The sequence below is a fragment of the Mycobacterium sp. SM3041 genome, from assembly GCF_039668335.1.
Classification (GTDB): domain Bacteria; phylum Actinomycetota; class Actinomycetes; order Mycobacteriales; family Mycobacteriaceae; genus Mycobacterium.
The window spans coordinates 112,563-312,015 of the sequence record NZ_JAYXBQ010000082.1 but is presented as its reverse complement, the minus strand read 5'-3'; the positions used below and the strand labels follow the sequence as shown (position 1 = coordinate 312,015).

General features: G+C 68.0%; 190 protein-coding genes, 4 tRNA genes and 5 pseudogenes (1 of these 199 running past the window's edge). 134 read left to right on the top strand and 65 right to left on the bottom strand.

What is annotated here, in order from left to right; translation table 11 throughout:
* Positions 1-122: 122 nt before the first annotated feature.
* Together VXD91_RS30900 and VXD91_RS30895 are read right to left on the bottom strand one after the other, a co-directional pair.
* Complete coding sequence (locus VXD91_RS30900) at positions 123-653, bottom strand: MaoC family dehydratase N-terminal domain-containing protein (protein ID WP_212807058.1); 531 nt, start codon at positions 651-653, stop codon at positions 123-125.
* Positions 654-724: 71 nt separating this feature from the next.
* Positions 725-1,633 (bottom strand): HAD-IB family hydrolase, encoded by a 909-nt coding sequence (locus tag VXD91_RS30895; protein WP_212807057.1) that lies wholly within the window; start codon positions 1,631-1,633, stop codon positions 725-727.
* Positions 1,634-1,666: 33 nt separating this feature from the next.
* Here VXD91_RS30895 and VXD91_RS30890 point away from each other — a divergent pair, with 33 nt between their 5' ends.
* From VXD91_RS30890 to VXD91_RS30835, 12 genes are all read left to right on the top strand, one after another.
* Positions 1,667-1,936: a glutaredoxin family protein gene (locus VXD91_RS30890; RefSeq protein WP_318985679.1), complete on the top strand. Its 270-nt coding sequence runs from the start codon at positions 1,667-1,669 to the stop codon at positions 1,934-1,936.
* Between the two features lie 164 nt (positions 1,937-2,100).
* Entirely contained in the window at positions 2,101-3,471 is a 1,371-nt protein-coding gene (locus VXD91_RS30885; protein WP_346417166.1) for a glutamyl-tRNA reductase, read from the top strand.
* A 5-nt stretch (positions 3,472-3,476) separates the two neighbouring features.
* Positions 3,477-4,436, top strand: coding sequence for a hydroxymethylbilane synthase (gene hemC / locus VXD91_RS30880; RefSeq protein WP_212807054.1), 960 nt, complete (start codon positions 3,477-3,479; stop codon positions 4,434-4,436).
* Between the two features lie 3 nt (positions 4,437-4,439).
* Complete coding sequence (locus tag VXD91_RS30875; protein WP_318985681.1) at positions 4,440-6,116, top strand: bifunctional uroporphyrinogen-III C-methyltransferase/uroporphyrinogen-III synthase; 1,677 nt, start codon at positions 4,440-4,442, stop codon at positions 6,114-6,116.
* 10 nt (positions 6,117-6,126) lie between these two features.
* Positions 6,127-7,107, top strand: a complete 981-nt coding sequence (gene hemB / locus VXD91_RS30870) for a porphobilinogen synthase (RefSeq protein ID WP_346417165.1) — start codon at positions 6,127-6,129, stop codon at positions 7,105-7,107.
* Positions 7,104-7,595: a hypothetical protein gene (locus VXD91_RS30865; protein WP_318985683.1), complete on the top strand. Its 492-nt coding sequence runs from the start codon at positions 7,104-7,106 to the stop codon at positions 7,593-7,595. The genes hemB and VXD91_RS30865 overlap by 4 nt, the downstream gene beginning before the upstream one ends.
* A 132-nt stretch (positions 7,596-7,727) precedes the next feature.
* Positions 7,728-8,132, top strand: coding sequence for a hypothetical protein (locus VXD91_RS30860; protein ID WP_346417164.1), 405 nt, complete (start codon positions 7,728-7,730; stop codon positions 8,130-8,132).
* On the top strand, positions 8,129-8,629 hold the full coding sequence (locus tag VXD91_RS30855; RefSeq protein ID WP_212807052.1) for a DUF3093 domain-containing protein: 501 nt from the start codon (positions 8,129-8,131) through the stop codon (positions 8,627-8,629). The genes VXD91_RS30860 and VXD91_RS30855 overlap by 4 nt, the downstream gene beginning before the upstream one ends.
* Positions 8,626-8,868 carry a hypothetical protein gene (locus tag VXD91_RS30850; protein WP_212807051.1) on the top strand — a complete coding sequence of 81 codons (243 nt, stop codon included), beginning with the start codon at positions 8,626-8,628 and terminating at the stop codon, positions 8,866-8,868. The genes VXD91_RS30855 and VXD91_RS30850 overlap by 4 nt, the downstream gene beginning before the upstream one ends.
* Positions 8,869-8,878: 10 nt before the next feature.
* The gene (locus VXD91_RS30845) at positions 8,879-10,090 is read left to right on the top strand and encodes an acyl-CoA dehydrogenase family protein (RefSeq protein WP_212807050.1); all 1,212 of its coding nucleotides are present in this window, start codon (positions 8,879-8,881) and stop codon (positions 10,088-10,090) included.
* 177 nt (positions 10,091-10,267) lie between these two features.
* Positions 10,268-11,155: an oxygenase MpaB family protein gene (locus VXD91_RS30840; RefSeq protein ID WP_346417163.1), complete on the top strand. Its 888-nt coding sequence runs from the start codon at positions 10,268-10,270 to the stop codon at positions 11,153-11,155.
* Complete coding sequence (locus VXD91_RS30835; protein WP_346417162.1) at positions 11,139-11,741, top strand: helix-turn-helix domain-containing protein; 603 nt, start codon at positions 11,139-11,141, stop codon at positions 11,739-11,741. Before VXD91_RS30840 ends, VXD91_RS30835 begins: the two co-directional genes overlap by 17 nt.
* Here the strand turns inward: VXD91_RS30835 and VXD91_RS30830 are convergent.
* Complete coding sequence (locus tag VXD91_RS30830; protein ID WP_346417161.1) at positions 11,738-13,369, bottom strand: cation acetate symporter; 1,632 nt, start codon at positions 13,367-13,369, stop codon at positions 11,738-11,740. The genes VXD91_RS30835 and VXD91_RS30830 overlap by 4 nt on opposite strands.
* A complete protein-coding gene (locus tag VXD91_RS30825) occupies positions 13,369-13,653 on the bottom strand; it encodes a DUF485 domain-containing protein (protein WP_244872914.1) in 285 nt (94 codons plus the stop codon). Before VXD91_RS30825 ends, VXD91_RS30830 begins: the two co-directional genes overlap by 1 nt.
* Before the next feature lie 213 nt (positions 13,654-13,866).
* Here VXD91_RS30825 and VXD91_RS30820 point away from each other — a divergent pair, with 213 nt between their 5' ends.
* A complete protein-coding gene (locus tag VXD91_RS30820; RefSeq protein ID WP_346417160.1) occupies positions 13,867-14,259 on the top strand; it encodes a carboxymuconolactone decarboxylase family protein in 393 nt (130 codons plus the stop codon).
* Here VXD91_RS30820 and VXD91_RS30815 read toward each other — a convergent pair.
* A complete protein-coding gene (locus tag VXD91_RS30815) occupies positions 14,256-14,636 on the bottom strand; it encodes a nitroreductase family deazaflavin-dependent oxidoreductase (RefSeq protein WP_064979305.1) in 381 nt (126 codons plus the stop codon). The two genes, VXD91_RS30820 and VXD91_RS30815, sit on opposite strands and share 4 nt — an antisense overlap.
* 127 nt (positions 14,637-14,763) lie before the next feature.
* On the opposite strand from VXD91_RS30815, the gene VXD91_RS30810 reads away from it, so the two are divergent.
* The 9 genes from VXD91_RS30810 (at position 14,764) to VXD91_RS30770 (ending at position 23,716) form a co-directional block, all read left to right on the top strand.
* Positions 14,764-16,092: an aspartate aminotransferase family protein gene (locus VXD91_RS30810; RefSeq protein ID WP_212807044.1), complete on the top strand. Its 1,329-nt coding sequence runs from the start codon at positions 14,764-14,766 to the stop codon at positions 16,090-16,092.
* Between the two features lie 16 nt (positions 16,093-16,108).
* The gene (locus VXD91_RS30805; protein ID WP_212807043.1) at positions 16,109-16,495 is read left to right on the top strand and encodes a nitroreductase family deazaflavin-dependent oxidoreductase; all 387 of its coding nucleotides are present in this window, start codon (positions 16,109-16,111) and stop codon (positions 16,493-16,495) included.
* Between the two features lie 282 nt (positions 16,496-16,777).
* Complete coding sequence (hemL, locus tag VXD91_RS30800) at positions 16,778-18,082, top strand: glutamate-1-semialdehyde 2,1-aminomutase (protein ID WP_346417159.1); 1,305 nt, start codon at positions 16,778-16,780, stop codon at positions 18,080-18,082.
* Positions 18,079-18,687, top strand: a complete 609-nt coding sequence (locus VXD91_RS30795) for a histidine phosphatase family protein (protein WP_346417158.1) — start codon at positions 18,079-18,081, stop codon at positions 18,685-18,687. The genes hemL and VXD91_RS30795 overlap by 4 nt, the downstream gene beginning before the upstream one ends.
* Before the next feature lie 29 nt (positions 18,688-18,716).
* Complete coding sequence (locus tag VXD91_RS30790) at positions 18,717-19,295, top strand: TlpA disulfide reductase family protein (protein ID WP_346417173.1); 579 nt, start codon at positions 18,717-18,719, stop codon at positions 19,293-19,295.
* The gene (locus tag VXD91_RS30785) at positions 19,292-20,062 is read left to right on the top strand and encodes a cytochrome c biogenesis CcdA family protein (protein ID WP_212807040.1); all 771 of its coding nucleotides are present in this window, start codon (positions 19,292-19,294) and stop codon (positions 20,060-20,062) included. Before VXD91_RS30790 ends, VXD91_RS30785 begins: the two co-directional genes overlap by 4 nt.
* 107 nt (positions 20,063-20,169) lie before the next feature.
* Complete coding sequence (locus tag VXD91_RS30780) at positions 20,170-21,666, top strand: cytochrome c biogenesis protein ResB (RefSeq protein WP_346417172.1); 1,497 nt, start codon at positions 20,170-20,172, stop codon at positions 21,664-21,666.
* Positions 21,663-22,631, top strand: a complete 969-nt coding sequence (ccsB, locus tag VXD91_RS30775) for a c-type cytochrome biogenesis protein CcsB (RefSeq protein ID WP_346417157.1) — start codon at positions 21,663-21,665, stop codon at positions 22,629-22,631. Before VXD91_RS30780 ends, ccsB begins: the two co-directional genes overlap by 4 nt.
* Positions 22,632-22,654: 23 nt before the next feature.
* Positions 22,655-23,716 (top strand): AAA family ATPase, encoded by a 1,062-nt coding sequence (locus VXD91_RS30770; RefSeq protein WP_212807037.1) that lies wholly within the window; start codon positions 22,655-22,657, stop codon positions 23,714-23,716.
* 7 nt (positions 23,717-23,723) lie between these two features.
* Here the strand turns inward: VXD91_RS30770 and VXD91_RS30765 are convergent, their stop codons facing one another.
* Positions 23,724-23,867: a hypothetical protein gene (locus VXD91_RS30765; RefSeq protein ID WP_020101230.1), complete on the bottom strand. Its 144-nt coding sequence runs from the start codon at positions 23,865-23,867 to the stop codon at positions 23,724-23,726.
* Between the two features lie 76 nt (positions 23,868-23,943).
* Here VXD91_RS30765 and VXD91_RS30760 point away from each other — a divergent pair, with 76 nt between their 5' ends.
* Positions 23,944-24,234 carry a DUF4229 domain-containing protein gene (locus VXD91_RS30760; RefSeq protein WP_020101231.1) on the top strand — a complete coding sequence of 97 codons (291 nt, stop codon included), beginning with the start codon at positions 23,944-23,946 and terminating at the stop codon, positions 24,232-24,234.
* Between the two features lie 11 nt (positions 24,235-24,245).
* Here the strand turns inward: VXD91_RS30760 and VXD91_RS30755 are convergent, their stop codons facing one another.
* The gene (locus VXD91_RS30755; RefSeq protein WP_346417156.1) at positions 24,246-25,121 is read right to left on the bottom strand and encodes a 1,4-dihydroxy-2-naphthoate polyprenyltransferase; all 876 of its coding nucleotides are present in this window, start codon (positions 25,119-25,121) and stop codon (positions 24,246-24,248) included.
* A gap of 35 nt (positions 25,122-25,156) precedes the next feature.
* Here VXD91_RS30755 and VXD91_RS30750 point away from each other — a divergent pair, with 35 nt between their 5' ends.
* Genes VXD91_RS30750 through VXD91_RS30740 form a run of 3 tightly spaced genes read left to right on the top strand, consistent with a single transcriptional unit; the run spans position 25,157 to position 27,422 of the window.
* Positions 25,157-25,477, top strand: coding sequence for a hypothetical protein (locus tag VXD91_RS30750; RefSeq protein ID WP_346417155.1), 321 nt, complete (start codon positions 25,157-25,159; stop codon positions 25,475-25,477).
* 3 nt (positions 25,478-25,480) lie between these two features.
* Positions 25,481-26,257 carry an S-methyl-5'-thioadenosine phosphorylase gene (locus VXD91_RS30745; RefSeq protein WP_346417154.1) on the top strand — a complete coding sequence of 259 codons (777 nt, stop codon included), beginning with the start codon at positions 25,481-25,483 and terminating at the stop codon, positions 26,255-26,257.
* A gap of 49 nt (positions 26,258-26,306) precedes the next feature.
* On the top strand, positions 26,307-27,422 hold the full coding sequence (locus VXD91_RS30740; protein WP_346417153.1) for a nitronate monooxygenase: 1,116 nt from the start codon (positions 26,307-26,309) through the stop codon (positions 27,420-27,422).
* A gap of 56 nt (positions 27,423-27,478) precedes the next feature.
* On the opposite strand, the gene VXD91_RS30735 is transcribed toward VXD91_RS30740, so the two are convergent.
* The 3 genes from VXD91_RS30735 to VXD91_RS30725 all read right to left on the bottom strand — a co-directional run bounded on the left by VXD91_RS30735 (position 27,479) and on the right by VXD91_RS30725 (position 30,760).
* Positions 27,479-29,158, bottom strand: a complete 1,680-nt coding sequence (locus tag VXD91_RS30735) for a DUF4407 domain-containing protein (protein WP_346417152.1) — start codon at positions 29,156-29,158, stop codon at positions 27,479-27,481.
* Between the two features lie 133 nt (positions 29,159-29,291).
* Entirely contained in the window at positions 29,292-30,389 is a 1,098-nt protein-coding gene (menE, locus tag VXD91_RS30730; protein WP_346417171.1) for an o-succinylbenzoate--CoA ligase, read from the bottom strand.
* Between the two features lie 47 nt (positions 30,390-30,436).
* A complete protein-coding gene (locus VXD91_RS30725) occupies positions 30,437-30,760 on the bottom strand; it encodes a DUF3349 domain-containing protein (RefSeq protein ID WP_346417151.1) in 324 nt (107 codons plus the stop codon).
* A 272-nt stretch (positions 30,761-31,032) separates the two neighbouring features.
* Between VXD91_RS30725 and VXD91_RS30720 the strand changes: the two genes are divergently transcribed.
* The 3 genes from VXD91_RS30720 to VXD91_RS30710 are packed head-to-tail and all read left to right on the top strand — an operon-like array spanning position 31,033 to position 32,914.
* A complete protein-coding gene (locus VXD91_RS30720; RefSeq protein WP_212807030.1) occupies positions 31,033-32,280 on the top strand; it encodes an inorganic phosphate transporter in 1,248 nt (415 codons plus the stop codon).
* A gap of 32 nt (positions 32,281-32,312) precedes the next feature.
* On the top strand, positions 32,313-32,594 hold the full coding sequence (locus VXD91_RS30715) for a hypothetical protein (RefSeq protein ID WP_212807029.1): 282 nt from the start codon (positions 32,313-32,315) through the stop codon (positions 32,592-32,594).
* A gap of 11 nt (positions 32,595-32,605) precedes the next feature.
* Entirely contained in the window at positions 32,606-32,914 is a 309-nt protein-coding gene (locus tag VXD91_RS30710; protein ID WP_061004071.1) for a DUF3349 domain-containing protein, read from the top strand.
* Positions 32,915-32,951: 37 nt separating this feature from the next.
* Here VXD91_RS30710 and VXD91_RS30705 read toward each other — a convergent pair whose 3' ends face one another.
* The 5 genes from VXD91_RS30705 to VXD91_RS30685 form a co-directional block, all read right to left on the bottom strand.
* On the bottom strand, positions 32,952-33,341 hold the full coding sequence (locus VXD91_RS30705) for a VOC family protein (RefSeq protein ID WP_212807028.1): 390 nt from the start codon (positions 33,339-33,341) through the stop codon (positions 32,952-32,954).
* Between the two features lie 4 nt (positions 33,342-33,345).
* Positions 33,346-34,218, bottom strand: a complete 873-nt coding sequence (locus VXD91_RS30700; protein ID WP_346417150.1) for an SDR family oxidoreductase — start codon at positions 34,216-34,218, stop codon at positions 33,346-33,348.
* A 23-nt stretch (positions 34,219-34,241) separates the two neighbouring features.
* Positions 34,242-34,901, bottom strand: a complete 660-nt coding sequence (gene bluB, locus VXD91_RS30695; protein ID WP_346417149.1) for a 5,6-dimethylbenzimidazole synthase — start codon at positions 34,899-34,901, stop codon at positions 34,242-34,244.
* A gap of 20 nt (positions 34,902-34,921) precedes the next feature.
* Positions 34,922-35,389: a hypothetical protein gene (locus VXD91_RS30690; protein ID WP_346417148.1), complete on the bottom strand. Its 468-nt coding sequence runs from the start codon at positions 35,387-35,389 to the stop codon at positions 34,922-34,924.
* Between the two features lie 119 nt (positions 35,390-35,508).
* Positions 35,509-36,426, bottom strand: a complete 918-nt coding sequence (locus VXD91_RS30685) for a 1,4-dihydroxy-2-naphthoyl-CoA synthase (protein ID WP_346417147.1) — start codon at positions 36,424-36,426, stop codon at positions 35,509-35,511.
* Positions 36,427-36,527: 101 nt separating this feature from the next.
* Here VXD91_RS30685 and VXD91_RS30680 point away from each other — a divergent pair, with 101 nt between their 5' ends.
* The gene (locus VXD91_RS30680; protein WP_029105169.1) at positions 36,528-36,803 is read left to right on the top strand and encodes a hypothetical protein; all 276 of its coding nucleotides are present in this window, start codon (positions 36,528-36,530) and stop codon (positions 36,801-36,803) included.
* 73 nt (positions 36,804-36,876) lie between these two features.
* On the opposite strand, the gene VXD91_RS30675 is transcribed toward VXD91_RS30680, so the two are convergent.
* Positions 36,877-37,329: a nitroreductase family deazaflavin-dependent oxidoreductase gene (locus VXD91_RS30675; protein ID WP_346417146.1), complete on the bottom strand. Its 453-nt coding sequence runs from the start codon at positions 37,327-37,329 to the stop codon at positions 36,877-36,879.
* Positions 37,330-37,502: 173 nt separating this feature from the next.
* Here VXD91_RS30675 and VXD91_RS30670 point away from each other — a divergent pair, with 173 nt between their 5' ends.
* Positions 37,503-38,129, top strand: a complete 627-nt coding sequence (locus VXD91_RS30670) for a hypothetical protein (protein ID WP_346417145.1) — start codon at positions 37,503-37,505, stop codon at positions 38,127-38,129.
* On the opposite strand, the gene VXD91_RS30665 is transcribed toward VXD91_RS30670, so the two are convergent.
* The gene (locus VXD91_RS30665) at positions 38,126-39,394 is read right to left on the bottom strand and encodes an MFS transporter (protein ID WP_346417144.1); all 1,269 of its coding nucleotides are present in this window, start codon (positions 39,392-39,394) and stop codon (positions 38,126-38,128) included. The two genes, VXD91_RS30670 and VXD91_RS30665, sit on opposite strands and share 4 nt — an antisense overlap.
* 47 nt (positions 39,395-39,441) lie before the next feature.
* On the opposite strand from VXD91_RS30665, the gene VXD91_RS30660 reads away from it, so the two are divergent.
* Positions 39,442-40,128 carry an FCD domain-containing protein gene (locus VXD91_RS30660; protein ID WP_346417143.1) on the top strand — a complete coding sequence of 229 codons (687 nt, stop codon included), beginning with the start codon at positions 39,442-39,444 and terminating at the stop codon, positions 40,126-40,128.
* A gap of 54 nt (positions 40,129-40,182) precedes the next feature.
* Here the strand turns inward: VXD91_RS30660 and fadD8 are convergent, their stop codons facing one another.
* Positions 40,183-41,784, bottom strand: a complete 1,602-nt coding sequence (gene fadD8, locus VXD91_RS30655) for a fatty-acid--CoA ligase FadD8 (RefSeq protein ID WP_346417142.1) — start codon at positions 41,782-41,784, stop codon at positions 40,183-40,185.
* A gap of 60 nt (positions 41,785-41,844) precedes the next feature.
* On the opposite strand from fadD8, the gene VXD91_RS30650 reads away from it, so the two are divergent.
* The 3 genes from VXD91_RS30650 to VXD91_RS30640 are packed head-to-tail and all read left to right on the top strand — an operon-like array spanning position 41,845 to position 46,048.
* Positions 41,845-43,455 (top strand): amidohydrolase, encoded by a 1,611-nt coding sequence (locus VXD91_RS30650; protein ID WP_346417141.1) that lies wholly within the window; start codon positions 41,845-41,847, stop codon positions 43,453-43,455.
* A 29-nt stretch (positions 43,456-43,484) separates the two neighbouring features.
* Entirely contained in the window at positions 43,485-45,050 is a 1,566-nt protein-coding gene (locus tag VXD91_RS30645; RefSeq protein WP_346417140.1) for a long-chain-fatty-acid--CoA ligase, read from the top strand.
* 14 nt (positions 45,051-45,064) lie between these two features.
* The gene (locus VXD91_RS30640) at positions 45,065-46,048 is read left to right on the top strand and encodes an o-succinylbenzoate synthase (protein WP_346417139.1); all 984 of its coding nucleotides are present in this window, start codon (positions 45,065-45,067) and stop codon (positions 46,046-46,048) included.
* Here VXD91_RS30640 and VXD91_RS30635 read toward each other — a convergent pair.
* Positions 46,041-46,850 carry a class I SAM-dependent methyltransferase gene (locus tag VXD91_RS30635; protein ID WP_346417138.1) on the bottom strand — a complete coding sequence of 270 codons (810 nt, stop codon included), beginning with the start codon at positions 46,848-46,850 and terminating at the stop codon, positions 46,041-46,043. The two genes, VXD91_RS30640 and VXD91_RS30635, sit on opposite strands and share 8 nt — an antisense overlap.
* Before the next feature lie 234 nt (positions 46,851-47,084).
* Here VXD91_RS30635 and VXD91_RS30630 point away from each other — a divergent pair, with 234 nt between their 5' ends.
* The 12 genes from VXD91_RS30630 (at position 47,085) to VXD91_RS30575 (ending at position 61,047) form a co-directional block, all read left to right on the top strand.
* Positions 47,085-48,542 carry a PPE domain-containing protein gene (locus tag VXD91_RS30630; protein WP_346417137.1) on the top strand — a complete coding sequence of 486 codons (1,458 nt, stop codon included), beginning with the start codon at positions 47,085-47,087 and terminating at the stop codon, positions 48,540-48,542.
* Between the two features lie 147 nt (positions 48,543-48,689).
* On the top strand, positions 48,690-49,559 hold the full coding sequence (locus VXD91_RS30625; RefSeq protein WP_226519611.1) for a TauD/TfdA family dioxygenase: 870 nt from the start codon (positions 48,690-48,692) through the stop codon (positions 49,557-49,559).
* On the top strand, positions 49,556-50,101 hold the full coding sequence (locus VXD91_RS30620; RefSeq protein ID WP_226519610.1) for an FcoT family thioesterase: 546 nt from the start codon (positions 49,556-49,558) through the stop codon (positions 50,099-50,101). Before VXD91_RS30625 ends, VXD91_RS30620 begins: the two co-directional genes overlap by 4 nt.
* Positions 50,098-51,603 carry a fatty acid--CoA ligase FadD10 gene (gene fadD10 / locus VXD91_RS30615; RefSeq protein ID WP_346417136.1) on the top strand — a complete coding sequence of 502 codons (1,506 nt, stop codon included), beginning with the start codon at positions 50,098-50,100 and terminating at the stop codon, positions 51,601-51,603. Before VXD91_RS30620 ends, fadD10 begins: the two co-directional genes overlap by 4 nt.
* Complete coding sequence (locus tag VXD91_RS30610) at positions 51,596-51,841, top strand: acyl carrier protein (RefSeq protein ID WP_346417135.1); 246 nt, start codon at positions 51,596-51,598, stop codon at positions 51,839-51,841. Before fadD10 ends, VXD91_RS30610 begins: the two co-directional genes overlap by 8 nt.
* Complete coding sequence (locus VXD91_RS30605; RefSeq protein WP_346417134.1) at positions 51,828-55,943, top strand: AMP-binding protein; 4,116 nt, start codon at positions 51,828-51,830, stop codon at positions 55,941-55,943. The genes VXD91_RS30610 and VXD91_RS30605 overlap by 14 nt, the downstream gene beginning before the upstream one ends.
* The gene (locus VXD91_RS30600) at positions 55,940-56,269 is read left to right on the top strand and encodes a heavy metal-associated domain-containing protein (protein WP_346417133.1); all 330 of its coding nucleotides are present in this window, start codon (positions 55,940-55,942) and stop codon (positions 56,267-56,269) included. The genes VXD91_RS30605 and VXD91_RS30600 overlap by 4 nt, the downstream gene beginning before the upstream one ends.
* A gap of 68 nt (positions 56,270-56,337) precedes the next feature.
* Positions 56,338-57,306, top strand: coding sequence for a GlxA family transcriptional regulator (locus VXD91_RS30595; protein ID WP_138250557.1), 969 nt, complete (start codon positions 56,338-56,340; stop codon positions 57,304-57,306).
* A 9-nt stretch (positions 57,307-57,315) separates the two neighbouring features.
* Positions 57,316-58,029 carry a DJ-1/PfpI family protein gene (locus VXD91_RS30590; RefSeq protein ID WP_293019715.1) on the top strand — a complete coding sequence of 238 codons (714 nt, stop codon included), beginning with the start codon at positions 57,316-57,318 and terminating at the stop codon, positions 58,027-58,029.
* 79 nt (positions 58,030-58,108) lie between these two features.
* Entirely contained in the window at positions 58,109-58,897 is a 789-nt protein-coding gene (locus VXD91_RS30585; protein WP_061003332.1) for an alpha/beta hydrolase, read from the top strand.
* Positions 58,898-58,909: 12 nt separating this feature from the next.
* Positions 58,910-60,547: a 2-succinyl-5-enolpyruvyl-6-hydroxy-3-cyclohexene-1-carboxylic-acid synthase gene (gene menD / locus VXD91_RS30580; RefSeq protein WP_346417132.1), complete on the top strand. Its 1,638-nt coding sequence runs from the start codon at positions 58,910-58,912 to the stop codon at positions 60,545-60,547.
* 23 nt (positions 60,548-60,570) lie between these two features.
* The gene (locus tag VXD91_RS30575; RefSeq protein ID WP_234785371.1) at positions 60,571-61,047 is read left to right on the top strand and encodes a DUF3592 domain-containing protein; all 477 of its coding nucleotides are present in this window, start codon (positions 60,571-60,573) and stop codon (positions 61,045-61,047) included.
* Here the strand turns inward: VXD91_RS30575 and VXD91_RS30570 are convergent.
* On the bottom strand, positions 61,044-61,727 hold the full coding sequence (locus VXD91_RS30570; RefSeq protein ID WP_346417131.1) for a thioredoxin domain-containing protein: 684 nt from the start codon (positions 61,725-61,727) through the stop codon (positions 61,044-61,046). The genes VXD91_RS30575 and VXD91_RS30570 overlap by 4 nt on opposite strands.
* A 122-nt stretch (positions 61,728-61,849) precedes the next feature.
* Between VXD91_RS30570 and VXD91_RS30565 the strand changes: the two genes are divergently transcribed.
* Positions 61,850-62,977: a glycosyltransferase family 1 protein gene (locus VXD91_RS30565; protein WP_346417130.1), complete on the top strand. Its 1,128-nt coding sequence runs from the start codon at positions 61,850-61,852 to the stop codon at positions 62,975-62,977.
* A 176-nt stretch (positions 62,978-63,153) separates the two neighbouring features.
* On the opposite strand, the gene VXD91_RS30560 is transcribed toward VXD91_RS30565, so the two are convergent.
* Both VXD91_RS30560 and VXD91_RS30555 read right to left on the bottom strand, forming a co-directional pair.
* Positions 63,154-63,429, bottom strand: a complete 276-nt coding sequence (locus tag VXD91_RS30560) for a hypothetical protein (RefSeq protein WP_064858463.1) — start codon at positions 63,427-63,429, stop codon at positions 63,154-63,156.
* 14 nt (positions 63,430-63,443) lie between these two features.
* Entirely contained in the window at positions 63,444-64,268 is an 825-nt protein-coding gene (locus VXD91_RS30555; RefSeq protein WP_346417129.1) for an SDR family oxidoreductase, read from the bottom strand.
* A gap of 85 nt (positions 64,269-64,353) precedes the next feature.
* Here VXD91_RS30555 and VXD91_RS30550 point away from each other — a divergent pair, with 85 nt between their 5' ends.
* The 4 genes and pseudogenes from VXD91_RS30550 to VXD91_RS30535 form a co-directional block, all read left to right on the top strand.
* Positions 64,354-65,040 carry a demethylmenaquinone methyltransferase gene (locus VXD91_RS30550; RefSeq protein ID WP_346417128.1) on the top strand — a complete coding sequence of 229 codons (687 nt, stop codon included), beginning with the start codon at positions 64,354-64,356 and terminating at the stop codon, positions 65,038-65,040.
* Complete coding sequence (locus VXD91_RS30545) at positions 65,037-65,972, top strand: CobW family GTP-binding protein (protein WP_346417127.1); 936 nt, start codon at positions 65,037-65,039, stop codon at positions 65,970-65,972. The genes VXD91_RS30550 and VXD91_RS30545 overlap by 4 nt, the downstream gene beginning before the upstream one ends.
* 43 nt (positions 65,973-66,015) lie before the next feature.
* The gene (locus tag VXD91_RS30540) at positions 66,016-66,297 is read left to right on the top strand and encodes a pyrimidine/purine nucleoside phosphorylase (RefSeq protein WP_029105179.1); all 282 of its coding nucleotides are present in this window, start codon (positions 66,016-66,018) and stop codon (positions 66,295-66,297) included.
* A gap of 26 nt (positions 66,298-66,323) precedes the next feature.
* Positions 66,324-67,214: pseudogene (locus VXD91_RS30535) on the top strand (alpha/beta hydrolase fold domain-containing protein); the annotation flags it as partial.
* On the opposite strand, the gene menJ reads toward VXD91_RS30535, so the two are convergent.
* On the bottom strand, positions 67,207-68,427 hold the full coding sequence (gene menJ, locus VXD91_RS30530) for a menaquinone reductase (protein WP_346417125.1): 1,221 nt from the start codon (positions 68,425-68,427) through the stop codon (positions 67,207-67,209). The pseudogene VXD91_RS30535 and the gene menJ overlap by 8 nt on opposite strands.
* Positions 68,428-68,448: 21 nt before the next feature.
* Here menJ and grcC1 point away from each other — a divergent pair, with 21 nt between their 5' ends.
* From grcC1 to VXD91_RS30515, 3 genes are all read left to right on the top strand, one after another.
* Positions 68,449-69,456, top strand: a complete 1,008-nt coding sequence (grcC1, locus tag VXD91_RS30525; protein ID WP_061003352.1) for a nonaprenyl/(2E,6E)-farnesyl/geranylgeranyl diphosphat synthase — start codon at positions 68,449-68,451, stop codon at positions 69,454-69,456.
* Positions 69,457-69,540: 84 nt separating this feature from the next.
* Positions 69,541-70,407 (top strand): zinc metalloprotease HtpX, encoded by an 867-nt coding sequence (gene htpX / locus VXD91_RS30520; protein WP_133425383.1) that lies wholly within the window; start codon positions 69,541-69,543, stop codon positions 70,405-70,407.
* A gap of 352 nt (positions 70,408-70,759) precedes the next feature.
* Entirely contained in the window at positions 70,760-71,476 is a 717-nt protein-coding gene (locus VXD91_RS30515) for a DUF1326 domain-containing protein (protein ID WP_346417123.1), read from the top strand.
* A gap of 84 nt (positions 71,477-71,560) precedes the next feature.
* Here VXD91_RS30515 and VXD91_RS30510 read toward each other — a convergent pair whose 3' ends face one another.
* A complete protein-coding gene (locus tag VXD91_RS30510; RefSeq protein ID WP_346417122.1) occupies positions 71,561-73,738 on the bottom strand; it encodes a bifunctional SulP family inorganic anion transporter/carbonic anhydrase in 2,178 nt (725 codons plus the stop codon).
* A 465-nt stretch (positions 73,739-74,203) separates the two neighbouring features.
* On the opposite strand from VXD91_RS30510, the gene VXD91_RS30505 reads away from it, so the two are divergent.
* The 4 genes from VXD91_RS30505 (at position 74,204) to VXD91_RS30490 (ending at position 77,619) form a co-directional block, all read left to right on the top strand.
* The gene (locus tag VXD91_RS30505; protein WP_133425381.1) at positions 74,204-74,986 is read left to right on the top strand and encodes a response regulator transcription factor; all 783 of its coding nucleotides are present in this window, start codon (positions 74,204-74,206) and stop codon (positions 74,984-74,986) included.
* Positions 74,987-75,005: 19 nt separating this feature from the next.
* Positions 75,006-76,577, top strand: coding sequence for a HAMP domain-containing sensor histidine kinase (locus VXD91_RS30500; RefSeq protein WP_226522257.1), 1,572 nt, complete (start codon positions 75,006-75,008; stop codon positions 76,575-76,577).
* A gap of 138 nt (positions 76,578-76,715) precedes the next feature.
* The gene (locus tag VXD91_RS30495; RefSeq protein ID WP_226519595.1) at positions 76,716-77,012 is read left to right on the top strand and encodes a hypothetical protein; all 297 of its coding nucleotides are present in this window, start codon (positions 76,716-76,718) and stop codon (positions 77,010-77,012) included.
* 49 nt (positions 77,013-77,061) lie between these two features.
* Positions 77,062-77,619: a hypothetical protein gene (locus tag VXD91_RS30490; protein WP_226519594.1), complete on the top strand. Its 558-nt coding sequence runs from the start codon at positions 77,062-77,064 to the stop codon at positions 77,617-77,619.
* Positions 77,620-77,629: 10 nt separating this feature from the next.
* On the opposite strand, the gene VXD91_RS30485 is transcribed toward VXD91_RS30490, so the two are convergent.
* The gene (locus VXD91_RS30485) at positions 77,630-78,655 is read right to left on the bottom strand and encodes an NAD(P)H-dependent glycerol-3-phosphate dehydrogenase (protein WP_226519593.1); all 1,026 of its coding nucleotides are present in this window, start codon (positions 78,653-78,655) and stop codon (positions 77,630-77,632) included.
* A 144-nt stretch (positions 78,656-78,799) separates the two neighbouring features.
* Here VXD91_RS30485 and VXD91_RS30480 point away from each other — a divergent pair, with 144 nt between their 5' ends.
* Together VXD91_RS30480 and VXD91_RS30475 are read left to right on the top strand one after the other, a co-directional pair.
* On the top strand, positions 78,800-80,653 hold the full coding sequence (locus VXD91_RS30480) for an alpha/beta hydrolase (protein ID WP_293019736.1): 1,854 nt from the start codon (positions 78,800-78,802) through the stop codon (positions 80,651-80,653).
* Between the two features lie 115 nt (positions 80,654-80,768).
* Positions 80,769-81,173 (top strand): hypothetical protein, encoded by a 405-nt coding sequence (locus VXD91_RS30475; RefSeq protein WP_293019738.1) that lies wholly within the window; start codon positions 80,769-80,771, stop codon positions 81,171-81,173.
* A 3-nt stretch (positions 81,174-81,176) separates the two neighbouring features.
* Here the strand turns inward: VXD91_RS30475 and VXD91_RS30470 are convergent, their stop codons facing one another.
* Complete coding sequence (locus tag VXD91_RS30470; protein ID WP_020101292.1) at positions 81,177-81,668, bottom strand: YajQ family cyclic di-GMP-binding protein; 492 nt, start codon at positions 81,666-81,668, stop codon at positions 81,177-81,179.
* A gap of 115 nt (positions 81,669-81,783) precedes the next feature.
* Between VXD91_RS30470 and VXD91_RS30465 the strand changes: the two genes are divergently transcribed.
* The 3 genes from VXD91_RS30465 to VXD91_RS30455 all read left to right on the top strand — a co-directional run bounded on the left by VXD91_RS30465 (position 81,784) and on the right by VXD91_RS30455 (position 84,163).
* Positions 81,784-81,866, top strand: a tRNA-Tyr gene (locus tag VXD91_RS30465).
* 90 nt (positions 81,867-81,956) lie between these two features.
* On the top strand, positions 81,957-82,874 hold the full coding sequence (locus tag VXD91_RS30460; RefSeq protein WP_133425377.1) for an alpha/beta fold hydrolase: 918 nt from the start codon (positions 81,957-81,959) through the stop codon (positions 82,872-82,874).
* Positions 82,875-82,972: 98 nt separating this feature from the next.
* A complete protein-coding gene (locus VXD91_RS30455; RefSeq protein WP_226519561.1) occupies positions 82,973-84,163 on the top strand; it encodes a permease in 1,191 nt (396 codons plus the stop codon).
* On the opposite strand, the gene VXD91_RS30450 is transcribed toward VXD91_RS30455, so the two are convergent.
* The 6 genes from VXD91_RS30450 to cynR form a co-directional block, all read right to left on the bottom strand.
* Positions 84,160-87,543 carry an SMP-30/gluconolactonase/LRE family protein gene (locus tag VXD91_RS30450; RefSeq protein ID WP_346417121.1) on the bottom strand — a complete coding sequence of 1,128 codons (3,384 nt, stop codon included), beginning with the start codon at positions 87,541-87,543 and terminating at the stop codon, positions 84,160-84,162. The genes VXD91_RS30455 and VXD91_RS30450 overlap by 4 nt on opposite strands.
* A 112-nt stretch (positions 87,544-87,655) precedes the next feature.
* On the bottom strand, positions 87,656-88,282 hold the full coding sequence (locus VXD91_RS30445) for a maleylpyruvate isomerase family mycothiol-dependent enzyme (RefSeq protein WP_226519559.1): 627 nt from the start codon (positions 88,280-88,282) through the stop codon (positions 87,656-87,658).
* 2 nt (positions 88,283-88,284) lie between these two features.
* Entirely contained in the window at positions 88,285-88,764 is a 480-nt protein-coding gene (locus VXD91_RS30440; protein ID WP_346417120.1) for an SRPBCC family protein, read from the bottom strand.
* Entirely contained in the window at positions 88,761-89,081 is a 321-nt protein-coding gene (locus VXD91_RS30435) for a metalloregulator ArsR/SmtB family transcription factor (RefSeq protein WP_346417119.1), read from the bottom strand. Before VXD91_RS30435 ends, VXD91_RS30440 begins: the two co-directional genes overlap by 4 nt.
* 65 nt (positions 89,082-89,146) lie before the next feature.
* A complete protein-coding gene (gene arr, locus VXD91_RS30430) occupies positions 89,147-89,575 on the bottom strand; it encodes an NAD(+)--rifampin ADP-ribosyltransferase (protein ID WP_061002557.1) in 429 nt (142 codons plus the stop codon).
* A gap of 174 nt (positions 89,576-89,749) precedes the next feature.
* A complete protein-coding gene (cynR, locus tag VXD91_RS30425) occupies positions 89,750-90,658 on the bottom strand; it encodes a transcriptional regulator CynR (protein WP_346417118.1) in 909 nt (302 codons plus the stop codon).
* A 104-nt stretch (positions 90,659-90,762) separates the two neighbouring features.
* On the opposite strand from cynR, the gene VXD91_RS30420 reads away from it, so the two are divergent.
* The 5 genes from VXD91_RS30420 (at position 90,763) to usfY (ending at position 94,737) form a co-directional block, all read left to right on the top strand.
* A complete protein-coding gene (locus VXD91_RS30420; protein WP_346417117.1) occupies positions 90,763-90,990 on the top strand; it encodes a hypothetical protein in 228 nt (75 codons plus the stop codon).
* Between the two features lie 42 nt (positions 90,991-91,032).
* The gene (cynS, locus tag VXD91_RS30415) at positions 91,033-91,503 is read left to right on the top strand and encodes a cyanase (protein ID WP_133425369.1); all 471 of its coding nucleotides are present in this window, start codon (positions 91,033-91,035) and stop codon (positions 91,501-91,503) included.
* 120 nt (positions 91,504-91,623) lie between these two features.
* Complete coding sequence (locus VXD91_RS30410; protein ID WP_346417116.1) at positions 91,624-92,676, top strand: hypothetical protein; 1,053 nt, start codon at positions 91,624-91,626, stop codon at positions 92,674-92,676.
* A gap of 353 nt (positions 92,677-93,029) precedes the next feature.
* Positions 93,030-94,346 (top strand): Ig-like domain-containing protein, encoded by a 1,317-nt coding sequence (locus tag VXD91_RS30405; RefSeq protein WP_138250526.1) that lies wholly within the window; start codon positions 93,030-93,032, stop codon positions 94,344-94,346.
* A 109-nt stretch (positions 94,347-94,455) separates the two neighbouring features.
* On the top strand, positions 94,456-94,737 hold the full coding sequence (usfY, locus tag VXD91_RS30400; RefSeq protein ID WP_324609704.1) for a protein UsfY: 282 nt from the start codon (positions 94,456-94,458) through the stop codon (positions 94,735-94,737).
* A 12-nt stretch (positions 94,738-94,749) separates the two neighbouring features.
* Here usfY and VXD91_RS30395 read toward each other — a convergent pair whose 3' ends face one another.
* Both VXD91_RS30395 and VXD91_RS30390 read right to left on the bottom strand, forming a co-directional pair.
* The gene (locus VXD91_RS30395) at positions 94,750-95,079 is read right to left on the bottom strand and encodes a GNAT family N-acetyltransferase (protein WP_346417170.1); all 330 of its coding nucleotides are present in this window, start codon (positions 95,077-95,079) and stop codon (positions 94,750-94,752) included.
* Between the two features lie 30 nt (positions 95,080-95,109).
* Positions 95,110-96,063, bottom strand: a pseudogene (locus VXD91_RS30390) (pirin family protein); the annotation flags it as partial.
* A gap of 83 nt (positions 96,064-96,146) precedes the next feature.
* On the opposite strand from VXD91_RS30390, the gene VXD91_RS30385 reads away from it, so the two are divergent.
* Entirely contained in the window at positions 96,147-96,617 is a 471-nt protein-coding gene (locus VXD91_RS30385) for a carboxymuconolactone decarboxylase family protein (protein ID WP_064857873.1), read from the top strand.
* Between the two features lie 12 nt (positions 96,618-96,629).
* Here the strand turns inward: VXD91_RS30385 and recD are convergent, their stop codons facing one another.
* The 6 genes and pseudogenes from recD to VXD91_RS30355 all read right to left on the bottom strand — a co-directional run bounded on the left by recD (position 96,630) and on the right by VXD91_RS30355 (position 107,456).
* On the bottom strand, positions 96,630-98,381 hold the full coding sequence (recD, locus tag VXD91_RS30380; RefSeq protein WP_346417115.1) for an exodeoxyribonuclease V subunit alpha: 1,752 nt from the start codon (positions 98,379-98,381) through the stop codon (positions 96,630-96,632).
* The gene (locus tag VXD91_RS30375; RefSeq protein ID WP_346417114.1) at positions 98,378-101,692 is read right to left on the bottom strand and encodes a UvrD-helicase domain-containing protein; all 3,315 of its coding nucleotides are present in this window, start codon (positions 101,690-101,692) and stop codon (positions 98,378-98,380) included. The genes recD and VXD91_RS30375 overlap by 4 nt, the downstream gene beginning before the upstream one ends.
* Positions 101,692-104,982 carry an exodeoxyribonuclease V subunit gamma gene (gene recC, locus VXD91_RS30370; protein ID WP_346417113.1) on the bottom strand — a complete coding sequence of 1,097 codons (3,291 nt, stop codon included), beginning with the start codon at positions 104,980-104,982 and terminating at the stop codon, positions 101,692-101,694. Before recC ends, VXD91_RS30375 begins: the two co-directional genes overlap by 1 nt.
* 47 nt (positions 104,983-105,029) lie before the next feature.
* Complete coding sequence (locus tag VXD91_RS30365; protein WP_061001826.1) at positions 105,030-105,728, bottom strand: crotonase/enoyl-CoA hydratase family protein; 699 nt, start codon at positions 105,726-105,728, stop codon at positions 105,030-105,032.
* A 75-nt stretch (positions 105,729-105,803) separates the two neighbouring features.
* Positions 105,804-106,653, bottom strand: a pseudogene (locus VXD91_RS30360) (hypothetical protein).
* A gap of 89 nt (positions 106,654-106,742) precedes the next feature.
* Entirely contained in the window at positions 106,743-107,456 is a 714-nt protein-coding gene (locus tag VXD91_RS30355; protein WP_138250519.1) for an MBL fold metallo-hydrolase, read from the bottom strand.
* A gap of 481 nt (positions 107,457-107,937) precedes the next feature.
* Here VXD91_RS30355 and VXD91_RS30350 point away from each other — a divergent pair, with 481 nt between their 5' ends.
* From VXD91_RS30350 to rplA, 12 genes are all read left to right on the top strand, one after another.
* The gene (locus tag VXD91_RS30350) at positions 107,938-108,777 is read left to right on the top strand and encodes a hypothetical protein (protein ID WP_073694567.1); all 840 of its coding nucleotides are present in this window, start codon (positions 107,938-107,940) and stop codon (positions 108,775-108,777) included.
* 561 nt (positions 108,778-109,338) lie between these two features.
* A tRNA-Thr gene (locus VXD91_RS30345) sits at positions 109,339-109,411 on the top strand.
* Between the two features lie 67 nt (positions 109,412-109,478).
* Positions 109,479-109,555, top strand: a tRNA-Met gene (locus VXD91_RS30340).
* Between the two features lie 35 nt (positions 109,556-109,590).
* Positions 109,591-109,758 (top strand): 50S ribosomal protein L33, encoded by a 168-nt coding sequence (rpmG, locus tag VXD91_RS30335; protein WP_003881823.1) that lies wholly within the window; start codon positions 109,591-109,593, stop codon positions 109,756-109,758.
* A 9-nt stretch (positions 109,759-109,767) separates the two neighbouring features.
* Positions 109,768-110,247: a (3R)-hydroxyacyl-ACP dehydratase subunit HadA gene (gene hadA / locus VXD91_RS30330; RefSeq protein WP_061001830.1), complete on the top strand. Its 480-nt coding sequence runs from the start codon at positions 109,768-109,770 to the stop codon at positions 110,245-110,247.
* Positions 110,234-110,662 (top strand): (3R)-hydroxyacyl-ACP dehydratase subunit HadB, encoded by a 429-nt coding sequence (gene hadB, locus VXD91_RS30325; protein WP_061001834.1) that lies wholly within the window; start codon positions 110,234-110,236, stop codon positions 110,660-110,662. Before hadA ends, hadB begins: the two co-directional genes overlap by 14 nt.
* A 2-nt stretch (positions 110,663-110,664) precedes the next feature.
* Entirely contained in the window at positions 110,665-111,177 is a 513-nt protein-coding gene (hadC, locus tag VXD91_RS30320) for a (3R)-hydroxyacyl-ACP dehydratase subunit HadC (protein WP_061001837.1), read from the top strand.
* 144 nt (positions 111,178-111,321) lie between these two features.
* Positions 111,322-111,394: transfer RNA gene (locus tag VXD91_RS30315), tRNA-Trp, on the top strand.
* 63 nt (positions 111,395-111,457) lie between these two features.
* A complete protein-coding gene (gene secE / locus VXD91_RS30310; RefSeq protein WP_135356841.1) occupies positions 111,458-111,922 on the top strand; it encodes a preprotein translocase subunit SecE in 465 nt (154 codons plus the stop codon).
* Positions 111,923-112,124: 202 nt separating this feature from the next.
* Entirely contained in the window at positions 112,125-112,802 is a 678-nt protein-coding gene (gene nusG / locus VXD91_RS30305) for a transcription termination/antitermination protein NusG (RefSeq protein WP_231506704.1), read from the top strand.
* 71 nt (positions 112,803-112,873) lie between these two features.
* Positions 112,874-113,305: a 50S ribosomal protein L11 gene (gene rplK / locus VXD91_RS30300; protein WP_043401604.1), complete on the top strand. Its 432-nt coding sequence runs from the start codon at positions 112,874-112,876 to the stop codon at positions 113,303-113,305.
* Positions 113,306-113,396: 91 nt separating this feature from the next.
* Positions 113,397-114,107 (top strand): 50S ribosomal protein L1, encoded by a 711-nt coding sequence (gene rplA, locus VXD91_RS30295; RefSeq protein ID WP_061001845.1) that lies wholly within the window; start codon positions 113,397-113,399, stop codon positions 114,105-114,107.
* Positions 114,108-114,167: 60 nt separating this feature from the next.
* Here the strand turns inward: rplA and VXD91_RS30290 are convergent, their stop codons facing one another.
* From VXD91_RS30290 to VXD91_RS30265, 6 genes are read right to left on the bottom strand one after another with little or no spacing between them, the layout of a single operon-like run.
* Positions 114,168-114,449: a hypothetical protein gene (locus tag VXD91_RS30290; protein WP_135356843.1), complete on the bottom strand. Its 282-nt coding sequence runs from the start codon at positions 114,447-114,449 to the stop codon at positions 114,168-114,170.
* A 47-nt stretch (positions 114,450-114,496) separates the two neighbouring features.
* Entirely contained in the window at positions 114,497-115,525 is a 1,029-nt protein-coding gene (locus VXD91_RS30285) for an alpha/beta hydrolase fold domain-containing protein (RefSeq protein ID WP_135356844.1), read from the bottom strand.
* Complete coding sequence (locus tag VXD91_RS30280; protein WP_135356845.1) at positions 115,522-117,051, bottom strand: NAD(P)/FAD-dependent oxidoreductase; 1,530 nt, start codon at positions 117,049-117,051, stop codon at positions 115,522-115,524. The genes VXD91_RS30285 and VXD91_RS30280 overlap by 4 nt, the downstream gene beginning before the upstream one ends.
* Complete coding sequence (locus tag VXD91_RS30275; RefSeq protein ID WP_135356846.1) at positions 117,048-118,574, bottom strand: NAD(P)/FAD-dependent oxidoreductase; 1,527 nt, start codon at positions 118,572-118,574, stop codon at positions 117,048-117,050. The genes VXD91_RS30280 and VXD91_RS30275 overlap by 4 nt, the downstream gene beginning before the upstream one ends.
* An 11-nt stretch (positions 118,575-118,585) precedes the next feature.
* Positions 118,586-119,449: an SDR family NAD(P)-dependent oxidoreductase gene (locus VXD91_RS30270; protein ID WP_061010589.1), complete on the bottom strand. Its 864-nt coding sequence runs from the start codon at positions 119,447-119,449 to the stop codon at positions 118,586-118,588.
* Positions 119,446-120,303, bottom strand: a complete 858-nt coding sequence (locus VXD91_RS30265; RefSeq protein WP_135356847.1) for an SDR family NAD(P)-dependent oxidoreductase — start codon at positions 120,301-120,303, stop codon at positions 119,446-119,448. The genes VXD91_RS30270 and VXD91_RS30265 overlap by 4 nt, the downstream gene beginning before the upstream one ends.
* Positions 120,304-120,665: 362 nt before the next feature.
* Between VXD91_RS30265 and VXD91_RS30260 the strand changes: the two genes are divergently transcribed.
* Together VXD91_RS30260 and VXD91_RS30255 are read left to right on the top strand one after the other, a co-directional pair.
* Entirely contained in the window at positions 120,666-121,322 is a 657-nt protein-coding gene (locus VXD91_RS30260; RefSeq protein ID WP_346417112.1) for a TetR/AcrR family transcriptional regulator, read from the top strand.
* 79 nt (positions 121,323-121,401) lie between these two features.
* The gene (locus VXD91_RS30255; RefSeq protein ID WP_064858294.1) at positions 121,402-122,052 is read left to right on the top strand and encodes a M15 family metallopeptidase; all 651 of its coding nucleotides are present in this window, start codon (positions 121,402-121,404) and stop codon (positions 122,050-122,052) included.
* A 1-nt stretch (position 122,053) separates the two neighbouring features.
* Here the strand turns inward: VXD91_RS30255 and VXD91_RS30250 are convergent, their stop codons facing one another.
* Complete coding sequence (locus VXD91_RS30250) at positions 122,054-122,998, bottom strand: endonuclease/exonuclease/phosphatase family protein (RefSeq protein ID WP_061003119.1); 945 nt, start codon at positions 122,996-122,998, stop codon at positions 122,054-122,056.
* A 364-nt stretch (positions 122,999-123,362) separates the two neighbouring features.
* Here VXD91_RS30250 and VXD91_RS30245 point away from each other — a divergent pair, with 364 nt between their 5' ends.
* Positions 123,363-125,072, top strand: coding sequence for a cellulase family glycosylhydrolase (locus VXD91_RS30245; protein WP_167838023.1), 1,710 nt, complete (start codon positions 123,363-123,365; stop codon positions 125,070-125,072).
* Positions 125,073-125,130: 58 nt separating this feature from the next.
* Here VXD91_RS30245 and VXD91_RS30240 read toward each other — a convergent pair whose 3' ends face one another.
* From VXD91_RS30240 to VXD91_RS30225, 4 genes are all read right to left on the bottom strand, one after another.
* Positions 125,131-126,027 carry a cyclopropane mycolic acid synthase family methyltransferase gene (locus VXD91_RS30240; protein ID WP_061003116.1) on the bottom strand — a complete coding sequence of 299 codons (897 nt, stop codon included), beginning with the start codon at positions 126,025-126,027 and terminating at the stop codon, positions 125,131-125,133.
* 211 nt (positions 126,028-126,238) lie between these two features.
* Entirely contained in the window at positions 126,239-127,165 is a 927-nt protein-coding gene (locus VXD91_RS30235; RefSeq protein ID WP_135356850.1) for an alpha/beta hydrolase, read from the bottom strand.
* Positions 127,166-127,216: 51 nt separating this feature from the next.
* Positions 127,217-128,569, bottom strand: coding sequence for an AarF/ABC1/UbiB kinase family protein (locus tag VXD91_RS30230; RefSeq protein ID WP_135356851.1), 1,353 nt, complete (start codon positions 128,567-128,569; stop codon positions 127,217-127,219).
* 73 nt (positions 128,570-128,642) lie between these two features.
* A complete protein-coding gene (locus VXD91_RS30225; protein ID WP_135356852.1) occupies positions 128,643-129,641 on the bottom strand; it encodes an oxygenase MpaB family protein in 999 nt (332 codons plus the stop codon).
* 74 nt (positions 129,642-129,715) lie between these two features.
* Between VXD91_RS30225 and VXD91_RS30220 the strand changes: the two genes are divergently transcribed.
* Positions 129,716-130,315, top strand: a complete 600-nt coding sequence (locus tag VXD91_RS30220; protein WP_135356853.1) for a TetR/AcrR family transcriptional regulator — start codon at positions 129,716-129,718, stop codon at positions 130,313-130,315.
* Between the two features lie 55 nt (positions 130,316-130,370).
* Here VXD91_RS30220 and VXD91_RS30215 read toward each other — a convergent pair whose 3' ends face one another.
* Positions 130,371-130,970 carry a DinB family protein gene (locus tag VXD91_RS30215; RefSeq protein WP_135356854.1) on the bottom strand — a complete coding sequence of 200 codons (600 nt, stop codon included), beginning with the start codon at positions 130,968-130,970 and terminating at the stop codon, positions 130,371-130,373.
* Positions 130,971-130,972: 2 nt separating this feature from the next.
* Positions 130,973-131,551 (bottom strand): DinB family protein, encoded by a 579-nt coding sequence (locus VXD91_RS30210; protein WP_167838024.1) that lies wholly within the window; start codon positions 131,549-131,551, stop codon positions 130,973-130,975.
* On the opposite strand from VXD91_RS30210, the gene VXD91_RS30205 reads away from it, so the two are divergent.
* From VXD91_RS30205 to VXD91_RS30190, 4 genes are read left to right on the top strand one after another with little or no spacing between them, the layout of a single operon-like run.
* A complete protein-coding gene (locus VXD91_RS30205; protein ID WP_346417111.1) occupies positions 131,550-132,509 on the top strand; it encodes a YafY family protein in 960 nt (319 codons plus the stop codon). The two genes, VXD91_RS30210 and VXD91_RS30205, sit on opposite strands and share 2 nt — an antisense overlap.
* A 43-nt stretch (positions 132,510-132,552) precedes the next feature.
* On the top strand, positions 132,553-136,746 hold the full coding sequence (locus VXD91_RS30200; RefSeq protein WP_346417169.1) for an NEW3 domain-containing protein: 4,194 nt from the start codon (positions 132,553-132,555) through the stop codon (positions 136,744-136,746).
* Complete coding sequence (locus VXD91_RS30195) at positions 136,743-137,354, top strand: malonyl CoA-ACP transacylase (protein WP_346417110.1); 612 nt, start codon at positions 136,743-136,745, stop codon at positions 137,352-137,354. Before VXD91_RS30200 ends, VXD91_RS30195 begins: the two co-directional genes overlap by 4 nt.
* A gap of 9 nt (positions 137,355-137,363) precedes the next feature.
* Positions 137,364-138,272, top strand: a complete 909-nt coding sequence (locus VXD91_RS30190) for an ROK family protein (RefSeq protein WP_346417109.1) — start codon at positions 137,364-137,366, stop codon at positions 138,270-138,272.
* Here the strand turns inward: VXD91_RS30190 and VXD91_RS30185 are convergent.
* On the bottom strand, positions 138,173-138,601 hold the full coding sequence (locus VXD91_RS30185; protein ID WP_346417108.1) for a helix-turn-helix domain-containing protein: 429 nt from the start codon (positions 138,599-138,601) through the stop codon (positions 138,173-138,175). The genes VXD91_RS30190 and VXD91_RS30185 overlap by 100 nt on opposite strands.
* A gap of 80 nt (positions 138,602-138,681) precedes the next feature.
* Here VXD91_RS30185 and VXD91_RS30180 point away from each other — a divergent pair, with 80 nt between their 5' ends.
* The 16 genes from VXD91_RS30180 to VXD91_RS30105 all read left to right on the top strand — a co-directional run bounded on the left by VXD91_RS30180 (position 138,682) and on the right by VXD91_RS30105 (position 159,721).
* Complete coding sequence (locus VXD91_RS30180) at positions 138,682-139,119, top strand: DUF1772 domain-containing protein (protein WP_212813581.1); 438 nt, start codon at positions 138,682-138,684, stop codon at positions 139,117-139,119.
* Between the two features lie 128 nt (positions 139,120-139,247).
* The gene (locus VXD91_RS30175) at positions 139,248-140,186 is read left to right on the top strand and encodes a methionyl-tRNA formyltransferase (protein WP_346417107.1); all 939 of its coding nucleotides are present in this window, start codon (positions 139,248-139,250) and stop codon (positions 140,184-140,186) included.
* 4 nt (positions 140,187-140,190) lie between these two features.
* The gene (locus VXD91_RS30170) at positions 140,191-141,105 is read left to right on the top strand and encodes an ATP-grasp fold amidoligase family protein (RefSeq protein ID WP_318985751.1); all 915 of its coding nucleotides are present in this window, start codon (positions 140,191-140,193) and stop codon (positions 141,103-141,105) included.
* 260 nt (positions 141,106-141,365) lie between these two features.
* On the top strand, positions 141,366-141,881 hold the full coding sequence (gene rplJ, locus VXD91_RS30165) for a 50S ribosomal protein L10 (RefSeq protein WP_212806942.1): 516 nt from the start codon (positions 141,366-141,368) through the stop codon (positions 141,879-141,881).
* 70 nt (positions 141,882-141,951) lie between these two features.
* Positions 141,952-142,341: a 50S ribosomal protein L7/L12 gene (gene rplL / locus VXD91_RS30160; protein WP_212806941.1), complete on the top strand. Its 390-nt coding sequence runs from the start codon at positions 141,952-141,954 to the stop codon at positions 142,339-142,341.
* Between the two features lie 259 nt (positions 142,342-142,600).
* Positions 142,601-143,623 carry an ATP-binding cassette domain-containing protein gene (locus tag VXD91_RS30155; protein ID WP_212806940.1) on the top strand — a complete coding sequence of 341 codons (1,023 nt, stop codon included), beginning with the start codon at positions 142,601-142,603 and terminating at the stop codon, positions 143,621-143,623.
* Positions 143,624-144,199: 576 nt separating this feature from the next.
* Complete coding sequence (locus VXD91_RS30150; RefSeq protein WP_318985752.1) at positions 144,200-147,703, top strand: DNA-directed RNA polymerase subunit beta; 3,504 nt, start codon at positions 144,200-144,202, stop codon at positions 147,701-147,703.
* A 60-nt stretch (positions 147,704-147,763) separates the two neighbouring features.
* A complete protein-coding gene (locus VXD91_RS30145; protein ID WP_135356864.1) occupies positions 147,764-151,720 on the top strand; it encodes a DNA-directed RNA polymerase subunit beta' in 3,957 nt (1,318 codons plus the stop codon).
* A 128-nt stretch (positions 151,721-151,848) separates the two neighbouring features.
* The gene (locus VXD91_RS30140) at positions 151,849-152,589 is read left to right on the top strand and encodes a sensor domain-containing protein (protein ID WP_346417106.1); all 741 of its coding nucleotides are present in this window, start codon (positions 151,849-151,851) and stop codon (positions 152,587-152,589) included.
* Complete coding sequence (locus tag VXD91_RS30135) at positions 152,586-153,308, top strand: sensor domain-containing protein (RefSeq protein ID WP_346417105.1); 723 nt, start codon at positions 152,586-152,588, stop codon at positions 153,306-153,308. Before VXD91_RS30140 ends, VXD91_RS30135 begins: the two co-directional genes overlap by 4 nt.
* Before the next feature lie 54 nt (positions 153,309-153,362).
* Positions 153,363-154,112, top strand: a complete 750-nt coding sequence (locus VXD91_RS30130; RefSeq protein ID WP_346417104.1) for a deoxyribonuclease IV — start codon at positions 153,363-153,365, stop codon at positions 154,110-154,112.
* A gap of 30 nt (positions 154,113-154,142) precedes the next feature.
* Entirely contained in the window at positions 154,143-155,555 is a 1,413-nt protein-coding gene (locus VXD91_RS30125; protein ID WP_346417103.1) for an amino acid permease, read from the top strand.
* A gap of 51 nt (positions 155,556-155,606) precedes the next feature.
* Positions 155,607-157,235, top strand: coding sequence for an acyl-CoA dehydrogenase family protein (locus VXD91_RS30120; RefSeq protein WP_346417102.1), 1,629 nt, complete (start codon positions 155,607-155,609; stop codon positions 157,233-157,235).
* Positions 157,236-157,317: 82 nt separating this feature from the next.
* Complete coding sequence (locus tag VXD91_RS30115) at positions 157,318-158,232, top strand: crotonase/enoyl-CoA hydratase family protein (RefSeq protein ID WP_346417101.1); 915 nt, start codon at positions 157,318-157,320, stop codon at positions 158,230-158,232.
* Between the two features lie 5 nt (positions 158,233-158,237).
* Entirely contained in the window at positions 158,238-158,960 is a 723-nt protein-coding gene (locus VXD91_RS30110) for a PaaX family transcriptional regulator C-terminal domain-containing protein (protein ID WP_346417100.1), read from the top strand.
* Positions 158,957-159,721 carry a crotonase/enoyl-CoA hydratase family protein gene (locus VXD91_RS30105; RefSeq protein ID WP_346417099.1) on the top strand — a complete coding sequence of 255 codons (765 nt, stop codon included), beginning with the start codon at positions 158,957-158,959 and terminating at the stop codon, positions 159,719-159,721. Before VXD91_RS30110 ends, VXD91_RS30105 begins: the two co-directional genes overlap by 4 nt.
* 3 nt (positions 159,722-159,724) lie before the next feature.
* Here VXD91_RS30105 and VXD91_RS30100 read toward each other — a convergent pair whose 3' ends face one another.
* Positions 159,725-160,156, bottom strand: a complete 432-nt coding sequence (locus VXD91_RS30100; RefSeq protein ID WP_346417098.1) for a DUF3060 domain-containing protein — start codon at positions 160,154-160,156, stop codon at positions 159,725-159,727.
* A 48-nt stretch (positions 160,157-160,204) separates the two neighbouring features.
* Positions 160,205-160,573 (bottom strand): DUF3060 domain-containing protein, encoded by a 369-nt coding sequence (locus VXD91_RS30095; protein WP_244872774.1) that lies wholly within the window; start codon positions 160,571-160,573, stop codon positions 160,205-160,207.
* Positions 160,574-160,810: 237 nt separating this feature from the next.
* Here VXD91_RS30095 and VXD91_RS30090 point away from each other — a divergent pair, with 237 nt between their 5' ends.
* The 9 genes from VXD91_RS30090 to VXD91_RS30050 all read left to right on the top strand — a co-directional run bounded on the left by VXD91_RS30090 (position 160,811) and on the right by VXD91_RS30050 (position 169,940).
* On the top strand, positions 160,811-161,452 hold the full coding sequence (locus tag VXD91_RS30090; protein ID WP_244872775.1) for a TetR/AcrR family transcriptional regulator: 642 nt from the start codon (positions 160,811-160,813) through the stop codon (positions 161,450-161,452).
* A gap of 15 nt (positions 161,453-161,467) precedes the next feature.
* Positions 161,468-162,610 (top strand): hypothetical protein, encoded by a 1,143-nt coding sequence (locus VXD91_RS30085; RefSeq protein WP_346417097.1) that lies wholly within the window; start codon positions 161,468-161,470, stop codon positions 162,608-162,610.
* Positions 162,611-162,910: 300 nt separating this feature from the next.
* Positions 162,911-163,285 (top strand): 30S ribosomal protein S12, encoded by a 375-nt coding sequence (gene rpsL, locus VXD91_RS30080; protein ID WP_020101371.1) that lies wholly within the window; start codon positions 162,911-162,913, stop codon positions 163,283-163,285.
* A complete protein-coding gene (rpsG, locus tag VXD91_RS30075; protein WP_020101372.1) occupies positions 163,285-163,755 on the top strand; it encodes a 30S ribosomal protein S7 in 471 nt (156 codons plus the stop codon). The genes rpsL and rpsG overlap by 1 nt, the downstream gene beginning before the upstream one ends.
* A gap of 110 nt (positions 163,756-163,865) precedes the next feature.
* Positions 163,866-165,968 carry an elongation factor G gene (gene fusA, locus VXD91_RS30070; protein ID WP_226519511.1) on the top strand — a complete coding sequence of 701 codons (2,103 nt, stop codon included), beginning with the start codon at positions 163,866-163,868 and terminating at the stop codon, positions 165,966-165,968.
* 90 nt (positions 165,969-166,058) lie between these two features.
* Entirely contained in the window at positions 166,059-167,249 is a 1,191-nt protein-coding gene (gene tuf, locus VXD91_RS30065) for an elongation factor Tu (RefSeq protein WP_061001884.1), read from the top strand.
* A 147-nt stretch (positions 167,250-167,396) separates the two neighbouring features.
* Positions 167,397-168,116, top strand: a complete 720-nt coding sequence (locus VXD91_RS30060; protein ID WP_061001881.1) for a protein phosphatase 2C domain-containing protein — start codon at positions 167,397-167,399, stop codon at positions 168,114-168,116.
* 52 nt (positions 168,117-168,168) lie between these two features.
* The gene (locus VXD91_RS30055) at positions 168,169-168,996 is read left to right on the top strand and encodes an SHOCT domain-containing protein (RefSeq protein ID WP_061001879.1); all 828 of its coding nucleotides are present in this window, start codon (positions 168,169-168,171) and stop codon (positions 168,994-168,996) included.
* A 92-nt stretch (positions 168,997-169,088) separates the two neighbouring features.
* On the top strand, positions 169,089-169,940 hold the full coding sequence (locus VXD91_RS30050) for a mycofactocin-coupled SDR family oxidoreductase (protein ID WP_110783770.1): 852 nt from the start codon (positions 169,089-169,091) through the stop codon (positions 169,938-169,940).
* 1 nt (position 169,941) lies between these two features.
* Here the strand turns inward: VXD91_RS30050 and VXD91_RS30045 are convergent, their stop codons facing one another.
* Genes VXD91_RS30045 through ddaH form a run of 3 tightly spaced genes read right to left on the bottom strand, consistent with a single transcriptional unit; the run spans position 169,942 to position 172,829 of the window.
* Entirely contained in the window at positions 169,942-170,709 is a 768-nt protein-coding gene (locus VXD91_RS30045; protein ID WP_346417096.1) for a hypothetical protein, read from the bottom strand.
* A 9-nt stretch (positions 170,710-170,718) separates the two neighbouring features.
* Entirely contained in the window at positions 170,719-171,957 is a 1,239-nt protein-coding gene (rocD, locus tag VXD91_RS30040; protein ID WP_061001871.1) for an ornithine--oxo-acid transaminase, read from the bottom strand.
* Positions 171,951-172,829 (bottom strand): dimethylargininase, encoded by an 879-nt coding sequence (ddaH, locus tag VXD91_RS30035; RefSeq protein WP_204158326.1) that lies wholly within the window; start codon positions 172,827-172,829, stop codon positions 171,951-171,953. The genes rocD and ddaH overlap by 7 nt, the downstream gene beginning before the upstream one ends.
* Positions 172,830-172,950: 121 nt before the next feature.
* On the opposite strand from ddaH, the gene VXD91_RS30030 reads away from it, so the two are divergent.
* The 7 genes and pseudogenes from VXD91_RS30030 to narI all read left to right on the top strand — a co-directional run.
* On the top strand, positions 172,951-173,412 hold the full coding sequence (locus VXD91_RS30030; RefSeq protein WP_061001868.1) for an Lrp/AsnC family transcriptional regulator: 462 nt from the start codon (positions 172,951-172,953) through the stop codon (positions 173,410-173,412).
* Between the two features lie 77 nt (positions 173,413-173,489).
* Positions 173,490-174,665 carry an FAD-dependent oxidoreductase gene (locus VXD91_RS30025; RefSeq protein WP_346417095.1) on the top strand — a complete coding sequence of 392 codons (1,176 nt, stop codon included), beginning with the start codon at positions 173,490-173,492 and terminating at the stop codon, positions 174,663-174,665.
* 73 nt (positions 174,666-174,738) lie between these two features.
* Entirely contained in the window at positions 174,739-175,794 is a 1,056-nt protein-coding gene (locus VXD91_RS30020) for a tellurite resistance/C4-dicarboxylate transporter family protein (protein WP_064857482.1), read from the top strand.
* 103 nt (positions 175,795-175,897) lie between these two features.
* Positions 175,898-179,584 carry a nitrate reductase subunit alpha gene (locus VXD91_RS30015; RefSeq protein ID WP_064857483.1) on the top strand — a complete coding sequence of 1,229 codons (3,687 nt, stop codon included), beginning with the start codon at positions 175,898-175,900 and terminating at the stop codon, positions 179,582-179,584.
* A complete protein-coding gene (narH, locus tag VXD91_RS30010) occupies positions 179,581-181,239 on the top strand; it encodes a nitrate reductase subunit beta (protein WP_064857484.1) in 1,659 nt (552 codons plus the stop codon). Before VXD91_RS30015 ends, narH begins: the two co-directional genes overlap by 4 nt.
* Positions 181,236-181,889 (top strand): nitrate reductase molybdenum cofactor assembly chaperone, encoded by a 654-nt coding sequence (gene narJ, locus VXD91_RS30005; RefSeq protein ID WP_064857485.1) that lies wholly within the window; start codon positions 181,236-181,238, stop codon positions 181,887-181,889. Before narH ends, narJ begins: the two co-directional genes overlap by 4 nt.
* Position 181,890: 1 nt before the next feature.
* Positions 181,891-182,616, top strand: a pseudogene (gene narI, locus VXD91_RS30000) (respiratory nitrate reductase subunit gamma); the annotation flags it as partial.
* 56 nt (positions 182,617-182,672) lie between these two features.
* On the opposite strand, the gene VXD91_RS29995 reads toward narI, so the two are convergent.
* The 3 genes from VXD91_RS29995 to mftR all read right to left on the bottom strand — a co-directional run bounded on the left by VXD91_RS29995 (position 182,673) and on the right by mftR (position 185,198).
* A complete protein-coding gene (locus tag VXD91_RS29995) occupies positions 182,673-183,944 on the bottom strand; it encodes a VOC family protein (RefSeq protein WP_064857491.1) in 1,272 nt (423 codons plus the stop codon).
* 2 nt (positions 183,945-183,946) lie between these two features.
* Entirely contained in the window at positions 183,947-184,462 is a 516-nt protein-coding gene (locus tag VXD91_RS29990) for a sigma-70 family RNA polymerase sigma factor (protein WP_110766917.1), read from the bottom strand.
* Positions 184,463-184,565: 103 nt separating this feature from the next.
* Positions 184,566-185,198 (bottom strand): mycofactocin system transcriptional regulator, encoded by a 633-nt coding sequence (mftR, locus tag VXD91_RS29985; RefSeq protein WP_293017615.1) that lies wholly within the window; start codon positions 185,196-185,198, stop codon positions 184,566-184,568.
* Positions 185,199-185,299: 101 nt separating this feature from the next.
* On the opposite strand from mftR, the gene mftA reads away from it, so the two are divergent.
* The 7 genes from mftA (at position 185,300) to mftG (ending at position 191,880) form a co-directional block, all read left to right on the top strand.
* Positions 185,300-185,395: a mycofactocin precursor MftA gene (gene mftA / locus VXD91_RS29980; protein WP_020101386.1), complete on the top strand. Its 96-nt coding sequence runs from the start codon at positions 185,300-185,302 to the stop codon at positions 185,393-185,395.
* Complete coding sequence (gene mftB / locus VXD91_RS29975) at positions 185,380-185,769, top strand: mycofactocin biosynthesis chaperone MftB (protein ID WP_207546880.1); 390 nt, start codon at positions 185,380-185,382, stop codon at positions 185,767-185,769. Before mftA ends, mftB begins: the two co-directional genes overlap by 16 nt.
* Entirely contained in the window at positions 185,766-186,956 is a 1,191-nt protein-coding gene (gene mftC, locus VXD91_RS29970) for a mycofactocin radical SAM maturase (RefSeq protein ID WP_346417094.1), read from the top strand. The genes mftB and mftC overlap by 4 nt, the downstream gene beginning before the upstream one ends.
* Positions 186,957-186,959: 3 nt before the next feature.
* A complete protein-coding gene (gene mftD / locus VXD91_RS29965) occupies positions 186,960-188,135 on the top strand; it encodes a pre-mycofactocin synthase MftD (RefSeq protein ID WP_064858261.1) in 1,176 nt (391 codons plus the stop codon).
* A gap of 136 nt (positions 188,136-188,271) precedes the next feature.
* Entirely contained in the window at positions 188,272-189,045 is a 774-nt protein-coding gene (gene mftE / locus VXD91_RS29960) for a mycofactocin biosynthesis peptidyl-dipeptidase MftE (protein WP_064858260.1), read from the top strand.
* A 13-nt stretch (positions 189,046-189,058) separates the two neighbouring features.
* A complete protein-coding gene (gene mftF / locus VXD91_RS29955) occupies positions 189,059-190,477 on the top strand; it encodes a mycofactocin biosynthesis glycosyltransferase MftF (protein WP_064858259.1) in 1,419 nt (472 codons plus the stop codon).
* Positions 190,474-191,880 (top strand): mycofactocin system GMC family oxidoreductase MftG, encoded by a 1,407-nt coding sequence (gene mftG, locus VXD91_RS29950; RefSeq protein ID WP_346417093.1) that lies wholly within the window; start codon positions 190,474-190,476, stop codon positions 191,878-191,880. The genes mftF and mftG overlap by 4 nt, the downstream gene beginning before the upstream one ends.
* A 41-nt stretch (positions 191,881-191,921) precedes the next feature.
* On the opposite strand, the gene VXD91_RS29945 is transcribed toward mftG, so the two are convergent.
* Entirely contained in the window at positions 191,922-193,484 is a 1,563-nt protein-coding gene (locus VXD91_RS29945; protein WP_064858257.1) for an MFS transporter, read from the bottom strand.
* Between the two features lie 77 nt (positions 193,485-193,561).
* Here VXD91_RS29945 and VXD91_RS29940 point away from each other — a divergent pair, with 77 nt between their 5' ends.
* On the top strand, positions 193,562-194,209 hold the full coding sequence (locus VXD91_RS29940) for a TetR/AcrR family transcriptional regulator (protein WP_064858256.1): 648 nt from the start codon (positions 193,562-193,564) through the stop codon (positions 194,207-194,209).
* Here the strand turns inward: VXD91_RS29940 and VXD91_RS29935 are convergent.
* Positions 194,175-195,424, bottom strand: a pseudogene (locus VXD91_RS29935) (cytochrome P450). The gene VXD91_RS29940 and the pseudogene VXD91_RS29935 sit on opposite strands and share 35 nt — an antisense overlap.
* A 125-nt stretch (positions 195,425-195,549) precedes the next feature.
* Between VXD91_RS29935 and VXD91_RS29930 the strand changes: the two are divergent.
* A complete protein-coding gene (locus VXD91_RS29930) occupies positions 195,550-197,187 on the top strand; it encodes a carboxylesterase family protein (RefSeq protein WP_110767091.1) in 1,638 nt (545 codons plus the stop codon).
* A 121-nt stretch (positions 197,188-197,308) separates the two neighbouring features.
* The gene (locus tag VXD91_RS29925) at positions 197,309-197,662 is read left to right on the top strand and encodes a nuclear transport factor 2 family protein (RefSeq protein ID WP_346417092.1); all 354 of its coding nucleotides are present in this window, start codon (positions 197,309-197,311) and stop codon (positions 197,660-197,662) included.
* On the opposite strand, the gene VXD91_RS29920 is transcribed toward VXD91_RS29925, so the two are convergent.
* The gene (locus tag VXD91_RS29920; RefSeq protein WP_346417091.1) at positions 197,659-198,132 is read right to left on the bottom strand and encodes a hotdog fold domain-containing protein; all 474 of its coding nucleotides are present in this window, start codon (positions 198,130-198,132) and stop codon (positions 197,659-197,661) included. The genes VXD91_RS29925 and VXD91_RS29920 overlap by 4 nt on opposite strands.
* Positions 198,133-198,831: 699 nt before the next feature.
* On the opposite strand from VXD91_RS29920, the gene rpsJ reads away from it, so the two are divergent.
* On the top strand, positions 198,832-199,137 hold the full coding sequence (gene rpsJ / locus VXD91_RS29915; RefSeq protein ID WP_003883485.1) for a 30S ribosomal protein S10: 306 nt from the start codon (positions 198,832-198,834) through the stop codon (positions 199,135-199,137).
* Between the two features lie 13 nt (positions 199,138-199,150).
* Positions 199,151-199,453: the beginning of a 50S ribosomal protein L3 gene (gene rplC, locus VXD91_RS29910; RefSeq protein ID WP_064858253.1), read on the top strand. It continues 351 nt past the right edge of the window; the window shows 303 of its 654 coding nt (coding positions 1-303); the start codon lies at positions 199,151-199,153; its stop codon lies off the right edge, out of view.

The following is a 199,453-nucleotide window of genomic DNA, read 5'->3' as shown; positions in this document are numbered from 1 at the left end:
TGTACGCAGACACGCCGCATTGCGCGTGCATTTTGCGGCCGCTCGTCGCGCGCGAGTGGCACGCTACTGCCCGGCGTTCACCGCGTGTCGCCGTACAAACACGGCCGCTCGCGGTAAGGGGCTCAACCCTTTTGCGCGGCAACCATTTTCGCGATGGCGGCGTCGCGGGCCGCGGCGATCTGCGCGCTGACCTCGCCGGCTTCGTCGTCGTTCTGGGCCTCGCCCAGCATCGTGACGATGCTCGTCATGATCGGCTCACCGGAGTCGTCGGTGACCTCGGCGCGAATCTCGGCGATCACCGTGCCGTGCGACTCGATCACCGAGTCCAGGTACGAGTCGAACCACAGCCGGTCGCCGACCTTGATCGGGCGGTGGAAGATCAGCTTCTGGTCGCGGTGCAGCACGCGCTCCAGGTTGATCGGCACGTCGAACTGGTTGAACAGCTCGAGCTGGACCCGCCGGCCCGCGACGGCGATGAACGTCAGCGACGCGATCAGGGTGTCCGAGCCGCACTCGGCGGCCGCTTCCTCGGAGAAATGGGCCGGGTGGTCGTCCTGGACCGCCTGCGCGAATTCCTTGACCTTCTCGCGGCCGACCTCGAAGTAATCCGGGTACCGGAAGTGGGTTCCGATGATGTCGTCCGCAATGCCCATGGCGCGTGAGCCTATCAGCGTTCGAGTGGCTGACCTGCGCGCTGCGCCCGTGGTGCGGTGGCCGCGCGTCCCTAGTTGCCCTTGCGCGACGCCATGGCCGCCAGCGCCCCGCCGACCGCGCCCAGGGCCAGCGCCGAGGGCACGCCGATGCGGGCGGCCTTGCGGGCGGTCCGGAAATCCCGGATTTCCCAGCCCCGTTCGCGTGCGACGTCGCGCAGCGCGGCATCGGGATTGATCGCGACGGCGGTGCCGACCAGCGACAGCATCGGCACGTCGTTGAAGCTGTCCGAGTAGGCGGTGCAGCGGCGCAGGTTCAGGCCTTCCCTGATGGCCAGCTGACGGACCGCGTGCGCCTTGCCGACCCCGTGCAGGATCTCGCCGACCAGCCGGCCGGTGAAGACGCCGTCGACCGACTCGGCGACGGTGCCGAGCGCGCCCGTCAGCCCCAGCTTGCGGGCGATGGTCTGCGCCAGCTCCATGGGCGTCGCGGTGACCAGCCAGACCTGCTGGCCGGCGTCGAGGTGCATCTGTGCCAGCGCCCGGGTGCCCTGCCAGATCTTGTCGGCGATGATCTCGTCGTAGATTTCGTCGCCGAGCGCTTCCAGTTCCGCGGTCTGCCGGCCCTCGATGAAGGACAGCGCCTTGCGCCGGCCGGCGGCGACGTCGTCGCTGTTCTCCTTGCCGGTGACCTGAAACTTGGCCTGTGCGTAGGCGAAACGGGCCAGGTCCGAGTATTTGAAGTAGTCGCGGGCGGCCAGGCCGCGGGCGAAGTGCACCAGCGACGAGCCGTGCACCAGGGTGTTGTCGACGTCGAAGAACGCCGCCGCGGTGAGGTCGGGCGGCGGTGGGAGCACCGGGGCGGCCGGTTCGTCGGCTCCGGAATCACGCTCGGCGGCATCGAGTTCAGCGGCGTCATCAGCTCCGGAGGGCACGGGCGTGCCCGTGGGCTCGTCGGCAGTTACGGGGCTGGATTCGGACACGGTTCAACACTAGGTCACGCCATACTGTTACGCGTGGATCGATCAGGGAACAGCCACCGCGTGACGTTGCTCACCCGGGCCGGTTGCAGCATGTGCGAGCGCGCGGCGGCTCAGCTGGCGGAGCTGTGCGACGAGCTCGGATTCGTCCTGACGAGCACGGACGTCGATGTCCTGGCGGCGGCGGGGGACACGGCCCTGCGTGCGGAATTCGGCGATCGCCTGCCCGTGGTGCTCCTCGATGACGTTGAGCACAGCTACTGGGAGGTCGACGAGGAGCAGTTGCGGGCCGACCTGGCAGGTTGACCGGGCGAAGCGGGCCGGTCAGCGCGGGTGCCCCGGGGCCCGGCGTGCGTATAGCAAATTTGGTCGGCGGGCTGGTGAGCGGCTAGCTTTGAAGGCGTTCCTGCGGCCAGAAGAGGCCCGGGAAACCTTCTTGCCCAACGGAGGTGCTACGAGGTGATGAGGCCGTGAGCGTCCTGCTGTTCGGGGTTTCACACCGCAGCGCGCCGGTTTCCGTGATCGAGCAGCTCAGCACCGACGAGGCCGAACAGGCCAAGATCATCGAGCTGCTGCTGCAGTCCTCTCTGGTCACCGAGGCCATGGTGCTCTCCACCTGTAACCGGGTCGAGGTGTACGCGGTGGTCGACGCCTTCCACGGCGGGCTCTCGGTGATCGGCTCGGTGCTCTCCGAGCGGTCCGGCATGTCCCTGCAGGACCTCACCAAATACGCCTACGTGCGGTACGCCGAGGCGGCCGTCGAGCATCTGTTCGCCGTCGCCAGTGGCCTGGACTCGGCCGTCATCGGCGAGGCGCAGGTGCTGGGGCAGGTGCGCCGCGCCTACACCTCGGCCGAGGCCCACCAGACCGTCGGCCGGACCCTGCACGAGCTGTCGCAGCGGGCGCTGTCGGTCGGTAAGCGCGTGCATTCCGAGACCGGCATCGACGCCGCCGGCGCCTCGGTGGTGTCGGTGGCGCTCGACATGGCCAAGGCCAAGCTGACGTCGCTGACCGGGCTGACGGCCGCCGTGATCGGCGCCGGCTCCATGGGTGCCCTGGCCGCCGCGCATCTGACGCGCGCCGGGATCGCCCGCGTCGAGGTGGTGAACCGCTCGCTGCCGCGGGCCGAGCGCATGGTCGAGAACTTGAAGGCCCAGGGCGTCGAGGCGGCCGCGCACACCCTGGACGACATCGCCGTCGCGCTGGGTAATGCCGACGTCGTCGTCGCGTGTACCGGCGCGGTGCGTCCGGTGGTGTCGTTGGCCGACGCGCACCGCGGGCTGATGAACCGCCCGGAGCACCGCCAGCTGGTGATCTGCGACCTGGGCATGCCCCGCGACGTCGACGGCGCGATTGCCGGCCTGCCCGGCGTGTACATGATCGACATGGACCGGATCCAGCGGGAGCCGTCGGCCCGGGCCGCGGCCTCGGACGCCGAGGCGGCCCGCTCGATCGTCGCCGCGGAGGTCGCCAGCTACCTGGCCGGCCAGCGGATGGCCGAGGTCACCCCGACCGTCACCGCCCTGCGCCAGCGGGCCGCGGACGTCGTCGAGGCGGAGTTGTTGCGGCTCGACAACCGCGTTCCGGGCCTGGAGGCCGCGCATCGCGACGAGGTCGCGAAGACCGTTCGCCGGGTGGTGGACAAGTTGCTGCACGCGCCGACGGTGCGGGTCAAGCAGCTGGCCAGCGCACCCGGCGGTGACAGCTACGCCGAGGCGCTGCGGGAGCTGTTCGAGCTCGACCCGCAGGCCATCGACGCGGTGTCCGCCGGCGAACTGCCTTTGGTGGCACCAGATTTGGCGGCCGGTGAGCCGCATCCCCACCACGACAAGGCTGAGTAACCCGGTTGGTATCCACCCTCGAAAACGTTGTCCGGATCGGCACCAGGGGCAGCCTTCTGGCCACCACGCAGGCCGGCACCGTCCGTGACGCTCTGGTAGCTCTGGGGCAGCCCGCGGAGCTGGTCATCATCAGCACCGAAGGCGACCGGTCGCAGGCGCCCGTCGCGGACATCGGCATCGGTGTGTTCACCGCCGAGCTGCGGCACGCCATGGCCGACGGCCGCATCGACGTCGCCGTGCACTCGTACAAGGATTTGCCGACGGCGCCCGACGAGCGTTTCGTCATCGCCGCCGTGCCGCCGCGCGAAGACCCTCGGGACGCTCTCGTGGCGCGCGACGGATTGGTCCTCGGCGAGTTGCCGGCCGGCTCCGTGATCGGCACGTCGAGCCCGCGACGGGCGGCACAGCTTAGAGCACTGGGTCTCGGTTTGGAAATCCGCCCCCTACGAGGCAACCTAGATACCAGGTTGAACAGGGTAAGTAGTGGTGATCTCGACGCTGTTGTCGTCGCCCGAGCGGGTCTGGCCCGTATCGGACGGCTCGACGCCGTCACCGAGAGCCTCGAGCCGGTGCAGATGTTGCCAGCGCCGGCGCAGGGCGCCCTCGCGGTCGAGTGCCGAGTGGGTGACACCGAGCTGGCGACGCTGCTGGGAAAGCTGGACGATCCCGACACGCGTGCCGCGATCACTGCCGAACGAGTCCTGTTGGCCGAACTGGAGGCGGGTTGTTCCGCGCCGGTGGGTGCGATCGCGGAAGTGGTCGAGTCCATCGACGAGGACGGCCGAGTCTTCGAAGAGCTGTCGTTGCGCGGTTGCGTGGCGGCTCTGGACGGATCCGACGTGATCCGGGCGTCCGGGATCGGGACCCCCGAACGGGCACGGGAGCTGGGGCTCTCGTTGGCCGCGGAGTTGTTCGACCTGGGTGCGCGCGACGTGTTGGATCAGCGGACTGTAGAGCGGGAGTGAGAGATGACGACCCGAGTGCGTAAGCACAAGCCCGGCCGCATCACCTTTGTCGGTTCCGGCCCCGGTGACCCGGGCCTGTTGACGACGCGTGCGCGGAACGTCTTGGCGCATGCGGCATTGGTCTTCACCGACCCTGATGTGCCCGAGGCGGTGCTGGCGCTGATCGGTACCGATCTGCCGCCGACGTCCGGGCCGCACCCGGCCGACGCCGAGCCGGCCGAGACCAAGACCGATGAGGCGCCGGCGGACAAGCCCGCCGCGCCGGCCATGACGTTCCCGCACGGTGTCGACGTGCGCCCCGCGCTGGGCGACCCCACCGAGGTGGCCAAGCTGCTCATCGCCGAGGCGAAGACCGGCGTCGACGTGGTGCGTCTGGTCGCCGGCGACCCGCTGTCGGTCGACTCGGTCATCACCGAGGTGAACGCCCTGGCCAAGACCGCCGCGCACTTCGAGCTGGTGCCGGGTCTGCCGTCGTCGACGGCGGTGCCGACCTACGCGGGCCTGCCCGTCGGTTCGTCGCACACCGTGGCCGATGTCCGCGGTGACGTCGACTGGGCCGCGCTGGCCGCCGCCCCCGGGCCGCTGATCCTGCACGCGACGGTGTCGCACCTGCCGGACGCCGCCCGCACCCTGATCGAATACGGCCTCACCGACAACACCCCGTGTGTCGTGACGGCCAACGGCACCACCTGCCAGCAGCGGTCCATCGAGACCACGCTGGCCGGGCTGCTGGACAAGGCCGTGCTGGAGAAGCCGGTCGGCCCCGAGCCGGTCGGTCCGCTGGCGGGCCCGCTGGTCGTGACCATCGGCAAGACCGTGGCCCACCGGGCCAAGCTGAACTGGTGGGAGAGCCGCTCGTTGTACGGCTGGACCGTGCTGGTGCCGCGCACCAAGGACCAGGCCGGCGAGATGAGCGATCGGCTCGTGGGCCACGGCGCCCTGCCGATCGAGGTGCCGACCATCGCGGTCGAGCCGCCGCGCAGCCCCGCCCAGATGGAGCGTGCGGTCAAGGGTCTGGTCGACGGCCGCTTCCAGTGGGTGGTGTTCACCTCCACCAACGCGGTGCGTGCGGTGTGGGAGAAGTTCAACGAGTTCGGTCTGGACGCCCGCGCGTTCTCCGGTGTGAAGATCGCCTGTGTCGGTCAGGCCACCGCGGACAAGGTGCGCGCGTTCGGTATCAACCCCGAGCTGGTGCCTGCCGGTGAGCAGTCGTCGCTGGGCCTGCTGGACGAATTCCCGGACTACGACGACATTTTCGACCCGGTGAACCGTGTGCTGCTGCCGCGTGCCGACATCGCCACCGAGACGCTGGCCGAGGGCCTGCGCGAGCGCGGCTGGGAGATCGAGGACGTCACGGCCTACCGCACCGTCCGGGCGGCACCGCCGCCGGCGCACACCCGCGAGATGATCAAGACCGGTGGTTTCGACGCCGTCTGCTTCACCTCGAGCTCCACGGTGCGCAACCTGGTCGGTATCGCCGGCAAGCCGCACGCCCGGACCATCGTCGCCTGCATCGGCCCGAAAACCGCTGAAACCGCAGCCGAATTCGGTCTGCGCGTGGACGTGCAGCCGGAGACCGCCGCTGTCGGCCCGCTGGTCGAGGCGCTGGCCGAGCACGCCGCTCGCCTGCGCGCCGAGGGTGCGCTGCCGCCGCCGCGGAAGAAGAGCCGGCGCCGCTAAACTCGGACACATGGCATTTCCCAGGCATCGGCCGCGGCGACTCCGTACCACCCCGGCGCTCCGGCGGCTGGTGTCCGAAACCTCGCTGGAGCCACGGCATCTGGTGCTGCCGATGTTCGTCGCCGACGGGCTCTCCGAGCCGCGCCCGATCAACTCGATGCCCGGCGTCGTGCAGCACACCCGGGAGTCGCTGCGTCGCGCCGCGGCGGAAGCCGTGGAGGCCGGTGTCGGCGGGCTGATGCTGTTCGGTGTCCCGTGCGACGGTGACAAGGACGCCACCGGCTCCGAGGGCGTCAACCCCGACGGCATCCTGAATGTGGCGCTGCGCGACCTGAATTCGGACCTGGGCGACGCCACCGTGCTGATGGCCGACACCTGCCTGGACGAGTTCACCGACCACGGGCATTGCGGTGTCCTCGACGTGCACGGCCGCGTCGACAACGACGCCACCAACGAGCAGTACATCAAACTTGCTGTGGCGCAAGCGCATTCCGGCGCGCATGTGGTCAGTCCCAGCGGCATGATGGACGGCCAGGTCGCCGCCATCCGCGACGGGCTGGACCACGCCGGGCACAGCGACGTCGCGATCCTGGCCTACGCCGCCAAGTTCGCGTCGGCGTTCTACGGCCCGTTCCGCGAGGCCGTTGGCTCGAGCCTGCAGGGCGATCGCCGTACCTACCAACAGGATCCGGGCAACGCCCGCGAGGCGGTGCGCGAGATCGAGCTGGACCTCGCCGAAGGTGCCGACATGGTGATGGTCAAGCCCGCGATGAGCTACCTGGACGTGGTGCGTGCCGCTGCCGAGATTTCGCCGGTACCCGTTGCGGCATACCAGATTTCGGGGGAGTACGCGATGATCAGCGCGGCGGCGGCCAACGGCTGGATCGACCTGCGGTCCTCGGTTCTGGAGTCGCTGGTCAGCATTCGGCGCGCCGGTGCCGACATCGTCCTCACGTACTGGGCGACGGACGTCGCGGGCTGGCTGCGGTGAACCCACTCAACCCGCACGACCCGCAGAACCCCTACCACCCGCAGTACCCGCCGCATCCGGGTCCGGGGCCGGAGGGCCCCGCACCCGAGCCGCAGGAGATGCCGCAGGACGTCGTCACCGGTTTCTGGCTGTGGACGGCCGCGCTGCCACTGTCGGTGATCGGCTACGTCATCAACCTGCTGACGACGCCCGAGCGGGAGGTGTCGGGGTACGCGTACGCGGTGTCCGGGCTGATGCTGTTCATCATCGTCGTCCTGGTGGCCACGTTCCTGGTGCTGCTGCGGCAGGGGTACCGGTGGGCACGCAGCATCCTGACCGGCGGGTCTGCGGCCACGATCCTGTACCTGACCACCAATCTGTTCGCCAACTACCACGGTGCGGCCGCGGCGCTGGGCTACGCGGTATGCGGCATCGGCGGCGCCGTGCTGATCGGCGGTGGCGTCTACCTCCTGCACCGCCCCGACTCGAACGCCTTCTTCGTCCGCTGACTTCCCGCCCCCAACCTCCGCGAGCGGCCGTGTCTGTACGGCGACACGCCGCGCAACGCGTACATTTCCGGGCCGCTCGCGGGCGCCCAGGTCGACGTGAACGCACATGTGGCCCGCTAGGCTGGCCCGGATATGACTGAGCCCACGCCCTCTTCGCCGGTCCGACCACAGGCCGTGACCGTCGCTTTCTGGTGCTGGCTGGTGGCCGCCGTGCTCCTGATGGTCGGCGGCATGTTGACCGCCACCGCGGAGGTGCCCGCCGCATACCGGACTCTGGTGGTGGGCTTCGGCGCCATCACCGCCCTCGCCGGCGCCGCCATGGCCTTTTCCGCCGGCCGTGCCCGCGCGGGGGACAACCGGTTTCGTCGGGCCGCGGTCGCGTTGTCCATGGCGATCGTCATCGTCGTCGGCCTCCTCGCGCTGCTGGGAGTGGCACAGCTGCTGTCGTTGGTGGCGCTGCTGCCGTTGATCGCCGGCGCGGTCACGATCACCCGGCCGCAGGCGCAGACCTGGTTCGACGGAAAGGCCAACGCATGACGGACGCGCCGACTGACACCGACGCCGAGCAGGTTCTCTTCCACGAGGTCGGTGCCAGCTGGTGGTGGTTGGCGCTCGGCCCGTTCTCCGGTGCCTCCATCGCGGCGATGCAGTTGTGGTCGGCGCACCGGGTGGATCCGCTCGTGCCGGTGGTGTTCCTCGTCCTCGTCACCGGGTTCCTGGCGTTACAGGTCAAGGCGGCGCGGCTGCACACGTCGGTGGAGCTGACGCCCGAGTACCTGCGGCAGGGCACCGAGTCCGTCCGCGTCGCGGACATGGTCGGGATGTTCCCGGAGGCGCGAGGTGCCGACGTGCCGCGCTGGCAGTCGTACCGGGCGTTCGGGGAGCTGACGGGCGTTCCGCGCGGCCGCACGGGAATCGGCGTCAAGCTGACCGGTGAGCGCAGCGGGCAGGCGTGGGCACGGCGTCATCGCGGGCTGCGGGCCCAGCTGGAGGCGTTGGGTGTGCGCGAACTCGGTGAGGACGACGACGAATGAGCCGCGACAAGATCGTGGCGGCCGGCGCGCTGGTCGCGGCGGTGCTGGCGGCCGTCGGCTCGGTGGTGAGTTGGCTGGCCGCGTCGTCGATCGCCGACGTCGCGCCGGTGATCCCCGGCGAGCCGGTGAAGACATCGGTGCTCTATGACCCGTCGTTCATCTCGTTGTCGTTGTTGCTGGCGACCCTGGCCGGGGTGCTCGCCGTGGTGGGTACGGCGAGGTGGCGGCGCGCCAAGTAGTGTGTCGCGCATGTCTTTTTCGCTAGAACTGTCTGCCGACGTCTGCCAGGTCCGGGACTGGGTTCACGAGTTCGCTGCTGACGTGATCCGTCCGGCGGCAGAGGAGTGGGACGAGCGCGAAGAGACGCCGTGGCCGATCCTGCAGGAGGCGGCCAAGGTCGGCCTCTACTCCATGGAGTTCTTTGCTGCCCAGACGGCCGAGGAGACCGGGCTCGGTATGCCCGTCGCGGTCGAAGAATTGTTCTGGGGTGACGCCGGAATTTCGATGTCGATCATGGGAACCGGTCTGGCCGCCGCGTCGCTGGCTGCCAACGGCACCATGGAACAGCTGGGTGAGTGGCTGCCCCAGATGTACGGCGATATCAACGAGCCCAAGCTGGCCGCGTTCTGTTCGTCGGAACCCGGTGCGGGATCGGACGTTTCGTCGATCATCACCCGGGCGCGGTACGACGAGGCGACCGATGAATGGGTGCTCAACGGCACCAAGACGTGGGCCTCCAACGGCGGCATCGCCAACGTGCACATCGTCGTTGCCTCGGTGTACCCGGAATTGGGCTCGCGCGGCCAGGCCAGCTTCATCATCCCGCCGGGCACCAAGGGTTTCAGTCAGGGTCAGAAGTTCAAGAAGCACGGCATCCGGGCGTCGCACACCGCCGAGGTCGTGCTCGACGACGTCCGGCTGCCGGGCCGCCTGATCGTCGGTGGCCGGGAGAAGTTCGAGGAGCGGGTGGCCCGCACCCGCGAGGGTAAGAGCTCGGCCGGTCAGGTGGCGATGAAGACGTTCGAGCGGACGCGGCCGACCGTCGGGGCCATGGCGCTCGGGGTGTCCCGCGCGGCGTACGAGTACGCGCTGGGATACGCGCAGGAGCGCGAGCAGTTCGGCCGCAAGATCGGGGACTTCCAGGCCGTCGCGTTCAAGCTGGCCGACATGAAGTCCCGGATCGACGCGGCGCGGCTGCTGGTGTGGCGCGCCGGCTGGATGGCGCGCAACAACATGCCGTTCGAGAACGCCGAGGGCTCGATGGCCAAGCTCGTCGCCAGCGAGACCGCGGTCTACGTGACCGACGAGGCCATCCAGATTCTGGGCGGCAACGGCTACACGCGCGACTACCCGGTGGAGCGGTGGCACCGCGACGCCAAGATCTTCACGATCTTCGAGGGCACCAGCGAGATTCAGCGGCTCGTGATGTCGCGCGCGATCACGGGGTTGCCGCTCAAATAACGTCCGCGACGGTGCCGGCTGTGGCACGGCGCATGTACAACAACGTCCCGCTCGGCACGGCTGAGCGGGACGTTTTTGTACGCAGGTGACGGCGTGTCGTCCGCAGACACGGACGCTCGCGGGAAATGGCGGGAGCAGGGGTTGTTACAGAGTGCAAAATTTGTAACACTGTTCCGCATGACCGAACTTGCGGAGCAGTCTGAGCTCGTCGCCGGGGCGAGCGGAGCGACGGGGAAAGTCGACGCCCTGCCACTGGGGCCGGACTCGCTGGTGTGGAAGTACTTCGGCGACAACCGGATGTACCTGATCGGCCCGCGGCCGGCGGTCCTGCAGAACATGCTCGCCCAGCTCGGCCAGGGCGTGCTGGACCATTCGGTGTTCTTCGCGGACACCTCGGCGCGCATCAAGCGGTCGCTGCCGCCGATCTTCCGCACCGTCTACGGCACCGACGACGACAACACCGGCACGCAGGTCCGCGACTTCCATCGCGAGATCAAGGGCGACATGCCCGACGGCAGCCGCTACCACGCACTCGACCCGGAGACGTACTACTGGGCGCACGCGACATTCGTCGAGCAGGTGCTGTATTTCGCGGACACCTTCGTCAAGCGGCTGACCGACGCCGAGAAGGAACAGATCTACCTCGAGTCCAAGACCTGGTACCGCCGCTACGGCGTCAGCGACCGGCCCATGCCGGCCACCTACGCCGAGTTCGAGGAGTACTGGGACCGGATGATCAACGAGGTCGCGGTGCCGCACAAGACGGCGCGGTACGGCGTCGGCTATGTGACAAAAGGCTTTCCGGCGCCCAAGGCCGTCAACCCGGCGGTGTGGCGCGTCATCGCGGTGGTGTTCAACCCCGTCGCGGCGTTCCTGACCACCGGCGGCCTCCCGCCGCGGGCGCGGGACCTGCTGGAGTTGCCCTGGTCCGACCGGCAGGAACGCGCCTACCAGTTGTTCGCCGCGGCCTGGCGCAGCAAGCCGGTGAACTGGGTGTGGGACCGGTTGCCGATGTCGGTGCGGTACAACAGCTTTGCGCAGAAGGGCTATGCGCGTGCCCGCTGACGCGACGGCCGCGATCCTCGACGCCGCGCTCGTCGAGTTCGAGCAGCACGGCTTCCGCCGCGTCGCCCTCGATGACGTGGCGCGCCGCGCCGGTGTCAGCCGCACCACCATCTACCGGCGGTTCGCCAACCGCGACGAGCTGGTGGCCGCCGTCGTCGAGCGCGAGAACGTAGTGCTGTTCGACGACATCGCCCGCGAGCTGAAAAACGCTGGGCCCCAATCGGATCTGTACGTCGAGGCGTTCACGCTGTCGATCCTGCGGTTCCGGCGGCACCGCGTGCTGAACCGGATGATGATCGACGAGCCCGCGCTCGTCATCGAACTCATGCAGCGGCACTACGGGGCGGCCGTCGGCCGGATGGCGGCGGCGCTGCGCGTCATCTTCCCGGAGGGTTTCGCCGACCGCATCGGCGAACAGACCGTCAACGACCTGGCCGACACCATCCTGCGCTACGCGGCGATGGTGCTGCTGCTGCCCAGTGTCGAGGCGCTCGACAGTGCCGAGGAGATCCGGGCTTTCGCCGCACGGCATTTCGTGCCGAGCCTGCCGGCGGCGTTGCGGACGAACTCGCCCGTGCGGGGTTAGTGCGCGACGGGCTTCTCGGCGCCCACCCCGGTCAGTGACCGCACCTCCATCTCGGCGGCCAGTTCGGGATCCCCGGTGTCCGACGACGTCAGCGTGCCGATGATGCCGAGCACGAATGCCAGTGGGATGGACACGATGCCGGGGTTGGCCAGCGGGAAGTACGCGAAGTCCGCACCCGGGATCATCGCCGTCTTGCTGCCCGATACCGCGGGGGAGAAGACGATCAGCACGATGGTCGAGATCAGGCCGCCGTACATGCTCCACAGCGCGCCGCGGGTGTTGAACCGCTTCCAGTACAGCGAGTACAGGATCGTCGGCAGGTTGGCCGCGGCCGCCACGGCGAACGCCAGGGCCACCAGGAACGCCACGTTCTGACCGTTGGCCAGGATGCCGAGGCCGATCGCGAACACGCCCAGCACCACCGCCGTGATCCGGGACACCCGCACTTGCTCGTCCTCGGTCACCTTGTGGGACTTGAGAACCGAGGCGTAGATGTCATGCGCGAAGGACGCCGACGCGGTGATGGTCAGGCCCGCCACGACCGCCAGGATCGTCGCGAACGCCACCGCCGAGATGACGCCGAGCAGGATCACGCCGCCGAGTTCGAACGCCAGCAGCGGGGCGGCGGAGTTCACGCCACCGGCGGCCTTGAGGATGCGGTCCGGTCCCACCAGGGCGGCGGCGCCATATCCGAGCACCAACGTGAACAGGTAGAAGGCACCGATCAGCGCGATGGCCCAAACCACCGACCGCCGTGCCTCTTTCGCGGTCGGCACGGTGTAGAAGCGCATCAGCACGTGCGGCAGGCCCGCGGTGCCCAGCACCAGCGCCAGTGCCAGCGAGACGAAGTTGATCTTCGAGGTGAGCGAACCGCCGTACTGCGCGCCGGGCGCCAGGACGTCGCGGCTGGAGACGCCCTTGGTGGTGGCGTGCGAGATGGCCGACTGGGCCGAACCGAGGATGTCGGAGAAGTTGAACCCGAACTTGCCGAGCACCATGACCGTCATCAGGGCGGCGCCGGTGATCAGCAGCACGGCCTTGATGATCTGCACCCACGTGGTGCCCTTCATGCCGCCGACCAGCACGTAGACGATCATCAGGACGCCGACGACGGCGATCACGATCGATTGGCCGCCCCGGCTCTTCACGTCGAGCAGCAGCGCGACCAGACCGCCCGCCCCGGCCATCTGGGCCAGGAGGTAGAACAGCGACACCGTCAGCGTCGAGGTGGCCGCGGCCAGCCGGACCGGGCGCTGCTTGAGCCGGAAGCTCAGCACGTCGGCCATGGTGAATCTGCCTGTGTTGCGCAGCAATTCGGCGACCAGCAGCAGCGCCACGAGCCAGGCGACGAGGAAGCCGATGGAGTACAGGAAGCCGTCGTAGCCGTAGACGGCGATGGCGCCGGCGATGCCGAGGAAGCTCGCGGCCGACAGGTAGTCGCCGGCGATGGCGATGCCGTTCTGCGGGCCGGAGAAACCGCGGCCGCCGGTGAAGAACTCGTCGGCTGTGGCATTGCGCTTGCTGGCCTTGATGACCACGACCATCGTGACGACGACGAACACACTGAAGATGCCGATGTTGGCGACGGGGTTGCCGACGGTGGCGGCGGCCAGCACGGTGGTGTTCATCAGGCGCCCTCGAGTTCTTCACGGATGGCGGCAGCCCGCGGGTCGAGCTCGCGGTTGGCGAAGCGCACGTACAGCCCGGTGATCACGAACGTCGTCAGGAACTGACCCAGCCCGATCAGCAGCCCGACATTGATGTTGCCGAACACCCGGATGGCCATGAAGTCATGGGCGAAGGCGCCGAGCGCGACGTAGAGGCCGTACCACAGCAGGAAGAACGCGGTCATCGGAAACACGAAGCGGCGCAGCCTGGTTCGCAACTCCTGGAACTCGGGGCTGGCCTGCATGGCGAGGAACTGCTCCCCGGTGGGGGCAACCCTCTCGGGACGGTCGGTTTCGGGCACCGAGGGCTCCTGACAGTTGGCTGTGAGGGTGGATCGGGCATGAACCTAATTGAGAGCTGGGTCACTCGCGACCGGTATCGCGTTCTGTTCACCGAATTCGGTTCCGGTCGCGCTGCGCTACGGTCTGCCGCAGCCACCCGAGAGAAAGGCCCAGAGATGACCAGCGAGCCAGCTTCGGCGTTCGACGCCGGAATCGCCACCCGCCGTCAGGTGATGGGCGACGAGTTCGTCGACCGCGCACTGGCCCGCACCAGCGGCACCGAATCGGAACCGATCCAGCGCTTCGTCACCGAGCACGTGTGGGACGCGGTGTGGAACCGGCCGGGTCTGAGCCGCCGCGACCGCAGCTTGCTCAACCTCGGCATGCTGACGGCGCTGCGGGCCCATGAAGAGCTCGCCGGCCACGTCCGGGGCGGACTCAACAACGGCCTCACCCGCGACGAGATCGTCGAGGCGATCATCCACGCCACCGGCTACTGCGGTGCGCCCGCGGCACTGAGCGCGATGCGCGTGGTGCAGCAGGTGCTCGACGAGACGCGCTCGGACTAGGCCCGGCGCAACAGCACGGCCTGCTCAAAAGGCAAGCGCGGGAACACCTTACGCAGCGATCCGGTGATGAGCGGGGCGGCGTCCTCCTTGCTCACCACGCGCGGGTCGACGACGTCGTACGTCTGGCCGCGCCGGGTCAGTTTGCCGCCGCCGGCCTTGGTGATGTTCTTGAGCCAGTCACGGTCGGGGCCGTAGGTCAGCAGGATGGCGAAACCGTCGGCAGTGGTGAACACCGTCAGCGGCGTCCGGAACGTCTTGCCGGACTTACGCCCGACGTGTTCGAGGATGCCGAACGTTGGCGCGCGGCCGGCCCACAGCCGCTGGATGGGGTTGGTGACCCGACGGTTGAAGCGTGCGACCGACTGCGGAATCTGCATGTCCCCATCGTGCGCCATCGTGGTTGGGGCGGCCAGGGGAGCGAGTAAAGTTACCGACCGGTAGCGGCGACGACGCGGTGTCGCACACCAGCCCGTAACCCGCTGATTCATCTTCGAGGAGGAATGCATGCCTGCGCCCGCCAACGCTGACGCCCGCCGGATCTATGACCTGGAGCGCAGCCGCGTATTCCACTCGTGGTCGGCCCAGGGGAAGCTCGATCCGATGGTCTTCACCGGTGCCGAGGGCAGCTACCTCATCGACGGTGACGGCAACCGGCTCCTCGATTTCTCGAGCCAGCTCGTCTACACCAACATCGGCCACCAGCACCCGAAGGTCGTCGCCGCCATCGCCGAGCAGGCCGCCAAGCTGTGCACCATCGCGCCGCAGCATGCCAACGAGGCCCGCGCCACGGCCGCCGACCTGATCTGCCAGGTCGCCCCCGAGGGCTTCAACCGGGTGTTCTTCACCAACGGCGGCGCCGACGCCGTCGAGCACGCCATCCGCATGGCGCGCGTGTTCACCGGCCGCTACAAGACGCTGTCGACCTACCGCAGTTACCACGGCGGCACCGCGCTGACGGTCAACCTCACCGGCGACGTCCGCCGCTGGGGCAACGACTACGGCACCGAGGGCACCACGCACTTCTTCGGGCCCTTCCTGTACCGCAGCCAGTTCAATTCGCTGACGCAGGAGGAAGAGTCCGAGCGCGCCCTGGCGCACCTGCGCTCGGTCATCGAGTTCGAGGGCCCGTCGGCGTTCGCCGCGATCATCCTGGAGTCGGTGCCCGGCACCGTCGGCATCATGCCGCCGCCGCCCGGCTACCTGCAGGGCGTGCGCGAGCTGTGCGACCAGTACGGCATCGTGATGATCCTCGACGAGGTCATGGCCGGCTTCGGCCGCACCGGTAAGTGGTTCGCGCTGGACAACTACGGCGTCACCCCCGACCTCATCACGTTCGCCAAGGGCGTCAACTCCGGCTACGTGCCGCTCGGCGGCGTCATCGTCAGCGACAAGATCCTCGAGCGCTTCCTGGAGCAGCCGTACGGCGGCGGGCTCACCTACTCGGGCCACCCGCTGGCGTGTGCGGCGTCGGTCGCGACCATCACCGCGATGCACGACGAGAAGATCGTCGAGAACGCCGAACTGATCGGCACCGACGTCTTCGGACCGGGCCTGGCGGCGCTGGCCGAGAAGCACGACATCATCGGCGACGTCCGTGGTCTCGGTGTGTTCTGGGCGGTCGAGCTGGTCAAGGACCGCGCCACCAAGGAGCCGCTGGCTCCGTACGGCGGGTCGTCGCCCGAGATGGGCGCCATCAACGCGCGGGCCAAGCAGAACGGCCTGCTGCTGTTCATGAACTACAACCGCTTCCACCTGGTGCCGCCGTGCAACATCAGCATCGACGACGCCAAGCGCGGGCTGGACATTCTGGACGATGCGCTGAGCGCGGTGTAGCCATAGGCTTTGGCTCATGGCCTACCTCAAGCCGCCGTGGTTCGTCGTCCATGTCTTCAACCCCATCGCGCGGCTGACCGGCATCGGCGGGAGCCAGACCCTGACGGTCACCCGCAGCTCCAACCACGTGCCGCAGCGCATCCCGGTCGTGGTGCCGGAGGTGGACGGGGTGAAGTACCTGGTGTCGACGCGCGGCGAGTCGGCGTGGGTGAAGAACGTCCGGGAGAACCCGGTGGTGGCGCTCGGCAAGGCGAACTACCTGGCCAGCGAGATTCCGGTCGCGGACCGGGCGCCGATCATCGCGGCGTACCGGCCGCTGGCCGGCAAGGTCGTCGACCAGTACTGGCGCGAGCTGCCCGATGACGCCGACCACCCGGTGTTCAAGCTGACGCCGCAGAACTAGGGGCTGGCCCGCGGGTCACACCCGTCGCGTCAGACCCACGCACCACTCCGGTGTCAGCCGTTGTCGCCGAATGTGCAACCAGCGCGCAAGAATCGTGAAAACGAAGCGCTGACTGCACATTCGGCGGCATCGAGGTCGTCGGTCGCAGACTTGACCGGGCCTGCTGGGTACCTGGGCCTCGCCTCGCGACCGCCGGGATCGGCGCGATCTCCCGCCGCAGCGTGAGCCAGCTCCTACACCCTGTAGTTGGTCCATTCGCGCGCGGCTGGGACACTGGTCGTCATGCGCTCTACCGACGTCTCCGCGAAACTGTTCGCCGACGCGTCGACCGTGATCCCCGGCGGGGTCAACTCGCCTGTGCGGGCCTTCAGCTCGGTCGGCGGCACCCCTCGCTTCATCACCTCGGCCAACGGTTACTGGCTCACCGACGCCGACGGCAACCGCTACGTCGACCTGGTGTGCTCATGGGGACCAATGATCCTGGGCCACGCCCACCCCGCAGTGGTCGAGGCCGTGCAGACCACCGCCGTCAACGGATTGTCGTTCGGCGCCCCGACACCCGCCGAGACGGAGCTGGCGCGCGAGATCATCGATCGCGTCGCTCCCGTCGAGCGCATCCGCTTCGTGAACTCCGGCACCGAAGCCACCATGAGCGCCATCCGGCTGGCCCGCGGCTTCACCGGCCGGCCCAAGATCATCAAGTTCTCCGGCTGCTACCACGGCCACAGCGACGCGCTGCTGGCCGACGCCGGCTCCGGCGTCGCGACGCTGGGCCTGCCGTCGTCGCCGGGCGTCACCGGGGCGGCCGCTGCCGACACCATCGTGCTGCCGTACAACGACCTCGACGCGGTCCGAGAGGCGTTCGCCGCGGCGGGCGACCAGATCGCCTGCGTCATCACCGAGGCCAGCCCCGGCAACATGGGCACCGTCCCGCCGGCCGCGGGCTACAACGCCGCGCTGCGGCAGATCACCGCCGAGCACGGCGCGCTGCTCATCATCGACGAGGTGATGACGGGCTTCCGCGTCAGCTGTGGCGGCTGGTACGGCCTCGACCCGGTCGCGGCCGACCTGTTCACCTTCGGCAAGGTGATGAGCGGCGGCCTGCCCGCCGCCGCGTTCGGTGGTCGCGCCGAGGTGATGGAACGGCTGGCGCCGCTCGGCCCGGTGTACCAGGCCGGGACGCTGTCCGGGAACCCGGTCGCGATGGCCGCGGGCCTGGCCACGCTGCGCGCCGCGGACGACGCCGTCTACCGCGCCCTCGACGTCAACGCCGACCGGTTGTCCGGACTGCTGACCGACGCGCTCACCGAAGCCTCTGTCGCGCACCGGATTTCGCGCGCCGGAAACTTCCTGACGGTGTTCTTCGGTGACGGGGACGTCGTCGACTTCAAAACCGCGAAGGCCACCGAGACCTGGCGCTACCCGGCGTTCTTCCACGCCCTGCTGGACGCCGGGGTCTACCCGCCGTGCAGCGCCTTCGAAACCTGGTTCGTCTCGGCCGCACTCGACGACGCTGCGTTCGACCGGATCGCCGCCGCGCTGCCCGCCGCCGCGCAGGCCGCCGCCCAAGCTCAGGAGCCCGCATGACCGACAAGACGATCGTGCACGTGATGCGGCACGGCGAGGTGCACAACCCGGACAAGATCCTGTACGGCCGCAAGCCCAATTTCCATCTCTCCGAGCGTGGGCAGGCGCAGGCCGAGGCGGTCGCCGGGTGGCTGGCCGAGCGCGACATCGTCTACGTCGTGGCCTCGCCGCTGGAGCGCGCGCAGGAGACCGCGACGCCCATCGCGGCCCGCCACGGCCTGCCGATCGACACCGATCCCGAGCTCATCGAGTCGACGAATGTGTTTGAGGGACAGCGTGTCTCGCCGGGTGACGGCGCCCTGCGCGACCCGCGCAACTGGTGGCACCTGCGTGACCCGAAGACCCCGTCCTGGGGTGAGCCGTACAAGCACATCGCGGCGCGCATGACGGCCGCGGTTGACCGGGCGCGCATCAAGGGCATGGGACACGAGGCGGTGTGCGTCAGCCATCAGCTGCCGGTGGAGACGCTGCGCCGCGCGATGCTCGGCAAGAACCTGCACCACTTCCCGACCAAGCGGATGTGCAATCTGGCGTCGGTGACGTCGTTCTACTTCCACGGCGACCAGATGGTCGGCTGGGGATATGCGGAGCTGGCCGGACAGTGACTTCGCTGGTGGCCCGTGCCGGGGCAGTGATGGCGGCCGTCCTGACGACGGCCGTGCTGCTCGTCGGCTGCTCCACCGGTGACGACGCCGTCGCGCAGGGCGGCACCTTCGAGTTCGTGGCGCCGGGCGGCAAGACCGACATCTTCTACGACCCGCCGGCGAGCCGCGGCAAGCCGGGCGCGGTGCGCGGCCCGTCGCTCACGGATCCGTCGAAAACCCTGTCCCTGGACGACTTTTCCGGCCAGGTCGTGGTGATCAACGTGTGGGGGCAGTGGTGTGGCCCGTGCCGCTCGGAGATCGCCGAGCTCGAGAAGGTGTACGAGCAGACCAAGGCGCAGGGCGTCGCGTTCCTCGGCATCGACGTGCGCGACAACAACCGGCAGGCCGCCGTCGACTTCGTCGTCGACCACAAGGTGACGTTCCCGTCCATCTATGACCCGGCGATGCGCACCATGATCGCGTTCGGCGGCAAGTACCCGACGACGGTCATCCCGTCGACGCTGGTGCTGGACCGTCAGCACCGGGTGGCCGCGGTGTTCCTGCGGGAGCTGCTGGCCGACGACCTCAAGCCCGTCGTCGAGCGGCTCGCCAAAGAGGGCAAGGCATGACCTCCTTCGCCGAAACCGCCGCAGCCGGACCGCTGTTGGTGGCCCTCGGGGTGAGCGTGCTGGCCGGCCTGGTGTCGTTCGCGTCGCCGTGCGTGGTGCCGCTGGTGCCCGGGTACCTGTCGTATCTGGCCGCGGTGGTCGGGGTGGACGACACAGAGGGCACGACAAAAGTGCGTACCGCCCGCTGGCGCGTGGCCGGCGCGGCGGCGTTGTTCGTCGCGGGCTTCACCGCGGTGTTCCTCATGGGCGCGGTCGCGGTACTCGGCCTTACGACGACCCTCATCGCCAATCAGCTTCTGCTGCAACGCATCGGCGGCGTCGTCACGGTGCTGATGGGCCTGGTGTTCATCGGGCTCGTGCCGGCGCTGCAGCGTCAGGTGCGGTTCACGCCGCGCCAGGTGTCGACGGTCGTCGGCGCCCCCTTGCTGGGCGCGGTGTTCGGGTTGGGCTGGACCCCGTGCCTGGGGCCGACGCTCACCGGCGTCATCGCGGTGGCCTCGGCCAGTGACGGCGCCAGCGTCGCCCGCGGCATCGCGCTGGTGATCGCGTACTGCCTGGGTCTCGGCATTCCGTTCGTGCTGTTGGCCTTCGGGTCGGCCCGCGCCGTGCAGGGCCTGGGCTGGCTGCGCCGGCACACCCGCGCCATCCAGATCTTCGGCGGCCTGCTGCTGATCGTCGTCGGCACCGCGCTGGTCACCGGCGTGTGGAACGACTTCACCTCGTGGGTGCGCGACGCCTTCGTCAGCAACGTGAGGCTCCCGATATGACCGACGTTTCCGCGCCCGACGCCGTGTCGGGCGGCGAGACCCGCCGCCCCGGCCCGCTCTCCCGGGTGGTCGCACTGTTCCGCAACACCTGGCGGACGCTGACGTCGATGGGCACTGCCCTGGTGCTGTTGTTCCTGCTGGCGCTCGGCGCCATCCCGGGTGCGCTGCTGCCACAGCGTTCGCTCAACGCCGGCAAGGTCGACGAATACCTGGCGCAGCATCCGACGATCGGGCCGTGGCTCGACAAGGTGCAGGCCTTCTCGGTGTTCTCGAGCTTCTGGTTCACCTCGATCTACGTGCTGCTGTTCGTCTCGCTCGTGGGCTGCCTGACGCCCCGCATGATCGAGCACATCCGCAGCCTGCGCGCCGTCCCGGTGCCGGCGCCGCGGAACCTGGCGCGGCTGCCCAAGCACGCGCAGGCCTCCGTGCCGGGTGAGCCGGACGCCGTCGCCGACCGCATGGCGGGGCGGCTCAAGGGCTGGCGCCAGACCACCCGCACGCTCGACGACGGCACTCGCGAGATTTCGGCGGAGAAGGGCTACCTGCGCGAGTTCGGCAATATCGTCTTCCACTTCTCGCTGCTGGGCCTGCTGGTGGCCATCGCGTTCGGCAAGATGTTCGGCTACGAGGGCAACGTCATCGTCATCGCCGACGGCGGGCCCGGATTCTGCTCGGCCTCCCCGGCCGCGTTCGACTCGTTCCGCGCCGGCAACGTCGTCGACGGCACCTCACTGCACCCCAGCTGCCTGCGGGTCCACGACTTCGACGCCCGGTACCTGCCGAGCGGGCAGGCCACGGCATTCGCGGCGAACATCGACTACCAGGACGGCGCCGACCTGGTCAGCGGCACCTGGCGGCCGTACCGGCTGGAGGTCAACCACCCGCTGCGGATCGGCGGCGAGCGCATCTACCTGCAGGGCCACGGCTACGCGCCGACGTTCACCGTCACGTTCCCGAACGGCCAGACCCGCACGTCGACGGTGCAGTGGAAGCCCGAGAACGCGCTGACGCTGCTGTCCTCGGGTGTCGCGCGCATCGACCCGCCGGGCGGCAGTTATCCCGACGACCGCGAGCGGCGCAAGCACCAGATCGCCATCCAGGGCCTGTTCGCCCCGACCGCCGAACTCGACGGCAAGCTGCTGTCCTCGAGCTTCCCGGCGATGAACGCGCCCGCGGTGGCCATCGACATCTACCGCGGCGACACCGGGCTCGACAGCGGCCGCCCGCAGTCGCTGTTCTCGCTCGACCCCCGGCTGATCGACCAGAAGCGGCTCACCAAGCAGGCGCGCGTCAACCTCAAGGCCGGCGAGCAGACCAAGCTGGACGACGGCACCGTCATCAAGTTCGACGGCGCGGTGCCGTTCATCAACGTGCAGGTGTCGCACGACCCGGCGCAGGTGTGGGTGCTCGTGTTCGCGCTGACCATGATGGCCGGGCTGCTGGTGTCGTTGGTGGTGCGCCGCCGCCGGGTTTGGATTCGGATCGTGTCGGCCGGGCCGGGTACCGTCAACGTCGAGCTCGGCGGCCTGGCCCGCACGGACAACTCGGGGTGGGGCGACGAGTTCGAAAAGCTCACAGAGCGGTTGATTGAGGACAAGCGATGAACACAGAGCACATCGACATCGACCTGGCCCGGTACTCGGACTGGGCATTCTTCAGTTCCTGGACGGTGCTGTGCCTGGCTTTCGTCTTGCTGGCCGTCGAGCTGGCGTCGAGCCGTGGCCGGAAGGTCGAGACCCGGGAGCTGGTCGGCGCGGGCGTGGGTGCGAACAGCGCCACCCCCGGCGTGATCGTCGACGAACCCAATCGGACGGTTGACGAGCGGATCGGTCGGGTCGGTCTCGCGTTGGTGTATGTCGGCATCGCGATGCTGTTCGTGTGCATCGTGCTGCGCGGCCTCGCCACCATGCGGGTGCCGTGGGGCAACATGTACGAGTTCATCAACCTCACCAGTTTCTGCGGGTTGGTCGCCGCCTCGATCGTGCTGCGCAAGCCGCAGTACCGGGCGCTGTGGGTCTTCGTCCTGGTGCCCGAACTGATCCTGCTGGCGGTGTCGGTCAAGTACCTGTACACCAACGCCGCACCGGTGATGCCCGCGCTGCAGTCGTACTGGTTGCCCATCCACGTCTCGGTCGTGAGCCTGGGTTCGGGCGTGTTCCTGGTCGCCGGCGTCGCCAGCATCCTGTTCCTGCTCAAGATGTCGCCGCTGGCACATCAGGACAACGGGTTCGGCCGGATGATCCAGCGCCTGCCGGATGCCCAGACCCTGGACCGCATCGCCTACCGCACCACCATCTTCGCGTTCCCGATCTTCGGGTTCGGCGTCATCTTCGGGGCCATCTGGGCCGAGGAGGCCTGGGGCCGCTACTGGGGCTGGGACCCCAAGGAGACGGTGTCGTTCGTCGCGTGGGTCGTCTACGCCGCCTACCTGCACGCCCGATCCACCGCGGGCTGGCGCGACAAGAAGGCCGCGTGGATCAACGTCGTCGGCTTCGTCGCGATGGTGTTCAACCTGTTCTTCATCAACCTGGTGACCGTCGGCCTGCATTCGTACGCCGGCGTCGGCTGAGCCATCAGATGTCGGGGCTGATCGTGCCTTCATTCCGCGCCCAGGGCCGGTTCAAGGACCCGGCCGATCCCGTCGCTGCCGCCACGCCGACCGCGGCGCCGGAGGCCCGCATCGTCATCGCACATGCGGTGACGCCGGTCCTGGCGCCGACACCCGCGAAGCCGCGGAGCCTGGATCCCGCCACGGTCGCGCTGCTGAGCCGGCCGAGCCGCGCACCGTCGACCGGCTGGCGCAAGGCGCTGTACTACGCGACCGGCACCCTGCTCAATCCCGGTGACAGCCCCAAGACCCTGCACCGCGCCCGGTTGACCGCGCAGATCAACCGCCCGCTGCGGGACTGCTACCGGATCGCGGTGCTGTCTCTGAAGGGCGGCGTCGGGAAGACGACCATCACCGCGACGCTGGGGGCGACGTTCGCGTCGATCCGCGGGGACCGCGTCATCGCGGTGGACGCGAACCCGGACCGCGGCACCCTGAGCCAGAAGGTGCCGCTGGAGACGCCGGCGACGGTCCGTCATCTCCTGCGCGATGCCGAGGGCATCTCCAGCTACAGCGATGTCCGCAACTACACCTCGCGCGGTGAGAGCCAGCTCGAAGTGCTGGCCTCGGAGAGCGACCCGGCGGTGTCGGAGGCGTTCAGCTCTGAGGATTACGCCCGCACGCTGGCGGTGCTGGAGCCGTACTACCGGCTGGTGCTGACGGACTGTGGCACCGGCATGCTGCATTCGGCCATGGGTGCGGTGCTCGCGCACGCCGACGTGCTCGTCGTGATCAGCTCAGGCTCGGTCGACGGTGCCCGCAGCGCCGCGGCGACGCTCGACTGGCTCGACGCCCATGGTCATCAGGAGCTGGTGCGCAACGCCGTCGCGGTGGTCAACGCCGTGCGTCCGCGGTCCGGCAAGGTCGATCTGCGCAAGGTGGTCGATCACTTCGGCCGCCGGTGCCGGGCGGTGCAGGTGGTGCCGTTCGACCCGCACCTGGAGGAGGGTGCCGAGGTCAGTCTCGACCGGCTCCGGCCGGACACCAGGGATGCGTTGCTGGAATTGGCCGTGGCCGTCGCCGACGGATTTCCGCTGTCGCTGTAAAGAGTCGCTACGAACCGAGCCGGCGCAGGAATTCCGGATCGTCATCCGGGCCGATGACGCGCGTGGTCGGCCGCGCGGCCGTGGCGCGAGTGGCGCGCCAGCCCACGTAGGCCAACAGCGCCAGCAGCGTGATCAGGAGCAGGAACTGCACGTAAAACCTCCTTTATTCGAATATACGCGTCCGTCGGTAAACTCGTGCGGTGTCTGATGCGCCCGCCACCCCGTCCATGCCACGTTTGCTGCTCGACGTCTTTCTCTACGCGCTCGCCCGCCTGCTGCTGGTAGCGGTGATTGCCGGCGCGATCTTCGGCGTCGTCGCGTTGCTGGGTATCCGTGATTTCCCGGCCATGGTGGCGCTGCTGTTCGCGCTGGTCCTCGGCATGCCGCTGGGCATCTGGCTGTTCGCTCCGCTGCGCCGCCGGGCCACCGCCGGGATCGCCGCCGTCGACGAGCGTCGCCGCGCCGAGCGCGAGCAGCTGCAGGCCCGGTTGCACGGCGAGGATTCCGCCGGCGACTGACGCCGCCCGGGCTAGGGCTTGACCGCCACCAGCACCGCGGTGATCAGGGCGGCCCACACCAGCATCGTCAACCCGGTGTCCTTGAGCACGGGGATCAGCTCGCGACCGCCGAGACCTGAGCGCACCGGCTTGGCCGCGCGGACCGCCAGCGGTGCCGCCGCGAAGCCGACCAGGCACCACGGGGTCGCGAGCGTCAGGACCGCGGTCAGCACGAACGGCAGCAGCGTCAGCACCTGGAACAGCTGGCGGGTGCGGGCGTCGCCGAGCCGCACCGCGAGCGTGATCTTGCCCGACACCTGATCAGTGGGAATGTCGCGAAGGTTGTTGGCCACCAACACCGCCGACGACAAGGACCCGACCGCGATGGCGAGCACGAGTCCCACCCAGTCGACCCGCAGGGCCTGCGTGTACTGCGTGCCGAGCACGGCGACCAGCCCGAAGAACACGAACACCGCGACCTCGCCGAGCCCGCGATAGCCGTACGGGTTGGTGCCGCCGGTGTACAGCCAGGCGCCGGCGATGCACGCCGCGCCGACGGCGATCAGCCACGGCTGACTAACCAGGGCCAGCGCCAGGCCGGCACCGGCGCCGATGGACAGGCTGATCACGGCCGCCGCCAGCACCGCCTGCGGGGAGGCCAACCTGGCCCCGACCAGGCGCACCGGCCCGGACCGGTCGTCATCGGTGCCGCGGATGCCGTCGGAGTAGTCGTTGGCGTAGTTGACCCCGATGATCAGCGATATCGAAACCACAAGGGCCAGAGCCGCTTTCCACCACACCTCACCGCCGACCCAGGCGGCGGCACCGGTACCTGCCAGCACGGGAGCGACGGCATTCGGGAGGGTCCGCGGTCGGGCGCCCTCTATCCACTGCGAAAGACTGGCCACGCGCGCAATCGTCCCACGCCCCTACACTTATCGGCATGAAGGATCGGCTCAGCAAGAACGAGATTCGCAAAGATGTCGTGCAGGAATCCGTCGAAGCCGTCGCAGGCACCGTCGGCGAGGTCATGAACATCGTCGTCACCGCCGTCAAGGACGTGGCGAGCTCCATCGGCGCCCTGGCCACCGACGCATTCGAGATCCGCGACGGCGCCCGGCGGGCCCGCGCGCAGCTGGAACAGGACGAGGCCGAGGATATCGAGGACGACGACGTGGCGGACGACGCGGATGTGCCCGCGCCGACGCCCGTCACGGCCGTGACGTCGGAACCCGTGGATACGCCCAAGACCGACGCCGAATAACGGATGCTGGGAGTCATCGGCGGTAGCGGTTTCTACACGTTCTTCGGGGACGACGCGCGCACCGTCACCGTCGACACGCCCTACGGCACGCCGAGCGCGCCGGTCACCATCGGGGCCGTCGGCGGACACGAGGTGGCGTTCCTGCCACGGCACGGGCTCAAGCACGAGTACTCGCCGCACACGGTGCCGTACCGCGCCAACATGTGGGCGCTGCGCAAGCTCGGGGTGCGGCGGATTTTCGCCCCGTGCGCCGTCGGCAGCCTGACCGCGGATCTCGGCCCCGGCGCCGTGGTCGTGCCCGACCAGCTGGTGGACCGCACCCGCAGCCGCGAGGACACCTACTTCGACGCCGGCGGTATCCACGTCGGCTTCGCCGATCCGTACTGTCCGACACTGCGCGCCGTGGCCGCCGAGCAGCCGGGCGTCATCGACGGCGGCACCATGGTGGTCATCCAGGGGCCCCGGTTCTCCACCCGCGCCGAGAGCCAGTGGTTCGCGGCCCAGGGGTTCACGTTGGTGAACATGACCGGCTACCCCGAGGCCGTGCTGGCCCGTGAACTCGAGATGTGTTATGCAGCAATCGCTTTGGTGACCGATCTGGACGCGGGCATCGAGGCCGGCGCCGGCGTCACCACCGTCGACGTCTTCGCGGAGTTCGAGCGCAACACCCCCATGTTCAAGGCGCTGGTGCAGCAGGCCCTTGCGACCGTCCCGGCCGAACGAACGTGTACCCACTGCCTGGCCCACGCCGGGGTGAAGCTGCCGTTTGAACTGCCCTGATCGAGGCGGCTCTTGACACCCGTCAAGTCGGGGTGGCAAAACTGACGGGGTGACTTCCCGCATCTGCGAACAGCTCGGCATCGACTTTCCGCTCTTCGCCTTCAGCCATTGCCGCGACGTGGTCGCCGCGGTCACCAACGCCGGCGGCTTCGGCGTGCTGGGCGCGACGGCGTACACGCCCGAGCAGCTCGACCGGGAACTCGCCTGGATCGATGATCACGTCGGCGGCCGGCCCTACGGTGCGGACATCATCGTGCCGGCGAAATTCGAAGGCAAGGGCGAGAACCTGTCGGACGGCCAACTGGCCGACCGAATCCCTTCGGAATACCGGGAATTCGTCACCCAACTGCTCATCGACCACGGCATCGAGCCAGAGGAAAAGGTCCGCACCGGCGGGTCGGTGCTGTCCGGCAACACCGGGCACGACCTGCTCGACGTGGCGTTGAGCCACCCCATCAAGCTGATCGCCAATGCCCTTGGGGTGCCGCCGGATTACATGATCGAGGCGGGCCGCGAGCGGGGGATTCCGGTGGCCGCGCTGGTCGGCGCCAAGGAGCACGCCGTCAAGCAGGTCGCGGCCGGGGTGGACCTCATCGTCGCGCAGGGCACCGAGGCCGGCGGGCACTGTGGTGAGGTGTCCACACTCGTCGTGGTGCCGGAAGTGATTGAGGCGATTGATGATTCGGTCCCCGTGCTGGCGGCGGGCGGCATCGTCACCGGCCGGCAGATGGCCGCGGCGGTCGCGCTGGGCGCCGCCGGGGCCTGGACCGGTTCGGTGTGGCTGACCACCGAGGAGGCCGAGACCGCGCCGGCCACCAAGCAGAAGATGCTGGCCGCCACGTCACGCGACACCGTGCGGTCGGCGGGGCGTACCGGAAAGCCCGCACGCCAACTGGTTTCGGACTGGACGGATGCCTGGGCGCCGAACGACGGTGGCCGCAAGCCACTTCCGCTGCCGCTGCAGAACATGCTGAGCGAGCCGGTGATCCGGCGCGTCGATCGGCTCGCCGCCCAGGGCCATCCGGGCGCCCAGCAGTTGGCGACCTACTTCGTCGGCCAGGGCGTCGGCCTGATGAACAAGGTCAAGCCCGCCCGCGAGGTCGTCCGCGAGTTCATCGAGGACTACCTGGCCGCCACCGAGCGCCTGAACCGCTCGCTGCCCTAGGGTTTTGTGCACGATTTTCCGCGCGAGGCGCGGAAAATCGTGCACAAATCCCTAGGTTACGGCTCGATGGCGCGGCGGCCTTCCTTGAGCTGACGGCGTTCGTCGGCGGCGTCGATGATCGTGGTGTCGGTGCCGTCGAGTGCGGTGTACGGGTCGGCGCCCCGCAGCGGCGTCGTCGGTGCGAACGTCGCGTTCATCTGCGGTGCGGCCCACTGGGGTTCGACGCGCGGGTGGATGCCCTGGCCCGCGCCGAGCGCCTGGCCGTGGTCCGCGGCGCGCGGGCCCGACGACTGCTCGTGCTCATTCTCGGTCACCGTCGTCCGCGACGTCCGGCGCAGCGTGAACGTGATCTCCTCGAACTCCTCGATGACCTTCTGCGCCGAGCGCAGCTGCTGCACCGACGTGTCGATGACGCGGTCCACCACGGGCGCGACGGGCGCCACCAGCGGACGCAGCAGGCGAGCCGCAACTTTGGTGAGGTCGGGCAGTTGCGGCAGTGTCAGGCCGCCTGCGGGCTGGCTGGTCGCCTGCACCGGCAGGTTCTCGTCCCGCTCGTCGCCGATCGGGACGAGTTCGGCCGTGGCGGCCGGTTCGGCCGGTTCGGGCTCCGGCGCCGGTGCGGCGTTCAACGACCGCCGCTGCGGGTCCGGGAACGCCATGAGTTCGTCCCAGTCGGAGTACATGGGCTGCGGCGGCGAATCGGGCCGCAGCACCTCGGCGGTGGGGGCCGCGAGCGCGGGCTGCGCCGGCTCGCCGGTGAGGGCTTCGGCGACGCGCTGGCGGTGATATTCGCGGTTGATCTCGGCGTCGGTCTCGAGCGCGAGCTTCATGGCGGCCAGCTGGTGTTCGGCCTTCAGAATCTCGGCTTCGGCCCGCACCTCGGCCTGCTTGACCGCGATGGCGGTCTCGGCGCGCAGCTCGGCCCGCAGCCGGGACTCGTCGTGGCGCTCGCGCAGGGTGCGGTCCTGCCGGGCGTGCAGCAGCATCGGCAGCAGGTACAGCAGGACGCAGACGCCGACCACGGCGATGCGCGCCACCAGCGCGGCAGGCGTGTCGATGGTGTAGCCGTTCATCGCGACCCAGCGCGCGCCGAAACCGCGGTCCGCGCCGGCGCCGGCCGCATCGCGCGCGGCCGTGACCGCGTGCTCGGCACCGGCGATCCGCGCGTCGAGGGTCGGGGCCTGCTCGCCCCGGGCCGCCAGTGCGGCATCGAGCTCGCGCTGGTCGTGCTCGAGGATGTCCTGCGTGTTCTGGGTGATCTGGCCGTCACCGGGCACACCGGTGACGGGCTGCTGGGCGCACGACGGCGTCGGGTGGTATTCGCAGCGGGCCACGACCTGAGCGTCGTCACGACGCTGCCGGGCGGAGTCGACGGCGGCGTCGAGCGCACCGCGGCTCGCGCGCAGCGCATCCAACTGGCCCTGCGCGGTGGCCACGGCCGGCGTGGTCGCGGCGCGAGCCGCGGCCTCGGCGTCCAGACGCTGGGTGATGGCATTGCTGAACAGCGTCATCGCGGCCAGTTCACCGACCAGCAGGCCGATCGCGACGGCCAGGGCCGCCCGGCCGGCGGTGCCGCGGGCGCTGGCGACGGTGCTGCGGATGGCCACGACCACCAGCGCACCGAAAATCAGGGTCACGGGCAGCACGACGGCCAGTGGCAGACCGGTGGACGGGGCGGCGACGGCGGCGGCCACGGCCCAGGCCAGCACGCCTCCCGACCAGGTCAGGGCGGTCACCGCAGGATGGTTGTCAGGCTGTCTGTGGGCAGGCATGGAAACTCCAACTCTTCCGGTCCGCGTTCCAGGGTCCCAGAGAGCCGGGCCGGTCACCGAATCAAGCGCCGGTGCTGTGACCGGCATCACGGGCCGATCAGGCGTTTTTCTGGTACTGCAGCGTCAGGGCCCGCCGGTCGAGCTTGCCGATCCCGCGGCGGGGGAGTTCGGCGACCACGTGCACCTCACGTGGGGCGGCGGTGGCGGCCAGTGTGACGCTGACGTATTCCCGCAGGTCAGCCACGGTGGGTGTGGCCGCGCCCGGGTGGAGCACGACGGCCACGGCCACCCGTTGGCCCAGCCGTTCGTCGGGCACGCCGAACACGGCGCATTCGGCGATGGCCGGATGGCCCGCCAGGGCCGACTCGACGAGCGCGGGCAGCACCTTGAGACCGCCGGTGGCGATGGCGTCGTCGATGCGGCCCAGTACCCGCAGCACGCCCGAATCATCCACGGCGCCAATGTCATCGGTGACGAACCAGCCCGCCACGAACGGCGACGGGTCGACGGGATTTCGGTAACCCGACGCCAGCGTGGGGCCGCCCAACGAAATTCGGCCGGTGTCGTCGATGCGCAGCCGGACGCCGCTCAGCGGTCGTCCGTCGTAGACGCAGCCGCCGCAGGTCTCGCTCATCCCGTAGGTGCGGACCACGGAAATGCCTGCGGCCGCGGCCTTTTCGCCGATTCCCGGCGGCATGGGGCCGCCGCCGATCAGGACGGCGTCCAGTTCGGCGAGCGCCGCGGTCGCGGCGGGATCGGCCAGGATCTTGGCCAGCTGTACCGAGACCAGTGACGTGTAGCGCCGTCCCGAACCCAAAGCCCTTACCGCAGAAGGCAGTTCACTGACGTCGAAACCCGGGTCCAGTGCGACGGGCGTGGTGCCGGCCCGCAGGCTCCGCACCAGAACCTGCACTCCGGCGACGTGGTAGGCCGGCAGTGCCAGCAGCCACCGGCCGGGCCCGCCGAGCCGGTCATGCGTGGCGTCGGCGCTGGCGTGCAACGCCGCGGCGGAAAGCAAGGCGCCCTTGGGGATTCCGGTGGAACCCGACGTCGAGACCACCAGGGCCACGTCGTCGTCGACGGCTTCGCCGGCGCGCAGCGTCTCCGTCAGCAGCACGGCCTGGCGGTCATCGTCGGCCGGCACCGGCAGTAGCGCGCCGCGGCCGTCCAGGGCCTGCGCCAACGTCGGGATCAGGGCGAGGGCCGCGTCGCCGGATCCGACGGCGACCGGATGCAGAACAGCTATGCCACGCCTCCGTCGCCGGGCTCGCCGTCGATCGGGTCGCGGGGATCGTCGAGCGGCCAGCCCTTGGCGGCCAGCCGCGCCCGCACCCGCTCCACATCCTCGGCGCGGGGGAGTTCGTCGGTGATCCGCGTGATCAGTACGCCGATGTCGATGTCATCGAATTCGCCACGATTCATCAGCCCGCGGGCGACGGACTTGACCTCGTCGTTGGTCAGGCGCCGGGACAGCAGCGCCAACAGCGGCACCCGGTCGGTGGCGGGGATGCCGTCGGGATAACCGGCCTGCAGCCACGCCACGATCTTGCTGAGGAAAACATTCATGGCGTCACCTCCTGCGGGTCCAGGACGTCCAGTGCCGTCCACATCGATAGTCACAATCCTGCGCCCCGACACGGTAGACGCGGTCGCGGCGGGCTCACCGACACGGTAGCCCTCGACGCCGTGAACAGCGCGTTGGTGGCGTAACCGGACCTCACAAGCCGATGAACACTCAGTGAACACATTGAACAGAACTGGAAAGCGCCAGGTCGTGGTCCGATTTCGGGGTAGCTGTAACTCGCAAAAAACGGCGCCGTTACACCAGAATGAGCGCCATGAGCGCAGAGTTGGTCATCCTGGTGCTGTTGATCGCAACAGCACTGGCATTTGACTTCACGAATGGATTTCACGATACCGGTAATGCCATGGCGACCTCGATCGCCACAGGCGCGCTGAAGCCCAAGACCGCCGTGCTGCTGGCCGGCGTCCTGAACTTGGTCGGCGCGTTCCTGTCAGTCGAGGTCGCCGTCACCGTCACCACCTCGGTGCTGAAGATTCAGGACAGTAAGTCCGGGCACCTCCTGAAGTCCATCGACGCGTCGACCGGACTCACCATCATCTTCGCCGGCCTCATCGGCGGCATCCTGTGGAACCTCCTCACCTGGCTGTTCGGCATCCCTTCCAGCTCGTCGCACGCGCTCTTCGGCGGACTGATCGGTGCCGGCCTGGCCGCGCTCGGCACCGCGGGCATCAACTGGAGCGGTGTCATCCAGAAGGTGCTGATCCCGGCTGTCGCGGCACCGTTCATCGCGGGCCTCGTGGCCGCCGTGGGCACCTGGCTGGTCTACCGGATCACGCGCAACGTCATCAAGAAGCGCCGTGAGGAAGGCTTCCGCTGGGGCCAGATCGCCACCGCATCGCTGGTCGCGCTGTCCCACGGCACCAACGACGCGCAGAAGACCATGGGTGTCATCGCCCTGGCCCTCATCACCACCGGCCACCTGACCGGCGACGTGAAGAAGGACGGCCTGCCGTTCTGGATCATCGCCTCCTGCGCCCTCGCCATCGGCCTGGGCACCTACATCGGCGGCTGGCGCGTCATCCGCACCCTGGGCAAGGGCCTCGTCGAGATCGAGTCCCCGCAGGGCCTCGCCGCCGAGGCGTCCTCGGCCGCGATCATCCTGAGCTCGAGCGCCGCCGGCATGGCGCTCTCGACCACTCACGTCGCCACGGGCTCGATCCTGGGCAGTGGCGTCGGCAAGCCCGGCGCTTCGGTCCGCTGGGCCGTCGCCGGACGCATGGCCATGGCCTGGCTGATCACGCTGCCGGCCGCGGCGCTGGTCGGTGCCCTGTCGTACTGGCTGTCCTACGGCCTGAAGTCCGCCACCGGTTCCGCGCTGGTGGGCGACGGCACGATCTTCGTCATCCTGGTCGCGCTGTCGGGCTTCATGTACTGGCGTGCGCAGCAGCAGAAGGTCGACCACAACAACGTCAACGCTGAATGGGACGCGTCCACCAACTCCGTGGTGCCCGCCGACGTCCGTGAGGCTGCCGCCAAGTCGCCCGAATCCGCCGGCGTCTGATTCCCCGCGAACCGAACCAGAAGGAATCACTGATGCATTACTTGGAAGCCATCCTCAAGGTCCTCGTCGTGGGTTTGATCCTCGGTGCCGGACTCCCCGCGGTGTTCGCGGGTGGCCTCGTCGCCTACTCCAACGGGGCCGGCGGCGAGCACTCCGATGGGACGGTCACGGCCCCCAACCCGATCCTCAAGTACCTGGGTCTGGCGCTGTTCGTGCTGGTCGGAGCCGTCGTCCTGCTCGCGATCCTGTGGATCACCCGGTCCACGATCATCCACCACACCGGCGTCGACCTGTTCCCCTTTCTGAAGAAGTGAGCTGACGGACAATGACTGAATCCAATGGATTGTTCGAGAATGTCCTGAAGTGGCTGCGGGCGGGATACCCCGACGGTGTGCCGCCGAAGGACTACTACCCGGTGCTGGCGCTGCTGAAGCGTTCGCTCACGGAGGACGAGGTCGTCGAGGCGGCGCGGTCCATCCTGCGCACCAACGACGGCGAGAGCCCCGTCACCGAGGCCGAGATTCACGCCGCCATCGCGGCCGTCACCAACCAGGAGCCCAGCCCCGACGACATCCACCAGGTGTCGGCGCGACTGGCCTCGGTCGGCTGGCCGCTGGCGACGCCGGCGCGCTGACGCGCCGCAGAACTCACCACCCGCGACACCCGGAGTGCTAACTCCGGGTGTCGCGTCGTAGTGGGTGGGTGTCGGGCACCTGGACGAAGATCAAGGTGACCTGATCAGGATCGGTGACGTGCAGTTCGTGCAGGCCCCACGGTTCCTGCCGCGCCGCACGGGAGATCGCCACTCCGCGGGCCTCGAGCTCGGCCTGGGTCTGGTAGACGTCGCGCACCTGCAGCCACAGCGCACCCGGGAACGGAACCGTCGGGCCGTCGTCGTCACGGCCGTGGCCGGCGAGTTCGATGAGCGACTGCCCGGCGTAAAATACTGTGCCGGCACCGTATTCGCGGGCGATGGCCAGGCCGATGGCGTCGCGGTAGAACGCCACCGACTTCGCGTAGTCGACGGGCCGGATCAGGATGCGGCTGGCGAGGATCTCCATCGCGTCACCCGATCGACTGCGCGCGTCGGCGTTTCATCAGCTGGTCGACCAGGCCGGGCACGAAACTGTTGAGCGCGTGCGACGTCACCGCGATCCGGGGCGCGATGCGCACCGGGCGGGTCTTGGCCGCGGTGACCATCCAGTCGGCGGCTTCGTCGGCCGACAGGCCGGGCATGCCGTCGAAGGCGCGGGTCGGCGCGATCATCGGCGTCTTCACCAGCGGATAGAACAGTGTCGAGGAGTGCACTCCGCTTGCGCCCCACTCGGTTTCGATGACCCGGCTCACCGCGGTCAGTGCCGACTTGGACGCGTTGTACACCGAGAACAGCGGCGACGACTCGTTCATCACACCCCACGTCGACACGTTGATGATGTGCCCGTCGCCGCGCTCGAGCATGCCGGGGGCGAAGCCGCGCACCAGGCGCAGCGGCGAGTAGTAGTTCAGCGTCATGGTGCGTTCGAGGTCGTGCCAGCGGTCCAGGGACTCGGCCAGCGGCCGGCGGATGGAGCGGCCGGCGTTGTTGATCAGGATGTCGACGCCGCCCAGCTCGGCTTCCACGTCGGTCACCAGCTTGTCGATGGCGTCCATGTCGGACAGGTCGCACGGCCGCGCGATGGCGTCACCGCCGCTGTGGGTGATCCGGGCGGCCACCTTGTCCAGCAGTTCGGCCCGGCGGGCGACGATGACGACCGTCGCCCCGAGGTGCGCGAACTTGGCGGCGGCCGCCTCGCCGATGCCCGACGACGCTCCCGTCAGCACGATGCGTTTCCCGGCCAGGTCGACCTCGCCGTGGCCCGACAACCGTTCGATCAGGGGCGGTCGCATGCCGGCGAGCAGCAGGCTCTCGGAGACGCGCCGTAGGGGACTCTTGCTCACCCCCTGAGCTTAGGGCCGCGGCGTCAGCTCGTTCCGGTGACGGGCCAGACGTTGGTGTACACGAGTTCGTCGAGCGGGCGCGCCGTCGTCCAGCCGACGATCTCGAGTTCGGGGCGGTCCGGGAACTCCGGTACCGGGCCGACGCACAGCACCGCGATCGGTTCGGCGCCCTCGGGCATGCCGAGGAGGGCGGCCAGCTCGGCCGGGTCGAACAGCGAAACCCAGCCCAGCCCAAGGCCTTCCGCGCGGGCGGCCAGCCACATGTTCTGGATGGCGCACGACACCGACGCCAGGTCCATGTGGGGCATGGTCCGGCGGCCGAAGATGTGACGCTCGCGATCGTCGCCGAGGGCCACCACGAACAGCTCGGCGCAGTCGCCGATGCCTTCGACCTTCAGCGCCAGGAACTCCGCCTCGCGCGGCCCGAGGGCCTCGCCCGTCTGGATGCGCTCGGCGTCGACGAGCTTCTTGATCGCCGTCCGGACGGCCGGGTCGGTGATGCGCAGGAAGCGCCAGGGCTGCATCAGCCCGACACTCGGCGCCATGTGCGCGGCCTCCAGGATGCGGCGCAGAACCTCTTCGGGCACCGTGGAATTCGGCGTGAAGTGCCGCATGTCCCGACGCTCGGACATGACGCGGTAGACGGCTGCGCGTTCGGCGTCGGAGTAACTCGGCTCGCTCACCGGAGGGAGGCTAACAGGGATCAGCGGGATCCGATCGCGTCTGAGTGACGCCGGTGGAAACGGCGGGGTGGCTGCCCTGCGGGCGTGGTCCGGTGGGGGAAGGCGAACCACGCCGCAAGGGTCACGTTGTAGCCGGTGAGGATCGCGTACAGGACGGTGTCACGCGAGTCGAAACCCAGAGGTCCCGGGCTGTGACTCGAGGTTGCCGCCACGCACACCGCCGTCACGATGAACCAGCCGACGGCGGCGACGCGGTTGAACCGCGCCGCGCCGCGGCCGAACGCGGCGAAGACGGTCACCACGCCGACCACGAGCAGCAGCGCGCAGTGCAGCGGCGTGACCCGCAGCCACATGAGGGGCGCCCCGGCGGCGCCGAAATGCGGGTTCGCCATGGACCACGCCAGACCGGTGCCGCCGAAGACGCCCAGCGCGAAACCCTCGGCCCCCAGCGCCCACTGGCCGATTCGCGCTCGCGTCCCGACGTCCACGTGCCAAGTGTGACGCGAGGTGTCCACCATCGGCGCGCGCCTAAGCGGATACACAGCGCACTCATGGGAAAGCACACAGCGGGTTGTCGTCCAGATGACGGACAGGGCCCCGCCGAACCTCAGAAGTAGCGGGGGAACTCGCTCCAGTCCGGGTCGCGCTTCTGCAGGAACGCGTCCCGGCCCTCGACGGCTTCGTCGGTCATGTAGGCCAGACGGGTGGCCTCGCCGGCGAAGATCTGCTGACCCACCAGGCCGTCGTCGAGCAGGTTGAACGCGAACTTCAGCATCCGGATGGCCTGTGGCGACTTGCCGTTGATCTCGGCCGCCCATTGCAGCGCAACGGTTTCCAGGTCCTTGTGGTCCACGACCTCGTTGACGGCGCCCATCTTGTGCATGGTCTCGGCGTCGTAGGCACGGCCCAGGAAGAAGATCTCGCGGGCGAATTTCTGCCCGGTCTGCCGCGCCAGGTACGCGGAGCCGTAGCCGCCGTCGAAGCTGCCGACGTCGGCGTCGGTCTGCTTGAACCGCGCGTGTTCGCGGCTGGCCAGGGTCAGGTCGCAGACCACGTGCAGGCTGTGGCCGCCGCCGGCCGCCCAGCCGTTGACGAGGCAGATCACGGGCTTGGGCATGAACCGGATGAGCCGCTGCACCTCGAGGATGTGCAGGCGCCCGGCGCGGGCCGGGTCGACGGATTCGGCGGTCTCGCCGGACGCGTACTGGTAGCCGCTGCGGCCGCGGATGCGCTGGTCGCCACCGGAGCAGAAGGCCCAGCCGCCGTCCTTGGACGACGGTCCGTTGCCGGTGAGCAGGATGACGCCGACGTCGGGGCTCATCCGGGCATGGTCGAGGGCGCGGTAGAGCTCGTCGACGGTGTGTGGCCGGAAGGCGTTGCGCACGTCGGGCCGGTCGAAGGCGATCCGGACCGTCGGCTGCGGCTTACCGTCGAGCACGTGGCGGTGGTAGGTGATGTCGGTGAGTTCACCGAGTTCGGTCACCGGCTGCCAGAGCTGCGGGTCAAACGGATTGTCTGCGTTCACGCCTCGACCTTAGAGCCGACGGTGTTTGGTCCGCGCCACCCAGGGGTACTAGATCGGACACAATCAGCGGCCGTTCGCGGCCCGAATACAGGAGGACCTTGATGAAGCGGTCAGCAGGCGTGGTGGTGTCGAGTGTCATTGCCGGACTGATGCTGGTCGGATGCTCGCCGGCTGTGCAGGGCGGCGACACCAAGTGCAAGGACTTCGTCGGCGCCGACGAGAAGACGCAGAACGAAGCGGTCAACAAGATGATCAAGGACCGCAAGGGCGCCGATCCGTCGTCCCTCGAGGTGTCGGGGACGCGCGCGTCGGCACTCGCGTGGTGTCAGACCGTCGGCCAGCAGGACGCCCCGATCAAGAACGCGCCGCACATCTAGCCGACTACCGAGCGTGGGGGTTGACGCGGAAATCCGGGCCGGATTTCTCGTCAGCCCCCACGCTCGTCGGTGTCTAGACGGGGTCGAACCGGAACACCGCGCAGCGGCCGGCGAGTGCTTCGAATTCGTCGGGGTTGGGCCCGGTCACCAGGCCAGCGTTCTTCATGAAGCCGACGCCCGTCGGCACCAGGATCGGGAACTGCCGCAACAGCGGCCGGGCCTCGTCGGCGGGTACCTCGAACAGCCGGACCTCTTCGCGATGACGCCCCTGCGTGACGGTGGCAGTGGCCGCGGCGCGCGCGTTGCGCACCCAGTCGGCATTCGGGAACCCGCCCACCACGTAGCGCCGGCCGTCGACCTCGAACGGGGTGATGGGCGTCGACCGCGGTTCACCGGACTTGCGGCCGGGCACGGTCAGCACCACGGGGCCCTTGATCGGGACCACCCGCATGACCGCCATCATCACCTTGTTCATGGGCTTGAGCCACCAGGGTGGCTTGAGATTCGCGTCGCTGTCCGAGGCCATGACCCGAGGCTAGACGAGGCGCCGAAACCGCGCTGGCGTGCTATGTTCGCCCAGCTGAAAGTGGGGTTTCGATGTCGAATCAGTGGCCCCCCGGGCAATTCGGGCCTGGGCAGTTCGGACCCGGTCAACCACCGGGTCAACCGTATGGGCCCAACCCGTACGGCGCACCCGGTATGCCGCCGAACGTGCCCTATCCGCAGTACCCCCAGCCGCAGTACCCCCAGCCCCCGGGTTACGGCGCGCCCACACCGCCCGGGCCGGCGGGACCGTCGGGCGTGACGGCGATCATCGCCGCGGTGCTCAGCATTCTCGGCGCCCTGTCGACGGCATTCCAGGCGTTCTCCAGCTGGTACGCGGTCGCCACGATCGGCGCGCTGACCAGTTCGTACGCGAGTGACACCAAATCCAGCCTGATGGGTCTGAGCAGCGGCATGGCCGTCGTGCAGACGGTCGTGGCGATCGCCCTTCTCGTCGGTGGCGTGTTGCTGGTGCTCGGGCGCGGGGTGGGCCGCTGGGTCGTCATCGGCGGCTGCACCGCCGTGGTGCTGGCGAACGTGATCGGGCTGTTCGCCTCGCTCACCATCCTCAAGCGGCTCGACAGCACGCTCGGCGGCAGCTACGAGGGCATGCAGAGCATGGCAGGCCTGTCGGTGATGTCCGCCGCGGTGCCGATCGTGTTCGCGCTCGCCACCGGCGTGCTGGCCGCGCTGAATTCGACGCAGCAGTGGTGCCGGTGGAAGAGCGGGCAGGCGGCGCCCGCCGCTCCTGTCGGCTACCCGGGTTATCCGCCGCAGTACTAGACGTAGCGGTTGCGTCCGGCGAACCAGCCGGCCGTCAACTGCACCGCGTAGACGGTGAAGAACAACACGAACGGCACGTGCCAGTCGCCGGACACGTCGTGCAGCAGCCCGAACAGGAACGGGCCGGTGCTGGCGAACAGGTAGCCGAAGCCCTGCGCCATGCCCGAGAGCTGTGCGGTGTCCTCGGCGTTGCGGGCGCGCAGCGCGATGATGGTCAGCGCCAGCGAGAACGCGCTCAACCCGATGCCGATCATCGTGCTCCACAGCACCGGCGCCGCCATCGGCGCGATCAGCAGGCCGATGGTGCCGGACACGCCCAGCACACCGAGGCCGACGTTCCACAGGCTCTGGTGTGTCGTGCGGGCGGCCAGCGGCGAGATCAGCAGCGCGATCGGGACGCCGATCAGGGACATCACCCCGGACATCACGCCGGCACTGGTCTTGTCCATGCCGTTGTCGATGAAAATCTGTGGGAGCCAACCCATCATGACGTAGGCCAGGAACGACTGGCTGCCCATGTAGACCGTCACGGTCCACGCGAGCGGGTTGCGCAACAGTGAGCGGCGCTTGGTGGCCTGGGCCGCGGTGGCGGCCCAGTCGGTGCGGTGGCGCCGGGCCGCGGGGACCCACAGGAGCAGCGCGGCCAGCGCGAGGGCGGCCCAGATGGCCAGCGACGGACGCCAGCCGCCGACGCTCTGTTCGACGGCCGGGGTGACCGCGGCACCGAACGCGCCGCCGGCCTGCAGCGCGCTGGTGTAGATGCCCGTCATCAGGCCGACGCGGGCGGGGAACGAGCTCTTGATGACCACCGGGATCAGCACGTTCGCCAGCGCGATGCCCGACGAGGCGAGCAGGGTGGCGCCGAGCATGAGGCCGCCGTCGCCGTACGGCCGCACGATCAGCCCGACGGCCAGCGCCAGCAGTGCGAGCGTGACGGTCCGGCCCAGGCCGAGTCGTTTGGACAGCAATGGCGCGGTGGCGCCGGCGGCCGAGAAGCACAGCACGGGCAGGGTGGTCAGGATGCCGGCCCAGACCGATGACACCCCGAGCGCGGTGCGCATCTCGCCGAGCAGGGGAGCGACGCTGGTGACCGACGGCCGCAGGTTCAGCGCGGTGACGACGACGGCGAGAGCCAGCAGGATGCCGCTGGCGAGGCGCGTGTTCGGGCTCGCCGGGATGTCGGTGATCTCGATGGCGCCGTCGAGCTCGAGTGCCAATTCATCTTCGTAACGGGCGTGTGGGGTTCCGTTCACGGCAGCACTCATCCTGCTAGGATGCCATACATCCTATGATTGGTTGAAAGGATGATTGCGTGGCGCTGAACACAGCCCGCCGGGCCGGCTTGGTCGAGCAGGTCATCGAACAGCTCCGGAGTTCGGTCGCAGACGGGGAATGGCCCGTCGGGCACCGCATCCCGAACGAGACCGATCTCGTCGAAGCCCTCGGGGTCGGCCGCAACACCGTGCGCGAGGCCGTGCGGGCACTGGCACATGCCGGGCTGTTCGAGGTGCGGCAGGGCGACGGCACGTACGTCCGCGCCACCAGTGAGGTGTCCGGCGCGCTGCGCCGGCTCTGCAGCGACGAGCTGCGTGACGTGCTGCAGGTACGCCGCGGACTGGAAGTGGAGGGCGCGCGCCTCGCCGCCACCAACCGGACCGACGACGACATCGTCACCCTGCGCCGGCTGCTGGACGGCCGCGACGACGAACAGCGCGCCGGGCATCACGACGAATTCGTCCACGCCGACACCGAATTCCACTGCGCCGTCGTGCGGGCATCAGGCAACGCGATGTTGATCGACCTCTACCTCGGCCTGATCGAGGTCATCACCGCGAGCGTCTCGATCATGAACGAGACGCCCGTCGAGACCGAGTTCGAAGACCATCACCGGTTGCTCGACCGCATCGTGGCAGCCGACCCGGACGGCGCGGCCGCCGCGGCAGCCGTGCTCTTCGACCGCCTGCTCGCCGGGTTGCGATCCACTCGCGAGCAGACGTAAAACTGTCGTTTTCAGGCCGAAAACGACAGTTTTGCGTCTGCTCGCGGAAAGGCCTCAGCCCACGGAGCGCTCCGAGCCGGCCCAGAACTGCGCGCGGACGGCCTTCTTGTCGGGCTTGCCGAGTGCCGTCACCGGCACGGCGTCGACGATGACGACCTGCTTCGGCGACTGCACCGAGCCCTTGCGTTCCTTGACGGCGGCCTGAATCTCCGCGGTCATCTTCGCGACGGCCTCGTCGGACCGGTCGGCGTCGGGGCGCAGCACGACGACGGCCGTCACCGCCTCGCCCCACTTCTCGTCGGGAGTGCCGACCACACACACCTGGGCGATCGAAGGATGTTCGGCGACAACGTCTTCGACCTCACGCGGGAAGACGTTGAAGCCGCCGGTGACGATCATGTCCTTGGTCCGGTCGACGATGAACCAGAAGCCGTCCTCGTCCTCGCGGGCCAGGTCGCCGGTGTGCATCCAGCCGTCCTTGAAGGTGTCGGCGGTGGCCTCGGGCAGGTTCCAGTAGCCGCCCGACAGCAGCGGTCCGGACACGCAGATCTCGCCGACCTCGCCCTGAGGCACCGGATTGCCCTCGGAATCCAGCAGCGCCGTCCGCGCGAACAGCGTCGGCCGCCCGCACGACGTCAGCCGCTTCTCGTCGTGCTCGCCCTTGGCCAGGTAGGTGATGACCATGGGCGCCTCGGACTGGCCGTAGTACTGCGCGAAGATCGGGCCGAACCGGCGGATGGCCTCGGCCAGGCGCACCGGGTTCATGGCCGAGGCGCCGTAGTAGACGGTCTCGAGCGACGACAGGTCGCGCGTGTGCGAATCGGGGTGGTCCATCAGCGCGTAGATCATCGACGGCACGAGCATGGTCGCGGTGATCTTCTGTTCCTCGATGACACGCAGCACTTCGGCGGGGTCGAACTTCTTGAGCACTATCAGCTCGCCGCCCTTGACGATGGTCGGGGTGAAGAACGCGGCGCCGGCATGCGACAGGGGAGTGCACATCAGGAAGCGCGGGTGCTCGGGCCACTCCCATTCGGCCAGCTGGATGGTCGTCATGGTGCTGATGGACTGCGTCGTGCCGATGACGCCCTTGGGCTTGCCGGTGGTGCCGCCGGTGTAGGTCAGCCCGCCGACGTGGTCAGGCGCCAGGTCGGCGGCCTTCAGCGGCTGCGGCTCGTACTTCGCGGCTTCGGCGGCCAGATCGATCGCCGATCCGATCAGCGCATCCGGCACCGGGCCGATGGTCAGGATCTGCTGGAGCGACGGGACCTTCTCGAGCAGACCGATGGCCCGTTCCACGAACGCCTCGGTGGGGTCGATGATCAGGGTCGTGACACCGGCGTCGCTCAGGACGTAGGCGTGATCGTCCAGCGAGCCGAGAGGGTGTAGTGCCGTGCGCCGGTAACCCTGCGTCTGGCTGGCGCCGATGATCATCAGCACCTCGGGCCGGTTGAGGGACAGCAGGCCGCTGCTGGCGCCCGAACCCGCGCCGAGCGCCTCGAACGCCTGAATGTACTGGCTGATGCGGTCGGCGAGCTGGCCGCCGGTCAGGGTGGTGTCGCCGAGGAACAGGACGGGCTTGTCCTTGTTGCGCTTGAGGGCGCCGACGGTCAAGTGCCCGGAATGCAGGGGATGGCGCAGCAGCTCGTCACTCATAACCTAAGACTAGAACGTGTTCTAGTCCGTAGGTCAAGCCCCAGGGCTAGCATCCACCTCATGGCCGGCCCAGCTGATCTCGTCATCGTCGGAAATATCCTGACCGTCGACCCCGACCGGCCCACCGCCGAGGCGCTCGCCGTCACCGACGGCCGGATCGTCGCCATCGGTTCGCGCGACGACGTGCGGCAGTGGGTCGGTGCCGACACCGAGGTCCGCGAGGTCGACGGCTGCGTACTGCCCGGGTTCGTCGAGGCGCACGGCCACCCGCTGATGGAGGCCGTGGTCCTGGGCGGCCGCATGGTCGACATCCGGCCGGTCACGATGCCCGACGCCGCGGACGTCATGGCCGCGATCCACGCCGAGGTCGCCGCGCGCGGTGCCGACGGTGCCTACCTCAACGGCTGGGACCCGCTGCTGCAGCAGGGACTCCCGGAGCTGACGCTCGCCTGGCTGAACGAGGCGGCGCCCGACACCCCGCTGGTCATCGTGCACAACTCAGGCCACAAGGCGTACTTCAACTCCGTTGCTGCGGCGAACGCCGGCCTCACCCGCGATACCCCGGACCCGCACGGCGCAAAGTACGGCCGTAACGCCGACGGCGAACTCGACGGCACCGCCATCGAGACGGGTGCGGTGTTCCCGCTGGTGACGGGCGTGCTGACGCCCACCGACTATCCGGCGATGCTGCTTGCCGAATGTGCCCGGCTGAACCGGGCCGGCCTGACGACGTGTTCGGAGATGGCGTTCGACCCGATGTTCCGGCCGGTCCTGGACCAGATGCGCGACAAGCTCACGGTGCGCCTCCGCACCTACGAGATGTCCACCGCGGCGCTGCACACCGATGCCTCGCCCGACAACGGCGACGACATGGTCCGGCAGGCCGGCATCAAGATCTGGGTCGACGGGTCCCCGTGGGTCGGCAACATCGACCTCACCTTCCCGTACCTGGACACCGAGGCCACACGCACCATCGGTGTGGTGCCCGGGTCGTGCGGCCACGCCAACTACACCCGCGAGCAACTCGCCGAGATCGTCCACACCTTCTTCCCGCAGGGCTGGCAGATGGCCTGTCACGTGCACGGCGACCACGGCGTCGACACCATCCTGGACGTCTATGAGGAAGCGCTGCAGCGCTGGCCGCGCGACGACCACCGCCTGCGGCTCGAGCACGTCGGCGCCATCACGCCGGAGCAGCTGCAGCGGGCGCACGATCTCGGCGTCACGTGCAGCGTGTTCGTCGACCAGATCCATTACTGGGGCGACGTCATCGTCGACGGGCTGTTCGGCCCGGAAAAGGGCGACGTGTGGATGCCGGCCGGGTCGGCGGTCGCGACCGGCATGCGGATCTCGTTGCACAACGACCCGCCCGTGACGCCCGAGGAGCCGCTACGCAACATCAGCGTCGCGGCCACCCGGGTCGCCCCCAGTGGACGCGTGCTGGCGCCGCAGGAACGGCTCACCGTCGACCAGGCGATCCGGGCGCAGACCATCGACGCGGCCTGGCAGCTGTTCTCCGACGACGTCATCGGTTCGCTGGAAGTCGGCAAGTACGCAGATCTGGTGGTGCTGTCCGCCGATCCGCGCACGGTGCCGCCGGACGACGTCGCCGACCTGGAGGTGCTCGCGACTTACCTGGCAGGACAACAGGTTCACGCCAAAGCCGACTGAGCGCGCGGCAGACGTGGCAGGCTCAGGACATGACTGAACTGTCGGCACCCCGATTCCTCGATGAACGTGTTGCCCACTGGGCCGCGACCAAGCCAGACGAAGAGGCGATCACCTATCTGGGCCGGACCTGGACGTGGTCGCAGTGGAACGACCGGGTCCGCCGGCTGGCCGGTGCGCTGGCGGCCTGGGGCGTCAAACGCGGGGACGTCGTGGCGTTCCTGGACAAGAACCACCCCGCATGCGTCGAGCTGACGCTGGCCGCGGCGTCGCTGGGGGCCGCCAACGCGATCATCAACTTCCGGCTGGCCGCCGACGAGCTCGACTTCGTGCTGAACGACTGCGGCGCAAAGGTTCTCATCGTCGGCGCCGAACTCCGGCCGGCGGTTGACGCCATCGCCGACAAGCTGACGGCCGTCGAGCACATCGTCAGCGTGACGCCCGAGGGCGGAGACGGCGACGAGTACGAGGCGCTGCTGGCCGGCGCGACGCCGGTGGACCGCGCGCCCGACGTCCAGCCCGATGACGTGGCCATCATCATGTACTCCTCGGGCACGACGGGCCGGCCGAAGGGCGTCGCGCTCACGCAGGCCAACATGATCGCCCACACCATCAACGCCTTCGAGAGCTGGGAGAGCACGCCGGACGACAAGAACCTCGTGGCGATGCCGCTGTTCCACGTCGGCGGTTCGTCGTACATGCAGTACGGGCTGCACAACGGGGTGCCGAGCTACATGACGCGCGACGCCGATGGGGCGTCGCTCGCCGGCGGCATCCTGGCCGGCGCGAACCGTACGTTCCTCGTGCCGGCCGTGCTTGCCAAGGTGCTCGAGTCCGGGCCGGACGCGGTGAAGTTGTTCAGCGCGCTGAAGACCTACGCCTACGGCGCTTCGCCGATGCCGTTGCCGCTGCTGCGCCAGGCCCTGGCGGCGTGGCCCGAGACCGAGTTCATCCAGGTGTACGGCCTGACAGAGGTCTGCGGCGTCGTCAGCCGGCTGATGCCCGAGGACCACCGCGCCGACAACGAGGAGCGGCTCGTCAGCGCCGGCGTGCTGATACCGGAAGCCGAGGTGCGGGTCGTCAACCCCGAAACCCTCGAGGACGCGCCGGCCGGCGAACAGGGTGAATTGTGGTTCCGCACACCGACATTGATGAAGGAGTACCTGAACCGGCCCGACGCCACGGCCGAGGCCATCACGCCCGACGGCTGGTTCCGCACCGGGGACATCGGCCGCGTCGACGCCGACGGCTACATCTTCGTCGAGGACCGGCTCAAGGACATGATCATCTCCGGCGGCGAGAACATCTACTCCATCGAGGTGGAGCGGGTGCTCGCCGAACACCCGGCGGTGTCCGAGGTCGCGATCATCGGTGTGCCCGACGAGAAGTGGGGTGAATCGGTGAAAGCCGTTGTGACGCTTGAGGGAGAGGTGTCGGACGCCGACCTCATCGCGTTCGCCCGCGAACGCCTCGCCGCCTACAAGTGTCCGAAGACCATCGACTTCGTCGACGACATGCCCCGCAACCCCACGGGCAAGATCCTCAAGAAGGAACTCCGCAAGCCGTACTGGGAGGGGCGGGACCGCGCCACCGTGTGAGGCACGATAGAGGGGTGTCACCCGCTCTGCCTGCGCTCGACGAACTGATCGATCGCCTGTACGTCGTCTCGCTGCCCATGCGGGTCCGGTTCCGCGGCATCGACGTGCGTGAAGTCGCACTGATCGAAGGGCCTTGCGGCTGGGGTGAATTCGGCGCGTTCGTCGAGTATCAGCCGCCTGAAGCCGCGCACTGGCTGGCGTCCGGCATCGAGGCGGCGTACCGGCCGTCGCCCGCGCCGGTGCGCGACCGCATCCCGGTCAACGCCACGGTGCCCGCCGTCGAGGCGGCGCGGGTGCCCGAGGTCCTGGCCCGGTTCCCGGGGGCCCGCACCGCCAAGGTCAAGGTGGCCGAACCGGGCCAGGCGCTGGCCGACGACGTGGCCCGCGTCGAGGCCGTCCGGGCCCTGGTGCCGGTGGTTCGGGTCGATGCCAACGGGGGCTGGACCGTCGCGGAAGCGACGGCCGCGGCGCGGGCCCTGACCGCCTCTGGTCCGCTCGAATACCTGGAGCAGCCGTGCGCGACGGTGCCGGAACTGGCCCAACTGCGGCGCATGATCGATGTGCCGGTGGCGGCCGACGAGTCCATCCGCAAGGCCTCCGACCCGCTGCGTGTCGTCCGCGAGCGCGCGGCCGACGTCGCGGTGGTCAAGGTCGCGCCGCTGGGCGGGGTGTCCCGGTTGTTGGACGTGGCCCGTCAGATCGACATCCCGATCGTGGTGTCGAGCGCGCTGGATTCCGCGGTCGGGATGACGCGCGGGCTCCTGGCCGCCGGGTGTCTGCCGACGCTGCAGCACGCCTGTGGGCTGGGTACGGGCGGCTTGTTCGTGGAAGACGTTGCGGACGTGGCGCGTTCGGTCGACGGGTTCCTGCCCGTCGGGCCGGTGGCGCCGGACCCGGCGCGGTTGGCCGGCCTGGCGGCCGCGCCCGCGCGTCGGGACTGGTGGATCGAACGCGTCCGCGAGTGCTATCCGCTGCTGGAGACCCTGTCCGTCAACTGAATTCGACGAGCGTGACCGGTGCGCGGAAGCGGGCCAACGCGGACAGACGGTAGGACTGCCGGGTGACCCATGGCACGAGCTTGCCGCGGCCGGCGGGATAGCGCAGTTCGCGCACCGCACGGATACCCGGGATGGATCGCAACCGCGGGTACTGATCGGCGGTGAACCAGAACGGCATCGGGGGCACGGTGTAGTGCTCGCTGAGCCGGAAGCCACGGCGCTGCGAATACGCGCTCAGCAACCGCGGCACACTGTCAAAGACCAACTGCCCCTTGGGAAACCGTGCGGCGCACGCGGCGATGAGGTCGAACACCACATCCGCCGTCAGATACTGGAACAGGCCTTCGGCGGTGATCACCACGCCGTCGGAGTCGTCGACGGCGTCCATCCAGGAATGGTCCAGCGCGGACTGCGCGCAGTACCTGAGCCGATCAGACGTGGGGAGCAGCTGCTGCCGGAGCTCGATGATCGGCGCCAAATCCACCGACAACCAAGATATTTCGCCGTTGTCCACACGCCAGAAGCTGGTCTGCAGCCCCTCCGCCAGCGCTACGACGGTCGCACGGGGGTGACCGGCCAGGTAGTCGCGGGTGACCTCGTCGAACACCAGGGCCCGCAGTGCGGTGGCCTGATGCGTGCGGCCGAAATCCTGGTAGTCGTAATCGAGGCGGTCGCGCAGCGCGATCGCCATCGGGTCGTCGATGATGCCGTCGGGGCGGGCGGCCTCGGTGGCGCGTTGGTGCAACGTGAGGAGCGCGGTTTCGGATACGCCGTCGAGATGGCGGGCGTCGATGACTGGCATGGCGCCACCGTACGTCCACCGATCGGGTGGCTGTCAAAACCGGTCGCGATAATCACCCGTCGCGCAGTACCGCGATAACCGGCTGTCGCATAGGCGATTTCGCCCGGGCCACCGGGCCGGGAACTTTCTCGATGCGTCCGCCGACTAGCTAGAGGTACGGGTGCCGTGGGGGTATCCAGAGCGGTCGTGCCACGACGGTGCACGGCCTGCTGTGCCGTGCGAGGAGACCGCGACGTGACTGTGCCGATCTGGATGGCGATGCCACCTGAGGTGCATTCGGCGTTGCTGACGGCCGGGCCGGGGCCGGGTTCGTTGTTGGCCGCCGCCGCGCAGTGGCAACAGCTGAGCCTGCAATACGGCCAGGCGGCCACCGAGCTGGCGGCGATCCTGGCCGACGTGCAGGGGAGCAGTTGGGAGGGGCTCAGCGCGGTCCAGTACGTCGCCGCGCACGTGCCCTACCTGGCCTGGTTGGAGGAGTCTGCCCTGGCGGCGGCGGTCACGGCGGCGCAGCACGAAACGGTGGCCGGCGCCTACGGCACCGCCGTCGCGACCATGCCGACTCTCGTGGAGCTGGCCGCCAACCATGTGACGAACGCCGCACTGGTGGCGACAAACTTCTTCGGTATCAACACGATTCCCATCGCGGTCAACGAGGCCGACTACGCGCGCATGTGGATCCAGGCGGCCGACACCATGATCGTCTACCAAGCGGTCGCCGAGGCAGCCACGGCGGCGGTACCGCCCGCGCAGCCGGCGCCGGCCATCGTCGAGCCCAGCGGTGAGGCCCGGCAGCCGCTGTCGAACGCGCCCACCGCGCCGAGCCAACCGCTGAGCGATCTCTGGCAGTTCCTCTCGCAGCTCGGCACGCCGGGCCAGATCGACCAGATGCTCGAGAACTTCACGCGCTTCTTCGAGCAGCTGGGCTTCAACCCCGCCACGTCCGCGGTGCTGGCCCTGGTGGCGCTGACGCTCTACGACATGCTCTGGTACCCGTACTACGCCTCCTATGGGTTGCTGCTGGCCCCGTTCTTCGCGCCCGCACTCAGCGCGCTCGCAGCGCTGGCGCTGGTGAAATCGCCTGTGCTGCCTACCATGGACGCGGCGCCGGTGCCTGCCGAACCCGCCGTGATCCAGCCTGCGGCGGCCGCGCCGCGCGCCCAGGGCGTGCCGGTGGTCCCCGGACTTCAGGTCGGTGTGCCGCAGGCCTCCGGCCCGTCCGCGCCGGCGCCGACCACTCCCGGCGCCGGCGGCGCCGCGCCCACTCCCAACCTGGTCTACGCCGTGCCTGGCCTGCCGCGGCAGGGGTCGGGACCGGGGCCGGAACCCGGCAGCGAGGCGCCTGACATCACCACCGACGTGCTCGGTGTTGCGGCGACCGTGCGAGCGGCGGCCGCTGCCCGTAACCGGGCCAAACGCGTGAGTCGGGCCCGGCGCGGAGCCCGCGGCTACCGCGATGAGCTGCCCGAGGTGAAGGCCGATCTGACTGGCGCCGGCGATGATTCGCCGAGCGCACCCGCCGTCACGGCCGGCGCGCGCGGCGCGGGCCCGGTCGGGTTCACCGGTGCGGTGACCACGGTGAGCACCGCACCGAACGGCATGGTGCAGCGGATGCCGGCGGGGGCGAGCCCGTCGGTGCCATTGCTTCCGGCCACCTGGCTTTCCGGCGTGGATCCCGGACGCGACCAGCAATAGCACGAATTGCGAAGGGGCGCGGAACTTTTCTCGAGGCCCCGACGACTACATCAATTGAAGACAACAACTGAACGACTTTCTACGTTGTGGGGCAATGAATTTCGATGCCACACCGGCGTGGTGCAGCAAACTTGGGGAGGCGCGTCGATGACGCTCAATGTGCAGGGACGAGGGCTCGGAGCGCAGGTCGTCGGTATCGATCCGAACAATCTGGGCAACATCTCGACCGACGAGCTCCGCGAAATCGTCTACGAGAACAAGCTTGTCGTCCTCAAGGGGGTCAAGCCGTCGGCCGCGCAGTTCATCGAGCTCGGCCGCATCCTCGGTGAGATCGTCACGTACTACGAGCCCGTGTACCACCACAACGAGCACCCGGAGATCTTCGTCTCATCCACCGAGGAGGGGCAGGGCGTGCCGCGCACGGGTGCGTTCTGGCACATCGACTACATGTTCATGCCCGAACCGTTCGCGTTCTCCATGGTGATGCCGCTGACGGTCCCGGGCGCCGACCGTGGCACGTACTTCATCGACCTCAACAAGGTCTGGGAATCCCTGCCGCCGGCACAGCAGGATCCGGTGCGGGGCACCTTCAGCACACATGATCCGCGGCGGCACATCAAGATTCGACCCAGCGATGTCTATAAGCCGATCGGCGAGGTGTGGGACGAGATCAACCGCGCCACGCCGCCGATCAAGTGGCCCACGGTGATCCGGCACCCGCACACCGGCCAGGAGATCCTCTACATCTGCTCCACCGGCACCAGCAAGATCGAAGACGGTGATGGCGAGGTGCTGGACCCGTCGGTGCTGCATGAACTCCTCACCGCCACCGGCCAGCTCGATGCCGACTTCGCATCGCCGTTCATCCATACGCAGCACTACGAGGTCGGCGACATCATCCTGTGGGACAACCGGGCGCTGATTCACCGGGCCAAACACGGCACCGCGACGGGGACGCTGACGACGTATCGGCTGACCATGCTCGATGGCCTGGCGACGCCGGGGTATGCGGCATGAGCGCCACCGAACTGACCGCACCCGTCGCCGAATGGGTTGACACCGAGCAGATTCCGGAGGACCTGCTGGCCCGGGTGCTGGAACCGTACTCGTACAAGGGCTGCCGCTATCTCACGGACGCGACATACCGGGCCAGTGGCGATTCGATGTTCGCGACGGGAAATTTCAGCATTCCGGAGTCGGTGTACATCCGCAGCACCGGGCATTTCAATGCCGTCGAACTGGTGCTGTGCTTCAACCAGCTCGCCTACTCGGCGTTCGCGCCGGCGGTCCGCCACGGCGAGATCGACGGTTTCCGGGGCTGGACGCTCGATGACTATTTCGAGAATCAGTTGGCCAGCATGCTGATCCGGTCCACCGCGTCGCGCTACAAACGGCAGATCGATGCGCGCAAGTTCTCCGCCCGGCTGACATGCGAAGGCATCGAGGTCGTCGAGCGGTCCTGGCGGTACCTGAAAGTGCCGTGCGCCATCGAGTTCCACGACGACGACGGCGGATCCGCGTCCGGCGAGTTCGAACTCGCGATCCTCAACATCCCGTGAGCACCGTACTGGGCCGGGTCCTCGCGCAAGCGCAGCAGCACCCGCAGGCAATCGCGTTGCGGCGCTGCGACGGGACCAGCGCTATCACCTATGGCCGGCTCTCCGCGGTGGTGAATCGGCTGGCCGCCGAGTTGCACAAGCACGGGGTCGCTCGCGGTGGCCGGGTATTCGTGATGTCCGACAATGGTCCCGAGACCTATGTCGCGGTGCTGGCGTGTGCGCACCTCGGTGCCATCGCGGTGCTGGTGGACCGCGGCGTCCCGACCGCGACGGTCGCGCGCTTCGGTGAGATCACCAGCCCCAGTGCGGTTCTCCTGACTCCCGGCGCTGACCCGACGGCACTGCCGAGCGCTCTCGGCGCGATCCCGGTGATCGTCGTCGACGTCGCCGACGGCGCGGAGCACAGCAACGCCGCTCCCGGCGTCGCGCCAGCGGAACTGGGTGCCGACGATCCGCTGGCGATGATCTTCACCAGCGGCACCACCGGTGAGCCGAAAGCCGTACTACTGGCCAACCGCACGTTCTTCGCGGTGGCCGACATCCTGGCGTGCGAGAACCTCGCCTGGATCAGTTGGGTGGTGGGCGAAGCCACGTACTCACCGCTGCCGGCCGGCCACATCGGCGGCCTGTGGTGGATCCTGAACTGCCTGATGCACGGCAGCGAATGTGTCACCGGCGGTGAGAATTCCACGTCACTGGCGGAGATTCTCACCGACAACCAGATCGCCTCGACCTGTTTGGTGCCCACGCTGCTGACGCGACTGGTCTCGGAGGTCAAGGCGGGCGCCGCGCTGCCGCCGCTGCGGATGATCGGCTACGGAGGCTCGCGAGCCATCGCGGCCGACGTGCAATTCGTCGAAGCGGCCGGCGTGCACACGGCGCAGGTCTTCGGTCTGAGCGAAACAGGCTGTACCGCATTGTGTCTGCCGACGTCCGAGGGCTCGATCACCCGGATCGAGGCCGGCGCCGTGGGTCGGCCCTACCCCGGGGTCGAGGTCCGCCTGACCAGTGGTGACAGCCCTGACTCGGGCACGTTGTGGATCAAGTCACCGGCAAACATGTTGGGGTACTGGAACAATCCCCAGCGCACCGGTGAAGTCCTGGTCGACGGCTGGGTGAACACCGGCGACATCTTCGAGCGCGGCGCGGACGGGTACTTCTACATCAAGGGCCGGTCCGCGGAGATGATCATCTCCGGCGGCGTGAATGTCGCACCCGACGAGGTGGACCGCATCGCCGAGAGCGTCCCCGGCGTCGGGGCGGCGGCCTGCTTCGAGATCCCCGATGCAGAATTCGGGGCGCTGATCGGTCTGGCGGTGATCCCGTCCGGCGAACTCGACGAAGATCAGGCCCGCAAGCTCAAGCAGGCCATCGCGGCGCGCTATCGGGCGGAATCGGAGTCGATGGCCAGACCGTCGACCATCACGCTGGTGACCGAGATACCGAGGACGCAGTCCGGCAAGGTCATTCGCGCCGCACTGGCAGCGGCGGTTCATGGCTGACGGGATCCGCGAACGTCTCCTGGCCACCGTCGCCGACGTGCTCTACATCGACGAATCCGATCTGTTCGACGGTGACGCCACCGATCTGCGCGAACTCGGGTTGGACTCGGTGCGGTTCGTCCTGCTGATGAAACGCCTCGGCGTGGACAGGGAATCGGAGCTGCTGAAGCGTCTGGCACAGGAGCTGACGATCGCCGGCTGGGTGCGGGAGCTGGAGGGCGTCCGTGGCGGCGTCTGACGACGGCCGGATTCCGTTGAGCATCTCGCAGCAGAACATCTATCACGGTGTGCTGCAGGACCCTGATCCCGCGCTGTACCGGATCGGCAAGAGTTACCGGTTCCGGCCGCTGGCGCCGGCGGCGTTCTTGTCGGCGCTGGAAGCAATGGTGCTGGACAACCCGATTCAGCTGTGCGTGCTGGAGCCGCCGATGACCGGCGACGGCTATCCGGACCTGGTGGCCCGGCTGCGGTTCGACGACATCGCCTGCGTGCAGCCCGGGTCAACCCGGACTCTGCCGGAGCTGTGGACCGGCGGCATATTCGGTACCCCACTGGTGCGCTATGTCGTGCACACCGATGCCGACGGCCGGGTGGTGGGCATGGACGCGCAGAGCCACCACATCCTGCTCGACGGTGCATCGACCGCGATCATCGAAGCCGACCTGGCCCGGCATCTGGACGGAGCCGAGCAGAAGGCCGGCGCCGCAGCGGGTTTGGCGCTGGTCGCGGCGGCACACCGCAGTGAGCACGCGAAAGTGGCGGAATCGACCGAACGGCACGTCGCCGCGGTGCGTCGGGAACTGACCGACGAAGCGCAGCGCGGCAATTCGATGCCGGGGGCCACCGATGCGGCGCTCGGCACCGCCGGCCGCGGCGTGCTGCGGGAATCGCGTCGAGTCGCCGGCCGGGCCTATGACGAGATCGTTGCGCTCGCCGAGACCCGGCAGGTTCCGCTGAACATTCTGGTCGCCGCCGCGGCGACGGCGGTGCACGCGAGCCTGCACCAGAACACCGACGCTCTCCTGGTGCATCCGGTGGACAACCGTTTCGGTGCGCCGGAGTTGAATGTTGCCACCTGCCTGGTGAATTCGGTCGCGCACCCGGTTCGGTTCGCGCCCTTCGCCGCGGTCCGGGACGTGGTGACCGTGATCGACAGGGGCTACGTCAAAGCGCTGCGGCGCCGGTGGTTCCGCGAAGAGCGGTACCGCCGTATGCATCTGGCGATCACCCGCAGCGCGTCCGTCGAAGCACTGACGGTCAACTACATGCGCGGCCGGGCCGCTGCGGAGCTGAGCCCGTACCTGTCCGAACCCCCGGTGGTCACCGATATCGGTCCGGTGGAAGGGCTGACCGTGGCTTGCGTCCACGATGAATTGCGGCGCACCATCGACTTCGCCATCTGGACCCGGCACGATCAACCCGAGGGTGCCGGCCCAGCCGGCGTCGTCGACCGCATCGTCGCGGCACTGCGAGCGATGGACGCGCACTGGGAGCTGCCGATCGCGTTGACCGTCGGCGAGTGGTCCGGGCTCGCCGCCGACGGCCGGTTCGAAACCGGTACCGGGATACCGGTGCAACCGCCGGCCGGTGCGAGCGCCTGGTTCCTGGACGTCGATCTCGGCCAGTGCCGCGGGCCCGGCGTCGATCAGTGGATCGCCGAGATCATCCGCCGCGGTGTCGATCCCGGCGACGTACTGGTCTTCGTCGACGACGACTCCCAGCGTGCGGTCGAGCTGCTGATCGCATGCCACCTGGCAGGCTGCGGTTACAGCGTCTGCGCGACACCCGCCGACGTGGCTGCACGCGTCGAGGCCATCGCCGGGCAGTGCGCCACCGGTGCACACGCGGTCGAGCTTGCCGGCCCTCGTGCAGAGTTGGACGGCGCGACAAGACAACTCGTCGACGAACGTATCGGCCAGGTCGGCCGGGACCACCTGCTGGGCACCCGTCTCGCGTACGTGATGCCGACGTCCGGCTCGACGGGGAATCCCAAACTCGTTCCCGTGACGCACGGTTCGCTGGCGATCTTCTGTGCCGCGGCGCGCGAGTCCTACGGCTGGGGGCCGGCGGACACCATCCTGCAGTGCGCCCCGCTGACGTCGGACATCAGCGTCGAGGAGATTTTCGGCACCCTGTCGGGTGGCGCACGCGTGGTGCGGTCCGCGGCGATGCGCGCCGGTGACGTACCCGCGTTGACGCGCGATGTCGCGGCGCACATCGCAACCGTGCTCGACCTGCCCACCGCGGTCTGGCATCTCCTCTGTGAGGACGACGAGGCGTTGGCGGCACTGGGTGGCTCGGCGCTGCGTCAGGTGATCATCGGCGGGGAGGCCGTCCGTCCTTCCGCTGTCGACAAATGGCTGAATTCGGCTGCGGGCCAAGGTATCTCCCTGGTCTCGACGTACGGCCCGACCGAGACGACGGTGGTCGTCACGCACTTGCCGATCGGTGCCGATGAACCCGCGCAGACCAGGGCGCGGCTGGGGCACCCGCTGGTACCCGGCTCGGTGTTCGTCGCATTCGGCGAGATCGTTGTCGTCGGGGAACTGGTGTCGGCCGGTTACCTCGGGCTCGACAGCGCGAACTTCGGCATCGTGCATGCGCCGGACGGCTCCCGGCAGCGGGTGTTCGCCACGGGCGACCGTGTGACGCCAGACGGCGCGGGTCATCCCGTGCTGGCCGGGCGCCGGGACGCCGTGGTCAAGATCGCCGGCAAGCGGTTCGACACCGCCGCGCTACTGCGCCGGTTGGCGGCGGCCCCCGAGATATCCGACGTGGCAGTCGAACTGGCGGGCAATGGCCTGGGTATCTGGTTCCAAACCCCACAGACCCGCACCGGGAACGACGATCCGGCTGCCCGCGCCAGGATTCGGCGCCTGGCGAGAGACCAAGGGGCACCGGCGTTCTCCGTCTTCGGCGTCCCGGGCATCCCACGACAGCCCAACGGAAAAGTCGACCGCGCGAAACTGGCTGCGGACATCGAGGCTCCGTGCGACGACGCCGATCAGGATCCACGCGCCGTCGCGCTTGCCGAACTTTGGAGCCGGCTGCTGGAACGTCCCATCGGGCCCAGCGCATCGCTGTTGGCCGAGGGCATCGGTTCACTGGACCTGATTCGCATCCTGCCGGAGACGCGACGGTTCCTCGACTGGCAGCTGTCCATTCTCGATCTGATCGGCGCCGACTCCGCCGCCGGCATCGTCGACCGCCGGCCCGACGTCGACACCTGGATGGACGACGAGACCGCGGCCCAAATCGCCGATGACCTGGCGGCGGTGGGGCAGCCGGGACCGGTCTTTGCACGGGCCACCCGCGGGCGCAGTGCACAGACCGTCGTGATCCTGGGTGCCTCGGGCATTCTGGGCACCGGCTTCGCGCAGGCGATCCTCGACCGCAAGCATGCCGGCCTCGACTGTCCCGACGTCGTGTTCGCCGCCAGATCGCCCCTGCCCGAACATGACCCGTGGTCCGGCCTGCACTCGGCCGACGGCGTCGACATCGTGCGGATACCTGCCGACCCCACCGCCGCGGAGCTGGGCGACCTTCTCGACGGCGCCCGCACCGTCGTGAACTGCATCGGTAACACGAATGTGTTGGTGCCCTACCGCCGGCTCCGGGCGGCCAACGTTTCGGCGCTGGCGTCGGTCGCGGATGCGTGTGCGCGGCGCGGGGCCGGGCTGGTGCAGCTGTCGACCTTCGTGGTGAACGCCGACGTGGCGGCGCCCCGCGTCACCGACCCCCGCCACGCGCCGTACCCCTACGCCGCGTCGAAGTCTTTGGCGGAGATCGTCGTGTCCCGCGCCGCGGGTGGCCTGGACTTCTCGGTGGTGCGGCTGCCCCGGGTGCTGGGCGACGCCCACCAGCGCGCGCGGTCGTCGGACATCCTGGTCGCGATGGTCGATGCGTGCACCGCGTTGGGGGTGTGCCCGGTGGTGCCGGTCACCGAAGAGGTCACCACCGGGGTGGCCGCCGCACAGAGCATTCTCGGCCTGCTTCCCGGGCTGTCACCCGCGATCGCGCTGGGCCGTGGCATGGCGGTCCTGCGCGGCGAAAAGGTGCCCTACACGGCGTTTCTCAGCAGCCTCGGATTCGAGGCCATCGAGCTCGCGGAGTGGAGGGGCCGGTTGGATCGCAGCGTGTGGGCCGCCCGGAATCCGCAGCGGTGGGCGGTACTCGATGGGTGGCTCGGGTTGGGCGCCAGATTGCGGGGCCGCACGTATGCCGACTATCTGGCCGAATATCCCACTGTCGGCGTCGATTTCACGGCTGTCGCGGAATGCACCAGTGCGCCTGAGCCGCTTCGCGGTGTCTTCGGCGCTGATCAGATTGTGAGGAAATGACATTGACGGATGTGACCGAACCCCGGCACGAGGCACCGAGCGTGGGCGTGAGCTATCTCGACATCACCGGAATGTCGTGCGTGATGTGTGCCCGCCGTGTGCAGAAGGCGCTCAACAAGATCGACGGGGTGCACGCGTCGGTCAGTTTCGCCGCCAAGACCGCCACCGTCGAGACCGACGGTGACGTCAACCCGGCCGAACTGTGCGAGGCCGTGGCGGCAGTGGGCTACGGCGCCGCGCCGCGCGCCGAGGCGCCCGTGGTGGACAGCGCGGCGCGCGGCCCACTGCAGCGGTTCGTCGGCGGCCTGCTCGGCCGCGGGCACTGACCGACATGTCCTAATTTGTGGGCCCCATGGCGTAGACGCCATGGGGCTGGGCGTCGCACGATAGAGGCGTGACGCGATCTGTGGTGCTGCTCGGCTTTCGCGGGGTGCAGGCCCTCGACGTCGTCGGCCCGTTCGAGGTGTTCACGGGCGCGACGCTGCAACTGGCCGCGATGGGACGGAGCGACGAGGGCTACGCGCCGGTCTTGGCCGCGGCCGACGGTGGTCCCGTCACCACCTTGACCGGGCTCGAATTCGTCACCAAGCCGCCGCCCGACCCGAACGAACCCGTCGACACCATCGTGCTGCCCGGCGGCATGGGCGTCGACGAGGCGCGGGCCGACCCCGCCGTCATCGACTGGATTCGCACCGCGGCACCGCACGCGCGCCGCATCGTCAGCGTCTGCAACGGCGCGTTCCTGGCCGCGGAGGCCGGCCTGCTCGACGGCTGCCCGGCCACCACGCACTGGGCCTCGGCCGACAAGCTTGCCAGTGAATTCCCTTGCATCGCAGTCGATGCCGACCCGATCTTCATCCGCAGCTCGGAGCAGGTGTGGACGGCGGCGGGCGTCACCGCGGGCATCGATCTGGCCCTGGCGCTCGTCGAAGACGACTACGGCACCGACGTCGCCCAGAACGTCGCCCGCTGGCTCGTGCTCTACCTGCGCCGGCCCGGCGGGCAGACGCAGTTCGCGCCGCCGGTCTGGATGCCGCGCGCCAAGCGCGAACCTATTCGCGACGTGCAGGAGCTCATCGAGGCCGAACCCGGCGGGGCACACAGTGTTCCGGAGCTGGCGCGCGCCGCCGCGATGAGCCCGCGGCACTTCACCCGGACGTTCACCGCCGAGGTGGGGGAGCCGCCGGCGGCCTACGTCGAGCGGGTCCGCACCGATGCGGCCCGTCGGCAACTCACCGAGACCGACGACACCGTCACCGCCATCGCCGCCCGCTGCGGCTTCGGCAGCGCCGAGACGCTGCGCCGCAGTTTCGTTCGGCGCGTTGGGGTTTCACCAGACCAATACCGCAAGACGTTCGCGTAGGGAGAGATCATGCAAGTTGCCATCGTCCTGTACCCGGGTTTCACTGCCCTCGACTTCATCGGGCCCTATGAGTCGTTGCGCTGGCTGCCGGACACCGAGGTCCGGTTCGTCTGGCACGAGCCGGGCCCGATCGTCGCCGACTCCGGCGTGCTGCTGGTGGGCGCCACCCACTCGTTCGACGAGACGCCGACGCCCGACATCATCCTGATCCCGGGCGGCTTCAGCACCCTGGAGCACGCCCGCGACGAGAAGCTGCTGGACTGGCTGCGGCGGGCCCACGAGACCACCACGTGGACGGCGTCGGTGTGCTCGGGTTCGGTGATCCTGGGCGCGTCCGGACTGCTGAAGGGCAAGCGCGCGACGTCGCACTGGGCGGCCGTGCAGCTGCTGCGCACGTTCGGCGTCGAACCCGTCACCGATGAGCGCATCGTGCAGTCCGCCGACCGCATCGTCACCTGCGCGGGTGTCTCGGCCGGCATCGACCTCGGCCTGTGGCTGGCCGCGCAGATCGGCGGCGAGGACAAGGCCAAGGCCATCCAGCTGTCCATGGAATACGACCCGCAGCCCCCGTTCGACTCCGGGCACATGTCGAAGGCGTCGGCGGCCACCAAGGCCAGTGCGACGGCCCTGATGTCTCGCGAGCTCCTCAAGCCGACGGCACTCAAGCACACCACGGCACTGCTGTGGGACCAGGCCGTCAAAAAGGTCCGTTCCCGCCGTTGACCTCAGGGATTTGTGCACGATTTTCCGCGCCACCCGCGGAAAATCGTGCACAAATCCCGGGTCCAGTAACCTCGGCCGGGTGAATCTGGCATACGACGACCGTGGCGGATCCGGCGAGCCGGTGCTGTTCATCGCGGGACGGGGCGGCGCGGGCCGCACCTGGCACCTGCATCAGGTACCGGCGTTCCAGCGGGCCGGCTTCCGCTGCATCACGTTCGACAACCGCGGCATCGGCGCCACCGAGAACGCCATCGGCTTCTCCACCGACCAGGCGGTCGCGGACACCGCATCGCTGATCAACAAGGTCGTCGGCGGCCCGGTGCGCGTCGTCGGGGTGTCGATGGGGTCGTTCATCGCGCAGGAACTCATGGTCGCCCGGCCCGAGCTGGTGTCCTCGGCGGTGCTGATGGCCACGCGCGGCCGGGAGGACCGGGCCCGCACGTTCTTCCGCGAGGCCGAGCGGGCGCTGCTGGCCGCCGGTATCGAGCTGCCGCCCGAGGTGGACGCGAAAAACCGTCTGCTGGAGAACTTTTCACCCAAGACCTTGAACGACGACCGTGCCGTCCAGGACTGGATCGAGATGTTCACCATGTGGCCGACCAAGCCCACCCCGGGGCTGCGGGCGCAGCTGGCCGTCGCGCCGGAGACCAACCGGCTGCCGGCCTACCGCCAGATCGCGGTGCCGGTGCAGGTGATCGGGTTCGCCGACGACGTCGTGCTGCCACCGCACCTGTCCAAGGAGGTGGCCGACGCGATCCCGCTGGGCCGCTACCTGGAAATCCCCGACGCCGGGCACCTCGGCTTCATCGAGCGCCCCGACGCGGTGAACGCCGCGATGCTGGAATTCTTCGCTGCCAATCCGGTGTGACACGCTGTAGCAATGAACCCGTCGACGATTCAGGCGCGGGTCGTCGTCGATGAACTGATCCGCGGCGGCGTCCGTGACGTGGTGCTGTGCCCCGGCTCACGTAACGCCCCGCTGGCGTTCGCGCTGGCCGACGCCGACCGGGCCGGCCGCTTGCGGCTGCATGTCCGCATCGACGAGCGCACCGCCGGCTACCTGGCGGTCGGCCTCGCGGTGTCCGCCGGCTCACCGGTGTGCATCGCGATGACGTCGGGCACCGCGGTGGCCAATCTCGGCCCGGCGGTGATCGAGGCCAACTACGCCCGCGTGCCGCTGATCGTGCTGAGCGCCAACCGGCCGTACGAGCTGCTCGGCACCGGCGCCAACCAGACGATGGAACAGCTCGGCTATTTCGGCAATCAGGTGCGGGCCACCATCAGCCTCGGCCTGGCCGAGCCGACGGCCGACGTGGCCGCGGCCAACGCGCAGTGGCGGTCGGCGACGTGCCGGGTCCTGGTGGCGGCCAAAGGTTCTCGTACCGCCAATGCCGGACCCGTGCAGTTCGACATCCCGCTGCGGGAGCCGCTCGTCCCGGACACGGCCGAAGATGGCCCCTACGCGCCGGAAGGCCGTCCCGACGGCCGGCCGTGGACCTACACCCCGCCCGTCACGTTCGACCAGCCCCTCGAGATCGACCTGACGGCCGACACCGTCGTCATCGCCGGCCATGGTGCGGGCCGCCACGAGAATCTCGCGCACCTGCCGACGGTCGCCGAACCGACCGCGCCGCCGGCCGACAACCCGCTGCACCCGCTGGCGCTGTCGCTGGTCCGGCCGCAGCAGGTGATCATGCTGGGCCGGCCTACCCTGCACCGGCCGGTGTCGACCTTGCTGGCCGACCCACACACGCCCGTCTACGCGCTGACCACCGGCCCGCGCTGGCCCGACGTGTCGGGCAACTCGCAGGCCACCGGCACCCGCGCCATCACGTCGGGCACGCCCGATCCGGCCTGGCTCGCGAAGTGCGCCGAAGCCAACGCGCGTGCCGAGCACGCCGTGCGTGACCAGCTCGCGGCCTACGAACTGACGACGGGCCTGCACGTTGCCGCCGCCGTCGCCGACGGCCTGCAGCCCGGCGACCAGCTGGTGCTCGGCGCCTCCAACCCGGTGCGTGACGCCGCGCTCGTCGGGCTGAACTCGCACGGCATCTCGGTGCGGTCCAACCGCGGCGTCGCCGGTATCGACGGCACGGTGTCGACGGCCATCGGCGCCGCGCTCGCCCACACCTCGGGCCGGACCGTCGCGCTCATCGGTGACCTGACCTTCGTCCACGACAGCTCGGGCCTGCTGATCGGCCCCACCGAGCCGACACCGAAGGCGCTGACCATCGTGGTCTCCAACGACAACGGCGGCGGCATCTTCGAGCTGCTGGAGCAGGGCGATCCCCGGTTCTCCGACGTGTCGTCGCGCATCTTCGGCACCCCGCACGACGTCGACGTCGCCGCCCTGTGCCGGGCGTACCACGTCGAGTGCCGGCAGGTGGAGGCCGACGGACTGGCCGCCGCGCTGCGCGAACCGTTCGAGGGGATGCGGGTGCTGGAGGTCAAGGCCGACCGGTCCACCCTACGGTCGTTGCACGCTTCGATACGGGCGGCGATCAAGGCCGCTCCGTGATTCCCGAACCCCTGCGCTGCCGGCTGAACACGTTGTGGGACAACCTGATTCTGCGTCTCTTCGGCAACGGCAAGGAGACCCGGTCGCAGCGCGTCATCCGCCGGATCCGGATCGGCATCGTCATCATGGCCTGCCTGGTGACACTGCAGTCGGTGCTGCTGGTGCTGGGGGCGTGGCGCAACGATCAGCAGATCGAGCACAACATGGGAACCGCGGCCGCCGAAGTGCTCTCGGCCGGTCCGCGGCGCTCCACCATCGAGTTCGTGACGCCCGACCGCGTCACCTACCGGCCCGAGCTCGGCGTGCTGTACCCGTCCGAGCTGGAAACCGGGATGCGCATCTACGTCGAGTACGACCGCAGCAACCCGGACCTGGTGCGGGTGCAGAACCGCAACGCGTCGCTGGCCGTCATCCCGGCCGGCTCGATCGCCGTCGTCGGCTGGTTGGTCGCCGGTGTGCTGCTCGGCATCGTCACTCTCGTGCAGCGCCGACTGGGTTAGGTCTGCCGCCCCGCCGTCAGCTTCGCCAGCCACCCGGTTTCCTGGATGTCCACCACGGTGTTGCCGGTGAGGTCGTACACCGTGGGTGTGCCCGCATCGCCGTCGCGGATCTCCTGCAGCCGGGTCTCGTTGGTCATCGTCATCTCGTCGGTGTCGACGGCGTGTGCACCGAACTGGATGGTGGCCACCGACTCGGCGCTGACGCCGGAGTCGGCGGCCCAGCCCGCGAGCTGACCGTCCGACGGCGCCGACCCGCCCGGATTCTGGTGGCCCCACAGCGTCGCGACGTACGCCTGCAGGGCGGGCGCCGACGTGCCGTGTGCTGCGGCGAGGAACATCGCGTTGGCGACCTTGGCCGAATAGCCGTACTCGGTGTCCAGGAAGGTCACCGGGCGGTAGGTGACGGTCAGCAGACCGAGGGCGATCATGCTCTTCAGCTCCGGCCCGTCGGTGTCCTGCAGGTGCGCGCAGTGGGTGCATTGCGGTTCGGTGTACACCTCGATCTGCGCGGGGGCGTCGGGCCGGCCCGCGATGATGCCGAAGCCGTCCGCGGTGAGCGTGACGCCCGGCAGATCCGGGTCCCGCAGTGCCGATCCGGCGACGGTGCGGCCGCAGGCGGTCGATCCGGCGAGGAGGGCCAGCGCGGTGGCCGAAGCAAGGATCAGCCGAGGTAGACGCATGCCGGCCCCTTTCTCACCCCGGTCCGGAAGACGATACCGGGGGTACCCGAGTTGTGCGTGTCTTCGCGTCGCGGATCCCTGTCGGTCACCTGACGGTCAGGCTGCGCTGCCAGCCTGCAGGTGTGCGAGTTGCGATCGTGGCGGAGTCCTTTCTCCCGAATGTCAACGGCGTCACCAATTCGGTGCTCCGGGTGCTCGAGCACCTCCACCGGAACGGACATGAGGCGCTGGTGATCGCGCCCGACACGCCTCGGGGTGAAAAACCCGCAGACACCTTCCACGGCGATGTGCCCGTGCACCGCATCCCGTCCCGGATGTTCCCCAAGGTGACGTCGTTGCCGCTGGGTGTGCCGCGGCCGCGAATGGTGCGGGTACTGCGTGACTTTCAGCCCGACGTGGTGCACCTGGCCTCGCCCGCGCTGCTGGGTTACGGCGGCCTGCACGCCGCGCGCTTCCTCGGCATCCCGACCGTCGCGGTGTTCCAGACCGACATCGCCGGTTTCGCGCAGAGCTACGGCGTCGGCATGATGACGAAAACCGCATGGGCCTGGAACCGGCACCTGCACTCGCGCGCCGACCGGACCCTCGCGCCGTCCAGTGCGACGATGGAAGACCTTGTCACCCATCGGATTCCGCGCGTGCACAAGTGGGGTCGCGGTGTCGACGTCACCGGTTTCGCACCGTCTGCGCGCAGTACCGCGCTGCGGGCGCTGTGGTCGCCCGAGGGCAAGCCGGTGGTGGGCTTCGTTGGCCGCCTGGCCCCGGAGAAGCACGTGGAGCGGCTGGCCGCACTGGCCGGACGCGACGACCTGCAGCTCGTGGTGGTCGGCGAGGGCATCGACCAGCCCAAGCTCCAAAAACTCATGCCCACAGCGGTTTTCACCGGCGCGCTGTACGGCCGGGAACTCGCCACGGCATACGCCAGCATGGACGTGTTCGTGCACCCGGGGGAGCACGAGACCTTCTGTCAGGCCGTCCAGGAGGCCATGGCGTCGGGTCTGCCGGTCATCGCGCCGGATGCCGGCGGCCCGCGTGACCTGGTGACGCCCATGCACACCGGATTGCTCTTGCCGGTAGCGGATTTCGAGGGGTCGCTGCCTGCCGCGGTCGATCACCTGCTCGCCGAGCGGTCCCGCTACTCGCTCGCCGCCCGCCGCAGCGTGCTGGGCCGCACCTGGCCCGCCGTGTGCGACGAACTGCTCGGCCACTACGCCGCCGTCCTCGGCGAGCGCCGCGCCCTCGCTGCCTAGCGCTCTTTTTCCCCGCGAGCATTTCCGCGCACGCCACCTCCCGCGAGCGGCCGTGTTTGTACTGCGACACACCGCATTTGGTGTACAAAAACGTCCCGCTCGCGGCCGCCGAGCGCGACGAAACTGCACATGCTGATCGAGCGTGCGCAGAAACACGCACGCTCGATCAGAGAAGATCAGCTCACATGGACCAGGTCGTACACATACGAGCGGTCGTCCTTGCGACTCACCCACGCACCCTCGGGCGGCAGGTAACCGAACCCCGCGTGGTCGAACGGGCGACTCGACACCGCACCACGCTCCGTGCACACCACCCATCCGAAGTGCGGCAGCCGTCGGCACCAGATGTCCAGATCGACCCGCTTGTACGACGGAAACCCGTGCGCCTCGCCGTCTTCGGTGAACTCATAGGTCAACCCGTCGTCCCGTCGGACGAATTTCAATCCCGCCATCGGAGTTCCTTCGTTCAGCCCTGCGCCAGCTCGGACACCGGCTGCCACTCTTCCCAGGTGCGCAACCGGTTTTCGTAGTCGGTCTTGGCGATCTGCAGCGGTGCGCTGCCGAAAAAGACTCGCAGCGGCGGCTTTTCGGCGTCGACGATCTTGAGCACCGCGGCCGCCGAGGCCTCCGGGTTGCCCGGTACCGCATTGCGCTCGCTGCGCCAGCGCGCGACATCTGCCCGAAGTCCTTCGTACTCCGGCAGTTCCGTGGTCCGCTTCGCCGACGCGCCGCCCCAGTCGGTCGAGAAGCCACCGGGCTCGATCAAGGTGACGTGAATACCGAACCGCTCCACTTCGGCGGCCAGCGACTGTGAGAAACCCTCGAGCGCCCACTTGGACGCGTGGTACGCGCCGAGGCCCGCGAATGCGCTGATGCCACCGATCGAGGACACCTGGATGATGTGCCCGCTGCCCTGCGCCCGCAGGTACGGCAGCGCCGCCTGCGTGATCCACAGCGCGCCGAACACGTTGGTTTCGATCTGGTCCCGCGCCTCGGCCTCCGACAACTCCTCGATGAAACCGAACTGGCCGTAGCCCGCATTGTTGACGACGACGTCCAGCCGGCCGAAGTGCTCGTGCGCCGCCTTCACAGCGGCGAAGTCGGCGTCGCGGTCGGTGACGTCGAGCGCGATGGGCAACAGCGCGTCGCCGTACTTGGCGACGAGGTCGTCGAGCGTCGACACGTCCCGCGCCGTCGCGGCCACCTTGTCGCCGCGCTCCAGCGCCGCGGCCGTCCACTCGCGTCCGAACCCGCGCGATGTCCCCGTGATGAACCAGACCTTTTGACCCATGCGGCTTACAGCTCCCGTGGTGGCCGTTCCATTCCCGGGGCCGCCGCAGACGCGGGGCGCAGGACCAGCCGGTAGCGTCATATCCGTGAGTCGCGCGTCATTGGAGAAGGATCCGCACGAGGTTGCGTCGATGTTCGACGGCGTCGCCCGTCGCTATGACATCACCAACACCGTGCTGTCCCTGGGTCAGGACCGGTTCTGGCGGCGGCAGACGCGCGCCGCGCTGGGCATCGGCCCAGGTGACAAGGTTCTGGACCTCGCCGCCGGGACGACGGTGTCGACCGTCGAGCTCGCGACGTCGGGCGCCTGGTGTGTGGCCTGCGACTTCTCGGTCGGGATGCTCGCCGCCGGCGCAGCCCGCAACGTCCCGAAGGTGGCCGGTGACGCCACCAAGCTGCCGTTCGACGACGGCGTCTTCGACGCGGTGACCATCAGCTTCGGGCTGCGCAACGTCGTCGACTTCAGCGCCGGCCTGCGCGAGATGGCCCGGGTGACGCGGCCCGGCGGCCGCCTGGTGGTGTGCGAGTTCTCCACGCCCACCAACCGCCTCTTCGCGACGGCCTATAAGGAGTACCTGATGAAGGCGCTCCCGACGATGGCCACCGCGGTGTCGTCCAACCCCGAGGCGTACGTCTATCTCGCCGAGTCGATCCGGGCGTGGCCCGATCAGGACGACCTGGCCTGCAAGATCGAGGCGGCCGGCTGGTCGCAGGTGCGCTGGCGCAACCTGACCGGAGGGATCGTCGCGCTGCACGCCGCTGTCAAGCCGTGAGCCTGCCCGTCCTCGCCGTCGCCGGCTTCCTCGGTGCGGGCAAGACCACGCTGCTGAACCACCTGCTGCGTAACGGCCGCGGGGCGCGAATCGGCGTGCTGGTCAACGACTTCGGGTCCGTCAACATCGACGCGATGCTGGTCGCAGGTCAGGTCGACGCCATGGCGTCACTGTCCAACGGGTGCATCTGCTGTGTCGCCGAGGACGGTGAGGTGGCTGAGATGCTGGGCAAGCTGGCCGCCGTCCGCCCGGCCCTGGATCTGATCGTGGTGGAGGCCAGCGGCGTCGCCGAGCCGCCCGCGGTGGCGCGCACCATCATGACGGCCGATTCGGATGACTTCCACTACGCCGGCCTGATCCTGGTGGTCAACGGATGCGAGCCGGAGTTCGGGCACGGGCTGCCGGTGGCCGACCTGGTGGTGCTCAACCGGGCAAGTGAAGTCGCCGACGTCGACGCCGTGCTGGCCCGGATTCACGCGCAGAATCCGCGAGTCCCCGTGCAGCCCACCGATTTCGCGCGCATCGACCCGACGCTGCTTATCGACATTCCGGAACGCGCCCCGCAGGCCCAGCTGTCGTTCGACGAGCTGCTGCACGACGATCACGACCACGACCATCCCGTCTACCAGTCCGTCGAATACATCACCGGCGACGTGCTGAACCCGCGCCGCTTGCTGGCCCTGCTGCGTGACCGGCCCGAAGGGCTTTACCGGGCAAAGGGTTTCGTCGACTTCGGCGCCGGACACCGATACCTGCTGCAGCTGGTGGGCGGCTCGCTGCGGCTGCAGAAGCGGCGCGGCACCGGCACCCAACTGGTGTGCATCGGCACCGGCATGGACACCGAGAAGGTGCGGGCGGCGCTGCACGAGTGCACCACCGAACCGGCCGACGAGAACGCCATCCTCGGAGTCCACAAGTACGTGATGCCGTAGGCCCCGGATATCCTGACCCCTCACCTGAGTTCGAGGAGATGTGTTGTTCAAGGTCAATGAGTACTTCGATGGCAAGGTCGCATCGATCGCGTTCGCGCCCGCCGAGGGCCCCGCGACCGTCGGCGTCATGGCCGTCGGCGAATACGAATTCGGCACCTCGAGCCTCGAGATCATGCACGTGGTGTCCGGCGCCCTGACCGTCAAGCTGCCCGGCAGCGACGAGTGGGAAACCTTCGCCGCCGGAACGCAATTCACCGTGCCGGCCGACAGCAAGTTCGGCGTCCGCGTCGAGGTCGAGACCGCCTACCTCTGCGAATACCGGTAACTTTCCGCCCACGGTGAACCGCGTTCGCGGAGCAGGGGACCGGTGCCGTGCTGAAGATGCTGGGGGACCAGGCCCCCGCACCTGAGGGCGTCACCACCACGACCACCACCATCACCGGTGCCGACGGCAACGAGATCACGCTGTTCATCAGCCGACCCACCGCTGCCGACGGTCCGCTGCCCGCGGTTGTGCACCTGCACGGCGGTGGCATGGCGATCCTCAGCGCCGCCGACATCCAGTACGTCCGCCTCCGCGAAAACCTTGCGGCCGCAGGGCTCGTCGTCGTCGGCGTCGAGTTCCGTAATTCGGGCGGCGCGCTCGGTCCGCACCCGTTCCCGGCCGGGCTCAACGACGGCGCGGCGGCCGTGCGCTGGACGGCGGCGCACAAAGACGAGCTCGGGATCAGCCACCTGATCGTGTCGGGGGAGTCCGGCGGTGGGAACCTGACGCTGACGGTCGCGCTGAAAGCCAAGCGGGAGGGCTGGATCGACGAGATCGCCGGCGTCTACGCCCAGTGCCCGTACATCTCGAACCGGTGGCTCGAGGACGCCGAGGACCTGCCGTCGCTGCGGGAGAACGACGGGTACTTCATCAGCTGCCTGCAACTGGCGCTGCTGGGCTCCATCTATGACCCCGACCAGCAGCACGCGCAAGACGGCACCTGCTGGGCCGGGGCGGCCACCAGTGTGGAGTTGGAAGGCCTTCCGCCGCATGTCATTTCGGTCAACGAGCTCGACCCGCTGCGCGACGAGGGCCTGATCTACTACCGCAGGCTGGCCGCGGCCGGCGTCAGCGTCGTCGGGCGGATCGTCGCCGGCACCTGCCACGCCGGGGACATCCTGCTCGCCGGCGCCATGCCCGAGGTCTTCGCGGCCACCGTCCGCGACATCGTCGGGTTCGCGCGGTCGGTCAGCTGAACGGCTTGCGCTGATCCAGCCGGCGCGAGCCACGTCCGGCCCGGCGCCAGATGCGGGCGATCATGTCGGTGTCCTCCTCGGTCACGAGGTTGCCCATGGCCCGTACCGCGACCGTCATCAGGTACTGCGATCGCATCGCGACAGGCCCCGTCAGCGGCAGGAACTTCGGCACGGTCAGCAGGATCGCCAATCGGCGCGCCACCGAGAACCCGGCGGCGTAGTGCTGCTGCAGCAGTGCGGGCCAGGCCGCGCTGAGGTCACCCGAGCCCAGCAGATCGGCGGCCAGCCTTCCCGTCTCCAGGCCGTAGTCGATGCCCTCGCCGTTGAGCGGGTTGACGCATGCGGCGGCGTCGCCGACGAGCATCCAGTTCGGTCCCGCGACGCCCGACACCGCGCCGCCCATCGGCAGCAGCGCCGACTTGGCCAGCCGCGGCTGACCTTCGAAGCCCCACTCGTCGCGGCGCAGGTTGGTGTAGTGGGCCAGTAGCGGGCGCAGCGCGGCGTCGGCCGGACGTTTCTCGGTGGCCAGCGCACCCACGCCGATGTTCACGTCGCCGTTGCCCAGCGGGAAGATCCAGCCGTAGCCCGGCAGCACCTCCCCCGCGGGGGAGCGCAGCTCCAGGTGCGACGTGATCCACGGCTCGGCGTGCCGCGGCGTCGCGATGTAGGCGCGGATCGCGACGCCGTACACCGTCTCCTGGTGCCATTGCCGGCCCAGGACACGGCCCAGCGTCGAGCGGGCGCCGTCGGCCACGATGAGTTCGGTGCAGCTCACCTCTTGTCCGTCGTCGAGCTGCAACGTGGTCACCCGGCCGGCCGCATCGTGGGAGACGGCGACGGCCTTGACGCCCAGCAGCATCTTCGCCCCGGAGTCGGCGGCGACCTGACGAATCCGGTCGTCGAGCTCGGCGCGGGGAACCGCGCTGCTGGTGGCCGGGAACGACGGCCCCGGCCAGCGCACCTCGCGCTGCGCGCCGAAGCCGGCCAGCCGCAGCCCGTGGTGGCTGACGTGGCCGTCGAGCCAATCGCCGAGTCCCAGCTCACGCAGTTCGGCAATGGCCCGCGGCGTCAGCCCGTCGCCGCAGGCCTTGTCCCGGGGAAACTGCGCCGAGTCGATCACCAGGACGTCGCGGCCCCGGCGCGCTGCCCAGGCGGCAGCGGCGGAACCTGCCGGCCCGGCTCCGACCACGACCACATCTGCGTGCACGACCATGCCGCCCAGTATGTTGGACCCATGAAGACACCAGCGACAGTGGTCGCGGGCGTGGACTTTGGTGACGCCGCCTTCGCCGCGCAGGTTCGTGACGCGGTCGCGCGCATCGAAGACCTGATGTCGACCGAGCTGGGCAAAGCCGACGAGCTGATGGCCGAAGCGGTCCAGCACCTGTTCCAGGCCGGTGGCAAGCGGTTCCGTCCGCTGTTCACCGTGTTGTCGGCGTCGCTGGGGCCGGACCCCGACAACAACGACGTCGCGATCGCCGGCGCCGTCATCGAGCTGGTGCACCTGGCGACGCTCTACCACGACGACGTCATGGACGAGGCGCAGGTGCGGCGCGGCGCGGACAGCGCCAACGCCCGCTGGGGCAACAACATCGCGATCCTGGCCGGCGACTACCTGTTCGCCACCGCCTCGCGGCTGGTGTCCCGGCTGGGGCCCGACGCGGTGCGCGTCATCGCCGACACCTTCGCCCAGCTGGTGACCGGCCAGATGCGCGAGACCCGTGGCGCCCTCGAAGGCGCCGACCCCGTCGAGCACTACCTGAAGGTCGTGTACGAGAAGACGTCATGCCTGATCGAGGCGTCCGGCCGGTTCGGTGCGACGTTCTCCGGCTCCGATGAGGAGCAGATCGAGCGGCTGAGCCGGCTCGGCGGCATCGTCGGCACCATCTTCCAGATCTCCGACGACATCATCGACATCGACAGCGATCCCGACGAATCGGGCAAGGTGCCGGGAACCGATCTGCGCGAAGGCGTACACACCCTGCCGGTGCTGTACGCGCTGCAGGAGACCGGACCCGACGCCGACCGGCTGCGGGTGTTGCTGGCCAAGCCCATCGACAACGACGCCGACCTCGCCGAGGCGCTGGCGCTGCTGCGCGCGTCGCAGGGCATGGTCGAGGCCAAGCGCACCGTTCAGCGCTTCGCCGCGGACGCTCGCGCCGAGTTGGACAACCTGCCGGATCTGCCCGGCCGGTTGGCGCTGCTCAACCTGGTCGAGTACACCGCTGACCGCCACGGCTGACCTCCCACCGGGACACCCTGGAACCAGGCACCAGTTGCCGAGCGTTCAATTCAGTGAGTTTGACTGCGCTGGAGGAGGTAGCCGATGACGTGGAATCCGCACGCGAACACCGCGAAGACGTTCGCGCTGCTGGCGGGCTTCTCGACGCTCATCGTGCTGATCGGGTCGCTGTTCGGCAAGAACATCATGTACCTGGCGGTGCTGTTCGCCATCGGCATGAACGCCTACGTCTACTTCAACAGCGCCAAGATGGCGCTGCGGGCCATGCACGCACAGCCGGTCAGCGAGATGCAGGCGCCCGCGATGTACCGCATCGTCCGCGAGCTCGCCACCACCGCGCGCCAGCCGATGCCGCAGCTGTACATCAGCGACACCGACGCCCCCAACGCGTTCGCCACGGGGCGCAATCCCCGCAATGCCGCGGTCTGCTGCACGACGGGCATCCTGAACATCCTCACCGAGCGCGAGCTACGCGCCGTGCTGGGGCATGAGCTGTCGCACGTCTACAACCGCGACATCCTGATCTCGTGCGTCGCGGGCGCCATGGCGTCGGTGGTGACGGCGTTGGTCAACGTCGCTTACTTCATCGGCATGTTCGGCGGCGGCGACCGCGACGACCGGCCCAATCCCTTTGTCCTGCTCGTGCTTTCGATCGTCGGCCCGCTGGCCGCGACCATCATCCGGCTGGCGGTGTCGCGCTCACGCGAGTACCAGGCCGACCAGTCGGGCGCCGAGCTGACGGGTGACCCGCTGGCGCTGGCGAGCGCGCTGCGCAAGATCAGCGCCGGCGTGCAACAGGCCCCGCTGCCGCCCGAGCCGCAGCTGGCCGACCAGGCCCACCTGATGATCGCCAACCCGTTCCGGGCCGGCGAGAAGATCGGCAAGCTCTTCTCGACCCACCCGCCCATCGAGGACCGCATCGCGCGACTGGAGCGCATGGCCGGGCGGTAGTTCCTGGGTTTCGCACGTTGGCTCTGCGTTGAGGGTCTTGGTTACTCGCGTTTTTGCGCCGTGGTTTCAGGGTGAACGGGCGCCTTGGTTGGTTCTGCGCTGAGGGTCTTGGTTACTCGTGCTTTTGCGCCGTGGTTTCAGGATCAACGGGCGCCGTGGTTGGTTCTGCGCTGAGGGCCTTGCCTACTCGCACTATCCCGCCCGCAGCGCAGAGCCAACGCAGCACCGACCCCGCATACCAAACTCACCAAGAGATACCCCCAGGGGGTACTTGACCAACCCTCGGATCGCTGCGTAACGTCATCCACGTCAGGTACCCCCAGGGGGTATGCAAACCAGAAGGGATTCAGCGATGACGGCGGCGGTAACTCCGAAGACCGATTGGCATCTACGCGGCGAGTGGTTCGATGTGTGCAGCTGCAAGCTGCCGTGCCCGTGCAGCTTCGCGCAGGAGCCCACGCACGGCGACTGCTTGTTCACGCTCGTCTGGCAGGTCCACGAAGGGCATTACGGCACAACCGATTTGAGTGGCCTTGGCGTGGTGGCCCTGGGCGAGTTCGCCGGCAACATGTGGATCGGCGACCCGGACGCCACCATGAAGCTCATGTTCTACATCGACGAGAAGGCGGACGCTGATCAACGGAAAGCCCTGGAGCGGATCTTCCGCGGCGACGAGGGCGGCTGGCCGGGGGAGTTCGGCGCCCTGATCAGCGAGCTGCGGGGTATCGAGTACGCCCCGATCAACTTCGCCGCGGCCGACGACCTGGCCTACTGGCGGGCGGAGATTCCGGGCAAGGTCGACGTCCGGGTGGATGCGCTGACCGGCCCGACGGCCGACCCGAACCGTCGCGTCACCACCGTCAACGCTCCGGGTGCCGAAGTCGGGCCGGGACAGGTCGCGACGTGGGGTGTGGTCAGGAAGGCCGACGCCGTCGGCTTCGACTTCTCCCACGAGTACCTCGGCGCCTCCAGCAAGCACTTCCCGTTCGACTGGCGGCCCGACGGCGAACTGCCGAACGTCGAGTTGCCGTCCGCCGCGGAGGCGGCCGGCGGATGCTGCTGCGGCTGAGCTGACGAGGACCCGGAAATGACACTGCGCCCAGGGCCTGCCGCTCTCGCGGGGTACGGCCCTGGGCGCAGGATCAATCAGGTACTACTCGGCAACCTCGACCAGACGGTCCACGCTGACCGGCGTCACCCGGAGGGCGGCCGCGGTGCCGATGTCATAGAACAACCCGATCACCTCGAGGTCGCCGGCGCGGTGCCGGGCCCGGACCAGCGGGTGGGCGGCGAGGGTCTGCGCCTGAAGTGCGACGTTGACCATCGACAGCTGGTCGACGACGCCGAACCCTTCCTCGGCCGCGGCGACGGCCACGGGGTGGCGGCCCTCGTCGAAGGCGCGCAACGTCGCATCGCCGTGCTCCAGCCAGGTGTGCAGGTGCTGGTCGTGACCCTGATCGCCGCCCAGCAGCGCGGTCATGGCACCGCAGCTGGAGTGGCCGCACACCACGATCGACGAGACCTCCAGGACCTCGACGGCGAAGGCGATGGCCGCCTCGACCGAGGCGTCGGCGCGTCCCTCCGGGATCAGGTTGCCGACGTTGCGGACCGTCAGCAGGTCACCGGGGCCACTGCTGGTGATGACGTTGGGCACGACCCGCGAGTCGACGCAGGTGATGAACAGCGTCTCCGGCTTCTGGGTGTGGGCCAGGTCTTCCATGTGCGGGCGCAGCACGGGTGCGGTGCGGCGGTGGTAGGTCTCCAGGCCCTCCATCACAGAAGAGGTCTGCGGCTGCGACTTCCACGGGACGACACCCGAGCGCTTGTCGAACGGCGTGAACGTGCGGGTCGGCGGACCGGCCGCCGCGCTGTGCAGCTCGGCGGTGCCGTGCTCGTGAATCTCGACGGAGCCACCGCCGGCGATGTGCTGGCGCTTCCACTCGTCGATGGTCTCGTGGGCGGCGTGGTCGATGAAGTCCACCGACAGCTCGACGGTGACGTCCGAACCGGTCGGCACCGAAGCCAGGGCCGAGGTCAGGCGCGGCAGCGACAGGAAGCTGACCGAGCCCTCGATCACGATGCGCCAGTCGTTACCGGCGACGTGCTCGGTGACGATCTTGGCCCGGATGACGCGCCACACCGTCAGGGCGACCGCCAGGGCGAGGCCGATCAGCACACCCTCGAGCAAGTTGAGGAAGACGACGCCGAGCACCGTGATCGCGTAAACCGCGATATCGCCTGTGCGCCGGGCGGTTTCGATGTGCACCTTCTTGACCAGCTGGCAGCCGATGACGATCAGCAGGCCGGCGAGCGCCGACGTCGGGATCAGCTGGGCCAGGCCGGCGAACGGCACCGCGAACAGCAGGATCCAGAACCCGTGCAGGATGGCCGAAGCCCGGGTCTTGGCGCCCGCGGCGACGTTGGTCGAGCTGCGCACGATGACGCCGGTGACGGGCAGGCCGCCGATGGCGCCGGAGATGGTGTTGGCCGCGCCCTGACCGATCAGCTCACGGTCGAAGTTGGTGCGCGGGCCGTTGTGCATGCGGTCGACCGAGACCGCCGACAGCAGGCTCTCGACGCTGGCGATGAGGGCGACGGTCAGGACGCCCGCGAGGACGGCGGCCCACTGTCCGTCGGGCAGGGTCGGCAAAGACAGCGAGTCCAGCAGCGAGCCGTTGATCTGAATGCGCTTGACGTCGAACGGCAGCAGAACGGACAGCGCCGTCACACCGACGATGGCGACCAGCGGACCGGGGATCCGGTTGACGGGTGCCGGCACCCAGCGCCACGCCACGAGCGTGACGATGACCAGCATGCCGAGCACGAAGCCGGGGCCGTGGACGTTCATCAGCTGCGCCGGCAGCTCGTGGATGTTCTCCCACGCGCTGCTGTTGGACTTGCCGCCCAGCAGCACGTGCAGCTGCTGCAGCGCGATGGTGATGCCGATGCCCGCGAGCATGGCGTGCACGACGACCGGCGAGATGGCCAGCGCGGCCCGGGCCACGCGGCTGAGGCCGAACAGGATCTGGAGGATGCCGGCGCCGACGGTGATGGCGCACGTCACGCCCCAGCCGAATTGGGCGATCAGTCCGGCGACGACGACGGTCAGGCCGGCGGCCGGTCCGCTCACCTGCAGCGGCGAGCCGCCGAGCGCGCCGGCGACGATGCCGCCGACGATGGCGGCGATGATGCCGGCCAGGATGGGCGCGTTGGACGCGACGGCGATGCCGAGCGACAGTGGCAGTGCCACCAGGAATACGACAAGTGACGCGGGCAGGTCGTAGCGCAGTATGGCGCGTAGACCCTTTGCCGGCGGGGCGGTTTCTAGCATGCCTAGGTTTCCGTTCTCCGATTGTTGTCCGATGGACACATGTGCAGATGCGCTGCGCGAGTTTCGGTCCGCGCACCCGCCGACACCATTGTCGATTAAACATGTTGCGAGACAACATGTTTCAGAACTGTTCGACGGTCGCCGAAGATAAGCGACGTCACTTGCTAAGTGCGAGAGTATTTATCGCCAGACAGGGTCGCAAGGCGAGGAAGAGTTCCCATAGAGAACGCAAATCTTCTCCGTGGGCCAGAGGGTTGATCGATTGGGCGACCTGGGATACCGGCTTGAATCGATCCGGTCGGTATGCTCGTGATTGGGGGTCCGACCAGTCAAAATCACTGTATTGCAACGATTCTCGCGCATCACATCGGCTCAGGTAGGTGACGTGAGTCATATCCAGGGACTAATATTTGAACTCGGTATGAACGCAGTGACAATTTTCTGTGTTCTCAACACAATGGAAGAATGACAACGATGTCGGTACCACCACGAGAGCGTCACCCCCGGGCCGCCGTGCTCGGCCAGCTGCCGCGCATGGAACGTGCCGACGGATCTCCCATCCGGGTGTTGCTGGTCGACGATGAGCCGGCGCTGACCAACCTGGTCAAGATGGCGCTGCACTACGAGGGCTGGGTCGTCGAGGTCGCGCACAACGGCCGCGATGCGGTGACCAAGTTCGGCGAGATGGAACCGGACCTCGTCGTGCTGGACATCATGCTGCCCGACACCGACGGCCTGCAGTTGCTGCAGCGCGTGCGCGCGGCCGAGGGCTACACCCCGACGCTGTTCCTCACGGCGCGGGACTCGGTGATGGACCGCGTCACGGGATTGACCGCCGGCGCCGACGACTACATGACCAAGCCGTTCAGCCTCGAAGAGCTGGTGGCTCGGCTGCGCGGACTGCTGCGCCGGTCCAGCCAGCTCGCGCCCGAGTCCGACGAGGTGCTCAAGGTCGGCGACATGGTCCTCAACGGCGCGAGCCGTGAGGTGACCCGCGCCGGTGAGCCGATCTCGTTGACCGTCACCGAGTTCGAACTGCTCCGGTACCTGATGCGTAACCCGCGCCGGGCCATTGCCCGCGCGGAGATTCTCGACCGGGTGTGGAACTACGGATTCGGTGGCAAGTCGAGCATCGTCGACCTGTACATCTCGTATCTGCGCAAGAAGATCGACACCGATCGCGAACCGATGATCCACACAGTGCGCGGCGTGGGCTACATGCTGCGCCCTGCCGACACGGAGGACTAACCTGCCCGAGGTGACGCATGTGACCCGGGTGCCGACTCGAGTGCCGGCCCGTACCCCGGTTCGGGCGCCGTGGTGGCGTCCGCGCACCCTGCGCCGACGCCTCGTGTTCGGCGTCACGTCGCTGGTCACCGTTGTGCTTCTGGCGGTCGGGGTGCTGTCGGTGTACAGCCTGCACAGCTACGTGTCCGCGATGAGCGACGCGGAGCTCGACCGTTCACTCGATGCCCTCGGGCATTCGTATGACCGGCTGGAGATCAAGCGCGGTGATCCGGCGCATCCGATCGACGCCGGCGAAGACGGCCTGACCGCGTTCGGTGGCCAGGCCCCCGGAAATCTCATCGCGGTGCTGCACAAGGGCGTCGTCGTGCAGTCGGCGGTGTTCCCCGACGGCGAACCCAAACCGGTTCAGCCCGACGTCGTCAAGGCCGTCAGCGGCCAGCAGTGGACCAACCTCGGGCCACGGACGGTGAAGCTGCCGCGACTCGGTTGGTACCGGATGGCGGGGCAGGACGCCGGCGGCGGCGACGTGCTGGTCTCGGGCGTGTCCATGGAAGACGCCAACAGCGTGGTGGCGCGCAAGACGGTCGCGGTCGCGGTCATGACGCTGCTGGCCATCGCGCTGACGGCCGTCGGCACCATCGCGGTGGTGAACTACGCGCTGCGGCCGCTGAGTCGCGTGGCCTCGACCGCGGCGAAGGTGGCGACGCGTCAGTTCGGCAGCGAGGACCACCGGATCACCGAACGGGTGCGGCCGGAGGACACCGACCCGCGCACCGAGGTCGGCATCGTGGGGGACACGCTCAACAAACTGCTCGACAACGTCGACAGCGCGCTGGCCGAGCTCGCCGCGTCGCACCGCCGGACACGACAGTTCCTCACCGACGCCAGCCACGAGTTGCGGACCCCGCTGGCCGCCATCCGCGGGTACGCCGAACTGACCCGCCAGGACAGCGCCGCACTGCCCGAGACCACCGAGTACGCGCTCGCCCGCATCGAGTCCGAGGCGCAGCGGATGTCCGGTCTGGTCGAGGACCTGCTGCTCATCTCGCGTCTCGAGGAGCACCAGGACCTCGAGACCGACGATGTCGAACTGTGCGACCTGGTGATCAACGCCGTCAACGACGCCGCGGTGTCGTCGCCCGCGCACCGCTGGCGCTCGCGGCTGCCCGACGTCCCGATCTGGGTACGCGGCGACCCGGCCCGGCTGCATCAGGTGATCGGCAACCTGCTGGCCAACGCACGCGTCCATACGCCGGCCGGAGTATCGGTGACGACAAGCCTGACTCCGGGCCCCGGATATGTGGAATTGACCGTCGCCGATGACGGGCCGGGGATTCCGGAAGAATTGTTGCCGAATTTGTTCGACAGATTTGTGGTCGCCGACAAATCGCGTTCTCGCGCACTCGGAAGCACGGGGCTCGGTCTGGCGATCGTGTCGACGATCGTGAAAGCGCACGGCGGTCGGGTTAAGGTCAAATCCAACACTGCGGGAACGATTTTCCGGGTGCGGCTGCCCATGCTCAAGGAAGTCGGGGAGTACGTGACCATGAGCGAGTCGTACAACCCGCACGCCTCCGAATCGACTGTTTGAGTTTCGCCTGAATTCGACATGAACCATGCGGATATCCGTATGTGTTCGGCCTGAGAATTCCTTTCTCGCCCATTTCCGCGGCTACCGTCGAGGTTATTGATCCGGCGCTCTCGGCGCCGGATGCGGAAAGGGAAAACCATGAAGAGTTCCACCAGGATCTCGGCGACGACAGGAATCGTCCTGGCCCTGCTGGTCGCGGCGGCCGCCCCGGCCGCGGCGCAGCCAGTGGTGCCGCCGGCGCCGGGGGAGTCTGCCTCGCAGACGATTCACCGGCTGCAGACCGAGGGCTTCCGGGTCATCGAGTCGCGCGTCGGCAGCGGATCCATCGACAACTGCACCGTCACCGCCGTCCGGCACGGGCGCGAGCTGTCGAGCCAGGAGGGCAAGCTGCGCGGTCAGAACACCACGGTTTACGTCGACCTCGGCTGCAAGTGATTTGCGGCTGACGCTGCGAGGCGTGGTCATTGGGTTCTACGCTGAGCGGGTGTTGAGCAGAATCCTGATCGGTGCGGTCGTGGCCGCTGGGGCGATCTCGTTGGTTCCGGGTGTTGCCGCGGCAGCTCCGCCGCCGGAGCCGGTGCCCCCGCCACCGGGACCCGCCGCGCCGAACCTCAACGGATTCAAGCCTGTCACCCCGTCGACCTACGCCAGCAAGGACGGCACGTTCTACATGTTCCAGGCCCCCGGCGGTCTGACGTGCATCATGCGCCGCAACGAAGGCGAGTACGGCTGTAGCGGCTCGATGCCGGGCGCCCCGGAGGGCACCAACGTGGTCGTCGGCCAGCAGGTCGGCGCGCCGGCGTTCAACACCCTGAACGGGCCGAAGTACGTCGGCGAGATGCCGGGCGCGGTGCAGACGCTGCCTGGCGGTTCCCGGATCACCTACCGCAACATCACGTGCGGTACCGACGGCACCATGACGGCGTGCGTCAACAGCTTCGACCAGTCCGGTTTCGTGGTCAGCCCGTCCGGCAGCTTCATCGTCAACGAGTCGAATCCGTTGCTGGACAGGCCCAACGACCGCAACCCGTACTTCAACTGAGCCGCGGAGATCAGAACCCTGCGCCGTGCACCTCGTGCCCGGGCTTCTCGAGCATGAGGCCGGCGTAGGCGTCGGCCACCGTGCAGCCGTGGTTGATCACCCGGTCCACCTCGCGGGCGATCGGCATACTCAGCCCGTGCGTCTCGGCGAACTCCATGATCACGCTGGCAGCCTTGACGCCCTCGGCGACCTGGTTCATCGAGGTGATGATCTCGTCGACGGTCTTGCCCTGGCCCAGCTGCTCGCCGACGTGCCGGTTACGGCTGCGCTGACTGGTACAGGTGACGATCAGGTCGCCCATGCCGGCCAGGCCCGCGAAGGTGTCACGATTGCCGCCCATCGCCACGCCGAGCTTGGACATCTCGGCCACGGCACGCGCCATCACCATCGCGCGGGTGTTCTCGCCGATGCCCAGGGAGTAGCCCATGCCGACGGAGATGGCGTACACGTTCTTGAGCGCCCCGGCCATCTCGACACCGATCACGTCGTCGGTTGTGTAGGTTCGAAAACGCCGGGTGCGGAACAGGCCCGCGAGATTCGCGGCGAGGTGCTGGTCCGGCATCGCGAGGACCGCGGCGGCGGCGTATCCCTCGGCGACCTCGCGGGCGATGTTGGGTCCGGCCAGGATTCCGGCCGGGTGCCCGGGCAGCACCTCGTCGACGATCTGGCTCATGCGCATATTGGTGCCCTGCTCCAGGCCCTTGACCAACGACACCACCGGGACCCACGGCCGCAATTCCTTGGCCAGCTCGCCCAGCACGTTGCGGAAGCCGTGCGACGGGACGCCCATCACGATGACGTCGGCGCAATTGGCGGCCTCGGAAAAGTCGGTGGTCGCCCGCAGCGATTCGGGAAGGGCCACCCCGTCGCCCAGATAGCGGCTGTTGCAATGCTTTTCGTTGATATCGGCGGCGGTTTCCGCCGACCGCACCCACTGCAGCGTCGGGCCGCGCCGCGCACAGATCGAGGCCACCGTGGTGCCCCACGACCCGCCACCGAGGACGACGACGGTCGGTACGCGCTGCGCTGATGCCATGGCGACAGGTTATGTCGCCCGGGCGAGCGGAGCGACGGGATTGGCGGACTGTCCGGTCGATGGTGCGACTTGCATGTTGTGTCGGTTGGTACCCCCACGCTGTGCGACGATCGGAGGAGCGATCGCCGAGGGGGTGCGGCAGTAGTGACGGTGACGGTGTCGCGCGTGCGCGCGGCCAAGCCCGGGGCGATGCTCGACGCCGCCGATGACGTGCGGACCACGTCGGCTGCGCTGGAGATCGTGATCGGCGTCGAGCGCGGCCAGCTGGCCAACTTGAAAGCGAACTGGCAGGGGCAGGCGAGCGACGCCGCAATCGCCAAGGCGCAGCAGCTGATCGGCGAGCAGGAGGCCTACCGCGGCCGGCTGGACAAGCTGGCCAAGGCGCTCACCGATGGCGGCAATCAGCTGACGTCGCTGCGCAGCACCCTGCTGGAATTCGTCGACACCGCGCTCCAACTCGGATTCTCGGTCAGCGACGACGGCGTGGTCACACCGCAGCAGTGGCTGATCGGCGACCTGGGGCCCGTCAAGAAGACGGCGGAGTTCTTCACCGACTCCATTCAGGAGCAGCTGAAGGCGTTCGACACCACCGACACGCTCACTGCCACGGCGATCGACCAGGCGGTGCAGGGCCAGAAGCCCTCGGCGCCGGTGAACATCGGCGGGCAGGAGATCCAGATTCCGCCGCCGGGGACGAACCCCGAGGACGTCAACAAATGGTGGACCGGGCTGACACCGGAGCAGCGACAGCAGCTGATCGCCCGGCATCCACCCGAATTGGGCAACCTCAACGGCGTCCCGGCGAGTGCGCGGGACGCGGTCAATCAGCAGGTGATGAACGACGACCTCAACCGGGTCCGTGACGTCGCCAATCGCAACCACGTCTCTGAAGACGACGTCCTCAAGGACCCCGGCCGGTTCGGGCTGACACAGACCGACGCCACGCGGTTCTACAACGCGCGGCGGACCAGCGAGGGGCTGGCGCACCAGCGCGGTTCCACGTTGGACCCGACCAAGGAACGTCCGGTCATGCTCTGGGCTTATCAGCCAGAGGCGGACGGCGGGCAGGGCCGGGCCGCCATCTGCCTCGGAAACCCCGACACGGCCAACAACACGACGGTGATCGTGCCGGGCACCGGCAGCAGCGTCCACGACGGCTGGCTGGCCGACGGCCACGACGATGCGATCCACGTGTACGACCAGGCGGCGCTGGCGGACCCGAGCCGATCGACCGCGGTGATGATGTGGATGGGCTATGACGCGCCCGACAGCTTCACCGATCCACGGATCGCGAACCCGACCCTGGCCCGGCAGGGCGGCGACCTGCTGGCCGCCGACGTCAACGGGCTGGCCGCGACGCATCTCGGCTCGTCGCACGTCACGGTGATGGGCCACTCCTACGGCTCCACCACGGTTGCCGATGCGTGCGCGGGCAGCGGCATGAAAGTCAATGATGTGGTGCTGATCGGTTGTCCGGGAACAGATTTGGCGCACAGCGCCGCGGACTTCCACGTCAACGGTGGCCAGGTGTACGTCGGGGCGGCATCCACCGACCCGGTCGCCCGTCTGGGTATGGGCGGCCCGGGGGCGGCGCAATGGCTGAACACCGAGCTCGGCAACCCGCTGGGACCCGTCGCCGGGCTGGGGACCGATCCATCGGCAGAGGGATTCGGCGCCACCCGGTTCCGCGCCGAGGTGGCCGGCGAAACCGGCTGGAGTTTCCACGACCACTCGAAGTACTACGACATGGGCAGTGAGTCGTTGCGCGCGATGACCGACATCGCCAGCGGGCACAGCGAACGCCTCGCGTCCGACGGACTACTGGCCGCCGAGCGGCATCAGCCGACCTTCTCGACGCCCGACCACGTCGACCTGCCGTTCGGCATCGAGGTCCCGGTGCCACACGTCGACATCCCCATTCCCGGGACCCCGGCATATTCGGATCCCGAATCCAATCGCCCAGGTGAGACGGTGACGAACGACCATGATTACAAGTAGTCGATATCGCGTCGGTACCGCGGCAGCGGCTGCCGTGATTGCCCTGATGTTAGGAGGATGTGGATTGCTTCCCCACGACGATCGCCCAGCGCACCCCATGACCGATGAAGAGTCCATGGCGCAGGTCATCAACGCCGGCAGGCAACTGCGGAAAGCGGCTGGGCTGCAAGACGTTCAAGGCGGCGGCTATCTGGAGTTCTGCAACGACATGGGATCGCCGCTCAACAAGGGCTACATCGAGATGAGTGCGGCGCTGCCGCCGGGCGTCAGCGGTCACGACTATGCCGAGCAGGTCAAGGCGGCCATGCTGGCGTCGGGATGGTCAGACAAGCTGCCCTCCCAACACATGTACGGCGGCACCATCAACCGCGCCGGCGTGGCGGTCAACATCGAGTACTACCAGGGCGAAAATCGGCTCCGGTTCAAGATTTACGGCGAATGCCGCAACGTGACCAACCATTACGGCGACAGCAAGAACAACGGCACCAACCTGACCAAAGAGCTGAACAGCGACAGCTGAACGTCAGCGGTAGTTGACGAACTGCAGCGCCACGTCCAGGTCGGCGCCCTTGAGCAGGGCGATGACGGCCTGCAGGTCGTCGCGCTTCTTGCTCGACACCCGGATCTCGTCGCCCTGAATCTGCGCCTTGACACCCTTGGGGCCCTCGTCGCGGATGATCTTGGTGATCTTCTTGGCCTGCTCGCTGCTGATGCCCTGCTGCAGCGTGCCCGAGACGCGGTAGGTCTTGCCGCTGGGCTGCGGGTCACCGGCGTCGAACGCCTTCATCGAGATGTCGCGGCGAACCAGCTTCTCCTTGAACACGTCGACCGCGGCCTTGACGCGCTCCTCGGTCGAGGAGACCAGCTCGATGACCTCGTCGCCCTTCCAGGCGATGGTGGTGTCGGTGCCGCGGAAGTCGAAGCGGGTGGACAGCTCCTTGGCGGCTTGATTCAGCGCGTTGTCGACTTCCTGCCGATCGACCTTGCTGACGATGTCGAACGATGAATCCGCCATTGGATTGCCCTCCGTATCTGCGCCCCTGGTCGGGGTCCCGTTTTCGTGTTCGGTACATCTTCGTTGTACTCTGCTACTCGCGCCAAACCCGGGGTCACCGGGAGGCGACGAACCCGGCAGGTTGCCCGAGCGGCCAATGGGAGCGGACTGTAAATCCGTCGGCGGAAGCCTACACAGGTTCGAATCCTGTACCTGCCACACTGATCAGGCCCCCTTTCGAGGGGGCCTGATTGCGTTGCGGAGAGCATCTCCGCAGTCGCATCGAGAGCGGTCGTTAGGATTCGACGCATGGTCGAGTCGTCCTCTGAGCGTGATGTCGTGCTCGACGTCGAGGGTTCCGGTGTGCAGCCACCCGTCGACCCCAAGATCCGCAAGCAGTTCGCCCTGCTCGAACGATTCGCGCCGCCCATCGGATCCCGGTGGGCCACCGAGCTGTGGTGCACCCCGCCGATCATCGAGCAGAGTCTGCGCATGCCGCCCGGCGTCGGGCCCGGCGCACCGCTGGAGGCGCACTGGGACGGCCACCGCGTCGCCGGCGAATCCTGGGGCGACGGGCCGCCGGTGTACCTCGTGCACGGGTGGGGCGGGCGCCGGCCGCACCTGGGCATGTTCGTCAAACCGCTGGTGGCCGCCGGTTACCGGGTCATCGCCTTCGACCTGCCCAGCCACAACGAGTCCGACCCGGGCGCGCTCGCGCCGGGCCGCACCACCGCCATCGAATGCGCCGACGCCGTCGCGGCCGTCATCCGCGAGCACGGGCCGGCCCACGCCGTCGTCGCGCACTCGCTCGGGGCCAACGCGACGACCATGGCCGCCGCGGTGAACGGCGCCAAGGTCGGCCGGCTGGTGCTGCTCGCGCCGATGGGCGACTACCCGATGTACCTGGACCTGTTCGCGGCGCGCCACAACTTCGGCCCGCGGATCCGTGCGGGCCTGCAGCGACGGCTGGTCCGCCGGATCGGGATGTCGCTGGAAGACACCAACATGGTCAACCTCGCGGCCCGGGCGGGCCACCCGCCGCTGCTGCTCATCCATGACCCCGACGACCCCGACAGCCCGTACTCGTCGAGCGAGAAGCTCGCCGCCTCGTGGCCCGGGTCGGAGCTGCTCACCACCAAGGGACTCGGGAAACTCGCGCACTACCGCATGCTGCGGCACCGCCCGGCCATCAACGCCGGTCTCGAGTTCATCGGCAGCCCGGCCTGATCGCCGTCGACCGTGGGGGATGACGCGGAAATCCGATTTCCCGCGTAAACCCACACGCTCGACGATTCGGAACGCCGCCGACGGGTTAACGTCACCTGATGGACGCCGCGATCGCTGCGATCGGTCACGCACTGGCCCTGGCCGGTTCGATGACGTGGGAGATTCTCTGGGCGCTGATCCTCGGGTTCGCGCTGTCGGCGGTGGTGCAGGCCGTCGTCCGGAAATCGACCATCGTCCGCCTCCTCGGCGACGACAAGCCCAAGACCCTCGCCGTGGCCGCGGGACTCGGCGCGGCATCGTCGTCGTGCTCGTACGCGGCAGTGGCGTTGGCGCGCTCGCTGTTTCGCAAAGGCGCCAACTTCACCGCGGCCATGGCATTCGAGATCGGCTCCACCAACCTCGTCGTCGAACTCGGCATCATCCTGGCGCTGCTGATGGGCTGGCAGTTCACCGCCGCCGAATTCGTCGGCGGCCCGATCATGATCGTCGTCCTGGCGGTGCTGTTCCGGTTCTTCGTGCGCAGCCGCCTCGTCGACGAGGCTCGCGCGCAGGCCGACCAGGGCATCGCCGGCTCCATGGAAGGGCATGCGGCGATGGACATGTCGGTGCAGGGCGACGGTTCGTTCGTCAGGCGCCTGTTCTCGGGACCTGGCCTCACGTCGGTCTCGCATGTGTTCGTCATGGAGTGGGCGGCGATCCTGCGCGACTTGATAATCGGTCTGCTCATCGCCGGTGCCATCGCCGCGTGGGTGCCAAATGCGTTCTGGGAGAACTTCTTTCTCGCCGACGACCCGACCTGGTCCGCGATCTGGGGACCGATCGTCGGCCCGGTCGTGGCCATCGTGTCGTTCGTCTGCTCCATCGGCAACGTGCCCCTGGCGGCGGTGCTGTGGAACGGCGGCATCAGCTTCGGCGGCGTGGTCGCGTTCATCTTCGCCGACCTGCTGATCCTGCCGATCCTCAACATCTACCGGAAGTACTACGGCACCCGGATGATGCTGACGCTGCTGGCCACCTTCTACGTCTCGATGGTCGCGGCGGGTTATCTCGTCGAATTGCTGTTCGGCGCAACGGGTCTCATCCCCAGTCAGCGCAACGCCATGGTGATGGAGAGTGGCATCTCGTGGAACTACACCACGTGGCTCAACATCGTGTTCCTGCTGCTGGCCGCGGTGCTGGTGATCCGCTTCGTCCGCACCGGTGGCATCCCGATGCTGCGGATGATGGGCGGCTCACCCGACGCCCGGCATGGGGACACCCACGCCGGCCACGATCACCACCAGCACTAGACGATCTTGAGCACCCGCGCCGTCGTCGTGTAGGTGCGCGTCCAGAAGTTGTACGAGACGCCGGTGGTGAGCGCCCTGCTGCCGTCGGCCGTCAACAGCGGATTGCTGCCCACCCCGGTGAGGGCGCCTCCCACCTGCGTGCCGTTCGTGGTGTTGATGACGACGAACTGGCTGCCGGTGCTGACCACCGCTCGGGTGCCGCCGGCACTGAGGACGAGGTAACCGTTGTCGGGCTTCAGGGTGAGGGTGCTGCCGAGCTGCAAGCCGGTGGTCGTGTCGAGCACCGCCACCTGCGACGTGGGGACGCCGGTGGTGTTGAAATTGCTGCTGATGGTCATGGCCACGACCCGGTCGGTATCGGGGCTGTACTGCACGCCATTGAGGAAACCGGTGAGCGTCAAGGTGTTACCGACCTGGGCGCCGGTTGTCGTGTCGAGCACCGTCAACCGCGCGGTGTTGACGCTCGTGGCCCCGTTGTAGACGTTCGTGACGATGAGCACGCGGCTGCCGTCGGCGCTGATGACCCTGGAGCCGAATTCCTCGCCGGCGAAGTCGAGCGTGGTGCCGGTCTGGGCGCCGGTCAGCGTGTCGATCACAGCGACGTGCGTCAAGGTGGTCGCGCCGATGATCACGGCTCGGCCCCCGTCGGGGGTCATCAGCATCGAGCGCCAGGTGCCGGGCAGCGCCACGTCACCGACCTGGTTGCCGGTGGCGAGGTCGACCGTCGCGAGCTTGGTGGTCACCACCTGGGTGACCGGGTCGGTCGACGTCGCGGTGATGACCATGCGGGTCCGGTCAGCGCTGAGCTCGCGCGCCCCGTCGCCGTCGACGACGAGTCCGGCGCCGACGGGCGCGCCGGTAGCGGCGTCCAGCACCGTCAGCCGGGTGGTGAAGGTGCCGACCGGGCCCTCGGTGCGGGCCATGAACACGACGCGGTTGCCCGCAGCGTTGAACATCGGTGCGCCGTACGAGATGCCCTCACCTTCGAGGCCCTGCGTGGTGCCGATCTGGGCGCCGGTCGCGACATTGATCACCGTCGCCTGCGTGGTGTAGCCCGACGCGAAATCCCCGATCTGATTGGTGATCGCGGCGCGGCTGCCGTCGGCGTTCAGCACCGGCGGGGCCAGCTCGTTGCCGGCGATCTCGACGGTGGTGCCGAGTTGCGTGCCGGTGGTGGTGTCGAGCACCGCCACCCGCGTGGTGTCCGGGGTCTCCCAGATCGGGCGGCTGGTGGTGATCAGTGCGCGGGTGCGGTCGGCGTTGAGGACGGGCGCTTCCAACTGGTTGCCGGTGACCGAGACCGTGGTGCCCGTCTGGGCGCCGGTGAGCGTGTCGAGCACCGCGACCTGGGTGGTGCCCGAGCCGTAGGTGGTGGTCAGGGCGCGGCTGCCGTCGGCGGACAGCAGCTGCACGCCGACCGCACCCGGCAGGGTGAGCGTGGTGCCGGTCTGCTTCCCGGTCGCGAGGTCGATCACCGCCAGCTGCGTCGCCGTGGTGCCCGCCGCGGTGATCACGACCCGCGTGCCGTCGGCGCTGAACGCCGGCACGACGGGCTTGCCGGCGATGGACACCGTGCTGCCGACCTGCTTGCCGGTCGCAGTGTCGATCACCGCGACGCGGGTGGTGCTGGTCGTCGAGATGGGCGACGGACCGGTGATGACCAACGCGCGGGTGCCGTCATTGCTCAACAGCGTCGAGCCGACGCCCGAGACGCCGACGCTCCCGATCTTCGTCACTGACGTGGCGATGAGCGAGGGCTGCACCAGCACCCGCACGGTGCGGTCGGTCGCGTCGGTGACGTACACGGCGCCGCTCGGTGCGACGGCCACGGCGTGAGCGCCGGTGGCGTCGGTATCGAACCGGACCGTGCTGACCACGGCCGAGGTGGCGGTGTTGATCACCGAGACGGTGTCATTGCCGTTGGCGACATAGGCGACGCTGCTGTCGGCGCTGACGGCCACCGAGCCCGGGGCGGGACCCACGGTGACCGCACCGGGCATGACGGTGTTGGTGGCGGTGTCGATCGTGGAGAGGGCGCCGCCGGTCTGGCTCGCCACGTACAGCTTGCCGCCGGTGCCGAGGGCCAGGGCACTGGGCGGCGTGCCAACCGCGATGCTGGTGACACCGAGCGTGCTGGTGTCGAGCACCGAGACGGTGTTGCTGCCCTGGTTGGCGACGTACACCTTGCCGGTGCCGAGCGCGAGGGCAGTGGGCTGGATGCCGACGCCGATGGTGCCGGTGACGCTGTAGGTGGTGGGGTCGATGACCGACACCGAGTCGCTGCCCTTGTTGGCCACATAGATTCGGCCGTCCGCGCCGACCGTCAACGCGCTGGGGGTGGCGCCCACCGTGATGTCCTTGGACGTCGTGCTCGGGCTGGCGTCGATCCGCTTGTAGCCGACAGTGTTGATGACCGACACCGTCCCGCTACCGCTGTTGGCGACGTACAACCGCGTGCCGTCGGGACTGAGCGCCAGCGCGCTGGGCGCGGTGCCCACCGAGATGTCCTGCGAGAACCAGCTCGGATTGGCGTCGATCCGTTTTCCCGTGGTCGTGTTGATCACCGACACCGTGTTGCTGCCGGAGTTGGCGACGTAGAGCCGGCCGTCGGCGCCCATCACCTCGGCAGTGGGATTGGTGCCCACCGAGATCGACTTCGAATAGTTCAGCCACGGCGACGGGACGGTCGTCGTCGCGGCCGTGGGGACGGGCTGCGCGGCGGTGGCGACGACGGGCTGCGCGGCGGTGGCGGCCACGGGCTGACTTGTCGACGTGACGGCTGCGGGTTTCGTCTGGGTCTCCACGCGGGTGCGGGTGCCCCAGGCTGCCAGCACGGCGGCCACCGGCGAGAAGTCCGGCGCGGCGGGACCACCGGTTGCCGACGAGTCGAGCGTCGACGCCGACATCAGACTGACTGCGCCGTTGGTGGCGGCCGGGGTGGACGTGGCCGCGGGAGTGGACGTGACTGCCGAGGTCGCGAGGGCTGTGGCGGCCACTGTCCGCGGGGACGACGCCGGCGTGGTTTCCACGTCGGCCTGGATGGCCCGCGGTGTGGGTTTCTTGGTGGAGCCGGTGACGGTCTTCGCGGTCGTCTGCGTTTTCGCGGGCCCGTCCGCCGCTGCCGTTTCGGGTTTGGTGGCGCGCTGCTTCTCACTGCCCGCCTTGCCCGGTGGGCGTTTGGTCTTTCCTGCCTTGGCGCCGGGCTTCTTCGTGTTCGTGCCGGCCGCGTCCGGCGCGGCGTTCTGCGTCGGCGCCGAGGTGGCCCCTGGATTCGCGGCGTCGTCGGCCCGCGCCGTACCCGGTGTGCTCGCGACTGCGAAACCCACCCCGAGTGCCACCGCCAACCCCCCGACCCGTCCGACGTACGTGGCTTTGCTCATGGTCGGTCCTCTCACGCGGCCCGATAGCGGGACAGATATCCCTCTAATGGGAATACCGCATGCGACGCCGTCTGTCTGCAGTACAAACGGCTGATTTCTCGCGGTTGTGCGATTACCGCAATCTCGCCGCGAGAATCGGCTGACCCGCGCCGCCCAGATCATCGATGGCTGCCGGGCGTCCGGTCATCGCCATCAGCAATGCCTCGCCCGGGCCCAGCACCTCGGGTCCGCTGCCGTGCTCCCAAGTCACGTCGGTGGCCCGCAAGCGCAACCCCCGGACTCGCCGACCGGCGCCGAGTCGCGGATTGCCCGGGATCGTCGGCAGGATGCGTTCGAGGCGTTCGGCGGGGATGGTGCGCGGGTCTCCCAGCGCCCGGCGGATGTCCTGGTGGTGGACCGTCGCGTCCACCAGTCCGATCATCCCGCCGAAGCCGGATGTGAGCCCTTGCGGACGCAGGTGGGCCTCGAGGAAGTCCATCAACTGCGCGGGCGTGTAGCTCGCGAAATCGCGCACGCCGACCTCATTGGCGCGCACGACCCGGCCCCGGGCGAAGCGCTGCAACAGGCCCAGGATGCTGAGCTCTTCGTAGCTCACGACATGGGAGACAACGTCTTTCACCGACCATTCGGTGCACAGTGTGGGGGCCTGCCACTGCGCGTCGGACAGCGTCCGCAGATAGGCGGCGAGGTCGCGACGCTCCTCGTATGCCAGGTCCAGCATGGAACGCTGCGACGGCATCGTCACGCCTCCTCGGCGACGACGTCGTGATACCGCTTCAGGTACAACGGCCAGCCGGCCTGGCCGTCGACACCGTCGGCCACCGACCGCCAGCCGGCGCCGTGGCGTTCCAGGTGCCGGTGCTCCAGGTCGACGCGCGTCCGGCCGTCGGACTCGGCGGTGAACCGCACCTCGACCTCGCTGGTCTTGCCGGGGTCCGATTCGACCTGCCACGTCGGCCCGATGTCCCACGAGAACAGCACTCGGCCCGGTGGCTCGTAGGCCAGCACGCGCGCCCACCGGCACGTGCTGCCGTCGGTGCCCACGTCGTAGATGTGGCCGCCCACATGGGTTTCGAACACCGTCTCCGCGATAGGTACCGCCAGCAGGTTGTGATCGCGGGGCTTGATGGCGTCGAAGCGGCCGACGAACAACGCGAACGCCTTGTCGATCGGTGCGTCGACGACGACGCTCTTGCGAATCGGTGCCACCTCGGTCGTCATGGCTGCTTTCCTTCCTCGTCGGCGATCTGCCTGAACGCCGCCAATGCCTTGTCCCAGAACACGTCCAACTCGGCCCGCAGGGCCTCGACGCCGCGGGGATCAACTTGGTACAGGCGTCGCGTGCCCACTTGCCGGTCCGTCACCAGCCCGGCGCAGCGCAGCACCTTGAGGTGCTGGGACACCGCCGGGCGGCTCACCGGCAGTCCTTCGGCCAGCTCGCCGACCGCGAGCGGCCCGTCGGCCAATCGCTTGAAGATCGTCCGTCGGGTGCGGTCGGCGAGAGCGCTCCAGGCGTCGGCAGTTTCGTAAGTTGTCACTAACGGTAAGTCTAAACTTACGAAGTCCGATTGAAAAGGGTCGCCACAGCCCGATGCGATGCGACTCAGTCGTAGATGACGGCGAGGCCGCGTCGTTGGAGATCGGCCAGGCCGTCGCGCATCGCCTGAATCTGCTCGGGTGAGTGCCCGGCCCAGTCGGTCAGTTCCCCGACGACGCGTACCGGTTCCCGGGTGCGGTAGGAGTGCGTCGGGTTGCCCGGCAGCTTCTTGTCCGTCACGTTGGGGTCGTCCTCCAACTCGCCGACCGGCTCGACGAGATAGATGCGGCCCTGGCCGTCACCGGCCGCGAGTTCGGCACCCCATGCTGCGGCGTCCAGCGTCCGCGTGACGTAGACGTGGTTCGAGACCCGGCCCTCTTCGTAGTTCGATGCACGTCCCGGCACCAGCAGATCCCCGATCGCGAGATCGGCTTTGGTGCCGTGCAGCAGCGCGCCCGACTCATGCAGTTCGAAAGGTTTCGGTGTGTTCGTCATGACATCCCCCATTCGTCTCAACCACCAGGTCGGACGATTGTGCGGCACCACCGGGGCCTTGCGGCAAGCCCCGGTATCTGCCATAAATTGAGAGTGGGAGGAACGCACGCGGCAGCGTTCCCCGGTTCCGCCGGCGCATGAATTGCACTGCCCGGCATCGCATTCTCTTGGCAATCACCCCGGCGGCGCGTAGCCGCGATCCGCGACGAGTTCCTGCGTGAGGCGCACGAACGCCGACGCGGCCGCGCTGTGATAGCCGCCGGCGCGGCGCAGGATCGCCACGGTCCGGGTCGGTATCGGCGGGTCCAGCGGCACCGGCGTCAGGTGCGGATGGTCGTGGGTGACGGCGTCCGGCAGGACGGTCGCCAGCGGTGTGCGCTGCACGATCTCGGTGAGGGCCTGGACAGAGTTGGCTTCGACGATGATCCGCGGATCGACATGGTGCGCCGCGAAGTAGGTGTCGATGTGGGTCCGGGTGAGGAAGTCGCTGCTGAGCAGCGCCAGCTCGACGTCGTCCATCGCCTGGACCGGCAACGGGGACGGCAGGTTCCCGGCCCGCGGCCCGCTGGTCACGAGGCCGAGGTGCTCGGTGAACAGCGCCGCGAAGTCGATGCCGGGCACGGGAGCCCCCACGAACGCGATGCCCACGTCGAGCTCGTCGGCCAGGAGGCCGGCCTCGATGCTGTCCTGGGACGTCTCGACGACGGTCAGGCTGATCCCGGGATGGCGCGCGTACAGCTCTGCGGTCAGCGGGCCGATGAGATAGGTGATGAACGTCGGGGTGATGCCGAGACGCAGATGTCCGCGCGAGAGATCCTGAACGTCCTCGATGGCCCGTTCGGCGGCGGCCAGTTCGCGCAGGGCGCTGCGGGCGCGCTCGGCGAACGCGGCGCCCGCGTCCGTCAGCCGGACAGTGCGGCCGCCGCGGTCGAGCAGCTGGACGCCGACCATGGCTTCCAGCTGTTTGATCTGCTGGGAGAGCGTGGGTTGCGACACATATAGCTCCTCGGCCGCGTGGGAAAAGTTGCCGTGTTCGGCGACGGCGAGGAGATACCGCAGGTGACGGAGCTCGAGTCCGGCCATGCCACCAACTATAGACACTATCTATGGCATAGGTGGAAAGTGGCTATTGGACGTTATAGGTGCTGTTCGTCCATGGTGAATGCAGCAAGAAAGGAAGCATCACCATGAAGAAGAACAGCCTCGTCACCGTGACAACCGGATTGGCCGCCGGCGCGCTCGCCGCGCTCGGGATCGCCCTCGCCGCACCGGCGGCGGCCGACAACAGCGGCACCGTGGCGCTGCCCGGGCCGGCTCCCGTCTACGCGCAGGACTCGTTCCTCGGTGGCGCCAACCCGTACGTGCCGTTCGGGACCAACCCGATGGTGCCGTACGGCACCTGGGCGCAGCACTGACCAGTTAGAAGCATCAACCGCTCTCTGAAAGGGACCCCCGTCATGATCCACGCACAGTTCGATCCGACCGCCCGTCAGCTCCTGGCCGCCGCGGCCGTCGAAGCCAAGACCCGTAAGGACCTGTCCTGGCAGCAGATCGCCGACGCCGCCGGCCTGTCGGTTGCCTTCACGACGGCCGCCGTCCTCGGTCAGCACGCGCTCCCCGAGGAGTCGGCCAAGGCCGTCGGTGCCCTGCTGGGGCTGGACGATGCCGCGGTGCGGTTGCTGCAGACCATCCCGACTCGCGGCTCCATCCCCGGCGGCGCGCCCACCGACCCGACCATCTACCGCTTCTACGAGATGCTGCAGGTCTACGGCACGACGCTCAAGGCGCTGGTCCACGAGCAGTTCGGCGACGGCATCATCTCCGCCATCAACTTTCGCCTGGATGTGAAGAAGGTTGCTGATCCCGATGGTGGCGAACGCGCCGTCATCACGCTGGACGGCAAGTACCTGCCAACTGTGCCGTTCTGATTTCTGGCGCCGACTGCCCTAATATGGTGTCGGATGCCCCCGAAATTTTCGCAACAGCAAATTCTCGTGGCAAACTAGACGAAGGCCGCAGACGGCCGGCTTCGAGAGGATGGATGCAGCGTGGCGACGCACCTGCGCATGGCGGCGGTGACCTGGCTGGTCGCCGCACCGGTTATCGGCGCCGGCGTGGCGCACGCCGCACCATTCGACATGCCGCTTTCGCCCACTGTTTCTGGTGATACGGGTGGGGACAGCTCGGGTACGTCGCATCCGGGCCTGTCCGCCATCGGCGATCTGCGCAAGGCGTTCGGTGGGCTGACCACCACCGCGACCACCGTCGGAACCGGTGCGCTCAGCGGCTTCGGTGTCGCCCCGTCGCCCGGCCAGCAACTGACGCCCAAGTTCGGCGACGGCCGCAACGGCTCGAACATCTCGTCCGCCACCTCGTCCTCGAGTACGTCGGCCGCACTGCCTTCGGGTGTCGTCAACACCACGCAGAGCGCGCCCGTCAGCGAACCCGCGAGCATTGCCGAAACTCCCGCCACTGTGCCGTCGGTCCAGTCGGTCTCGGTCCCGTTGGCCGCGGCCACCGCGACGGCGGGTCAGACCGCCCGCCTCGTGGCGGATGCGCCGGTGGCGCCGGTGACGGCGCTGACCGGGCCGCTGCCCGCCGCGGTGGGTGAGCCGATCCGAACCGTGGCCGCGTTGCCCGGATTTGCTGTCGCGCATGCGCTACCGGTGGTGAACGGGTGGGCCTCCGCGGTCGCCGAGCTGTCGTCGGCGGCCTTCACGCCGACGACCGGTGTGCCGCGGGTCGTGTCCGTCGGTCGCGACTTCGCGGGCCGAGTCCAGCCCCCGGCATCCGGTGGGGCGCAGACGGATTCACGTTTCGCCGGCCACACCGGCGGCACGGGTGAGCAGCCGGCCCGCGGGCCCGAGCCGGTCGACCGGGTCTTCGCGGCCGACAGCGCCATCGTTGCGGCGGCGCCGTACCGGGCCGGATACTCCGACGACCTCCGCGCGGCCGGCCTGAGTGAGGTCGCCGCTGTCGCGGTTCCGGGTTTCACCGGCCTGTTGGTGCTGACCGGCGCCGGTGGGCTGATCGGCTTCCGGCAGGCTCGCGCCGGTCGCGCGATGCACGGTGGCACCCTCAATCGATTCGCGGCCCAGTAGTCCGCAGCCCGTCGGCGGTCACGACGCAGAGCCCACTCTGCGTCGTGAATTGCTTTGCACGGGAATGTAATCCACTGCCGGCGTGGTGGCGTTGCCCAAACTTGTTGCCAGTCAGTATGTTTGACTGAATTCCCTGGTCAGCGCCTCGCCGGCCGGCGGCGGTGAAATCACCGGAAATCAGCACCTAGCACACATCGGCAAGCGTTTGCCAGCCGACACGCCGAATTGGCGCCGTGGTGAAATCGAGACGAGCTCCATCCGACGTGCAAAGAGCCCGGCCGACCGCTTACCCTGATGCAGTACCTCGGGTACATCGATCCGACAATCCCTGGCCGACGCCGAACTTTGGAGCTGTGTTGACCTCATCCCGCCGTGTCCGTGGCGCCTGGCTGGCCGCTGCGCTGGCCGTCCTTGCCGTGCTCGGTGGGACCGTGGTGTCGTCGACGTCGCGCTGCCAGGAAGGTTGCAAGGTCGTCGCCGCGTCGCGCGACCTGTCCGTCTCGCAGCCGGCTGCGCCGGAGCCCGCCGTCGTGCGCGTCACGCCGGCCGGCGGGGCCAAGGACGTCAGCCCTGCGGCGCCCGTGAACGTCACCGCGGCGAGCGGCACCATCACCGCGGTGTCGATGGTCAACAGCGCCGGAAAAGAGATTCCCGGGACGCTCGCCCCCGACGCCAAGACCTGGACGCCCGCCGAGCAGCTGGGCTACGGCCGCAAGTACACGATGACCATCGAGGCGCGCGGCCCCTCGGGCATGCCGTCGCGGCAGACGTCGAGCTTCACCACGCTCAGCCCCTCATACCAGACCGCGGTGTACCTCAACACCGTGTCCGGCGCTCAGCTGCAGGAGGGCGGGACCTACGGCATCGGCGTCGTCGTCACCGCGCACTTCGACGAGAAGATCGAGGACAAGGCCGCCGCCGAGCGCAACCTCGTCGTCACCACCAACCCGCCGGTTCCCGGCTCGTGGCACTGGGTCGACGACGCCAACGCGCACTGGCGCCCGGAGAAGTACTACGCGCCGAACACGACGGTCACCGTCGCGGCCAAGATCTACGGCGTCCGGCTCGGCGAGGATACGTACGGCCAGCAGGACGAGCGCGTCTCGTTCCGCATCGGCAATGCCCACGTCTCCGTCGCCGACGACCACACCCACCAGGTCAGCGTCTTCGACAACGGCCAGCTGGTGCGCACCATGCCGACCTCGATGGGCATGGGCGGCACCGAGACGATCGGCAACACCGTCATCTCGTTCTGGACGCCGCCCGGCATCTACACCGTGATGGACAAGGCCAACCCGGTGATCATGGACTCGTCGACGTTCGGATTGCCGACCAGTAGCCGCCTCGGCTACAAGGAGACCATCCCGTGGGCGACGCGGATCAGCCATGACGGCATCTACCTGCATCAGCTGAACTCCACCATCTGGGCGCAGGGCAAACAGAACACCTCGCACGGCTGCCTGAACCTCAACAGCGAGAACGCCAAGTGGTTCTACGACTTCTCCGTGCCCGGCGACGTCGTCGAGATCAAATACACCGGCGGTGAGCCCCAGAAGCTGAGCCAGAACGGCGACTGGAGCATGCCGTGGGACCAGTGGGTCCGCGGCTCCGCGCTGCCGCAGCCGGCCCTGCCCGTCGCACCCGTCGCCGCGCCGCTGCCGCCGCGCTAGTCACCCCGGGCAAGTGTGAACTATCTCACAATGGCCCGGATTCGGGCGTAGCCTTAGGGCATCTTCGGCAAGGAGGGAGATGCGAATGAAGGGCGCACACCATGATCCGGTGGATCATTCCCGAACCACCCAGCCGCATGCCGGTGAATCCTTCATCGACACGTTGTGGCTGCCTGGCCTGGGCCTGATCGCACTCGGCATCGTCACCATCGCCGGCTTCGTCTTCGCAACCGCGTATCACCGCGCGGACCTTGAGCTACCGCTCGGCCTGATCGCCGGAGCGCTGGTCACCGCGGGAGCTCTCGTCATCACGTTCGAGCATCTGCGGGTGAAGCGAGTCGAACAGCGTTGGCTGGCCGACCATCCCGAACGGAGCCTGCACGCAGGCTGACCGTCCGGCGGCCTAGCGCGGCAGCAGCCGCAGAATCTCCGGCGTCCGCGGATCGAGGATGTCGTCGAAGTCGTGATGCTTCTCGACGTATGCCTTGACCATCGGGCAGATCGCCACGATGCGCTTGCCCTGCTGCAGCGTCGTCGCCAGGGCCTGAGCGATCAGGACACTGGCCAGTCCGCGCCCGCCGAACGCCGGATCGATCTCGGTGTGGTAGAAAACCCGCTGCTCACCGTGTTCGATGAAAGCGGTGAGCCCCACGGGCTTTCCGTCGACCGTGATGCTGAATCGGTCGGCTTCCTGGGTCACCTCGACAGGTTCGCCGTTCTTGTCGGTGAGCATCACTCGGGCCTTTCCTCCGGTGGGTGGTTTCCGCGGGACCAGGCGGGTGGTCGGTAGCGGGGGAGCGGGCAACCGAGCCGGCTCGCCCTCGTAGCCGATGACTTCGCCGAACTGTGCGGACTCGGCCTGCCACTGATTGCGGTATTCGACGATCTCGTCGTGGGTGCGTCCCACGAAGTTCCACCACATCAGCAGTTCTTCGGTGAAGGGCGTGCCGCCGAGAATGACGGCGCGCGCCGGTTCGCTACCGGTGCTGGAGAGCGTCAGGCGCGCGGATCCGACGCCCTGATAAGCCATTTCGTACGGCTGCACCGGCGTATCGGCGACGGTCAGCGCGCCCTGGTCGAGCAGCACGGCGTGCTAGAAGGTGGGGTCGACCTCGAATTCGACGCTCGCGCCGGCGGGCAGATCGACCTGCGCACCGAGCAGCGGCGTGTGCGTACGCACGGGTGACCGCTGCCCGGCCAGCGCGCCCAGGAACACCGACACCGTGGCGTCGCCGAATGAAACCGGCTGCGGCGCATAGTGGTCGAAGTTGCGGGGACCGTGGCGGGCGGCGTCGGGCAGCGCGACCCACAACTGGACGCCGTGCAGGATCGTCGTCGCCGCTGTAGAGACCTCGGAGTGGCAGATGCCGGCGCCGGCCGTCATCAGATTCAGCTCGCCGGGCCGCACCATCTCGTGGATGCCGTGCGAATCACGGTGCTCGATCTCGCCGCTGAACAGCCAGCTGACCGTCTGCAAACCCGTGTGCGGGTGCGGCGGGACGTCCATCCCGGCCTTGGTGCGCACGTTCTCCGGGCCGTAGTGGTCGGCGAAACACCACGCGCCGACCAGGGAGCGGTCACGCTGCGGCAGGGTGCGCCGAACCATCATGGCGCGCGGCCCACCCAGCGGCACCTCGCGCGGCTCCAGAACCTCGATTCGGTTGGGAGGCCCGGCGGCGCAGTCGTATTCGACGGGGTCTGCCTCAAGATTGCTCACGATTCGCCTTCCCGGCTGCGTACCATCGTCGCGTTCGCTCAGACCATACCCGCGCCGGTCTGGCCACAACCTGAAAGTAGGCAATGGACACCACCGAACCGGGCCCCGCGCACGTACACATCGACAAGCAGTCACCCCACGCCTACCGGACACTGGTGGCGGTCGCGACCGCGGTCAGCAAGACCGCCGCCGACGCCGGGTTGTCGCCGGCTCTGGTGGAGCTGATCAACACCCGTGTCTCATTGATCAACGGCTGCCCGTCGTGCCTGGAGATCCATCACCGTCGCGCGGTGAAGGCCGGCGTGACCGACAAGCAGCTGGCGACGTTGCGCGCCTGGCGGGACACCGAGTTGTTCTCCGAGCCGGAACGGGCCGCGCTGCGGCTCGCCGAGATCACCACGACGTTGCCCGACCACGACACCGCCGAACGCGAATACGCAAGGGCGCGAGCGGTACTGAACGACGACGAGATTTCCGCCGTGATCTGGGTGGCCACCGCGATCAACGCCTTCAATCGGGTGTCGATCCTGAGCCGCCACCCGGTGCGACCCTAGGCGCGGGCTGCCCTAGGTGCCGGCCCGCAGCCGGTCCCGCAGCCCCGACGCGCGTAGCGCCTGCCGCTGTACCGCGGCCCGCACCTCGTCGGCCGACCCGACGATGCGCACCTTCTGCTTCGCCCGTGTGACCGCGGTGTAGAACAGCTCGCGCGTCAGGAGCCGGGAGTCGGCGGGCGGCAGGACCACCGTCACCTCGTCGGCCTGCGAGCCCTGGCTCTTGTGGATGGTCAGCGCGTACATGGTCTCGACTTCGGCGACCCGGCTCGGCGAGAACCGTTGCGTCCCAGTCGCACCCGCGATGTACACCTGCACGCCGTCGGGTCCGGCGGAGACCAGGCCGGTGTCGCCGTTGTAGATGCCCAGCGCGTAGTCGTTGGCGGTGACCAGCAGCGGGCGGCCCGGGTACCACGGCGACCACGTGGCCTGCCCGGTCTCGTCGGTGATCCAGCGCTCCACCTGACGATTCCAGTGCCGCACCCCGTACGGCCCGTCGCGGTGCGCGCAGAGCAGGCGGTGTTCGTCCATGGCCGCGAGACCCTCGGGCCCGGCGCCCAGTAGTGCGCAGGCCCGCACCTTCAGGGCGTGGCCCACCAGTGCCGGGCGGAGCGCCGCGGCCGGCTCGGAATCCTCGATGAACTCGATGGCCGCATCGCCCGCCCGCAGGAGGGCGAGCACCTGGTCGGCGTCACCGGACCGGATCGCTTCGGCCAGCCCGCCGATCGCCGCCCCGAAGCGGTGCGTGGTGTGCAGCGCGGCGATCTTGATGGACGGGTGGTCGGTGAGGCCGTCGACCAGATCGGCCAGCACGGCACCTGCCTGCACCGAGGTCAACTGGTCGGGGTCGCCGACCAGCAGCAGCCGGGTGTCGGGCCGAACGGCTTCGAGCAGCCGGGCCATGAGTGTCAGCGACACCATCGAGGTCTCGTCGACGACGACGACGTCGTGCGGCAACCGGTTGCCGCGGTGGTGCTTGAACCGCGAGGCGCTGTCGGGACGCCCGCCGAGCAACCGGTGCAGCGTGACGGCCCGCAGCCCGCTGAGCCGGTCCCGGTCCGCGCTGTCGAGTTTGGCCACCTCGGCCGAGACGGCCTCCTGCAGTCGGGCGGCGGCTTTTCCGGTCGGCGCCGCGAGCGCGATCCGCAGCCGGCCCGGATGCGCGGCCTGCGCAAGGAGCGCGAGCAACCGGGCCACGGTCGTCGTCTTGCCCGTGCCGGGCCCACCGGTCAGCACCGTCACCGGCTGCGTCAGCGCGAGCTGTGCGGCGGCCCGCTGCTCGGCGAAACCCGGTGGCGGGAAAAGTCGTTCCAGTTCGGCGTCGGCGACCGGATGCGACGCCTGCGCCGACAGCGCCAGCAGGTCGGTGCACACCTGCTGTTCTTCGCGCCAGTAGCGGTCCAGGTACAGGAGCCGCTCGCGGTCCAGCCGGATGGCCTTGCCCGTCAACGGACTGGCCGCGACGGCGGCGACCAGATCGCCGGGCGCCGGCCAAGGCAGGTCACCGCCGATGTCGTCGGCGACGGTCCTGAGGTCGACGCACACCGAGCCTTCCCGCAGCGCCCGGACCGCCAGCCCGACGGCGAGGGCGACGACATCGCCCGTCTCTTCGGCCAGCGCGCAACACCGCTGGGCCACATGCACATCGGCGGCATTCAGCACGCCGGCGGCGTTGAACGTCGCCAGCAGCCCGGTCGCCGCGGGCACCTGCCGCCAGTCCATGGGGTCGGGCAGCCGGTCCGGCGCTGCCTCCGGCGGTGCCGTCATGCTGCCGTCCCATCCAGGAGATCCGACAGCCGGCCCACCAGCTCGACCGGGGGCTGCCAGCTGAACACCCCGCACGGGTGACCCTCGACCAGGGGAGTCGCCGCGCCGCACATGCCCCGCACGAACAGGTAGGCCACGCCGCCCAGATGCCGGGCGGGCGCGTAGCCGGGTAGTCGCCAGCGCAGGAACCGGTGCAGCACAACCGAATACAGCAACGCCTGCAGCGGGTAGTCGGAATGCATCATGGCTTCGGCGAGCCGGGGCGCCGTGTAGTCCGCCGCGGTGTTCTCGGTGCCGAAGTCGCCCAGCCGGTTCGTCTTGTAGTCGACCACCACGTAGCGGTGGCCCCCCGGCGCCGACTCATCGGGCACCCGCAGCACCGCGTCGATGGAACCCGACAGATAGCCGTGCAACCGCTGGTGCCCCAGCGGCTCGGCCTGCAACCGCGCGCCGTAGGCCGACAACGGATCAGCGGCCGGCAGCAGTTCGCTCACCAGCGCGCCGACGTCGCCGAGCCGGATGTCCCGCGCCGCGTCCGGCCGGTCCTGGCCACCGCCCAGCGGCATCTCGAAATCCAGTTCCCGCAACCGGTCCCGCAGCCCGATCTGCCGCAGCGTCAGGCCTGGCGCCAACGGCCCGAGCGGGGTGTCGTGCATCGGCACCAGGGCCGAAGCCAGCTCGTCGGTCGGCACCTCGACGTGCCACAACCCCGCCTGCTCGTCGATCCTGGCCGCCAGTTCGGCTGTCAGATCCGGGGACAGCGGGTCGGCGCTTTCGAGCACGGCGTGCACCAACGAGCCGAAGGCGGCGCCGGCAGGCAGGTGTGCCATCGGCGACGGTAGGTCGCCGGGCAGCGGAGGTGGCGCCTCGGGGACGACGTCGGCGGATTCGTCGTCCCGCAGCGCGGTGTCCGGTTCGCTGCTCACCGCGTGTCCGTCGTCGTGCACGACGCGCACCAGCGCCGAGTACGACGTCCGTCGCCAACGCGTGTCGATGCTGCGATGGAAATGCCGCACGTCCAGGTCCACCGGTGCCTCCGGCGCCGGCGGCGACATCGGGGTGACGGGCTCGGCCGCCTCGACCACCGGACCGCCCGCGTGCTCCCACGCGGTGAAGCACGCCAGCGCATCGTCGTCGGACAGCGTCTGCGGCGTGGCGCAGTCGGGTACCGCGGTGGCGCCGGGCCGGCGGCCCCGCAACAGCCGCGACAGGCCCCCGTTCTGCTCGTCGCGCGACGGCGCCCACCACGCCACCACCTGCGACTGCGCCCGGGTGAGCGCGACATAGGTGAGCCGGACGTTGTCGCCGGCGGTCTCGGCCTCGCCGGCCTGCTCCGCCGCGGCCCGGTCGGTGGCGCCGGCGCCACCGACATGCAGGCACCGCGTGCCGTCGGTGTCGTGGAAACGCAGCACGGTGTCGGTCTTGGTGAACCTGTTGAACCCGAACGGCAGATAGACGACGGGGAACTGCAGCCCCTTGCTGCGCCACACCGTCATGATCTGAACCGCTGCGGCGTCGCTGTCGAGCCGGCGGTTGCGTTCAGCCGGGCCGGCGCGGTCCTTCATCTGGCGGCGCAGCCAATCACGCAGGGCGGGTAGGTGGTAACGCTCGCGATGGGCGGTTTCGTGCAGGAGCTGGCTGACATGCGCGAGGTCGGTCATGTGTCGTTCACCGCCCCGATGCCCGAGTACCCGCTCGGGCAGGCCCGACGACACCACCGCCTCGAACACCGCCGCGATGCCGCGGTCCCGGGCCAGGCCTGCCCACTGCCGGATGGTGGTGGTGATCTGGTCGGTCAGCTCGTCGCCGCCGGCGGCCAGATCGGCCGCGCGGTGGCCGAAGAACATGGTGGTCGCCGCGGCCCGCACCACGCCACTGCGGTTCGGGGTGTCGAAGGCATCGAGCAGCCGCAGCCACTCCGCCGCCGCGGTCGACGCGAACACGTCGGTGTCGCCCGAGTACACCACTGGAATGCCCAAGTCCGCCAACGCATCCCGGCACGGGATGGCGTCGAGGCCGCTGTCGACGATAACCGCGATATCGCCGGCGGTCAGCGGCCGGCCATCGAACTGCGCGCCGCCGGCCAGCAGTACCGAGATGTCGGCGGCAAGATCCCTGGCGATGTACGGCCGCAACTGGCCGATCGGAACCATCCGGCGCTGCGGCGTCCCGAATTCCGTGCGCGCGACGACCCGCAGCCGGAACGGATCGTTGCGCGGCGCGCCGGTGAGCCGGTGGCGCTCGGTGCGGGCCTCGACGGGGTGCACCACGATGTCGTCGTCGCCGAGGGCCGCACCCTTGAGGACCGTCTGCAGCCGGTCCACCAGAACCTTGTCGCTGCGCCAGTTCTCGGCCAGGGTCAGCCGCTGGTCGGCACTGCGCGCGGCATCCAGGTAGGTGACGATGTCGCCACCGCGGAACGCGTAGATGGCTTGCTTCGGGTCGCCGATCAGGACGACGGCACTGTGCCCGACGAACGCCCGCGAGATCACCTGCCATTGCACCGGATCGGTGTCCTGGAACTCGTCGACCATGACGATCGGCCAGCGCCGGCGCATCCGGTCGCGGGCCGGGGCATCGGGCTCCTCCAGCGCGGTCGCCAGCCGGCTCAGCAGGTCGTCGAAGCTCAACACCCCGAGTCGGCGCTTGCGGCGTTCGAGTTCCTCGAGCACCGCCCGGGCGAACGACAGGCGCTGCGCCGCAACGCTGTCCGGGTCGGCGGTGACGGGCCGCAGCTGCGCGCCCGGATCGCCGACGACACGTTTGGCCAGATCGAGCGCATCGTTGAAGCTCAGCGCGGGCTCCTCGCGCTGGTCACCGTAGGTCGTCAGGTACAGGTCCGAGACGATCTCGCCCACCAGATCGTCGAGGCTCTCCACCAACTGGGCGCCCGAATCGGTGTCGCCGGCGATGCCGAGGGAACGCAGCACCAGCCCGCAGAACTCGTGCGTGGTGGCGATGGTCGCGGCGTCGAAATCCGACAACGCATCGCGCAGCCGGGCACGGCGCCGGACCAGTTCGCCGGGTTCCACGGCTGCCAGGTGACGAATCAGGTCGTCGTCGTCCTCGGACGGATCATCCAGCGCGGCAACGGTCTTCACCAACTGCGCCCGTACCCGTTCGCGCAGTTCCCGGGTGGCCGCCCGGCTGAACGTGATGAGCAGCATCTCGTCCAGGGTGGCCACGCCCTCGGCGACGTACCGCGTCACCAGACCGGCGAGGGCATAGGTCTTGCCGGTGCCGGCGCTGGCTTCCAACACCGTCGTCGTCGCGCGGTCGGGCAACGGGCCGAGCAGATCGAACGCGTCCATCAGATGCGCCGCTCCGCGTCGAGCAGTGGCTGCCACAGCCGGGACGCGTAGGCGCCCAGGCGCGTGGTCTCGCCCCGGACGGCGACTTCGTCGGGCCGCGGTGGATCGAGCAGCACCTGCAACGGCGCGGCCGGTCCCCAGACCTCCACGTGCTCGGCGCCGTCCTTCTCGAACCGCCACTCCGACTCGGCACCCCGCTCCGGTACCGGGTCGTCGAATTGCCGCGCTCGCGCCCATTCCAGCGACGTCTTCAACGGCAGGGGCAGCGGTTCACAGCGGCCCGCGTCGTAGATCGCGACCAGGTCGCGCAACACCGAAAGCGGTTGCTCCGGAGGCTGATAACCCATGGCGTGCACGCCGCCGCGTGGGCCGCGGCCGATGCAGTATGCCTCCCACTCGCGCCCCGGTGCGCCCGCCGCCAGCGCCACCAGGGTGACCCAGGCCTGCAGCCGGTGCTTGGCGCCCAGCTTCGAATAGGTGACCGTCACGGTGCGGTCCTGCCAGAGCGGCGCGACGGTGCCGGTGAGTCTGCGACCCTGACCGAGGTCGACGTCGATGTCCAGCGCGCTCGCCTCGCTCCGCTGCAGCGATCGGGCCGCGGTAGCCAGTTCGAGTGCCTCACCGCGGATTTCGTTGGCCTGACGCCAGCCGAGCCGGCCCGGCGGCAGCGTGCCGCGCCGCCACTCCGCGCCGATCACGAAGTCCGGATCGCGGCCGATCTTCAAGTCGCCCAGCATGCGTTCCCCGACCGCCCACTTGCCGAGTCCGTCGATGGCGACCGGGATGGCATCGGACAATTCGTCGGCCTCCCACGGCAGCGTGTAGTCCAGCGCCCGGAAGAACCCCTTCACCGGGTTGGCGAAGAACCTCAGCAGTTCGGCGAGTTCGACGTCACCGCACGGTGATTCGTCCAGCGGCCCGTCGATGAGCCGTGGCTTCGGCCGGCGCTCGCCGAGGACGGCCCTGGCCCCGCGCAGTGCTGCCGGGTCGTAGGTGAACGGTCGGTCGGGGACCAGCCGGTCACGCGCGACCGTGCGAATATCGAAGGGCTGCAACGGGTGGTCGGCCACGATGCGGTCCCGGACAGGTTCGGTCGTGGTCCGATCCAGCGCGTCGAGCAGCTCCTGCACCGGGACCGCGGGCGGCCGGTGCTCACCGGAGTGTTCGTCGGTGCCGGTGTAGGTGATGACCAGGGTGTCGGTGGCCGAGCAGATGGCATCGAGCAGCAACTGCCGGTCCTCCGAACGGATGTCGCGTTCACCCGTGAGCGGACGACGGGCCAGGACGTCGTCGCCGTCGGCGATGTTGGTGCGCGGAAAGACGCCGTCGTCGAGGCCGACGAGGCACACCACGCGATGCGGCACCGAGCGCATCGGGACCATGGTGCACACCGTCAGCGTGCCGGTGCGGAAGTTGGCGCGGGTGGGACGGCCGGCCAGTTGCCGCCGCAGCAGGGACCGCACGTCGGGCAGCCGCAGTGTCGTGCCGGACCGAGAACCCGCGTGCGCCAACACTTTCGCCAGTTCGCGGTCGAGTTGCGCCTGCTGCCACTGCTCGTCGGGACCGACCCGCGTGAGCTGTGCGATGCCCTCGCGCAGCACCTCGACCCAGCTCTCCAGCGGTTGCGCGCCGGTGAGCCGGTCGACGACACCGCACAACCGCTGCACGTACTCCGCCAACCGGCCGGCCAGTTCCACGCGGTTCGAGTCGACGTCGTCGAGCGGCAACGCGGTACCCAGCCAGCCCTGCGAATCGTCGGACATCGCGGCGCCGACGAGCAGCCGGTCGACCCCGAACTGCCAGGTGTTCTGCGGGTACCGCTGCAGCGCGTACGGGGTGCGGTGCGCCGCGTCGAAACCCCACCGAATGCCCGCTGCGCCAACCCATTCGGTGAGGTCAACGAGGTCGTCGTCGCCCCACGCGAAGCGCCGGCGCACCGGCTCGCTGTGCGCCAGGCTCAGCACCGCGCTGGCGGTGGCCCGGCCATCGGCGATATCGAGCAGCTCGGCCAGCACCCCGAGCAGGGGATTGGTCTGGGTCAGCGCACGGTCGGCCAACCGGACCCGCAGGCTCTGGGCCGGGTGGCCGAGGTCGGCATGCTCGCCCGCCCCGAACGCCGCGGTGATGAGCGGCGCGTAGGTCTCGATGTCAGGGCACATCACCAGGATGTCGCGCGGCTGCAGGGTCTCGTCGTCGTCGAGCAGGCCCAGCAGCACATCACGCAGCACATCGATCTGCCGGGCCGCGCCGTGACAGCGATGGATCTGCACGGACCGGTCGGCCTTTGCGAGCCGCCGCCGGCCGGGCCGCACCTCGTCGGCCGAGATGTCGGACTGCAGCCGGCCCAGCAGCGTGTCCGGGAATCCGGTGCGGGGATGGAACTGATCGGTCTGCGCGGCGGGCAGGCCGCGTTGCAGCTCCCGCAGATCACGGCCGAGGGTCTGCAGCAGCGGGTGCCCCACCCGCAACCGGCTGGTGTCGACGCGCCGCGGCTCCTGGCCGCGCAGGTCGGCCAGCGACTGCCACAGTGGGTCGCTGGGATGCGGCAGCCACAGGTGCAGATCGTGGTGGGTGGCCAGGGCGCCGAGCAGTTCGAGATCTGCCGCGGGCAAGCGGGTGTGCCCGAACAGCGACAGTCGCGGCGGCAGTTCCGATGGCGAATCGATCAGCCGGGCAAGGGTTTTCGCTTGCCGAACCGGGGGTGGATCAGCCGCGACACGTTCGGCCGTCGCGCGCCACAGGTGCGGTTGCCAGCACAGGTCGTCGTCCAACCGTCCGCCCGCGCCGTCGGAGCTGCCGCCCGCCAGCCAGTCGGCGAGCATCGCCGGCCGGGCCTTGGCGTAGGTGTCGAACAGCCCCGCCAGCCGCCTGGCCACCGCGTATCGACGGCCCTGCCGCAGCTGGGTTTCCTCGGGGTTGCCCAGCGCGGTGTAGCCGAGGTGCGTGGCGAGGGTGCCCGCCCAGGGGGTGTCTGCGCCCAGCTCATCAAGCACTTCCAGCAGCGGCCACACGAGGGCGTCGGGCTCCCACGGATTGTCGTCCACAGTGCCCGTGATCTCGGCGAGAAGCGATGTGGGGGAGCGGAACTCGATGCCCGCGCACACGCCGTCGTGCGCCGTGCCGGTGCCGAGCACGTGGGACAGCTGCTGGCTGAGCCAGCGTTCCATCCCGCGTGCGGACACCAGCACCAACTCGGCGGCGAACGGGTCGGCCAGCGGTTCGGCGAGCAGCGCACCCAGCCCGGCGGCCAGCGCGCCGGTGTCTTCGGCTCGGTGCAGGTGTAGCGCCATCGGACCACCCTAGGTCGGGGCACCGACAGCGTTGTCGATGTGTGGCGTTACCCGCCGAACTCCGCGGCGAGGCCGTCGATACCGGCCTGGATCGCGGCCAGTCCGTCGGCGCGGGCCTTGAGCTTGCTGGCCAGGTGGTGCTGGGTGTGCAGCGTCGCGGCGAATCCGGCGGCCACCTCCTGGGCGCGGCTCAGCACGTCGTCCGGCGCCACGACCTCGTCGAGCCAGCCGCCGGCGCGCGCCTCTTCACCGGTGAACGTCGCGGCCAGGCCGACCGCCCGCTGGAAGGCCGAATTGGTCAGCCGCATCCGGAGGATTTCGATGCAGGACTGCGGCACCGTCATGCCGATGGCCACCTCGTTGGCCTGGCAGCGGGTCTTCTCGGAACCGATGCGGTGGTCGCCCGAGCACAGCAGGAACGATCCACCGGCGACGGCCGGTCCGGTGGCGGCGACCACCACGGGGACGGGGAAACGCAGGACCCGGTCCATCAGCTCGATGCCGCCGCGCAGCATGGCGAACCCGGCCGCGGCGTCTCCGGAGCCGAAGATCGCGAGGTCGAACCCGGCGCTCAAGACTCGGTTGTTGCCGGCGATGACGACGGCCTTGACCGCGTCGGCCTGCTCGGCCTGATCCAGCGCGGCGTGGATGTTCTGCTGCATCGTCGGGCTCAGGACGTTGACCTTGCCGTCGTCGAGCGTGATCGTGGCAACCGCATCGGTCACGGCGTAGGTGACGGTGCTCATCGGTTCTCCCTCGGTCGGTTCCCGGGCCGGGAACGGGTGTGAGCCGATGCTAGACGTGCCGTCGGTGCCGACCTGTCAGTGGACGGCGTTGCGGTGCCGTCCCTTCGGGCCGTCGTCGAACCACTGGATTTCCAGTTCGGTGGTCTCGTCGGTGGCGCGGCTGCGCCACCGGTCCTGCGTCTCCCGGACCGCCCGGTTCATCCGGTCGATCTCGGCGCGGAAGACGTCGGGCTGCGTCTCCTTGGAGGCGTAGTGGAAGTACGTCAGCACGCTGCGCAACAGCTCGAGCTTCTGCTTCTCGCGCTTGGCGAGGTCGTGCGTCGTCATCAGCTCCAACCGCTGCACCGGCTGCAGCGCGGCCCAGTCGAGCACCGCCTTCGACTCGAACTCGCGGGGCTTGCGCCCGAACCGAGACTTCTTGCCGGCCGCCGGGGCGGGCATGTCGTAGTAGGTGAGTGTCCCCTCGAACCGGGAGCGGATGGACCCGCCCAGCTCCTCGCGACTGATCGCCGAGTCCCAGATGGTTCGCCCACTCCTGACCCGGAGCCAGGATCGATAGTTCGCTGGGCAGTCGCAGCTCGGTGACGTCGAGTTCGCCGTCGTGGTCGGAATCCTCATAGATGGCGACCGTCGGATGATTGGTGAAATCGAACGAGATGTTGTGCGCCGCCATCTGCCCGAAGTTGCGGACCACCAGCTCGATCAGGTGCCAGTCCGACGCGTGCGGCTCCATGAACATGGTCACCTGCGGGCGGACCTGATCCTGCTTGAGCTGGCGATTCTTGGACAGCTGGCGGTTCACCGCGATCAGTACGACGATGCCGAACGCCAGTGCGGCCCACGCCGCGATGGCCAGCCAGCTGCCGGATCCCAGACCCGTCAGGTCGTCCCAGCGTTGAGATATCCAGTCCACCGCGCCATCCAGTCGTCAAGTCACCGATCGGTTTAATCCGACACTGCGACTAATATTCGCTGGTTGACTTGTACAACGGAGAGCAAAAGGTAGCTGCGCCGCTACCCGCCCATGAGCATGCGCCACTGATCCAGGTCGCGCGCCCGGTAGACGTAGTTGGTGCGACGGACATCGTCGAGCGGCGCGCTGGGTTCGGCCGAATACCAGTGCCCGGGGAAGACCGTCGGGTCGCCCGGCAATGCGGCCAGCGCCTGCAGGCTGCGGAACATGTCGTCGACGTTGCCGCCCGGGAAATCGGTGCGGCCGCAGCCCTCCAGGAACAGCGTGTCGCCGGCCACCAACCGGCCGTCGAGCAGGAAGCACTGGCTGCCCGGGGTGTGTCCCGGGGTGTGCAGCAGCTCGATCGGCACGGACCCGACCTGCACGACGTCGCCGTGCTGGTGGGACGTCAGCTCCGACGGTGCGATGCCGGTGACCCGCGATACCCAGTCCGCCTCGTGGGCGTTGACGTGCACCGGCACGCTGACCCGCTCCAGCAGCTCGGCCAGGCCCTTGAGCTCGAAGCCCATCATCGAGCCGCCGACATGGTCGGGATGGTGGTGGGTGACGAGCACGCCGGACAGGTGCATGCCGTCGCCTTCGAGGACGTCGACCAGATCACCCGCGGCGTAGGCCGGGTCGACCACCACGCAGTCGCCGGTCTCCCGGTCGCCGATGAGGTAGGCGAAGTTGCGCATCTGCGCCGCGATCGGATCGGTCGCCGCGAAGTCGCGGCCGGCGAGCAACTGGCGGAAATACAGGCGGTCATCAGGCATGCCGACAGCTTAAGAGGGCGGTCGGCCGTGTGATGTGGGTGTGGACGGGGTGGGGTACGGGCGTGACGCGGGTTGGGCCGCGGGGCGCGACGCGGGTTGGGTCCGCGTGGCTCGGTCCGCGTTGGGCCCGCGTGGCTCTGCCCGCGTTGCTTGGCCGAGTCGAAGTGCGCGGCTTCAATCTCGCCGCGCGGATGGCAGGCAGATTGCAGCCATGTACGTATTTCGGCCTCGGGGCGTCCCTGACGTCAATCGGGACTGGTAAGGACGCTGGTTGATTGAAACCACGGATTTTTGCGCTGGGCAGGCATGCCGCTGGGCGGCGTTGATGGGCGGTGGCGTTTTTGCGTCGGGCGACCACTTCGCAGGGCGGCGTTCATTCACAGTGCGGCGTTCATTCACAGTGCGGCATTCATCCACAGGGTGAGCTCAGCGGCACGGGTTTGGATGCGGTGGCGTCGGAGGTTCCCGACAACATCGCGCCATGAGGGTAATCATCGGCAGCGAGGCGCTCGCCGCGGGAATGGTCACGCGCAATGACCTGCGGAGGCGCTACACGCGCATGTTCCCGGACGTGTACGGCCCGCCCAAACCGACCATTCGGGAACGCGCTCGCGGTGCGTGGTTGTGGTCCGGCCGGCGTGGTGTCATCGCAGGAGTGGCGGCGTCGGCGCTGCATTGGGCGAAATACGTCGACGACGATGTCCCGATCGAGTTGCTGTGGCGGAACGGTCGCCCACCGAGCGGTTTGATCGTGCGGAATGAGATATACGCGGCGGATGAGGTCACGACGTACGACGGGATTCCGCTGACCACGCCGGCGCGAACGATCTTCGATCTGGGTCGGCACCTCAACCGCGATGCGGCCGTCGCACGGATCGACGCACTGCTGTGGTTGGGTCGTGTCGGCGTGCCCGATGTTGAGCCGATCGCCGCACGATATCCGTGGGCGCGCGGTGTCGAAAAGCTGCGCGTGGCACTGGAGCTGGCCGACGACGGGGCCGAGTCGCCCCGGGAGTCGCGGCTGCGCCTACTGCTCACGGATGCGGGGATGCGTCCGACCGACACTCAAATCCCGGTCTACGAGGGCAACCGGCTGATCACCAAGTTCGACATGGGTTGGAAGCAACTGCGAATCGGGGTGCAGTACGAGGGAAAGCACCATCAGACCGATCGTGGGCAGTATGTATACGACCTGCAGGTGCTGCCAAAGCTCGAAGCGAGAAATTGGATCGTCGTCAAGGTCATCAAGGAAGACACCGACAATGACATCCTGGCCCGGGTGGCGGCGGCTTTGTACCGCCGTGGGTGGCGGGCGGCGTAGTTCGGTGGCCTGGTCTCGACGGTCCGTGGCTCTACAAGTTCAAAGCCGACAAGGACCTTTGGGGACAACCAAGACGAACACCAATGATCGTCCCGCCCCCAACCCAGGCGCATCAGGTGACCACTGCCCGATCTTGGCGACTCACGTTGCGTCGAAGGCCTGGCTACTGGCTTCAATCAGCCTGCCGGTTGGGGTGAGCGCATTGCACTGAGGTATCGATGGTGCGGCGTAGCGGTACCTGACGTCAATCGCCACGTGCGAGACAAAGCGATGATTGAAGCCCGGGACACCTGCGGCACCGGATCTGGGCGACAAAACAACGCCGACCGCTGGGGCCGATGCGGATACCGAGGCGCGGGCTCCCGATCGGGCCGCGGGTGCCGATGCGGACACCGAGGCGACAGCCGCCGTCGAAACGAACAACAAGCCGACAGCAGCCGTCGAGTGGCCTGAAATAGTGGGATTGAGCTGCCGTTTTGGCAGGTGAAACAGCGAGACGGTAACCTCTTTAAGGCCCACGGGGTAGACGGTCGTAACCGGCAGTTCCAAACCGAGGGTCAGGCCCCCTTAGCTCAGTCGGCAGAGCGTTTCCATGGTAAGGAAAAGGTCAACGGTTCGATTCCGTTAGGGGGCTCGGTGGACATATGGCGAGCGGAGCGACGGAAGTAAAAATCCGCCGCTGCGCCGCCTGTGTCTGTCGGGGCGGTGTAGCTCAGCTGGTTAGAGCGCACGACTCATAATCGTGAGGTCGGGAGATCGAGCCTCCCCACCGCTACCAGCACAACAGAGATTCGAAGCGAAAGAGGCAGAGACGTGGCGTCGAGTACCGACGTACGGCCGAAGATCACCTTGGCCTGCGAGGTGTGCAAGCACCGTAACTACATCACCAAGAAGAACCGTCGCAACGACCCGGATCGTCTTGAGATCAAGAAGTTCTGCCCGAACTGCGGTACGCACCAGCCGCACAAAGAGTCGCGTTAGCCACTCGCCGTGGGTCTGGCGGACATTGTCGGTTTCCACTACCGGCATCCCGAGAGCTATGAGGTCGGGCGCGAGAAGATTCGTGAGCACGCGATCGCCGTTCAGAACGACGACGCGTCCTTCCACGCCGAGTCGGCCGCGGCTGAACTCGGCTACGACGTGCTGCTGGCACCGCTGACTTTCATCAGCATCTTCGGTTACCAGGCGCAGCTCGCGATGTTCGGCGCCGCCGGCATCTCCGTCTCGGACGCCCAGATCGTCCATGTGGATCAGTCGCTGAAGTTTCTGCAGCCCATCAAGGCCGGCGACACGCTGTACTGCGACGTGTACGTCGACTCGTTCCGACGGGCACACGGCACCGACATCGTCGTGAACAAGAACATCATCACGAACGATCGCGGTGAGGTTGTGCAGGAGGCCTACACGACCTTGGCTGGTCGGTCGGCTGATGAGGACGGACAGGGAGGATTCTCAGATGGCGCTTCGTGAGTTCAGTTCGGTCAAGGTCGGCGACGAGCTGCCCGAGAAGATCATCAAGCTGACCCGGCAGGACCTGGTCAACTACGCCGGCGTCTCCGGCGACCTGAACCCGATCCACTGGGACGACGAGATCGCCAAGCAGGTCGGTCTGGACACCGCCATTGCGCACGGCATGCTGACCATGGGCCTCGGCGGCGGTTTCATCACCAACTGGGTCGGTGACCCGGCTGCCGTGACCGAATACAACGTCCGTTTCACCTCGGTGGTCCCGGTCCCCAACGACGGCATCGGTGCCGAGCTGGTCTTCAGCGGTCGCGTGAAGTCGGTCGACGAGGAATCCAAGTCGGTGACGATCGCGATCTCTGCCACCACCGGTGGAAAGAAGATCTTCGGCCGCGCCGTCGCGACCGCGAAGTTGGCGTAGTCATGCCGGTGAATCCCGACATCCTGGGCATGGTCCACAAGTACCCCCAGGTGTTCACGGTGGGGCGCGAGCAGGTCCGGCAGTACGCCAAGGCCGTCAAGTCGGACCACCCGGTCTCGATGGACGAAGCCGCCGCAGCGGAGTTGGGCCATGACACCCTGATCGCCGGTCCGACGTTCGTAGCGGTCGTCGCGCTGCTGGTCCAGCAGGATTTCTTCCGCGTCGTCGACGTCGGCATGGAGACCATGCAGATCATCCAGGTCGACCAGAAGTTCGTTTACCACCGCCCGATCAAGGTCGGTGACCGGCTGCACGCGACCGTCGAGATCATCTCCATCGAGCATCGGTTCGGTGCCGACATCGTGCAGACCCGCAACACGCTCACCGATGACGACGGTGGACTCATCATGGAGGCCTTCACCACTCTGATGGGCCACGAGGGCGACAACTCGGTGTCGGTGCGCTACGACCGCGAGACCGGTCAGGTCCTGCGCTCGGCTGCCGGAGCGGATTAGTAACTCAGACTGGGGCCGATGTACACTCGGTCCTCGGGGATCCACCCTTTCAAGCGCGCTGTCCGTCGGTTACACATCGACCGATCGGGGAGCGCGCGAATTGTGTGAGGACCCAACCAGATGTACCGACCTGGTCGGTACTGAAGGGGCGTAGCTCAATTGGCAGAGCAGCGGTCTCCAAAACCGCAGGTTGCAGGTTCAAGTCCTGTCGCCCCTGCTCAACTGAATACCGATGTGGACACTGGAAATGTGACCACCTGGAACAGACGAAAGGCATGCGGTGAGCGACGAGCGCGATAGTGCCGGCTCCGCAGGCGCCGGTACTGATGCGGGCACCGACGCGGGCGAAAGCGAGTCGCAGGGCCAGACCGCAGTTGTGACGCGCCCCGCGCGTCCGACCGGAAAGCGGGCCCGGCGGGCCGTCGAGGTCGACGAGTCCGAATCGGACGTCGACACCGGCGACACCGACTCCGACTCCGACGACAGCACGGCCGACGCCGGCAAGAAGTCCAAGCCGAAGAAGGCTGAAAAGTCCAAGAAGACGGGCCCCACGCGGAACCCGTTCGTGTTTGTCTGGAACTACCTCAAGCAGGTCGTCGCCGAGCTGCGCAAGGTCATCTGGCCGAACCGCAAGCAGATGATCGGCTACACGACCGTCGTACTCGTGTTCCTGGTCTTCATGGTGGCGCTGATCGGTGGGGTCGACCTCGGTCTCGCCAAGCTCGTCATGTGGGTGTTCGGCTGACGCCGAGCGCCCGCCGGGACGAGCTCAAGAACGTAAGAGAGGACTGACTACCGTGACTTTCGATGGCGAGACACCTTCGGACGAGTCCGACGTGACCGCCGAGGCAGTCGAGTCGGTGGAGACCTCGGACGAGACCGTGGACGCTGACGACACCCTGGACACCGACTCGGCCGACGCTGAAGAAGCGCCCGAGGCGACTGACGTGGTCGTCGACGAGACGGTGGAAGCCGCCGCCGAGGAGCCCGAGGACGAGGATCCCGCGGTCGCGCTGAAGAAGCAGCTGCGTCGTCAGGCAGGCGAGTGGTACGTCATCCACTCGTACGCCGGTTACGAGAACAAGGTGAAGGCCAACCTCGAGACCCGCGTGCAGAACCTGGATGTCGGCGACTACATCTTCCAGGTCGAGGTGCCGACCGAAGAAGTCACCGAGATCAAGAACGGCCAGCGCAAGCAGGTCAACCGCAAGGTGCTGCCGGGCTACATCCTGGTGCGCATGGACCTGAACGACGAGTCGTGGGGCGCCGTGCGCAACACCCCGGGGGTCACCGGGTTCGTCGGTGCGACCTCGAAGCCGTCGGCGCTGTCGCTCGACGACGTCGTGAAGTTCCTGCTGCCGCAGGGCGCCGCGAAGAAGCCCGCCAAGGCGACGGCGGCCGCCGCCGCGTCGGGCGCCGACAGCGAAGCCACCCTGGCGCGTCCGGAAATTCTGGTCGACTTCGAGGTCGGCGAGTCCGTCACCGTCATGGACGGCCCGTTCGCCACGCTGCCCGCGTCGATCAGCGAGGTCAACGCCGAGCAGCAGAAGCTCAAGGTGCTGGTGTCCATCTTCGGACGCGAGACACCGGTCGAATTGACCTTCACGCAGGTCAGCAAGATTTAATCGCGAGCCTCGGCTCCCGGTTAGCAGGAACGTAGTCGCGCCGCGACTACCTAGAAAGGAACACCACACCAATGGCCCCGAAGAAGAAGAAGGTCGTCGGGCTGATCAAGCTTCAGATCCAGGCCGGCGCGGCCAACCCCGCCCCGCCCGTGGGTCCGGCGCTCGGCCAGCACGGCGTCAACATCATGGAGTTCTGCAAGGCGTACAACGCCGCGACAGAAAGCCAGCGCGGAAACGTCATCCCCGTCGAGATCAGCGTCTACGAGGACCGCACGTTCACGTTCGTCCTGAAGACCCCGCCGGCCGCCCGGCTGCTGCTCAAGGCTGCGGGCATCCAGAAGGGTTCGGCCGAGCCGCACAAGACCAAGGTCGCCAAGATCAGCTGGGACCAGGTCCGCGAAATCGCCGAGACCAAGAAGGAAGACCTCAACGCGAACGACATCGACGCCGCCGCCAAGATCATCGCCGGCACCGCGCGCTCGATGGGTATCACCGTCGAATAGTTCGACCCACAAGTCGAATAGTCGACCTTAAGCAACACGTGGAAGAGCCCGCTTCGGCTCGCTAACCACAACCTCTGAACTGGAGATTTGAATGAGCAAGAACAGCAAGGCATACCGCGAAGCTGCCGAGAAGGTAGACCGCGACAACCTGTACACCCCGCTCCAGGCCGTCAAGCTGGCCAAGGAGACGTCCTCGAAGAAGCAGGATGCGACCGTCGAGGTTGCGATCCGGCTGGGTGTCGATCCTCGTAAGGCAGACCAGATGGTGCGTGGCACCGTCAACCTGCCGCACGGCACCGGTAAGACCGCCCGCGTAGTGGTGTTCGCGGTTGGTGAGAAAGCCGAGGCCGCTGTGGCCGCCGGCGCCGATGCCGTCGGTAGCGATGACCTGATCGAGCGTATCCAGGGTGGGTGGACCGACTTCGACGCCGCGATCGCGACGCCGGACCAGATGGCCAAGGTCGGTAAGATCGCCCGCGTCCTCGGCCCGCGTGGTCTGATGCCGAACCCGAAGACCGGCACGGTCACTCCGGACGTGGCCAAGGCCGTGTCCGACATCAAGGGCGGCAAGATCAACTTCCGCGTCGACAAGCAGGCCAACCTGCACCTGATCATCGGCAAGGCCTCGTTCGACGAGGTCAAGCTGGCCGAGAACTACGGTGCCGCGCTGGACGAGGTGCTGCGCGCCAAGCCGTCGTCGTCGAAGGGCCGTTACCTGAAGAAGGTCACCGTCTCGACGACCACCGGCCCGGGCATCCCGGTCGACCCGGCCGTCACCCGGAACTTCACCGAAGAGGCCTGAGCCACAACAGCTCTGACAACGGACCCCCGTACGACTCCGGTCGTACGGGGGTTCGTTGTCTTAGACGTACCAGTGGATGGTGTGCAGTCCGCGGTACACGCGCCCGAAGAACTGCGTGTGCCGTCGGCGGAAGGTGTCGATGGCCGACGGCGGCACACCGACTCTGGCGGCCGCCCGTAACACGATCTGATCCCGAACTCCTATGTGCGCCTTCTCGATCAGCCCGATCACCGCATCCGTGGTGAAGTGGATGCGGTCCACTCCGTGCCAGAGCCGGGGAAGCGGGGCCGGGCGCTGTTGCATCCAGGCGGTGATGCGTTGGCGAAAGACCGGTTGGGGCATGGAGATTCCGTTCTGTTCAGTCGGTTGCGGAGCGGGTATCGCCACGGTCATGCCGCCGTGCTGTGGTCGGTCGGCAGCGGCGCGGCAGCGGCGTCGACAAACGCGCAGAGGGCGCGCCCCATGTCGGCTATCGCGGCCCGGGCATCGGGAAGGATGTCGGCCCCGGCGTGGAAGACGTGCAATGCGCGATCCCAGATCTGCACGGTGCAGGGCACTGCCGCATCACGGCAGCACCGGGCCAGTTGTTCGGCGTCGGCCAGGAGGACCTCGGTCGAGCCGACCTGGATGAAAACCGGTGGGAGCCCGGTGAAGTCGTGATTCACCGGCGACCACCGCGGATCCAGATTGCGGCCGGCAGCGAAACCCATCAACGCCGGGACCGAGAGCGTGAAGGCCGACAGCACGGCGTCCGTCCGATCGTTGGCGTGGGCCAGCCTGCGGGCCGGGTCGAGATCGGCCCACGGTGCGATGGCACCGATGCCGCCGGGCATCGGCAGTCCGCGCTCACGTGCGGCCAGCGCAGCGGCGAAGGTCAAACCGCCGCCCGCGGAATCGCCGGCGAACACGATCTTGTCGGGTGCGAAGCCCAGCCCGAGCAGGTACTCGTAGGCGTGGAGCGCGTCGGCGACGGTGTCCGTGATGTGGGCTGCCGGCAGCTGCCGGTAGTCGACGTTGAGCAGCGGGATGCCCGCGGCGCGGGTGATGCGGCCCGCGATCCGGCGATGACTGTGCAGCCCACCAGCCACAAAACCACCGCCGTGGAAGTAGAGGATCGCACCGCCGGTGACCTCGTCGGGTCCGGCGATTGTCTTGTGCCACAGCCATTCCGCGCGGAAGTCGGCGAAGCGCAGCGCGCGGCGGCGGGTGCCGCGCGGTGCCCGCAGCGGGACGGTGACGAGCTCCGCGAGGTTGGCGATGCGGAACGCGGGAGTGCCGCGCAGTGGGCCGCGGTAACCCAACATCGCAATCGCGTCGAGCGCAGGTCGAATTGTTCTGCGGCCCAACGCATCGGCGATCCGTAGCGCCATGCTCGCTCGGCTGGGCAATTCGATGGTGACGCAGTCGATTGCGCTCATACCCGAACTTCCTCGGTCGTGGCCGCGATGTCGTAGCGGTAGTCGTCGAGCGGGAACTTGCGGTTGCCGCGGCTCGCTTCGAAAAATCCGGAGGGACGGATGTACGTGGTGTCGCCCTGCGAATTGCGGTAGTAGGTTGGCACATGCCCGTTGAGGTCAGCGAGGTAATAGCGCAACAGGTCGGCACGTTGGTAGGTCGTGCGGTGGTAGGCGTCGGCGGCTTCGCGGCGGATTTCGCAGACCTGCGCCGCGCGGCGGTGGGTCTCGCTGATCGCGCGAATGGCATGGTCTGCAGTCATTTCCACGAACGCGTGCCAGCCTGACCCGGTCCACGAGTACGGGCCGCACAGTGTCCACCGGTTGGGTAACCCGGGCACTGAGACGCTCTCGTACGCCTGCAGCCCTTCCTTGTTGTAGAACTTGGCGAGGTCGAAACCACCTCGGCCCATGACGGTTCCCGGGCGATACGTCTCCGGGTCGGAGAACACCTCGTAACCGGTGGCCAGGATCAGCACGTCCAGCTTGTGGAGAATTCCGTCGCGGGTCCGGACGCCGGTCGGCGTGATCTTCTCGATGGGATCGGTCACCAGCGATACGTTGGCGCGGTTGTAGGCCTGCAGGTATCCGTTGGACATCGTCGGCCGTTTGGCGAGCAGACCGAAGTTCGGCGTCAGCTTCGCGCTGGTCTCCGGGTCGTGCACCGTCTTGGCGACGAATCTGCGGTAGCCGCGGATGCAGAGCGCGTCGGCTCGGTCGAGCGTCGCATGCGAGGTCCGCAGTGCCCCACGGAGAACCAGGTCGACCACGACCAGGACGCCGCCGTGGATCGTGGCCTGCACACCGGGGATCGCCAGCAGCTTCTTCATCGCTGCGGGTACGCGGAAGTCGGGTTTCGGAATGGACCAGACCGGGGTGCGCTGGAACACCGTCAGATGGCCGACCTCCGGTGCGATCGCCGGAATGATCTGCACCGCACTGGCTCCCGTGCCGATGATGCCGACGGCCTTGCCGGCCATGTCGTAGTCGTGGTCCCAATCCGTCGGCCGCTGCACCTTGCCTTTGAACGATTTCGCACCGGCAATCCCGATGTCCTCCTTGGGCCGGACGAACGCGCCCACCGCGCTGATCAGGAACCGCGCCGTGACGACGGAGCCGTCGGCGGCGTGCAGCTTCCAGAAACTGCCGGTGTCGTCCCACTCCTCCCGCTCGATGTCGGTGTTGAACCGGATACGGTCGTACAAACCGTATTTTCGGGCGACATCGACGTGGTACTGCTTGACCTCCGCGCCTTTGGCGAAGAAACGATCCCAGTTCGCGTTGCGGGCGAACGAGTACTGATACGCGATGGTCGGGATGTCCACGCCGAGACCGGGGTAGTGGTTCTCGTGCCAGCTGCCGCCGACATCGTCGGCGCGTTCGAGGATGACGAAGTCGTCGATGCCGGCCTTGCGGAGCTTGACCCCCGCGGCGATCCCGCCGGGCCCGGCGCCGATGACGGCAACCTCGAATTGTGGCGTTGTACTCATGCGCTCACGCCCTCGGGCACGTGCACCGTGTTGCGGGTGAACCGGTAGTCCGACAGCGGGAAATGCTTTTTCGCCCAACGCATCTCCAGAACCGTGGTCGGGCGGAACGCCGCGGCGTCGCCGTGATGATTGAGGTAGTAGGTGTTGGAGCCGCCGCACGCCGAGGTCATCAGCGGAGTCCCCGCCACGCGCTTCTGCATGTCCGCGAAGAAGCGGTCGTGCGGCTCCTGCTTGACCTCCACACGGGTGGCGCCACGCTGCCGCGCCTCGGTGATCACGCGCACGGCGTGGTCCCCGGTCGACTCGATCAACACCAGATACGAGCCCGGCGCATAGGCGTACGGCCCGATGACAAGGAAGGCGTTGGGGAACTTCGGCGCCGAGACGCCCTGATACGCCTGATAGCGGTTGGCTTCCCAGAACTCGTTGAGATCGACGCCGTCGCGGCCCAGGGTCGGGAACGGCGGCGTACTGCCCTTGGCCATGACCTTGAATCCGTTGGCGCACAACAACACATCGATGTCGTGCGCCGCGCCGCCCTCGGTCACCACCGCGTCGGGGATGACCTTTTCGATGGGGTCGGTCACCAGATCGACGTGCGGCAGGTTGTAGGTCTTGAAGTACTCGTTGTGCATCGACGGCCGCTTACAGCCCAGTAGGTACCTCGGCGTGAGCTTCTCCCGCGTCACCGGATCCTTGACCTGCGTACGCATCCAGAGCTTCAGCGCGGCTTCCGCACCGCGGATGAGCGGCTTCATGCGCCGCCCGTGCAGCATGCCGGCGCCGACACCGACCTCGACACCCACCATGCCGATCGCGCGCAACGGCGCGCGCAGTATCGGGGTGCCCAGTACGGCCTTGGTGACCGGCCCGGTGTTCCAATCCGGCTTGGGCGCGACCCAGATCGGGGTGCGCTGGAACACCGTGAGGTGGGAGGCGACTTTGGCGACCTCCGGAATCAGTTGCAACGCACTGGCGCCCGTGCCGATCACGCCGACCCGCCTACCGCGCAGATCGACGCTGTGATCCCAGGCGGCCGTGTGCAGCACCGTCCCGCCGAAGCTGTCGATGCCCGCGATATCCGGGAGGTTCGGCACCTCCAGGCCGCCGATGCCCGCGATGATGAACCGGGCCGTCACCTCGCCGGCGTCGGTACTGACGTGCCAGATGTCGTTCGCCTCGTCGAACCGGCAGCCGGTGACCGTGGTGTTCAGGCGCAGCTTGGGCCGCAGCCCGTGGGCGTCCACGACCTCCTCGGCATACGCCTGAATTTCGTGGCCCGGTGCGAAAAGCCGCGACCAGTAGCCCTTTTGGTGATAGCTGAACTGATAGATGAACGACGGAATGTCGACGGCGACGCCGGGGTAGTGGTTGGCGTTCCACGTCCCGCCGACCTTGTCCCATTTGTCGAGGATGACGAAGTTCTCGATGCCGGCCTGCCGGAGCCGGACGCCGGCGTTGATGCCGCCGAAGCCCGCACCGATGACGACGACCTCGAATTCGGGGGTCTCGCTGGATGTCATTGTCATATCTCCTATTTCCCGGTCAGCCGGGCGAGTGTTTTACCAGCGAAGGGGATCACCGATTCGATGCGTTCGAAGGACGCGCGCGCGAGCACCTCGCGCGTGAGGCTGGGGGAGAGCCGGAACAGCCCGTACAGCAGCCAGGCTTCCGGTGCGACCGGCACGATGGCCGAATTCCACCGCACGGCCCGTTCGATCGCCCGGGCCACCTTCTGCGGCGAGGTGTAGGCATATCGCTGCATACCGCCCGCGCTCTCGCGCCACGCCGCCTGCTGCGCCGCGGTGAGTCCGGCCCGTTCACCGTTCGCGAGCAGGTTGGTGCGGATGGCGCCCGGACAGATCGCCGTGACGCCGATCCCTTTGCCGCGCAACTCCACTCGAAGCGACTGCGAGGCCATCAGGACCGCCGACTTCGCGACGCCGTATGCGGGCTCGAGTCTGGACGGGAAGTACGCCGCCGCCGACGACAGGTTCACGATATGGCCGCGAATCCCGTCGTCGATCATCTGTTGCGCGAAGACCCGCGATCCGTAGATGACGCTCATCAAGTTGATGTCGATCTCACGCTGCCACTGGGCGGCGCTCATCTCGACGAACCCGCCGAGGTCCATGACGCCCGCGTTGTTGATCAGCACGTGGGGCGCGCCGAAGTGGGCAAACATCCACTCGCCGAAGGCCCCCCACTCGTCGTCTGCGGCCACATCCAGCCGGTAGGCGACGGCTTGGCCGCCCGCGCCGACGATCTGCTCGACCGTCTCCTTCGCGGCCGGCATGTCGGTGTCGGCGACGACCACCCGACCGCCCTTGGCGGCGAACAGCTTTGCCGTCTCGCGCCCGATGCCGGCACCTGCGCCGGTGACGATGACGTTCTTCATCGTCTACCTCCGAAGAGCTTGCCGGACAGGGCGACTGCCTTGTCGGCGATCGACATCGTGAACAGTCCCAAGAATCCGCGCGCCGCACTCGGTGACAGCCGGTACAGATACCAACCGGCCCAGGCCTCGATGCCGACCGGCACCGTCGATAGGTTCCAGCGCACCGCGCGTTCGATGGCAGTTGCCACACGATCCGGGGAACGGCCGAAGTGACGATGTCCGGCGGCGAGGTTCGACGACCAATCCGCACTGTCGCCGTCGTTCACGCCACCGCGAGTTCCGTTGGCGGCCAGGCTTGTCCGGATCAGTCCGGGGCAGATCGCGCTGACGCCGATGCCCTTGTCGCCGAACTCGGCACGCAGCGCCTGCGTGCCGAACCACGCTCCGGCCTTGGCGACCACGTACGAGGGGGCGATGGGCGTCGGCATGAACGCGCCGACCGAGCACACATTGACGATGTGACCGCGCGTGCCGGAGTCGACCATGCGCTGCACGAACAACCGAGACCCGACCAGCGGGCTCATCATGCTGATCTGGATCATCCGCCGCCAGTCCGCGTTGGTCTGTTCCAGGAATCCGCCGCCGATCAGGATGCCCGCGTTGTTGACCACGACATCGGGCACGCCGTGCTCGACGCAGACCCAAGCGGTGAAATCCTCCCAGTCGTCGAGGTCGGCGACGTCGAGTCGCCGGAACGCGGCGCTGCCACCGGAGTTCTCGATCAGCTCGACCGTCTCCCGGCCGGTCTGCTCGTTGATGTCGGCCACCACGACCTCGGAGCCGTTGCGGGCGAACCGCAAGGCCGCCGCACGTCCGATGCCGCTACCGGCACCCGTCACCACTGTCACCGCCATGGTCGACATCCTTCGGCAGTGCTGGTCGTGCTGTGCGTATCGGTCATTTCGACTCCTTGGGGCGATCGCAATGAAAAGAATTGAGCAGTAATCAATTTCGCTGGGCGGGACGCGTCGCCGGGTCTACGTCTTGCTCATCGCGGACATGGGCATGGCGCCGCCGTCGGGCTGTCCGCCGTGAAGCCGATGTCACATTTCGGATAGTGGCCCTATTCGGATATGGGAGCAATATCAAACTTCCGGCGCGTCGACGCGGTAGTCTGGCCTCTCGTCGGCGACCGGTTGGCGGACCTGCGGAGGACACTGTGGCGGCTCGGAAAGTGTTGACACGCGCGGAGAGTCAGGCACAAACGCGCCAGGATGTGCTCGATTCGGCGGCGCGGCTGTTCTACGCGAACGGGTATCACGGCACCTCCATCGCAGCCATCGCGGCCGACGCCGGCCGCACCATCGGCGCCGTCTACAGCAACTTCGCGGGCAAAGAGGCGCTCTGCCTCGAAGTCCTCCGCACGAGGTACCTCACGGAAACCACCAAGCTGCTGGAAATGCTTGTCGGCGAGTCGGATTCGGTGGACGACAGGTTCGGGGTGCTGGCGATCTGGTGGTCGCGGTTGTCGTCGGACATCCCGCTCACGGTGCTCGGCTCGGAGTACCTGTTGAGCACTTTGGGGGACCCCGAGCAGACTGCCGGAACCATGGACACCATCAATCGGTTCCGGGAGTCGGTCCGGGTGATGATCGAGGACCTGATACCCGAGGGCGTCGACCCCGCCGACCCGCGATTGGACGAGGCGATCGACGCCATCGTGGCGACCGGAAGCGGACTGGCGATATCGCAAGCCATCGGGATGGCCGACGCCGACCAGAGCGCGGCGCTGTTGGTGACCACGCTGCGGATGTGGATGGACCGGCTGGCCACACCGCAGGCGGCAGATGATCGGCCTGACAAGTCCGCGCCGACGAAGAATCGGCGGGCCGGTGCCAAGAACACCAGAAAGCCGGTGTCGCCCGGGCGCTGAGCCCGCCGACCGCCTTGGAGCGCCGCGACTTCCGGCGATCCCGTGGTTGCCCGGTGCCGGGATCTGGCAACCTCGACACATGTTCGTGCGAACCCTCGCGGTGATGTTGGGAGCCGCGCTCGCGGTGAGTGATGTCGGCACGGCCTCGGCAGCACCACAGCCCGCCCCGCCGCCGGTGTCACCGCAGGCCGCCGCGGCCGGATTGATCGACGTCCGGACCGTCGTCCCCGACGCGGTGATCGACCTGCGCTACGCCACCCCCAACAACTTCGTCGGCGTCGCGCTGTACCCAGCCGATGCCCGCTGCCTGATCCACGAGTCCATGGCGCCGGGGCTGGCCACCGCCGCCCGGATACTGCGCGCGCACGGCGAGGTGCTGACGTTCTGGGACTGCTACCGCCCGCATGACGTGCAGGTGCGGATGTTCCAGGCGGTGCCCGACCCCAACTGGGTCGCCAAACCCAGCCAGTTCGCGCGCAGCCACGAGTCCGGCCTGTCGGTGGACGTGACCATCACCGGCGTCGACATGGGTACCGATTTCGACGACTTCACGCCGCGCGCCACGGCCTACGCGACCGTGGGAGTCACCCCCGCGCAGCAGGCGAACCGCGCGCGGCTGCGCGACGCCATGGTCGCCGGCGGGCTGACCGTCTACCCGGGGGAGTGGTGGCACTTCAACGGGCCGGGCGCATCGGAGCCGCGCCCGATCCTCGACGTGCCGGTGAACTGAGTCAGCCGGCGACCAACTGCGCCAGCAGCGCCCGGTGGTCGGAACCGGGCACCTGCAGCGTCCGCAGCGACGTGGCCACGTACCCGCGCGTCAAGATGTGGTCGACGGCGAAAACCGGCGGCGCGACGATGTCGGACGGATGAGTGCGCACCACACCGGCACCGGCCTGCGCGCCGGCATCCTGATAGCCCTGCCGCAGCAGCCGGCGGAACTCGCGCATGTCCGGCGTCGCGTTCAGGTCACCGGCCAGCAGCACCGGGCCGGTGCTTGCCCGGGCCGCCGTCAGCAACGTGCCGGCCAGTCGCGCCAGGTCGTCGCGCCAGCCTTGGAGCGGATCGGGCCACGGCGCGGACAGGTGGACGGTCAGCACCCGGGTGGGGGCGGGCGCCCCGGGCACGTGGACGTCGGCGGCCAGCATTCCCAGCCAGAAGCCGTCATCGATGCGGACGTCACTGATCGGGTGGCGGCTCCACAGTCCGACGCCACCGGGCTCGTCCATCTCGCGCAGCGCCCGGTGCGGGAACAGCCGGTCCAGCCCGGCGGCCTCCAGCCGCGCCAACGCGGCGGGTGTAAGTTCCTGCAGCGCAACGATATCCGCGCTCGCCTCGGCGTACCGGACGACGGCTTCGGCATCGGCCCGCCCGTAGCGCAGGTTGGCCGACAGGAACCGAAGCGCCGTCCCCGACGGCGCCTTCGTGCGCCGGAACAGAGGCACTTGTACGGCAATCGCAGCGACAGTGGTCGCGACGGCGACCGCGGTCAGCGGCCAGTTCCTCGCGGCGCCCAACAGCACGGCGCCCACCGGCGCGCCCATGGACACGTAGGGCGCACCGGCGGCCAGCGCCAACAACGATCTGTTGACGATCGGAACCCACCGCATCGCGATCGCCGCCGCGGCTGCACAGAGCGACAAGGCGCCCGCGTACGTCAGAACCGACTGCCACATCGCGATGATTCGCCTCCGTGTTCTCGTGTTCGGGCTGCTGCCGCGCGTCACGCCATCGTGAATGTACCGGACGTGGGTTCGGACCCATGTTGGTGACTTTGGCAACGGTAATTCGTATTTGCTGAGCTTGGTAATTATGTGTGCTATGCAACGTGCGTGCGCAGATTTATTGGAAAATTCTGTCAGGAGTCTATCAGCCGGCTGTGAGTAGATATAGCCGTTTCACCTGGTTGTTGACCATAGGTATGTTTATTTCTCTAACGGTTCTGCAGATTTGTTGTCGTCAATGGAGGTAATTTCTCCGCCATTCATCGACGGCCTTTTAGCAATTCGCTGGCCAGTCGTTCGGGGTGAGGAGGCTGGCATGTATTGGTCGCTGCGCGCATTGGTCCGCGCCTGTTCGTTCCGCTGTATTATCGCGATGCTCCCGATCGCGCTGATCTGTGCGTACGCGCCGCCGAGTGTGCCGTCGAATCCGACCGCCCAGATCGTGCCCGCTGCGGAGATCGTGTCCGCGCCGTCGACGATCGGGATCGCCGACTCGGGGCTGTACGGACAGACTCAGGCGCAGATCGACCAGACACTCGACACGCTGCAGTCCATCGGGGTCCAGGACATTCGCGTGTTCGTCCCGTGGATCTTCGTCGAGCCCGCGCAGGGCACCTACAACTGGTCCTACATGGACATGGTCATGCAGGCCGCGGCCGACCGGAACATGGGCGTCATGGTGGAAATCGCCAGCACGCCGACATGGGCGGGCTCGTCGACCTCCATCACCGGTGCCGGCACACCCGACCCCGCCACGTACGCGTCATTCGCCGCCGAGGTGGCCAAGCGCTACGGCTCGACCATCTCGGCCTACGAGATCTGGAACGAGCCGAACTACGTGCTGTCCTCGGATCCCATCGATGCCACCGCCTATGCGGCGCTGCTCAAGGCGGCCTATCCGGCGATCAAGGCGGTCGACCCGACCGCCACCGTGGTCGCCGGCGCGCTCGGCAGCGTCATCAGCTTCGGCAGCATCACGCTCGATCCGGTGACGTTCGTCAAGGAGATGCTGGCTGCCGGGGCCTCCGGCTACTTCGACGCGTTGTCGTTCCATCCTTATCAGGAGTCGCTGCCCTTCTCGTCGGGCGCCGGAGTCGCGAATTCCCCACTGATGCAACTCAATGCGATCTATCAGCTCCTGCAGCAGTACGGCGACGGCAACCTCAAGATCTGGATCAGCGAGTTCGGTGCGTCCACCAACGACGTCAGCGAGCAGACCCAGGCCGACCTGATCAAGAATCTGATCGACACCTGGCAGACCCTCGCGTATGCCGGGCCGGTGTTCATCTACACCGCGCAGGACGGCGTCGCCGGTGCGGACGGCTTCGGCATCTACAACGCCGACTGGACGCCGAAGCTGGCAGTCGCCGTCATCGAGGCCGCGATCAAGGAGTACGCCAGCAGTGCGGCCGGCGGTGTCGGCTCGACAGTCGGGGGAGTCGTCTCCGGGGTGACGGCGATCGCCCAGTCGCTGGCGAGTCTGCTGAATTCGATCAGCCTGGCGATCCAGGGTGAGTTCCAGCAGCTCGGCAAGGCCATCAACGCCTGGGTGACGGCCGTCAGCTCTCACCTCAGCGGAGCACTGCCGACCGCCACGCCGTTGGCTGCGAAGGCGGCCGCAAAGACCGGCACCACCGCTACCGAGACATCCGCCGCGACGACGGCCACGGCGGAATCCGAGGGAACCACGTCGACGGGAGCCACGTCGACGGCAATCAAGGTGAAGAAGCGTGCCAAGGTCGCCGGGTCGACCACGTCGACGACGGCCGACAGCACCGCGGCATCGGATACCGCAGCGGCAGGCACGGCGTCGGATACCGCCGCGTCGACTGATCCGTCCGGCAAGACATCGGTCACCGCCAAGCCGCGCAAGGCCGCCGGATCGAGCGCGCACGCCAAGGGTGCGCGTGACAAAGCCGCCAAGTCGGACACATCAGGCGATGAGGCGTCGACCCCGCCCGTCGTCGAGAAGCGCTCGCACCGTCACGGTGACGCAAGCGCGAAGTCCTCGGCATCCGCCAACTGATCCCGAAAACGAGTAGCGCCCCCGACCTCGGGTCGGGGGCGCTACTCGTCGAAAATGCTTACGCGGCTTCCTTTTCCTTGGTGTAGGTCACCAGGCTGACGTCGAGGCACTCGTCGAGGAAGTAGTACTGGCAACCGGTCAGATACTTCATGTAGCGGTCGTAGTTCACCTGGCCGGAGATCGCGATCGCCTCGTCCTTGTGGTGCTCGAGGTTGGCCGCCCAGACGCCGAGCGTCTTGATGTAGTGGTTACGCAGCGACAGCGGCTCGGGGACGTTGAAGCCGGCTTTTTCGCCATGATCGATCATCATTTGCGTGGTGGGCAGGCGACCGCCCGGGAAAATGTCTGTGGCCATGAACTTGATGAACCGCGCCATCTCGAACGACACCTTCTTGCCGCGGGCCGACATGTCGAAAGGGTGGTAGCTCACACTGCTCTGGATGGTCATGCGTCCATCGGCGGGCATGATCTCGTAGCAGTTCTTGAAGAAGTCGTCATAGCGCTCGAAGCCGAAGTGTTCGAAGGCCTCGATCGACACGATGCGGTCCACCGGCTCGTGGAACTCTTCCCAGCCCTGCAGCAGCACCGGGTGCGAACGGTCCGACTCGGTGTTCCTCAGCAGTTCCGTGCAGAACGCCTGCTGGTTCTTGCTCAGCGTCAGACCGATGACGTTGACGTCGTACTTCTCCATGGCGCGCTGCATCGTCAGGCCCCAGCCGCAGCCGATCTCCAGCAGCGTCATGCCGGGCTTGAGGTCCAGCTGTTCGAGGTGCTGGTCCACGTTGGCAAGCTGCGCCTGTTCCATCGTGACGGTAGGTCCGGTGAAGTAGGCGCAGCTGTACTTGCGGGAGTTGTCCTGGAAAAGTCCGAAGAAATCGTCAGACAGGTCGTAGTGGGCTTGGATGTCCTCGAAATGCGGCCGCATGTCCTTGGCCCCAGTCGAATCCTGAATCATCTGTAACACCTTACTTGACCTTCCTCACTCAGTGGTGATGCCGGTCACTAAATCACAATCGTGACCGCACAATACCTGGCCCCCAACCGATTCCTTGACGTTGGTGTAACGCGCCGTCACGGTCAGTCGAGACAGCAAACGTAACCGCCTTCAGGCCGGAAGCCGCGTTCATTCCCCCAGCGTGGCGGCGGCTGTGACCGGACTGATACGTCTACGGGATTTCGGCAAATGTGGTGGCCAGTTCACCGGCAATGTCGTCCCAGAGGGGCTCGGGCAGGTCATGACCCATGCCGTCGAACAACACCAACCGAGCGCGCCGGATCGCTTTGGCCACTGCTCGACCACCGCTCGGTCGCATCAGTTTATCGGCTCGACCGTGGATGACGACCGTGGGGACGGTGATCATCTCGTCGTAGCGCCGCAGGCTGCCGCTGCCCAGGATGGCCCCGAAGTGCCGGGCCACGCCGACGGGGTAGTAGGAGCGGTCGTAGCTTTCGGCGGCGTCGGCCTCGGCCCGGTCGAGCGGCGTAGGGTAGCCGGGGCTACCGATGATGCGGCCGACGTTGACCGCGTTGGCGATGACGCCGGCGCGCGACGTGTCCTGCGGCCGCGTCGTGATGGCCTTGAGTTGCTTCGGCCCGGGCGGCGGCAACAGCGGCTGGTTGTTACTCGAGAAGATGACGCCGAGCGTCTTGGTGCGGTGCTGGTAGCGCGCCGCGAAGACCTGCGCGATCATGCCACCCATCGACCCGCCGACGATGTGTGCCTGCTCGATCTGGAGGTGATCCAGCAGTGCCGCGGCGTCGTCGGCCATGTCCTCCAGCGTGTAGACCGCGTCGCTGCGCAGGCCGGCGTACGAGCGCAGCATCCGGGGCAGCAGCGCGGAACCGGAGCGCCGGCCCTCGATCTTGGTGGACAGGCCCACGTCGCGGTTGTCGAACCGGATGACGCGGTAGCCCCTCTCGACGAGCTTGTCGCAGAACCCTTTTCGCCACAACAGCAGCTGCGCACCCAGGCCCATGATGAGCAGCACCGCCGGATGGTCCGGGTTGCCCATGTCCTCGTAGGCGATGTCCAGGTCGCCAGAGCGGGCGAAGCCGGTCCGGACCTCGGGGGTGGTGTCTCGTTCGGGCTGCATGGGCCTAGTCCTCGGATTCTTCGTGATTCATGGTCGGATGCGGCCGGCGGCCTACTCCTCGGCGTTCTTGTGGTCGCGGCTGATATCCACCATGAAATTGGCGAAGTAGCCCTTCAGCTGGGGATCGCTCATCATCTGCCACCGCGGTGCCAGCAGCTTCATGTACCGCTCGACGTAGAGGAACTGCTTGCCGATCAGGACCAGCTCGCGCGGCAGCTTGACGTCGTACGCGTCGGCGAGGGTGGACAATTGCTTGCCGATCTCGGCGTAGGACAGGTCGCCCAGCGACTTCATGGTGAGCGGCGTGGTGAACGCCTCCAGGTCCTTGGCCGCCTGGCCTTCCGGCTTGACCGTGCCGACGGCGCCCATCATGACGACGATCCGGCCGGCCGCGGCGTGATCCTTCGAGACCAGCAGCGCGTAGACGAGTTCGCGCAGCAGCCACCGCGTCCGCGGGTCGATGCGGCCCATGATGCCGAAGTCGAAGAAGACGATCTTGCCGTCCTTGTCGACGTGGAGGTTGCCGGCGTGCAGGTCGCCGTGGAACAGGCCGTGCTTGAGGCCGCCCTCGAAAACGCTGAACAGCAGGGCCTTGACCAGTTCCTCACCGTCGAACCCGGCCTTGCGGATGGCGGCGGCGTCGTCGATGCGGATGCCCTCGACGCGTTCCATGGTCAGCACACGCTCGCTGGTCAGGTCCCAGTAGACCTGGGCCACCCGGATGTTCCGGCCCAGCGGCGAGGCGTGCATGTGCGCCACCCAGGCGTCCATGGACTGCGCCTCGAGCCGGAAGTCGAGTTCCTCGGCGAGGTTGTCGGCGAAGTCGGCGACCACGTCCTGCGCGGAGAGCCGCTGGCCCAGCTTGGCCAGCTCGGCGATCTGCGCGCCGCGCTTGAGAATCTGCAGATCGGCGGCCACGCGGCGGCGGATGCCCGGGCGCTGGATTTTGACGACGACCTCTTCGCCGGAGTGCAGCGTCGCGTAGTGCACCTGGGCGATGGACGCGGAGGCGAAGGGCTCGTCGTCGAAGGTGGCGAAGAGGTCGGCCGGGTCGCCGCCGAGTTCTTCGCGCAGCAGCTTGTGCACCTCGTCCTTGTTGGCGGGCGGAACCCGGTCGAGCAGGCTGCGGAACTCGCGGCTCAGCGGCTCGCCGAAGGCCCCGGGGCTGGACGCGATGATCTGGCCGAGCTTGACGTACGTCGGCCCGAGATCGGAGAAGGCCTTCGGGACCTGCTTGATCACCTTCTGCTGCAGGCTGCCCTTAGAAAAGGCATTGCCGACGACCCGTATGCCGGTCCGGGCGAGCTGCCAGCCGGTGGCCCCGATGCGGGCGGCTTCGACGGGTAACGGCACCCGGTCCAGCCTGGCACCTTCACGGTGCGGTGTCTTCCGCGTAGAAGTCATTGGTGAAGTGTCTCAAAACCCCGGGTACCGCCAAAAAGGTGTGTCTCGCGTCGCGCCGTTTCGCCGGCGCGGATCAGACGAAGACGCTTTCGATGTCGGCGCGGCTGCGGACCGGGTCGCTGCCGGGCACGTACGCCGGGACCGTGTGCGGTGCCAGCTCCGGGTCGACCCCGCCTTTGACGCGGGCCTTGGCCTGACGGAATTCCGGGAACGGTCCGGCGGCGGCGTGCAGGCCGTTGATGATCGACCACACGACCACGCGGCGGGCCGTGCGCTCGATCGGGTTGGGGTCGGTGTGGCCCAGCAGCTGCTTGGCCCACTTCGGCATGGTGTCCCGCACCGCCCAGTCGACGGCGCTCTGCGGCATCGGCAGGTTCGGGCCGGTGGCCATGGCGGCGCCGTGCGTCAGCGCCAGCCTGGGGAGATAGGACTTCAGGCACTCGAGGGTCTCCGCCTTGGTCGTGGGCAGGTCGGTGCCGCCGAGGGCGTGCCCGACACGGATGAACTCGCCGTAGTAGCGGTCGAGTTTCTTGCCGCGCAACGGGTTCGGGTGGTAGAGCTCGTGCGCGGTGGCCAGACCCCACACGACGGTCGCGTAGTTCCAGCGCAGCCAGTCCGGGTCGTCGGCGTCGTAGGCGGCGCCGTCCGGGCGGACCCCCTTGATGGTGTGGTGCATGGCGCGCACGGTCCGGGCCAGGTTCTCGGCGGTCTCGGTGCTGCCGTAGGCGGTGCCGATGAAGAACGCGATGGAGTGGCCGAGCCGCACGGCCGCGCCCTTGGGGTCGATCACCGGGACGGCCTCGCCGTTGTCGTCGCGCTGGACCAGGCGCGAGTGGTGCATGCCCATCCAGTAGATGGACGGGTCGAGGCGCTCGATGAACGCGGCGCACTGCAGGCCGAAGACCAGCGCCTCGGTGTGGGAGTGCACATGCCAGACAGCGCTGCCGGGGCCGAACCAGCCCGGGTCGCCGGCGGGACCGGCGAACTCCATGCCACGGAAATAGTTCCGCCGGATGGTCTGGTCGAACCGGTGCTGAAGCTGGTGCTCGATGAACTGGTGCGGCAGGTACACGTCAACCCCTTCTGGTCACGGTCGTAACCAGAATAGTATTTGGTGACGGGTGTGACCAGACCTAGGCTGTAGGGATGTCGACACCGACCAGGTGGGCGGGGGTTCCGCTCGACGACCGCCGCGCCGAACGGCGCGGGCTACTGGTCGACGCGGCATTCGAATTGTTCGGCTCCGGTGGCGAAACGGCGCTGTCGGTCCGCTCGGTGTGCCGCGAGTGCGGACTCAACACGCGCTACTTCTACGAGAGCTTCGACGGCATCGACGAACTGCTGGGCGCCGTCTACGACAAGGTCAGCATCGAACTGGCCGCCATGGTCGACGCCGCGATCACCGTCGCGGGCGACTCGGTGCGGGACCGGACCCGCGCCGGCATCGCCGCGGTGCTGGGCTTCGGTTCCGCCGATCCGCGGCGCGGGCGGGTGCTGTTCACGGAAGCCCGCGCCAACCCCGTGCTGGCCGCGCGCCGCGCCGTCACGCAAGACTTGCTGCTCGACGCGGTCCTCGCCGAGGGCGGCCGGCCGCACCCGAATTCGGACCCCGTCGCCGCGCGCGTCGGTGCGGCCATGTACACCGGCGCCATGGCAGAGCTGGCCCAGCAGTGGCTGTCCGGCGCGTTGGGCGCCGATCTGGACGTGGTGGTCGACGCGGCGCTGGCGCTGGTGCTGCGCCGATAACGACGAAATGGCTGCTCCGCCGTGGGGCGGGAGCAGCCATTTCGTGGATCCCGAGTTACTTGGCGGCGGGCCGCCAGCGCTTGATGTATTCCGTCTCCGGCCATTCCTCCTCGGCGGCCAGCAGTTCGTACATGGTGGCGCGGTCGATGGATTCCCGGATGATGTCGGCGTGGCCGGCGTGCCGGGACAGCTCCTCGATGAGGTGCATGCCGACCCACCGCACATTCCAGTGGTCGATGTCGGTCGGGAACCACGGCACGTCGTGCGGAATCGGCACCAGCGCGTCCAGGTCGAGTTCGGCGAAGGCCTGCAGTGTCTTGGCGTTCTGTTCGCGCAGTGCGGCCAGCAGGTCGCCGAGCTTCTCGTCGTCGCGCATGACGTGTTGGTCGGCGTACTCGGCCATGATCTCGGCCATCGGCCGGGTGTCCGGTGGCGGGAAGTCGGGGGCGGCCACCGCGCGCTCGACCCAGCCCGCTTGAACGGCGGTGACGTGCTTGATGAGGCCGCCGACCGACTGGGCGCTCACCGATGGGGTGGAGCGGGCCTGCTCATCGGTGAGGCCGTGGGCGACGGCCGCGAAGGCGTCCTGCTGGAACGCCAGGAAGTTGACGAGGGTCTGACGCTCGTCACCGGCGGGTGCGGGCTGTCCGGGCATGCCTACTTCTCCTTCTTCGTGTGGGTGTAAAGGTCACGGATGCAGGCGATTTCCGCTCCGTGGTGAATGACTTCGCGATTGATGTGCAGCACGAGGGTGGCCATTGAGAAGTCAGCGTAGGGACCTTCGGCCGGTCCGCACGGCCGGGCCAGCGCTGCATCGTCGAGGCCGCGGACCCCGGTGATCCAGTTCGCGTAGGCGGCGTCGAGCTGCTCCAGCGCGGTGCGGGCGTCGCGGGCGTACGGCCACGACTGATAGTCGGCCTGGGGCCCGCCGAAATGTGAGTGATTCCGCATGGCCAGGACACCGACGATGACGTGCGCCAATCGCCAGGCGATGGTCGTGAACGGCTCGGGTTGTGGTGGGGGATAGCTGAAGTCGATGGAACCGTCGGGGTGCAGGGTCCAGCAGCCGGGCACCGGCTCCCAGAAGTATTCGTCGTCGGTCAGTCCCTCGAGTCGGGGGCGCAGCTGGTGTTGCCAGTGCCAGTCGAGTTGGTCGGCCAGTTCTTCGGTCACGTGTAGAGCCTGACATCTAATTAGGACTGTTTCTGTCCTATGAATGCGGCAGAGTGTTGTCATGTCCGAAACGACGAGTCGCGTGCTGCAACTGCTGGGGCTGCTGCAGGCACGCCGGGTGTGGACGGGCCAGGAGCTGGCCGACCGGCTCGGCGTCACCGGGCGCAGCGTCCGCCGCGACATCGAGCGGCTGCGCGACCTCGGCTATCCGGTGCACGCCAGCAAGGGCCGCGACGGCGGCTATCAGCTGGGCGCCGGCGCCGCGCTGCCGCCGCTGCTACTCGACCCCGAAGAGGCCGTCGCGATGGCGGTGTGTCTGCGCCTGGCGGCCGGCGGCAGCGTCGCGGGCGTCGGGGAGTCGGCGCTGCGCGCGCTGTCCAAACTCGACCAGGTCATGCCCGCGCGGCTGCGGTCGCAGGTGTCCGCGGTGCACGACGCGACGGTGACGCTGACCGGCGGCGGTGCCGTCGAAGCGGTGTCGCCCGACGACCTGATGACGCTGGCGCGTGCCTGCCGGGACCACGAACACGTCCGGCTCGGCTACACCGACATCCGCGGCAACAACACCGAGCGCCGGCTCGAGCCCTACCAACTCGTCACCACCGGGCGCCGCTGGTACCTGCTGGCGTACGACCGCGACAAGCAGGACTGGCGGACGCTGCGGCTGGACCGGATGGTCGACGTCAAGGCCGCGGGCACGACGTTCGCGCCGCGCCCGGCGCCTGATCCGGCGGAGTTCGTGCGCCAGGCCATCACGGCGTCGCCGTACCGCTACGTCGCGCGGGTCCGGTATGAGGCGTCCGAAAGTCAACTGGCGCAGATGTTTTCCGCATCATCGGCACAGATCGTGGCGGACGGTCCGGACCGCTGCGTGGTGACCGCCGGGGGCGACGACCCCGAGCGCATCGTGCTGTACCTGGCGATGCCGGGGTATCGGTTCGAGGTCCTCGAACCGCCCGAGGTGATCGCCGCGGCCGCGGTGGTCGCCGACCGGTTGCGTGCCGCAATGCCTCCCGAGTAGCGGCGCTGCGCCGTATGGTGCAGGGGTGTCGACGGGACGACTCCTGCAGGTGACGGCCGTGGTTTCCACCGAGTTGTTCGTCGGCCCGGCCGACGAACCGCTGCAGCTGGTCCGGGTGGACTACACGGGATGCGCTGAGGTCGCCGAGTTGCGGGTCGTCGGAGAGGGGCTGAGCGGCCGGGCCCTGGCTCAGCCCGGTGCCGGCTTCGTCGAGATTCCGGTGGTTGTGCAGGGCGGACAACCGGGCCAGGTACGGGCCGCGCATCTCGAGATCGGCGGTGAACAGATCCCGTTCGAGTTCGTCGTCGCCGAGCCCGGCTGGACCATGCACATGATCAGCCACTTCCACTACGACCCGGTGTGGTGGAACACGCAGGCCGCCTACACCAGCGTCTGGACCGAGGACCCGCCCGGCCGCTGCCGGCAGACCAACGGCTTCGAGCTGGTCACCGCACATCTCGAAATGGCAAGGCGCGAACCGGAATACAAGTTCGTCCTCGCTGAGGTCGACTACCTCAAACCCTACTGGGACACCCACCCCGAGCAGCGCGCCCAGTTGCGCGCGCTGCTCGCCGAGGGCCGCGTCGAGATCATGGGCGGCACCTACAACGAGCCGAACACCAACCTGACCAGTCCGGAGACGGCGATCCGGAACTTCTTGCACGGCATCGGGTTCCAGCGCGACGTCATGGGCGCCGACCCGGCGACGGCCTGGCAGCTCGACGTGTTCGGCCACGACCCGCAGTTCCCGGGCATGGCCGCCGACACCGGCCTGACCTCCAGCTCGTGGGCCCGCGGCCCGCATCACCAGTGGGGCCCGATGCACCGCGACGGCGACCCCGAACGCATGCAGTTCGCCAGTGAATTCGACTGGATCGCGCCGTCTGGCCGCGGGCTGCTGACGCACTACATGCCCGCGCATTACGCCGCCGGCTGGTGGATGGACTCGTCGGCGTCGCTGCAGGAGGCCGAGGCGGCCACCTACGCCACGTTCGCCAAGCTGAAAAAGGTTGCGCTGACCCGCAATGTGCTGCTGCCGGTGGGTACCGACTACACCCCGCCCAACAAATGGGTCACCGACATCCATCGTGACTGGGCGGCGCGCTACACCTGGCCCCGCTTCGTGTGCGCGCTGCCGCGGGAGTTCTTCGCCGCCGTGCGTGCGGAACTCGCCGCCGACGGCACCCAGCCGTCGCCGCAGACCCGCGACATGAACCCGATCTACACGGGCAAGGACGTGTCGTACATCGACACCAAGCAGGCCAACCGGGCCGCCGAGCACGTCGTGCTGGAAGCCGAACGGTTCGCGGTGTTCGCCGGATTGCTCACCGGCGCCACCTATCCGCAAGCTGCCCTGGCCAAGGCCTGGGTGCAACTGGCCTACGGCGCACACCACGACGCCATCACCGGATCGGAATCCGACCAGGTGTACCTCGACCTGCTCACCGGCTGGCGCGACGCGTGGGAACTCGGCCGGACCGCCCGCGACAACGCGGTGGCATTGCTGTCGCGAGCCGTCGACGGCGACATCGTGGTGTGGAACCCGTTGGCGCACAGCCGAACCGACATCGTCACCATCCACCTCGACGAACCGCCGGCAGGGCCGGTCCTCGATGCCGACGGCGCGCCCGTCCCGGTCCTGATCGAAGACGACGGCCACACCGTCACCTGGGCGGCCCACGACGTGCCGTCGCTCGGGTGGCGGGGATACACGCTCGGCGACGCCGTGACGCAACCGGCGTGGGCGCCCGCGTCCTGGGAACCGATGTCCGGCACCAGCATCGGCAACGATCGCTACCGCTGCACGGTCGACCCCGACCGCGGCGGCGCGGTGTCGTCGCTGGTGCGCGCGGGCGTCGAGCTGATCGGCGCGGGCCGGGTCGGTAACGAGATCGCCGTCTACGACGAGCATTCCGCGCATCCGACCGAACACGAAGGGCCCTGGCACCTGTTGCCCAAGGGGCCGGTGGTGGGCTCCGCCGAGCGCGCAGCCGAGTCGGTACAGGCCTACCGCAGCGCGCTGGGGGAGCGGTTGATGGTCACCGGGCGCATCGGTGACGTGCTGCGGTACACCCAGACCATCACGCTGTGGCGCGGTATGGACCGCGTGGACTGCCGCACCGTGGTGGATGAGTTCACCGGCGCCGACAAGCTGTTGCGACTGCGCTGGCCCTGCCCGGTGCCGGGTGCGATGCCGGTCAGCGAGGTCGGCGACGCGGTGATCGGCCGCGGTTTCGGGCTACTGCACCAACGGGATTCGCACGACGCGGTCGACACCGCCGAGCACCCCTACACCTTGGACAACCCCGCCTACGGGTGGTTCGGGCTGTCCTCGGCGGTGCGGGTCCGGGTCCGCGACGCGCACGGCGAGAGCGTGCGGGCGGTGTCGGTCGCCGAGGTCGTCGCGCCGGACGCCGCCGACCCAGAGTCGCCGACCCGCGACCTGATGGTCGCGCTGGTGCGCGCGGGGGTGACGGCCACCTGCAGCAGTGCCGGCAAGCCGCGCTACGGCGACCTCTCCGTCGACTCCAACCTGCCCGACGCCCGCATCGCACTCGGCGGCCCCGACGAGAACGCTTTCACCGCAGCGGTATTGGCGGCAGCCGAGCCCCGCTACGGCGCCGAACTGCGGCACCGCCTGACGGCCGGGAACGCGCGGCTCTGGGTGCCCGCCGACGCCGACCTGGTGCAGCGGTGGATTCCCGGCGCCGACCTGACAGGGGTGCGGGCTCTGCCGGTGCTGATCGTCGCCGGACCCGGCGCCATCGACGAGCTGATCGCCGCCCTCGCGACCACCGAGATCACCGTCGAGCAGGACGCCGCGGCGGGCATCGGGCCCTTCGAGGCCCGCAGTGTGGCGGTGCTGAACCGCGGCGTACCGGGTTTCGCCGTCGAACCGGACGGCGTCCTGCACACCTCGTTGCTGCGGTCGTGCACCGGCTGGCCCTCGGGCACCTGGATCGACCCGCCGCGCCGCACCGCACCCGACGGGTCGAACTTCCAGCTCCAGCACTGGACCCACACCTTCGACTACGCCATCGCGGCCGGCGACGGCGACTGGCGCGCCGCGGGCATCCCGGGCCGCAGCGCCGAATACTCCCAGCCCCTGCTCGCGGTGCGCACCGACCATCCCGCGGTGGCCGGCGGATTGCCCTGTACCGGTTCACTGTTGGGCGTCGAACCCGCATTCGAGGTGACGCTGGCCGCGCTGAAGGCCACCGGCAACCCGATCGCGGCCGGCAGCAGCGCGCCCGTCGACCCGAGCGCGGGCATCACCCTGCGCCTGGTCCAGACCTCGGGACGGCCGACCGAGGTCGACGTCACCTCTGGCCTCCGGCACCTCGAAGACGTCGAACGACTCGACCTGCTCGAACAGCCGATTGCCGGCAGAAAAGACCTGCGGCTGCACGGTTTCGAGATCGCCACCGTGCGGGCCCGACTCGACCTGCCGCACGTGCTCAACGGCGACCACGCCACCCTGGCGCCGGATGCCGAAGTCGCCCAACCGGTTTACGCCCGGTACTGGCTGCACAACCGCGGCCCCGCACCGTTGGGCGGACTGCCCGCGGTCGCTCATGTGCACCCCACCGAAGCCGCCGGCGCACCGGGCGCCCCCGTGCCGTTGCGCGTCACCGCCGCCAGCGACTGCACCGACGCCACGCTCCACGGCCGGGTCCGCGTGCTGTGCCCCGACGGCTGGTCGGCCACCCCGGACGAACTGCCCTTCGTGCTGCCGCCCGGCGGCTATCTGGAAACCGAAGTGCAGCTGGACCTTCCGGCCGACGCCCCCGCCGGCCGGTATCCGGTGCGGGTCGAGCTGGCGGTCACCGGCGGCGACAAGCACCATCAGGTTCCGGCCGCCTGGCGTCAGATGGTCGAGGACGTCTGTGTCGTCACCGTCGGCGAACCCGGCGACGCCCCGCTGCTGCGGCTGGTCGAGGAACCCCAACCGGTCGACGTCGTCGCCGGGCAACACGGCGATCTGAGCGTCGTCGTCGGCTCGGCCGCCGGTGCTCCGCTGAGCCTGGAGGCGCACCTGATCAGTCCGTGGGGCACCTGGGAATGGTTGGGGCCGGCCGCACTCGGCGCCGATGTGCCGGCCGGTGGCACCGTCGCATTCGACTTCGACGTCGCGCCACCGTCGTGGATCGAGCCCGGACAGTGGTGGGCGCTGATCCGGATCGCCGCGGCCGGCCGGGTGCTCTACACACCGGCGGTATCGGTGCGCGTCCGATGAACCGCATCGCCACCGTCGCCGGACGGGAGATACCCGTCGCCGCACTCGATGAGCGCGAATCACGTTTGCGGGCAAGCATATTGGCCCCGTCGCTGCCGGCGCCCGGGACCAGTGAGGGCCGGCAGCTGCGGCGCTGGCTGGCTCAGCTGCTCGTCACCGACGAGGTGGTGCGCGTGGCGGCCGGCGAACTCGGGGTCACCGACAGGGACGCGCCCACCGAAACCGACCTGCTGCCCGACGCGGCAGCCCGCATGGAGCTCGGCAGTATCGCCGCGGCCGCGTTCGAACAGCCGCTGGCACGGGCGCTGTTCGTTCGGGTGACCGCCGCGGTGCGGATCCCCGACGCGGAGGTCGAGAGCTATCACGCGCGCAACCCGCTGCGGTTCGCGCCGCCGGTACCCGGTCCCGGTGGCTGGTCCACCGCGCCGACCGTCGCCCCCGCGCTGGACGAGGTGCGGCCGCAGATCACCGCGCACCTGCTGGGTTCGGCGCGCCGGCGGGCCTTCCGGCACTGGCTCGACGCCCGCCGAGCTGAGTCGGTGCATCTGGCGCCCAGCTACGAACATCCCGGCGACCCGCGTCAGCCCGACCACGTCCACCGGCACTGAAAGCGCACGATGTCCGACCTGACCCTCGCCCTCGACATCGGTGGCACGAAGATCGCCGCGGCCCTCGTCGACCCCGACGGCGCGCTCGTGCACCGCGAGCAGCTCCCCACCCCGCACGCCGACAGCGAGCAGGTGTGGGCGACGGTCGACGTGTTGATCGGGAACGCTCTCGCCGCCGCTGCCGGGCGGCCGGTGCGCGCCGTGGGCGTCGGCTGCGCCGGCCCCATCGATGTGGTCGCGGGCACGGTCAGCCCGCTCAATGTCGTTGCCTGGCGCCAATTTCCGTTGATTCAGCGCCTCACCGACCGCACCGGCCTGCCGGTGCGGCTGGCCGGCGACGTCGTCTGCCTGGCCATGGGCGAGCACTGGCGCGGGGCCGGGCAGGGGGCGCAGTTCCTGCTCGGCATGGTGGTGTCCACCGGTATCGGCGGCGGCCTGGTGCAGGGCGGTGCGCCGTACCTCGGCCGCACCGGCAATGCCGGCCACATCGGCCACGTCGTCGTCGACCCCGACGGACCGCGCTGCGCCTGCGGCGGTCAGGGCTGCGTGGAGGCGGTGGCCTCGGGTCCGCACCTGGCGCGGTGGGCGCACGAGCACGGCTGGGACGCCCCGCCGGACGCCGATGCGAAGGCTCTCGCCGAGGCCGCCGGGCGCGGGAATCCGATTGCGGTGCAGGCATTCTCGCGTGGTGCCGAGGCGATCGCCGTCGCCATCGCGTCGGCGGCCGCCGTCTGTGACCTGGACCTGGTCGTGATCGGCGGCGGCGTGGCGAATGCGGGGGAGGTGCTGTTCGGCCCGTTGCGGGCGGCGCTGCCGCGCTACGCCGGATTGAGCTTCCTGCGCGGCCTGCGGGTGGTGCCCGCCGAACTCGGCGGCGATGCCGGGCTCGTCGGCGCCGCGGCGTTGTGGCGGGCCTGAGAAGCGTTGCGCTCCATGTGCTTTCGGCCCCAGTCGCACAGCGCCCACAACACCGGGCCCAGGGTCTTGCCGTACTCCGAGATCGAGTAGTGCACGCACGGCGGCACCGTGCCGGCGTCGTGCCGGTCGATGATGCCGTCGGCCACGAGCTCGTGCAGGTGCCGAATGAGCATGCGCTCGGTGATGCCGGGAATGCTGCGGCGGAGCTCGGCGGTGCGCATCGGCCCGTCCGTGAGCCGCCACAGAATGGTGCCCTTCCAGCGGCCGTCGACCACCGACAGGGCGGCGTCGATCGGGCACTCACCGACTTCCTTCTTCGACACCGCCACGATGCACTCCCGTCGTCGCCTCTACTGACTAATTTGTCAGTACCTTGTTTTTTGTCAGTGTAGTGACGAGGCTCGATGTCATGGAGCACATCGCGCAAGTTCTCACCGTGATCGTCGTCGGCACGCTCGTCGGCGTGGAGTTCGGCGTCGCCGCGTTCACCAACCCGATCCTGGAACGGCTGCCCGACGACGCCTACCGCCAGGCGCGCGCGACGGGCAGCAGGCTCCTCGGGACGGTGATGCCGTTCTGGTACATCGCCGCGGCGGTGCTGCTGGTCGGCGATGCCGTGCTCGTGCCGGCGCCACTCCCCATCGCCGCCGTCGCGGTGATGGGCGTGGTGATGGCCCTGACGCTCACCACGCTGGTGCCGATCAACAACCGCGTCGCGGCGTGGGCGGGTACCGGCCCTGGCGAGGCGCCGACAAGTCGGGAACTCGCTCACCGCTGGGACCGGCTGCACTGGGTGCGGGTGGCGCTGTTGCTGGCCGCGTTCGTGCTGGTCACGGTTCCGCGCTGACGAGACTGTGAACTACCTGGGAGGGGTAGGCAACAAACTTAGGCAAGACTTAGCTAAGTTGATCTTGTTTAACGGTGGGTGAACAACTCTTCACACGCCAGCAGAATCTGACTTAGTGAGGTATTGGCATGCGCGTCGTCTTCTTCGGTTTCCAGACGTGGGGGGTCAAGACGCTGCAGGCGCTGATCGATCTGGGACACGACGTGCCGATGGTCGTCACGCACCCGACCAGCACGGAGTCGTACAAGGCGATCTTCTCGGACTCCGTCGAGGAACTCGCCCAGGCACACGACATCCCGGTCCACCTGACCATGCGCGCCGACCACGAGACCATCGACCTGGTCAAGCGCTCCGAACCCGACGTCATCGTCGTCAACAGCTGGTACACGCGGATGACGGACGAGCTCTACGACCTGCCGCCGTACGGCACCCTGAACCTGCACGACTCCCTGCTGCCGAAGGGCACCGGTTTCTCCCCGGTCATCTGGTCGCTGATCAGCGGTGAATCGCACATCGGCCTGACCATTCACCGCATGAACGCCGAGCTCGACGCCGGTGACATCCTGGTCCAGCGCTCGCTGTCCATCGGGCCCGACGACACCGGCACCGAACTGGTGATGCGTGGCATCGACCTGATCCCCGGCGCGCTGGACGAGGCGCTGACCGCGCTGGAAGCCGGCACCGCACAGTGGCGTCCGCAGGACAAGGCCGAGCGGACCTACTTCCACAAGCGCTCCGAGCGCGACAGCCTCATCGACTGGAGCTGGCCGGCCGAGGATCTCGAGCGGCTCGTCCGCGCGCTGTCGGACCCCTACCCGCGCGCGTTCACCTTCTACCGCGGTGAGCGGATCGAGGTGCTCGAGTCCAAGGTGTCCGAAATCCGCTATGGCGGCACCCCGGGCCGCGTGATCGTGCAGGAGGGCGGCGGCGCGGTGGTGTGCGGCACGCACGCCCACCGCGGCGGCAACCTCGGCCTGGTCATCACGCGGCTCCGCACGGCCGACGGGGTGGAGCACGGGGGAGCGGAGTTCTTCCGCCGCGGCGGTTACCTCACCAGCGAGGCCTGAACCCGTGCCGCCGCTGCTCACATACATCGCGACGCCGGCGTGGCTCATGTCCGTCCGGCGCCGGATGCTCGCGCTGATCCCGGTCCGGTTCCTGCGGCACGTCCTCTATCTCTTGATGATCCGCAGGCGGGGCAACTTCGACGAGCCCGAGACCTTCAACGAGAAGGTGAACTGGCGCATCTTCCACGATCGGCGGGACCGGATCGTCAGGGCCTGCGACAAGATGTGGATGAAGGAGATGGCGCGCGCGGCGTATCCCGGCGCCGATCTCCGGATTCCCGCCACGTACTGGTCCGGTACCGACCTGCGCGACGCACCGGACCTGGCGTCGCTGCCGCCCTGGGTGCTCAAGCCCAATGCCAGCAGTGGCCAGGCGCTGTTCGGCCCCGACCCGCAGCTGGATCTGGCCCGCCTGCGGGACCAGACCAGGAGCTGGTTCCAGGAAACGCCCCTGGAGCTCGGCGAGTGGGGCTACAGCAAAGCGCGCCCCTTGTTGCTGCTCGAGGAACGCATCCCGACCCCGGACGGCGAAGCGCCCGTCGACTACAAGTTCTTCGTCTTCGACGGCCGCGTCGAGCTGATCCAGGTGAACCGGGGCCGGTTCGCCGAGAAGCAGACCACCACCTTCCTGGACGCCGACTGGCGTCAGCTGCCCGTGCGGTGGCGTATTCACCCGGTCGCCCCCGAGGAACGGCCCGTCGAACTGGACAAGATGCTGGAGATCGCGAGCGTCCTCGGCGCCGACTGGGATTTCATCCGCGTCGACCTCTACGCCGTGGACGGCGACGTGTGGTTCGGCGAGTACACCCCGTACCCGGGCACGGGCATGCTGCGCTACGAACCCATGAGCTTCGACCTCGAGCAGGGCCGGCACTGGCGGCTGCCGGCACCGGATGCGGTGCGCCGCGGGCAGCCCTAGACCGTTGAGCCCCCGGCACCGCCGTTTTGGCTGATCGGCAGGCGATCGGCTACTCTTGTGCAGTTCCACCGAAGACCGTCGGTCACCAAGTAATTGGTTGAAGGTCCAGGCAACGCCTGGCGGCCCACGCAGGAGGACGAGGTTTTCAGAGTTTTTCATTCTGCGCGCCCCGACCTTTCTGTGTCGGGGCGCTCTGCGTTTCCGGGCCGAATCCCCGGCAGTCTCCAGTGGGCCGATGAATACACCACAAGGAGGCATGTATGGCCAAGGCTGACAAAGCCACTGCGGTCGCTGACATTGCCGAACAGTTCAAGGCCTCGACGGCCACTGTCGTGACCGAGTACCGCGGTCTGACGGTTGCCGATCTCGCCGAGCTGCGTCGTTCCCTCGGTGCCGCGACGACCTACACGGTCGCCAAGAACACCCTGGTCAAGCGCGCCGCTTCGGAGGCCGGAGTCGAGGGCCTCGACGACCTGTTCGCAGGTCCGACCGCCATCGCGTTCATCACCGGCGAGCCGGTCGATGCCGCGAAGGCAATCAAGAAGTTCGCGAAGGATCACAAGCAGCTCGTCATCAAGGGCGGCTACATGGATGGCGCTGCGCTGTCCGTGGCCCAGGTCGAGAAGATCGCCGACCTCGAGTCGCGCGAAGTGCTGCTGTCCAAGCTGGCCGGCGCCATGAAGGCAAAGCAGTCTCAGACCGCCGCGCTGTTCGCTGCGCCCGCGTCTCAGATCGCTCGCTTGGCGGCCGCTCTGCAGGACAAGAAGGCTTCCTAGAAGCCTCAGTGCCGGCTGTCCAACCGCGCACTAGACCAACAAAACACAGAAACAAGGAAGGACCATTCACATGGCCAAGCTGTCCACCGAAGAACTGCTCGACGCGTTCAAGGAAATGACCCTGCTGGAGCTCTCGGAGTTCGTGAAGCAGTTCGAGGAGACCTTCGACGTCACCGCCGCCGCTCCGGTCGCCGTTGCCGCCGCCCCCGCCGCCGGTGGCGCTGCCGCTGAGGCCGGCGAAGAGCAGTCCGAGTTCGACGTCATCCTCGAGGGTGCCGGCGACAAGAAGATCGGCGTCATCAAGGTCGTCCGCGAGATCGTTTCCGGCCTGGGCCTGAAGGAAGCCAAGGACCTGGTCGACGGCGCCCCCAAGCCGCTGCTGGAGAAGGTCTCGAAGGAGGCCGCCGAGGACGCCAAGGCCAAGCTCGAGGCCGCCGGCGCTTCGGTGTCCGTCAAGTAAGTTCGCCAGAACTGACGTTTTCCCCCGGAGTCCCTTGTGGACTCCGGGGGATTTCGCTTTTCAGGGGATATAAATCGGGGCATTTCGGACCATCCGGGGGACGATGCAGTAGTTGGCTCCGCGCCCATCGGGGTGACTTTGTGGCGGGCCGTCCGATAGTTGGAACAAGGTGCAACAGGCCGCGATCGATGCGCTACAGTGACTCAAGCCACAGGCAGGGCAGCAAATGGCGCGCGAGCGCTGGCGGAAGGGATCTCACGTGGGCGTTCAAATCGACGTAACGGGACTGAGCAAGTCCTTTGGGTCGTCGAAGATTTGGGAAGACGTCACCTTGACCATTCCCGCCGGTGAGGTCAGCGTCATGCTGGGCCCGTCCGGTACCGGTAAGTCGGTGTTCCTGAAGTCCCTGATCGGCCTGCTGCGCCCCGAGCGCGGCTCGATCGTCATCGACGGCACCAACATCATCGAGTGCTCGGCCAAGGAGCTCTACGAGATCCGCACCCTGTTCGGTGTGCTGTTCCAGGACGGCGCGCTGTTCGGCTCGATGAACATCTACGACAACACGGCCTTCCCGCTGCGCGAGCACACCAAGAAGTCCGAGTCCGAGATCCGCAAGATCGTCATGGAGAAGCTGGACGTCGTGGGTATGCCCAACGACGGTCACAAGTTCCCGGGCGAAATCTCCGGTGGTATGCGCAAGCGTGCCGGTCTGGCCCGCGCCCTGGTGCTCGACCCCAAGATCATTCTGGTCGACGAGCCGGACTCCGGTCTGGACCCGGTCCGTACCGCCTACCTGTCGCAGCTGCTGATCGACATCAACGCCCAGATCGACGCCACGGTCCTGATCGTTACCCACAACATCAACATCGTGCGTACGGTGCCGGACAACATCGGCATGCTCTACCGCAAGCACCTGGTCATGTTCGGCCCCCGCGAGGTGTTGCTGACCAGTGAGGAGCCGGCGGTCAAGCAGTTCCTCAATGGCCGTCGTATCGGCCCGATCGGTATGTCGGAGGAGAAGGACGCCGCCACCGCCGCCGCCGAGCAGGCCGCGATCGATGCCGGTCACTCCGATGGTGGTGTCGAGGAGATCGAGGGCGTGCCGCCGCAGATCGCCGTCACCCCGGGTATGCCGGTCCGCCAGGCCGTCGCCCGTCGTCAGGCCCGGGTGCGCTCGATCCTGCACACCCTGCCGCCCGCCGCGCAGGCCGCCATCCTCGAGGACCTCAACAAGAGTGGCGCCAACGACGACCCGGTGACCGCCCAGATTCCGCGGGCCTGATCCGCAGAACGCCGAAAATCGCGCCCGGGCTGAACCAGCCCGGGCGCGATTTGTGTCGGCGGGCGGGCGCTGCGGGCACGGCTGAGGCGTGGCGAGAGGGCAGACGGCCGGTGATCTTGGTCACGGCGCGTCTGTCGGGAACGGCGTGCGGGTGGCGCCTCGGCGCGCGCTGCGTCACGATGAGAGCGCCCCGGTTCGCCAGCTGCCGGCAAAACTCCACACCAAACACCGTGGCAAGTCTTGACTGACGCCCGCAAACGGGCCAATCTGTTGGGCAGCATGTATTCGAGAGTTGTGTTGATGGGTTCAGACGCCAGCCAGCGTTATCCGTTAGAACTCTCTCCAAACATGCCGTGGTTGAGGAATGCGCCGTCCTACGCTAATGTTGGACGTTGCGCTGGCTGCATCCTGCCCACCTCACCCGCACCTGACACCTTCTAGCCTGAGTCTTGCTCAGTGATCTAGACGCGTGCCCTGTGTCCTGTAAGGCCCGGACTGTGAGAACGCCAGCCGGACCGACGCAGATAGAGCGGCAATTCGGACCGGTTTCGACCGGCACCGGAATGGTCGCATCAGGTGCTGGAAGGACGCATCTTGGCAGTCTCTCGCGAGAGCAAGTCAGTAGATTCCAACAACTCCGTCCCAGGAGCGCCGAACCGAGTCTCGTTCGCCAAGCTGCGCGAACCACTTGAGGTTCCGGGCCTGCTCGATGTGCAGACGGATTCCTTCGAGTGGCTGATCGGCTCGGACCGCTGGCGCTCGAAGGCAGTCGACCGCGGTGACATCAATCCGGTCGGTGGCCTCGAAGAAGTCCTCGCCGAGCTGTCGCCGATCGAGGACTTCGCCGGCACCCTGTCGCTGAGCTTCTCCGACCCGCGCTTCGACGAGGTCAAGGCTCCGGTCGACGAGTGCAAGGAAAAGGACCAGACGTACGCAGCCCCGCTGTTCGTCACGGCTGAGTTCATCAACAACACCACCGGCGAGATCAAGAGCCAGACGGTCTTCATGGGTGACTTCCCGATGATGACCGAAAAGGGCACCTTCATCATCAACGGCACCGAGCGCGTCGTCGTGTCGCAGCTCGTCCGTTCGCCCGGTGTGTACTTCGACGAGTCCATCGACAAGGCCACCGAGAAGACGCTGCACAGCGTCAAGGTCATCCCGGGCCGTGGCGCCTGGCTGGAGTTCGACGTCGACAAGCGCGACACCGTCGGTGTCCGCATCGACCGCAAGCGCCGCCAGCCCGTCACCGTGCTGCTGAAGGCACTCGGCTGGACCAACGAGCAGATCCGTGAGCGCTTCGGCTTCTCCGAGATCATGATGGGCACCCTCGAGAAGGACCCGACCGCCGGGCCCGACGAGGCCCTGCTGGACATCTACCGGAAGCTGCGCCCGGGCGAGCCGCCGACCAAGGAGTCGGCGCAGACCCTGCTGGAGAACCTGTTCTTCAAGGAGAAGCGCTACGACCTGGCTCGCGTGGGCCGGTACAAGGTCAACAAGAAGCTGGGCCTGCACGACGGCAACCCGGCCCAGGTGACCGCGACGACGCTGACCGAAGAGGACATCGTCGCCACCATCGAGTACCTGGTGCGCCTGCACGACGGTGACAAGACCATGACCGCCCCCGGCGGCGTCGAGGTCCCCGTCGAGGTCGACGACATCGACCACTTCGGCAACCGTCGTCTGCGCACCGTGGGCGAGCTGATCCAGAACCAGATCCGGGTCGGCCTGTCGCGTATGGAGCGCGTCGTCCGCGAGCGCATGACCACGCAGGACGTCGAGGCGATCACCCCGCAGACCCTGATCAACATCCGTCCCGTCGTGGCGGCGATCAAGGAGTTCTTCGGCACGTCGCAGCTGTCGCAGTTCATGGACCAGAACAACCCGCTGTCGGGTCTGACCCACAAGCGTCGTCTGTCGGCGCTGGGCCCCGGTGGTCTGTCCCGTGAGCGCGCCGGCCTCGAGGTCCGCGACGTCCACTCGTCGCACTACGGCCGCATGTGCCCGATCGAGACCCCTGAAGGCCCGAACATCGGTCTGATCGGCTCGCTGTCGGTGTACGCGCGGGTGAACCCGTTCGGCTTCATCGAGACCCCGTACCGCAAGGTCGTCGACGGTGTCGTCACCGATCAGATCGACTACCTGACCGCCGACGAGGAGGACCGCCACGTCGTGGCGCAGGCCAACTCGCCGCTGGACGCGAACGGCCACTTCGCCGAGGAGAAGATCCTCGTCCGTCGTAAGGGCGGCGAGGTCGAGTTCGTCTCGGCGAACGACGTCGACTACATGGACGTCTCGCCGCGCCAGATGGTGTCGGTCGCGACCGCGATGATCCCGTTCCTGGAGCACGACGACGCCAACCGCGCCCTGATGGGTGCGAACATGCAGCGTCAGGCGGTTCCGCTGGTGCGCAGCGAGGCCCCGCTGGTCGGTACCGGCATGGAGCTGCGTGCCGCCATCGACGCCGGTGACGTCGTCGTCGCCGACAAGTCGGGTGTCATCGAAGAGGTGTCCGCCGACTACGTCACCGTCATGGCTGACGACGGCTCGCGGCACACCTACCGGATGCGCAAGTTCAACCGCTCGAACCACGGCACGTGCGCCAACCAGCGCCCGATCGTGGACTCGGGTCAGCGTGTCGAGGCCGGTCAGGTCATCGCCGACGGCCCCTGCACCGAGAACGGTGAAATGGCCCTCGGTAAGAACCTGCTCGTGGCAGTCATGCCGTGGGAAGGCCACAACTACGAGGACGCCATCATCCTCTCGCAGCGCCTGGTGGAGCAGGACGTTCTGACGTCCATCCACATCGAGGAGCACGAGATCGATGCCCGCGACACCAAGCTGGGCGCCGAGGAGATCACCCGGGACATCCCGAACGTCTCCGACGAGGTGCTGGCTGACCTCGACGAGCGCGGCATCGTCCGCATCGGCGCCGAGGTCCGCGACGGCGACATCCTGGTCGGCAAGGTCACCCCGAAGGGTGAGACCGAGCTGACGCCGGAAGAGCGCCTGTTGCGTGCCATCTTCGGTGAGAAGGCCCGTGAGGTCCGCGACACCTCGCTGAAGGTGCCGCACGGTGAGTCCGGCAAGGTCATCGGCGTCCGCGTGTTCTCGCGCGAGGACGACGACGATCTGCCCGCCGGTGTCAACGAGCTGGTCCGCGTCTACGTGGCCCAGAAGCGCAAGATCTCCGACGGTGACAAGCTCGCCGGCCGCCACGGCAACAAGGGCGTCATCGGCAAGATCCTGCCGATCGAGGACATGCCGTTCATGCCTGACGGCACCCCGGTGGACATCATCCTGAACACGCACGGTGTGCCGCGTCGTATGAACATCGGCCAGATCCTGGAAACCCACCTCGGGTGGGTCGCCAAGGCCGGCTGGAACATCGAGGGCGAGCCCGAGTGGGCGGCGAACCTGCCCGAGGGCATGCACAGCGCGCCGCGCGACAGCATCGTCGCCACCCCGGTGTTCGACGGTGCCCGCGAGAACGAGCTGCAGGGCCTGCTGGGCTCGACGCTGCCGAACCGCGACGGCGACGTCATGGTCAACGCCGACGGCAAGGCCACGCTGTTCGACGGTCGTTCCGGCGAGCCGTTCCCGTACCCGGTCACGGTCGGCTACATGTACATCCTGAAGCTGCACCACCTGGTGGACGACAAGATTCACGCGCGTTCGACCGGTCCGTACTCGATGATCACCCAGCAGCCGCTCGGTGGTAAGGCGCAGTTCGGTGGCCAGCGGTTCGGTGAGATGGAGTGCTGGGCCATGCAGGCCTACGGTGCGGCGTACACGCTGCAGGAGCTGCTGACCATCAAGTCCGACGACACCGTCGGTCGCGTGAAGGTCTACGAGGCGATCGTCAAGGGCGAGAACATCCCCGAGCCGGGTATCCCGGAGTCGTTCAAGGTTCTGCTCAAGGAACTCCAGTCGCTGTGCCTCAACGTCGAGGTGCTGTCTTCGGACGGTGCCGCGATCGAGATGCGCGACAGCGACGACGAGGACCTGGAGCGCACCGCCGCGAACCTGGGTATCAACCTGTCGCGCAACGAGTCCGCGTCCGTCGAGGACCTCGCCTAAACCGTCCGCCCGTAGTCAGCTTTTTCTGATTCATACACCCGCAAGGGGAAAGGGAGTTACGTGCTAGACGTCAACTTCTTCGATGAACTCCGCATCGGCCTGGCCACCGCGGAAGACATCCGTAATTGGTCGTACGGCGAGGTCAAGAAGCCGGAGACCATCAACTACCGCACGCTCAAGCCGGAAAAGGACGGCCTGTTCTGCGAGAAGATCTTCGGACCGACTCGCGACTGGGAGTGCTACTGCGGTAAGTACAAGCGCGTCCGCTTCAAGGGCATCGTCTGCGAGCGCTGTGGCGTCGAGGTGACTCGCGCCAAGGTGCGTCGTGAGCGCATGGGCCACATCGAGCTGGCCGCGCCGGTCACCCACATCTGGTACTTCAAGGGCGTTCCGTCGCGCTTGGGCTACCTGCTGGACCTGGCCCCGAAGGATCTGGAAAAGATCATCTACTTCGCGGCCTACGTCATCACCTCGGTCGACACCGAGATGCGGCACAACGAGCTGTCGACGCTCGAGGCCGAGATGGTCGTCGAGAAGAAGGCCGTCGAGGATCAGCGCGATCTGGACCTGGCCGAGCGCGCGCAGAAGCTCGAGCAGGACCTGGCCGAGCTGGAGAAGGAAGGCGCCAAGTCCGACGTCCGCCGCAAGGTGCGCGACGGTGGCGAGCGCGAGATGCGTCAGCTCCGCGACCGGGCCCAGCGTGAGCTGGACCGGCTCGACGAAATCTGGACCACCTTCACCAAGCTGGCCCCGAAGCAGCTCATCGTGGACGAGGTGCTGTACCGCGAGCTGCAGGACCGCTACGGCGAGTACTTCACCGGTGCCATGGGTGCCGAGTCGATCAAGAAGCTCATCGAGACCTTCGACATCGACGCCGAGGCCGAGTCGCTGCGCGACACCATCAAGAACGGCAAGGGCCAGAAGAAGCTGCGCGCCCTCAAGCGTCTGAAGGTCGTCGCCGCGTTCCAGCAGTCCGGCAACTCGCCCATGGGCATGGTGCTCGACGCCGTTCCGGTGATCCCGCCGGAGCTGCGCCCGATGGTTCAGCTGGACGGTGGCCGCTTCGCGACCTCCGACCTGAACGACCTGTACCGCCGCGTCATCAACCGCAACAACCGGTTGAAGCGACTGATCGACCTCGGTGCGCCCGAGATCATCGTCAACAACGAGAAGCGCATGCTGCAGGAGTCTGTGGACGCGCTGTTCGACAACGGCCGTCGTGGCCGGCCGGTCACCGGTCCGGGCAACCGTCCGCTCAAGTCGCTGTCCGACCTGCTCAAGGGCAAGCAGGGCCGCTTCCGTCAGAACCTGCTGGGTAAGCGCGTCGACTACTCGGGCCGTTCGGTCATCGTGGTCGGCCCGCAGCTCAAGCTGCACCAGTGTGGTCTGCCGAAGCTGATGGCCCTCGAGCTGTTCAAGCCGTTCGTGATGAAGCGTCTGGTCGACCTGAACCACGCGCAGAACATCAAGAGCGCCAAGCGCATGGTCGAGCGTCAGCGTCCCCAGGTGTGGGATGTCCTCGAAGAGGTCATCGCCGAGCACCCGGTGCTGCTGAACCGTGCACCTACGCTGCACCGCCTGGGTATCCAGGCCTTCGAGCCGCAGCTGGTGGAAGGCAAGGCCATCCAGCTGCACCCGCTGGTGTGTGAGGCGTTCAACGCCGACTTCGACGGTGACCAGATGGCCGTGCACCTCCCGCTGTCGGCGGAGGCGCAGGCCGAGGCACGCATCCTGATGCTGTCGTCGAACAACATCCTGTCGCCGGCGTCGGGCCGCCCGCTCGCCATGCCGCGTCTGGACATGGTGACCGGTCTGTTCTTCCTGACCACGCAGATCGACGGTGACCTCGGCGAGTTCGTCGCGGCCACCAAGGACAGCGCGGAGCAGGGCGTCTACAGCAGCCCGGCCGAGGCCATCATGGCCATGGACCGCGGTGCGCTGTCGGTGCGCGCGAAGATCAAGGTCCGCCTGACGCACCTGCGTCCGCCGGCCGAGATCGAGGCGCAGCTGTTCGAGAACGGCTGGAAGCCGGGCGACGCGTGGACCGCGGAGACCACCCTGGGTCGCGTGCTCTTCAACGAGCTGCTGCCCAAGGGCTACCCGTTCGTCGACAAGCAGATGCACAAGAAGGTCCAGGCGGCGATCATCAACGATCTCGCCGAGCGCTACCCGATGATCGTCGTGGCGCAGACCGTCGACAAGCTGAAGGACGCCGGTTTCCACTGGGCGACCCGCTCGGGCGTGACGGTCTCCATGGCCGACGTTCTGGTGCCGCCGCAGAAGCAGGAGATCCTGGAGCGCTACGAGGGCCAGGCCGACGCGATCGAGAAGAAGTACCAGCGCGGTGGCCTGAACCACGACGAGCGCAACGAGTCGCTGGTCAAGATCTGGCAGCAGGCCACCGAAGAGGTCGGTAAGGCTCTGGAGGACTACTACCCGGCGGACAACCCGATCATCACGATCGTGAAGTCGGGCGCCACGGGTAACCTCACCCAGACCCGCACCCTGGCCGGCATGAAGGGTCTGGTGACGAACCCGAAGGGTGAGTTCATCCCGCGGCCCATCAAGTCGTCCTTCCGCGAGGGCCTGACGGTGTTGGAGTACTTCATCAACACCCACGGTGCTCGTAAGGGTCTGGCCGACACCGCTCTGCGTACCGCCGACTCGGGCTACCTGACCCGTCGTCTGGTCGACGTGTCGCAGGACGTCATCGTCCGTGAGACCGACTGCGAGACCGAGCGCGGCGTCATCGTCACCCTGGCCGAGGTTCAGGCCGACGGTTCGCTGGTGCGCGACGCCCACGTCGAGACGTCCGCCTACGCGCGGACCCTGGCCACCGATGCGGTCGACGCGAACGGCAACGTCGTCGTCGAGCGCGGCCACGATCTCGGTGACCCGGCGATCGAGGCCCTGCTGGCCGCGGGTATCTCGACGGTCAAGGTGCGCTCGGTGCTGACCTGTGCCACCGGCACCGGCGTCTGCGCCAAGTGCTACGGCCGCTCGATGGCCACCGGCAAGCTGGTCGACATCGGCGAGGCCGTCGGTATCGTCGCCGCCCAGTCCATCGGTGAGCCCGGTACCCAGCTGACGATGCGTACCTTCCACCAGGGTGGTGTTACCGGTGGCGCCGACATCGTCGGTGGTCTGCCGCGCGTCCAGGAGCTGTTCGAGGCCCGCGTGCCCCGCAACGTCGCTCCGATCGCCGACGTGGCCGGCCGGGTGCAGCTGGAAGAGGACGACAAGTTCTACAAGATCACCATCGTTCCCGACGATGGTGGCGAGGAAGTCGTCTACGACAAGCTGCCGCGTCGTAACCGTCGCCTGCGCGTCTTCAAGCACGACGACGGCACCGAGCGCCTGCTGGCCGATGGTGACCACGTCGAGGTCGGCCAGCAGCTCATGGAGGGTTCGGCGAACCCCCACGAGGTGCTCCGCGTCCAGGGCCCCCGCGAGGTGCAGATTCACCTCGTCAAGGAGGTCCAGGAGGTCTACCGCGCACAGGGTGTGTCGATCCACGACAAGCACATCGAGGTCATCGTTCGCCAGATGCTGCGTCGCGTGACGATCATCGACTCGGGCTCGACGGAGTTCCTGCCCGGTTCGCTGACCGAGCGCAGCGAGTTCGAGACCGAGAACCGTCGCGTCGTGGCCGAGGGTGGCGAGCCCGCGGCCGGACGTCCGGTGCTGATGGGTATCACGAAGGCATCGCTGGCCACGGACTCGTGGCTGTCGGCGGCGTCGTTCCAGGAGACCACGCGCGTGCTGACCGATGCGGCCATCAACTGCCGTAGCGACAAGCTGCAGGGTCTGAAGGAGAACGTGATCATCGGTAAGTTGATCCCGGCTGGTACGGGCATCAACCGGTACCGCAACATCCAGGTCCAGCCGACCGAGGAAGCCCGCGCTGCGGCGTACACGATCCCGTCCTACGAGGATCAGTACTACAGCCCGGACTTCGGTCAGGCCACTGGTGCTGCCGTGCCGCTGGATGACTACGGCTACAGCGACTACCGCTAGCTGGTCACGCGGGGAGGCTTTCCCGCGAGCACGTGAACGTCCCCGACACTGCAAAGTGTCGGGGACGTTTACGTATCCGTGCGAGACTGTCCCCGGGGGAGGGGACTATCTTGCGACTGCAATTGTTCATGGCTGCTGTCCTTCTGGTGGCGCCGACCGCGGGGTGCGGCTCGGACAGCAACAGCAGCCCACAGACGACGACATCGACGTCGGCATCGAGCGCGCCGGCGACCACGAGCGCGCCGCCACCGCCATCACCGCCGCCACCGCCACCCGGACCGTTGGTGCAGATGGACCAGCTCAAAAGCGTGATGGCCGAACCGAATCAGATCAGTGCGGCGGTCAATGTGCCGAATCTCGGGGTCAGCGAAAGCCACGATTCGCTGTCGCTGCTGCCTGACGATTACGTCTCCGACATGACGTGTGTGGGGGCGGTCGCTGATGCGGCCATCCAGCCTTACGCGGAGAGCCCCGTCGTACTGGTGCGCACGCAGGACTATGCGCCGGCCGACGGTTCGGCCGGCTTCTCGGCCATCGCCTCGGCGATCCTCTACGAAAACGCCGAGGACGCCCAGGACCAGGTCACGGCGACCGTCAAGGGCTGGCAGGGCTGCGCGGGCAAGTCGGTTCAGGTCAAGACGGTGCCGCCGGCCACGTATGCGATCGGTACCCCGGCTGTGACGGGTGGTGTGCAGACTCTGGTCAACAACCGCACAGCGCCGCCCGAGCCCGGCGGGACCTGTGGTCGCGGCATCACCTTCCGCAGCAACGTCGTCGTCGACGTGACGGTGTGTGGCGGTGACCCCGCGGCGGTCGGAGCCAACGCCGCGGCGGTGGCCAATCTCATTGCCGGGAAGGTGCCGGCATGACGAATCTTTCGGTAAAGCATTGCGCACCAATGGTTTTAGCGGTCAGTGCCACGGTCACGCTGTTGACGTCGTGCAGTACATCGGTCGGTGGTAACCCCACCGGCGCGCCCCAGTCTGTTCCGTCGGCGACCACCAGCGCGGTCACGGCACCGCCTCCCGGCGCGGACCTGCAGATCGTCGTCCTGCCTGTGGACGATCTCCGGCGCATGATGAACGACCCCTCCCTGGTCAAGACCGCGACGTGGCGGCACCCGGGCGTCGGTTTGAGCATCACGTTCACCCCGCCGCAGTGCAGTGTCGTCACCTCCAACGGCCTCCATGCGGCACTCGACGGCAGCGGGCAGACCGGCGTCTACTACGTCAACTACCTCAGCACCGCATCGCCGATGGTGCAGGTGAGTGAGGGCGTTGTCGGGTTCCCCGATCCCGCTGCGGCGCATGCCTGGATCGCCGCGCAGCAGGCCGTCTGGCAGCAGTGCGCCGACATCGACGTCGGGCTGACGGTCGCCGGTCAGTCCGGTACCCAACACACGCGTGCGCTGCAGGCCACCGGAGACACGTTGTCGATGCAGTCCGCGGTGGTGGGGGCCAACACCCAATGCACGCGGACCATGGCGGCCAGGAACCGTGTCGTCGTCGACAATCTGGTGTGTTCGCCCGATCCGGCGGGTGCGGCGACTGCCATCGTGAACGGCATGCTCGACAGGGTCCCGCGGTAGACGGGTCTCGGCAGGCGAGCTGATTCACCGCCGCGGCCAACTAGGCTGGGCGCCATGCTGATTGGTTCGCACGTCGACAACACCGACCCTCTCGCCGCGGCGGCCGCCGACGGCGCCGATGTGGTGCAGTTCTTCCTCGGCAACCCGCAGAGCTGGAAGAAGCCCGCGCCCCGCGAGGACGCCGAGATCCTGCGGGCGTCGTCGGTGCCGTTGTACGTCCACGCGCCGTACCTGATCAACGTCGCGTCGGCCAACAACAAGGTCCGCATCCCGTCGCGCAAGATCCTCCAGGACACGTGCGACGCCGCGTCCGAGATCGGCGCGACGGCCGTGATCGTGCACGGCGGCCACGCCGACGACAACGACATGGACGCCGGCTTCGAGCGCTGGGTGAAGGCGCTCGACGCCCTCAAGACCGACATGCCGGTGTACCTCGAGAACACCGCCGGCGGCGATCACGCCATGGCCCGGCACTTCGACACCATCGCCCGGCTGTGGGACCGCATCGGCGACAAGGGCATCGGCTTCTGTCTGGACACCTGCCATGCCTGGGCGGCAGGGGAGGCGCTGGTCGACGCCGTCGAGCGCATCAAGTCCATCACCGGCCGCATCGATCTGGTGCACTGCAACGACTCCCGCGACGCCGCCGGCTCGGGGGCCGACCGGCACGCCAACTTCGGCATGGGTCAGATCGACCCACAGTTGCTGGCAGCGGTGGTGCGTGCCGCGGACGCTCCCGTCATCTGCGAGACGTCCGAGGACGGCCGCAAGGACGACATCGCGTTCCTCCGCGAGAACGTTTAGTCGGCACCGCAATTGTGATAGACACCTCGGGTGCGAGACGCCAACACTGAGGTAGCAGAGACACCCGACGCCGGTTACGAGCGCGGTCTGTCGGCCAGAACCGTGCAGATGATCGCGATCGGCGGGGCCATCGGTACCGGCCTGTTCTACGGGGCGGGCGGCGCCATCGAGAAGGCCGGTCCGGCGCTGATCCTGGCCTACCTGTTGGCAGGCCTCGCGGTGTTCGTCATCATGCGCGCGCTCGGCGAGCTGCTGGTGTACCGCCCGGTCTCGGGCAGCATCTCGGAGTATGCCGAGGAGTTCATGGGCCGGTTCGCCGGGTTCGCGAACGGCTGGACGTACTGGGCGGTGTGGGCCACGACGTGCATGGCCGAGATCACCGTGGCCGGCAAGTACGTGCAGTACTGGCCGTGGGGGCACGACATCCCGCAGTGGATGACGGCGCTCGTCGTCCTGCTGGTGTTGTTCGTGGCGAACCTGATCTCGGTGAAGATCTTCGGTGAGGCCGAGTTCTGGTTCTCGATGATCAAGGTGACCGCGATCATCGGCATGATCATCATCGGCATCGGGGTGCTGCTGCCGATCGCCGGTTTCGGCCCGGCCACCGGCCCCAGCGTGAGCAACCTGTGGAACGACGGCGGGTTCTTCCCGACGGGCTTCAGCTCGGCGTTGCTGAGCCTGCAGATCGTGGTGTTCGCTTACGTCGGTGTCGAGCTCGTTGGTGTCACCGCGGGCGAGGCCGAGAACCCGAAGGTGACGCTGCGCAAGGCCATCAACACGCTGCCCTTCCGCATCGGCCTGTTCTACGTCGGCGCGCTGCTCGTGATCCTGTCGGTGCAGGGTTGGCGGAACTACCACGCCGGCCACAGCCCGTTCGTCGCGGTGTTCCAGTACCTGAACATCCCCGCCGCCGCGGGCATCGTGAACTTCATCCTGCTGACGGCGGCGCTGTCGTCGTGCAACTCGGGTATCTATTCGACGGGACGCATGGTGCGCAGCCTCGCCCAGCGCGGCGACGCGCCCGCCGGACTGCAGGCGCTGAGCAGCCGGCACGTGCCGATGCTCGCGATCTGCTTCTCGGCCCTCACCATGGGCGTCGGCGTCCTGGTGAACTACCTGTCGCCGGACAAGGCGTTCGCCTACATCACCTCGGTGTCGACCATCGGCATCATCTTCGTGTGGGGCTCGATCCTGGTGTCGCACTTCATCTATCGCCGGCGCGTGGCCGCCGGCGTGTTGCCGGCGTCGGACTACCGGCTGCCGGGGGCGCCGTACACGACGTTCCTCGCGCTCGGGTTCCTCGCGCTCGTCGTCGTGCTGCTGTTCTTCACCGACGACGGACGGACCGCGATCCTGGTGGGTGCCATCTGGTTCGTCATCGTGACGCTGGGGTACTTCGTGCACCGCGGCGATCGCGCCACCGAAGTCGTGGTGCGCCACTAGGGGATATATACAGTTCTTGTGCGGTTGTCGGAAAAGTGTAATAGTGGGGGCATGGGTGATACGCATGTCGTCACGAACCAGGTTCCGCCACTCGAGAACTACAACGCCGCCACCTTCCCGGCGCTCGCCGAGGCGCTGATCCGCGAAGGCGGGGAGTGGGGCGTCGACGAGGTTCACGAGGTCGGCGCGCTCGGCGGCAGCCGGGTCGCGCAGCGCTGGGGTGAGCTGGCGGACCGCAACGTCCCGATCCTGCACACGCACGATCGCTACGGGCACCGCGTCGACGAGGTCGAGTACGACCCGGCCTACCACCAGCTGATGAACGCCGCCGTGACGCACGGCCTGCACGGCGCACCCTGGGCCGACGATCGTCCCGGCGCCCACGTCGTCCGCGCGGCGAAGATGTCGGCCTGGACGCCCGAGCCCGGTCACGTCTGCCCGATCTCGATGACCTACGCCGTCGTCCCGGCGTTGCGGTTCAACCCCGAACTCTCCAAGATCTATGAACCGCTGCTGACCAGCCGGGTGTACGACCCCGAGCTGAAAGTGCCTGCCACCAAGGCGGGTATCACCGCGGGCATGTCGATGACCGAGAAACAGGGCGGCTCCGACGTGCGCGCCGGCACCACGCAGGCCACCCCCAACGGCGACGGCACCTACTCGCTGCGCGGTCACAAGTGGTTCACCTCCGCACCGATGGGCGACATGTTCCTGGTGCTGGCGCAGGCGCCCGGCGGCCTGTCCTGCTTCTTCCTGCCCCGCGTCCTGCCCGACGGCACCCGCAACCGGATGTTCATCCAGCGGCTCAAGGACAAGCTCGGCAACCACGCCAACGCCTCGAGTGAGATCGAGTACGACGGTGCGACGGTGTGGCTCGTGGGCGAGGAGGGCCGCGGCGTGCCGACCATCATCGAGATGGTCAACCTCACCCGCCTCGACTGCACGCTCGGCAGCGCCACCAGCATGCGCACCGGCCTGACGCAGGCCGTGCACCATGCGCAGCACCGCAAGGCGTTCGGTGCCTACCTGATCGACCAGCCGCTGATGCGCAACGTGCTCGCCGACATGGCCGTCGAGGCCGAGGCCGCCACGATCCTGGCGATGCGCATGGCCGGTGCCACCGACCGCGCGGTGCGGGGTGACGAACGCGAAAGCCTGTTCCGCCGAATCGGTCTGGCCGCGGCCAAGTACTGGGTGTGCAAGCGCGCGACGCCGCACGCCGCGGAGGCCATGGAGTGCTTCGGCGGCAACGGCTATGCCGAGGAATCCGGCATGCCGCGCCTTTACCGCGAGGCGCCGCTGATGGGCATCTGGGAAGGCTCGGGCAACGTCAGCGCCCTGGACACCTTGCGCGCCATGGCCACCAAGCCCGAGTGCATCGAGGTGCTGTTCGACGAGTTGGCGCAGCCGCAGGCACAGGACGCCCGCCTGGACGCCCACGTCAACGCGCTCAAGGCGCAGCTCACCGATCCGCAGACCCTCGAATACCGCGGACGCAAAGTGGCCGAGGACATTTCGCTGGCGCTGCAGGGCGCGCTGCTGGTGCGCCACGGGCACCCCGCGGTGGCCGAGGCGTTCCTCGTCAGCCGCCTCGACCGCCAGTGGGGCGGCGCGTTCGGCACACTGCCGACCGGCCTCGACCTCGCACCCATCATCGAACGCGCCCTGGTCAAGGGCTGATTTCAACTGCCGAGAAGACATAAAACTGTCGCAAAATGCCTGCTTTCGACAGTTTTACGTCTTGTCGCGGGAAGGTGAGCTGGTGGATTTCGACAATCTGAAGACCATGACCTACGAGGTCGCCGACCGGGTCGCCCGGATCACGTTCAACCGTCCGGAGAAGGGCAACTCGATCGTCGCGGACACACCGCTGGAGCTCGCCGCGTGTGTCGAACGCGCTGATCTCGACCCGAACGTGCACGTGATCCTGGTGTCCGGCCGCGGCGAAGGCTTCTGTGCGGGTTTCGATCTGAGCGCCTACGCCGACGGCACCGGGGCCGCCGGTGGCGCGGAGCATCAGGGCACGGTGCTGGACGGCAAGACGCAGGCGGTCAACCACCTGCCGAACCAGCCCTGGGATCCGATGATCGACTACCAGATGATGAGCCGGTTCGTCCGCGGCTTCTCCAGCCTCATGCACTGCGACAAACCGACCGTCGTGAAGATCCACGGCTACTGCGTGGCCGGGGGCACCGACATCGCGTTGCACGCCGATCAGGTGATCGCGGCGTCCGACGCCAAGATCGGCTACCCGCCGATGCGGGTATGGGGTGTGCCCGCGGGTGGGTTGTGGGCGCACCGCCTGGGTGACCAGCGCGCGAAACGTCTGCTGTTCACCGGCGATTGCATCACCGGCGCGCAGGCCGCCGAGTGGGGGCTGGCGGTCGAGGCGCCCGAACCCGAGGACCTGGATGACCGCACCGAGCGGCTCGTCGCGCGTATTGCGGCGATGCCCGTCAACCAGCTGATCATGGCGAAGCTGGCGTGCAACACCTCGCTGCTGCAGCAGGGTGTTGCGACCAGCCGGATGGTCAGCACGGTGTTCGACGGCATCGCCCGGCACACGCCCGAAGGGCATGCGTTCGTCGCCGATGCCGTCGAGCACGGGTTCCGGCAGGCGGTGCGGCACCGTGATGACCCGTTCGGGGATGCAGGCCGGGTTGCCTCCGGGGTCTGACGGCCATGGCTGACCTCAAGCGGATGACCGCTCGGTCGGTGGTGCTCAGCGTGTTGCTGGGTGCCCACCCGGCGTGGGCGTCCGCGGCCGAGTTGGTCCGGCTCACTTCGGATTTCGACATCAAGGAACAGACGCTGCGGGTGGCGTTGACGCGCATGGTCAGCGTCGGTGACCTGGTGCGCTCGGCCGACGGCTACCGGCTCGCCGACCGACTGCTGGCGCGGCAACGGCGGCAGGACGCCGCCATCGACCCGAAAACCCGGCCGTGGCACGGCGACTGGACGACGGTCGTCATCACCACCATCGGCGCTGATGCCCGGACGCGGGCCGACCTGCGAAACGACCTGCTGCAGAACAGGTTCGGTGAGCTCCGCGAGGGCCTGTGGCTGCGGCCGGCCAATCTGGCCGGCGAGCTCCCCGAGGAGATCACGGCGAACGCCCGGATACTCACCAGCCGGGACGACGATCCGGCGGGCCTGGCCGCCGTGCTGTGGGATCTGCCCGCCTGGAGTGGTACCGCGCGGCAACTGCTCGACGAGATCGTCTCGGCCGGTGACGTGCCCGGCCGGTTCGTGGCCGCGGCCGCGATCGTCCGGCACCTGTTGTCCGACCCCGTACTCCCTGCCGAACTGCTCCCGGGTGACTGGCCCGGCGAGCGGCTACGGCAGGCCTACGCAGACTTCGCCGCCGAATTGATCGGCCGGCGCGATGAGATGGAGGCACCATGACCGAACCTGTGCGCGTCGAGAAGAACGGGCCGGTGACGACGGTCATCATCGATCGCCCCGGCGCCCGCAACGCCGTCAACGGTGCCACCGCCGCGGCGCTCTATCAAGCGTTCGAGGATTTCGACCACGACGACTCCGCCGCCGTCGCGGTGCTGTGGGGCGACCACGGAACCTTCTGTGCCGGAGCCGATCTCAAGGCGATCGGCACGACGGAGTCGAACCGGACGCACCGGACCGGGCCCGGGCCCATGGGCCCGAGCCGGATGATGCTGTCCAAGCCGGTGATCGCGGCGGTCAGCGGTTACGCCGTCGCCGGTGGCCTGGAGCTTGCCGTGTGGTGCGACCTGCGCGTCGTCGAGGAGGACGCGACCTTCGGCGTGTTCTGCCGGCGCTGGGGCGTCCCGCTCATCGACGGCGGTACGGTCCGGTTGCCGCGGCTGATCGGACACAGCCGGGCCATGGACCTGATCCTGACCGGCCGTGCCGTCGATGCCGCCGAAGCGCTGCAGATCGGTCTGGCCAACCGGGTCGTGCCGCACGGGCAGGCCCGCGAGAAGGCCGAGGAACTGGCACATCAGCTGGCGGCGTTGCCGCAGTTGTGTCTGCGCGCCGACCGCATGTCCGCGCTGCGGCAGTGGGGCGAATCCGAGGAATCCGCAATGGAATTCGAGTTCGCCAGCCTGGTGCAGGTGGCCGAGGAGTCGCTCGCGGGCGCGCAGCGGTTCGCCGGGGGAGCGGGCCGGCACGGCGCGCAGGCCTGAGGGCTAACCCTTGGTGACGGTGTTGCCGGTCCCGGTGTTGTTGACCTTCGGCGACCCGTTCTTGTAGGTGACGGTGGCGTGCATGCCGACGACGTCGAGCTCCTGGTCGACGTTGTCGAATGTCACCTTGTTGTCGGTGCCGCCGATGTTGGCCTTCGCGCACGTGCCCTTGACGGTCAGCGTGTTGTTGGCGCCGCCCACGGTCAGCGATTTGCCGGTGCCGCAATCGATTTCCCGGGTGGTGCCGACGGCGCTGTAGTTGATGGTGTTGCCCACCTCGACCTGCGCCGTCGTCGGCGCGGCCGAGGTGCCGGCCGTGCCCGCGGCGCTCGAACTGCTGCCGCCCGATTTGCTGTCCTGCGATCCGCAGCCGGTCAGCACCAGGGCTGCGGTGGCGACGATGCCCGCCGCCATCGCGATTCGGTTGGGGTTCATGCGGTGTCCCTCCCAGTCGGCGTTACCGGCACCCGGTGCGGAACCCGGTCAGGGGATCTTGTTCAGCCGGTTGCCCAACCCCAGTTGGTGACCGACGTCGATGAGTGCCGGATCCCCATTGTGGAATATGACGGTCTGATTGAAGCCGTAGGCGGTGACGTCATTGACGATCGTGTCGGCGATGACGGTGTTGGACGAGCCCTGCACCGTGACGGCCCAGCAGGTGCCGAACGCGGTGATGGTGTTGCCGCTACCGTTGACGAACAGGGTGCCGTTGTGGCAGTCGAGGGTCTGGGTGATGCCCGTGCCGACGATGTGGGTGTCATCGTTGACCGCGGCGGCGTTGGGTGCGCCGACCGCGAACGGGACCGTCAGCAGTCCGGCAAGCAATGCGGTTCCCCATGCTGTGCGACTCACGATGGTTCCCTTCGTTCTGGTCCGGCGATGTGCACGGTGTTGCGGTATCTGGGAGCCTACGTTGCGAGGCAGGTGCTGCGGAGTGGGTTCGTCCGTTCTGTGGGACTTGCCATGAGACGCGGTTACAAGATTCGCCCAAATGGCAACGTATCTGCAGCGTCCAGAGGTTAGAGTCATTAGTTAACCGACCGCGCCGCGGTCCGTGGAATCACGATAGAACACCGGAGGATCGGGCAGATGGCACCTCGGCCAGAGTCGCAAGCGGTTGGGGATGCCCGACCGGCTGCGCCGGTGCGGCCGCGGGCGGCGGCGCGGGCCACCAAGCTCAGCCGGGACTCGATCGTCAGCGCGGCACTGACCTTCCTCGACCGCGAGGGCTGGGATGCGCTGACCATCAACGCACTGGCCAACCAGCTCGGCACCAAGGGCCCGTCGCTGTACAACCACGTGCAGAGCCTCGATGACCTGCGCCGCACCGTCCGGATGCGCGTCATCGACGACATCATCGGCATGCTCAACACGGTCGGCGAGGGCCGCAGCCGGGACGACGCCGTGATGGCCATGGCCAGTGCCTACCGCAGCTACGCCCATCACCATCCGGGTCGGTACTCGGCCTTCACCCGGATGCCGCTGGGTGGCGACGACCCCGAGTACACCGCCGCGACGCACGCGGCGGCCGGGCCGGTGATCGCGGTTCTGGCGTCGTACGGACTCGACGGTGAGAACGCCTTCTACGCGGCGCTGGAGTTCTGGTCGGCCCTGCACGGTTTCGTGTTGCTGGAGATGACGGGCGTGATGGACGGTGTCGACACCGACGCGGTGTTCACCGACATGGTGGTACGGCTGGCCCGAGGGATGAACGAGCGCGACTCGGCTTGATCAGGGGAGCGCGTGATGTCTGACGACCACAGCGGCTGGCAGCCGCCGCACCCGCCCCAGCCACCACCGCCGGGCTTCATGCCGCCGGGGATGCCACCGGCGATGCCGCCCGGGTGGCCGCCGCCCGTGCCCGCGCCGTCCGGCGTGCCCCGCTGGCTGGTCGCCCTGGTGCTGGCAGTGCTGATCCTCAGTTATGGCGCGACGGTGTTCGTGACCCGGGACATCTGGCGCGCCGGCCCGCCCCGTCCGGTGGTCCACGCGTCGGTCGCGATTCAGGCGCCGCCCGGAACGGCGCCGGATGCCCTCGCGCAGACCCGCAAGGTCGTCGAATCCCGGATCAACCACCTCGGTGGCCACGACGTGACCGTCGGGCTGGACGGGAACACGCTCAAGGTCAGCGCCACCGACGTCACCGAGGCGCAGCTGCGCGGCATCACCGCCGTCGGCCGCCTCTATATACGGCCCGTCATCCACACGATTCCGGCGCAGGCCGAGCCGGCGTCCCAGACCCCGTCGGCCCCGAAGGCGGCCGACAGCCAGCGCATCGCCGATGAGAAGGCGCTGCGGCAGAGCACCCAGCCGCAGATTCAGGTGTTGTCGCTGCAGTTCCAGGCCACGCGCTGCGGGCAGCCGGACGCGCTCGCCGACCATGACGACCCCAAGCTGCCGCTCGTCACCTGCTCCGACGACGGCAAGCAGGTGTATCTGCTGGACAAGTTGATCATCGGCGGTGACCAGATCAAGGACGCCTCGGCGCGCCAGGGCGGGCAGCGCGGCGACTTCGTCGTCTTCGTCACCTTCGACGACAAGGCCGCCGACGTCTGGTCGACGTTCACCGCGGCCAACACCGGCGCCCGGACCGCTTTCACGGTCGACACCCAGGTCGTCAGTGCGCCGGCGCTGCTGGAACCCATCACGACGGGACGCACCCAGATCCACGGGCAGTTCACCGCCGATTCGGCGAAGTCGTTCGCCGCCGTGGTGGCCGGCGGGCCGCTGCAGCTGCCGATATCGGTGCAGTCGGTGCAGACGGGTCGGATCGCGCCGTCGTTCTGGTCGGTGCAACGAATCGCGGTTCTCGGCGGCGGGGTGGTGGTGATCTTCGCGGTCATCCTCGGAGTGGTTCTGATGACCCGATGGGGACCGCGCCACCGATAAGGTGTTGATCACGCTCCTGGCCGCACCGCTCTGACCTGCGGTTTGAGTCCTCTGTGCGGGTTTGGATCGTGGCGGTCCGTACTGGTATCGTGGTGGTTCGTGCCTGGCCGACTGGGCGCTTGCATTCATTGTGTTTGTAGGCATGCCTGCACGCCGGGCCAATTCGCATGTCCGTGGTGCACTGAAAGGTTCTGTGCCCAGCCTCGTGCGACACGCCCGGACGCGGGGTATGCGATCGGACGAAAACCGCAGTACAGAGACTTAAAACCGCAGTACGAACGCAACACAGAAAGCCGATAGATGCCAACCATCAACCAGCTGGTCCGCAAGGGTCGCCACGACAAGACCGCCAAGGTCAAGACCGCGGCGCTCAAGGGCAGCCCGCAGCGTCGTGGTGTGTGCACCCGCGTGTACACCACCACCCCCAAGAAGCCGAACTCGGCGCTGCGCAAGGTCGCCCGTGTGAAGCTGACGAGCCAGGTTGAGGTCACGGCCTACATCCCGGGTGAAGGCCACAACCTGCAGGAGCACTCGATGGTGCTCGTGCGCGGCGGTCGTGTGAAGGACCTCCCCGGTGTGCGTTACAAGATCATCCGCGGCTCGCTGGACACCCAGGGTGTCAAGAACCGCAAGCAGGCACGCAGCCGTTACGGCGCCAAGAAGGAGAAGAGCTAATGCCACGCAAGGGCCCCGCGCCGAAGCGGCCGCTGGTCAACGACCCGGTCTACGGTTCGCAGCTGGTCACCCAGCTCGTCAACAAGGTGCTGCTGGACGGCAAGAAGTCGCTGGCCGAGCGCATCGTCTACGGCGCCCTTGAGCAGGCTCGTGAGAAGACCGGCACCGACCCCGTCGTGACGCTGAAGCGTGCCATGGACAACGTCAAGCCGTCCCTCGAGGTCCGCAGCCGCCGCGTCGGTGGCGCGACCTACCAGGTGCCGGTCGAGGTTCGTCCGGACCGGTCGACCACCCTGGCGCTGCGCTGGCTGGTCAGCTTCTCGAAGGCTCGCCGCGAGAAGACCATGGTCGAGCGCCTGGCCAACGAAATCCTGGACGCCAGCAATGGCCTGGGTGCCGCCGTCAAGCGACGCGAGGACACCCACAAGATGGCCGAGGCGAACCGGGCCTTCGCGCACTACCGCTGGTGACTCAATCGCCGGCCGCCAATGTCGGCGGCCGGCGCATCTGATTCACAACTGACCGCCCTCCCGGGCGACGCGGATTTACTTAAAGCAACTGAAAGAGTGGGAATCTAGCCGTGGCACAGGACGTGCTGACCGACCTGAACAAGGTCCGCAACATCGGCATCATGGCGCACATCGACGCCGGCAAGACGACGACGACCGAGCGCATCCTCTTCTACACCGGTATCTCGTACAAGATCGGTGAGGTCCATGACGGCGCGGCCACCATGGACTGGATGGAGCAGGAGCAGGAGCGTGGTATCACCATCACCTCCGCTGCCACCACCTGTTTCTGGAACGACAACCAGATCAACATCATCGACACCCCGGGCCACGTCGACTTCACCGTCGAGGTGGAGCGTTCGCTGCGCGTGCTCGACGGTGCCGTTGCCGTCTTCGACGGCAAGGAAGGCGTGGAGCCGCAGTCCGAGCAGGTGTGGCGCCAGGCCGACAAGTACGACGTGCCGCGTATCTGCTTCGTCAACAAGATGGACAAGCTGGGCGCCGACTTCTACTTCTCGGTCCAGACCATGAAGGACCGCCTGGGCGCGAACGTCATCCCGATTCAGCTGCCCATCGGCTCCGAGGGTGACTTCGAGGGCATCGTCGACCTGGTCGAGATGAAGGCCAAGGTCTGGCGCGGCGAGACCAAGCTCGGTGAGAAGTACGAGACCATCGACATCCCGGCCGACCTGCAGGAGAAGGCCGAGGAGTACCGCACCGCGATGATCGAGGCGGTCGCCGAGACCGACGAGGCGCTGCTGGAGAAGTACCTGGGCGGCGAAGAGCTGACCATCGATGAGATCAAGGGCGGTCTGCGCAAGCTGACCGTCACCAGCGCCGCCTACCCGGTGCTGTGTGGTTCCGCGTTCAAGAACAAGGGTGTGCAGCCCATGCTCGACGCGGTCATCGACTACCTCCCGACCCCGCTGGACGTGCCGGCCGCCGAAGGCCACGTCCCGGGCAAGGAAGACGAGATCATCTCGCGCAAGCCGTCGGCCGACGAGCCGTTCTCGGGCCTGGCGTTCAAGGTCGCCACGCACCCGTTCTTCGGCAAGCTGACCTACGTCCGCGTCTACTCGGGCAAGGTCGACTCCGGTGCCCAGGTCATCAACTCGACCAAGGGCAAGAAGGAGCGTCTGGGCAAGCTGTTCCAGATGCACTCCAACAAGGAGAACCCGGTCGAGTCGGCTGCCGCCGGTCACATCTACGCGGTCATCGGCCTCAAGGACACCACCACCGGTGACACCCTGTGCGACCCGAGCAACCAGATCGTCCTGGAGTCCATGACCTTCCCGGACCCGGTTATCGAGGTGGCCATCGAGCCGAAGACCAAGAGCGACCAGGAGAAGCTGGGCACCGCGATCCAGAAGCTGGCCGAAGAGGACCCGACCTTCAAGGTGCACCTGGACCAGGAGACCGGCCAGACCGTCATCGGCGGTATGGGCGAGCTCCACCTGGACATCCTGGTCGACCGCATGCGTCGCGAGTTCAAGGTCGAGGCCAACGTCGGTAAGCCGCAGGTCGCGTACCGCGAGACCATCCGCAAGGCCGTGCAGAACGTGGAGTACACCCACAAGAAGCAGACCGGTGGTTCGGGCCAGTTCGCGAAGGTCATCATCAACGTCGAGCCCTTCATCGGCGAAGACGGTGCGACCTACGAATTCGAGAACAAGGTCACCGGTGGCCGTATCCCGCGTGAGTACATCCCGTCGGTGGATGCCGGTGCGCAGGACGCGATGCAGTACGGCATCCTGGCCGGCTACCCGCTGGTCAACCTGAAGGTGACGCTGCTCGACGGCGCCTACCACGACGTCGACTCGTCGGAAATGGCCTTCAAGGTCGCCGGTTCGCAGGCACTGAAGAAGGCTGCGTCTGCGGCGCAGCCGGTCATCCTGGAACCGATCATGGCCGTCGAGGTCACCACGCCCGAGGATTACATGGGCGACGTGATCGGCGACCTGAACTCCCGCCGTGGCCAGATCCAGGCCATGGAGGAGCGCAGTGGTGCTCGTGTCGTCAAGGCACAGGTTCCGCTGTCCGAAATGTTCGGCTACGTCGGCGACCTCCGGTCGAAGACCCAGGGCCGGGCGAACTACTCCATGGTGTTCGACTCGTACGCCGAAGTTCCGGCGAACGTGTCGAAGGAGATCATCGCCAAGGCGACGGGCCAGTAGTCTCTGTCCCGTTCTGCTGCGGCAGACCACATAACTGAACACATCAAAACTGCTTAACCAAAGCACCAACAAGTCCAGGAGGACACAGAAGTGGCGAAGGCGAAGTTCGAGCGGACGAAGCCGCACGTCAACATCGGGACCATCGGTCACGTTGACCACGGCAAGACCACGCTGACTGCAGCAATCACCAAGGTTCTGCACGACAAGTACCCCGATTTGAACGAATCGCGCGCATTCGACCAGATCGACAACGCGCCCGAGGAGCGTCAGCGCGGTATCACCATCAACATCTCGCATGTTGAGTACCAGACCGACAAGCGCCACTACGCCCACGTGGACGCCCCCGGTCACGCTGACTACATCAAGAACATGATCACCGGTGCCGCCCAGATGGACGGCGCAATCCTCGTGGTCGCCGCCACCGACGGCCCGATGCCGCAGACCCGTGAGCACGTGCTGCTCGCCCGCCAGGTCGGCGTGCCCTACATCCTCGTCGCGCTGAACAAGTCCGACATGGTTGAGGACGAGGAGCTGCTGGAGCTCGTCGAGATGGAGGTCCGGGAGCTGCTGTCGGCTCAGGACTTCGACGAGGAGGCCCCCGTGGTCCGCGTCTCGGCGCTGAAGGCGCTCGAGGGCGACCCGACCTGGGTCAAGTCCGTCGAGGAGCTCATGGAGGCCGTCGACGAGTCCATCCCGGACCCGGTTCGCGAGACCGACAAGCCGTTCCTGATGCCCGTTGAGGACGTCTTCACCATCACCGGTCGTGGCACCGTGGTGACCGGCCGTGTCGAGCGTGGCGTGATCAACGTCAACGAAGAGGTCGAGATCGTCGGCATCCGCCCGACCACGACCAAGACCACCGTCACCGGTGTCGAGATGTTCCGCAAGCTGCTCGACCAGGGCCAGGCCGGCGACAACGTCGGTCTGCTGGTTCGTGGTATCAAGCGCGAAGAGGTCGAGCGTGGCCAGGTCGTCGTGAAGCCCGGCACCACCACCCCGCACACCGAGTTCGAGGGCAGCGTCTACATCCTGTCCAAGGACGAGGGCGGCCGCCACACGCCGTTCTTCAACAACTACCGTCCGCAGTTCTACTTCCGTACCACGGACGTGACCGGCGTGGTTACCCTGCCCGAGGGCACCGAGATGGTCATGCCCGGTGACAACACCGACATCTCCGTCGTGCTGATCCAGCCGGTCGCCATGGACGAGGGTCTGCGTTTCGCCATCCGTGAGGGCGGTCGTACCGTCGGCGCGGGTCGCGTTACCAAGATCATCAAGTGATCTAGCTTCACCAAGCGGAGCGCCGCTCACCTTCGGGTGGGCGGCGCTTTGTTTTGCGATGAGAAAGAGGTGTCGACGCGTGGTACTTGCAGGCAAGATGGCAGGATCGTTCGCGATGGAGGGGAACGCGATGAGGGGTGGCCTGTCGTGCGGGTGAACGTGCGGGCATTCACCGACACCGGATTACGGCGCAAGCGCAACGAAGATGCCGTGATGGTCGGCGGCTGGGTCAGTCAGACGCACAACGGTGTCCTGGTGGAGATGCGGATGCAGCCGGGCTCCCCGTTCGTCTGCGCGGTGTGCGACGGCATGGGCGGCCACGTCGGCGGCGACGTCGCGAGCCGGACGGCGCTGAGCATGATTGCGACGATGTCGCCGGGCTGGACCGGTGGCGACGACATCACGTCGTCGCTGTCGTACGTCAGCGACTGGCTGTGCGACATGGGCCGCGACACCGAACTGGCCGGGATGGGTACGACCATCGCCGGGGTCTGCCTGACGGCCGACGAGGTGATCGTCTTCAACGTCGGGGACAGCCGGGTGTACTCGGTCGCGGGGGAGACGCTGACCCAGGTGTCGGTCGACGACGCCGTCCTCGACGCCGCGGGCCGGCCCACCAACATCATCACGCAGTCGCTGGGACAGGGTGTGCCCATCGTGCCGCACCTGACCGCGACACCGTTGCAGCCGGGCAGCTACCTGATGTGCTCGGACGGTGTGCACGGCCAGATGGAGCACCACGATCTGCAGGCGGCCACCGCGTGCAACGACCGTGGCGACGGTTCGGCCATCATCATCGGGACCGCCCGGGCCAACGGCGCCGCCGACAATTTCTCGTTCGTCCTGTTGGACGTCCTCGGCGACTGAGCCGCACTAGAGTCTCTCGCAGCGGTTCAGCTGATCAAGGAGCGTGGCTGACATGTTGGTGCGTTATCTCAAGGCTCAGGCCATGGTGCTGCTGTGCGGCGGGTTGGTGGGCCCGATCTTCCTGGCGGTGTACTTCTTCTCCGGCCAGGACGAGTTGCTGAAGTGGATGTTCTGGGCGGGTCTGCTGGTGACGGCCATCGATGTGCTGGTCGCCTTGGGGCTGGCGGGCTTCGGTCAGATGCGGTCGGCGGAGCTCGAGCAACTCGAGGCCGGCGGGGTACTGGGGCTGGCGGAGGTGACCGGGATCGGTGAGACCGGTACCCGGGTGAACGACCAGCCACTGGTGAAACTGAATCTGCAGATCTCGGGGCCGGGCCTGGCGCCCTTCCAAGCGCAGGACAAGGTGCTGGCCTCGGTGAGCCGGCTGCCGATGATCACGGCCCGCAAGCTCGTCGTACTGGTCGATCCGGCGACCAACAAGTTCCACATCGACTGGCAGCGAAGCGCTTTGGTGTCGGGCATGATGCCGGTCCGGCTGACGTCGGAGCAGGACGGCCGGACGTATGACCTGACGGGACAGTCGGGTCCGATCATGGCGATCCTGCAGATTCTCAAGGCCAACGGGGTGGCGCTCGAGGGCATGGCGGACCTGCGGTCGAATCCGGCCGTGCGGCAACAGGTCATGGACGTGGTCCGGCGGGCGACGGCCGCCGAGCGGGAGCCGGCCGCAGCGCCCGCGGCGGCGGCACCTGTCGTGCCGCCGGCACCGGCGCCGTCGACCGCACAGCGGCTGCAGGAGATCGAGACGCTGCGCGCCATGGGCACCATCAGCGAGGCCGAGTACACCGCCAAGCGCGCTCAGATCATCGCCGAGCTGTAGCCATCCCGGTCTCCGGACATTGTTAGAACACGTTTCAGTTTTGCTGCTAGCCTGGCTAAGAACTCGCGCGAACTGTGATGGAAGGACTGGCAATGGCGGCAGGCGGAGCACTCGAAGGCAAAGTGGCGTTTGTTACCGGGGCCGCCCGGGGCCAGGGTCGCGCGCATGCGATCCGGTTCGCGCGCGAAGGCGCCGACGTCGTCGCCATCGACATCTGTGGTCCTGTCTCGGACACCATCACCTACCCCATGCCGACGTCGGAGGATCTCGCCGAGACCGCGCGTCTGGTCGAGGCCGAGGGCCGCAAGGTGCTCGCCCGCGAGGTCGACATCCGCGATCTCGCCGCCCAGAAGCAGGTCGTCGCCGACGCTGTCGAGCAGTTCGGCAGGCTGGACATCCTGGTGGCCAACGCGGGCGTGCTGAGCTGGGGACGGCTGTTCGAGATCGACGAAGACCAGTGGGACAGCGTCGTCAACGTCAACCTGTCCGGCACCTGGCGCACCATCCGGGCGGTGGTGCCCGCCATGATCGAGGCCGGCAATGGTGGCTCGATCATCATCGTCAGCTCGTCGGCCGGTCTGAAGGCGACGCCGGGCAACGGCCACTACGCGGCTTCCAAGTTCGGCCTCGTCGGTCTGACCAATGCCCTGGCACTCGAGGTGGGCGAGTTCGGCATCCGCGTCAACTCGATTCACCCCTACTCGATCATGACGCCCATGATCGAGCCCGAGGCCATGGGCGCGATCTTCTCCAAGTACCCGACCTACCTGCACAGCTTCGCGCCGATGCCGTACAAGCCCGTCGCGCACGACGGCAAGGCCGGTCTGCAGGAATTCATGACGCCCGAAGAGGTCACCGATGTGGTGACGTGGTTGGCCGGCCCGGGGTCGGGGACCATCTCCGGTTCCCAGATCGCCGTCGACCGCGGCGTCATGAAGTACTGACCTACGCGGACACCTGACCGACCAGCACGTCGGCGAATTCTGTTGCGCCCGCCGAGATTCTGATCGCGGGACGGCCGCAGCCGGGCGTCGTCGTGCGTCGCAGCGTGGATTTGCCGTCGAGGTCGACGTCGACGTCGCCGGCCTTGGTGATCGTCACATCGATTGCGTGCCAGTCGTTGTCGGCCGGTGCCGGGATCGCGACCGCATCCGCGTCGGCTGGGCTGTTGATCGTGGTGAGCCCGATGGCGTAGCCGCCCGTCGTGCCGCGGACCCGTCCGGTGAACCGCAGCGAGCACGCCGGATCACCGGGCTGGATCAGTCCTGTCCATGCAGCGGGCGGGGTGCCGTGCGGGTCGAGGCGTACCGTTCGGCCGTTGTTGGTGTACGTGGCGTCGATGCCTCCGACGGGGTTCCAGGTGTTGAAGTCCGTCGGCTCCGGTGGATGAGTGGGCACGATGGTCAGGCCGTTGAACGGCGTCGGCGTCGCGGTCGACGGCGTCGCGGTCTCGTGTAGGGACTTTATGGCGACCACCGTGCCGCCTGCCACCAGGGCAAGCACGGCGAGCACCGCACCGCCGATGATCCACCATTTCCGGGCGCCGGACCGGCGCAGTGGCCCCGGATCTGTTGGCGCGTAACCGTATTGGTCGTCCACCCACAACGCCCATCCCGGTGGTGGCGGCGGCCACGACGGATCCGGCTGCCAGTCGGGCCCGGGCCGCCAGCCGGGCGGAAACGGCGGCCAGTTGGGTGGCGGATTGAAGCGCATCCTATGGGTCTACCACCGCGCGCCCGGGGGTTCGGCCAGCACCTCGGCGAATCGGTCCATCGCCCAGTCGATTTCGGCCGGGGTGATCACCAGCGGCGGGGCGAACCGCAGCGTCGGCCCGTGGGTGTCCTTGGTCAGCACACCGCGTTCGGCCAGTCGCAGGCTCGCCTCGCGGCCGGTGCCGACGGCCGGATCGAGGTCGACGCCCGCCCACAGGCCCAGCCCACGCACGGCCGTCACGCCGTGTCCGATCATCGCGGTCAGACGGGCATGCAGATGCCGGCCGAGTTCGGTTGACCTGGACTGGAATTCACCACGCTGCAGCATGCCGACCACCGTGGTGCCGATGGCCGCGGCCAGTGGATTGCCGCCGAACGTCGATCCGTGCTCGCCGGGGTGCAGCACGCCGAGCGCATCGGCGTCGGCCACCACCGCGGACAGCGGCACCACGCCGCCACCCAGTGCCTTGCCCAGTACGTAGATGTCCGGCACCACGCCCCAGTGGTCGCAGGCGAACGTGCGCCCGGTACGGGCCAGGCCGGACTGGATTTCGTCGGCGATCATCAGCACGCGGCGGTCGGTGCACAGCGCGCGCACCCGTGACAGATAGTCGTCGGGCGGCACGATGATGCCGGCCTCGCCCTGGATCGGCTCGATCAGCACCGCGACGGTGTCGTCGTCGACGGCGGCGGCGAGCGCGTCGGCGTCCCCGAACGGCACCGACCGGAAGCCCGGCGTGTACGGGCCGAAACCCTGCCGGGCCGTCTCGTCGTCGGAGAAGCTGATGATCGTCGTGGTGCGGCCGTGGAAGTTGCCCTGCGCCACGATGATGTTGGGCGCCGTCACTCCTTTGACGTCCCGGCCCCATTTGCGCGCGACCTTGATCGCACTCTCGACGGCCTCGGCGCCGCTGTTCATGGGCAGCACCAGATCCTTGCCGCACAACTGCGCGAGCGCGGCGCAGAACGGGCCCAGGCGGTCGGAGTGGAAGGCGCGACTGACCAGCGTCACGGCGTCCAGTTGGGCGTGCGCGGTCGCCAGGATTTCCGGGTTGCGGTGGCCGAAGTTGACCGCCGAATACGCGGCCAGACAGTCCAGGTAGCTGCGCCCCTCCGGATCGGTGATCCACACACCGTCGGCGGATGCCGCGACGACCGGTAGCGGGGCGTAGTTGTGCGCGGCGTAGCGGTCGTCGAGGGCGATCAGCTGAGCCGTGCTCTGCGGTGTTCCCGCAACGGCTTTCAGCATGACGTCGAGTGCACCTCCAGGGTGCAGCACTTCACCGACCCGCCGCCCTTGAGCAACTCGGACAGGTCGACACCGACGGGCCGGAAACCGGCGGCGGCGAGTTGCGCGGCGAAGCCGGTGGCCGCGGCCGGATGTACGACGTTCAGTCCGTCGGACACCGCGTTCAGGCCGAGCACGTGGGCGTCGGCGTCGGAAACCTCGATGGCACCCGGAAACATCTTGCGCAGCAACGCCACCGACGTGGCGCCGAAGGCCGGGGGATAGAACGCGATGGTCTCGTCGTCGAGGACGGCCAGTGCGGTGTCGAGGTGGTAGAAGCGGGGATTGACCAGCTGCAGACTCACCAACGGCAACCCGGACAGCTTGGCGACCTCGTCGTGCGACTGGCGGTCGGTGCGGAATCCATAGCCGGCCAGGATCTTTGATCCGATGATCAGCAGGTCGCCCTGGCCCTCGTTGGTGTGCTCGGTGTACAGCGGGCAGTAGCCGTGGTCCATCATCCAGCCGGCGTAGGCCACCGATTCTCCGGTGCGCTGCGGGTAGGTGAACCGGGCGATGATGGCCACCTTCTCGAATCCGTCGTCGAGCACCAGCCCGCCGTTGGCGGCGTACACCATGTCGGGGAGTCCGGGAATCGGGTCGACCAGTTCGACGGTGTGCCCGAGGCTCCGGTACGTGCGGACCAGCTGCTCCCACTGCCGCACCGCCAGCGCCGTGTCCACGCGGGTCGAGGTGTCCATCCACGGGTTGATCGCATACTCGACGGCGAAATGCGTCGGCCGGGTCATCACATAGTGCCGGGGGCGGGCCACCCGGTCTGGTCGCCAACCTGGATTCGGTGTCGCCATCTTGACGACATCAGTAATCGTCATAATTCGATGGTAGGAGCACTCTTGCGTGCAAGCAATCGATGCTTGTTGCGCATATGTAACAGATCTATTGTTTGATGACTCGCGATTCGACAATCTATTGCGTGAGGGAGGTGTGCGGCCGGTGGAAAGCGTCGACGAGACCGACGAGCGCATCCTCGCCGAATTGGCGGACAACGCGCGCGCCACGTTCGCCGAGATCGGTGAGCGGGTCGGCCTGTCGGCGCCGGCGGTCAAGCGGCGGGTCGACCGGCTTCTCGCCACGGGCGTCATCCGCGGTTTCACCACCGTCGTCGACCGGAACGTGATCGGTTGGGGCACAGAGGCATACGTTCAGGTGTACTGCCACGGCACCATCACGCCGGCGCAGCTGCGCGAGGCGTGGGAAGGTATCCCCGAGGTGGTCTCGGCTGCCACGGTGACGGGGACGTCCGACGCGATCCTGCATCTGATGACCCGGGACATGCGACATCTGGAGGCGGTGCTGGAGCGCATCCGTGGCAGCGCGGCCATCGAACGCAGCGAGAGCATCGTGGTGCTGTCGAACATCGTCGAGCGCAGGGTCGGCGGCTGGCGCCAGCCCTGATCCCCTGCCGGGCGTGCTGAGCAGGCAAGCACAGGGTGGCCTATCTTGCGCGGGTCGCATCGTGTAAGAAAGCCGACGTGACTACAAACGGAGGCATCGTCATTGTCGGTGGCGGTCTGGCCGCTGCACGTACCGCTGAGCAGCTGCGTAAAGCGGAGTACGCCGGGCCGATCACGCTGATCAGCGACGAGGTCCATCTGCCGTACGACCGGCCGCCACTGTCCAAGGACGTGCTGCGCGCCGAGGTCGACGACACGACGCTCAAGCCCGCCGAGTTCTACGCCGAGAACAACATCACGCTGCTGCTGGGTTCGGGCGCGGTCAAGTTGGACACCGAGGCGCAGACGGTGACGTTGGCGAACGGTGAGGTCGTCGCGTACGAGGAACTGGTCATCGCCACGGGCCTGGTGCCGCGCACCATCCCGTCGCTGCCGGACCTCGAGGGCATCCGGGTGCTGCGCACCTACGACGAGTCGCTGGCGCTGCGTGCGCACGCCGGGTCGGCCAATCGCGCCGTGGTGATCGGCGCCGGGTTCATCGGCTGCGAGGTGGCCGCCAGCCTGCGCAAGATGGGTGTCGAGGTGACGATCGTCGAGCCGCAGCCCACGCCGCTGGCATCGGTGCTCGGTACCGAGATCGGCGAGTTGGTCGCCCGGCTGCACCGCGCCGAGGGCGTCGACGTGCGCTGCGGCGTCGGCGTCACCGGCGTGACCGGCACCGGCCACGTCGAGAAGGTGCAACTGGCCGACGGCTCCGGGCTGGACGCCGACGTCGTCGTCGTCGGTATCGGTTCGCGCCCGTCGACCGACTGGCTCGACGGCAGCGGTATCGCCGTCGACAACGGCGTCGTGTGCGACGCCGCCGGCCGTACCAGCGCGCCGAACGTGTGGGCGATCGGTGACGTCGCCTCGTGGCGTGACGTGGCGGGACATCAAGTGCGGGTGGAACATTGGAGCAATGTGGCCGAGCAGGCGCGGGTCATCGTGCCGGCGATGCTGGGCCAGGATGCCACCGCCGCCGTGGTCGTGCCCTACTTCTGGAGCGACCAGTACGACGTCAAGATCCAGTGCCTGGGTGAGCCCAAGGCCGGCGACACCGTGCACATCATCGAAGACGACGGCCGCAAGTTCCTGGCGTTCTACGAGCGCGACGGCCTGGTGAGCGGCGTCGTCGGTGGCGGCATGCCGGGCAAGGTAATGAAGAACCGGGCCAAGATCGCCAACGCCGTCCCGATCGCCGACGTCCTGGGCTGACGTTCTTCGCGATTTGTGCACGAAAATCCGCGTTCAGCGCGGGAAATCGTGCACAAATCGCGAGAATCACGGCATGACTACTGAGGCGCGGGCCGGGGGGCTTCGCGAGGCGCTGCGCACGCTCGAACCTGGTTACTTCGCCGTCGTGATGGCGACGGGCATCGTCTCGACCGCGATGCACGCGCACCGTCTCGAGTTCATCTCGGCGCTGCTGCTGTGGATCGCGGGGATCGCCTACGTCGTACTGGTGGCCGGCAATCTCGCGCGAATCATGTTGTTCGGGCGCGATTTTCGGGCCGATCTGGCCGATCCGCAGCGTAGCTTCACGACATTCACCTTTGTCGCGGGCACCAACGTGCTCGGTACCCGGTTGCTGGCCGACGGACATGTCGGGCCGGCGGTCTGGCTGTTGGGCGTCGGGTTTGTGTCCTGGCTGGTCCTGGGATACCTGATTCCGTGGACCGCCGTGCTCGGTCATCCGGAGGGGCCGACGTTGTCGCGGGTGAACGGGACGTGGTTCCTGGCGGTGGTTGCCAGTCAGTCGGTTGCGGTGCTGGCGGCCGCGCTGCAACCGGTGCTCGGTTCCTGGCACCGGGAGCTGGCGCTGTTAGCGGTGGTGTGTTGGTCGGTCGGCGGCTTTCTGTATGCGGCCGCGGCCATCCTGGTCGCCGTGCGAATGCTGTTGTACCCCGTCAGCGCGCAGGAACTCACGCCGCCATATTGGATTGCCATGGGTGCCACAGCAATCACCGTGTTGGCCGGTGCCCGGATGGTGCAGATGGTCGACACCCCACTGATCGCGGCGACGCGTGAGCTGATCGCCGGGGTGGCGGTGTTGTTCTTCGGCTTCGGGACATGGCTGATCCCGGCGTTGATCGCCGCCGGTTTCTGGCGGCACGTGATCCAGCGGGTGCCGTTGAACTACGTCACTGCCTTGTGGAGCATGGTGTTCCCGTTGGGCATGTACGGCGTGGCCGGGCATTTCCTCGGCCTGGCCGACGATGTGCCCGCGCTCGTCGTGTTCGGTGACGCCGAGGGCTGGATTGCTCTGGGTGCCTGGACTGCGACATTCCTGGCGATGGTCTGGCATCTGCTGGCCGCCGGGTTGCGGGGACGAACGGCGAAATAGCCGGAACTTGCTGCGGTCTACTACTTTTCGGGTTATCGGGCCCCTCGGCGGGCATTTCCATCAAATTCACACCCACGCAGAAAAGTCGTGCTTGTCTGGGTAGGTGGGCAAGTCCGAAGCGCGTAGCGGGGGCCGGATCGAGGAATTGCTGATCGAGAGCGCCCGGTTCTTCCCGGGCGGCGCGGTTTCCGAAGATCTGCGCAGTGTCACTCGGCAGGGCGGTCGCGAGGGCGACGTGTTCTATCGCGACCGGTGGAGCCACGACAAGGTGGTGCGTTCCACCCACGGCGTCAACTGCACCGGGTCGTGCTCGTGGAAGGTGTACGTCAAGGACGGCATCATCACCTGGGAGACGCAGGAGACCGACTATCCGTCGGTGGGGCCGGACCGTCCGGAGTACGAGCCACGGGGCTGCCCGCGCGGCGCGGCGTTCTCCTGGTACACCTATTCACCCACCAGGGTGCGCTACCCGTACGCCCGCGGCCTGCTGGTCGACATGTATCGGGAGGCCAAGGCGCGCCTGGGTGATCCGGTGTTGGCCTGGGCCGATATTCAGGCTGACCCGGTCCGCCGCCGGCGTTACCAGCAGGCGCGTGGCAAAGGCGGTCTGGTTCGCGTCAGTTGGGCGGAGGCGACGGAGATGATCGCCGCGGCGCACGTGCACACCATCAAGGAATACGGGCCGGACCGCGTTGCCGGCTTCTCACCGATCCCGGCGATGTCGATGGTGTCGTTCGCCGCCGGTTCGCGCTTCATCCAACTGCTCGGTGGCGCGATGACGTCGTTCTACGACTGGTACGCCGACCTGCCGGTGGCGTCGCCGCAGGTATTCGGCGACCAGACCGACGTGCCGGAGTCCGGGGACTGGTGGGACGCTGCGTATTTGATGTTGTGGGGCTCCAACGTACCGGTGACCCGTACCCCTGATGCGCACTGGATGGCCGAGGTGCGGTACCGGGGCACCAAGGTGGTGACGGTCAGCCCGGACTACGCCGACAACACCAAGTTCGCCGACGAGTGGATGCCGTGCGCGGCCGGCACCGATGGTGCGCTGGCGATGGCGATGGGCCACGTCATCTTGTCGGAATGCTTTGTCCAGAACCGGGTTCCGTTCTTCGTGGACTACGTCCGCCAGTTCACCGACCTGCCGTTCCTGGTCAGGCTCGAAGAGCGCGACGGGCACCTGGTGCCGGGCAAGAACCTGACCGCGGCCGACCTCGGCTACGACGTGGAGAACGCTCAGTTCAAGCCGGCACTGCTCGACGGCGCCAGCAACAGTGTCGCGATTCCGCAGGGCTCGTTGGGTTTCCGGTACGGCGACGACGGCGTCGGCAAATGGAACCTGGACCTGGAGGGGCTGGTGCCGGCGCTGACGGTGGCCGACGAAGCGGGGGAGACCGCCGAGGTGACCCTGCCCCGATTCGACACCCTCGACGGGCACGGCGAGACGCTGCGCCGCGGGGTGCCGGTGCGCCGGGTGGGCGAACACCTGGTGTGCACGGTCTTCGACCTGATGCTGGCCCAGTACGGGGTGGCGCGCCCCGGCCTGCCGGGCGACTGGCCCGCCGGCTACGACGACGCCACCCGGCCGTGCACCCCGGCATGGCAGGAATCGATCACGGGAGTGCCTGCGGCGCAGGCGATCCGGGTGGCCCGGGAGTTCGCCCGTAACGCCGAGGAATCCGGCGGACGGTCGATGATCATCATGGGCGCCGGCATCTGCCAGTGGTTCCACGCCGACGCGACCTACCGTGCCGTGCTGTCGCTGCTGCTGCTCACCGGTTCGATGGGCCGCAACGGCGGCGGCTGGGCGCACTACGTGGGCCAGGAGAAATGCCGGCCCGTGACCGGGTGGGCCCACATGGCCAATGCGCTGGACTGGTCCCGCCCGCCGCGGCAGATGCCGGGGACGTCGTACTGGTACGTGCACGCTGACCAGTGGCGCTACGACGGCTACCGTGCCGACGCGCTGTCCAGCCCGGTGGGTCGGAACCTGTTCAGCGGCAAGCACACCATGGATGTGCTGGCGTCGTCGACGGCCATGGGCTGGAATCCGTTCTACCCACAGTTCGATCGGTCGAGCCTGGACCTCGCCGACGAGGCCAAGGCGGCCGGGGCGGACATCCCCGGCTACGTGGCCGGGCAATTGGCGACCGGCGAACTGAAGTTGGCGATCACCGATCCGGACAATCCGAAGAACTGGCCGCGGGTGCTCAGCGTGTGGCGGGCCAATCTGCTGGGCTCGTCGAGCAAGGGCAACGAATACTTCCTGAAGCACCTGCTGGGCACCGATTCGAACCTGCAGGCACGGCCGACACCGGAAGCGGTGCGGCCCAGGGACATTGCGTGGCCCGATGACATCCCGGAGGGCAAGCTCGATCTGCTGATGTCGATCGATTTCCGGATGACCTCGACGACCATGCTCTCCGACGTGGTGCTGCCCGCGGCGACCTGGTACGAGAAGGCCGATCTGTCCAGCACCGACATGCACCCGTTCGTGCACGCGTTCACCCCGGCCATCGACCCACCGTGGGAAACCCGGTCGGACTATGAGGCGTTCGGGGCGATCGCCCGGACCTTCAGCGCCTTGGCGCGCACGCATCTGGGGACCCGCACCGATGTGGTGATGGGTGCGTTTCAGCACGACACCCCGGGAGCCATGGCGTATCCCGGTGGGGTGCAGAAGGATTGGCGGGAGACCGGCGAGGTTCCGGTACCCGGCAAGACGATGGCGCCGTTGGTCGTGGTCGAGCGGGACTACGGTGCGGTCGCCGAGAAGTGGTCGACGCTCGGCCCGCTGGTGGACACCCTGGGCCTGACGACCAAGGGCGTCACCACCATCCCCGACCACGAGGTGGCCGAGTTGGCCGCTAAGTTCGGGGTGATGGATTCCGGTGCGGGCCAAGGCCGTCCGGCGATCACGACGGCCGAGCGTATGGCCGACGTCATCCTGGCGCTCTCGGGCACGACCAACGGGCGGCTGGCGGTCGAGGGCTTCAAGGCACTGGAACGGCGTACCGGGCAACCGCTGGTGCATCTGGCCGAGGGCAGTGAAGAGAAGCGCGTCACCTATGCCGATGCGCAGGCCCGTCCGGTCCCGGTGATCACCAGCCCGGAGTGGTCCGGCAGCGAGACCGGTGGCCGCCGCTACGCGCCGTTCACCGTGAACATCGAACAGCTCAAGCCGTTCCACACCCTCACCGGGCGCATGCATTTCTACCTGGACCACGACTGGCTGGAGGAGCTCGGCGAGCAGCTTCCGACCTACCGGCCGCCGCTGGACATGGCGCGGCTGTTCGGTGAACCCGCGCTGGGGTCGACGGACGGTGTCGGGCTGACGGTCCGGTACGTGACGCCGCACTCCAAATGGTCGATCCACTCGGAGTACCAGGACAACCTGTTCATGCTGTCGCTGTCGCGCGGCGGTCCGACCATGTGGATGAGTCCACAGGACGCCGCGAAAATTCAAGTGCAGGACAATGATTGGGTCGAGGCGGTGAACCGCAACGGCGTCGTCGTGTGCCGGGCCATCGTCTCGCACCGGATGCCCGAGGGGCTGGTGTACGTCTACCACGCCCAGGAACGCACCATCGACGTGCCACTCACCGAGACCACCGGAAAGCGCGGCGGCATTCACAACTCGCTGACCCGACTGCACATCAAGCCCACCCACCTCGCGGGCGGTTACGCGCAGAACACCTACGCATTCAACTATCTCGGTCCCACCGGAAATCAGCGTGACGAGGTCACGGTGGTGCGCCGCCGCAGCCAGGAGGTGACGTACCAGTGAAAGTCATGGCCCAGATGGCGATGGTGATGAATCTGGACAAATGCATCGGCTGCCACACGTGTTCGGTCACGTGCAAGCAGGCCTGGACCAACCGGCCCGGCACCGAGTACGTCTGGTTCAACAATGTGGAAACCCGTCCCGGGCAAGGGTATCCGCGGACGTATCAGGATCAGGAGAAGTGGCGCGGCGGCTGGGTACGGGACAAGAAGGGGCGACTGCGGTTACGCGACGGTGGCCGGTTCGCCAAGCTCGCCCGGATTTTCGCCAATCCCAAACTGCCGGCGATCGACGACTACTACGAACCGTGGACCTACGACTACGAGAACCTGACATCGGCGCCGTTGGGGGAGCAGATGCCCGTCGCCCCGCCGCGCAGCCTGATCAGTGGCAAGCCGATGAAGGTGTCGTGGTCGGCGAACTGGGACGACAACCTGGGCGGGTCGACCGAGATCGTGCCGGGTGATCCGGTGCTGCAGAAGGTCTCCGAACAGGTCAAGCTCGAACTCGAGCAGACGTTCATGTTCTACCTGCCCCGGATCTGTGAGCACTGCCTGAACCCGGCGTGTGTGGCGTCGTGCCCGTCGGGTGCCATGTACAAGCGCGCCGAGGACGGCATCGTGCTGGTGGACCAGGACCGGTGCCGCGGCTGGCGGATGTGCGTGTCCGGATGTCCTTACAAGAAGGTGTATTTCAACCACAAGACCGGCAAAGCCGAGAAGTGCACCTTGTGCTATCCGCGCCTCGAGGTGGGGCTGCCGACGGTGTGTTCGGAGACCTGCGTCGGCCGGCTGCGCTACCTCGGCCTGGTGCTGTACGACATGGACCGGGTGCTCGCCGCCGCCTCGGTCGAGGACGACAAGGACCTGTACCCCGCGCAGCGCGACATCCTGCTGGACCCGCACGATCCGGCGGTGATCGCCGGTGCCCGGGCCTCGGGCATCTCCGACGAATGGATCGAGGCCGCCCAGCGGTCGCCGATCTACGCGTTGATCCAGACGTATCAGGTCGCGCTGCCGCTGCATCCGGAGTTCCGCACGGTGCCGATGGTCTGGTACATCCCGCCGCTGTCACCGGTGGTCGATGCCGTCAGCCGGGACGGCCATGACGGTGAGGACGTCGGCAACCTGTTCGGGGCCATCGACGCGCTGCGGATCCCCATGGAGTATCTGGCCGGGCTGTTCACCGCGGGCGACGTCGAGGTGGTCGACGGCGTCCTCAAACGGTTGGCGGCCATGCGGTCGTACATGCGTGACATCAATCTGGGCCGCGAGACGCAGCCGCACATCCCGCAGTCCGTCGGGATGACCGAAGAAGAGATGTACAACATGTACCGGCTGCTCGCGATCGCGAAATACGATGAGCGGTACGTGATTCCGACGGCCTACAGCGCCGAGTTGCCCGGGGTCGAGGAACCCGGGTGCTCGTTGTCGTTCGACGGTGGCCCCGGGATGTACGAGTCCGGCCCGTTCGGCGAGACCAGCGGCATGCCGGTGCCGGTGGCGGTCGAGACCTTCCATGCGCTGCAACACCGGCAGACCAGTGAACACATGGCAGCCAACGAGCGGCGGCCCTCGCGGGTCAACCTGCTGAACTGGGACGGACGCGGGGTGCCGTCGGGCATGTTCCCGAATGGGCGGGACGGGCAGCCGCAATGAAATTGCGGGCTCGAGACCGAACTCTGGCCGACCGGTTGGTGTGGCAGTCGGCGTCCCTGCTGCTGACCTACCCGGACCAGCAGTGGGCGCAGCGCCTGGACACGGTGGATCGGCTGCGGGCCGGTATCACCGGTCAGGCCGCGGCGCTGCTCGCCGAATCCGTGGCGGCGCTGCGCCATGCGGACCCGGCGCAGGCCGCCTACGACTACGTCGAAACCTTCGATCTGCACAAGCGGACCACCATGTACCTGACCTACTGGACCGCCGGTGACACGCGCAATCGGGGCAGCCACATGCATGCTTTCGTCGCGGCATATCACGATGCCGGTGTCCCGGCCCCGAAAGACGAAGCGCCCGACCACCTTCCGGTGGTGCTGGAGTTCGCCGCCACCGTGGACCCGGATGCGGGACGGCGGCTGCTGGCCGCCCATCAGGTGCCCATGCGGGTGTTGCTCGATGCGCTGACGGCGCGGGGCTCGGCCTACGCCCCGGCCGTCGCGGCGGTGTGCGCGACGCTACCGGTGCCGACCGAGCGGGACGTACAGCGCGCCCAGCGGCTGACGGCGGGCGGTGCCCCGGCGGAAGCCGTTGGGCTGGAACCGTTCACTTTGACTGTGCCGCCTCGTCGGGCGGCGGGAGGAAGTCGCTGAGATGGGCAAGGTCTTCTGGGATGTCGTCCCGTACGTGACGCTGGCGATCGTCGCCGTCGGCAGCTGGTGGCGGTACCGCTACGACAAGTTCGGCTGGACCACCCGCTCGTCACAGCTGTACGAGTCGCGGCTGCTGCGCATCGCCAGCCCGATGTTCCACTTCGGCATCCTGGTGGTGATCGTGGGCCACGCGATCGGTCTGCTGATTCCCCAATCCTGGACCACCGCAGTCGGTCTCAGCGAGCACGCCTATCACGTGCAGGCCGTGCTGCTGGGCTTCCCGGCGGGCCTCGCGACGTTGACCGGTATCGCATTGCTGGTCTATCGCCGCCGAACCACCGGTCCGGTGTTCCTGGCGACCACCATCAACGACAAGGTGATGTACGTCTTCCTGGTGGCCGCGATTGCGGCCGGCCTGACCGCGACGACGTTGGGGTCGGGCCTGTTCGGTGAGGCCTACAACTACCGCGAGTCCATCTCGATCTGGTTCCGCTCGATCTGGGTGTTCCAGCCCCGCGGCGACCTCATGAAGGAGGTGCCGGTGTACTACCAGTTGCATGTCGTGATCGGGTTGGCCTTGTTCTGCCTGTGGCCATTCACCCGGTTGGTGCATGTGTTCAGTGCGCCGATCGGCTACCTGTTCCGGCCGTACATCGTCTACCGCACCCGCGACGCCGCCCGCGGCACGGAACTGATCGGCTCCCAGCCGCACCGCCGCGGCTGGTAGCCAGGGATTTGTGCACGAAAATCCGCGGCCGGCGCGGATTTTCGTGCACAAATCCCTCAGGAACCGAGGTAGAAGCGCGCGCCCTGATCGTCGGCGCACAGCGCTGACATGCCGTACGGCTGCCGGGTCGGCTCGTCGATGACCGTGCCGCCGGCTTCGCGGACCCGCGTCACCGCGGCGTCGACGTCGGTGACGGTCCACATCGGCACCGCCGCGGTGCGTGCGGCGCCGCCGGCGACACCCGACATCGGCTGGCATTCCTGCACCGCCCACCCGTCGTCGATCCGGCCGGGTTCGAACGTCCAGCCCAGCACCGCGCCATAGAACTCCTTGAACGCGGCCGAGTCGGGCACCTGGTAGGTCAGATACGAAAGTTCGCCTGGCCCTGCACCGTTCAGCTCGGGTCGCGCAATGCCCGGCACCGGTTGGAACACCGCGAAGTCGGTGCCCTGCGCATCGGTGGCGTCGAGCGTCGCGCCCCACGGGTGCACTTCAGGTGTGCCCACCTGACCGCCGGCGGCCAGGATCGCCTGCCGCGCCGCGTCGATGTCGCGTACCGCGTAGCAGCAGAACACCGTCTGCGGGCCGGTGGTCTGGAAGATGCCGGTGTGCATCCGGTTGTTGCTGACCTTGTGCGAACCCGTCTCGTAGACCCAGCCGAGGACGTGTCCGTAGAAGGCGGCAGCGCGCGCGGCGTCGGGCGTCTGCACCGAGACGTAGCCGATGTCGCCGTGCTGGATCGGTGTGTTGACGCCGGGGACCGGGCCGGTGAGCATCCAGCGGTGCCCGAACGGGTCGATCACCACCGCGGTCCGTGAGCCGTGCGCCTCGTACGGTTCCCGCTGTACCTGCGCACCGCGCTGCCGGGCCTGTGCCAGGGCGGCGTCGGTATCGGGCACCGCGAGCATCAGGCTCACCGAAACCGACTGGGGTGCTGGTGCTTTCAGTCCGATCTCGGGGAACTCGTCGGCGAGGTAGAGGACACCGCCGGCCAGCGCCAGCTCGGCGTGCCCGATTCGGCCGTCGTCCATGACGATCGGGTCCCCGGCGACGACGGCACCCAGCGCGTCGACGTACCAGCCGATCGCGGCCCGCGCGTCGGCCACGGCGAGATAGGGCAGGGCCGCGGGCCGGGGCACATCGACCGCAGCGGCGGCGGGGGTGTTCAGTTCGGCGATGGCAGCATCGGTGCCACTCATGACAACTCCTTTCGGCAGGGTGACGGCGGCTTCCAGGCGCTCGCGCAGTCGGGCCGCGAAAGCCGGGTCCGGTTGCACGGGGTGTTCACCGCCGGCCAGGACCGTCAGGGGGTCGTGACTGTTGTGCATGGTCATGACGCACCTCCGTCCTGGTATTCGGTCTTGAATGCCCTTCGGGCTCGAACGAGCAGGGCCTCGGTGGCGTGCACGGTGCGTCCGATCAGCTCGGCGCATTCGGGCACGGGGCGGTCATACAGATATCGCAGTGTCAGCACCATGCGGTGCTGTTCGGGCAACCGGGCCAGCGCGGCCTCGGCAACGATGCGGTCCAGCTCGGCGTCCCAGTCGTCGAAAGGCTCTGCGGGCTCGGGTGTTTCGGGTACGGGGACGGTGAAGCGGTCGTGTCTGCGCCGGTAGTGGTCGGCCAGTTTGTGCCGGGCCACGCCGATCAACCAGGGCACCGAGATCGCCGGTGGCGAGTCCCGGCGGGCGGCGTCCATCGCCGCCAGAAACGTCTCCGACGTCAGGTCTTCCGCGGTGCCCCGATCACCGCAGCGCCGCACGAAGTAGCCGTAGACGACGGGCAGTGCCGAGTCGTACAGCGCCAGTAGCGTCTGCGGAGCATCACCGTCTGATTCGCCCCTCACACCCTTATCGTCGCGCCGGGCGTCTATTTTCCGACGCCCCAACCGCAACTTCTTGTGATTTGTGCACGGTTTTCCGCGCTGACCGCGGAAAACCGTGCACAAATCACACGGCGCCGATGCCCTCGCGGACGATGTCGAAGGCTTCGCCCAGGGCATCGGGCAGTGAGACGGTCTCGTCGGCGAGCCATTGTTCGTAGGCGGTCAACGCCACCCCGAGCACCGTCCACGCCACTGTCTGCGGCACCAGCGCCGTCGGCTTGGTGTCCAGCCGGCGTGCGACGAACGCCGCGATCACGCCGCGCCAGCCGGCGTACATCGTCATCGAGTAGGCCTGCAGCGCGTCGGTCTGCAGGATCACCTGCATCCGGCGCCGGTGCCGGGGTGTCTCGGATTCATCAAAGCTGTTGAATTCCAACAACGCCGACCGCAGCGCGGCGTCCATCGGTACGTCGTGGGGGACGGCATTCAACAGGTCCCGCAGCTCGGTCAGGCTCGCGTCGAAGTCGGCCCAGGGGATGGCATTCTTCGACGAGAAGTACCGGAAGAGGGTGCGCCGGGAGATCCCGGCGGCATGGGCGACGTCATCGACGCTGACGTCGTCGAAGCCGCGGGTCGCGAACAGCTCGAGCGCCACGTGGGTGATGTGGTCGCGCGTGGTGGAGCGGCGACGGCCCACCCGGCCGTGCTGGGGAGCGGTCCCGGTATCGCGCGCGGGACGCTCCGTCTCGGTCCTCATCAGACCCGCCCTTCCTTTTCGGCACTCGATGCCATATTCTTGCGACTTGGATCACAGTTGTCGAGGCCCGACAACTGCCACGGTAGCGAAAGGGGCGATCCATGGACTCGAATCAGCAGGCGAATTCCGATACCGAACTGGTCACCGAGACTCTGGTCGAAGAGGTCTCGATCGACGGTATGTGCGGGGTCTACTGACCGTGTCTGCACCAGCCGCGGCCCGGACCGGGCCCGCAGGAGCCGGATTTCCGGCTCCGCCGGAGGGAGCCTTCGATCCGGACCGCGGCTGGCGGCTGCACCACCAGGTCGCCGTCCGCCCCGAACCGTTCGGCGCGCTGCTGTATCACTTTGGTACGCGCAAACTTTCGTTCCTGAAGAACCGCATCATCGTCGAGATCGTCAACTCGTTGGCCGACCACCCGGACGTCCGCAGCGCGTGTCGCGCCGCCGGTATCGACGATGACCAGCAGGGTCCGTATCTGCACGCCTTCGGCGTGCTGGTGCAGTCCAAGATGCTGGTGCCCGCCGAAGAAAACAGCGAAAACAGCCCAGAAGGATCCATCGCTCCATGACCGCAACGGCACCTGTGCCCCGGCTGATCGAGCAGTTCGAGCACGGCCTCGACGCGCCCATCTGCCTCACCTGGGAACTGACCTACGCCTGCAACCTGTCCTGCGTGCACTGCCTGTCGTCGTCGGGCAAGCGCGACCCGCGGGAGCTGAGCACGCAGCAGTGCAAGGACATCATCGACGAGCTCGAGCGCATGCAGGTGTTCTACGTGAACATCGGCGGCGGTGAGCCGACGGTGCGGTCGGACTTCTGGGAGCTCGTCGACTACGCCACCGAGCACCACGTCGGCGTCAAGTTCTCCACCAACGGCGTGCGGATCGACGAGGCGGTCGCCGCCAAGCTGGCCGCGAGTGACTATGTGGACGTTCAGATTTCGCTGGACGGCGCCACCGCGGAGATCAACGACGCGGTGCGCGGACCGGGTTCGTTCGCCATGGCGATCCGGGCCCTGGAGAACCTGAAGGCGGCGGGCTTCAAGGACGCCAAGATCTCGGTCGTGGTGACCCGGCACAACGTCGACCAGCTCGACGACTTCAAGGCGCTGGCCGACAACTACGGCGCCACCCTGCGCATCACCCGGCTGCGTCCGTCGGGCCGCGGCGCCGACGTGTGGGACGACCTGCACCCCACCGCCGAGCAGCAGGTGCAGCTGTACAACTGGCTGGTCGCCAAGGGGGAGCGGGTGCTCACCGGTGACTCGTTCTTCCACCTGTCGGGCCTCGGCGAGCCTGGTGCGCTGGCCGGCCTGAACCTGTGCGGCGCCGGTCGCGTCGTGTGCCTGATCGACCCCGTGGGCGACGTCTACGCCTGCCCGTTCGCCATCCACGAGCGCTTTCTGGCCGGAAACATCCAGAGCGATAACGGTTTCCAGGACGTCTGGCAGAACGCGCCGTTGTTCCGCGAGCTCCGGGAGCCGCAGTCCGCCGGTGCGTGCAGCAGTTGCGGGCACTACGACAGCTGCCGCGGCGGCTGCATGGCGGCCAAGTTCTTCACCGGCCTGCCCATGGACGGCCCGGACCCCGAGTGCGTGCAGGGCTACGGCGAGCCCGCCCTGGCGCTCGACCGCGACAAGCCCAAGTCGCACCTCGACCATTCCCGCAGTGGCGGTCGCAAAGGACCCGTCCCACTCAAGCTGCTGGCCATGCCGGCCAAGGCTCCCCAGAAGTTCTGTAACGAAAGTCCTGTCTAGATCATGGCCCGTGATACCTGGTTCGAAACCGTCGCCATCGCGCAGGAGCGCGCGAAGAAGCGGCTCCCCAAGTCCGCCTACTCCTCGCTGATCTCGGCGAGTGAGAAAGGCCTGACGGTCGCCGACAACGTCGCGGCGTTCGGCGAGCTCGGCTTCGCGCCGCACGTCATCGGTGCGCTCGACAAGCGCGAGATGGCCACAACGGTTATGGGTCAAGAGATTTCACTTCCCGTGATCATTTCTCCGACCGGTGTGCAGGCCATTCATCCCGACGGTGAGGTCGCCGTCGCCCGTGCCGCCGCAGCCCGCGGTACCGCCATGGGGTTGTCGTCGTTCGCGAGCAAGCCGATGGAAGAGGTCATCGCGGCCAACGACAAGACGTTCTTCCAGATCTACTGGCTGGGCAGCCGCGACGACATCGCGGCCCGCGCTGAGCGTGCCCGCGCGGCCGGGGCCAAGGGCCTCATCGTCACCACCGACTGGAGCTTCAGCCACGGGCGCGACTGGGGCAGCCCCAAGATCCCGGAGAAGATGGACCTCAAAACCATCGTGAAGATGAGCCCCGAGGTCATGACCAAGCCGCGCTGGCTGCTGCAGTGGGCCAAGACCATGCGGCCGCCGGCCCTGTCGGTGCCGAACCAGGCGATCAACGGTCAGCCCGCGCCGCCGTTCTTCCATGCGTACGGCGAATGGATGGGTACGCCGGCGCCGACCTGGGAGGACATCGCCTGGCTCCGCGAGTTGTGGGGCGGACCGTTCATGCTCAAGGGCGTCATGCGCATCGACGACGCCAAACGTGCTGTGGATGCCGGTGTTTCGGCCATCTCTGTGTCGAACCACGGCGGTAACAACCTGGACAGCACCCCGGCGTCGATCCGGGCGCTGCCCGCCATTGCCGAGGCTGTCGGCGACCAGGTCGAGGTTTTGCTGGACGGCGGTATCCGCCGCGGCAGCGACGTGGTCAAGGCACTGGCGCTGGGGGCCCGTGCGGTCATGCTCGGCCGGGCCTACCTGTGGGGGCTTGCGGCCGAGGGACAGGCCGGCGTCGAGAACGTCCTCGACATCATGCACGGCGGTATCGACTCCGCGCTGCGTGGGCTGGGCAAGGCGTCGATCCACGACCTCGGACCGGACGACATCCTGGTGCCGGAAGGGTTCACCCGGCGGCTGGGCGGCTGAGCCGTGGGGCGGACCGGGTGATTCGACGGGTCCGCTGATACGCGCGGTGCTGACGGGACTGACGTGATGGTCGCCGGGGTCTTGACAACCGCGGCGATTTGACCATTCGCTACGAATTGTTGCGTATACGGCAACAATTGGCGCACAGCAGGCAAATTCGGCTTACCATCGGCGGGTGCCTTTTCCCAGCGAGCTCGGGAACTCGACGTCGAGGCAGTTGCAAGCCATGCGGCCTTCGTTGATCGTCCCGGTTGGTTCCACCGAGCAGCATGGGCCGCACCTGCCGCTGGATACCGATACCCGGATCGCTGAGGCAGTGTCGCGGTCCGTCGCGGAGGAACTGCGCGCGCAGACGATCCCTGGCGTCGATCAGCCCACGTGGTTGGTCGCGTCTGCCATCAGCTACGGCGCGAGCGGTGAGCACGAGAGCTTTCCCGGCACCATCTCGATCGGCCTGGCCGCGTTGGAACATTTGCTGGTCGAGTTCGGGCGGTCGGCCTGTAACTGGGCCGGGCGGATCGTGTTCGTCAACGGTCACGGCGGCAACGTGGCGGCGGTGGCGGCGGCGACGACGCTGCTGCGGGCCGAGGGGCGCGACGTGGCCTGGTGCCCGTGCACCGCCGCCGGTGCGGACGCCCACGCGGGCCATACCGAAACGTCTGTACTGCTGCACCTTTCACCGGCCGACGTCTGGGTCGAAGAAAGCGTCGTCGGCAACACCGCACCGCTGCCCGAGCTGCTGCCGGCATTGCGCCGCGGCGGAATGGCGGCGGTCAGTCCGGTCGGGGTGCTGGGGGACGCCACCACGGCATCCGCCCTCGAAGGGTCCCGTATCTTTGCAGAAATGGTCGAAAGCTCCGTGCGCCGGATCAGCGCATGGCAGCCGAGCTCTGGGGGGATGCTCGCGTGACGGGGGTGGGACAGTGACTGGGCCGCGGCTGCCTGACGGCTTTGCCGTCCAAGTCGATCGCCGGGTCAAGGTGCTGGGTGAGGGCGCCGCGCTGCTCGGTGGCTCGCCGACGCGACTGCTGCGGCTGGCTCCGGCGGCGCAGACCATGCTCGACCGCGGCCGCCTGGAGGTCCACGACGCGCAGAGCGCGCAGCTGGCCCGCACGCTGCTCGACGCCACGGTGGCCCACCCGCGGCCGGCGACCGGACCCTCGCACCTCGACGTGACCGTCGTTGTTCCGGTACGCGACAACGCCGTTGGCGTCGCCCGGCTGGTGCGCTCCCTGCGCGGCATGCGCGTGGTGGTGGTCGACGACGGCTCCGTGGTGCCGCTGCAGGCCGCGGACTTCTGCGATCTGGCCGGCCACTGCGACGTGCGCGTGCTCCGGCACGACGTCAGCCGGGGACCGGCCGCGGCGCGCAACACCGGGCTGGCCGCCTGCGAGACCGACTTCGTGGCGTTCCTGGACTCGGACGTGGTGCCACGTCGCGGGTGGCTGGAAGCGCTGCTGGGGCACTTTTGCGACCCGGCCGTCGCGTTGGTCGCGCCGCGCATCGTCGGCCTGCACGAGCCCGACAATCTGATCGCGCGCTACGAGGCCGTGCGCTCGTCGCTGGACCTCGGCATGCGGGAAGCCCCGGTGGTGCCGTACGGCATGGTGGCCTATGTGCCGAGCGCGGCCATCATCTGCCGGCGCGCGGCGCTGGACCAGGTGGGCGGTTTCGACGAGTCGCTGCAGTCCGGCGAGGACGTGGACCTGTGCTGGCGGTTCATCGAGGCCGGGGCCCGGCTGCGGTACGAGCCGATCGCACTGGTCGGCCACGATCACCGCACCGCCTTGGGAGAATGGTTCACCCGCAAGGCCTTTTACGGTTCCTCTGCCGCGCCGCTGTCGGTGCGCCATCCGGGCAAGACGGCACCGCTCGTCATCTCCGGCTGGACGCTGGTGGTGTGGGTGCTGCTGGCCATGGGGTCCGGGGTGGGTTACCTGGCCTCGACCATCGCCGCGGCGATCACCGGCCGGCGCATTGCCAACTCGTTGCGATCGATCGACACCGAGCCGCGCGAGGTCGCTGCGGTGGCCGCGCAGGGACTGTGGGCCGCGGCCCTGCAACTCGCGGCGGCACTGTGCCGGCACTACTGGCCGGTGGCGCTGGTGCTGGCGGTGTGTTTCCGGCGCTGGCGGCAGGTCGTGCTGATCGCCGCGATCGTGGACGGCGTCGTCGACTGGGCCCGCCGCCACCACACCGTCGACGACAACACCCAGCGCGTGGGCCTGCTGGCCTACCTGCTGCTCAAGCGTCTCGATGACATCGCCTACGGTCTGGGGCTGTGGGGCGGCGTGGTGCGCGAGCGGCATCTGGGTGCGCTCAAGCCGCAGATCCGGACTTGAGCCCACGCCGCGATGACGTCCTGATCGTCGGGGCCGGCAGTGCCGGCTGCGTTCTGGCCGAGCGTCTTTCGGCCGATCCCGCCTGCCAGGTGACGCTGCTGGAGACCGGCGGCACCATCCGCCCGGAGCCGGGCTGGGTGTTGCCCATCGGAGTCGACAGCACCGTGGCGCGACAGCACCGCACGACGCTGACGCAGAACCCGGCGCGGTCCGTGGACATCGTGCGAGGACGGGTGCTGGGCGGCTCCGGAGCGATCAACGGCGGCTATTTCTGCCGGGCCTGGCCGGCCGATTTCGCGGCCTGGGCGGTGCCGGGCTGGTCCTGGTCCGATGTCCTGCCGCACTATTGCGCCATCGAGACGGACCATGACTTCAGTGGTGCCGAACATGGATCGGCCGGCCCGGTGCCGGTACGCCGTATCAGCGAATTCGCAGCTTCCTCACAGGCTTTCCGGGACGTCGCAGGCGCCCGGTTCCCCTGGATTGACGATCTCAATGCCGCGGCCGGGGTCGGGCCGGGCCTCGGTGCGGTGCCGCTCAACATCGATGACACCGGGCATCGGCACGGTCCCGGCGAGGTCTATCTGACGGCCGCGCGCGGCCGGGACAACCTGACGGTGCGCGCCGGCACCCGTGCGCTGCGGGTGTTGTTCGACGGTGACCGCGCGGTGGGGGTCCGGTGCCTCGGCCCCGAGGGGGTGTCGGACCGGTACGCCCACCGGATCGTGTTGTGCGCCGGGGCAATTGAATCCGCGCATCTGTTGATGCTGTCCGGGATCGGCCCGGCTGCGCAGTTGCGCAGGGTCGGCGTACCGGTGGTGGCGGACCTGCCGGTGGGGGCCGGATGCGCGGATCATCCGGAATGGGTGGTGCCGACCACCTGGCCCGCGGCGCCCGGGCGGCCGCCACTCGAATTGCTGCTCACCACCGGCGAATTGGAAATCCGGCCGTACACCTGGGGCTTCGCGGCCATGACCGGCGGGGTCACCGACGGCGCGGACCCGGTGCACCTCGGCATCTCCCTCATGCGGCCGCGCGCGCAGGGCAGGGTCCTGCTGGTGTCGGACGATCCCGAGGTGCGTCCCGTCATCGAGCACCGCTACGACGCCGATCCGGCCGACGCCGCGGCACTACACGCCGGGTACGAACTCTGTCGCGACCTGTTCGGTGCTGCCGTCACCGGCGCGGAACCGGCCTGGTCCACCGCGCAGCATCTGTCGGCCACGGCCCCGATGGGCGCCGACGGCGACGAACGCGCCGTCCTCGATCCGCAATGCCGGGTGCGCGGCGTCGACGGGTTGTGGGTCGCCGACGGCGCTGCGCTGCCGGGCATCACCGGCCGGGGCCCACACGCGACCATCGTCATGCTGGCGCACCGGGCCGCGGGGTTCATCGCGTCGTGACCGCCGCCGGGTCCGTCGCCGCCCGAAAAGGCTTGTGCTGACTAGTCGTTGGGTGGTGTGCGTTCGCGGCCGGGCGCCCAGAACGCGATGAGTACGCCCGCGACCGCGGTGATCGACGCCAGCACCACGAGCGATGTCTGCATGGCGTGGAGGAACGCCACCCGGGCCACCGTTACGAGCTGACCGCCGACCGGGCCGAGGTGGGGTGCGGCGGCCACCGCGCCGGCCAATGAGCCGCGCGCGGCGTCCTGCACCGGAGCCGGAAAACCGGCGATGGCGGGCCCGATGTGCTTGGTGTATCCGGCCGCCAGGAGGGAGCCGGTGAGTGCGATGCCGAGGGCTGCGCCCACCTCCCGTGTGGTGTCGTTGACCGCCGACGCCACCCCCTGCTTGGCATCCGGAACCGATGTCATGATTGCGGAAGTCGTTGGCGCGGTGAAGATGCCGACTCCGGTGCTCACCACCAGCAGCGGCCAGGCCAGGGCCCAGTACGACGAGTCGATGCGCACCAGGCACAGGGACAGCAGGCCTGCGGACAGCAGCCCCAGGCCGACGAGCACCACGACGCGCAAGCCCAGCTTCGGCAGATACCACGACGACAGCGGGGACAAGATGAGCATCGGCACCGCCAGCGGGGACAGGGCCAGCGCGGTTCCCAGCGGGCTGTAGCCCATGACCAGTTGCATGAATTGCATCGCCAGGTAGAAGAAGCCGAACATCACCATGAACAGCACCGTGATGGCCGCGGCGCCGGTGCCGAACTGACGATCGACAAATAGTCGGACGTCCAGCAAAGGGTGCCGGACCCGTAGCTCGATGATCGCGAAGGCCCCAGCCAGGATCAGGCCGCCGGCGATACCGCCCAGCACCACCGGATGTGTCCAGCCCCGATCGGGCGCCGCCAGGATGCCGTACACCAGCGCGGCGACGGCCGCGGCGATGACGACCGCGCCGGTGACGTCCAAGGTTCGGGCTTCCGTGTCGCGCGAACTCGTGATGGTCGTGGTCATGGCAATGAGGACGAGCCCGGCAGCGGCGAAAGCCCAGAAGATCGACTGCCAGGGCCAGAAGTGCAGCAGCACACCGGATCCCAGCATGCCGAACACGCCACCGCAGCCGGCCATGCCGGCCCAGATGCCCACCGCTTTGGTGCGCTGGTCCGCGGGGTACGACGCCGTGATCAGGGACAGGGTTGCGGGCATGATGAACGCGGCGCCCACTCCGGCGACCGCCCGGGCGCCGATGATGTGCAGGGGATGGGTGCTCAGTGCCGGAACGACCGAGGCCGCCGCGAACACGGCCAGACCGAACAGCAGGGCGCCGCGCCGGCCGTAGCGGTCGCCGATGGCGCCGGCGGGCAGCAGCAGGCAGGCCAGCGTCAGCGTGTAGCTGTCGATGATCCAGGTCAGCTGGGTCTGGTTCGCCGAGGTGGCCATGGCGATGTCGCCGAGCGCGGTGTTGAGTGCGACCATCGACGAAATCACCACCAGCACACCGCAACACGCCACGAGCAACGTCCAGGTGCGGTGGCGCGAGATGGGCGGGGTGGCCGTAGGCGGCGTGGTATCGGCCCGAGGGCTCACCACGCTCGCCTTGTCGGCCATGCGGCCACCTTCCGGTAGTTTCGAGACTGATGATCTTCAAACGAGACTAACAGTCTTGTTTGTCGGCCGAAAGGTGAATGGCATTGTCCAGCGAACACGGTGACCCCCGGCCGGCCCGTTCCCGGGCGCGGCTTCTCGAGGCGGCGACCGATCTGCTGCGCTCGGGCGGCCCCAGTGCCGTGACCGTCGACGCCGTGATCAGGGCGTCCAATGTGGCCAGAGCCACTCTCTATCGGCACTATGCCAGCGGAAATGACTTGCTGGCAGCGGCATTTCACGCACTCATTCCGCCGGCTCCGGTGCCACTCGCCGAGGGGGACCTGCGCGCGCGGTTGATCGCTCTCGTGCGCGCGCAGGCGGAGCTGATCGCCGAGGCGCCGGTCAGCCTGGCGGCCATGTCCTGGCTGGCGCTCGGCAGCAACCTCGAACACCTGCCGTGGGGGGCGGCCGGCGCCGAGAGCGTCGAGGTCCGCAACCTGCGGGAACGGGTCGCCGAGCAGTACGCGGTCCCGTTCGAGGCCGTGCTGTCCAGTCCCGAGGCCATCGCCGAGTTGGGCGACGTGGACCGGCTCCACGCGGCGGCGTTGCTATTCGGCCCGATCGTGCTCGGCAAGCTCAGCACGTTGCCCGATTTCGATTACCACGAGGTCGCCGTCGTCGCCGTCGACGGATTCCTCGCGACTCACCGCATCAGCGCAGCGAATACCGGATCGGCAGGTGCTTGAAACCGCCGACGAACGTCGTCGCGGAAAGTTCCGGGGAGCCGGCCAATTCGATCGAGTCCAGTCGAGGCAGTAGCTCGGAGAACAGGCTGTTCATCTCCATGCGGGCCAGGGCCGCACCAAGACAGAAGTGCACGCCGTATCCGAACGCCAGGTGCTTGTTGGGCTCGCGCCCGACGTCGAACCGGAACGGGTCGGCGAACACCTCTTCGTCACGGTTGCCGGAAACGTAAGCGAGATAGACGGATTCGCCTGCCGCGATCGGCACGCCGCGTACGACGGTGTCGGCGGTGGCGGTGCGCATGAACTCCTTCACCGGCGTGCTCCACCTGATCATCTCCTCGATAGCGGTGGGCATCAGATCAGGATTCGCCTTGAGGCGGGCCAGCTCGCCGGGATTCTGGATCAGCGCGTGCAGCCCACCCGAGATGGCGTCCTTGGTGGTGTCGTGGCCGGCGCTGGCCACGATCACGTAGTAGGACGCGGTGTCCATGTCGCTGAGCGGTTCGCCGTCGATGCGGCCGTTCGCGATCGCCGATGCCAGGTCGTCGGTGGGGTTGGCGCGCCGGGATGCGGTCAGTGCGGCGAAGTACTGGAAGAAGTCGAGGAGCACGGCGAACAGCTCTTCGGGCGACTGGCCGCGGGAGTACTCCTCGTCGTCGCCGCCGAACATCTCCTGTGTGAGCGTGTGCATGCGGTCGTAGTCCTCTTCGGGGAGGCCGAGCAGCGACATGATCACGTAGAGCGGAACTGGATCGCGATCTCCTCGACGAAGTCGCATTCCGGGCCCGCGTCGCGCATCCGGTCCACGTAGCGTTTGGCCAGTTCGTCGACCCGGACCTTCAGATCGCGCATGGCCTTCGGCCGGAACCAGTCGGCGCCGATGGCGCGGATCTTGCGGTGGTGCGGGTCGGCCATGTGGATCAGGGTCCGCAGCCCCATGCCCGCCTCGGCCTGTGCCTTCAGTAGATCTTCGGCGTCGGCCTGCATCAGCAGCGGCCGGGGCTCGCTGATGAAGAGGTTGTTATCCCGTTCGATGGCCATGATGTCGGCGTGTTTGGTGATGGCCCAGAACGGCCGGTAGGGCGGATTGTCCACCCACGCAACGGGATTGGTGGCACGGAGATGAGTGAGTGCGGTGTGGAGCCGGTGGTCGTCGGCGTAGGCGGTGGGGTCGGCAAGGACCTTGGCGGCCTCGTCGGTGGTGGGTGCAGTCATTGAACTCCTCACGCGGACGCAAACTTGACAGCTGTCAAGTGGAGTGTAGGTGGTTCGATGTCCGATGGGGAGGGGGTCGCCGGAAATATTTCTGAGCTGTATTCGGCGGCCTTTCAGTAGGCTGGGTGCTCGTGTCGTCCGCTCATCCGCGCAGACTGCTGCAGCGCGCTGCAGCAGTCGCTGCGACGGCACTGCTGCTCGCGGGATGCGGCCTGGATTCCCACAGTGACGGTGCCACGGCCGTCGCGCCCGACGCGGTGACAGCTGATCCGGCGCTGGTGCACACCGCAGCGGGGACCGTCCGCGGGACGGTCAATCCGGAACTCCGCTTCTTCGGTGGAATTCCTTATGCCGCACCACCATTGGGGCCGCTGCGTTTCCGTCCGCCGGCCCCCGCGGCGGCATGGGATGGCGCGCGGGACGCCGCCAAACCGGGCGCGCGCTGCATCCAGGACCCCAAGGGCGACCTCGAGATGGGCCGCAATACCAGCGAGGATTGTCTGACGCTCAACGTCTGGACGCCGCCGGTGCGGGCCTCCGGCGAGCGCCGGCCAGTCCTGGTGTGGCTCCACGGCGGCGGGTTCATCAACGGCTCCAGCAGTATCTACAACTCGACGCGGCTGACGACGCGCGGCGACGTGGTGGTGGTGACCGTCAACTACCGCCTCGGCGCCCTGGGTTTCCTGGCGCATCCCGCGCTGGGGGCCGGCCCCGACGTCGGCAACTACGGCTTGGCCGATCAGCAGGCGGCGCTGCGCTGGGTGCGCGACAACATCGCCGCGTTCGGCGGCGACCCCGACAAGGTGACCATCGCCGGCGAATCCGCCGGCGGGATGTCGGTGTGCGACCACCTCGTCGCGCCCGATTCGGCGGGTCTCTTCCGCGGCGCCATCATCGCCAGCGGGCCCTGTCAGGCGCAGGGCGCGCTGCCCGAGGCCACCGGCGCCAGCCTGGCCTACGCGAAGGCCGCGGGGTGTGGCGATCCGGCGGTCGCAGCGGACTGCCTGCGCAGCCTGCCGGTCGACAAACTGCGAAAACCGGTGTGGTACTACGGAATCGGCGAGAACATGCTCAGTGGACCCGTCTCCGGGACGGCGCTGCTGCCGATCGATCCGATGCGGGCCATCAGTGACGGTGCTGCGGCGCGGGTGCCGGTGATGATCGGCACCACCCGCGACGAGTTCACCCTGTTTGTGGCGCTGCAGTATCTGCGCGCGGGCAAGCGATTCCACGCCGACGCCTACCCCCACCTGCTGGAGTCCACGTTCGGCGGTGACGCCGGCGCGGTGGCGGAGCACTACCCGCTGGACCGCTACAACGGCAGCGCCGCGGTCGCCTATTCGACGGCAGTCACCGACGGGGCGTTCGCGTGCGTGGCGGACCGCATCGGCGACGAACTGCGTGCCGACGCGCCGGTGTACGGCTACGAGTTTGCCGACCCGACGCCACCGACACCGGATCCCTTGCGCCACTTGCCTTTCCCTGTCGGTGCCAGCCACTCGCTGGACCTGCGCTACATCTTCAACATGGGTGGAGCGCCGCCGCCGACGCCGCCGCAGATCGCGCTGTCGGATCAGATGATCGACTACTGGAGCTCTTTCGTCCGCGATGGACACCCCAGTGCGGAGGGTGCGCCGGAATGGCCGCAGCTGGCCGGCGGCGACCACGACGCCCGGATGTCGTTGCGCCCCGATGGCAGTCGGTTGGTCACGGACTACGACCAGGTACACCAGTGCGCGTTCTGGGCGACTCTGCAGCACTGACTGCTACGTCGAACGTGGGGGATTCTGGTGACGTCAGCGGCGTGGCGTCTCGGCAGGTCGCACGCTCGACGCGCGGAAAATGCCTTGCCCGCCGAGGTTGCGTCCACTTCGATGGGGCGGCATGACGATCCGCGATGCCGACCGATTCGCCCATGAGTGGTGCGAGGCCTGGAACGCACACGACGTCGAGGCGGTCCTGGCGCATTTCCACGACGACGTCGTCTTCACCTCACCGGTCGCGGCACACGTGGTGCCGGAATCCGGGGGAGTCGTGCGGGGCAAGGACGCGCTCCGCCGGTACTGGACCACCGCGCTGGCTGCGGTGCCGGAACTGCACTTCGACATCGTTGCCACTTATATAGGGACGCGGGCGCTCGTCATCAATTACCGCAACCACCGCGGCCAGCTGGTCAACGAGGTACTGATATTCGACGGGGACTTGGTCCGTGAAGGCCACGGCACCTATCTCGATTAGGCGGGCGTCACCCACGTCGTGATGTCGGCATGCACGACCTCTTCGCCTCGGGCGTCGACCACCGAGACCGATACGACGACGTCGGTGCCTCTCGCCAGCGTCTCGAAGTCGGGGACGTCGACCCGCGCGTGGGCCCGCAGTGAGGTGGTGGCCTTGGCCAGGTACCGCACGTTCATGGCCTTCGGGATCCAGCGGTGGCTCGTCGGCACGGTCGCTTCCATCGCCATGCCCATGGCGGCCTCGGCGGCGTTGCACGACGCGATGGCATGCACGGTGTGCAGATGGTTGTAGACGAAGAACCACTTCGGCACCGCCACCTCGGCGTAGCCCGGCTCCATCGTCACCACCCGGGGCAGGACCGACGCGAAGTACGGCACCCGCACCATCGCGGCCGCGGAGAACAGCAGGCTGCCGCCGGGCCGTCCGGAGAGCTGCTTCCAGGCGCGGTACGTGGAGCTCAGTGTCGACATGTCTCTACCTTACTCAACAGTAAGTTCAGTGCCGACGCTGATTCTGCGGCCTGGGCGCGGGGTACTCGCACTTGCTCGCCGTGCGCGCAGGCTCAACCCGACGTCGCGGTTGGCTCTGCGGCCCGGGTGCTACGTACTCGCACTTCTACGCCATGAGTGCAGAGTCAACGTGAGAAGCGCCCAGGCGTGCGTTGACCCTGTAGTTGGGGCGCACCCCACTTGAACTTTTGCGCCACCACTGCAGGATCAACCGGACCTCTGCGCCCACTCTCCAACCAGGGCGCGATCCAGTCGAACGTCAGCGCCGTCGCCGCAGAATCAAGGCAGATTCAAGGCAGAATGAACCCGAGGTCACCGCAGGACCGGCGGCAGAACCCGGGCGCGCCGGACGGCTCCGCAGCGGATTTGGAGCGAGCCCGGATCTGGGGCATACTGTTCGGGTTGCCTTGCGCCGGGTTCGCCCGCTGCAGGCATACGACCGGCGCCCATCTCGGGCGCATCCGGTCCCAGCATCGCCCACGATGGAATTTCCAGCGCGGACGACTGTGCGCAAAGGCGACACGCCCGAGTGCGGGGGTCGGTGAACCACAGAAACGTAAAGAGCGGCGGCATAGCCAGCGCGCGCAATCGGGTATCCCGAGGCGTGCGTATTGAAGACCAGGCCCGAGCACGGGCCCGTGAAAGTTAGGTAGGAGAAGCGTGGCGGGACAGAAGATCCGCATCAGGCTCAAGGCCTACGACCACGAGGCGATTGACGCCTCGGCGCGCAAGATCGTTGAGACGGTCACCCGTACGGGAGCAAGCGTGGTCGGCCCGGTGCCGCTGCCGACCGAGAAGAACGTGTACTGCGTCATTCGGTCTCCCCATAAGTACAAGGACTCGCGGGAGCATTTCGAAATGCGTACCCACAAGCGCCTTATCGACATCCTCGACCCCACGCCGAAGACCGTTGACGCCTTGATGCGCATCGATCTGCCGGCGAGCGTCGACGTCAACATCCAGTAGGAGACCCAGAAAAATGGCACGCAAAGGCATTTTGGGCACCAAGCTGGGCATGACGCAGGTGTTCGACGAGAACAACAAAGTCGTCCCGGTCACGGTCGTGAAGGCCGGCCCCAACGTGGTGACCCGTATCCGCACCACCGAGCGCGACGGCTACAGCGCCGTGCAGCTCGCCTACGGCGAGATCAGCCCTCGCAAGGTGAACAAGCCGGTCACCGGTCAGTTCGCCGCTGCAGGCGTCAACCCGCGCCGGCACCTCGCCGAGCTTCGTCTCGATGACGAGGCCGCCGCTGGTGAGTACGAGGTCGGCCAGGAGCTG

What these genes read in the sequence shown, in the direction of transcription:
- VXD91_RS30785 (WP_212807040.1), top strand. Translation starts at nt 19,292, where the DNA reads ATGACCTCCTTCGCCGAAACCGCCGCAGCCGGACCGCTGTTGGTGGCC.
- VXD91_RS30825 (WP_244872914.1), bottom strand. Translation starts at nt 13,653, where the DNA reads ATGCAGGCCAGCCCCGAGTTCCAGGAGTTGCGAACCAGGCTGCGCCGC.
- VXD91_RS30745 (WP_346417154.1), top strand. Translation starts at nt 25,481, where the DNA reads ATGCTGGGAGTCATCGGCGGTAGCGGTTTCTACACGTTCTTCGGGGAC.
- VXD91_RS30850 (WP_212807051.1), top strand. Translation starts at nt 8,626, where the DNA reads ATGAGCCGCGACAAGATCGTGGCGGCCGGCGCGCTGGTCGCGGCGGTG.
- VXD91_RS29920 (WP_346417091.1), bottom strand. Translation starts at nt 198,132, where the DNA reads ATGTCGACACTGAGCTCCACGTACCGCGCCTGGAAGCAGCTCTCCGGA.
- narJ (WP_064857485.1), top strand. Translation starts at nt 181,236, where the DNA reads ATGAAATTGCGGGCTCGAGACCGAACTCTGGCCGACCGGTTGGTGTGG.
- VXD91_RS30625 (WP_226519611.1), top strand. Translation starts at nt 48,690, where the DNA reads ATGACGCTCAATGTGCAGGGACGAGGGCTCGGAGCGCAGGTCGTCGGT.
- mftR (WP_293017615.1), bottom strand. Translation starts at nt 185,198, where the DNA reads ATGAGGACCGAGACGGAGCGTCCCGCGCGCGATACCGGGACCGCTCCC.
- VXD91_RS30795 (WP_346417158.1), top strand. Translation starts at nt 18,079, where the DNA reads ATGACCGACAAGACGATCGTGCACGTGATGCGGCACGGCGAGGTGCAC.
- VXD91_RS30050 (WP_110783770.1), top strand. Translation starts at nt 169,089, where the DNA reads ATGGCGGCAGGCGGAGCACTCGAAGGCAAAGTGGCGTTTGTTACCGGG.
- cynS (WP_133425369.1), top strand. Translation starts at nt 91,033, where the DNA reads ATGATCCACGCACAGTTCGATCCGACCGCCCGTCAGCTCCTGGCCGCC.
- VXD91_RS30220 (WP_135356853.1), top strand. Translation starts at nt 129,716, where the DNA reads ATGTCGACACCGACCAGGTGGGCGGGGGTTCCGCTCGACGACCGCCGC.
- recD (WP_346417115.1), bottom strand. Translation starts at nt 98,381, where the DNA reads ATGACGGCACCGCCGGAGGCAGCGCCGGACCGGCTGCCCGACCCCATG.
- cynR (WP_346417118.1), bottom strand. Translation starts at nt 90,658, where the DNA reads ATGGCCGGACTCGAGCTCCGTCACCTGCGGTATCTCCTCGCCGTCGCC.
- VXD91_RS30475 (WP_293019738.1), top strand. Translation starts at nt 80,769, where the DNA reads ATGGCGCAGGTCATCAACGCCGGCAGGCAACTGCGGAAAGCGGCTGGG.
- VXD91_RS30440 (WP_346417120.1), bottom strand. Translation starts at nt 88,764, where the DNA reads ATGACGACCGAGGTGGCACCGATTCGCAAGAGCGTCGTCGTCGACGCA.
- VXD91_RS30090 (WP_244872775.1), top strand. Translation starts at nt 160,811, where the DNA reads ATGGCACCTCGGCCAGAGTCGCAAGCGGTTGGGGATGCCCGACCGGCT.
- menJ (WP_346417125.1), bottom strand. Translation starts at nt 68,427, where the DNA reads ATGGTCGTGCACGCAGATGTGGTCGTGGTCGGAGCCGGGCCGGCAGGT.
- VXD91_RS30555 (WP_346417129.1), bottom strand. Translation starts at nt 64,268, where the DNA reads ATGGGTCAAAAGGTCTGGTTCATCACGGGGACATCGCGCGGGTTCGGA.
- VXD91_RS30680 (WP_029105169.1), top strand. Translation starts at nt 36,528, where the DNA reads ATGAAGCGGTCAGCAGGCGTGGTGGTGTCGAGTGTCATTGCCGGACTG.
- rplJ (WP_212806942.1), top strand. Translation starts at nt 141,366, where the DNA reads ATGGCCAAGGCTGACAAAGCCACTGCGGTCGCTGACATTGCCGAACAG.
- VXD91_RS30875 (WP_318985681.1), top strand. Translation starts at nt 4,440, where the DNA reads ATGACGACCCGAGTGCGTAAGCACAAGCCCGGCCGCATCACCTTTGTC.
- mftA (WP_020101386.1), top strand. Translation starts at nt 185,300, where the DNA reads ATGGACTCGAATCAGCAGGCGAATTCCGATACCGAACTGGTCACCGAG.
- VXD91_RS30505 (WP_133425381.1), top strand. Translation starts at nt 74,204, where the DNA reads ATGACAACGATGTCGGTACCACCACGAGAGCGTCACCCCCGGGCCGCC.
- VXD91_RS30620 (WP_226519610.1), top strand. Translation starts at nt 49,556, where the DNA reads ATGAGCGCCACCGAACTGACCGCACCCGTCGCCGAATGGGTTGACACC.
- VXD91_RS30130 (WP_346417104.1), top strand. Translation starts at nt 153,363, where the DNA reads ATGCTGATTGGTTCGCACGTCGACAACACCGACCCTCTCGCCGCGGCG.
- VXD91_RS30710 (WP_061004071.1), top strand. Translation starts at nt 32,606, where the DNA reads ATGACTGAATCCAATGGATTGTTCGAGAATGTCCTGAAGTGGCTGCGG.
- hemB (WP_346417165.1), top strand. Translation starts at nt 6,127, where the DNA reads ATGGCATTTCCCAGGCATCGGCCGCGGCGACTCCGTACCACCCCGGCG.
- VXD91_RS30510 (WP_346417122.1), bottom strand. Translation starts at nt 73,738, where the DNA reads ATGCTAGAAACCGCCCCGCCGGCAAAGGGTCTACGCGCCATACTGCGC.
- VXD91_RS30750 (WP_346417155.1), top strand. Translation starts at nt 25,157, where the DNA reads ATGAAGGATCGGCTCAGCAAGAACGAGATTCGCAAAGATGTCGTGCAG.
- grcC1 (WP_061003352.1), top strand. Translation starts at nt 68,449, where the DNA reads ATGAAGACACCAGCGACAGTGGTCGCGGGCGTGGACTTTGGTGACGCC.
- VXD91_RS30180 (WP_212813581.1), top strand. Translation starts at nt 138,682, where the DNA reads ATGGAGCACATCGCGCAAGTTCTCACCGTGATCGTCGTCGGCACGCTC.
- rocD (WP_061001871.1), bottom strand. Translation starts at nt 171,957, where the DNA reads ATGCTGAAAGCCGTTGCGGGAACACCGCAGAGCACGGCTCAGCTGATC.
- VXD91_RS29945 (WP_064858257.1), bottom strand. Translation starts at nt 193,484, where the DNA reads ATGGCCGACAAGGCGAGCGTGGTGAGCCCTCGGGCCGATACCACGCCG.
- mftD (WP_064858261.1), top strand. Translation starts at nt 186,960, where the DNA reads ATGGCCCGTGATACCTGGTTCGAAACCGTCGCCATCGCGCAGGAGCGC.
- VXD91_RS30395 (WP_346417170.1), bottom strand. Translation starts at nt 95,079, where the DNA reads ATGCTCACCGACAAGAACGGCGAACCTGTCGAGGTGACCCAGGAAGCC.
- VXD91_RS30610 (WP_346417135.1), top strand. Translation starts at nt 51,596, where the DNA reads ATGGCTGACGGGATCCGCGAACGTCTCCTGGCCACCGTCGCCGACGTG.
- VXD91_RS30270 (WP_061010589.1), bottom strand. Translation starts at nt 119,449, where the DNA reads ATGAAGAACGTCATCGTCACCGGCGCAGGTGCCGGCATCGGGCGCGAG.
- VXD91_RS30570 (WP_346417131.1), bottom strand. Translation starts at nt 61,727, where the DNA reads ATGCGTCTACCTCGGCTGATCCTTGCTTCGGCCACCGCGCTGGCCCTC.
- VXD91_RS30285 (WP_135356844.1), bottom strand. Translation starts at nt 115,525, where the DNA reads ATGAGCGCAATCGACTGCGTCACCATCGAATTGCCCAGCCGAGCGAGC.
- VXD91_RS30670 (WP_346417145.1), top strand. Translation starts at nt 37,503, where the DNA reads ATGCCGCCGAACGTGCCCTATCCGCAGTACCCCCAGCCGCAGTACCCC.
- arr (WP_061002557.1), bottom strand. Translation starts at nt 89,575, where the DNA reads ATGACGAACACACCGAAACCTTTCGAACTGCATGAGTCGGGCGCGCTG.
- VXD91_RS30205 (WP_346417111.1), top strand. Translation starts at nt 131,550, where the DNA reads ATGTCCGAAACGACGAGTCGCGTGCTGCAACTGCTGGGGCTGCTGCAG.
- VXD91_RS30515 (WP_346417123.1), top strand. Translation starts at nt 70,760, where the DNA reads ATGACGGCGGCGGTAACTCCGAAGACCGATTGGCATCTACGCGGCGAG.
- VXD91_RS30255 (WP_064858294.1), top strand. Translation starts at nt 121,402, where the DNA reads ATGTTCGTGCGAACCCTCGCGGTGATGTTGGGAGCCGCGCTCGCGGTG.
- VXD91_RS30020 (WP_064857482.1), top strand. Translation starts at nt 174,739, where the DNA reads ATGACTACTGAGGCGCGGGCCGGGGGGCTTCGCGAGGCGCTGCGCACG.
- VXD91_RS30635 (WP_346417138.1), bottom strand. Translation starts at nt 46,850, where the DNA reads ATGCCAGTCATCGACGCCCGCCATCTCGACGGCGTATCCGAAACCGCG.
- VXD91_RS30860 (WP_346417164.1), top strand. Translation starts at nt 7,728, where the DNA reads ATGACTGAGCCCACGCCCTCTTCGCCGGTCCGACCACAGGCCGTGACC.
- hadC (WP_061001837.1), top strand. Translation starts at nt 110,665, where the DNA reads ATGCCGGTGAATCCCGACATCCTGGGCATGGTCCACAAGTACCCCCAG.
- VXD91_RS30460 (WP_133425377.1), top strand. Translation starts at nt 81,957, where the DNA reads ATGGTCGAGTCGTCCTCTGAGCGTGATGTCGTGCTCGACGTCGAGGGT.
- VXD91_RS30355 (WP_138250519.1), bottom strand. Translation starts at nt 107,456, where the DNA reads ATGCCTGATGACCGCCTGTATTTCCGCCAGTTGCTCGCCGGCCGCGAC.
- VXD91_RS30675 (WP_346417146.1), bottom strand. Translation starts at nt 37,329, where the DNA reads ATGGCCTCGGACAGCGACGCGAATCTCAAGCCACCCTGGTGGCTCAAG.
- VXD91_RS30845 (WP_212807050.1), top strand. Translation starts at nt 8,879, where the DNA reads ATGTCTTTTTCGCTAGAACTGTCTGCCGACGTCTGCCAGGTCCGGGAC.
- VXD91_RS30650 (WP_346417141.1), top strand. Translation starts at nt 41,845, where the DNA reads ATGGCCGGCCCAGCTGATCTCGTCATCGTCGGAAATATCCTGACCGTC.
- VXD91_RS30720 (WP_212807030.1), top strand. Translation starts at nt 31,033, where the DNA reads ATGAGCGCAGAGTTGGTCATCCTGGTGCTGTTGATCGCAACAGCACTG.
- VXD91_RS30235 (WP_135356850.1), bottom strand. Translation starts at nt 127,165, where the DNA reads ATGCAGCCCGAACGAGACACCACCCCCGAGGTCCGGACCGGCTTCGCC.
- VXD91_RS30350 (WP_073694567.1), top strand. Translation starts at nt 107,938, where the DNA reads ATGAGGGTAATCATCGGCAGCGAGGCGCTCGCCGCGGGAATGGTCACG.
- VXD91_RS30210 (WP_167838024.1), bottom strand. Translation starts at nt 131,551, where the DNA reads ATGACAACACTCTGCCGCATTCATAGGACAGAAACAGTCCTAATTAGA.
- VXD91_RS30120 (WP_346417102.1), top strand. Translation starts at nt 155,607, where the DNA reads ATGGGTGATACGCATGTCGTCACGAACCAGGTTCCGCCACTCGAGAAC.
- VXD91_RS30450 (WP_346417121.1), bottom strand. Translation starts at nt 87,543, where the DNA reads ATGAGCAAAGCCACGTACGTCGGACGGGTCGGGGGGTTGGCGGTGGCA.
- VXD91_RS30445 (WP_226519559.1), bottom strand. Translation starts at nt 88,282, where the DNA reads ATGCCGTCGCAGCGTTCCATGCTGGACCTGGCATACGAGGAGCGTCGC.
- VXD91_RS30100 (WP_346417098.1), bottom strand. Translation starts at nt 160,156, where the DNA reads ATGAACCCCAACCGAATCGCGATGGCGGCGGGCATCGTCGCCACCGCA.
- VXD91_RS30455 (WP_226519561.1), top strand. Translation starts at nt 82,973, where the DNA reads ATGGACGCCGCGATCGCTGCGATCGGTCACGCACTGGCCCTGGCCGGT.
- VXD91_RS30195 (WP_346417110.1), top strand. Translation starts at nt 136,743, where the DNA reads ATGAACCGCATCGCCACCGTCGCCGGACGGGAGATACCCGTCGCCGCA.
- VXD91_RS30265 (WP_135356847.1), bottom strand. Translation starts at nt 120,303, where the DNA reads ATGGCGGTGACAGTGGTGACGGGTGCCGGTAGCGGCATCGGACGTGCG.
- VXD91_RS30135 (WP_346417105.1), top strand. Translation starts at nt 152,586, where the DNA reads ATGACGAATCTTTCGGTAAAGCATTGCGCACCAATGGTTTTAGCGGTC.
- rplL (WP_212806941.1), top strand. Translation starts at nt 141,952, where the DNA reads ATGGCCAAGCTGTCCACCGAAGAACTGCTCGACGCGTTCAAGGAAATG.
- hemL (WP_346417159.1), top strand. Translation starts at nt 16,778, where the DNA reads ATGCGCTCTACCGACGTCTCCGCGAAACTGTTCGCCGACGCGTCGACC.
- ddaH (WP_204158326.1), bottom strand. Translation starts at nt 172,829, where the DNA reads ATGACGATTACTGATGTCGTCAAGATGGCGACACCGAATCCAGGTTGG.
- rplK (WP_043401604.1), top strand. Translation starts at nt 112,874, where the DNA reads ATGGCCCCGAAGAAGAAGAAGGTCGTCGGGCTGATCAAGCTTCAGATC.
- VXD91_RS30470 (WP_020101292.1), bottom strand. Translation starts at nt 81,668, where the DNA reads ATGGCGGATTCATCGTTCGACATCGTCAGCAAGGTCGATCGGCAGGAA.
- VXD91_RS30385 (WP_064857873.1), top strand. Translation starts at nt 96,147, where the DNA reads ATGGACACCACCGAACCGGGCCCCGCGCACGTACACATCGACAAGCAG.
- VXD91_RS30820 (WP_346417160.1), top strand. Translation starts at nt 13,867, where the DNA reads ATGACCAGCGAGCCAGCTTCGGCGTTCGACGCCGGAATCGCCACCCGC.
- rplA (WP_061001845.1), top strand. Translation starts at nt 113,397, where the DNA reads ATGAGCAAGAACAGCAAGGCATACCGCGAAGCTGCCGAGAAGGTAGAC.
- recC (WP_346417113.1), bottom strand. Translation starts at nt 104,982, where the DNA reads ATGGCGCTACACCTGCACCGAGCCGAAGACACCGGCGCGCTGGCCGCC.
- VXD91_RS30830 (WP_346417161.1), bottom strand. Translation starts at nt 13,369, where the DNA reads ATGAACACCACCGTGCTGGCCGCCGCCACCGTCGGCAACCCCGTCGCC.
- VXD91_RS30760 (WP_020101231.1), top strand. Translation starts at nt 23,944, where the DNA reads ATGCCACGTTTGCTGCTCGACGTCTTTCTCTACGCGCTCGCCCGCCTG.
- VXD91_RS30715 (WP_212807029.1), top strand. Translation starts at nt 32,313, where the DNA reads ATGCATTACTTGGAAGCCATCCTCAAGGTCCTCGTCGTGGGTTTGATC.
- VXD91_RS29940 (WP_064858256.1), top strand. Translation starts at nt 193,562, where the DNA reads ATGGCATTGTCCAGCGAACACGGTGACCCCCGGCCGGCCCGTTCCCGG.
- VXD91_RS30280 (WP_135356845.1), bottom strand. Translation starts at nt 117,051, where the DNA reads ATGAGTACAACGCCACAATTCGAGGTTGCCGTCATCGGCGCCGGGCCC.
- VXD91_RS30725 (WP_346417151.1), bottom strand. Translation starts at nt 30,760, where the DNA reads ATGAATGTTTTCCTCAGCAAGATCGTGGCGTGGCTGCAGGCCGGTTAT.
- VXD91_RS30045 (WP_346417096.1), bottom strand. Translation starts at nt 170,709, where the DNA reads ATGCGCTTCAATCCGCCACCCAACTGGCCGCCGTTTCCGCCCGGCTGG.
- fadD8 (WP_346417142.1), bottom strand. Translation starts at nt 41,784, where the DNA reads ATGAGTGACGAGCTGCTGCGCCATCCCCTGCATTCCGGGCACTTGACC.
- VXD91_RS30600 (WP_346417133.1), top strand. Translation starts at nt 55,940, where the DNA reads ATGACATTGACGGATGTGACCGAACCCCGGCACGAGGCACCGAGCGTG.
- VXD91_RS30190 (WP_346417109.1), top strand. Translation starts at nt 137,364, where the DNA reads ATGTCCGACCTGACCCTCGCCCTCGACATCGGTGGCACGAAGATCGCC.
- htpX (WP_133425383.1), top strand. Translation starts at nt 69,541, where the DNA reads ATGACGTGGAATCCGCACGCGAACACCGCGAAGACGTTCGCGCTGCTG.
- VXD91_RS30665 (WP_346417144.1), bottom strand. Translation starts at nt 39,394, where the DNA reads ATGAGTGCTGCCGTGAACGGAACCCCACACGCCCGTTACGAAGATGAA.
- rpsG (WP_020101372.1), top strand. Translation starts at nt 163,285, where the DNA reads ATGCCACGCAAGGGCCCCGCGCCGAAGCGGCCGCTGGTCAACGACCCG.
- hadB (WP_061001834.1), top strand. Translation starts at nt 110,234, where the DNA reads ATGGCGCTTCGTGAGTTCAGTTCGGTCAAGGTCGGCGACGAGCTGCCC.
- VXD91_RS30105 (WP_346417099.1), top strand. Translation starts at nt 158,957, where the DNA reads ATGACCGAACCTGTGCGCGTCGAGAAGAACGGGCCGGTGACGACGGTC.
- VXD91_RS30110 (WP_346417100.1), top strand. Translation starts at nt 158,238, where the DNA reads ATGGCTGACCTCAAGCGGATGACCGCTCGGTCGGTGGTGCTCAGCGTG.
- VXD91_RS30290 (WP_135356843.1), bottom strand. Translation starts at nt 114,449, where the DNA reads ATGCCCCAACCGGTCTTTCGCCAACGCATCACCGCCTGGATGCAACAG.
- menD (WP_346417132.1), top strand. Translation starts at nt 58,910, where the DNA reads ATGAACCCGTCGACGATTCAGGCGCGGGTCGTCGTCGATGAACTGATC.
- VXD91_RS30705 (WP_212807028.1), bottom strand. Translation starts at nt 33,341, where the DNA reads ATGGAGATCCTCGCCAGCCGCATCCTGATCCGGCCCGTCGACTACGCG.
- VXD91_RS30175 (WP_346417107.1), top strand. Translation starts at nt 139,248, where the DNA reads ATGCGCGTCGTCTTCTTCGGTTTCCAGACGTGGGGGGTCAAGACGCTG.
- VXD91_RS30085 (WP_346417097.1), top strand. Translation starts at nt 161,468, where the DNA reads ATGTCTGACGACCACAGCGGCTGGCAGCCGCCGCACCCGCCCCAGCCA.
- ccsB (WP_346417157.1), top strand. Translation starts at nt 21,663, where the DNA reads ATGAACACAGAGCACATCGACATCGACCTGGCCCGGTACTCGGACTGG.
- VXD91_RS30420 (WP_346417117.1), top strand. Translation starts at nt 90,763, where the DNA reads ATGAAGAAGAACAGCCTCGTCACCGTGACAACCGGATTGGCCGCCGGC.
- VXD91_RS30805 (WP_212807043.1), top strand. Translation starts at nt 16,109, where the DNA reads ATGGCCTACCTCAAGCCGCCGTGGTTCGTCGTCCATGTCTTCAACCCC.
- VXD91_RS30485 (WP_226519593.1), bottom strand. Translation starts at nt 78,655, where the DNA reads ATGGCATCAGCGCAGCGCGTACCGACCGTCGTCGTCCTCGGTGGCGGG.
- VXD91_RS30645 (WP_346417140.1), top strand. Translation starts at nt 43,485, where the DNA reads ATGACTGAACTGTCGGCACCCCGATTCCTCGATGAACGTGTTGCCCAC.
- VXD91_RS29995 (WP_064857491.1), bottom strand. Translation starts at nt 183,944, where the DNA reads ATGCACAACAGTCACGACCCCCTGACGGTCCTGGCCGGCGGTGAACAC.
- rpsL (WP_020101371.1), top strand. Translation starts at nt 162,911, where the DNA reads ATGCCAACCATCAACCAGCTGGTCCGCAAGGGTCGCCACGACAAGACC.
- VXD91_RS30815 (WP_064979305.1), bottom strand. Translation starts at nt 14,636, where the DNA reads ATGCAGATTCCGCAGTCGGTCGCACGCTTCAACCGTCGGGTCACCAAC.
- VXD91_RS30810 (WP_212807044.1), top strand. Translation starts at nt 14,764, where the DNA reads ATGCCTGCGCCCGCCAACGCTGACGCCCGCCGGATCTATGACCTGGAG.
- VXD91_RS30055 (WP_061001879.1), top strand. Translation starts at nt 168,169, where the DNA reads ATGTTGGTGCGTTATCTCAAGGCTCAGGCCATGGTGCTGCTGTGCGGC.
- VXD91_RS30240 (WP_061003116.1), bottom strand. Translation starts at nt 126,027, where the DNA reads ATGATTCAGGATTCGACTGGGGCCAAGGACATGCGGCCGCATTTCGAG.
- VXD91_RS30900 (WP_212807058.1), bottom strand. Translation starts at nt 653, where the DNA reads ATGGGCATTGCGGACGACATCATCGGAACCCACTTCCGGTACCCGGAT.
- VXD91_RS30855 (WP_212807052.1), top strand. Translation starts at nt 8,129, where the DNA reads ATGACGGACGCGCCGACTGACACCGACGCCGAGCAGGTTCTCTTCCAC.
- VXD91_RS30835 (WP_346417162.1), top strand. Translation starts at nt 11,139, where the DNA reads ATGCGCGTGCCCGCTGACGCGACGGCCGCGATCCTCGACGCCGCGCTC.
- VXD91_RS30560 (WP_064858463.1), bottom strand. Translation starts at nt 63,429, where the DNA reads ATGGCGGGATTGAAATTCGTCCGACGGGACGACGGGTTGACCTATGAG.
- VXD91_RS30250 (WP_061003119.1), bottom strand. Translation starts at nt 122,998, where the DNA reads ATGTGGCAGTCGGTTCTGACGTACGCGGGCGCCTTGTCGCTCTGTGCA.
- VXD91_RS30245 (WP_167838023.1), top strand. Translation starts at nt 123,363, where the DNA reads ATGTATTGGTCGCTGCGCGCATTGGTCCGCGCCTGTTCGTTCCGCTGT.
- VXD91_RS30780 (WP_346417172.1), top strand. Translation starts at nt 20,170, where the DNA reads ATGGGCACTGCCCTGGTGCTGTTGTTCCTGCTGGCGCTCGGCGCCATC.
- VXD91_RS30375 (WP_346417114.1), bottom strand. Translation starts at nt 101,692, where the DNA reads ATGGACGCGTTCGATCTGCTCGGCCCGTTGCCCGACCGCGCGACGACG.
- VXD91_RS30140 (WP_346417106.1), top strand. Translation starts at nt 151,849, where the DNA reads ATGGCTGCTGTCCTTCTGGTGGCGCCGACCGCGGGGTGCGGCTCGGAC.
- VXD91_RS30840 (WP_346417163.1), top strand. Translation starts at nt 10,268, where the DNA reads ATGACCGAACTTGCGGAGCAGTCTGAGCTCGTCGCCGGGGCGAGCGGA.
- VXD91_RS30790 (WP_346417173.1), top strand. Translation starts at nt 18,717, where the DNA reads ATGGCGGCCGTCCTGACGACGGCCGTGCTGCTCGTCGGCTGCTCCACC.
- VXD91_RS30215 (WP_135356854.1), bottom strand. Translation starts at nt 130,970, where the DNA reads ATGCCCGGACAGCCCGCACCCGCCGGTGACGAGCGTCAGACCCTCGTC.
- VXD91_RS30230 (WP_135356851.1), bottom strand. Translation starts at nt 128,569, where the DNA reads ATGACTTCTACGCGGAAGACACCGCACCGTGAAGGTGCCAGGCTGGAC.
- mftC (WP_346417094.1), top strand. Translation starts at nt 185,766, where the DNA reads ATGACCGCAACGGCACCTGTGCCCCGGCTGATCGAGCAGTTCGAGCAC.
- VXD91_RS30590 (WP_293019715.1), top strand. Translation starts at nt 57,316, where the DNA reads ATGCAAGTTGCCATCGTCCTGTACCCGGGTTTCACTGCCCTCGACTTC.
- VXD91_RS30495 (WP_226519595.1), top strand. Translation starts at nt 76,716, where the DNA reads ATGAAGAGTTCCACCAGGATCTCGGCGACGACAGGAATCGTCCTGGCC.
- VXD91_RS29925 (WP_346417092.1), top strand. Translation starts at nt 197,309, where the DNA reads ATGACGATCCGCGATGCCGACCGATTCGCCCATGAGTGGTGCGAGGCC.
- VXD91_RS30365 (WP_061001826.1), bottom strand. Translation starts at nt 105,728, where the DNA reads ATGAGCACCGTCACCTACGCCGTGACCGATGCGGTTGCCACGATCACG.
- VXD91_RS30275 (WP_135356846.1), bottom strand. Translation starts at nt 118,574, where the DNA reads ATGACATCCAGCGAGACCCCCGAATTCGAGGTCGTCGTCATCGGTGCG.